Origin of the sequence: Micromonospora sp. NPDC053740, assembly GCF_040677775.1 — a bacterium.
In the GTDB taxonomy this organism is placed as follows: Bacteria; Actinomycetota; Actinomycetes; order Mycobacteriales; family Micromonosporaceae; genus Micromonospora; species Micromonospora alfalfae.
The window spans coordinates 113,206-341,743 of record NZ_JBFASO010000008.1 but is presented as its reverse complement, the minus strand read 5'-3'; the positions used below and the strand labels follow the sequence as shown (position 1 = coordinate 341,743).

The following is a 228,538-nucleotide window of genomic DNA, read 5'->3' as shown; positions in this document are numbered from 1 at the left end:
CCTCGAAGCCGACGCTGTGCAAGGGCAAGGGCATCACGGTGCGCTACCGGGTGGCGTTCGCGGCGGGTGCGCCGGGCGGCCGTCTCGTGGTCACCGGCGCCGGTATCAGCGCCGCCGGCCAGACGCTGGGGCACGCCACCGACGCGGCGCGGCTGACCGGAGCGCGGGTCACTCCGTCGCCGACTCCGTCGCGGTCGAAGACGCCGTCGCCGACTCCGAGCCCGACCGAGGTCGCGACCGTCGACGAGGCGGCGAACCCGCTGGCGCAGGGTGGCGTCTCTGCGGCGCCGAGCACCACGGCGACCGCCGCCGAGTCGTCCGGAGCGTCACCGGTGATGTACTTCGGCATCGTGCTGGTGGCGGTCGGTCTGCTGCTCATCGTGCTGCTGTTCCGTCGCTCGCGGCAGGACCGGAAGCCGTCCGACGACGCGCCCGGCCCCCTGCCGGGCAACCCCGGCGGCACCACCTACCGCGCCGGGGGTGGGTTGCCGCCCGCGCCCGGTCGCTCCGGTCAGGTGTACGGCCAGCAGCCGCCGGCCGCCGCCTGGGGTGGTGCGGTGCCGTCACCGCGTCCCGCCGTCGGCGGGGTTTACGGTGCCCGGCCGGACACCCCCGCCCCGGAGGCCACCCAGCCGATGCCGGGTCGGCCCGAGGTTCAACCGAAGCCCGGTGACCCGCCCACCGACGGTGACGGCCACACCGTGTTCATTCCCCGCCTCCCCGGCTGAGCGGAGTACGGCCCGGCCCTCCGTTAGGCTCAGGATCGGTGTCTAACCTGCGGCCAAGGAGTGGAACACGTGTCTGATCTGTCCCAGATTGTGAAGGCGTACGACGTCCGTGGGACGGTGCCGGACCAGTGGGACGAACGGGCCGCCGAGGCACTGGGCGCCGCCTTCACCCAACTGCTCAACTCCACCGACGAGCCGGGTGACGCCGTCGTCGTCGGGTACGACATGCGGGCCACCTCGCCCGGCCTGGCCGCCGCGTTCGCCGCCGGTGTACGCGCCGAGGGCCGGTCGGTGATCGAGATCGGCCTCGCCTCCACCGACCTGCTCTACTACGCGTCCGGCTCGCTCGACCTGCCCGGCGCGATGTTCACCGCCAGCCACAACCCCGCGCAGTACAACGGCATCAAGATGTGCCGCTCCGGCGCGCGCCCGATCGGCCAGGAGAGCGGCCTGGCCGAGATCCGGGAGCGGGCCCAGGCCCTCCTGGACTCGGGCGACGCTCGTCCCGCCGGAGCGCCGACCCGGCCCGCCGAGCGGCGCGACCTGCTCCCCGACTACGCCGGCTACCTGCGCAAGCTGGTCGACCTCTCGGGCATCCGGCCGTTGAAGGTGGTCGTCGACGCCGGCAACGGCATGGGTGGCTTCACCGTTCCGACAGTGCTGGGCGACGCGGCCCTGTCGCCGCTGCCGCTGGAGATCGTGCCGCTCTACTTCGAGTTGGACGGCAGCTTCCCCAACCACGAGGCCAACCCACTCGACCCGGCGAACCTGGTCGACCTCCAGCGCGCTGTGGTCGAGCACGGGGCCGACATCGGGTTGGCCTTCGATGGTGACGCCGACAGGTGCTTCGTGGTGGACGAGCGCGGCGAACCGGTCTCACCGTCGGCGATCACCGCGCTCGTCGCCGCCCGTGAGTTGGCCAAGCACCCGGGTTCCACGGTGATCCACGGCCTGATCACCTCCAGCGCCGTCCCGGAGATCATCCGGGAGCACGGTGGGCAGCCGGTCGTCGCCCGGGTGGGGCACTCCTTCATCAAGGCGGAGATGGCCCGCACCAACGCCGTCTTCGGCGGCGAGCACTCCGCGCACTACTACTTCCGGGACTTCTGGTTCGCCGACACCGGGATGCTCGCGGCGATGCACACGTTGGCCGCGCTGGGCGAGCAGTCGCTGCCGCTGTCCGTGTTCGCCGGTGAGTACGAGCGCTATGTCGCCTCCGGCGAGATCAACTCGACGGTGGCCGACCAGGCGGCGGCGGTGGCCGAGGTGCGTGCCGCGTACCCCGACGCGGTGGCCGACGAGATGGACGGGCTCACCCTGCGTTTCCTTGACGGCGCCTGGTTCAACCTGCGCGCCTCCAACACCGAGCCGCTGCTGCGACTCAACGTCGAGGCGCCCACCCGGGATCGGATGGTCTCGCTCCGGGACGACGTGCTCGACCGCGTTCGCCGATAAGATCGCCTGCGCCGGTCGGCACCGCCGCCGGTCAAGCCGTACACGTGGAAGGAGCCGCGCCATGGCCCTGGATCCGCAGTTGCTCGAGATCCTTGCCTGTCCGGACACGCACCACGCCCCGCTCACCTATGACGCCGAGGCGCAGACGTTGACCTGTACGGAGTGCGGCCGGATCTTCGAGGTCCGCGACGACGTGCCGGTGCTGCTGCTCGACGAGGCGCGCGGCGGCCCCGGGCAGTCCTCATGATCGACGGTACGGCCGGGGTCAGCGGGCGCCGTGACGCCGACGAGGCCCTGCTCGACAACCCGCAGGCGTTGGCCGAGGCCGACCCGGGCGGCATGCTCCGGCACACGGCGTCGGCCGGTGCGCAGGTTCGCGAGAGCGCGGCGCTGGCAGCCGAGGCGAACCTCGCGGTGCTCGCCGACGACGGGCGGCCCCGAGCCGTCGTGATCGCCGGCATCGGCACCGCCGGGCGTACCGGGGACGTGCTGGCCACTGTCGCCGGGCCACGCTGCCCGGTACCGATCATCGGGCACCGCTCCGCTGGCGTACCCGGTTGGGTGGGCGCAGCCGACGTGGTGATCGCGGTGAGCGCGTCCGGACGTAGCCCGGAGGCGCTCGGCGCCGCCGAGGCGGCCCACCGCCGTGGTGCCCGACTCGTCGCAGTGGGTGCCCCGGACTCGCAGTTGCAGTCGATCGCCGAGCAGGCCCGGGCGCCGTTCATCCCGGTGCCCCGGCGTGCGCCGGCCCGGGCCAGCCTCTGGGCGCTCACAGTGCCGGTCCTGCTCGCCGCCCGTTCCCTCGGGCTGGTGAAGGTCAACGAGGCGGACCTGGCGGAGACCGCGGCCCGGCTCGACGCGGACGCCGACCGCTGCCGGTCCGCCGCCGAGTCCTTCGTCAACCCGGCGAAGTCACTGGCGCTGGGCCTGGCCGGCTCGATCCCCATCGTCTGGGGTTCGTCCCCGCTGGCCACAGTGGCGGCACGCCGGTTCGGTGACACCCTGTCGGCCAACGCCCGCTACCCGGTGGTCACCGGAGCGCTGGGTGAGGCCGGGCGGGGTCGGGTCGGGCTGCTCGACGGCGTCTTCGGCGGCCTGGCCGAGGGGGAGCGGGACATCTTCGCCGACCCGGCCGAGGACGACGGCGAGGGCACCCGGCTGCGGCTGGTGCTGCTGCGCGACGGCGGGCTCAACGCCGAGGACGACACCGATGAGCCGCTCGCCGTCGAGGAGCGCCGTGCGGACGCGGTGCAGACCCTCGCGGAGCGCCGTGGCGTGCGGTGCGACGTGGTGACCGCCGAGGGCGGCTCCGCCCTGGAGCGGCTGGCGTCGCTGATCGCCGTTCCGGATTTCGCCTCGATCTACCTTGCTCTGGCACACGGGTTGGACCCGATGGCCGTCCCGGCCATCACCGAGATGAAGGAGCTGTCGAACCAGTGAACGAACGTAGGGGGCGGCGCGCCATGCGCGGACCGGTCGGCTTCGTGCGGCGAAGCGGAGCGGTGGCATGAGCGCCAACGGTGGGACGAAGGCGATTGTCGCCGCCCTGCTGGCCAACATCGGCATCGCCGTCACCAAGTTCATCGCGTTCCTTCTCTCCGGCTCGTCGTCGATGCTGGCCGAGGCGGTTCACTCGGTCGCCGACTCCGGTAACCAGGGCCTCCTGCTGCTCGGTGGCAAGCGGGCGAAGCGCGCGGCCACCCCGGAACACCCGTTCGGGTACGGCCGGGAGCGCTACATCTACGCGTTCATCGTGTCCATCGTGCTGTTCAGCATCGGTGGTCTGTTCGCGCTCTACGAGGCGTACCACAAGTGGCATCACAAGGGCGGCATCGAGTCGTGGCACTGGTTGCCGGTGGTCGTGCTGGTGTCGGCGATCATCATGGAGTCGTTCTCCTTCCGGACCGCCATCAAGGAGTCCAACCACATCCGGGGCAACCAGTCCTGGGTGCGTTTCATCCGCCGGGCCAAGGCCCCGGAGCTGCCGGTGGTGCTCCTGGAGGACTTCGGCGCGCTGGTTGGTCTGGTGTTCGCCCTGTTCGGCGTCACCATGACGCTGATCACCGGCAACGGCGAGTGGGACGCCGCCGGCACCGCGATGATCGGCATCCTGCTGGTCGTCATCGCCGTCGTGCTGGCCATCGAGACGAAGAGCCTGCTGCTCGGTGAGGGCGCCGAGGCGTCCGAGCTGGCGGCCATCGAGCGGGCCGTCACCGACGGCCCCGAGGTGGAGCGGATCATCCACATGAAGACGCTCTACCTGGGCCCGGAAGAGCTGATGGTGGCCGCCAAGATCGCCGTTCCGGAGTGGGAGAGCGCCCACGACCTGGCCCGTGGCATCAACGCCGTCGAGGCGCGGATCCGCGTCGCGGTGCCGATCGCCCGGGTGATCTATCTGGAGCCGGACGTCTACAGCGCCGCTGCCGCCGCGGCCGGCACCGGTGCCGCGGCGGACACCGCCGCGCCGCAGGACACGTCGGGGGAGCCGGCCGGGCGGCCCGGGGGCTGACGGGTGGAGCCACTGTACGGGCCGATCCGGGACTACGCCTGGGGCTCGCGTTCGGCCATCGCCCTCCTGCAGGGGCGATCGGTGCCGAGCGCGGGCCCGGAGGCGGAGCTGTGGTTGGGGGCCCACCCGGGCGCTCCGGCCCACGTGGATCGTGCCGGTCTGCGGGTGAGCCTGTGTGACCTGGTGCGGGACGAACCAGGGCAGTGGCTCGGGCAGCGGGTGTCCGAGCGGTTCGGCAGTCGGCTGCCGTTCCTGCTCAAGGTGCTTGCCGCCGACGCTCCGCTGAGCTTGCAGGCCCACCCGGACGCCGAACAGGCGCAGGCCGGCTACGCGGCGGAGGCGGGGCGCCCCGAGGGGCAGCGAAACTACTCCGACCCGCACCACAAGCCGGAGTTGCTGGTCGCGCTCACCCCGTTCGAGGCGCTCTGCGGTTTCCGGGATCCGGCGGAGTCGGCCGAGGCGCTCGCCGCGTTCGGCGTACCGGCGTTGGCGCCGGTGGTGGCCGCGTTGCGGGCCGGGCCGGCGGGGTTGCGGACGGCGGTGCGGACGCTGCTCGGCTGGCCGGTCGCCACGCGTCACGACCTGCTGGCCGAGGTGGTGGCAGCGCCGGCCGACGGCCCGGACGCGGAGCTGACCCGCCGGTTGGCCAGGGCGTACCCGGGGGATCCGGGTGCGCTGGTCGCGCTGCTGTTGCACCACCTGCGGCTGGAGGCGGGGGAGGCGATCTGGATGCCCGCCGGCAACCTGCACGCCTACCTGAGCGGCTGCGGCGTGGAGATCATGGCGGCCAGCGACAACGTGCTACGCGGCGGCCTGACCCCGAAGCGGGTGGACGTCGACGAGTTGCTGCGGGTGCTGCGCTTCGAGGTGCTCGACGATCCGGTGCGCGTCGCGCAGCCGGTCGGTCCGGGCGTGGACTGGTGGCCTGTGCCGGTGGACGATTTCGCGCTGCACCGGGTGCGGGTCGACGCGGCGGTGCCCTCGGTGACGCTGCCGCTGCCCGGACCCAGGGTGGTGCTCTGCGCCGGTGGTTCGGTCACCGTGGACGACGGTGCCGGCGCGCTGACGCTGGCCTCCGGCGAGGCGGCGATCGGTACGGCGTTGGAAGCGCCGCTGCGGATCGACGGCGCCGGTGTGGCGTACGTGGCGACGTCCGGGCTGCGCTGACGCCAGCTCGGCCGAAAGACACAAGTCCGACTTTCCCGGAATAGCTTGACGCCGCCTTGCCTGAATGTGACTCTATGAGTACGCAGCGTTATCGCGACGACGGTCCGAGAACGTGCGGGGGAACCAAACCGGGGGGATGCGCGGGGCGGGCGGGACGTGGGCGGGAAGGTCCGTTCACCACCGACCGCCCCGTGCGCTGTCCGCGGACCGTGCCTGACGCCAGTCGCCGACGCGCGTAAGGTGGAGGGTCGGCGCAGACATCGTTCGACAGGAGCTTTCATGACCAGCACCCTCCCGGCGTCCGCTAGCGGCACGCCGTCCGAGGCCCGGCCGAGCACGCTCGCCGACGGCGACTTCAAGGTGGCGGATCTGTCGCTCGCCGAGTTCGGGCGTAAGGAAATTCAGCTCGCCGAGCACGAGATGCCCGGCCTGATGGCGATCCGCCGCGAGTTCGCCGAGGCGCAGCCGCTCGCCGGCGCGCGGATCACCGGCTCCCTGCACATGACCATCCAGACCGCCGTCCTGATCGAGACGTTGGTCGCGCTCGGCGCGCAGGTGCGCTGGGCGTCCTGCAACATCTTCTCCACCCAGGACCACGCCGCCGCGGCGATCGTCGTCGGCCCGGACGGCACCCCCGAGGCTCCGGCCGGGGTTCCGGTGTACGCCTGGAAGGGCGAGACCCTGCCGGAGTACTGGTGGTGCACCGAGCAGGTGCTCGCCTGGCCGGACGGGCAGGGCCCCAACATGATCCTCGACGACGGCGGCGACGCCACCCTGCTCGTACACAAGGGTGCCGAGTTCGAGCGGGCCGGGGCGGTCCCGCCGGTCGAGTCCGCCGACTCCGAGGAGTACGCGGTCATCCTCGAGCTGCTGCACCGCTCGCTCGGCGAGGACGGCCAGCGCTGGACCCGGATCTCCGCCGGCATCAAGGGCGTGACCGAGGAGACCACCACCGGCGTGCACCGGCTCTATGAGATGCACCGGGCCGGCACCCTGCTCTTCCCGGCCATCAACGTCAACGACTCGGTCACCAAGAGCAAGTTCGACAACAAGTACGGCTGCCGGCACTCGCTCATCGACGGCATCAACCGCGCCACCGACGTGCTGATCGGCGGCAAGATGGCGGTCGTCATGGGCTACGGCGACGTGGGCAAGGGTTGCGCCGAGTCGCTGCGCGGCCAGGGCGCCCGGGTCGTGGTGACCGAGGTGGACCCGATCTGCGCGTTGCAGGCGGCGATGGACGGCTACCAGGTCGCCACCCTCGACGACGTGGTCGAGCAGGCCGACATCTTCATCACCGCCACCGGCTGCTTCGACGTCATCACCAACGAGCACATGGCCCGGATGAAGCACCAGGCCATCGTCGGCAACATCGGCCACTTCGACAACGAGATCGACATGGCCGGGCTGGCCAAGCGGTCCGACGTCGAGCGGATCAACATCAAGCCGCAGGTCGACCTGTGGCGCTTCGCCGACGGGCACGCCATCATCGTGCTCTCCGAGGGCCGCCTGCTGAACCTGGGCAACGCGACCGGGCACCCGAGCTTCGTCATGTCGAACTCGTTCGCCAACCAGACGATCGCCCAGATCGAGCTCTTCACCAAGACCGAGGAGTACCCGATCGGCGTCTACGTGCTGCCCAAGCACCTGGACGAGAAGGTGGCCCGGCTGCACCTCGGCGCGCTCGGCGCCAAGCTGAGCACGCTGACCAAGGAGCAGGCCGCCTACCTCGGCGTCTCCACTGAGGGGCCGTTCAAGCCGGATCACTACCGCTACTGATCGACGTCTCTGAACCGGGTCGGCTGTTCGCAGCCGGCCCGGTTCGTCGTCCCCACGGCCGTCCCCGCTGCGCCCCCGTCACTTCCGCGATCTTGCAGTTTCGGTTGGAGATTTGCGGCTTTGGCGCGGTATGCCCCCGCAGAAAGTGCAAGATCGCGGGGGCGGTGGGGTGGCGCGCGGCGGGGCGGGTTAGGTGCGGCGGGTGGGGCGGAACCAGGTCCAGATGCACCAGGCCAGCCAGCCGAGCGAAACGAGGGTGGCCAGCGCCTTCAGGCGTAGTGCGCTGAGCAGCAGCACCACGGCCAGCACCGTCAACCACGGCAGGAATCCCCTCACGGCGCCGATCTTCGCACAGTGGGTTCGCCGCAGACAGGGTGAGCTTGTCGTGAACAACTTGACGAGGGCCCTGAGCAGGGAGGAAGGTATGCCTGCCCTAAGTCAGCCAAGGCGTGCCTAACCTACTCGGAGCTCGGATGTTCGCCACCTACCTGATCGGTCTGCGGGAAGGGCTGGAAGCCACCCTGGTGGTCAGCATCCTGGTCGCCTTCCTGGTGAAGTCGCAGCGCCGGGACCGGCTGCCGCAGGTCTGGGCGGGCGTCGGCCTGGCCGTGGCGCTCTCGGTGCTCTTCGGCTGGCTGATCGAGTACACGTCGACCTCGCTGCTGGCCCGATCCGAGGATCGTGAGTTGTTCGAGGCGATCACCTCGGTCGCCGCCGTGGTCTTCGTGACCTGGATGATCTTCTGGATGCGCCGGGCCGCCCGGACCATCGCCGGCGAACTGCGGGGCAAACTCACCGAGGCGCTGGCCGTCGGGTCCCTCGCAGTCGCCGGCATGGCCTTCCTCGCGGTGATCCGCGAGGGCCTGGAGACCGCGCTGATCTTCTACTCGGCCGCCCAGGGAGCTGCCGGCGACAGCGGCCCGCTGCTCGCGTTGATCGGCGGCATCGTCACCGCAGTGGTCCTCGGCGTGCTGCTCTACGCCAGCGCCCTGCGGATCAACCTCAGCAAGTTCTTCACCTGGACCGGCGCGCTGCTGATCCTGGTCGCCGCCGGCATCCTCAAGTACGGCGTGCACGACTTCCAGGAGGCCGGTGTCCTGCCCGGACTGAACGACCTGGCGTTCGACATCACCGGCACGCTCGACCCGAGCACCTGGTACGCGGCCCTGCTCGCCGGCATGTTCAACGTGACTCCCGCGCCCACGGTGCTGGAGACGATCGCCTGGGTCGCGTACGCCGTACCGGTGCTCCTGCTCTTCCTGCGACCGGCCCGGCGTAAGCCGGCACCCACCGCTACCACCACCACCGTCACCGAGCGCGGGGCCGACACCGGCGCCGAGGCCGAGCCGGCGTCCACGCCGCAGCGTGCCTGACCCACGAGGAGAGACAGCTTAGATGCGTACCACCCAGTTCTTTGCGCTGGCCGCCGCCGGTGTGCTGGCGACGGCCGGTGTGGCCGCCTGCTCCGACTCCGACAAGGGTGACTCGGCCGCGTCCGGCGGACCGATCGTGGTCAAGGCCAGCGACACCTCCTGTGAGGTCGGCTCGACCGATCTGGGCGCCGGCACCGCCACCTTCAAGATCACCAATTCGGGCGCGAAGGTGACCGAGTTCTACGTGTACGCCGACGGCGACCGGGTGATGGGCGAGGTGGAGAACATCGCCCCTGGGTTGAGCCGCGAGCTGCACGTGGAGTTGCCGGCCGGCACGTACCAGACGGCCTGCAAGCCGGGGATGAGTGGCAAGGGCATCCGGGGCGCGCTCAAGGTCAGCGGGTCGGCGCAGCCGCTCACCGCCGACGCCGCGCTGGGTGACGCCACCGACAACTACCAGCGCTACGTCAAGAGCCAGACCACCGCGCTGTTGGACAAGACCGAGGAGTTCGTCGCCGCGGTCAAGGCCGGCGATGTGGCGAAGTCCAAGGCGCTCTACCCGGTCGCCCGCACCTACTGGGAGCGGATCGAGCCGGTCGCCGAGATCTTCGGCGACCTCGACCCCAAGATCGACGGCCGCGAGGAGGTCATCGAGGAGGGGATGGAGTTCACCGGCTTCCACCGGATCGAGAAGGACCTCTGGCAGTCCGGTGACATCAGCAAGGACGGCCCCATCGCCGACCGGCTGCTGGTCGACGTCAAGGAGATCGTGGCCAAGGCGAACGCCGAGAAGCTCTCCCCGCTCCAGCTCGCCAACGGTGCCAAGGAACTGCTCGACGAGGTGGCCAGCGGCAAGATCACCGGCGAGGAGGACCGCTACTCGCACACCGACCTGTGGGACTTCGCCGCCAACCTCGAAGGTTCCAAGGCCGCCGTGTCCGCCCTGCGGCCCGCGTTGCAGCAGCGCTCGCCGGAGCTGGTCACCCAGCTGGACACCGAGTTCACCAACGTCGAGGGGTTGCTCGGCAAGCACCGCGTCGGCGACGGGTGGAAGCTGCACACCGCGCTGAGCAAGGCCGAGCTCAAGGAGCTCTCCGACGGGATCAACGCGCTCGCCGAGCCGATCAGCAAGGTCGCCGCGGCCGTCGCCAAGTGACCACCTGGCAGAAAGAGTCGAGTCGATGAGCGGGAGCAGGTTCACCCGGCGCCGGGCGATCACCCTGGCCGGCGCAGGGGTGGCGGGGGTCGCCGGAGTGGCGGCCGGTGCGGGGGCGCTGCTGAACGGCTCCCACGGCCCGGCCGCGGCGAGCGACCACCCGGCCGGGGCGGTGCCGTTCCACGGCGAGCACCAGGCCGGCATCGTCACCCCGGCGCAGGACCGGCTGCACTTCGTGGCCTTCGACGTGATCACCAAGGACCGGGCCCGACTCGTCGAACTGCTTGAGGAGTGGACGGCCGCCGCCGCCCGGATGACGGCGGGGCGCGACGCCGGGGTGCTGGGTGCGGTCGGCGGGATGCCGGAGGCCCCACCGGACGACACCGGTGAAGCACTCGGCCTGCCTCCCTCACAGCTCACCCTCACCATTGGTTTCGGGCCGACGCTGTTCCGCGACGCCGACGGGCGGGACCGCTTCGGCCTCGCCGACCGTCGGCCCGCAGCCCTCGCCGAGCTGCCGAAGTTCCCCGGCGACGCGTTGCAGCCGCAGCTCTCCGGCGGCGACCTCTGCGTCCAGGCCTGTGCCAACGACCCGCAGGTGGCGGTGCACGCGATCCGCAACCTGGCCCGGCTCGGCATGGGTGTGGTGAGCGTCCGTTGGTCGCAGTTGGGCTTCGGCCGCACCTCGTCGACGTCCCGTGAGCAGGCCACCGCGCGCAACCTCTTCGGGTTCAAGGACGGCACGGCCAACCTCAAGGCCGAGGACACCGACCTGCTGCGCGACCAGTTGTGGGTGCAGCCGGGCGACGGGCCGGACTGGATGGCCGGAGGCTCGTACCTGGTGACCCGCAAGATCCGGATGCTCGTGGAGACCTGGGACCGGACCTCCCTCGCTGAGCAGGAGGAGATCGTCGGCCGGACCAAGGGCAGCGGCGCGCCGCTGGGTCGCAGCGGCGAGTTCGACGAGCCCGACTTCGCCGCCCAGGGCGCGGACGGGAAGCCGGTGATCGCCGAACACGCCCATGTCACGTTGGCTCATCCGAGTCGGAACGGCGGCGCTCAGCTGCTGCGCCGGGGTTACAACTTCGTCGACGGCTCGGACGGCCTCGGCCGACTCGACGCGGGCCTCTTCTTCATCGCCTACCAGCGCGACCCGCGCCGTCAGTTCGTGCCGATCCAGACCCAGTTGGCTCGGCACGACGTGATGAACGAATACCTGCGACACGTCTCCAGCGGGGTGTTCGCCTGCCCTCCGGGGGTACGCGACGGCGGGGATCACTGGGGGCGTGGGCTGTTCGGCTGACCGTCGTCCGGATGGCGACAACCGGATCGGCCCAGCCTGCGGTAGCGCCAGGCGGCGCCAAAGGGGGATCATGGTCGCAGCCTGGCGATGGCCCGTTCGCGCGCCAGGCACCGTAGCCGTGGCGCCGCCGCCACGGACCGCGATCACCGGTTTCATGGCGGCGCGGAACGTTACCGGCGGACGCCGGTCCCACCGAACTGAATGAGGATGCAATATTAATCCCATGAGAGCCCGCGTACTGGTGGTCGACGACGACCCCGCGCTCGCCGAGATGCTCGGCATCGTGCTGCGCAGTGAGGGTTTCCTGCCCTCGTTCGTGGCGGACGGAGAGCGGGCGTTGGCCGCCTTTCGCGACAGTCGTCCCGATATCGTGCTGCTTGACCTGATGCTTCCCGGTATGAGCGGTATAGACGTCGCGCGGTCCATCCGGGCGGAGTCCGGCGTGCCCATCGTCATGCTGACCGCCAAGAGCGACACCGTGGACGTCGTGCTCGGCCTGGAGTCCGGCGCCGACGACTACGTGGTCAAGCCGTTCAAGCCCAAGGAGCTGGTGGCCCGGATGCGGGCCCGACTGCGCCGAGGCGAGGACGTGGCCCCGGAGATGCTCACCATCGGGCCGCCGGACAACCAGATCACCATCGACGTTCCGGCGCACACGGTGAGCCGCAACGACGAGGAGGTGAAGCTGACTCCGCTGGAGTTCGACCTGCTGGTCGCGCTCGCCCGCAAGCCACGTCAGGTCTTCACCCGCGAGGTGCTGCTCGAGCAGGTCTGGGGCTACCGGCACGCGGCCGACACCCGCCTGGTCAACGTGCACGTCCAGCGGTTGCGGGCCAAGATCGAGCCGGACCCGGAGCGACCGGAAATCATCCTCACCGTGCGGGGCGTGGGCTACAAGGCAGGGACCGGATAGCCTGGTCGCACTGTGTCGACCTCGCCGCCCCCACCCTCCCCGAGTACGGCTGCCCGCCGGCCCAGCGCCGGCGGGGAGCTCTGGCGTGCGGTGAGCGGTCGGGTCGCTCGTGCGGTGGGTCGGGCACATCAGACCTGGCGCCGCTCGCTCCAGGTCCGGGTCGTGACCATCACGCTGGTCGCGTCCAGCCTGCTGGTCGGCGGGTTCGCGTTCCTGATCGCTGACAAGATCACCACCATCCTGCTCGACAGCGCTCGCAGCGATGTCCGACAGCGGGTGACCAGCGGTGCCAGCTACGCGGCCAAGCAGGTCTCCTTCTACCGGCAGCCGCAGGAGGCGCAACTCCAGGAGACCATCGACGGCACTGTCAACTACCTGGCCGGCGGCGACCCCCAGCAGACCAGCGGGGTGGTGGTGGCGATCACCGCCGACGACTACCCCAACGACATCCAGACCCGCACCTCCCCGTCTGCCAACGTCCAGTCGCTGATCAGCCCCGAGCTGCGCGCCGCGATCGCCGACGGCAAGGTGGCCAGCCAGATCCGCACCGGGCGACTCACCGGCGAGACCACCAAATACCTGGTCTACGGCTCGCCGGTGCCCACCAGCTTCGGCCAGATCGAGCTCTACTACCTGGTGCCGCTGGGCCGGCAGGACGTGACCGCCGCCGACGCCCGAGCCACGGTCGTGGCCACCGGAGTCGCGCTGGTGATCCTGCTCGGGTTGCTCGCGGCGTTGGTGACCCGGCTGGTGGTCAACCCGGTCCGGGTCGCCGCGCGGACCGCCCAGCGGCTCTCCGCGGGCCTGCTCGACCAGCGGATGGTGGTCAACGGCGAGGACGACCTGGCCCTGCTCGCCGCGTCGTTCAACCAGATGGCCACCAACCTGCAACGGCAGATCCTGCGGCTGGAGGAGATGTCCCGGTTGCAGCGCCGCTTCACCTCCGACGTCTCGCACGAGCTGCGTACCCCGTTGACCACGGTTCGGATGGCCGCTGACCTGATCTTCGCCGAGCGCGACGAGTTCGACCCGGCGGTCGCCCGCAGCGCGGAGCTGCTCCAGGCCGAGTTGGACCGATTCGAGGAACTGCTGACCGACCTGCTGGAGATCAGCCGGTTCGACGCGGGCTTCGCCATGCTGGATTCCGAACCGACCGACCTGGTGCCGGTGGTGCACCGGGTGGTCGACCGGCTGGCTGGCCTGGCCGAGCGGGTGGGCGTACCCATCGAACTCGACCTGCCGGGCACGCCGGTGATCGCCGAGGTCGACCCGCGCCGGGTCGAGCGGGTGTTGCGCAACCTGGTCGGCAACGCCGTCGAGCACGGCGAGGCCCGCCCGGTGCTGATCACCCTCGGCATCGACGAGACCGCCGTGGCGATCACCGTCCGCGACCACGGTGTGGGGCTGAAGGTGGGCGAGGAGAAGTTGGTGTTCAACCGGTTCTGGCGGGCGGACCCGTCCCGGGCTCGGCAGACCGGGGGCACCGGCCTGGGCCTGTCGATCAGCCTGGAGGACGCTCGGCTGCACGGCGGCTGGCTGGAGGCGTGGGGTGCCCCCGGGCAGGGCGCGCAGTTCCGGCTCACCCTGCCGGCCCGTGCGGGCGATCGGCTGACCACCTCGCCGCTGCGGCTGGTGCCGGCCGACGCCGCCCTGCCGTTCGGCGGCCCCCGCGACGGTGGGCCACTGGCCATCGGGCCCGGCACCGGCGGGGCGTTGGCGATCGGCCCGGCTCCGGTTGGGGACGGCCAGCGGACGGAGGTGCGCTCGTGAGACGGCCGACTCTGCTCGGGGCGTTCGGCGTGATGGTGCTGCTGGGGGCCGGCTGTGGCATCCCGGCGGCGTCCGACGTGCGGGTGGACGGCAAGGGCGGCGCCGCGACCGAGGCCGGCGTGATCAGTCGGGGCAGTGAGCCACCGACGCGGACGGCCAGCGGCAGCGTCAACGAGGCCTTCGTCCGCAACTTCCTGTCCGCCGCCGCCGGCGAGCCGGATCGGGCGTACGAGCGGGTCAAGGCGTACATCGCCCCGGAGGACAAGAGCCGCCTACAGGACAAGAAGGGCAGCGAGGTCGCGCTGAACGTGGTCCGGCTGCGCGAGGCGGTCTACACCCTCAACAGAGACTCGACCACGACCGTGAAGATCGCCGTGCAGCAGATCGGCGTGCTGCGGGCCAACGGCACCCTGGCCCCACCGGTGTCGACCGAGACGGAGTACGAGTTCGGCCTGCGCAGCGCGTCCTTCAACGGCGGCGTCAACGACGAACGGGCCGGCTTGTACGTGATCAACCCGCCCAACGTGCTGCTGCTCAGCGACACCGCCCTTCAGCAGTACTACCAGAGCGAGACGATCTACTTCTGGAGTTCGGACCGCAGCCGCCTGGTGCCCGATCAGCGCTACCGGCCGCAGGCGGTGCCGGTCGAGCGGCAGGTCAACGAGGTGGTGAAGTGGCTGGTCGGCGGTCCCTCCGACTGGTTGCGCCCGGGAGTCGTCGGGCTTCCGGACCGCACCGAGCTGATCAACAACGCCACCGGCGGCAACGGTCGGTGGGAGGTCAACCTGGACATGTCCGGTGACGACCAGAGCGGGATCGATCAGTTGATCACGCAGATCGCCTGGTCGTTGGGCGACCTCACCGGTCAGCTGGAGTTGAAGGTCCGTAACAACGCGCAGCCCGTGGTGGACCTGGGCGAGCGACGAGACTCCCAGGTGCTCTATCCGTATGCCGCCAGCCCGCAGCGGTTCGGTGTGTACGACGGGGCGATCCACCCACTCGACTTCGACGGCGAGCCCAGCGGCACTGTGCCGTTGACACCCGAGGCCAACCGTAACGTCGTCTCCGCCGGCCTCGGGCTGGCCAAGGACCGCCGGATCCTCGCCGCGATGGTGGTCGCCGGCAGCGGCAAGAACCGGTACCGACTCGCCGTGGGCACCGGCGTCGACCCGGTCTCCGTGATCAGCCGCAGCGGCACCGAGTACTCCTCGATCGGCCGACCGGTCTGGCTGCGTACCGTCGACAACCGCCCCAGCCGCGGCCTGGTGGTGGCCGACGGGCAGCTCTACCGGTTCGACGAGGCGGCCCGGATGTATCCGGTGCCGCTCAACCTGCCGTCCGCCGCGGTCACCGCGGTGGCCGCCGCGCTGGACGGCCAGCGGGTGGCACTGATCGCTGGCGGCCGTCTCTACGTCGCCGCGGTCAACCTCGACGGCGGCGGGGCCTCCGTCGGTCCGCCCCGAGAGTTGGTCACCTCGCTGACCAACCCCACGGCGGTTGACTGGGGCGGGGAGGACCAGCTGGTGGTGGCGGGGTCGGTCGGCCAGCCGGCGATCTACGAGATCAGTGTCGACGGCGCCCTGGAGACGCCGTTGAAGACCGACCTCGGTGCCAAGGTCAACCATCTGACCGCGTATCCGACCAACCGCAGTGTGCGGGCGTCCAGCGGGGCGTACATGTACGAGGCGAACGGGGTGGCCTACCGCAGCAGCCCGTTCGAACGGATCGAGCCCGACCGGGTACGCGACATCGCCCCGGTGCCGACCGGCGTGCGCCCGAGCAGCCCGTCCGCCCCGTTCTTCCTCTACTGACCCGGTGAGCGGGCTCTGGGCGGACCTCGCCGACCTGGTGCTGCCCGCCGACTGCGCCGGTTGTCGGGAGCGCCGACCCGGCCTGCGGCACGGGGTCTGCCCAGCCTGTGTCGCGGCGCTCGGCGAACTGCGGCCCCGGGCGGTCCGCCCCACACCCGCCCCGCCGGGCCTGCCGTCCTGCGTCGCACTCGGCCCGTACGCGGGTCCGCTGCGTGAGGCTCTGCTGGCGTACAAGGAACACGGCCGACACGGGCTGGCTCGCCCGCTCGGCGCTCTGCTCGCCGAGGTCGTCGCGACGGCCGTTGGCGGGGCCCGTCCGCTGGCGTTGGTTCCGGTCCCGGACACCGCGGCGGCGGCCCGGTCCCGCTACGGGGACCACCTCGACCGGCTTGCCCGGCACTGCGCGGCCCGGCTGAACCGGAGCGGTTGGGCGGTGCGGGTGCACCGTCCGCTGCGGGCGTCGCCCCGGCCCGACTCGGTCACCCTTGACAGCGCCGGGCGCGCGGCGGCGGCCGAGGCGGCCTTCCAGCCCCGCTCGATCGGGCCGGGCCGGGGTCGTACCGGGGGCGCGACGCCGGTGGTGGTGCTGCTCGACGACATCGTCACCACCGGCGTGACCCTCGCCGCCGCGAGCCGGGTGCTGACCGCCACAGGATGGGCACCGAGTATGGCGGCGGTGCTCGCGGCGACCGAGAAAAGACACCAGTCGTAACCGATAGTGTTTCCGTTTCACCCGTTGGTGTATGAGCTGCGAAAAATCCTGGGCCGTCTCGGCAACATGGGGTGACTGCCGGGCAAACAGGAGTTAGCGTTTCGCTGTCGGGGGTAGGAGGTCGTTCCAACCGCCCCTGGCGGTGAGAGGAGGCGTAGCCGTACCAACCGGTCGACGCCAGCGGGTCTCCCCACGGCGCGCGGCCGGGCAACCGGATCGAAGACCGTCCGAACAAGGGAGGTCACGTGGACATCGTGGTCAAGGGCCGAAACGTCGAAGTGCCGGACCATTACCGGGTACACGTAGCCGAGAAACTCGCGAAGATCGAACGCTACGACCACAAACTTATTCGCGTTGATGTCGAGCTGTTTCACGAGCGCAATCCGCGCCAGGCCGACCACTGCCAGCGGGTGGAGATCACCTGCGTTTCCCGAGGTCCGGTGATTAGGGCCGAAGCCTGCACGAACGACTTCTACAGCGCGCTCGACGCGGCCATCGCGAAGCTCGACACCCGGCTACGCCGCGCTGCCGACCGCCGCCGCGTACACCGTGGTCGGCACGCGCCGATCTCCGTCGCCGAGGCCACAGCGGGCCTTCCGGTCGCGGACCTGGTGCCCAGCGCGCTGAGCGCGCCGAGCGACGGCGCCCGCGCCGGCACCGCTGTCGCGGAGCGGGTCGAAGAGGAGCAGGACGACCAGCCGTGGCACATCGCCCGGGAGAAGGTGCACCCGGCCGAGCCGATGACCATCGACGACGCCTTGTTCGAGATGGAGCTGGTCGGCCACGACTTCTACCTCTTCCAGGACAAGGAGTCCGGCCGCCCCAGCGTCGTCTACCGGCGCCACGCGTATGACTACGGCATCATCTCCCTCGCCACCTGACCGGTAACCGATCCGTGTCGATCATGGAGTTGTGGTGGGGAACGCCCACCACAACTCCATGATCTGTCAACGCAGGTCGGCCGGGAGCAGCGCGAAGGTCAGGTCGTCCAGACGGGTGCCGGCCAGCCCGGGCAGCCGGCCACGCTGAAGGCCCTCGCGCTGAAAACCGACCCGCTCCAGCACCCGGTGCGACGCGGTGTTGTCCGGCACCGTGCCCGCCGACAGTCGGGCGATACCGGCCGGACCGAACGCCCAGTCCGCGAGCAGCCGGACCGCCCTCGTCGCGTACCCCCGGCCGCGCCAGTCCGGCAGCAACGCGTAGCCGACCGACGCCTCGCCGGCGGCCACGTCCGTGTACGACAAGCCGCAACTGCCCACGGGCTCGCCGCTCGCCACATCCAGAATCAGCAGCCGGGCGATCTCGCCGGTCAGCCAGCCGCTCTGCGCGAGACGACAACGCCGCTCGATCGCCTCGCGGGTCGGTGGCACCGGTGGCGCCTGGTTCGCCACCACCTCGGGTCGGCTGTGCAGTCGGTACATCAGCGCCGCGTCGTCCGGCCCGAGTGGGCGCAGCCCCACCACCTGGTCGGTTAGCACCCCGCCGGGCAGGTCGGGCAGCAGCCGGGTGGCCGGGCCGGACGGATCACCGGCGACGCGTACCCAGGCCAGCAGATCGTGCCGACCCGCGTCGCCGGACGCACCGGCGGACCGGCGCAGACCCTCGTAGCGGAAGCCGGTGGCCAGCGCGACCCGCTGGCTCGGACCGTTCTCCGGTTCGGTCAGCAGCTCCAGTCTGGCCGCCCCGGCGGCGAACGCGTGCTCGCTCAGCGCGCGGGTCGCCGCGGTCGCCAGCCCGCGACCGCGCGCCGCCGGTCGCATCCAGTAACCGATCTCCAGCTGACCCCGGGCGGGCACCGGGTTGTTCAGCCCCACCGCGCCGAGCAGCCGATCCGTCGCGGGGTCTGCGACGGCGTACGCAGCGCCGCCGCCGGTCCAGGCCGCCGGGGCGCCGACCTCGATCCACCAGCGGGCGTCGGTCCCGGTGTACGGGGTCGGCAGGTTCGACACGAAGCGTTGAGTCAGCGGGTCCGCGCAGCCGTCGACCACGTCGGCGCTGTCCTCCGCGCGGAACGGGCGCAGCCGCACCCCGTGCGCCTCGACGACCGGCCGCAGACTCATCCCAGATCCTTCGCGAGAAGTGCCCCGACCCACACGTCCACCCTCTCGCCCCGGTGCTGCACGCCGCCTCGGGCGATTCCCTCGATCAGGAAGCCCGCCTTCTCCGCCGCCCGGCGGGAGGCGGTGTTGCCCACGTTCGCCTTCCACTCGATCCGCGCCAGGCCCAGCGTGCTGAACCCCCAGGCGCTCAGTGCCACCAGCGCGGCCGGCAGGTGACCCCGGCCACGGGCCGCCGGGGCGGTCATGAAGCCCACGTCGGCCAGCAGCGGGTCGGCGGGGGAGAGCCGCAGGTCGAGCGTCCCCACGTAACGGTCGTCGGAGTCGGCGATCACGAAGCAGGCGGCGTCCCCCCGAGCCCAGGCGTCCTGACCGTAAGCCTGGTAGCCCTGCGCGTCGGCACGCTCGTACGGGTCCGGCACCGTCGTCCAGCGGATGCTCTCCGGGTCCCGGCAGGTCTGCACCACGGCGTCCAGGTCCATCTCCTCCATGGGCCGCAGACGCAGCTCGCCGGCCCCGGTCTCGGCGAACAGGACGGGCTGCGAGCGGCCGAAGACGGCGGCCCGCCGCGCGGCGAGGGTGCCCGGTCCGGCCGGACCGGTCGACCCGGCGGCCGGCACCTCGCCGGGCAGCAGCGAGCCGATCCAGCCGTCCGCGCTGCCGGGCAGCGCCGGGTTGGCCAGCCGCAACCTGCCGTCGACCCGGAAACCGGCCCGCAGTGCCACCAGCCGGGAGGCGTGGTTGCCCACCTCGGCCTGCCAGATGAGCCGGCGAAGCCCGAGGGTGTCGAAGGACCAGCGGGCCACCGCCCGGGTCGCCCGGACCATCACGCCCCGACCACGCGCCCAGGGTGCCGTCCAGTAGCCGACCTCGCCGGTGCCGTCCTTGTCGATCGAGATCAGCCCACTGGAACCCAGCAGTTCCCCGGTGCTCGGGTCGCAGACCGCGAATGGCGCCCCGGTGCCCTCGGCCCAGGCCTTCCGGCTCATCTCGGTGACAAATCCGTGGGCGTGTTCCGGTCGGTACGGGCGCGGTACGGTGGTCCAACGCTGAATGTCCGGGTCCTGGCAGGCTCGGTGCACGGCCTCGGCATCCGTCTCTCGCCAGGGCCGCAGCAGCACGCCGTCCTCGATGATCTCCACGAGCTCCACCCGTGCATCCTGCCGTAGCGTTCGCCGACGGCGTAACCGGATAACGTTTGGGGCGTGTGCAGGACGCGAGTTATGTCGGGTTCGGCGGGGTCGAGCACCGCCACCAGTGACCATCGCGCCGATGGAGCGCCTACGATGGTTCGAGACTGTCTAGGGGAGCGTTGATCCGTGTCGATTCTGGAAAAGGTCCTTAACGCGGGCGAGGGCCGCATGGTGCGCCGGCTCAAGGCCATCGCCGCCGCCGTCACCTCGATCGAGGACGACTACGTCAACCTCACCGACGAGGAGCTGGCCGGCATGACCGAGCAGTTCCGGGAGCGGCTCGACGAGGGCGAGACCCTCGACGACCTGCTGCCGGAGGCGTTCGCGGTGGCCCGCGAAGCGGCTGCCAGGGTGCTCGGCCAGCGCCCGTACGACGTCCAGGTGATGGGCGGCGCGGCGCTGCACTTCGGCAACATCGCCGAGATGAAGACCGGTGAGGGTAAGACGCTGACCTCGGTCATGGCCGTCTACCTCAACGCGCTCTCCGGCAAGGGCGTCCACGTGATCACGGTCAACGACTACCTCGCCCAGCGTGACGCGGCGTGGATGGGCCGGGTGCACGAGTTCCTCGGGCTGACCGTCGGCGTGGTCCTGCCCAACCGGCCGGCCACCGAGCACAAGGCCGCCTACGAGTGCGACATCACCTACGGCACCAACAACGAGTTCGGCTTCGACTACCTGCGCGACAACATGGCCTGGTCGAAGGACGAGCTGGTGCAGCGCGGGCACAACTTCGCGGTGGTCGACGAGGTCGACTCCATCCTGATCGACGAGGCCCGCACCCCGCTGATCATCTCCGGCCCGGCCGAGCATTCCGCCCGCTGGTACGGCGAGTTCGCCGGCGTGGTGGCCAGGCTCCAGCCCGGCACCGACGGCGAGGGCGACTACGAGGTCGACCACTCCAAGCGCACCATCGCGGTGACCGAGCGGGGTGTCGCCAAGGTCGAGGACCGGCTCGGCATCGACAACCTGTACGAGTCGGTGAACACCCCGCTGGTCGGCTACCTCAACAACGCCATCAAGGCCAAGGAGCTCTACAAGCGCGACAAGGACTACATCGTCAGCGACGGTGAGGTCCTGATCGTCGACGAGTTCACCGGTCGCATCCTGCACGGCCGTCGCTACAACGAGGGCATGCACCAGGCGATCGAGGCCAAGGAGGGGGTGGAGATCAAGCAGGAGAACCAGACCCTGGCCACCATCACCCTCCAGAACTACTTCCGCCTCTACGAGAAGCTGTCCGGGATGACCGGTACGGCGCAGACCGAGGCGAGCGAGTTCAACAAGGTCTACAAGGTCGGCGTCGTGACCATCCCGACCCACCGCCCGATGGTTCGCGAGGACCGGCCGGACGTCATCTACAAGACGGAGAAGGCCAAGTTCAACGCCGTCATCGAGGACATCGCCGAGCGGCACCAGATGGGCCAGCCGGTGCTGGTGGGCACCGTCTCGGTGGAAAACTCCGAGATCCTCTCCCAACTGCTGCGCCGCCGTGGCATCCCGCACAACGTGCTGAACGCCAAGTTCCACGCCCGGGAGGCCGAGATCGTCGCCCAGGCGGGGCGTAAGGGCGCCGTCACAGTGGCGACCAACATGGCCGGTCGCGGCACCGACATCCTGCTCGGCGGCAACGCCGAGTTCCTCGCCGCGAACGAGCTGCGCCAGCGCGGCCTCGACCCGGTGGAAAACGAGGAAGAGTACGCCAAGGCGATGGAGGAGGTCCTTCCGACCTGGAAGCAGGCCTGCGATGCCGAGGCGGACGAGGTCTCCGCAGCCGGCGGCCTCTACGTGCTGGGCACCGAGCGGCACGAGTCCCGGCGGATCGACAACCAGCTGCGTGGTCGCGCCGGCCGGCAGGGCGACCCGGGCGAGTCCCGTTTCTACCTGTCACTGCAGGACGAGCTGATGCGGCGCTTCCGGGCCGGAGCGGTCGAGGCGGTGATGGAGCGCTTCAACATCCCGGAGGACGTGCCCATCGAGTCGAAGATGGTCACCCGGCAGATCAAGAGCGCCCAGGCCCAGATCGAGGGCCAGAACGCCGAGATCCGCAAGAACGTGCTCAAGTACGACGAGGTGCTCAACAAGCAGCGCCAGGTCGTCTACGCCGAGCGGCTCCGGGTGCTCAACGGTGAAGACCTCTCCGACCAGGTTCGCAACATGATCGACGACACCGTCGAGGCGTACGTGCGGGGTGCCACCTCGGACGGCTACGGCGAAGACTGGGACCTTGAGCAGCTCTGGTCCAGCCTCAAGCAGCTCTACCCGGTCGGCGTGACGATCGAGGAGTTGGAAGAGGAAGCCGGTGGCTCCCGGGCCGGCATGGACAGCGACTTCCTGGTCGCCCGCCTCAAGGACGACGCCAACGCCGCGTACGACCGGCGTGAGGAGCAGCTCGGCACCGAGGGGGTGCGCCAGCTCGAGCGGATGGTGCTGCTCCAGGTCATCGACCGCAAGTGGCGCGAGCACCTCTACGAGATGGACTACCTCCAGGAGGGCATCAACCTCCGGGCGTACGCCCAGCGCGACCCGGTGGTGGAATACCAGCGCGAGGGCTTCGACATGTTCGCCACCATGATGGACGGCATCAAGGAGGAGACCGTCGGTTTCCTCTACAACGTCGACGTCCAGGTGACCGAACCGGAGCCGGAGGAGGGGGCCGACGAGGTCACCCTGCTCGACAAGCCGGTGGAGATCCGGGCCAAGGGCCTCAACCAGGCGCCGCGTCGGCAGGGGCTGCAATACTCCGCCCCCACCATCGACGGTGAGGCCAGCCCGGGCGCTGTCGCCGTGGAGCAGGCCGAGCAGCAGGCTCCGGCGCTCGGTGTGGGCCGACCGGCTCCGGGTGCTCCGGCGGCACCGGGGCGGAGCGCCCCGTCCGCGCCGCAGCGGCCGGCATCCGGGCTGCGTGGCCCGGCAGTGCCGTCGGCCGCCGCCCGTCGGCCGGCACCGAACCAGGCGGAGGCGAGCAACGGCCCGTCCCGCAACGCGCCGTGCCCGTGTGGCTCGGGCCGCAAGTACAAGCGCTGCCACGGCGCACCCAACGGCGGCAACTGACCAACGGCAGCTGCACCGACAGCGTCTGACCGACGGGTCCCGGCCGAGCAGGCCGGGGCCCGTCGGTGTCTTGTGAGCCTCGCCGGCGAGCGGGGCAGGTGGGGTCAGAGCACGTGCAGGGCAACGCAGAGCCAGCGGCCCCGGCGATGTTCGAGGCGCAGTGCCATCGCCCAACTTCGGCCGGCCGCGCCGGTGAGGACGGCTGCCGCCTCCACCGCGGCCTCCCGGGGCTCGCAGACCCGCAGACGTAGCAACCGGACCAGTGGTCGGCCGGTGCGGCGGCGGGATGTCCCGGCCCGGCCGGATGCGCGGGCGAGTTCGGTCAGCAGGTCACCCGCCCGGGCCGGGTCGAGCAGCGCTCGCACCTGGGCCGGCGAGCGGTAGCCGTTGACCACCTCCAGGCAGGAGCCGACGAAGCGGTGCGCGGCCCGGGTGGTTTCCGGTGCTGTCGACGGCGGCAACGACGCGACCGGGTTGGTGGCGATGGACCGGTTGGGCACCGGGCGCAGGGCTGCTCGCCGCTCCGGCGGCCGGACCGGGCTGGGCCGGGTGGAGGCGAACAGGTCGAGGGCGAGTTGACCGTCGGTCGCCACCGGCCAGTACGACCCGTCGGTCTCGTCCACGTATGGCGGGTCGAAGGGCGGAACGGGGCGCAGCCGAACGGGTGGTCGGGAAGGACCGGGTCGCGCTCCGCTCATCGTGGCCCCTTGATCTTGCGTTTGCCTTCGTTTGCCTCCGACACGCTCGATTCTGAGCGACAGAACGGCCTCGGTCAATGCTTCGTGGCCTCCGCGGCCCGACAAGGCGCATGATCCACTCGGGTTCCTTGAAATCGCGTGGTCCCAGCAGCCCTGACGCCCCGACTTCCGTGAAACCGAGTGGATCATGCTCCGGGGTCAGGCTGGAGAGCGAATCGGGCTTCTCCTACTCGGGGTCGCGGTCGACCAGCGGGTTGCTCTGCACCCAGTCTGCTGTCTCGTCATATTTGCGCGCTATGTACTCCTCCAGTCGAGCGCGCTCGACGCGCCACTGGCCGCGTCCGCCGATCTTTATCGCCGGCAGTTCTCCGCTGCGCACCATGTGGTAGACCTGCGAGTCCGACACGTTGAGCTCGGCGGCCACGTCGGAGAGCAGCAGGAACCTCGGCTCCACAGGAACTCCCGGGGTTGATGTCGTTTGGCTCAGTTTGCCACCGACAGCCCTCGCCGCCCAGCACCGCACCGGGTCGGTGGCGGACCAACCACGCGGGACACACCGGCTGGGAACTTCCTCCGGCCGGAGGCGGGGTGTATGACGGTCACGGCGTGCGGCATGATCGGCGCCCGTGCCGGCGTCCGCCGGTGGTGGACGACGCGGGGAGACGACAGGTGACCGACGAGCTTGTCCGGGTGTACGTACCGGCGACGGTACCGATGCTGGCCCGGCTGCGTGTGGAGGGGCTGGCCGCCGACCAGGCGCACGCCGTGACTCCGGCCCTGCGCGAGTGGTACGCCGAGGGTGACGAGGAGGAGTTGGAGTACGTCGCCTTCACCCGGGCTGCCCAGGACGCCCTGCACCTGCTCCGGGCCGACCCGACCGCTCCCCGCCGTCGCGTGGTCATCTCGGTCGACCTGCCGGCGGCAGCGATCGGGCGTGGCGACGGTGAGTTGGGCTCCAGCGCTGTGACGTTGACCGACGCCGTGCCGGTGGGCGCCGTCGCGGCAATCCACGTGGACGGCGCGGATGCGGCCGAGGAGGTCGGCGCGGCGGTCGACGTCGTGGCCGAGGCGGCGGCTGGTGACCCTGATGCCCAGTTCACCGTCGACGGCGCAGAGGACCACGAGCTGGAGTGGTACGACGTGACGGAGCTGGACGACCTGCTACGCGCTACCGACTGAGCCGGACGCCGCCCCCGGTAGCAGCCTGAGTCGGACATCCGGCCCGGGCTTAAGGGACGTCTCGGTCAGGGGTTGATCAGTTTCCAGTCGCCCTCGGAGATGACGTCAACGGAACCAGCGTCCCGGCCCGGCAACAGGGGCTGCGGTCAGGCGTCAGCGAGCCGGGTCCGCCTTCGCCGGGTCCGCGTCGGCCGCGTCGGCTGCGTCGAACGTCTCGGCCGGGTCGGCGTCGAACGCCTTGGCGTAGCCCGGCTTGTCGTCCGCCGGGTCGACCTGGTCCGTGACGGGGTCCGGGCGGTGGGTCGGTTCGTCGTCGTCGCCGTGGGCCGGGCTGAGCGTGCGGCCGAACGCGATGAGCGCGGTGAGCGCCCCCACGAAGAGCACCCAGATGCCGTTGTCCACCCGCGAGGTGCCCAGCGATGTCTGGGCTACCGCGTCCGCCTCACTGAGCGCGCTGGCAAGGTCGAGCAGCGACCGGCCGCCAACCCTGATGATCACTTCGGCGAGCAGCAGGAGGAGCCCCGGCCCGGCGCCGGCGAGCAGGTAGGCCGGCCAGCGCAGCGCCGGGGCCTCGGGATCGCGGCGGACGGCTCGACGCCGTGCCCAGGTCAGGTATCCGAAGGCCAGTAGCCCGGCGAGCAGCCCGGCGACGAGCGATTCGGTACGCGACACCCACTTGGCCGCGTTGATCAACGATTCCTGGCTGTCGCCGGAGCCGAAGAGGTCGAACAGCGGGTCCCGGGCGCGGCTGAACGCGACAACGAAGATCAGCGTGCCCAGCGCGGCGGTGATGACAGCTCCGACCGCCGGGGCGGTCCGCGCGCCGGCCAGCGCGCCCCCGATGATCGCCGCAGCCGCCGTGGTGCCGGCGATCACGTTGGTGGTGGACGTGTCGAAGTAGGTGAGGTTGATGGCCACCGCGGCAGCAAGCCCGACCAGCATTCCGCCGCCGATCGCCCCGGCGAAGCGAAGGGTGGCCCAGTCGCCGTAGCGGCGGGCCAGCAGGTTGCCACCGGCCAGTGCGACGGCCGCCCCGGCCACCAGCGCGGCCGAGATCACGCCGGGCAGGGCGAACGCGGAGAGGCTGATCGCGGTGACCCCGGCCGCCGCCGAGGTGATGGCCTCCCGGGTGGACCAGAGCATGGCGGCCAGCCAACCGAGCGCCAGCAGCGCGAGCACTGCGGCGCCGGGGGCGGGCAGCGGCCGACTGCCGGCGCTGGCCGCGTCGACCGCCGGCTCGTCCGACTCAGCGGCCGGGACGCGGCCGGGCTGCTTGGTCATCGTCTCCCCTTCGAGGCGGCAGGTCACCGACCATTCAGGGTACGCGGGCCCGCTGGGCTGGCTGTCGCCCCGGGACGGATCGAGAGCGGTCGGTAAGGGGAGGAGGGGTGGGGCGGTCCTTGGCGCAGGGCGGTGGCGGAGGTGGGTCGCGTGGCCCGTCGTGGGAGAATCAGGGGAGGTCCCGCCGCTGCTCGGCCTCCCGTGCGGCGTCCGGTGTCCGGCCATCCGGTCGGTGCCCGCGGGTCCGGTTTCGCCACTGCTGTCGAGATCGCCAGGAGCCTTGATGGATGCCGTGTTCTCCGTTCCCGAGCCGCGCAACGAGCCGGTTCGCAACTACGAGCCGGGCAGCCCCGACCGGGACCGGCTCCAGCGGCGGCTGACCGAACTCGCCGCCGAGCGCATCGACCTGCCGATGACCATCGGCGGTGAGCAGCGGATGGCCGGCGGTGACCCGATCAACGTGGTGCAGCCGCACAAGCACGCCCACGTGCTGGGGGTGACCGCGCACGCCACCCACGACGACGCGCGCGCCGCGACCAGGGCGGCAAAGGACGCCGCACCCATGTGGCGGGCGCTGCCCTTCGAGGAACGCGCCGCGATCTTCCTGCGCGCCGCCGAGCTGCTCGCCGGCCCCTGGCGGGACACGCTCAACGCCGCCACCATGCTCGGCCAGTCGAAGACCGCGATCCAGGCTGAGATCGACGCGGCGTGCGAGTTCATCGACTTCCTGCGGTTCAACGTGCACTTCGCGCGTCGCCTGCTCGAGGAGCAGCCGGCGTCCTCGCCCGGCGTCTGGAACCGCTTCGACCACCGCCCGCTGGAGGGCTTCGTCTACGCGGTCACCCCGTTCAACTTCACCGCCATCGCCGGCAACCTGCCGTCGGCGCCGGCCCTGCTGGGCAACACGGTGGTCTGGAAGCCGGGGCCGACCCAGCAGTTCGCCGCGCACTTCACCATGCGGCTGTTCGAGGCCGCCGGCCTGCCGCCCGGCGTGATCAACATGGTCACCGGCCGGGGCGAGGAGGTCTCGGATGTCGTGCTCGCCGACCCGGATCTGGCCGGCATCCACTTCACCGGTTCGACGAAGGTGTTCCAGCAGTTGTGGCGGACGGTGGGAGACAACATCTCCCGTTACCGGGGCTACCCGCGCCTGGTCGGCGAGACCGGCGGCAAGGACTTCGTCGTCGCGCACACCAGCGCAGACGTTGACGCGTTGCACACCGCGCTGATCCGTGGCGCGTACGAGTACCAGGGCCAGAAGTGCTCGGCGGCCTCGCGGGCGTACGTGCCGCGCTCGATCTGGGAGGGTGGGCTGCGGGACCGGCTGGCCGCCACCGCCGACTCGCTGACCTACGGTGACGTAGCCGACTTCGGCAACTTCGGCGGCGCGGTGATCGACGACAAGGCGTTCGCCCGGCACACCGCCGCGCTGGAGCTGATCGCCGGTGACGACAGTTGCCGGGTGCTGGCCGGTGGCACCGCCGACGACTCGGTCGGCTACTTCGTGCGACCGACGCTCTTCGAGTGCGGCGACGCCGCCCACGAGACCTTCACCACCGAGTACTTCGGGCCGATCCTGGGCGTGCACGTGTTCGACGACGCCCGCTTCGACGACGTGGTCGCGCAGGCGGAGTCGATCGCCCCGTACGCGCTGACCGGCTCGGTGTTCGCCACCGACCGCCGGGTCGTCGAGTCGGTCGGCGAGCGCATGCGGTACGCGGCCGGCAACTTCTACATCAACGACAAGCCGACCGGCGCGGTGGTCGGGCAGCAGCCCTTCGGCGGCGCCCGTGCCAGCGGCACCAACGACAAGGCCGGCTCCTGGCTGAACCTGGTCCGCTGGGTCTCCCCGCGGACGATCAAGGAGACCTTCGTTCCGCCGACCGACCACACGTACCCGCACATGGGCTGACCGGCGACGACCCGCCGGCGGCGCGCGTGGGCGCCGCCGGCGGACGCCCGGAATGTGGCAATCCATCGATAGTCCTCAGCGGACAGTCTGCCGCCGACAGTGCACTTAGGAAGTCCTGTCGGGTGGCAAACCGGCAAATCCTGGACGCCGGGTGCGCAAAGTGGCAGCGTAGTGGCCATGGCGGATTCCGGAGTCAACCCTACGGCGGCGGCCCTGCTCGGCCTCCTCCACGAGGGCCCGATGACAGGCGGTCAGTTGATGGCCGCCGCTGAGCGCCGTCTGGCGCCGTACTGGTCGATGACCCGCAGTCAGGTGTACCGCGAGTTGCCGGTGCTGGCTGAGCGGGGTTACGTGCGGCTCGGCAAGCCGGGCCCGCGGATGAGCCAGCCCTACGCACTCACCGCCAGCGGAAAACGGACGTTTTCCCGCTGGCTCGCGGAGAACCCGGGGCGGGACACCATCCGCAACCCGATAGCGCTCCGGATGGCCTTCGGCAACCTGCACTCGGCCAGCCAGCTGAAGGGCCTGTACGCCTCGGCCAACGAATACCACACCGAGGCCCTCGCCCAGGTCCGGGAGCAGGTGAAGAACGCCAAACGGGACGGCGAGACGTACGACGCCAGCGCGCTGGAGTTCGCCGTCGCCTACCACCGGGCGGCCCTGTCGTGGTTGAAGTCCGCCCCCGTCGGGTGACGGTCAGCGGGTTCGTGCATAGGGAACGAGCTGCTCCGCTCCCGGCACAGTACGCTTGTCTGTCGTGACCGCTGCCGATTACGCCGAACAGCTCAAGGAACTCGACGCGACCCTGCGAAACATCGAGGCCGTCCTCAACCTCGACCGGCTCCACGAGGACAAGGCCCGCCTGGAGCAGGAGGCATCCGCCCCCGACCTGTGGGACGACCAGGCCAAGGCCCAGCAGGTGACCTCGCAGCTGTCGTACGTCAACGGCGAGATCAGCAAGCTGGGCAGCCTGCGTTCCGGCCTCGACGACGCCCAGGTGCTGTTGGAGCTGGCCGAGGCCGAGGCCGACCCGGGTGTGCTGACCGAGGTCGAGTCGGAGATCACCGGGTTGACCAAGGCCATCCAGGAGATGGAGGTCCGTACCCTGCTCTCCGGCGAGTACGACTCCCGGGAGGCGCTGGTCGCCATCCGGGCCGGCGCGGGTGGCGTGGATGCCGCGGACTTCGCCGAGATGCTGCTGCGGATGTACCTGCGCTGGGCGGAGCGGCACGGCTACCCCACCGAGGTCTACGAGACCTCGTACGCCGAGGAGGCGGGCCTGAAGTCGGCCACCTTCGCGGTCAAGGTGCCGTACGCGTACGGCACGCTCAGCGTCGAGTCGGGCACGCACCGGCTGGTCCGGATCAGCCCGTTCGACAACCAGGGTCGTCGGCAGACCAGCTTCGCGGGCGTCGAGGTTCTGCCGGTCACCGAGCAGACCGACCACATCGACATCCCGGAGAACGAGGTTCGGGTCGATGTCTACCGCTCCTCCGGGCCTGGTGGGCAGAGCGTCAACACGACCGACTCGGCGGTGCGCCTGACGCACATCCCGACCGGCATCGTGGTGACCTGCCAGAACGAGAAGTCCCAGCTGCAGAACAAGGCCTCCGCGCTGCGGGTGCTCCAGGCCCGGCTCCTGGAGCGCAAGCGCCAGGAGGAGGAAGAGAAGATGGCCGGCCTCAAGAGCGGCAGCACGAGCTCGTGGGGCGACCAGATGCGCTCCTACGTCCTGCACCCGTATCAGATGGTGAAGGATCTCCGAACCGAGCAGGAGACCGGCAATCCGAGCGGGGTCTTCGACGGCGACCTCGACGATTTCATCGAGGCCGGCATCCGTTGGCGCAAGCAGCGGCAGCTCGCCAACGACGGTGCGTGACGGCGCGCGGGCGGAGCGCGTCGTCGATCTCCAGGTAGGAGCCTGATTCGACGACTCGTGCCGGATCGGCGGGGCGTGGGGCTTGGCTCAGTTGTTACACCGCGTAGACTCACCACCCGTGATTCAGCTTGAGCAAGTGACGAAGACGTACCCGAAGGCGTCCCGGCCTTCGCTCGACAACGTGTCCGTCTCGATCGAGAAGGGCGAGTTCGTCTTCTTCATCGGTCCATCCGGCTCCGGCAAGTCCACGATCATCAAAATGCTGCTGCACGAGGTGGCCCCCAACAAGGGGCGCGTCGTCGTCAACGGCAAGGACGTCACGTCGATGCGTTCCTGGAAGCGACCCCACTTCCGGCGCTCGATCGGCTGCGTCTTCCAGGACTTCCGGCTGCTGCCCAACCGCACCGCCTACGAGAACGTGGCGTTCGCCCTCGAGGTGATCGGCAAGACGAAGGCGGTTGCCCGCCGGGTCGTGCCGGAGGTGCTGGAGTTGGTCGGGCTCGGTGGCAAGGAGCACCGCTACCCGCACGAGCTCTCCGGTGGTGAGCAGCAGCGGGTCGCCGTCGCCCGGGCGTTCGTGAACCGTCCGCTGATCCTGCTGGCGGACGAGCCCACCGGAAACCTGGACCCGGACACCTCGATTGAGATCATGCGCCTGCTGGACCGGATCAATCGCACCGGCACGACCGTCGTGATGGTCACCCACGACTCCAACATCGTGAACCAGATGCGCCGCCGCGTCGTTGAGATTGAGAGCGGTCGCATCGTGCGTGACCAGGCCCGCGGCGTCTACGGGTGAGCCGGCGCTCCACCCCTGCGCAGCCTGACGACGAACACCTCATGCCGGAGACCCGGAGGAAATCCCGATGCGCGTGAAATACGTCCTGTCCGAGGTACTGGTCGGACTGTGGCGCAACGTGACCATGTCCATCGCGATGATCATCACGATGGCGGTCTCGCTGACCATGCTCGGCGCCAGCGGTCTCATGTACCGCCAGGTCGACGACATGAAGGACCTCTACTACAAGAACATCGAAGTCTCGATCTTCTTGACCCAGGAGGTGACCGAGCAGGAGCGCACCGACCTCCAGACCAAGCTCGACAGCGACCCCCTGGTCAAGGACGTCCTCTACGTCAACAAGGACGAGGCGTACAAGCGCTTCAAGGAGATGTACCAGGACGCGCCGGACCTGGTGAACGCGGTCAAGCCGGACCAGCTTCCCGAGGCGTTCCGGCTCAAGCTGAACAACCCGGAGCAGTACAAGGACGTCTACGAGCAGTACAAGGACACCGCGGGCGTCGAGGAGATCATCGACCAGAGTCGACTGCTCGACAAGATCTTCAACATCCTCACCTCGATCCAGAACATCGCCCTGGCTGCCGCCATCGTGATGGCGATCGCCGCCCTGCTGCTGGTCGCGAACACCATTCAGGTGGCCGCGTACAGCAAGCGGCGTGAGGTGGCGGTCATGAAGCTGGTTGGCGCGTCCAACTGGTTCATCCAGGCGCCGTTCGTGCTGGAGGCCGTGGTGGCCGGCCTGATCGGTTCACTGCTCGGTCTGGTGGCCCTGGTCGCGGCGAAGTATCTGCTCTTCGACGGGTCGTTGAGTGCGTTGCAGGGTCTGCTCTCGCCGATCACCTGGGGCGACATCCTGTTCATCTTCCCGCTGATGGCCGGCGTGGGTGGTCTGGTCAGCGCGGGCACCGCCTGGATCACCCTGCGCTTCTACCTGCGGGTCTAGGCACCGTACGGGTCGTCCCGTCGCCTCCCGAGGACCCTCCCGCAGCCGGAAATAAACGGCGCGGGAGGGTCCTTGTCATTCGGGTAGCATGATCGGTTGTCCGGCCGGGGTGAGCCCGGCCGCGGACGCCAGGAGAGGGGGTGGCACCGATGCCACGGGAAAAGGGGCGCAAGGTGGTCGCCTCCAACAAGAAGGCGCGTCACGACTACGCCATCTTCGACACGTACGAGGCGGGCATGGCGCTGACCGGCACCGAGGTCAAGTCGCTTCGGGCCGGAAGAGCATCACTTGTCGACGCGTTCGCGCAGGAACGTGACGGCGAGTTGTTCCTGCACGCGATGCACATCCCGGAGTACACCCAGGGCACCTGGACCAACCATGAGCCCCGGCGTACCCGCAAGCTGCTGCTGAACCGGGGTGAGATCGACAAGCTCCTCGGCAGGACCCGCGAGGGCGGTTTCACCATCGTCCCGTTGCAGGTCTACTTCTCGGACGGCTGGGCCAAGGTCGAGATCGCCCTGGCCAAGGGCAAGAAGTCGTACGACAAGCGCCAGGACCTCGCCAAGCGGGACGCGGACCGGGAGATCGCCCGGGTGTCCGGTCGACGCGGCAAGGGGATGGACGACTAGGTCATCCCGTTTGTCCGGGTCGGCGTGCCGGCCCGGGGCTCGGGATGAAAGCTGTTGCGGCAGGCGTTAGTCTTGTCAGTGCCGCCACATCGGCGGCCTGTCGAGGGGGTGACTGGTTTCGACTTCGTACGCAGCGACAGGGGAAGCGAGCCGAGGAAGCCGACGTCGTCTCGAGAATCGGTCGTCGGAAACTTATAAGCGCCAAGCAAAATCGCGCTGACTTCGCTCTCGCCGCCTGAGGCGAGTAGCTAAGTCTGTCGGCCTGGGAACGCCTTCGTCCCAGTAGCCGGCATCAGCTAGGAGGCTGGCCAATCGGACCCGGTCGCGGGGTCCGTGCGGCGAGATTAATCAGCGACTGGGCCCGTCACACCAACTTGCTCGCGTGAGCGGTGGGGCCGAGTAGAGGCACAGCGAGCTGCGCTCGGAGAAGCCCTGACAAACCGGCGAAGGACCCGGGTTCGATTCCCGGCACCTCCACCACCTCGAACGAAGCGCCCCGGCCCACCAGCCGGGGCGCTTCGTTGTTCGCGGGGTCTTACGCTGCCCCCTGTGACAAACCAGGAGCTGCGCCTGTCGGTCGGCGCGTCGCCCGGCCAGCGTGTCGTGGCGGTGGTGTTCGGCGTCCTGCTCACGGCCGTCGGCGCGGCGTTCGTGGCGCTGCCTCTCGTCGCCGACGGGCTGTTGCGCCGACTGACCGGGCCGGGTGACGCGTTCGCCTCCTATGAGGAGGCTCGCGACCTGCCGCCGGGGCTGCTGCCGCCCGGGCTACGCGACTCCGCCGACCCGAACCAGTCCGGCCCCAGCCCGTTCATCGGCCTGTGCGGCCTGCCCTTCGTCCTGCTCGGCCTCTACCTGGTGCTGCGGGTGCTCCGCACGGCCGCCTGGCTGGACGGCAGCCGGGCGCGGGTACGCGGTGCGCTGCGCACCAGCACCGTCGACCTCGCCACCGCCCGGATCGAGGCCGGCGCTGTGTCGTACCGCGAGGCGGACGACGACGGTCCGGCCGGCGGACCTCAGACGCGGGCCATCCTCGCGACCGCCCCGGGGAGCGCCCGGGGGGTCACCATCCCACTGCGCGGCATGGGGCTGCCCGTCCTGCCGCCGTCCGAGCTGCGAGCGCTGGCCGAGGCGATCACCACGGGTCGACCGGGCGACGAGCGGGCCGGTGACGCGCGCGCCGTGGCCGACCGCCTGCGCCGGCTGGCGGAGCGTACGTCGGCCGACTGAGCCGGGTCGTACTCCCAGCAGGCCTGCGCGGCGCTGGAGGCCGCATCAACGGGGCTGGTGGGGTCACTGGGGTCAACGGGGCAGATGAGACGGCTCAGGGCCCTGGACAGGGCGGTCCGGGCAGCCTCACCATCGCGGTATGGGGTAGCAGCGCCGCAGCGCGGGAGGTGCCATGGTCACCGGTCCGGTCCAGCAGCCGTCAGTCGTCGCCCGACCGCGCGTCGCGCATCCGGCGGGGCTCCCCGCCGATCCACATTCCATCGGTCTACCCGGCGCCCCGCGCCCGGCCGGCCTCGCCGGTGACGTGCACGCCCTCGGCCGGGCAGTCGCCGTCGCCAGCACCGACCCGTGCTGGCGCGAGGAGGTTCTCCTTCGGCTGCGTCCGGTGCGCACGGGCTTCGCCGAGCACGTCCGGGTGACCGAAGGTCCCACCGGCCTATACCGGGAGTTGCTCACCCAGTCGCCGCGGCTGGACCACGGGGTGCGGCTGCTGACCCGGGAACACGTGGCGATCGTCGCCGCGATCCTGGCGGTTCAGCAGATCGCCGAGCGGCCCGAGACGCGCCCCGATGAGTTGCGACACCGGGCCGGGCACCTGCTGCGCCGGTTGGCCCGGCATCGGCGGCGCGGCGCCGACCTGCTCTGGGAGGCGTACCAGACGGATCTGGGAGGCGAGACCTGAGCTCAGGTGGGGAACCGGCCGGTCGGCGGAGGCGTCGAACCGTACATGAATCGGCCTGCCCTGCTGCTCGTACTCCCGTTGCTGCTGATGGCCGGCTGTGCCGCGACCGACGCCGGTCCGGCCGGCGGCCCGCCCAACCCGACGCACGGGGCGGAGGCCTTCGACCAGCGCGCCGCTGAGGTCGCCGAGGCGTGGCGGCCCGGCCCCGACTGGCGCACCGGCTACGTGCCGTTGGAGGGGCCGACACTGCTCACCGGTGACCCGGGCTTCACCCCCGAGACCGAGGCGGCCTTCCGGGCCGGGTGGTACCGCGAGCAGGTCGGAATACCGCCCACCCGGGTCGGCGGCGAGATCCAATTCCCGGACGGACGGTTGACGCTGCCGTTGGTCAGCGCCGCCGAGGCGTACCGGCAGCTCGACCAGGGTGACCCACTGCCCTGCCCGGGGCGGCCGAAGCGGCCCGGACGGCCCACCCCCGGCGGCCCCACCGTCGAACCAGGGCCCGACGGATGGGCCACGAGCAGCACGCAGACCGCCTGCCTCCCGCTCACCGTCACCGCTGTCACGTTGGGCGCCGTGCCGGTGCGCACGAGTCGGGGCGTGGCGCAGGTCCCGGCCTGGCTGTTCACCATCAAGGAGTTGGCCACCCCCGTGGTCCGGCTCGCCGTCGCGCCCACGGCGGTCACCCCCGTCCCCGAGCCGACCCCGCCGGCCCGGCCGCTGCCGGACGGGTTGGTGGCGGCCCAGGACCTGGCCGCCGTCGACGACGCCCGGCTGACGGTGCGCCTCGGCGTCGGCGCGTGCGACACCGGGATCACGCCGTTGGTGTGGGAACGGCCGGACGTCGTGGTGGTCGGTGGCGGTGTCACCCGGGCCACCGGCGAATGCATCGCAATGCTGAAACTGGAGCCGGTCACCGTAACCCTCGCGGCGCCGCTGGGCAGCCGCCCGGTGCTGGACGTCTTCACCGGCGCCCCGCTGGCGATCGCACCGCGCTGATCCGGTTCACAGGATGCTGGGCACGTCGGTGCTGATCGGCACCGGCAACACGGTGGGCCGGTCGGCGCGCAGCCCGGCGGAGAGCGCCGCGCCGAACTGATCGGGGGTCTCCACCACCTGCGTGGCACAGCCGTAGCCGGCCGCGATCGCCGTGACGTCCAACCCCGGCAGGTCCAGGCCGGGCACCCCGGGAGTGTGCTTCAGCTCGGCGAACGCCTTGAGGATCGCGTACTGCTGGTTGACCGGCACGACGACCACCACCGGCAGTGCCAGGCGCGCGGCCGTCCAGAGCGCCTGTACCGAATAGTGGAAGGAGCCGTCGCCGATCACCGCCACCACCGGGCGACCGCGCCCGGTGTCCCGCTCGGCCAGCGCGATGCCGATCGCTGCCGGCAGGCCGTAGCCGAGGCCGCCGCTGGCCATCGTGAAGTACGACGCCGGGCGGGTGACCCGAAGCTGACGACGTAGCGCGGACAGGTTGGATGGTGACTCCTGGACCAGCACGCCGTCGGTCGGCCAGTGTGCGGCCAGCGCGGCGAACAGGGCGTCGGCGCTCAGCGGGGTGCCGACCTCCGGCGGGGGCAGTGCGTCCCGTCGGGTGGGTGCCGGCCGGTCGCTCGGCGGCACCCCTTCGACCAGCGCGGCCAGGGCCAGCCCCGGGTCGCTGAGCAGGCTGTCACCGACCGGGGCTCGGGCGGCCTCGTCGGGGTCGTCAGTGATGTGCAGCAGGCGGGCGCCGTCGGGCAGGTGCCCGCCCGGCACGTACGGGTAGTAGCGGAACACCGGGGCGCCGACAACCAGCACCGTGTCGTGTCCGCGCAGCGCCTCGGCGAGCGGACCGATCGCGTACGGCAGCACGCCGCGGAAGTGCTGGTGGTCCTCGGGGAACACCGCCCGCTCGGGGGCGGGAGCAGACCAGACCGGCGCGGCCAGCCGCTCCGCCAGGGCGACGGCTGTCGGCCAGCTAGCGGAGCGGTCCACTCCCGGCCCGTACACGAGCACCGGGTTGCGGCTGCCGGCCAGCACCCTGACGAACTCCGCCAACCGCTGCGGGTCCGGCGCGAACCGGGTGGCCACCGTTCGCGGCGCGGGCGGCGGATCGGCTGGCTGGGCCCAGTCGTCCATCGGCAGGGAGAGGAAGACCGGCCCGGCCGGTGGCTGCACCGCCGTCGCGTACGCCCGCAGCATCGCCGCGGGGATGTCCTGCGCACGGGCCGGCTCGTAGGCCCACTTCACGTAGGGCTGCGGAAGCTCGGTGGATCGGCGGCTGGTCAGCCGGGGTTCCAGGAGCAGCATCTCCCGGGTCTGCTGGCCGGCGGTGACGATCAGCGGGGTCTTGTTGTGCCAGGCGGTGACCAGGTTGCCCATGCCGTTGCCGGTGCCCGGTGCGGTGTGCAGGTTGACGTGGGCGGGCACTCCGCTGGCCTGGGCGTAGCCGTCGGCCATCGCGACGGCCGTCGCCTCGTGCAGCGCGTGGACGTAGTGGAAGTCGGCGGGGAAGTCCTGGAGGAACGGCTCCTCGGTGGAACCGGGGTTGCCGAAGACAGTGGTCATACCGAGGGTGCGGAGCACGTCGTACGTCGCGTCCCGGACACTTGCCATCGCACCCGCCTCCGTGTCGCGGGCAGGGGCAACCGCGGTCACCCTCCCGATCAGCCGAATCTATCGGGATGTGACGGACCTTTCGGGCGTTTCTCGGCCGTCGGTGGTCCCGATCGGTCGATCACCGGGAGCTCCGCCGGCACGTGCGGCGGCCCTTCGTCTTAACTGTCCGATCACCCGCCGGTCAGACCTTAGCCAGCACCCAGCACGCAGGCTATGGTGCCAGGCATGGCGTTGACAGCGCGGCTGAACCCGATGCGGCGGGCGGATCCGGTCGATGACCGGCGCCCGGCGCGGGCTCACGGTTGACGGGTGTGTGGCATGCAGGGAGAGGGCCAGGCGATCGGCGGACGAGCGATGGAGTCGATGACCGGGCGGCTGCTGGTCGCGACTCCGGCGCTCAAGGACCCGAACTTCGACCGTACGGTGGTGCTGCTGGTGGCCCACGAACCGGGCGGCTCGCTCGGTGTGGTGCTGAACCGGGCCACCGAGGTGCCGGTGGCCGAGGTGCTCGGTGACTGGAGCGACCTCGCCCGCCACCCGGCGGTGCTCTTCGAGGGTGGCCCGGTGCAGCCCGACTCGGCCATCTGCCTCGCCCGGATGCGACACCCGATGCGCCGGGTGAAGGGCTTCCACCAGGTTTCCGGGGCGGTCGGCACCATCGACCTCTCGGTCGACCCGGAGCGGCTGCGGGAGAGCATCGGCGGCATCCGGGTCTTCGCCGGCTACTCCGGCTGGGGCAGCGGCCAGTTGGAGCAGGAGATCGCCGACGGGTCCTGGTTCGTGCTGGACGGGCTACCCGGGGACGCCTTCGTCGACCGGCCCGACGACCTGTGGCCGATGGTGCTGCGTCGGCAGGGCGGGATGATGGCAGCCGTCGCACACTTCCCGCCGGACGTGGCGCTCAACTGACCCGGCCCGGCGGGGGACCCCGCGAGATGACCATGCGGGCCCGTCTGTGTATAGTTTCCCAGTGCCCGGGCGACCGGGAGAACAGCAAGGGGCCGTGGCGCAGCTGGTAGCGCACCACACTGGCAGTGTGGGGGTCAGGGGTTCGAGTCCCCTCGGCTCCACCCTTGAGACCAGGGCGTTCGTCAGAGATGACGGGCGCCCTTCGTCGTTCCTGGCGGCGAAAGTAGCCAAGCAAGTAGCCACAGCTACTTGTCCTCGCCCCACAGCACGTTCTCCATCGCGTCAGCAGCCTGGACGAGCTGAGTGGGCATGACGTGGCTGTAGATGTTCATGGTGACGCCAATCTGGGAGTGACCGAGGAGCTCCATGAGCACCCGGGCCGGCACGCCCTGGGCGAGCAGGAGCGTGGCGGCGGTGTGCCGCAGGTCATGAAGACGGACCTTCGGCACCAGACGAGCTGATCCGCCAACGCCGGCGACTTCTTCGCATCGAACATTCGCCGCCACCAGGAGCGTCTTGAAGGCCCTGGTGTCGTTGCGGTGGTCGACCGGACCGCCCGTGGTGGAGGCGAAGATGAGCCGAGCGTCCGCCCATGCATCGCCGAGCGCGACGCGCTCCCCTCGTTGCCGATGCTGATGTCGGCGGAGGGCGACCACCAGGGGTGCCGGCAGGAGTGGGACTCGCATGGACCTGGCCGACTTCAGCGGGCCGAAGGAGAGCCTTTCGCCCGGCGAGCCTCGCCCTGGTGAGCTGACGACGCACCCGGAGGGTTTCGGCTTCAAGGTCGACGTCTTCCCACCACAGACCGAGTACTTCACTCTGGCGCAGTCCGAGCGACAAGCCGATCACCCACCGGGCCTCCATCCAGTCCCCGTGTGCCGCCGCAAGCAACCGCCGTGCCTCCTCCACGGTCAGCGGACTGACCTCCTTGTGAGGGAGGGATGGTGGCTGTACCGAGACGGCGACGTTGCGGGCGATCAGGCCCCAGGTGACCGCCACGGACAACGCTCGTCGAATCTGTGCGTGCAGGTACCGCAGGGAGTAGGCCGACAGGCCCGCGCTCAATTTGCTCGCGTAGAACCGTGACAGGTGCTCGGGCCGCAGAACGTCGAGCCGATGACGGCCCGGCGGTTGTGCTCCCGCAGGTCGACGGCGAACGGAACCACAGTGTCCTGGGACGCAGCGTCGGAGTCTTCGGTGGCCCCCTTGATCCACGACCAGCTATCCGGGTCGAAGTAGCGCTTTTGATCAACCACCGAGTACCCCAAGACCCCAGTCATGAAGTCGTCGCCCATGGCTAGGCGCATGTCGGCGGCGTACCAGGCGCGGGCCGGCCGCTCGGGCGTTGCCGGCACAACGAATGTCGTCAGCCGGCTGTCGGCAAGTGCCCTCATGTCATCCGCGAAGGGGCGAATGCCGAGGGTGTTGTTGCGGCGATTGATTCTGGCGAACACTACCCGGCGCTGCTTGGTCACAGAAAGCCCACCACCCAGGAATAGGAAGCACTCCTAATCCGAACAATCTGCGGAGGTGGGCACAAAGCTGCGATCTCAAGGAGTGTCGAAGATCTGACAGAGGCTGGCAGCTCAGCCCTGCTGCTGGCACAGCTCACCGACGGCCGGTGGTTCCTTCGGGACGAAGCAGTCAAGTTCCGCCGGCGAGACGGCCGACGGAGCCTTCTTGGGCCGTCCCTGGGACGTATGGGCCGTCACCGGGCCGTCAAAGGGCGACCAGAGACGACCAACAATGACCGGCAGCAACCGAAAAAACAGCAGGTCAGCCGCCATGTAAGGCAGCTGGCCTGGTGGGCGACGGACGAGTCGACCTATACGCCGGATTCATTTAGCCTCAGGTCCTTTCGGACCGGGGTGGTCCTTGCTCAGCACTGAACGCCGGTGAGTGAGGGTGTCTTCGTTGAGGTCGGGGGCCTGCTCGTGCTCGTCGAGCTGGCGTAAGTCGAGGGCGAGGCTGTGAATGGAGCGGAGGGTGTCAGGGTGGTCGTAACCAAGGATGCGCCGGCGGCGGGTGAGGGTGTCTTGGTCGAGGGCGCGGGCCTGCTCGTGCTCGCCGAGCTGGCGTAGGTCGATGGCGAGGTTGTGGGCGGAGCGGAGGGTGTCAGGGTGGTCGTCGCCCAGGACGCGCCGGCGGCGGGTGAGGGTGTCTTCGTCGAGGGCGCGGGCCTGCTCGTGCTCGCCGAGCTGGCTCAAGTCGACGGCGAGGCAGGTAGCTGAGATCAGGGTGTGGGGGTGGTCGTCGCCCAGGACGCGCCGGTAGCGGGTGAGGGTGTCTTCGTTGAGGGCGCGGGCCTGCTCGTGCTCGCCAAGCTGGCCCAGGTCGACGGCGAGGCAGGTAGCTGAGTCCAGGGTGTGCCGGTGATCGTCGCCGAGGGTACGGCGGTAGCGGATGAGGGTGTCTTCGTCGAGGGCGCGGGCCTGCTCGTGCTGACCGAGCCGAGTCAAGTCGGAGGCGAGGTTGGTGGCTGAAACCAGAGTGTTCTGGTGGTCGTCGCCGAGGGTACGGCGGCGGCGGGTGAGGGCGTCTTCGTTGAGGGCGTGGGCCTGTTGGTAGTTGCCGAGTTCTCGGTGGACGTGTGCTAGCAGGGACGCGGCGGAGAGGGCAATGCTGTCGTCGGGGCCGTGTAGGTGGGTCCATTCGGTGTGGAGGTGGTGGGCGAGGGGCAGGGCGGTGCGGGCGTCGCCGCGGGCGAACAGGTGCCACACAGCCCGGTAGGTGAGGTGGCGCAGCCGGATGTTGGTGGTGGTGGCGGGGTTAGCGGCGAGGATGTGGGGCATCAGCCGGGCCCAGCGGGGCCAGCGAGCGGGGTCAGTGCCATCGTCGGGTTCAGCGGCGATGAGTAGTTGGTCGACTCGGTCGCGGTAGGTGGTGCGCTGGCCGGGTGTGAGGGTGTCTTTGAGGATGGCTTGGGTGAGGCGGTGCAGGATCGGGCCTTCGTTGCTGGGGCGGGCCAGGCCGTAGCGGGTGATGTGTCCTACGGTCCGGTCGAGGGCGATGCCGCTGCGTGCGGTGGCGGCGAGGGGTTCGGACAGGGCCTGGTCGGGGGCGTGGCGGAACAGGTGCAGGGGGACGGGTTCGGGGGCGAGGAACGCGCACAGGGTCAGTAGCTGCCCGGCGGCCGGGTCTTCCCGGGCGAGGCGTTCGGTGGCGACGCGTACGGCGGCGCCCAGGGGGACCGGGTAGCCGATCGGCGGCCGGTCTCCGAGCAGGTCCGCGGCGTGCTCGTCCAAGGCCCGGAGATAGTCGGGGACGGGCATGCCGGTCTCGGCGAGCAGGTCGGCGGCCTGCGCCACCGCCAGGGGCAGGTCACCGAGAGCTTCGGCCAGCTGATCTGCCTCCGCTTCACCCACATGAGGCAGATGGGTGCGCAGCAGCGCCACCGACTCCGACCGGGCGAACACATCCACCCCGACCGGTTGGGCAACACCGGCCCACACCGGACTACGCGAGGTCACCACCACATGACCCGAGCCGTCGGGTAGCCAATCCGTGATGGCATTGCGGTCTTCGACGTTGTCGAAGATGATCAGCCACCGCAGGCTCTGGCGTAGATGGCCCCGCAGCTTGTGCACTGCGGTGGGGGTGTCGGTGCCGGGGGGCGCGATCCCGCATTCGGCGGCGAGCGCCGCGAACTGCTCACCAATCAGCTCGGGCTGCTCGCTGGCGATCCACCACACCAACTCGTACTCACCGGCGAACCGGTGCGCGTACTCGATCGCCAACTGAGTCTTACCCACCCCGCCCATGCCCTGCAGAGCTTGAACGACAGCGTGCTGGCCAGCTTGAAGTTTTTCTCGCAGGGTGACGAGCATGGCGTCACGGCCGGTGAAGGCGGGATTGCGGCGGGCGAGGTTCCAGACGGGCGGTAGCGATCCCGGTAGGCGTGGTCCTGCTTCGCTGGCGGGGGTGCCTACGTGGGGATATGGCGGTGCCACAGTGGAGGGCGGAGGGCCGTCAACAGCGGTGAGCAGGGTGGCGATCGCATCAGCCGTTGAGAGTCCGAACAGGTCGGGTACGACGATGGGTGCCCAGATGCCATCGAGGGTGACGTCGTCGACGCGCAGCGGGATCAGCCGGGCACTGGGGTCTCGGCGGCGTTGAGCCAGCCGCGCGGTCCATTCATCGCTGGTGTACCGGCTGGCATCGAGGTAGGCGGTGGACAACAGTGCCACCAGTGGGTTCCGTCGAGCCAACGCGGCGTGCATCCGTTCGATGAAGTTGTCGCCCGCTGCCCAGTCCACGCAGTCAAGCTCGACGGTGTGTCCGGCGGTGCGGAGGTGCCAGGCTACCCATTCCGCCCAGGCTCGGTCGCGCCCGGCATGCGACACGAACAGCGTGCCGCTGGCAGACGGGTCGCTCATTCGGCCGCCTCCTTCCGCTTCTGTCAGCTCTGCCCGGTCGTGCCGTCTGCGAATCAGGATTCGGGTGGTACGGGGATCGCTGCGCGCAGATCCGGCACGCCGCAGGCGGTGGCGAGGAGGCCGGCGTAGGCGGACATGTGCTCGCGGGTCAGGTCGAGGGAGGCTCGCAGCTCGGCGGCGCGTGGCCACGCACGCTCATGATCGAGACGGGAGACCTCTGGAGCGCGCTGGCTTTCCCAGGCTTCCAACTCGGGATGCCAGTACGACAGCACGGGCCGCATGGCGTAGTTGAGCATCACCACCACGAGGAAGCCGAGGTTGTGCTCACCGTTCCGCTTGGGCGCCGCAACGTCGGGACCGTAGCGGCGCAGCACTTCTCGCGTGCTGTCGAACAGCGAGTACATGCTAGACAGGGCTTCGCGAAGAAGCCCGTGTTGAAGCGGCACGACCGTGACGCGGGTGACCAACTCCACGTACAGCTCCCACGCGGCGGCGCGTTCTGCGTCGTTGGGTTCCCAGGTACCGGTGACCGACATCAGCTTCAGGTCGAGCTGCACCTCGACACTCTTGGGCGGACGTACCATCTCGACTCCCATTGCTCGAATCAATGCGACATGTTCATCATGCCGATGCCTCCCCGCGCCACCGAGACACCTCGTCCATCAACCGCTGGGCCTGTTCGTGCTGGCCGAGCTGGCGCAGGCCGGCGGCGAGGTTGTTGGCGGAGTTCAGGGTGTCGGGGTGGTCGTCGCCGAGGGTGCGGCGGCGGCGGGTGAGGGTGTCTTCGTCGAGGCCGCGGGCCTGTTCGTGCTGGCCAAGATTTCTTAGATCTATAGCGAGGTTGTTGGCGGCGCTCAATGTGTGGGGGTGGTCGTCGCCGAGGACGCGGCGGTAGCGGGTGAGGGTGTCTTCGTCGAGGTCGCGGGCCTGTTCGTGCTGACCAAGCTCGGTTAGATCAATAGCAAGGTTGTTGGCGGAGCTCAGGGTGTCGGGGTGGTCGTCGCCGAGGGTGCGGCGGCGGCGGGTGAGGGTGTCTTCGTCGAGGCCGCGGGCCTGTTCGTGCTGGCCCAACTGGCGCAGGGCGACGGCAAGGTTGTTGGCGGAGCTCAGGGTGTCGGGGTGGTCGTCGCCGAGGAGGCGGCGGCGGCGGGTGAGGGTGTCTTCGTGGAGGGCGCCGGCCTGCTCGCGTTGGCCGAGCCGGCGCAGGTCGGCGGCGAGGTTGTTGGCTGAGGTCAGGGTGTGGGGGTGGTCGTCGCCGAGGATACGGCGGCGGCGGGTGAGGGCGTCTTCGTCGAGGGCGTGGGCCTGTTGGTAGTTGCCGAGTTCTCGGTGGGCGTAGGCGAGCACGGATGAGGCGAAGAGGGTGGTGTCGTCGTCGGGGCCGTGTAGGTGGGTCCATTCGGTGTGGAGGTGGTGGGCGAGGGGCAGGGCGGTGCGGGCGTCGCCGCGGGCGAGCAGGTGCCATACGGCGCTGCAGGTGAGGTGGCGCAGCCGGATGTTGGTGGTGGTGGCGGGGTTAGCGGCGAGGATGTGGGGCATCAGTCGGGCCCAGCGGGGCCAGTGGGCGGGGTCGGTGCCGTTGTCGGGTCGCGCGGCGATGAGTAGTTGGTCGACTCGGTCGCGGTAGGTGGTGCGCTGGCCGGGTGTGAGGGTGTCTTTGAGGATGGCTTGGGTGAGGCGGTGCAGGATCGGGCCTTCGTTGCTGGGGCGGGCCAGGCCGTAGCGGGTGATGTGTCCTACGGTCCGGTCGAGGGCGATGCCGCTGCGTGCGGTGGCGGCGAGGGGTTCGGACAGGGCCTGGTCGGGGGCGTGGCGGAACAGGTGCAGGGGGACGGGTTCGGGGGCGAGGAACGCGCACAGGGTCAGTAGCTGCCCGGCGGCCGGGTCTTCCCGGGCGAGGCGTTCGGTGGCGACGCGTACGGCGGCGCCCAGGGGGACCGGGTAGCCGATCGGCGGCCGGTCTCCGAGCAGGTCCGCGGCGTGCTCGTCCAAGGCCCGGAGATAGTCGGGGACGGGCATGCCGGTCTCGGCGAGCAGGTCGGCGGCCTGCGCCACCGCCAGGGGCAGGTCACCGAGAGCTTCGGCCAGCTGATCTGCCTCCGCTTCACCCACATGAGGCAGATGGGTGCGCAGCAGCGCCACCGACTCCGACCGGGCGAACACATCCACCCCGACCGGTTGGGCAACACCGGCCCACACCGGACTACGCGAGGTCACCACCACATGACCCGAGCCGCCTGGTAACCATGGGTGAATGTCTTCGCGGGCCTCGGCATTGTCGAAGACCAGCAGCACCCGATCGGCAGATCGCAGAAAACCCTTGACGCCGTCAATGGCGGAGGAGACCTCCTCGTCAGCGTCGGCGACGCCGGCGGCAACAGCGAGCGCGGCGAACTGTTCACCGATGAGCTCAGGCTGCTCGCTGGCGATCCACCACACCAACTCGTACTCACCAGCGAACCGGTGCGCGTACTCAACCGCCAACTGCGTCTTACCCACCCCGCCCAGGCCCTGCAGGGCCTGAACAAAGGCCCGACCGCCGCTGACCAGCGTTTGCCGCAAGTCGACAAGCATCCGATCGCGGCCGGTGAAGGCGGGGTTGCGAGGAGGCACATTCCACACCGATGGCAGTGAGCCAGGCAGCCGCGGACCCGAGCCTCCAACCCGACCACGGTGACCGCTGCCGGGAAACTCTGGGTGCCCGTCGGAGCGACGCTTGCCCCGTACTACGGCCAGGAGGCGTTTGCGTGCCTCGGCCTCCGGGATCTCGAACAGATCCTCGTGCAGTAGCGGGGCGAGAATGCGCGGAGGGGTGACCTCCTCGACGCGCAGCGGCAGGATCAGCGGCTGGTCAGCGTCACGGATGTGCAGCAGGGCGGTCCATTCAATCGTGGTGTGCCGTTCGGCTTCGAAGTAGGCCTCGGAGAACAGGGCGAGCATCCGCTCACAGCGCTGCAGACCGTCATGGATTTTCTCGACGACATTCGCGCCGACTTCCCAGTCCCACAGGTCCAACTCCACGCTGTAGCCGGCACTTTCAAGTTCCCAACCAACCCACTCCGCCCACGCCCGGTCACGGCCGGCATGGCTGATGAACAAATCAACGCGCCCGTCAGGTGCCGACCCCCACATGCATCCACTGTGCCCCGTCGCTCACACCCGCGCGACCACCCGTCAAGCGCAATCCAGTCGAATAGCCGACAAGCGACGAGGGACGAGCGAGCGGGCGACTGCTCAGCGAGGAGTCGCACCCGGACAGTCATTGCCAAACCGAGGTCTGCAGGGAGACAGCACACGGCCTCGGCTCCTCGGAGCTGGGGCCACGACCGCTTCGACGATCACATCACCTTCGGCTGCCGAGTTGGCCCCGTAGTTGGCTCGCCGACGCCTGCTGCGACGCTCGTCAACGGGTGGCGAGGTTGCAGGCGACGGTCCGATCTTCGGTCGCAAGCTCAGCCGTGAAGAGGGGCTGAGCCACCCTCGGCTCTCTGAGTTCTGGCAGGTCGTCGACTTGATTCTGGAGCAGGATGACCTCGTGCGCCGCCATGTATACGGGCCGGTGGCATAGGATGGTGCGCAGCCCGCCGAGTAACGCCGCCCGCTCGTTGACGAGTAGCCACGCGAGTAGCCAAGGCAGTGCATCCCGGCGGACATCTCCGTACGTTGGCGGATTCGTTGAGCAGCGCCCGGCGACATTGACCAAGCCTCGCCCGCTGCTGGCAGTGTGGGGGTCAGGGGTTCGAGTCCCCTCGGCTCCACCCTTGAGAAACGCCCTGGTCGGGACAATCCGACCAGGGCGTTTTTGCTGTACTGGTACGCGGCGCACCGCCGGGTCGAACGCCCGTTCCATCGGACCGGGATGCTCCGCCGAAGCCCTCGCTACCGGACGATCGGTGACCACTCCCGCTGGCTGGTGATCGTCACTCCGGGGGTCCGGTAGTAGGGGTCCTCGGCGACGACCGCCGCGAACGCCTCGGCGTCCGGGACGTCGAAGATCAGCAGTGCTCCGGAGTCGTCGGCGAACGGCCCGGCCATGACCAGCCGGCCCTCCTGGTGCAGGGCCTGGAGACGCTCCCGGTGCGCCGGTCGGGCGGCGAGCCGGTCGGGTTCGTCGCCGAAGGTCAGCTCCAAGATGAACACCGGTTCCTCCTCATCGGGGCGATCTTTCGAAGCACCCTAGTCGATCCGGCGTGCCACCACCGTTCAGTCGTGGACGTGGTGGTCAGGGATCGACGATGATGTCGATCGCCGCGCTCACCTGCCGCTCCAGCTCGTCGAGGTCGTCGAGGGTCGGGGCGTCGATCAGGAACGTCACAGCGCGGTCACCGGATTCGCGCAGCTCACCGAGGCGTGCCCCGCGTTCCTTGAGCACGATGACGTGCCGCAGGGCGGGCGGGTCGTCGGCTTCGCCCGGTGCGATGACCGGCCACGGTTGCCCCTCCGGCACCCACTGCGGCTCCACGCCCGGCCAGCGCAGCTTCACGTCCTGCAACGTTCCCCTCGGCTGGGGCAGGTAGACCTGGCGGGCGTAGCGCCGGGGTGGGGGATGCGCCGCCGGCTCGTCGAGCGCCACCTCCATGATCGTCTGCTCCAGCGCCCGACCGGTCGCCAGGTGGTAGAGCGGCATGATGCCATCGCCGGGAGTACGGGCGGCGACCTCCATCAGGACCGGCCGGCCGTCCCGGTCGAGGCGGAGTTCGGTGTGCACGATGCCGGCGACCAGACCGAGCCGGCCCACGATGTCGCGGTTGGCGGCGAGCAGCCTGTCGTGCTCCGCACCGGGAGGCGCGGGCACAGTGTGGGCCATCTCGACGAACCAGTCCGAGCCGTCCTCGGTGGTGCGCTTCCGGGTCGCCGACTCGAAGACGATCCGACCGTGTTGGACGACCGCCTCCACCGAGTACTCGGCGCCGGTGACGTACTCCTCGACCAGCAGGGTCTCCGCCGCCGGGTACCCGGTGAGCAGCGTGGGCAGGGTTTCGGGGTCGCGTACCGCCTGGACCCCGGAACTCGACCGTCGACCCGAGGGCTTCAGCACCACCGGGAACCGCACCGAGCCCACGTCGAGCCCGGTGCGCCCCTCGGGTGGCACGACGACCAGCCGGGGGCTCCACTGCGGCAGGTAGAACCGTTGCAGGTACTTGTTGCGACACACCCGGGCGGCGCGTACGCCCGGCCCGGGCAGGCCGAGCGCATCCGCCACGATCCCGGTCTGCTCGACGAGCATCTCGCCCGCGGCGTAGACCCCGACGATGTCGTACTCCTGCTGCCAGCGCTGGACGTGGGCGACCACACCTGAGGTGAAACTGCCCTCGATGCCGACCTCGCCGGTGACGAAGGCCGCGTCCGTGAGGTACGTCCCGGGACCCTCGCCCCGGGCCATGGCGGCCGTCGTGTCGGCCCGCCACTGTTCCGAGGTGATCAGCAGGATCCGCAGCCCTCGACCGGCGAGGTCGGCGAGGAAACCCCAGTTGCGGGCGATGACCCGGTAGCCGCCGAGCAGCAGGAAGGCGCGGGCCTCACTCATAGCCGTACTGCTCCAGGATGTCGCCGAACAGCTCGGTGAAACGAGCCTCGTTGCGCTTGGTGAACCGCTCCCGCCACGTGCCTGTGGTGCCCCGGAAGAAACTCCAGGAACTCTGGTCGTAGACCTTGCCGGCGACCTCCTCGGCGTCCGCTGTGGACCCGACGTGCTTCAGCAACCGGTCCACTGCCTCGAGTTGGCGTTGCCGGGACCCGCCGCCGCGCTCCCCGACCAGATCCTCGTAGCTGACCTTGCACACGTCGGGGTGACGGAGCAGCCACAACCCCCTCTCGAACTGGTCGCGGCCGAGGAAGGACGTGTCGCGCATCGCGTAGTCGAGCTTCTCCTCCCAGGTAGGCAGGGAGGTCAGGATGCGGTGGAAGATGTCGAACTCGTAGAAGTTGCCGTACCCCTCGCGGGTCCGCCCCTCCAGGAAGTTGACCATCGACACGAGGGCGTCGCGCGGGTCGCGGTAGTTGTAGACCAGCGGCGGGGTGGCGGTCTCCACCCACTCGGCGAAGAAGGAGCCGTCCACCTTGCTGATGTCCAGCTCGTGAAAGATCCAGCAGAGCCCGGCCGGGGTGTCCGCGAACCGGGAGTACGGCAGGTGCGGGTTGGTGATCACCGAGTCGGCGAAGTCGAAGCGGGTCTGCCCGTACCGGTTGACGACGTGCTGGCCCAGTCTGCGTTGCCAGTGCCAGCCAAGGGCGGACCAGGCTTCCTGGGTGCGGAGCTGGTACTCCTCAGTGCCCTCCAACTCCAGCAGCTCGTCGTAGTCGGACTTCGACAGGGTGAGCGCGGCGATCTGACGTTGCTGCGCGGCGGTGAATTCCGGGGTGTTGCGGGGGGTCGGCCGGGGCACCCCGGCCATCTTGTACCCCAGGTTGGTCATCAGACCCTGCATGAGGTGGGTGCCGGTCTTCTGCAGCGAGATCACCATGGCACGAGGGGCCAGCGGCATGTCGGTCTCCCGGTGGTAGTGCGTCGGATGCGACGCGGAGTGAAGGGGAATCAGCGGACGTAGGCAGCCAGGTGGCCGGTGGTGCGCTCGTCGAGGAAGCGCAGGAGCCTGGCGAACGACTCCCGCCGTTGCTCATCGGGCGTCCACAGCCACAACTCCCGTTTGGCGACCCGGGCGCCTCGGCGGAACTTCGGAGCGAACGCCTCGAACCCGAGGCGGTACCGGGGCACGCCGGCCCGGATGCAGGACTCGACAGGCTGCCCGAACACCAGGTGGTGGTAGGCGACGCTGGTACCGGTGACGTCGTAGTCGCTGCCGTAGCCGAGGGTGCAGCAGCCGTGCCGGCCGTACATCTGCACTGTGCAGGCGAGAACTTCGGCGTCGGACCGGCCCGCCACGGCCACCCGGATCGCCCCGGGGAGCACCGCCGCCAGGTACGCGCGGGCCGCCCGGAGCTGGGGCCGGTTGGGTGTCGCGCCGTTGCGCTCGCCGGTGCGGGCCTCAAGGTCCACGATCCGGTCGACGTGCTCGGCCAGCGGCACCTCGCGGACCTGGAGCCCGGCCCGGGTCACCTCGCGCTCGGCCAGTCGGTAGTTGCGGCGTGTCTCGGCGTTCTGCCCGTCCAGGAACGCCTGGTAGGTGGGGTAGCCGCCGAGGTGCAACGCGGAAGCGGCGGTGACCGAGCCGCGGACGAAGCCGGCGGCCTCCAGCAGGCCACGCAGCAGCTCGTCGTCGGTGGCCACGTACGGCAGGACCACAGCTCCCGCGTGACCCTGCCGGACCAGATCCCGGAGGGTCGCGACGACCTCCCGGCCGGCCTGCCGTTGGCGGGTGATGTCGACGTCGGGGGCGGTGAACAGGGGACTGCGGTCGTAGGTGCGGACGACGAGCGGCTCTCCGACGGTGGTGGTCAGCCAGTCGGCGAGATCGCCCGACCCGGGTGCGTCCGGGCCGAGCGCGCCGAGCAGGGCCCGGTGCTCGGCACGGATCGCTGTCGCGTCGTCGTCCGGGGTGAGCCGGAGGAACTGCTCCTCGGTGAGGAGTTTCCACGGGTGGCTGAACAGGCTCGTCCCGGCCACTGCGGTGACCGCGTGGATCGCGGCCACCGGCCCCCGGTCGTCGTCGGCGGTGACCAGTAGCGCGTTGCCCGGCTCCAGCCGTTCGCGGAACAGCAGGTAGCCGTGGGCCGCGTCGGGTTCGGCGTCGGCGGCCAGCCGGGCCCAGGTCTCCTCGTCGACGGCGCCGATGCCGTCGGTCACGTCAGTCGCCATGCTGGATGGACCGTTCCTTCCGAGTCGTCGTGTCCGCGAGGGCCCGGACCTCGGAGATCTGGGCCGCGGTGCGCAGCGGAGAGGCGTACAGCAGCAGCGAGGAGACGGTGAGCGAGACGGCCACCACCCACACCGCCGTGGTAGTCCCGGCCAGGTCGGCCAACACCCCGCCGATCAGCGCCCCGACCGGCAGCGAACCGAAGGCCGCGATGCGGTAGCTCGCTGTCACAGCGCCGAGCAGGACTGGAGGGGGGACCTGCTGCCGTACGGTGACCGCCAGGACGTTGTAGACCGCCAGAGCCGCCCCGTTGATCACGAAGCCCGCGCCGAGCAGCACTGTCGCCGTGCCGGCCGCGGCGAGCCCGGGCACCAGCAGCAACCCGAGCGCGGCGACCGTGATCGCGACGGTGAGCGCCCGACCGAGGTGCAGGCGGGCACCGACCCGCCCGGCGACGAGCGAGCCGACCAGGGCCCCGACGCTGCCGAGCCCGATGACCAGGCCGATCAGGCCACCGGAGAGCCCGAGGGTACGCACGCCGTACACCAGGAAGACCGTCGCGAAGGCCTGCTCGTGCAGGTTGAAGAGGGCCGACTGCACGCACAGGTCCCGGATCGGTCGGCTCCGCCAGACGTAGGCCAGCCCGGCCCGGATCGTCGGCGCGTCGCCCCGGTCGGTCGCCGGCCGCAGCACTCGAGCAGGGAGGGCCGCCATCGCCATCGCCGCCGCGCAGAACAGTGCCCCGGTGACCACCGCGGCCCAGGAGGCGCCGGCGGACTGCACGATGAATCCCGCCGCCGCCGGCCCGGCCATCTGGGTCACCGACGTGGTGGCCTGCAACAGACCGTTGCCGGCGACCAGCCGGTCGCCGTCCAGCAACCGGGGCGCGGTGACCTGGGACCCGATGTCGTGCAGCACCGCCGCCGAGCCGATCAGGAACGCACCCACCAACAGCGCCGGGAAGAACAGCCGGTCGGTGGCGGCCAGGGCCCCGATGCCGAACAGCACGACGCCGCGTGCCGCGTTGCCGGTGACCAGGATCCAGCGCAGCGAGGTACGGGCGGTCCAGGTGCCCACCAGCAGGGAGAACGCCAGCACCGGCACGAACTGGGCCGCGCCGACCAACCCCACCTGGGTGCCGGTGCCGGCCAGCAACGTCACCACCAGCAGGGGCAACCCGAAGGCGGTGATCTGGTGTGCCGACCGGGCGGCCAGGTCGCCCAGCCAGAGGGTACGGAACGCCGGCTCCCGCAGCGGGGGGCGCGGTGGCGCTGTGGCGTTCGTACCCTCCGGCGGGCGCCGGATGTCAGCTGACACCGGTGCCGGTGACGCTCGCTGACGCGTCCGATGAGGTGACTCTGCGGTACAGCGCGTTCTCACTCCAGACGAGGTCGACCTGGCCCCACTCCATCGCCGACATCACGTCGGGGAAGAAGCTGCGGCCGTTGTAGTTCGCGCTGGTGTTGCAGAGCACCGGGATTCCGCTCCACTTGTGGTACTCGCGAAGGACTGCCGCGAGCATCGGGTTGTCCTCGGCGCTGACCGTCTGCAAGCGGGCGGTGCCGTCGAGGTGGATCGCCGCCGGGATCCGGTCCACCCAGTCGGGGCGCACCCGGTGGTCGAAGAGCATGTACGGGTCAGGGGTGCCGGGGTCGAAGACCGTCGGCGCCTGATCGGTCAGGCAGATCGGTGCGACCGGCCGGAAGCTCTCCCGACGCTTCATCCGGTTGAGCTCGTCCTTCATCGCCGGGTCCACCGCCGGGGCGAGGATGCTGCGCGCCCCTAGTGCGCGGGGGCCCAGCTCGGCGCGGCCGTGCAGGACCACCACCGGCTTACCGGTGCGGTGCAGCAGCCGGGCCAGTTCCTCCGGTCGGCATGGCGCCACCGTCCAGCCCGCCGGAACGTGCGAGTTGTGCACGAGGTCGGGGCCGGCGAAGACGTTCCACGAGATCGGCGCCAGCCGTTGCTCCCCGCTGACCAGGATGGCGCCGGTGCCGACGGCCGAACCCGAGTCGTCCGGGAAGGGCGGCACCCACATCTCGCGGATGGCCTTGTGCGCCCGCATGGCGCTGTTCCATTTGATGTTCAGGGCGCAGCCCCCGGCGAAGCAGAGGTTCCAGGGACCGTCGCCCTTCCAGGACTCGGCCTTGGCCACCAGTCGCTCGACGAGCAACTCCTCGATGAACTCGTGCACGCTGGCGAGCACGTCGTCGTCGGAGACGCCCAGTTGGTCGGTGCGCCGACGGACGTCGTCCAGATAGGCGTGGACGTAGGCGTGCGAGGGCTCGCCGGTGCTGCCGCAGCCGATGATCTCCTCGCGGTACTTGCGGACGGCCGGGCTGTTGGCCTCGAAGTGCTTGTGGAACAGCTCCCCGAGGACCTGCTTGATCGGCTCCCGGGCGGTGCCGAGGGCGATGTAGGCCATCAGCTTCCCGGCCACCGAGAGGTCGTCGACGTTGCGGGACAGCTTGTCGCGGCGGTACGGCCCGAAGTGCTGCGAGGCCATCGAGTAGAAGTGCCCGATCAGCGGGAAGACCTCGCCGCCGGGCTCGATGCGGCCGTCCTTGTCCACCGAGTAGAGCCGGGGGAAGCAACCGCCGTCCCAGACCAGGACGAGGCTCGGCTCGCCCCGTCGCGCGAAGGGGCTGGTGCTGTACGCGGCGGCGAGGTGGCTCGCCACGTGCACGTGACTGACGTACGGCACTGTGGCGTCGCCGATGGGCAACTCGCCACTGTGACCCGGCTGTGCCGGATTCGGCACCCGCTCGGTCTCCCGGTAGGGCGCGAGGCGGACGTCGACCGGGCTGCCGTTGTTGAGCCGGTGGGCCTGCCCGTGGACGGCGCCGTCCCAGCCGTCCAGTGCCCACTGGTCGACGTCGGAGGTCTTGTACCCGAAGTCGCCCAGGATCCGGGCGATCAGCGTGAGATCGTCCACGTCGCTGTATCGACGGTTGTTCTCCAGCTTCTGCGCCTCGACGTTGAACTCCAACACGTCGTCGTGGAAGAGGGCGACGCCCCCGCTCTGAGTGAGCTTTACTCCGCACGTAATACGCATAGATGCTTCCCCCCATTTTTGGCGACCCAAAATTCCTATCGATGTTCTGTCGGCAAGTCAACCCCCGATCCTTGCCGACACCGATCAGCGAGCCCCCGAGCTGCACCAAGGGGAGTGGTGTTGCTCGATGTAGATGGTTGCCCACGTCGGGCCAGGAAGGGGTTGCCGAGAGCCTTCTCCGAGATGCCGCAATGCCCATAGGTCTGATGGGATATGGATTTTCCGTCATCTGAAATTCCCGCGTTACGAGTTGGTAACTCAGCGCTGTCGGCTGCCAGGGTTGGTGTCGAGCCCGATCGCCAAAGCGGTGCCTCGGGCAGCATATGAGCAGCTCAGCTCGGCTGTGACGGGCATGGGGGATTAATGAGTGGCGATGAGGCAAGTTGGCGTCTATCTTCGACCGGGGGTGCCGCGCGGTCCGGGAGTCCTCCGGCGGACGAAGCGGATCTTGAGCGATGGATACGAGATATCCTGCAATCGACGCACCCACTCCGAATCGGTTCGGAACTGCGTCGCGCCGAACGCGTCGCGAGTGCCAGATTCTCTGACCCGACAATTGCCCAAGCGGTCCACAGGGCTGTTGCAGCGACAATGAACAGGCGTGATTGAGTCACCGTCACAGGGCACCCGAGCCCCGCGGTTGCGGGTCAGGAAAAGCGCTCCCGGAAAAGGGCTTGCCCTTTTCATTGTCCGAGCCCGGCAGTCATGCCCGGGCACGCAAAACGCCCCGACCGGAAGACCCGGTCAGGGCGTTGGCGACTAGATGTCCGGTAAGGGCTGGGTCAGCCCTGACGGCTCTTCCACTGCGGGTTGGCGCGGTTCACCACGACCACGCGGCCGCGACGGCGGACCACCACCGAACCCGGCTTCTGCTTCAGCGCACGCAACGAGCTACGTACCTTCATGTCTGCCTCCTCGGTGCTAGCGGTTCCGAGTATCGAAACGCCGCACCCACCCGCGGGATTCCCGGCCGGTCAGCGTCGAACCTTTGCCGTCTCCCGGCCGTACCAGTGGGCGGAGGTCATCCTCATGCCCGTACGCCGGCTCCTCGCCACGGTGCTGGTCGCTGCCGCGACAGTGCCAGTGGCCGCCACGCCCGCCGCCGCCCACGGCGCTCCGACCGACCCGATCAGTCGCGCGGCGGCCTGCGGCCCCGAGGGACGGTACGCGGCCACGAGCGCCTGCCGGGCGGCGATCCAGGCGGGCGCGGCAGTTCGCGAATGGGACAACGTTCGCGTTTCCACGATCAACGGGCGAGATCGGGAACGGATCCCGGACGGTGAGCTGTGCAGCGGCGGACTGTCCGCGTACCGGGGACTGGACCTGCCCCGCACCGACTGGCCCAGCACCACGCTGACCAGCGGCGCGACGTTCACCTTCCGGTACCGGACCACCATCGAGCACCGGGGCACCTTCCGGCTCTACGTCACCACACCGGCCTACGATCCCCGCAAGAAACTGACCTGGGCGGATCTGGAATCGCGCCCGTTTCTGACGCTGACCGACCCGCCGGTGCGGGCCGGGGCGTACCAGTTGGCGGGTCGGCTGCCGGCGGGCCGCAGCGGCCGACACCTGATCTACACGATCTGGCAGAACTCCAACACCCCGGACACCTACTACTCCTGCTCGGACGTGGTGTTCCGGGGTGCCAAGGCCACTCCCGCCCCGGCGAGGGCCGGCGCGACGAAGAGCGCGGCGGCTGCCCCGCGTACCGAAGCGAGTGGGCCGTCCGCCACCGAGACGGCGGTGGCGGCGGCGGCCGACCCGGGCGTGCCGGTGGCGTCGGTGAGCAACCTCGGCGCCCGGTGGCCGGTGCTGGCCGGTGCCGCCGGCGTGCTGGTCCTGGCGCTGCTGCTGATCGGTGCCGGACGGCGACGTCGCAGCGCCGCCGCACCAGCGGGCCGGCAGTGCGAGGTGCGCAACCACCGGGCCGGGCGGCGCCGGATCTGGTGATCCGACCCGCCCGGAACCCGACGGCGTTCAGCCCAGGTGGCGCTCGATCTCGGCCAACTCGTCGGCGGTGAAGTCGAGGTTGTCCAGCGCGGCGATGTTCGTCTCCAACTGCTCGACGCTGCTCGCCCCGATGATCAGGCTGGTCATCCGCGGGTCACGCAGCGCCCAGGCCAACGCGAGCTGAGCGAGGGACTGACCGCGCCGCTCGGCGACCGCGCCGAGCCCACGGATGGTGGCCATCTTCTCCTCGCTGAGATCGCTCTCGTTGAGGAAGACGCTGGTGCGAACCCGCGAGTCGGCCGGGATGCCGCCCAGGTAACGGTCGGTCAACAGGCCCTGCGCCAACGGGCTGTACGCGATGCAGCCCGCACCCACCTGCTCCAGCGTGTCGAGCAGGCCGTCGGACTCGGTCCAGCGGTTGAGCATCGAGTACGACGGCTGGTTGATCAGCAGCGGCGTACCCAGCTCGCGCAGGATCGCGGCGGCCCGCGTGGTCTGCTCCGAGTTGTAGTTCGAGATGCCGACGTAGAGCGCCTTGCCGGAGCGGACGATGGCGTCGAGCGCCCCCATCGTCTCCTCAAGGGGGGTGTCCGGGTCGAACCGGTGCGAGTAGAAGATGTCGACGTAGTCCAGTCCCATCCGGCCCAGCGACTGGTCCAGCGACGAGATCAGGTTCTTGCGCGAGCCCCACTCGCCGTACGGGCCGGGCCACATCAGGTACCCGGCCTTGCTGGAGATGACCAACTCGTCCCGGTACGGCTTCAGGTCGGTGGCGAGCATCCGGCCGAAGTTCTCCTCCGCCGAACCGGGCGGCGGGCCGTAGTTGTTGGCCAGGTCGAAGTGGGTGACACCCAGGTCGAAGGCGCGGCGGACGATGTCGCGCTGCCGTTCGAACGGGCGGTCCGGGCCGAAGTTGTGCCACAGCCCGAGTGAGACGGCCGGCAGCCGCAGGCCACTGCGTCCGCTGCGCCGGTAGGTCATGGTGTCGTAGCGGTCATCCGCGGCGAGGTAGGTCACGATCATGAGCCTAGCTCCGGCTCACCGTGATGCGGATCGGGCGTGGAAACCGGGACATCGGGGTAGTTTCGACGCCATGCGTTTCATTGCGCTCGACACCCCCAAACCGCTGTCGAAGATCGGCTTGGGCACCTGGCAGTTCGGCTCCCGGGAATGGGGGTACGGCCCGGACTTCGAGCGGCAGGCGGCGCAGATCGTCCGGCGGGCCATCGAGCTGGGCGTGACGGTCTTCGACAGCGCGGAGATCTACGGCTTCGGACGCAGCGAACGCATCCTCGGCGCGGCCCTCGGCGACGACCGGCCGAAGGTCGTGATCGCCAGCAAGATCCTGCCGGTGCTGCCGGTGGCCGCCGTGGTGCAGCAGCGGGCGGTCGCCTCGGCGGCCCGGCTCGGCGTCACCAGCATCGACCTCTACCAGGTGCACCAACCCAACCCGCTGGTCGCCGACCACACCACGATGCGCGGCATGCGGACCCTGCAGGATGTCGGGCTGGTCGGCGAGGTCGGCGTGAGCAACTACGGGCTGCGCCGCTGGCAGGTCGCCGAAGCGGCGCTCGGCCGGCGGGTGCTCAGCAACCAGGTCCGCTACAGCATGCTGGACCGCGCGCCCGAGCAGGACCTGCTGCCGTACGCGCGGCAGGCCGGTCGGGTGGTCATCGCGTACAGCCCGCTGGCGCAGGGCTTCCTCTCCGGCCGCTACGACGCCAAGAACCCGCCGAACGGTGCGGTCCGGCGCGCCAACCCGTACTTCCTGCCGGAGAACCTGGAGCGCGGCGCGGCCCTGATCGACACAGTGCGCCAGGTCGCCGACGCCCACGACGCCACAGCCAGCCAGATCGCGCTGGCCTACCTGCTGCGCCACCCGAACGTGCTCGCCATCCCCGGGGCGTCCGGCGTCGAGCAGATGGAACGCAACGCCGCCGCCGCCGACATCGACCTCGCCGACGACGAGTACACGGCGTTGGCCGAGGCAGCGAAACGCTTCCGCCCGATCACCGGACTCGCCGCGATGCCGGCGATGCTGCGTGCCCGGTTCGGCACACCAACCAGAAAGTGAGCACAGTGGACGACATCACCGCGCTGATCCTGGACGACCACGCCGCCTTCCGGCGTGGCTTCGCCCGCCTCGACGACGCCCGCGACGAGCAGGAGATGCTCGCAATCTGGGACGCCCTCGCCCTGCACCTGGACATCCACGCCGAGGCGGAAGAGGCGATCCTCTACCCGCACCTGGTCAAGCACGGCGACGACGGCGAGGACGAGACCGCCGACGCGATCGGCGACCACAACAAGATCCGCGACGCCATCGCCGAGGCGAAGCTGCACCCGGTCGGCTCGGACCAGTGGTGGGAGGCGGTCGGCACCGCCCGCCGGGAGAACAGCGAACACCTGGCCGAGGAAGAGGACGAGGCGCTGCCCGACTTTCGCCGGCACGCCAGCGCCGAACTCCGCGCCGAGCTGGGCCAACGCTGGCTGACCTTCTACGGCGAGCACAAGAACGGCCGCAACCTGCCCTTCCGCGACAAGGACCCGCAGCAGTACGTGGCCGACCACCGCTGACATCTCCCCGACGCGGGGGAGTCGGCGGAACCCGTCCGGGCAGCAGAATGGCGAGGTGAACCTCCGAGCGGCGCTGGCCCCGCTGGTCGCCGGCACCACCTGGCGACGCGGCGTGTTCCTGCTGCTCGGCGGCGTGCTGGCGCTGCCGTACGGGCTGCTCGCGGTGACCTTCGGCCAACTGCTCGCCGACTCGGAGATCCCGCGCCCACTGGTCTACGTCCTGCTGCTCATCGCGGTGCTGATCGCCGTCGTCCCGTTGCTGCTGGACGGCAGCCGGGCCCTGGAGATCGCCGCCGTGCGGAGGTTGCTCGGCGTCGACCTGCCCGAGCCCGAGCTGGGGCATCGCGGCGACCGGGAAACGCGGCTGCGCAGCGCGCTCTGGATCGCCACCCACCTCATCGTCGGCGCTGTGGTGATGATCGCGCTGTTCAGTGCCCTGCCGATGGCGCTGGCCTTCATCGCCCAACAGTTCGGCGTCGGCACCGAGCTGACCAGCCAGGAACGGTTCGGGCCGTTGGACGGGCGGGACAGCGGCTGGCTGACAGTGGCCGGGGTGCTCCTGCTGGTCGGCCTCGGCTACGTCGTCGCCGGGCTCGGCGCGCTCGCTGGTCTGATGGCACCGGTGCTGCTCGGCCCGGCCCAGGCGGAGCGGATCGCCGCCCTGGAGGCGCGGGCCACCCGGCTCGCCGAACGCAACCGACTGGCCCGGGAACTGCACGACTCGATCGGCCACGCGCTGACAGTGGCCACGCTCCAGGCCGGGGCCGCCCGCGAGGTCCTCGACACCGACCCCGAGTTCGTCCGACGGGCACTCACCGCAATCGAGGACGTCGGGCGGACCGCGATGGATGACCTCGACCACGTGCTCGGGCTGCTCCGGGAGAACGGACGCGACAGGCCCGTGGTGGCGCCGCAGCGTACCCTCGCCGACCTGGACCGGCTGGTCAACGACGCCCGCGCGGCCGGCCTGGCCGTGCACGCGCAACGCGCCGGCGACCCGGCCCGGGTGCCAGCGGTGGTCTCCCGGGAGGGCTACCGCATCGTCCAGGAAGGACTGACCAACGCCGCCCGGCACGGCCACGGGCCGGTGACGGTACGCCTGGACCTGCACAGTGACGCGCTGGAGCTGGAGTTGGTCAACGCGGTGCGCCACCCCGACCGGGGCCTGCGGGGGCGGGGCGGTCGAGGCCTGGACGGCATGCGGGAGCGGGTGCTGCTGCTCGGCGGCCGGCTCACAGTGGGCCCGGACGGCGGCCGGTGGTTGATCCGGGCCCGCCTGCCCTACGAGGAGACGACGACATGACCACCGGGGTGCTGATCGTCGACGACGACGAGCTGATCCGGATCGGGCTGCGGGCGATCATCGACGCCCAACCCGACCTGCACGTGCTCGCCGAGGCCGCGGACGGCGCGGAGGTGCCGCCGCTGGTCGCCCGGCACCGGCCCGACGTGGTGCTGATGGACGTGCGGATGCCCGGCATCGACGGCATCCAGGCCACCCGGCACCTGCTGGCCACCTCCGCCGACCCGCCCCGGGTGCTGGTGGTCACCACGTTCGCCAACGACGAGTACGTCTACGAGGCGCTGCGCGCCGGCGCCTCAGGGTTCCTGCTCAAACGGGCCCGGCCCGCCGAGGTGGTGGAGGCGGTCCGGGTGGTCGCGGCCGGCGAGTCGCTGCTCTTCCCGGCCGCGATCCGCCAACTGGTCGGGGCGTACGGGCCGGCGGGCGGCGACCGGTTGAGCGCCGCCCGGCTCACCGAACGGGAGGCCGAGGTGCTGCGGCTGATGACCACCGGCCGGTCCAACCCGGAGATCGCCGCGCACCTGGTGGTGGGGGTGGAGACGGTGAAGACGCACGTCGGCAACGTGCTGGCCAAGCTGGGGGTCCGCGACCGTACGCAGGCGGTCATCGCCGCCTACGAGTCCGGCTTCGTCACCCCGTCCGGCTGATCGTTCCCTCGACCGGGGGAGCGGGTTCACCGCTGGCCGGGAGGGAATCGGGCGGTCATCAGTCGAGGCTCAGAGCATGACAACGATCACTGCTTCCCGACCCCGTACCGCCTCCCGCTGGCCCGACCGGTTCGCCCCACTGGCCGCCGGTTGGCTCGGCCTGTGGGGAGTGCTCGCCCTGATCGGCACGCTCACCGGTGCCGGCTACCCGTTTGGCCCGAACGACCCCCACGGCGGCGACGTCAGCCTGCTGCGCCTGGTACCGGTGGAGGTGGCCACCCCGCTCTTCGCCGGCGTACTGCTCACCGCCGCGGTGGCGGCCCTGGCCATGAGCCGCCCGGCGGCGCGCCCACCCGGCCCGCTGCGGGCGCTGCTCGCCGGCTACGGCTGGGCTGTCGCGTTCGTGCTCGTCCTGGTCGTGCCGGATGTCCGAGTGCTGATCGTTCTCGGTTACCTGCCGATACTGATCGTCGGGGCGCCGTTCGGCTGGCCACCGATCGACTACTCCGACGTCTTCAACTGGGCGCTGTTCGGCCGGTTCGCGGCGCTGGCCGGCGGACTTCTGCTGGTCGGAGCGGTGCTCGCCTGGCAGCGGCGTACCGCCGGGGCCTGCGTCGGCTGCGGCCGCGCCGACACCGGCCAGCGGTGGACCACCCCGGCCGCCGCCACCCGCTGGGGCCGGTGGGCCGCCGGCATCGCCGCGGCCATCCCGTTTACGTACGCGCTGACCCGGTTCGCCTGGGCGGCCGGCATCCCGCTCGGCATCTCCCGCGAGTTCCTGACCGAGATGCAGGACACCGGGCTGGTCTGGGCCGGGTTCGGGCTGGCCGCCTTCGCCACCGTCGGCGCGATCCTCACCCTGGGCCTGGTGCAACGCTGGGGTGAGCGGTTCCCGCACTGGATGCTCGGGCTCGCCGGGCGGCGGGTGCCGGTGAAGCTGGCCGTGGTACCGGCCACCCTGGTCGCCATCTCCGTGATCGCGGCCTCGCTGGGGCTGCTCAGCAACCCGAAGTTCTGGGAACTCACCGGCGGGCTCAGCATCACCGGGGCGCCGATGCTGCTCTGGCCGGTGTGGGGCGTGGCGCTCGGCGCGGCCACCTACGCGTACCACCTGCGCCGCCGTGGCACCTGCCGGCGATGTGATCGGGGCTGAGGGTGGGAGTGGGGGTGCCCCTGATGCCCGGGGCGCCCCTGCGAATGTGAGCTAGCGTGGGTCGGGTGACTGCGCCTACCCCGGTAATCCCGGTTCCACCGGCCGACCTGCCCGGCACGCTCGGCGCGCTACGGGCGGCCGGTCACCAGTACCGCACCGTCAAGCAGGAACTCCGCGACAACCTCCTCGCCCGGATGCGCTCCGGCGAGACCCGTTTCCCCGGCATCGTCGGCTACGACGACACGGTGCTGCCCGAGGTCGAGCGGGCCCTGCTCGCCGGGCACGACATGGTGCTGCTCGGCGAGCGCGGCCAGGGCAAGACCCGGCTGATCCGCTCCCTGGGCGCGTTGCTCGACGAGTGGACCCCCGTACTGCCCGGCTCGGTGCTCAACGAGCACCCGATGCACCCGCTCACCCCGGCGTCCCGCGCCCAGGTCGCCGAGGCGGGCGACGACCTGCCGATCGGCTGGCTGCACCGCTCGATGCGGTACGGCGAGAAGTTGGCCACCCCGGACACCAGCGTCGGCGACCTGATCGGTGACGTCGACCCGATCCGGATCGCCCAGGGCCGTACCCTCGGCGACCCGGAGACCATCCACTTCGGGTTGGTGCCGCGCACCAACCGGGGCATCTTCGCCGTGAACGAGCTGCCCGACCTGGCCGAGCGCATCCAGGTGGCACTGCTCAACGTGCTGGAGGAGCGGGACATCCAGGTTCGCGGCTACCAGCTGCGCCTGCCGCTGGATCTGCTCCTGGTGGCCAGCGCCAACCCGGAGGACTACACCAACCGGGGCCGGATCATCACCCCCCTCAAGGACCGGTTCGGCGCGGAGATCCGCACCCATTACCCGGTCGACCTGGAGCTGGAGCTGGCGCTGATCCGCCAGGAGGCTGACCTGGTCGCCGAGGTGCCTGAGCACGTGCTGGAGGTGCTGGCCCGCTTCGCCCGCGCCGTCCGGGAGTCGCCGTCGGTGGACCCGCGCTCCGGCGTCTCCGCCCGATTCGCCATCGCCGCCGCCGAGACGGTCGCCGGTGCCGCGCTGCGTCGCGCCGGTCTGCTCGCCGCCTCCGACACCCCGGAGGGACGCCCCGAGGCCGCCGTTGCCCGCGTCGGCGACGCGGTGTCGGTGACCAGCACCCTGCGCGGCAAGGTCGAGTTCGAGAGCGGCGAGGAGGGCCGGGAGACCGAGATCCTCGCGCACCTGCTGCGTACCGCGACCGCCGAGACGTTCCGGGCCCACCTGGCCGGGCTTGACCTGTCCGGGTTCACCGCCCTGGTCGAGGACGGCGCCGCGATCGAGACCGGCGAGTTGGTCAGCGCCGCCGAGCTGCTGCGCCAGGTCGGCACCGTACCCGGGTTGGCGAAGGTCCTGGACCGGCTCGACCTGGGCGACGCGCCCACCTCCGAGGCCGCCGCCGCCGCCGTCGAGTTCGTGCTGGAAGGGCTGCACCTGACCCGCCGGCTCGGCAAGGACGTCACCGACTCGGGGCGCACCGTCTACGGCGGCCGGGGCTGACAGTGGCCGGCAACCGGTTCCGTTACGGGCAGTGGAACGGCGGGCCCGACCCGCTCGCACCCCCGTACGACGTGCGTGAGGCGGTGGACGCGGTCGGCGCCGAGGTGCTGGCCGGCGGCAGCCTGCGGGAGGCGCTGCGTGACCTGCTGCGCCGTGGCCCGCAGGGACGGGGTGGCCTGGACGACCTGGCCGCCCGGGCTCGGCGGCTGCGCCGGGAGGCGCTGCGCAGGGGCGACCTGGACGGGGCGGTGACCCGGGCCCAGGCCCTGCTCGACCAGGCACTCGCCGCCGAGCGGGACGAGCTGCGGGGTCGCGACGACGACGCCGCGCGGTTCGCCGAGGCAGTGCTGGACAATCTGCCGCGCTCGACGGCGCGGGCGGTGGAGGAGCTGTCCGGCTACCAGTGGGCCAGCGACGACGCCCGCCGCTCGTACCAGCAGATCCTCGACCAACTCCGCGACGACGTGCTCGGCCAGCGCTTCGCCGGACTGAGCGAGGCGGTGCGCGCCTCCGCCGACCCGGCCGCCCAGCAGCGGCTCGCCGAGATGATGGGCGACCTGAACGACCTGCTCGCCCGGCACGGTCGCGCGGAGGACACCACCGACGCCTTCGCCGAGTTCATGCGCCGACATGGCGACTTCTTCCCGGAGAAACCGGAGAACGTCGACGAGTTGATCGACGTGCTGGCCCGTCGGGCGGCGGCCGGTGAGCGGCTGATGAACTCGCTCTCCGAGCGGCAGCGCGCCGAGCTGGCCGGCCTCATGCAGCAGTCGCTCGGCGACCGCCTCGCGGGGGAGTTGTCGGCGCTCGACGCGAACCTGCGCGCGCTGCGGCCCGATCTGCGCTGGGGGCGCGGCGAGCGGGTTCGTGGCGACCAGCCGCTGGACTACGCCGACGCGGCCGGCGCGCTGGGTGAGATCGGCGACCTGGACGACCTGCTGGACCAGCTTGACCAGGAACACCCGGGGGCGACCCTCGACGACGTGGACGTCGACGCGGTGGCGCGCACGCTGGGCCGGGACGCGGCCGACGACGTTCGCCGGCTGCGCGATCTGGAGCGGGAGCTGCGCCGCCAGGGTTGGGTCAGCCGGGACGCGGAAGGGCTCACGCTGAGCCCGAAGGCGCTGCGCCGGCTCGGCGGGACCGCGCTGCGGCAGGTCTTCGCGGAGCTGACCGCCGGGCCGCGCGGGCAGCACGACCTGCGCTCGGCCGGTGCGGCAGGCGAGGTCAGTGGCGCGTCCAGGCCCTGGCAGTACGGCGATGAGCAACCGTTGGACGTGGTCCGGACGTTGACCCGGGCGGTCAGTCGGGCCGGGCCGACGGTCCCGGTGCAGCTCGCGGTGGACGACTTCGAGGTGGTGGAGACCGAGAGGCGTGCCTCGGCCGCTGTGGTGCTCTGCGTCGACCTGTCGTACTCGATGATCTCTCAGGGTCGTTGGGGGCCGATGAAGCAGACGGCGCTGGCGTTGGCACACCTGATGGAGACGCGCTTCCCACAGGACGCCCTGCAGATAGTGGGCTTCGGCCGGGAGGCGATGACGCTCACCCAGCAGGAGTTGGCGGCCGTGGAGCCGGACATGGAGCAGGGCACCAACCTCCAGCACGCGCTGCGGTTGGCGGGCCGGCACCTGCGGCGACACCCGGACGCCGAACCGATCGTGCTGGTGGTCACCGACGGCGAGCCGACCGCGCACCTGGACCCGGACGACGGGGAGGCGCTGTTCCACTGGCCGCCGCTGCCGGAGACGATCGAGGCGACGGTCCGCGAGGTGGACCGTCTGAGCCGTTACGGTGCCACGCTCAATCTCTTCATGCTCGGCGACGACCCGGGTCTGCGGCGCTTCGTCGACGCGGTGGCCCGCCGCAGCCGGGGTCGCATGTTCACGCCGGACACCGACGACCTGGGCGAGTACGTGGTCAGCGACTACCTCCGCTCCCGCCAATCCCGCCGCTAACTCCCGCCGCTGCGGGTTGACTGGGGGGATGGAGAGCGGGGGATTGCGGCGGGCTTACGGTGCCCTGTTCGCGGAGGTCGACGCTGGCGGGTTCGGTCCGGCTCCGGAGGGGCAGCTCAGTGCCGAGCAGATCGTCGCGCATCTGGTCGCCAACGATGAGCTGATGATCCAGGCCACCGAGGCGTTGCTGGCCGGGTCGCCGTTCGCCTACTACGAGTTGGCGGAGGACATGCACCGCCCGCAGCTCGACGCGCTCGCCGCCGAGCACTGTGGTCTGCGTGGCCTGACCGCGCTGCTGCACGGCACCAGCGACCGGTTGTGCGGGCTGGTCGACCAGCTCGGCCTGGCAGCGGAGACCCCTGTCGAGACGCACCTACGCGAGGGCTTCGACCTCATCGTCGACGAGCCGCTGCCCTGGTCCCGCACCCTGGACCTGCACACGAGGGTGCACCTGCCCAAACACCAGTCCCAACTGCACCGGCTCCGGTCCTGAGCGCCAAAGACACTCGGCCCAAATGGCCCCGAGAAGCCGTCGGCCGGCCGGCGTTGCGGCGTCGCGCGGAGTGTCGGGGCTGTTGCCATATTGAGCGTGATGTCTGTGAGTCATCACGATGACTCACAGACATCAGGCTCGTTGACCTACCCGACCTCGCCCCAAGCTCTCCGTCGATCTTGCACATACTGTCCCGGCAAAAGCGGCATAACTGGGTGTTTAGGCGACAGTAAATGCAAGATCGCGGGTGCGCGGGTGCGCGGGTGGGTCAGGTTTTGATGGGCTCGGGGCGGGGGTGGAAGGTGCGGCGGTAGGTGGACGGGGCCACGCCGATGCGTTGGTGGAGTTGCTGGCGTAGGGCGGCGGTGGTGCCGAACCCGCAGCGGTGGGCGATCTGGTCGACTGTGAGGTCGGTCGTCTCCAGCAGCAGTCTCGCGTGGTCGGTGCGCTGTTGCAGCAGCCACTGCGCCGGGCTCAGGCCGGTCTCCGACCGGAAGCGTCGGGTGAAGGTGCGCACGCTCATCCGTGCCTGCTCGGCCAGATCGCGCAGCGCGATCGGCTCGTGCAGCCGTTGCCGCGCCCACTCCCGGGCTCCCGCCGTGCTGGTGTCGGTCGCCTTCGGCACCGGCTGCTCGATGTACTGCGCCTGACCGCCGTCGCGCCACGGTGGCACCACACAGCGGCGGGCCGCCCTGTTGGCCACCTCGCTGCCGTGATCGAGGCGGATGACGTGCAGGCAGAGGTCGATGCCGGCGGCGACTCCGGCCGAGGTGAGCACCCGGTCGTCGGCGATGAAGAGCACGCCCGGATCGAGGTCCACCCGGTCGTGCAGGCGGCGGAACCGCTCGGCGTACGCCCAGTGGGTGGTCGCCCGCCGCCCGTCGAGGAGCCCGGCGGCGGCGAGCACGAACGCTCCGGTGCAGATCGACATGATCCGGGCGCCCCGCTCGTACGCCGCGCGCAGCGCCCCGGTCACCTCCGGGTCGGCGATGCCCGTTGTCAACGCGGTCCCGTCGTGGATGCCCGCGACGATCACCGTTTCCGCTGTGTCGAGCAGCTCCAGACCGTGGTCGGGGACCACCTGGAAGCCGGCGGTGCTGCGTACCGGCTGCCCGCCCGGGGTGCACACCCGGACGTCGTAGAAGGGTGTCCCGTCGGCGGCCCGGGCTGTGCTGAAGACCTGGGACGGGGTGCCGAGGTCCAGGCCGACGACCTGGTGCAGCGCGAGTACGGCGATCCGGTGCGGGCGAGCGCTCATGGCCCGATTGTTGCGCATGATGGCTTTCCGGCCACTCGTCGAGGTGGGTGGCCCGGCTCAGACTTGTCAGGTGACCAAGAACCGCCGTCTGCATCCCGCCTGGCTGGTCGCCGCCGTCGCCTTCGTGGCGTTGGTCGGCGCGGCCGGCTTCCGCGCCACCCCGTCGGTGCTGCTGCACCCGCTGCACGAGGAGTTCGGCTGGCCCCTGGCCACGATCTCCGCGGCCGTCTCGGTCAACCTGCTGCTCTACGGGCTCACCGCGCCGTTCGCCGCCGCTCTGATGGACCGGTTCGGCATTCGCCGAGTGGTCTCGGTCGCGCTGCTGCTGGTCGCCGCGGGCAGCGGGTTGACGGTCTTCATGACCGCCAGCTGGCAGCTCCTGCTCTGCTGGGGTGTGCTGGTGGGGCTGGGCACCGGCTCGATGGCGCTGGCGTTCGTGGCCACCGTCACCGGCCGTTGGTTCGTCCACCGACGGGGCCTGGTCACCGGAGTGCTGACCGCGGGCGGGGCGGCCGGGCAACTGGTGTTCCTGCCACTGATCGCCATCCTGGTGCGCGACCACGGCTGGCGTACCGCCGCGCTCGTTGTGGCAGGGGCGGCGCTGGCTGTCGTACCCCTTGTGGTGTGGCTGCTGCGCGAGCACCCGGCGGATCTCGGCCTGCCCGCCTACGGGGCGACCGAGGTCGTCGCGCCCCCGCCGCCGACCGGCGGCGCGGCGACCCGGGCGCTCGGCGCGCTGGCCACCGCGGCCCGGACCCGACCGTTCTGGCTACTGGCCGGCGGCTTCGCGATCTGCGGCGCGACCACCAACGGCCTGGTCGGTACGCACTTCGTGCCGGCCGCGCACGACCACGGCATGGCTCAGACCACAGCGGCCGGGTTGCTCGCCCTGGTGGGGCTCTTCGACATCGTCGGCACGATCGCCTCCGGCTGGCTCACCGACCGGGTGGACAGCCGGTTGCTGCTCGGCGTGTACTACGCGCTGCGCGGGTTGTCCCTGCTGGTGCTGCCGAGCCTCTTCTCCGGCACCGCCGAGCCGAGCATGCTGGTGTTCATCGTCTTCTACGGCCTGGACTGGGTGGCCACCGTGCCGCCGACGGTGGCGCTGTGCCGGGAGTACTTCGGTAGCGCCGGGGCTGTGGTGTTCGGTTGGGTGTTCGCCGCGCACCAGCTCGGCGCTGCGGTCGCCGCGACCGGCGCGGGCCTGGTCCGGGACCGGCTGGGCGACTACGCGATGGCCTGGTACGTGGCGGGTGCGCTGTCGATCGGCGCGGCCGGGCTGTCGTTGCTGCTGCGCCGCCGGCCGGGCCGAGGAGTACCGGAGGCCGTGCTGGTCGCCGCGACCGCGCCCAGGGCGTGGAGCTTCCGCGGCTGAACCGCGACGCGTCGGCCGGTCAGCTCACTGCCCACTGCTGGGCCGGCCGGCCGTCGCACTGTCGCTGCCGGATGTCATCGCCGGCCTCGACGGCGTCGTCGTCGGCCTGGGCGCACTTGTTGCTGTGCGCGGCGATGAGCAGCACCGCGCTGGTGCCGGTACCGCCGAACCGCCACTGCTGGTTGGCTCCACCGTGGCAGGGGAACTGGAGCAACCGCGCGCCGTCGTCCCGACTGCCACCCTCGACGTCGAGGCACTGCCCGTACGCGGCGTTGGTCACCGTCAGCACGCCCGCGCCGGCCGGGCTGACCACCCACTGCTGCTCCGGAGCGCCGGTGCACACGGCCAACTCGGCCTTGGCCTCCTTGCCGTCACCGTCGAGCCCCAGGCAGAGGCCCGAGGCGGCGCGCAGCACGCGGGGCCCGGTGGGCGGGGCGGCCGGCGTGCTGGTCGACGGGGTCGGTGACGGCTCGGTCGGTGCGGCCGGGCTCGGCTCGCTGGGCTGCGGCGCGCTGGACGGCGTACCGACCGACGCCGGCACCGACGGCTCGTCGTCACCGCCGAGCAGCCCGGTGGCGAAGACGACCCCCAGGAGTACGCCGACGGCCCCGACCGCCACCGCGACCCGCAGCAACGGATCGGCCAGCGGCCCGGAGCGCGGTGCCCGGTGGCCGCCGTAGACGGTGCCGGCGGGGTCGGGGCGTTCCTCGGGCGCGGACATACGCGCCATCCTCACCCACGACGTCGCGCCGGAGCCAGTTCGGCGGTCAGTCGACGACCCGGACGTCCTTCCAGAACGCCACCCGGTCACGCACCATCTCGGCGTCCGGCTTGGGCTCCGGGTAATACCAGACCGCGTCCTTGCTGGTGCTGCCGTCGTGTTCGAGGGAGTAGTAGGAGGCGGTGCCCTTCCACGGGCAGACGGTGTGCGTGGCGGACTCGCGGATCAGGTCCTCGCGCAGGGCGGAGCGGGGAAAGTAGTGGTTGCCCTCCACCAGCACGGTGTCGTCGCTCTCGGCGACGACCAGGTCGTTCCACACGGCTTTTGGCATGTCCCAACAGTAGGCCGCGCCGCCGCCCCGGCAGCGTTCAGCGGGTGGGCTGCGCGTCGGTGACGTCGGCCACTGTGGCGTCGAGGGCGGCTATCGCGGCGTCGGCGTCGAGCGCGATGGCGAGACCGCGCTCGCCAGCACCGAGGGTGATCCCCCGGCCGCGCAGTCGCTCGTCGGCGACCACCGGCCAGGCGGTGCTCGCGCCGAACGGGGTGATGGTGCCGCGTTCGTAGCCGGTGGCGGCCAGGGCGCCGGCCGCGTCCGGCATGGAGAGCCGGTGCACACCGAGCAGAGCGCGCAGCTTGGGCCAGGAGATGACCCGGTCGCCGGGGGTGAGCACGAACAGGTGATCGTTTTCACCGCGCCGGACCACGATCGTCTTGACCACGTCGGGGACGGCCACGCCCCGGGCGGCGGCGGCCTCCGCGAGACTGCCGACCGCACCGTGGCTGACCAGCCGATACGGCAGTTGGGCGGCGTCCAGGGCGGTGATCGCTGGCGATGGCATGCCCGCCACGGTAGCCGTCGGGCCTGCCACCGGACGGGAAACTGCCACGGCCGACATCCCACGGTTTCCAAACGGCGAGCGTAAGGTGATCACATGCGCGCTGAGCGTGTGGATCAACCGATTGACCATGATCAAGCGGTGGACACGCTGCGGCGGTCGTACGCCGCGGTGCCCACGGGCGAGCCTGTCCGGCTGGCCAAACGCACCTCCAACCTGTTCCGTCCCCGGTCCGCTCCCCGGACTCCGGGGCTCGACGTGAGTGGCCTGAACGGCGTGCTGTCGGTCGACCCGGCTGGCCGTACCGCCGACGTGCAGGGCATGTGCACCTACGAGGACCTGGTCGACGCGACGCTGCCGCACGGCCTGATGCCGCTCGTGGTGCCGCAGTTGCGCACCATCACGCTCGGTGGCGCGGTGACCGGCCTCGGGATCGAGTCGACCTCGTTCCGCAACGGCCTGCCACACGAGTCCGTCCAGGAGTTGGACGTGCTCACCGGCTCCGGCGAGATCATCACCGCCCGACCCGACGGCGAGCACGCCGACCTGTTCACCGCGTTCCCCAACTCGCTGGGCAGCCTCGGTTACGCCACCCGGCTGCGCATCGAGCTGCAACCGGTCGGCCGGTACGTGGCGTTGCGCAACGTCCGGTTCACCCAACTGGAGGCGTTGACCGACGCGATAGCGGAGGTGACCGCCACCCGGTCCTGGGCCGGCGAACCGGTGGACGCGATGGACGGGGTGATGTTCAGCCCCGGCGAGGCGTACCTGGTCTTCGCCACGTTCACCGACGTGGCCGACCCGCCCAGCGACTACACCGGTCAGGCGATCTACTACAGGTCGCTGCGCCAGCGCACCCGCGACGTGCTCACCGCGTACGACTATCTGTGGCGCTGGGACACCGACTGGTTCTGGTGCTCGTCGGCGTTCGGTGCGCAGCACCCTGTCGTACGCAGGCTCTGGCCGGCGCGTTACCGGCGCAGCGACTTCTACCACCGACTGGTCCGGCTGGAGCATCGCCATCAGGTGGCGGCCCGGATCGACCGGCTGCGCGGGCAACCGGCCCGGGAGCGGGTCGTGCAGGACGTGGAGATCCCGCTGGACCGTACTGCCGACTTCCTGCGTTGGTTCGCCGGCGCAGTGGGAATGAACCCGGTGTGGCTGTGTCCGTTGCGACTGCGTGAGCCGGCGGGGCCCGGTTCGGCGCGGTCCTGGCCGCTGTATCCGCTGCGGCCCGGGCAGGACTACGTCAACATCGGGTTCTGGGGGAGCGTGCCGATCGCGCCGGGCGCCGCCGACGGCGACGTCAACCGCACGATCGAACGCAGGGTGTCGGAGTCGGGCGGGCACAAGTCGCTCTACTCCGACGCGTACTACGACCGGGACGCCTTCGATCGCCTCTACGGCGGCGACACGTGGCGCGCGGTGAAAGACCGCTACGACCCGGACCACCGGCTGACGGGACTGTACGAAAAGGCGGTAGCACGAGCATGAGCCTGACCGACAGAGATCAGGGGGCGGCGAGCGTTCCCGCCACCCCGCCGGCGGGGGGCCGGCACACGGGTCCGACAGTCGCGGATGTCGTCCGCGCTGTCACCACTGGACCGTTGCCGGTGCGGATCACCGGGTACGACGGCAGCGCCGTCGGCCCGTCCGATGCCGGCATCACCCTGGCGATCCAATCCGAGCGTGGGCTGTCGTACCTGCTCACCGCACCCGGTGACCTGGGCATGGCCCGGGCGTACGTTAGTGGTGACCTGGCGTTGCAGGGCGTGCACCCGGGTGATCCGTACGAGGCGTTGCGGGTGCTCAAGGACGAGTTGCGGTTACGCCCACCGTCGCTGGCCGAGGGGCTGGCGCTGGTTCGTGGGCTGGGCTGGGAGCGGCTGATGCCGCCACCGGCGCCGCCGCAGGAGGCGCAGCCCCGCTGGAAGCGGGTGATGAACGGGCTGCGGCACTCGCGGGTGCGTGACAGCACCGCCATCTCGCACCACTACGACGTCTCCAACGCCTTCTACGAGAAGGTGCTCGGCCCGTCGATGACGTACACCTGCGCGGTTTTCCGGTCTCCCGACGACACGCTGGAGCAGGCCCAGGCGGCGAAGTACGACCTGGTCGCCGGCAAGCTGGCGCTGAAGAAGGGGATGCGGCTGCTGGATGTCGGGTGCGGCTGGGGTGGCATGGTGCGCCACGCCGCCCGCGAGTACGGCGTCAAGGCCCTCGGGGTGACCCTGTCGAAGGCGCAGGCGCAGTGGGCGCAGGCCGCGATCGAGCGGGAGGGGTTGACCGAGCTGGCGGAGGTGCGATACCTCGACTACCGGGACGCGCCGGCCGAGCAGTTCGACGCCATCTCCTCGATCGGGTTGACCGAGCACATCGGGGTGCGCAACTACCCTGCCTACTTCGGGGCGCTGCGTAGCCGGCTGCGGCAGGGCGGGCGGCTGCTCAACCACTGCATCACCCGGGCGGACAATCGCGCGCCGCACCGCTCGGGCGCGTTCATCGACCGGTATGTCTTCCCGGACGGTGAGCTGGCCGGTCCGGGCCGGTTGATCAGTGAGGTGCACGACGCCGGGTTCGAGGTGCACCACGAGGAGAACCTGCGTCAGCACTACGCGCTGACGCTGGCCGCCTGGTGTCGCAACCTGGTTGAGCACTGGGACTACTGCGTCTCGGAGGTGGGCGCGGGCACCGCTCGGGTGTGGGGGCTCTACATGGCCGGGTCGCGGATGGCGTTCGAGCGCAACGGCATTCAACTGCACCAGGTGTTGGCCACCCACAACGGCCCGAACGGCGTGAGTGGCTACCCGTTGCGACCGGACTGGTTGCCCTGATCACCTGCTGACCGCCGCCTGAAGCCGCGCCGAAAAAGTCGGCGCGGCTTCTCGCGAAGCGATTGACAAAGAAGTTTTGTACGTACAAACTGATTTTGCCATGAGAGATGTCCTGTACCTGGAACAGATCGAGCAGGCCGAAGTCCTGCTCAAGCCGCAGCGCGTCGAAGTGCTGCGGCAACTGGCCGAGCCGCGCACCTGCACCGAGGTCGCGGCCCGACTCGACCAGACGCCACAGCGCGTCTACTACCACGTCAAGCAGCTCGTCGCGGCCGGCCTCGTCGAGCTGGTGAACGAACGCAAGGTCCGCGGCATCACCGAAGGCATCTACCAGGCCGCAGCCCGGTCCTACTGGCTCTCCCCGCGACTCGTCGGCCGGATCGGCCTGCGCCGGGCCCGCGACGAACTGAGCCTGGGCTACCTGCTCGACCTGATGGAGGAGGTCCAGGCCGACATCGCCGGCCTGGACCGGGCGGCGCCCGAGCTGCCCTCGATCGGGGTCTCCGGCGAGATCCGGGTGCCGGCAGAGCTTCGACAGCAGTTCCTGCACGACCTGCAAACCGCACTTCAGGACCTGTTCACCCGCTACGGCGGCAGCGAAGGAGATGCCTTCAAGCTGGCCGTCGCCTGCTATCCGAAAGGGAACGACAATGAGTGAGCCGATGAAGGTCAAGGCCCGTCTCTCCGCGCCCGTCGGGCGCGTCCGCCAGGCCCTGACCGACCCGGCCGAGCTGCGTCTCTGGCTGGCCGAGCACGCCGAGGTCGAGCTGCCCCAGCGGTACGAGTTCTGGGGTCGCTACACGCCCGAGGGCGACGCCCCGCACCAGCGGCTGCTGCACGCCGACGACGACACGCTGCGCTTCGGCTGGCTGCTCGACGGCGTGGAGACCACCACCGAGTTCCAGCTCACCGCCGAGGGCACCGACAGCACGGTGCTGACGCTGATCCAGAGCCACTTCGACTTCGCCGAGGCGATGAGCGGCTCCACCATCCGCGGTGTGCTCCAGACGTTCTGGGCGCTGTCCATCGCCAACCTGGCCGCCCACCTGGAGGGCAAGCCACTGCTGCCCCGCACCGACTTCACCTCCGCCGACCTGCGCGGTGAGCTGGTCATCGCCGCCCCCGCCGACAAGGTGTGGGAGTCGCTGACCGACTCCGAGCAGGCCAGCGCCTGGTTCGGCTACCCGATCGGCATCGAGCCCTGGGTCGGCGGCCGGTACGCCATGGGCGGTTTCGAGACCGGTTACGCGGCCAAGGTCGTCGACCTGGAGCCCGGCCGCCGGATGTCCGTCGACTGGGGGCCGACCGGCGTCACGAGCTGGGAGCTGGCCGAGTCCGGTGGCCGGACCACGCTGACCTTCGTGCAGAGCGGCTTCGACGAGGCCAACCCCCCGTACGGGGCGTGGAGCGGGTCGGTTGCCGGGCTGTTCGAGCTGCGTCGCTTCCACGAGGTGCCGAACTGGCAGCCGATCTGGCTCTCCGAGGAGATCCCCGGCCTGGAGCCCGCAACGTCCAGCTGACGCCTTGATCACCTCGCCTTGATCGTGCTCGATCAGGGATGTAGTGGCCTCGTTCACCCAGGAGGCCACTACATCCTGGATCGAGCACGATCTTGTGCATGCGGGCCCGATCGTCGGAGATCCGGTGGCGGGATCTGGTGACTTTTCGCTGTCGAGTGGGTACTGGCGGGCGATGTTCTTCATCTTTGGTCTGCGTACCAAGGTCGACCGGTCCGGTGTCGTGCAGCAGGTCTGCCGCCACTGCGGCAACCAGGCCGCGCAGGTGATCACCCGCCGCTCGACGAAATTCACACTCTTCTTCATCCCCCTCATTCCGATCCGCACCCGGTACGCGCAGCAGTGCACGTTCTGCGGGGCGGAGTACGAGATTGCCAAGTCCGACGTCGAGCGCCTCCCGGTCGGCTGATCCGACGATGGAACGCTTCCTCTGCTGGCTGATCGGCCGGCCGACGCCCTCCGCCGACGTGGCAGTGCACACCGTCGCCCGCCCGCCCTGCACCCCTGGCCGACGCAGACGCCGCCGCGCACGCCGTCCGGTGGCCGGCACCGCGCTGCCCCGTTCACCCTGGAACCGATCCGCGGGCCGCTGACCAGAGGCGCGAGCCGCAGCGGGGGTGCACGTTCGGCCCTGGCGGCGTTTCTGAGCGCTGGTTAGGCTTTCGGGGTTTGCCGTGGACCGGCGCCGCCGAGGGTGCACGCACGACGAAAGAGCCGGAGCGACCGTGTCCCGACAGGACGGAAAGCAGGCTGCGGGGACGCTCAACCCCGTCGGCGTGTTCGTCGCGGCTGCTGTCATCCTGCTGGAGGCGGGCTGGCTGGTCGCCGCGTTGCCCGGCGCGGCGCTGGTCAGCGACATCGGCGCGATGCTTGTCGCCGGTTGGGCGACGCTCGCGTGCGTCGGGGTGGCCCGTCGACATCCGGCGCCGCTGCGCCGGTTCTGGGTGCTGCTCGCCCTCACCATGGCGCTCGCCGCGACCGGTCGGGCGATCTGGACCGTGCAGCGGCTCGTCGGCGGCGACCTGCCGCACACGCCGGCGGTCGGGGTGGTCTTCACCGCCGGCATCCTCACCGGCACTGCCGCGCTGCTCAGCTCGCCGTCCGCACCGAGGACCACCGTCGGGCGGGCGCGTACGTTGCTGGACGGGGTGATCGTCGCCCTGGCCCTGGTGCCGATCGGTTGGGTGCTGGTCTTCCGTGGGGTCGCCGCCGCCGAGCTGGCCGACCCGGCGCGCACGCTGGGGCTGCTCTTCCCGATGTTCGACCTGATGCAGCTCACCATCCTGGTCGCGGTCTCCGGGCCGGCCCGGCCGATGTGGCGGCCGATGACAGTCCTGGCGGCGAGCCTCACCCTGCGGGTCGTCGCCGACGTCGTCTACGTGTCGCTCGTCGCCCGCGCCGACTACACGGCCGGTCACCCGATCGACCTGTGCTGGCCGTTGAGCTACCTGCTGATCGGCCTGGCGACCCGGAACCCGCCGCCACCGGACTGCGACGGCACCGACGACACCGCCGAGTCGCCGCTGCCGCCCTGGTGGCGGGTGGCGTTGCCGTACCTGCCGGTGGGTGGGGCGATCATCGCTGTGGTGCTGGCCCGCCGGCCCACCGGGCAGACCCCGCAGCTGGTGTTCGTGACCATGATGGTGTTGCTGGCCGCCCTCGCCGTCCGGCAGGGGCTGGCGGCCAACGAGAACCTCCGGTTGGTGGCCCGGCTGCGCCGGCTCGCGTACGGCGACCAGCTCACCGGGCTGCCCAACCGGCTGTTGTTCAACCGGCGGCTGCGCCTGGCCCTGCGCCACGGGCGGCCGGTGGCGGTGCTGCTGCTCGACCTGGACGGGTTCAAGCAGGTGAACGACAGGTTCGGGCACGCCACCGGTGACACCCTGCTGACCGGGCTCGCGGCCCGGATGCACACCGCCGTGAACGGCGACGGCACCATCGCCCGGCTCGGCGGTGACGAGTTCGCCGTGCTGGTCGACGGCGACCGGCCGGTGTCACCCGAACGGCTCGCCGAGCGGCTGCTGGACGCGTTGCGGCCCTCCGACGACGAGGAGGACGTCGGGGTGCACCCGTCGGCGAGCATCGGCATCGCCGAGTACGGCCCCCAGCACGCCTCGCACAGCGACCTGCTGCGTGACGCCGACATCGCCATGTACGCGGCCAAGGCGGCCGGGAAGTCCGCGTACCGCACGTGCACGGCGACGTTGCGCGAGTCGGCAGTCTCCCGCGCCGAGTTGATCGCCGACCTGCGTCGCGCTGTCGACGAGGACCAGCTGCACCTGGAGTTCCAACCCATCGTCGACCTGACCACCGGCGCGGTACGCAGCGCCGAGGCGTTGGTGCGCTGGCGGCACCCCCGGCTGGGGATGTTGCCACCGGCGAAGTTCCTGCCGTTGGCCGAGGAGACCGGGCTGATCCTGCCGATCGACCGGTGGGTGATCCACGAGGCGTGCCGGGCCGCCGCGACCTGGCGGGGTCGCGCGCCGGACGCGACAGTCGCTGTGAACATCGCCGCCGCGCACCTGCGCCGCCCGGACCTGATCGCCACTGTCACCGCGGCGACCAGCGCCGCCGGGCTGGCGCCACGGGCGTTGACACTGGAGTTGACCGAGTCGGCGCTGATCGAGGGCACCGAGGCGGTGCTGGAGCGGCTGCACCAACTCCGGGAGTTGGGCATCCGGATCGCCATCGACGACTTCGGCACCGGCTACTCGTCGCTGAGCTACCTGCACCGCATCCCGGCCACCGAGTTGAAGATCGACAGGTCGTTCGTGGCCCGGCTGGGCACCGACGACCGGGCGTACGCCACTGTCGAGATGGTCACCCGCCTGGCCGGCGCGTTCGATTTGGCGGTGGTCGCCGAGGGGGTGGAGACCGAGCGTCAGCACGAGGCGGTCACCGCGATCGGCTGCCCACGAGGCCAGGGCTATCTGTACGGGCGGCCGGACGGCCCCGCAATGGTGGGCCAGAATCGGAGTTGACTCTCACGTAGCGGCAGGCAGGAGCCTGGTTCCCGGAAGGGAGGGGGACCATGGCGTACACGGTGGGTCAGGTCGCGAAGGTGGCCGGCGTGACGGTGCGGACGCTGCACCACTACGACGAGATCGGGTTGCTCTCGCCCAGCGGGCGCACCTCGGCCGGTTACCGCCGCTACGACGACGCGGACCTGCAACGGCTGCAACTCGTCCTGTACTACCGGGAGCTGGGTTTCCCGCTTGAGGAGATCACCGCGATCATCGACGACCCGGCGGCCGATCCGGCCGCGCACCTGCGCCGGCAGCACGAACTGCTGACGGTACGGCTCAAGCGGTTGCAGGAGATGGTCACGGCGATCGAGTTCGCGATGGAGGCGAGCAAGATGAACATCCAACTCACGCCGGAGGAGCGGTTCGAGGTCTTCGGTGACTTCGACCCGGAGGAGCACCAGGCCGAGGCGGAGCAGCGCTGGGGTGACACCGACGCGTACCGGGAGTCGAACCGGCGGGTCGCCCGTTACAGCAAGGACGACTGGCTGCGGAACAAGGCGGAGAACGAGGACTGGGGTCGGCGGATCGTCGCGCTGATGGCCTCGGGGGCACCGGCGGACAGCCCGGAGGCGATGGAGTTGGCCGAGGAGCACCGGCAGCTCATCAGCCGCTGGTTCTACGAGTGCTCGTACGAGATGCAGACCGGGTTGGCCGACATGTACCTGGCCGACGAGCGGTTCACCGCGCACTACGAGAACATCGCGCCGGGGCTGGCCGCGTATCTGCACGAGGCGATCCACGCCAACGCGATCAGCCGGGCGTGACGAGGGGCGGTCCGGCTAGTCTGGCCGGACCGCACCGCCCGGGGGAGATGACAGTGCAGAAACCGAAGCTGATCGCCGCTGGTGTCATCCTCGCCGTGGCCGTCGCCGCCGGGGTGTGGGCGTTCGTGACCACCGGGGACGAACCCGATGAGGGTCGGCCGGCGGCGTCGGCGGGCCCGACCGAGGCGATCGGTGTGCTCAGGGCCGCCGCCGGGAAGGTCGACCAGCAGACCTACAAGCTGGCGTTGAGCAGCGGCGGGACGACGGGCGGGGACGCCACGCTGGTCCTCTGGGACCCGAAGGCGAAGCGTGGTCTGGAGACCACCTCCCTGAAGGTGCCCACCGGCGAGGTGAAGATCGAACGGCTGACCACCGGACCGGACGTCTACGTGCGGATCAGCGCCCCGGACCGGCGCGTTCCGGTCTGGGACGGCAAGACGTGGTGGCATGTCGGCGCTCCGGGTTCACCCCCCGCCCAGCAGGGCCTGGACAACACCAGACTGGCCAGCACCCTCAGCACGGCGACCGCCGTCCGGCAGACCGGTGCGCGTGAGTACGCGGGCACACTGGACCTGCGCCAGAGCGGCGCGGTGCTGGGCAACGGGGTCGGCGGTGTGCTCGGTGACCGGGCCGCCGCGGTGCCGTTCACCGCTGCCGTCGACGAGCAGGGTCGGCTGGTCCGCTACCGCATCGAGTTGGCCAGCCAGCAGTCGGAGGTCGCCCAGCTCGACCTGACGTACTCGGATTTCGGGCTGCCGGTGTCGGCGGACCCGCCGGCGGCCGACCTGGTCGGCGAGGACCCGCCGGCGAACATTCCCGGCGCCTGAGGTCGGCTCACTCCTCGACCGCCCCGGCGACCGGGGTGACCAGGAAGTCGTAGACGGTGCGGGCCATCCGCCGGACCGTCTCGTCGCCGGTGGCCATGGGACCGGCGGTGAGGAACGCGACGGCGGTCTCGGTGCCGGGGATCAGGTAGTAGCCGACGTCGTGTGAGGCGTCCGGCAGGTCACCGGTCTTGTGGGCCACCGGCACCCCGGGTGGCAACGCCGCCGGGATCTTCGTGTTCAGTGTCTGCTCCCGCATGAACCCGATCATCAGGTCGCGGGATGCGGGGGTGAGGATCTCGCCGTCCCAGACCGCGCCGAGCAGTGACACCACGTCGTCGGGGCTGGTGTAGTTCTCCTCGCCGCGCTGGGCCGCCGCGCTGTCGAGCATCCGGCGGGCCAGGATGGTGGACCGTTGGTTCATCGAGTCGATCAGCGCGTTGACGGGGGCGAACCCACCCAGGTAGGTGATCAGCACGTTCGCGGCCACGTTGTCGCTGTACTTGATCAGATACTGGGCGAGCCGGTGCACTGTGACCACCTGCGGGAACGTCTCGAACTGCAACTGGCCGGTGCCGCCGACCACGTCCTCCGGGGTGACCAGCACACCGTCGTCGAGGAAGACCTGTCCACAGTCGACCCGACGCAGCAGTTCGACGAGGATCCACAGCTTGATGACGCTGGCCGCCTTGGGGCGCAGCGATCCGTTGACGGCGATCTGCTGGTCGCCGTAGCGGCCGGACAGGTCGCGGACGGTGACTCCGGCCGGGTTGAGGCTCGCGTCGGCGACCACCCGGGCGAGCTGCCCGCTGAGCGGGAACAGCCGGGCCCCGGCGACCGGGTCGGTGGGCGGCTGCGGGCTGGTGACCACCACGCCGGTCAGCGTCGTCGGCGGGCGGTGCCGTTGGATCACCTCCAGCGTGCCCTCACTGCGCCCCACCAGCGGCACCCGGTAGCGGTAGGCCGTCCCCCCGACCACGACAGCCCCGCTGGCCACCCCGGCGGCGACCCGCATCGTCGGGTCGGCGACCCGGCCGGTGTCGCCGTCGCAGGCGCGGTAGCGCACCGTGTGCCCGAGTGGGTCCACAGCGAACACCCCGCCGGGAAACGACAGCCAGGACACCTCGCTGGTCGGTGGGCGCTCCGGTGTGGGGTCCACCCCGGGCTCGTGGCTCTCCGCGACGGGCGCTTGGCCTGGACCGTCAGCGGTGGCCGGCCCGGTCGTCGCGAGCACCGCGAGCGCGACCGCCGCCGTCAGCACCTTCAGTGGTACGCGGGCAGAGTTCCCCAGCAGGGAAGATGAGCGCCTCTTGTCGCTTTTTCTCACGTTTGCACGATATGAAGCGCCGGGGGCTGGTGAGGCCGACGGGACCGGTGTCACCCGTCTGGGCTGGGATGTCCTGACGAGCGTGATGACACACGGACATCACGATGACTCACAGGCATCATGCTCATCAGCAACCCCCATCTCTGGAGGTCCATCATGTTGATCATCGCCGGCAGTCTGCAGGTCGAACCGGGCACCCGCGAGGCGTACCTGTCCGACTGCGAACAGGTCATCGCGCGGGCGCGCGCCACCGCCGGCTGCCTCGATTTCCTGCTGGCGGCCGACCCGTTGGAGCCCGGCCGGATCCACGTCTACGAACGCTGGGAGTCACCAGAGCAGTTGGCCGCGTTCCGCGGCTCCGGGCCGGACGACGCGCAGGAAGTGGCCATCCTCGACGCCGACGTGCAGCGCTACCTGATCGCCGCCGTCGAAGCGCCCTGACCCGGCGGGCCGGCACCGCTCACGTCTGCGGTTCGGGGCCGGTGGGCAGGCCGGGCGCCATCCGGCGGATCGAGGTGAAGGTGGGCGTGAGGGCCTCGTACAGCTCGGCGAAGAGCGGCAGCAGCGCCGCGTAGGTGGCGGCGGCGGCCGGGTCGGGGCGGACCGTCTCCTCGATTCGCACCAGGTCGGCGGCGACGTCGATGCTGGGGATCAGCCCGAGCGCCTCCATGCCGAGCAGCGCCGCACCGAAGCTCGACCCCTCGTGCGCGGCCGGGAAACTCACCGGCAGGCCGAGGGCGTCGGCCAGCATCTGCCGCCACAGGCCGCTGCGGGCGAAGCCGCCACCGGCCCGGACCTCCCGGACCTCGTTGCCTGCCGCGCGCACCGAGCTGAGCACCAGCGCGAGCTGCTGGCAGACGCCCTCCAACGCGGCCCGCACCAGATGCTCGCGGCGGTGTGCGTGGGTCAACCCCACGTACGCGCCGCGCGGCAGGGCGCTCCAGTGTGGTGCCCGTTCGCTGTGCAGGTACGGCAGCATGATGAGCCCACCCGAACCGACTGGCGCGCGGGCCGCCACAGCCACCAGTTCCTCCTCGGAGTGCTCGCCCAGGTCCGGTGCGAGCGCCGCGCCGGCCCACTTGAGCACGATGCCGCCATTGTTTATCGCGCCACCGACAGCCCAGCGATGCTCGGTCAGCGCGTAGCAGAACACCCCGCCGAGCGGGTCCACGCCGGGCCGCTCAACCATCACCCGCATCGCCCCGCTGGTGCCGATCGAGCAGGCCACCATGCCGGGGTGCACCGCGCCCAGGCCCAGGTTCGCGAGCGGCCCGTCGCCCGCGCCGACCACCACCGGCGTGCGTTCCGGCAGGCCGGTCTCGGCCGCGGCCTGCGGGGTCAGTGTGGGCAGCACGGCGGTGGTGGCGACAAGCTGTGGGAGCTGTTCCGTGGTGATGCCGGCGATGGTCAGCGCCTCGCGGTCCCACTCCAGCTTGTGGATGTCGAGCAGGCCGGTGGCCGAGGCGATCGAGTGGTCGGTGACCAGCGCGCCGCAGAGCCGCAGCAGCACCCAGTCCTTGATGCCCACCCAGTGCGCCACCCGCTCGAAGAGTTTCGGCTCCTGCTCGGCGAACCAGAGCAGCTTGGGCAGCGGCGACATCGGATGCATCGGCGTGCCGGTACGCCGGTGCAGGGCCAGCCCCGACGGCACCGCCCGTAACCGCTCGGCCTGGCGGGTGGACCGCGAGTCGGCCCAGGTCACCGACGGGGTCAGCGGATTGCCGTCCCGGTCCAACCCGATCAGGCTGTGCATGGCGGAGCCGAACGACAGCCCGGCCACCGGCTGGACCAGCTCGGCCACGACGATGCTGATCGACTTGAGCACCGCGTCGAGGATGAGCTGCGGGTCCTGCTCGGCGTAGCCGGGTTGCGGGTTGTTCAGCGGGTAGTCGGCCAGGTGACTGCCGAGCTGCCGCCCGTCGGTGTCGTACGCGACGGCCTTGGTGCTCGTGGTGCCGATGTCGACCCCGATCACGACCCCGGGCAGCGTGACACGCGGCACGACCGTCACCCCCTCGGAAACATGAACGTCGGCATCAGTATCCCCCTATCGTGCTGGTTGCTCCGCCGATCGGGTACTTCGCCCGTTTCGGCGTTTCCGTGCGGCGCGCCGGACCTGTTAAACCTCGTGACACCCCAGATTGGTGGCCAGCGCGGCGAAGGAGTCGGCGTGGCGAAGACTGATTCGACGGGTTCCACCTGGCGGTACCAGTGGGCGCACCGGCAGAACGTGCGGCGGGTCAGCACGTACCGCGGCGCTGAGGCGGCGTGGCGGCGACGCGACGACGAGTTGCGGCGGCTACGCGTTCTGGCCGCCGACTTCCAGGGCTCGGCAGCCGCCGGCGCGGGGCTGGCATTGGAGCTGGCCGCCGACGAGGTGGTGCTCTGGGCACTACCCGCCGCGCAACTGGTCGAGGTGCGGCACAGCACGGTGCTGCCCGCGCCGGACCTCACTGTCGCCCCGCGAACCGGGCAACTGCGCCCGCGCCGCCCGGACGGCGTACGCGTCACCGACGCCGGCATGGCCGTGATCACCAGCCGTCGGCTCGTGCTGCTCGGCGGGCGGGGCCGGCGCGACTGGGCGTACGGCCGGATAACCGGCCTGGCCCACGACCCGGCGGCGCCCGTCACCCTGATCCAGGTGCTGGACCGACGGAGCACCTCCGGGTTGTTGCTGCCCACCGACGCGACACCGGACTTCCGGTTCAAGCTCACACTGGCCTTCGCCGACGCGATCGAACAGCGCGCCGCGGTGATCGCCCAACTCGACGAGCTGATCGCCGAGCACGCCCAGCTCAAGCCGTTCCGGCCGGCTGCGGCCACCCCCGGGCAGGCCCGGCTGTCGTCGTTGGTGCCCGGTGGCCGCAGGACCATCGCGGTGGCGGCGGCCATCGCCCTGCTGGTGCCGGCGGCGCTGATCGAGTCGGACCCGTCCGACCCGACCGGTGGCGCGGAGGTCGCCGTCGCCGCCACCCCGGCACCCACCACCAGCGCGGCGCCCGCGCGGATCCGCCAGGCCGGCCCGGCGCTCGCGCTGAAGACCCCGCCGCCCAAGCCGACACAGTCACCACGCCCGTCGCCCAGCGCCACCCAGCGATCGCGCTGCGGGGGACCGGAGAACCCACTGGGGTACGGCTTCTGCGGCGGCACCCGGATCCGCAAGCCGGCCGCCGAGGTGTGCGACTGGTTCGACTGCGTACCCCAGTTCTGGGCCGGTCGCGGTTACCTCGTGCAGTGCCGCGACGGTTCGGTCAGCCTGGCCGGCGGCCGGGCCAACGCCTGCGCCCAGCACCAGGGCGTGCGGCGAACCATCACAAAGTGACCGATTCAGGGCCTGAAGTCTGCTTCGCTCGGCCAGAATGACCGAGTGGAGATCCGGTCTGACGATGGCGCTCGGGTGCGGGTACGCCCCGTCGGCTACCAGCCCGGCATCGACCCGCCCGACGACCTCGACGGGACCACGTCCGGCTGGCACGACTGGCTGCTCATCGAGGTGGACGCCCGGACCGCCGACGGTCAGACCTGGTCGCACCACTACCCGAGCCTCATGGTGGAGGAGGCCCGCGCGCTCGGCGGTTGGCTGCACGGGCAGGCCACCGCCGCCCTCGGGCTGAGCGCGCCACCGGCGATGGTCCGCTTCACCGAACCCAACCTGGCCCTGCGCAGCCGGGTGCTGCGCCGCCGCCGGCTGGAGCTGATCGTGGAGTTCTCCGCCGAGTCACTGCCACCGTGGATGCGCCGCCCGTCCAACGCGGTCTACCCGCTGATCCTCACCGTCTCCGCTGACGCCCTCGCCACCGCCGCCGAACACTGGGCCGAGCACTGCGAGGCGTACCCACCGCGTACCCAGTCGAGGTTCCCGACCCACGGCCCGCAGCCGTACCGGCGGCGAGCCGGCTGATCACCGTCAGGTACGGTGATCGTCGTCAGCCACGAGAGGAGGTGAGCCCGGTGACCATCCACCGTCATTCCTGGGCGCTCCTCTCCGCCGTCCCCCTCAGCTGACCTCTCGCGTCGGGGAGCGCCCTCCTTCTCCGGAGGACCAATGTCTTTCTCTTCCTTCCGCATCGACGTGCCCGATGCGGTTCTCGACGACCTGCGGGCCCGACTGGCCCGTACCCGATTCACCGACCGCAGCGGCAACCAGCCGTGGCAGGGCGGCGTCGACCCCGACTACCTGCGGGACCTGGTGTCCTACTGGCACGACGGGTACGACTGGCGCGCTCGCGAAGCCGAGCTCAACGCGTACCCCCAGCACCTGGCCGTCGTCGGCGGCCGGAAGCTGCACTTCCTGCACGTCCGGGCCGCGCGCCCGGCGGGTACGCCCGCGCCGTTGCCGTTGATCCTCAGCCACGGCTGGCCCAGCAGCTTCATCGAGATGCTGCCCCTGGTCGACCGGTTGACCAGCCCTGCCGGCGGCGGCTTCGACGTGGTGGTGCCGTCACTGCCCGGCTTCGGCTTCTCGGAGGTCCCGAACGAGCCGGTCACCCGGGCGTCGCTGGCTCGGACCCTGCACGAACTGATGACCGACGTGCTCGGCTACGAGCGGTACGGCGCCTTCGGCGGCGACGTCGGGGGAGTGGTCACGGGCTGGCTGGGCGCCCTCTATCCGGAGCAGGTGGCCGGCATCCACATGATCCATCCACCGTTCCCGGCCAGCTTCGATGCCCGCCCACTGTCGGCGGCCGAGCAGGCGTACCTGGACGCCGAAGCCGCGTACGACGAGACCGACGGCGGCTACAGCGCCATCATGGGCACCCGCCCGGACACTCTCGCGGCGGCGCTGGCCGACTCACCCGCCGGGCTGGCCGCCTGGCTCGTCGACAAGTACCGCGACTGGAGCGACAACCACGGTGACCTGGCGAACAGCGTCGACCGGGACACCCTGCTCACCATCATCACGCTCTACTGGGTGTCGGGCACCATCGGCTCGTCGTTCCGGCAGTACGCCGACTTCGACCACAACACACCACGACCCGACATCACGGTGCCGGCCGCGTTCACGGTGAGCACCGAACCCGCGCAGGCCAACTTCCCTCGGGAGATCGCCGAGCGGGCCTGCACCGACATCCGGCACTGGAGCGAGCCGGGCCGGGGCGGGCACTTCATGCCGCTGGAGGAGCCGGATCTGCTGGCCACTGAGATGAGGCAGTTCTTCACCTCGCTGCGCCCGTAGTCGGGGCCCTGGCGTCGTAGGTCCAGAGTGGCCGGCGGCTGTTGTGGTGACAACCGCAGCAACCGCCGGCACCCGGGCTACGCGCCGAGCGACGCCTTCGCGGCGTCGATGGCGTCGGACAGTTCCTCGGTGTACGTGAAGCCGTCCTCGACGATGGCCATGTCGACCCCGCATTCGCGCTGCCGCGCTCGCAGCAGCGTCTCCTCCACCGGGGCCACCGGGAAGGCCAGCGGGTCGAGACCGTTCACGCCGTCCACATCCTCGACCAGGAGCCACCTGCTCTGCTCGTCGTAGACGACCACCCCGGCGTTGATGCCCCTGGTCCACTGATCGAAGAGCGTGGCCAGGCTGGTGGCGGCGCGGACCGAGTCCCAGGCGTCGGGTGAGATCTCGTAGCGCCAGATCTCACCCTCGTGATCGCCGGCCAGCACGAACGTGTAGAGGACGACATCGAAGAAGAACAGGGGCAGTTGGTGCCGCCAGGGGAACGGCGTGCCGATCGACAAACCCAGATAGTGCAGCGCGTCCGCGCCCTCTGGCCATGGCATCCGCCACCCCACGTCGGGTAGCACCTGCCGGTCGGGCCATGGCTGCGCCTGCAACCAGGTCAGTTGCTCCGCGATGTGCTCCACGCCGAAGATCCGGTAAACCTGCTCCGGCGCCTGCCCGGCCGGCGACTCGCCGTAGTCCGGCCAGTCGAGGCCGGCAGCTGTCGCCGCCAGGCGATAGTCGCGTACGGCCTCCCGCAGCACGCGCAGGTCATCGAGCACCAGGAAACTCCTCCGCTGTAGGGATCACGCGCAGGCTAGCCCGGCGGCACGCGCCTCGGTGTCCGTCAAATCTCTCCTTTCGGACGCAACGGGATGCATCGATCCGGGTCGCGTTGCCTGTCACGTACGTGAGCGGTTGTACCGCGTGTGACCGTGACGTCTGTGTCCTGTGCCCCCTGGCGGATCGCCTGGGCCGAGCGCGAGAACGAGCGCCGGCAGCGCGCGTACCGCGACGCCACCGACGCCTGGCGGCGCCGCGACGACCACCTGGCCCGGCTCCGCATCGAAGCCGCCAGCTTCCTCGGGTGTACGCAGCCCCGCGCCGGCCTACCGGTGGACCTCGACGACGACGAACTCGTCTTCCGCGTCCTCCCCGTCGCCACGCTCGTCGAGGCCGAAGCGCGGCACGTCCCCGGCCTACCCAGGCCGGACGGCTTCTGTTCCTTCGCCGAGGCTTCTTCCGAGGCCCTGCCGCCGGGCCTACGGGCCGTCGACATCGGCATGGCCGTCGTGACCAGCCGACGGGTGGCCTTCGGCGGTCGGGAACACCGGCGCGAATGGCGGTACGCCGACCTGGTCGGCCCCGCCCACCACCCAGACGTCCCCGTCACCCTGCTGCCCGACCGCAGTCGACTTGATGGGCTGTTGGTCCCGGCGGGTACCGTGGTGAACTTCCGCTTCTATCTCACCCTCGCGGCTGCCGACGATCGCGCTGCCGTCATCGCGCAGGTCGACGCGTTGCTGGCCGCACACCGGGCCGCCCGCCCTACGCCTCCTCTGCTGGTTGACCCCGACGACGCGCCGCTGACGGCGGTACGCCCCGACCGGCGGGCGCTCGGCGCTGCCGCCGTCGCGGCCATGGTGTTCGTGACGCTCGGCCCGGGCGCTCTGGGACCTGGCGCGTGGGGGGCTCGCGGGCCGGTGCCCTCGGCGAAGATCGTCGCCTTGGACCTGCCAAGGGCCGGGGCGGCCCTCGTTCCGATCGGTCCCGTCGGGCCGGTGGCGCCCAGGTCACGGGTCGGCTCGGCCGACACTGCCGTATGGATCCCGCCGCATGTCCCGGCGGTGCGGCCGTCGGCTGTCTCCACAGTGACGGAAGCTGCTGTTGCGGTGGCCCTGCCGCCGACAGTTGCGCCGTCCGTCGCTCCCGCGCCCTCGGCCAGTTCGGTGCCGACGCCTGGCCCGGTCCCCACTACCGACCCGCCCCCGTCGGCCCTGCCGACGCCGCCTGTCGTGTCGGCCTCACCGAGGCCGACCCCGGCTGTTACGGCGACGCCTTCGCCGGATCCGGGGCTACTGGCGATCTGCCTGGACCCTCTTCAACTGCCGTTGCTGGACCCGCTGCTCTGCCCGTCTCCGGCGCCCTGATCAGCGATCGCGCCTGACGGTCTGGCGTTTGCTCAGCTCATGGCGCTGAAGTCGGGGACGGTTAGGGTGCCGTCCTCCGCGAGGGTGAAGCCGGGGTTCCAGGCAATCTCCCACAGGTGACCGTCCGGGTCGGCGAAATAGCCGGCGTAACCACCGTAGAAGGTCTCAGCGGCCGGCTTGGTCACCGTGGCACCGGCCCTGGTCGCCGTGGCGATCACCTCGTCTACCTCGGCCCGGGAGCGGACGTTCTGGGCGAGGGTCATCCCACCGAAGCCGGCGCTGCCCGGGTCGTCGATGCCCGCGTCTTCGGCCAGCTTGTCGCGGCCCCAGAGGACGAGGGCCAGGCCGCCGGCCTGGATGAAGACCGTCTCCTCGACCTCCTGGCCCTGCCAGCCGAGCTGCTCGTAGAAGGCTTTCGCGCGGGCTACGTCCGCGACTCCGAGGGTGACGAGGCTGATCCGCTGCTCCATCCCTTCAACCTAACGCCAGGAGCATGCTCGCGGCCTCATCCCATAGCATTGACGCTATGAGGTGGAGCGATGAGTGATCGCCTGGAGTGGAAAAACCTGCGTGAGCGTCGGATGGCGGAGCCGGGAGCGGCCGAGACCTACGAGGCCACCCGGCTCGCCTTCGAGCTTGGGCAGGAGGTGCGCCACCTGCGCGAAGGGCACGGCTGGAGTCAGAGCCAGTTGGCCCGCGCCGCAGGCATGACTCAGTCTGCGGTGGCCCGCTTCGAGGCAGGTGGGACGGTGCCGACCCTGCCGGTCCTGGAGCGTCTGGCTCGGGCCCTGGACCGAAGGCTGGACGTCAGATTTGCCGCGAACGCGGACGCTGCCTGACTGTGCAGGGCTAGGCGGCGATCGTTCGGGCGGTGGCGTACACGTCGGCGGGTAGGGCGTGGTGGAGCTGCCACAGGACGCGCATGGGTCGGTCGCCAGTGTGCGAGTCGTACGTCATGGTGCCGGCGTACAGGTACGGCGGTGCGCCCAGGTCGCGGTCGGCGATGCGGGTTTCCCGCACGAAGAGGTGCACTGTCGAGCCGCCCGAGGTGTAACGCTGCCCGGTCACCGACGCCGCAGAGGTGGTGCTCTGCGACTCCCACTGGAACAACGTGTCGGTGATGGCGCGGTCGGCGTACATGGTGGTGGGGGAGTAGTGCGCCTCCGACTTGACCAGGGTGACGAAGAACAGGTCGGCCTGGGCGTCGGGCAGCCACTTCACCCCCTCGCGCAGCGACCCCGGGTTCGTCATCCCGAAGGCGGCGCATGCCTCGTTGCGGCTGTAGCGGGCGTGCACCCGCAGCGGCACCGCACCCGGAGTTGCGGTCGGCGTCACCCGGTGGATGCGGTCCCGCAGCACCTCGGCGACCTGCCGCAACTCGACACAGCGCGCCGGTTCCTTCCACAGTCGTGCCAGCCGTTCGTCTCGTGTCGCGAGTGGGGCGTTCGGCCCCCAGAGGCCGAAGTGCAGCATGTCCAGCAGTCGGCTGTTGCCCGCGTACACCTGCTGACCTGGCGCGGGCGGTCCGGCCGCGACCCGGGTCAGCAACTCCAGCCGGTCGGCGTCGTCGGTGTGCAACATGCGGCCAATGGCACGGCCCAACTCCCGGTCATCGGGGCCGGGTGCGGACGTCTCGATACCGGCGAGCCGCCGCAGTCCGGTCCAGCCGCCGATGCTGGCCGACCGGTACACGTCTTCGACCTCCAAGCCGGTCTCGCGCAGGAACGTGGCGAGGCTGACGTCGCCGAGTTGCCGCAGCTCGGACACGAGTCCGGCCTTCGAGGTGGGCAGTGCCGATCGCAGGTTGGCGAGCACGATCTCCTTCGCCACCCGGTCCAGCTCGACATGGCAGCCGCTCGGCAAGCTCGGGAAGTCGTCGCGGACGGCTTCGGTGATCGCCCGCCGGCTCACCCCGGTCAGTGCGCGCCAGCGCAGGTCGAAGCGGAAGTTGGCGTTTTGACCGCCGATGAAGTCGAGCACGGTGAGGCAGGGCTTGTCGTCGTCGAGGCGCAGGCCACGGCCGAGCTGTTGCAGGAAGATCGTGGCGCTCTCGGTGGGCCGCAGCATCAGGATCGTGTCGACCATCGGCAGGTCAACGCCCTCGTTGAACAGGTCCACTGTGAAGAGCACCCGCAGCTTGCCGATCTTGAAGTCCCGCAGCAGCGCGGCCCGATCGGTGCCCGCTCGCGAGGTCACCGCCGCCGCCTCGACACCGTGCTCTCTGAACGAGTTGGCCATGAACTCGGCGTGCCCGATGCTGACGCAGAACCCGAGCGCGCGCATCCGCCCGACGTCCACCTTCTCGCGGACCGCCCGCAGCACCGTCCGCGCCCGCGCATCGTTGCCGGTGTAGATCGTGCTCAGCTGCGTCGGGTCGTAGCCCTGGCCGCGTTTCCAGGTGAGGTGCGAGAGGTCCTCGTTGTCGTGTAGCCCGAAGTACTGGAACGGCGACAACAACTGCCGCTCCAACGCTTCCCACAGGTGCAGCTCAACGGCCGCCCGGCCGTCGAACCACCGACGCACGTCGCCGCCGTCGGCCCGGTCGGGGGTCGCCGTCAGCCCCAGGAGTACGCGGGGACGCAACCGCTCCAACAGTCGCGCGTACGTCGGTGCCTCGGCGTGGTGGAACTCGTCCACGATCACCATGTCGTACGCCTCGGGATCGACCTCCCGGCGGTGCAGCGACTGAATGGAGGCGAAAACGTGCTTCCAACCGTTCGGTTTCTCGCCCGCGACCAGCATCTCGCCGAAGCTGCCGTCGCCCATCACCTGCCGGAACGTGGACAAGCTCTGCCGCAGGATCTGCTCCTGATGAGCGACGAAGAGCAGCGAGTCTGCTCGTTTCGCCTTGTTTAGCCGGCGGTAGTCGAGGGCGGCCACCACCGTCTTGCCCGTACCGGTCGCCATCACCACCAGGTTGCGCCAGCGCCCGTGCACCAGCCGCTCGGCGTCCAGGTCGGCAAGGATTTCTGCCTGATAGGGGTACGGGCGCACATCCAGGTTCGAGATCTCGGTCGGTGCCTCGTCGCGGCGCTCGCCGCTCAACGCATGCCGTAGCCGTTCGGCATCCCTGGTCGCGTCGTACGCCTCGAACGCCGGATCGTTCCAGTAGTCCTCGAACGTCGCCGTGAACGTGTCGATGACGTGCGGCTGCTCCAGGTTCGAGATGCGCACGTTCCACTCCACGCCGTCTACCAGCGCGGTCTTCGACAGGTTCGACGAGCCGACGTACGCGGTGGTGGTGCCGTTGTTGCGGCGGAACAGCCATGCCTTGGCGTGCAGGCGGGTGGTCCTCGTCTCGTAGGACACCTTGACCTCAGCGCCCAGCTCGGCGAGCCGGTCCAGCGCTCGCTGATCCGTCGCGCCGAGGTAGGTGGTGGTGATGACCCGAACCTTGCCACCTCGGGCGATCAGCTCGCGGATGGCCGGCTCGACGATGCGCAGGCCGTACCACTTGATGAACGCGCAGAGCAGATCGACGCTCTCGGCCGACGCCATCTCGTGGTTGACCTCGTGACCGATGCGGGGCTGGTGACGGCCGTTGACCAGCAGCGCGCCGGTGGAGAGGGGGGTGGTGGGGCGCTGCGGGAAGGCTGGCAGCGCCGGTGGAGTTGGTGGGGCGGCGATGGCGTGGAGTAGGTGCTTGGTGTCGGTTACCTGGTCCTGATCCGTCGCTGCCTTCGGGCTGAGGGCGGCGATGGCGTCGGCGATCTGGTTCGCCATCTCGACCTGGTGGTGGAGCTTGTCATCACCGCTGGGGACAGCCTGGAGGGCGCGGGCGGCCAGGGTGGCGATGTGCCGGGCGAGGGCGGTGTGTGCGTCGGCAGGGTCGAGCTTGTACTGCTGGACCAGGGCGGGATCGACATGCTGGAGGCGATCGGCCAGCTCACGGGTGATGAGATGCTCGTAAACACCCCGCTCAAGATCCTTCATCCACGCAATCTAATCCGTCCCGAGCTGAGGCGATGCCCTGACTACGCGTCGAATTACGTCTGTCGGGGCGCCGACAGAAGAGTAAGTCGGTCGTTAGCCACCACAGCTAGCTGAAGGGACGAGGGCAAATTTGGGTGATGCGTACCATGACATCGAAAGTCGGCGCAGTCTCCCAGTCGGGGCGCAGCTTAGTGACCTTGTTCCAGCCCCAGGACCGGTACGCCATCTGGGCGGCATCATTGTCAGGCCGGACCAAGAGCGTGATCCGCGGTTCAGCCCGACCCACGACCAACTCGTCATGCAGTGCCGCCGCCACGCCCTTACGTCGCCAGTCGGGGTGTACGAGCAATTCGCTGAGCGCGAAGGTGCGGTTTCCATTCTCCTCGGTAAACCCGGGTGGCACCGGCTCATGGATGCCTTCCCACCACCGTGTCTGTGCAGCTAGCGGAAAACCATATACGTAGCCGATTAGACTCCCGTCGACCGTTGCGGTAATCAACTCCCAGCCAACTCGCTGCATATGCAGGTCGAGCTGACGCCGGTAGCGGTCCTCGCTGTAGAACTCGCCGCCGCCCGCGTAGACCCTTAGGTAGAGGTCCACGAGCTGATCGAGGATCCCCTCAGCCTCGTCGGCATTGTGATGGCGAAGCTGCAAGCCCTCGATCATGCACTCACCGCTCGGTCGTAGGCGGTGACGAACTGGCGCGTTGCCGTGGTCGCCTGCCGTGGTGCCGCCAAATTCGAGCGCACCTGCCCAAGGTGCCGGCTGATCCGCCCGGAGTTCATCTGGCTAACCGTGGGCAGGACGTCCAGCGCGATGCGTGCTGCCTCGTTGACGTTGCCCTGCTGATACTCGGCCTCCGAGAGGTGCACGGTGTAGTAGACCTGATTGCGGCGATGGCCGGGCGACGGGTTGGCGATGATTGCGCGGAACGACTGTGCGGCACGGTCGGGCCTGTCCAGCGCGAGGTAGGAAAGCCCCTGGATGCCGTTCACTTCCTGCTCGTTCACGAAGTCGACAAAACCCAGGTCATCCTCGTGCGGTCCGCGCTCCAACTCGCGGCGAGCCTTGGTCATCTCCCGGCTGAAGCCGCCGGCATCCGTCAGCACGGCGTACGTGTGCGCTCGCCGCAAATGAAGCAGGGTGGAGAGCCGAGGCGTTGCCCACCTGGCGGAGACGCGCAGCGCGGCTTCGGCGCAGTGCAGCGACTCGCCGGGCTGACTCTCGCGGAGCAGCATGGATAGCTGGGTCAGCGCCTGCACTTCCATACGAGGGTCGTCGGCGATGCGGGCACGGGTAATGGCTTCGTTCAGGTAAGGCCTGGCTTCGGGCCTACGTTCGGCATCGGTTGCGAGCCACGCGGCCTGAATGCTGAGGTCAGCCAGGGCGCTTTGAAGGGCATCGCCGACCTCTCGACTGTAGTTCGCCTTCGCCGCCCACGTGGACAGCCGGGCATGTGCCTGGACGGCAACGTCGCAGAGCTGGTCGGCGCCGGCTGCCGCATCGGCTCGCCGGAAGTCTTGAACCAGCGAACTGGCCAGTCGTACCTGTTCCATGCCAATGTTCCGGGGCACTTCGGCGGGGTCCGTCATCAGGTATGGGTGACCGACTGCGGCGATTCCCGCGAGCGCGGCCATTGCGTTGAAGCGTCGCCGGTCCGTAGTGCCACCCCCTCCGGTTGATGCCCTCTCCACGGTAACCGCCATGGCCGGCAGTTTGCCCTGCTCAGTTATCGCGTCATGCGCATAAGGATCGTCTGCTGTGCCCTCTGCGGCGCGATCGTCGACTCGGTAGGGCTGTCCAGGAAGACCGAACCAGAGACGGGAAGCCGGTATCCCGAGAAGCTGCGCCCAGTGCGCCAGTCTGTCCAGGTGCACGAGCGGCGGGCCGTTCTCCACCCGGCTCAACTGTGCCTGCGTGATCCCCAACCACCCCGCCACAACGGACTGCGGCAGGGCGACCCGCCCGTGGTACGGATGGCACCGGTACGCCCGGATCACCCGCCCCAGGTGCCGCTCGGCGAGGGCCTGTCGTACCGGCTCGTGCTCCCAGAAGCTCGCCGGCACCGGCGGCGGCGCGCTCAGCCGGTCCCGCTCTGCGGCCTGGCATGGCGTACACCGTCCGCTGTCGTTGTCCCGGGCCAGCCGTCCGCCGCACCGAGGGCAGTTCGCGTGGGTCACCGGCGGCTCCGTCCATCTCGCCTCATCGAGCCTATCCATTGAACACGCTGCGTGGGGCGCTGGTATACGCACAACGCATATCGTCAACGGGCCGCCAGGCAAGGGAGCAGACGGCAACTGCTCAGGACGGGCGCACCGCCCGCGCCGCTTCGACGACCACGCCCCAACGCCCCGGCCCGTTCATCGAGTCCAGCGGCTTCCCGTCGGCGACCACAACGCCAGCAGCCCGCAGCACCGCCAGGTGACCCGCGTACGCGGGATGGGCAGCCAACTCCGCCTTGGTGTGCGGAAACGCGATGATCGGCAACCCCGCCCCCAGCGATTCGTTGAGGACGCCGAGCGCCAGCGTGTCGTTGATGCCCAACGCCCACTTCGTCACCGTGTTGAACGTGACCGGCGCGGCCAGCACCACATCAGCGGGCGGGTGCGGCTCCGGGTCGCCGGGCATCCGCCACTCCACGCGTACCAGATAACCGGTCTTGTCTTGCAGCTCGGCCCGGTCGAGCCACGGCCCGGCGGTCGGGCTGACGATCATGCAGACCCGCCACCCGTCGGCGATCAGGAGGTCGACCAGCTCGTCGACGTGTTCCGCCGGGCCCGCAGCGCAGACGACCAGATACAGCACCGGACGTTCCGTCATGCCCGCAGTCTGCCCGATTCGACAGTCGCGACGTCGAGCGCATACCGATTGCGCATGCCAGCGATGATCACCATGACATGCCGTTCTGCCTGGTCAGCCGCGACAGTCGACGCATGGCCCAGGGCGGGTTCCTTGTCCCGGGGTTGCGCCGGCCCTCAACGGCGCAGCTCCTCCCGCCCGCCCCGGTGCCAGCCCACGAATCAACGTCTTGGAGCCGGCATGCCCACCGCGATCGATGACGATCACCCGGCTCGGGTGCGCCTGGCCGCTGCCTGGGAGTCGGTCGACGTGCGGGCCGCCGGTGACTTCTGGTGCACACTCGAAGACCGCCGAGCGGGGTTGCTCGCACAGCGCGACGCGCCGCTCTTCTTCACCGCGCTGGGCCGCCTAATGCTCGACGTCGACGATCCGGCGAGCCGGGCGGCGCTGCTCCGGGTGCTCGGCCGCGCGTACCGTCACTTCGGCCTGCTCCCGCACGCCGCCACCATCGGCGACGCGCTGCTCGCCACGGTTGCCCGCCACGTGCGCCCACTGTGGACGCCGCAGCTCACCATCGCCGCCGAGCGCGCCCTGTGCCGCGCCACGCACGCGATCCGCCGCGCCGCCGCCCGGGCCGGCGGCGGCCGGGCCTGGTGGCACGTCCAGGTGATCGGCCACCACCGGCCGTCGTCCGACATCGCCATCCTGACGGTACGTCCCTGGCGGCGCCTGCCCTTCCAGCCAGGTCAGGCCATCCCGGTCTGCACGCCGCGCCTGCCGGGGCACTGGCGCTGGCTCTCACCGGCAAACGCCCCACGCGCGGACGGCACCGTCGAGCTGCACGTCCGCGCCGTACCCGCCGGCACCGTCTCCCACCGCCTGGTCCATGAGGTACGCCCCGGCGAGCTGCTCTGGCTCGGCCCGCCCGTCGACACCGGTCTGAGCCTCGACCCGGCCAGCACCAACGACCTGCTCCTCGCCGCCGGTGGCACCGGCCTGGCGCCGCTGCGCGCCCTGGTCGAACAGGTCGCCGCCGCACCGGACGGCCGGCGGGTGACGCTCATCGTCGGCGCGCGCACCTTCACCGACCTGTACGACGCGATCGCCCTCGACAAGCTCCAGTGCGCCCACGACTGGCTGACGATCGTGCCGGCCCTCTCCGGCGACCCCTGCGCCGAACCGGCCGAGTGGGGCGACGCCCTGACCATCGCCCTCGACCACCACCAGCCCGGCCAGGACGTCTACCTCTGCGGCCCACCCGCGATGCTGGCCGGCGCGCGGCCGCGGCTGCTCGCCCTCGGCATCCCCGCCGCGCGCATCCGCCTGCCCGAGAGCTACACCTGCTGATGGCCTGCCTGCCGCACTCGACACACCCTGACCGGGCCGTGCACCCCTCCGGCCGAGGTGGCGATCAGGATTCTCGACGTTCGTTCACCAATGGGAACTGAGCTGCCTGGCGGCCTGGCGGACACGCCGCGGCGGCAGGACGGACCGGAGCTTGTCGGCGGCGTCAGCGAAGTCCGAGATCGTGGTGACGCAGCCGTGGCCGAGGTGGGCGAGCTGGATGACGCCAAACCGCTCGACCACGAGTGCCTGGGACAACGGGACCGTGTGCACGTTGCCATCACCATCCACAGTGGAGAGGGCGTCGGTGCCGACGACCAGCGAGCCCTTGTTGCGGAACCTCTTGGAGAACGTCGGCCTGACCACCTCACCTGTCGGCACGAAGCGGGTGGTCGGGCAGGAAGCGTCGGTGGTGCCAGGAAGGTTCGGCGTCGACCCGTACGGCACGACGATCATGGCGCTTGAGAGCCAGGCCGATACGATGTCCCGCGCCGATTCCGGAGTGAGTCCGGCCAGTTCGCTGAGCGATTCCCAGTAGTCGATCTTCGCCGTGCCGAGCAGCTCCCGCTGGGTCAAGGATTCGAGGCTGGAGATCGCGTCGATCCATTCAACGTCGACCGTCGGGTCCTCGTCCTGCGTTGGCATCAGGTCAGCGATCTCCACCCGGTCGATTCCGTCGGAGACAAACCGCCGCAGCTCGGCCCAGAGCAGCTCCGCCGCGACGGTGGCGTCGAAACTCTTGCCCTTCCTGCCGAACTCCGGCGTGACCCTCAACCCGAGCTCGTGCCGCGTACTGTCGACGACCTCGCACACGAACTCGGCACCGAGGGCCACCCCGGCCCGGTGTACTGCCTCAGCGACCCGCGACCGCAGGGCCCACATCAGGAAGGCCGCTTCCGCGCTGGGCTCGACACTGATTATCAGCGCTACGCCGCGGACCTCGTCGGCGTACCAGATGGGCCCGATCTCGTGGTTCACGAGTGCCGTGCTGCGGGTGACTCGCGGGCCGGCGGGCAAGGGGAGTCGCATCGCCTGCGGCGGTTCGCCAGTCAGGGTGAGAACCGCGTTGCCGCTGGTGAAGAACCTCTCGACATGCCGTCGGATCTCGTCCGCCGTGAAGAGCTTGTAGTCCACTGCGGGCCAGCGCGACAGGCCGTATCCGCTGGGCCCGAAACGCCGCGACAGCAGCGCTCCCCACGGGTCGCGCAGACCTTCTTCGATGTTCGAGACATACCGGCTGTCCGCATCGAGGCCCACGACGGCGTCGGACAGATCCTCCGGCGGAAGATTACTGATAGCCGAGCAGATAGTGGCGAAATGCTCGGCGACCCGATCCGGTGGGCCGCCTGCGAGGAATTGCGTTTCGTTCATCCACACGTGGTCCTGGTAATTCTCCGCGACGTGATCCTCGGTCCAGTCCACCAGGTGCTGTACGAGATGAGTCAGGCCGATGGAGTCGATCTCTTCGTCGCGGGCACCGCAGCCAAACGTCAGCGACGCGGCCAGGGTGCCAGGCACATTGCGTTGGATGACAGTAACTCCGTCTATCTCCTCGCGCCGCATGAGCGGATCGTAAGGTGACCGGTCAAGCCAGGGGCTGAGGCGCTCAATCATCAGAGGAGGCGGTGCCGTTGGGACGCCAGAGCCAGGACGCGGGACGGTCGGGAGTAGTTCCCCGAGAAGCGTGATGCCTGTGAGTCATCATGATGATTCACAGGCATCACGTCCGTCAGGACAAGGCCACCCAGACCCGGGGCACGCCGGTCGCCCGGCGCGTGCCCGGGAGTGGTCAGGAGTAGGTGTCGCCGAACTCGCGGACCCCGTCGACGTCCAGTGTGATCCGGTCGTTCTCGGTCCACTGGCCGGTGGCGGCGAGCCAGCTCGGGTCGTCGCGTTCGTCGATGTCGCTCCAGCTGTGCCGGTGGTGCCGCAGTTGGATCGGCCCGGTCGACTGGCCCGGCGCGAGCGTGCCGTCGGTGAAGGTCAGCTCCACCCAGCCGGGGACCGGCGTTCCCGGGGCCGGGTACGGCGGTGCTGGCGTCGTCATCGCGCCGGACGGCCCGCCCGGCGGCCCGCCCGGCGGCCCGCCCGGCGGGACGAAGAACTGCACGGTCTGCCGGATCCGGTCGCAGCCCAGTGCGGCCCAGTCGCAGTGCGGCACGAGCGAGGTGTTGCCGCCCTCGAAGCGCAGGTGGTAGCGGACCTGGACGGTGCTCAGGTCGAGTGGCGCGGTGCCGGTGTTTGTCACCTTCAGGAGGTGCTGGATCTGGTTGTTCGTCGGTGACCAGTCCAGGTTGAGGTAGCTGACAGTCGCGCGGCCGGCCGCGGTGCGCACTGTGGTGGTGGGCGAGGTGTCGGAGTAGCCGCCGAGCGCGCGGGCGGCGATCCCGATCCGGTACGTCGTGCCGGGTGCCAGGTCGGTCAGGGTGATCGTGGTGTCGGTGGTGGAGCCGAGGAAGCGGTACGTGTTCGGCCCCAGCGGCACCTGCACCTCGTAGTTGATCGGCTGCTCCGTGCCGGGCTCGACCCAGGTGGAGGGCGTCCAGTTGAGCGTGAGCTGGTGGGGTTCGTTGACCACCACGGTGGGGGTGCCCGGGGTGCCGATCGCTGGGCCGTCGGCACGGGCGGCGTTGACGGCGAGCAGGCTCGCCAGCGCGGCGAGGGCGATGGTGGCGGTGACGCGGCGAGCAGGCATAGCCGAATGATATGCACGGTCATCGATGTAAACGCATCGTCCATCAGGCCAGTGACGCCGACGACGAGACCAGTCCGTTACGCGACGTAGTCGGTTTGGAGATAATGCCTGGTCAGGTGGCTACCTAGCGTGAACCCGTCATCACGAACGGCCTCGACGTCGGCGTCGCACCTGCCGCCCCGTCCGGCCTCAGACGGGAGAAACACATGCGAACTCAGAACGAAACCCGGCGGATCGGCGCCCGAGCGTCAGTACTCGTGCTCGGTCTTGTCGCGGCCGGGGCGGTGCTCGTCCCGGCGAGCCCGGCGTCCGCCGCGGTCCCCGGCCTGGTGCGGGTCGCCGCGACAAGCGTCAGCAGCTCGGCCGACTACCACAGCGTCACGGCGACCTGCCCGGTCGGGAAGGTGCTCACCGGCACCGGCTACGAACTCAACGGCGTCACCGGCGAGGGCATCGTCGACGACCTGCGCCCCAACGGTGGCGTCGCCACCGCACCGACCGCTGTCACCGTCGGCGCCTACGAGACCGAGGCATTCGCAGGGAACTGGTCGGTGACGGCGTACGCGATCTGCGCCAACCCCCTCGCGGGCCTGGTCCGGGTGGCCACAACCAGCGTCAGCAACTCGACCGACTTCCGCAGCGTCACCGCAACGTGCCCGGCCGGGAAGGCGCTCACCGGCACCGGCTACGAACTCAACGGCGTCACCGGCGAAGGTGTCGTCGACGACTTCCGCCCCAACGGTGGCGTCGCCACCGCGCCCACCGCGGTCACCGTCGGCGCGTACGAGTCGGACGCCACGGCCCTGAACTGGTCCGCCACCGCGTACGCGATCTGCGCCAACCCCCTCGCGGGCCTGGTGCGCGCCTCCGCCGTGGGAGCCAGCACCTCCCTCGACTTCCGCAGCGTCACCGCGACCTGCCCGGTCGGGAAGGTGCTCACCGGCGCCGGCTACGAGCTGAACGGGGTGACCGGCGAGGGCATCGTGGACGACTTCCGCCCCAACGGCGGCCCCGCGACCGCCCCGACATCAGCGGCGTCCGGCGCGTACGAGGAGGACGCCTTCGCCGGAAACTGGTCAGACACGGCGTACGCCATCTGCGCCACGCCGTAGAGACCGCTCAGCCGGTGCAGCCGCCCTGCGAACCTGCGAGCCGCTGCACCGGCTGAGTGGTCGGCTCAGGAGCCGCCCTGGCGCTGGATCCGCCCGTCGCCCGAGACCTTGGCCCGGCCCAGGTCGCGTTCGGTGCCGGCCGGGCCGGTAGCGGTACGGCGGTGCCTTTGGTCAGGTGAGTGCTCCACGGGCGAGCCCTGGCGGCCCGGAGCGCCGCTGCCCGAATGCCGCCGGCCTCGTGCCGACTCGCCGCCGCTGTCGTGTTTGTTCTGCTTGTGGCTACCCATGGATCGCGCGTACCCGGTCACTGTGCGGCTAGTCCTGAGCCCTCGACGCTCACGGGGGCGTCCGGCCTCACGGATTCCAGTAGACGAGGACGCTGGCCTGGTTGAAGCGTCGCTCCTTCAGGTCGGCACGCTGGATCACCCAGTGGATGCTCGCGCCGCCCTGTCTCCCGCCGTGAAACTCGGCCAGCACAACCCAGTCACCATGGTCCGACTCCTCGTGGCCGGACCGGCCCGAGGGGTTGGCGCCCAACCACGCGGGGTTGAAACCGTTGCAGTCAGTGCCGTAGCCGCCCAACAGCAGCGGCGTCGTCCAGCCTCCATAGGAGAACGGGCCGTCCGGCAGCTTGTCCAGGACTTCCTTCCACACCTCGGTCAGCTCTTCGAACGGGGGATCTCCCGGCAGCGGCGGAGACCACGGGAGCCCTGGGATGGTCTTGACGTAGGGCAGAGAGATGTCGACAGTGAGGTGCAGATCGCCCTGTGGGATCTCGGCGTAGACCTCGGCACACTCCTCGTCGTCCGGAGAGAAGCCCGGCGGGTACTGCTCTCGCTCCTCGACCGCCACGCCCGCCGGCACGTACATCACCTCGCCCCAGCCGCTTTCTTCGGGCCAGCCGAACAGCAGCAGGCGGCCGTCGGACGGTAGTGGTAGGTCGGTCACGTCTGCCGGTAGGGCAGCGCAGTCGATGGTGGCGATCAAGGGGTACGTGGGGTCCTTGGCGTCGGCCGGGAGCGTCAAGGGTCCACGGATGGCGCCGACGACCGGCCCGTCACCTCCCTGTGTCAGGAGGGCGGACGGGCGGGCGAGCTCCAGCCAGCGCTCCACGTCGGCGGCGGGGATGTCGCGGCGCAGCGCCTCGGCGCGGACCTGATCGAGGACCTTCACGTTTCGGGGAAGCACGGGTGCACCGTAGGTGAACCGTGCGACGTTCACGACCCCGCCGGATGCTGGCTCCCCGGAAGGCAGGCGCCCCTGCGGTCGATACCGCGATTTGCCGTCGGCGGGCAGCAGGCGGAAGCGGCCGGCCATAGCGTCCGAACCACGGAGTCCCGCGAGCGCGCGCTCCGAGGGAGGCGACGATGCAGACGACCAAAGGTGTGGAGTCACCGGGCGAGTGGGCCCCGGTCGCCGTGAACGTCGACCGCTGGCGAGCGGGGCTACCGCCGGACGCGTGGCCCGACACGCTGCCAGCGACCGGCGAGCTCTGGCGGCGCGACGTCTTCGCGGTGGCCGACGCTTACCGGGCGGGGTCCGCGAGCCCACGGCACCTACTGACGGCCGTGCTGGCCTGGGCTTACGGACCCATCGGGTACGGCCCGTGGCGCGCCGCCAGGTCGCTCGACGCCGATCCGCACGGCAAACGCCTGGCGTACGCGCTGGAGGAGGTGTCCACGCCAGCGCCCGACGAGGACGCGCTGCGTACGGCGTACCGCCGCTTCCGCGACCCCGACCACACTCGTCTGCCCTGGTTGGGTCCGGGCCTGTGCACGAAGGTCCTCTACTTCGTCGGCTACCGGCGAGGGGCGGGCGGGGTGCAGCCCCTGATCCTCGACCGGGTCGTGGCCAGCCAACTCCCCGCCGAGGCGGGTGTCGGCCGGCGCAACTGGTGGTCGTCCGAGGAATGGCTGGCCTATCTGCGGTGGGCGGCCGAGCAGGCTCGGATCAGGGGAGTGGAGCCGGACGCGGTGGAGATGGCGGTCGTGCCCGACCGGTGAGGTGGCTATCGGGCGGTGCGGAGGCGGGTGTCGAGCGCGTCGAGGTCGGGGACGAACCAGATCTGCCCACCCTGGTTCGACTCGTGCACCAGCGCACGCAACGCGGAACTCTCCGCGAGCTGCGCCGAGATGTCGCCGACGACGGCCAGCCGCACCCGGTAGTTGACGAACTTCTGCATCACGTCGCCGGCGAAGCGGGTGCCCAGCGAGAAGAAGCGTTCGTCGAGTCGGTTGGCCGGCACGGCGACCACCTGGGCGCCAAGGAACGCCGCCCCGATCAGGTCCAGCGCGTCCTGCTCGGTGGCCACCGGCGGCCCCGCCGGGTCGCAGACCAGCACCGGCACTCCGGCCCGTTCCTGGATCTCGTCAGACATCGTGGACCTCCCGGTCGAGCAGGCCGTTGTCGGCGTTGAGTACGGCGTCGAGCAGGTGCAGCAACTCGGCGGTGGCGGCCGGGTCACCCAGGATGATGATCTTCAGACGGTGGCGTTCCTCGTCGTGCACCGTCTGCACCCGCAGCGGGTTGGCCTGGTCGTGGCCCGTGTTGGCGCTGGTGAGCACGAGCGTGCCGAGCCGGTCGGCGGCGGCTCTGCCGACACCGTCGATCTGGACGATGCTCGACACCTCCGCCTGCCTGGCGACGCTGGGCGCGGTCGGGGCCTGTCCGGTGAGGGCGTCGAGATCGCTGGCGGCGATCCGGTACTGCTTACCGATCCGTACCGCGCGCAGCCGGCCCGAGCGGATATAGCCGCGCACGGTGCGCACATGCAGGTTGAGCCGTTCGGCCACCTGCTCAACTGAGTACATGTCTTCCGTCATCGTTCCCTATGCTACCCGGATAGGGAAGTATAGGTAACGATGGGGCCGACTCGTTTGTGACATCAGCTCCAAAGGCTCCGAACCCGCCTGGACCGGTGAGACCCCGCGAGGCGTCCGGCCGGCTAACTCGCTCGCGCTGTCGGACAGGTCCAGTACCGTCTGGAAACCATGGACGCGCTCGGCGACGCCATCATCGGGCGGGATCACCCCGCGGGTCTGCTGCGTGCCGAGTTGGATCGCGCCACCACCAGCCACGGCGGTCTCGCCCTGGTCACCGGCGAGCCGGGCATCGGCAAGACCACCCTCGTCACGTCGGCGGCCCGGGAGGCCCGGCAGCGGGGCGCGCTGGTGCTCGGCGCCGCCTGCTGGGATTCCGACAGCGCCCCCGGCTACTGGCCGTGGGTGCAGGTGCTGCGTTCCCTGCGGCGATCCGCCGACGACTGGGAGGTGGCGCGGCAGTCCGCCGAGCCGGCCCTCGCGGCCCTGCTCGGCCAGTCCGGCGTCGGCGGCGAGCAGGCCGGTCGCCTCGTCAGTTGGGCCGGCGTCGACCCCGGCCCGGACGCCGCCGACCAGGAGGCGTTCGCGCTGTACGACGCGGTGACCGCCGCCCTGGTCGCCGTCTCCCAGCACCGGCCGGTAGTGGTCGTCCTCGACGATCTGCACTGGGCCGACCCGGCCTCACTGCGGTTGCTGAGCTTCGCCGCCCAGCACACCTGGTTCGAGCGGCTCCTGCTGATCGGCACCTACCGCGACGCCGAGGTCGAGTCGGGCGAGCATCCGCTGCGCCCACTGCTGATGCCGCTGGTCGCGAAGGCCACCACGATCACCCTCACCGGTTTCACCCGCGACGAGGTAGCCGCACTGATGACCCGGACCGCCGGCCGGGAGCCCGAGGCCAGCCTGGTCGACGAGGTGCACCGGCGCACCGGCGGCAACCCGTTCTTCGTCGAGCAGACCGCGCGGCTGTGGCACGCCGACGACGCGGTCGGCACTATCGCACCCGGCGTACGGGAGGCGGTGCGCCGCCGCCTGGCCCAGTTGCCCGCCGCCGTGGTGGAGGCGCTGACCGTCGCCGCCGTACTGGGTCGCGAGTTCCACCGTCAGGTCCTCGCGGCCTGCGCGGCCGCACCGGCGGCGCAGGTCGACCGGCTGCTCGACCGGGCGGTGACCGCTCGACTGGTGGTCGCCCGGGGCGGTGGCCGGTTCGCCTTCGCCCACGACCTGGTCCGCGAAACCCTCTACGACGGGCTGAGCGACGACGACCGGCGGGCCCGCCACGGCGCTGTCGTCCGGGCGGTCGACGACCTGCGGGAGCTCACCGACCGGCTGATCCCGGCCGACCTCGCCCGCCACGCCTACCTGGCCGGCCCCGCGCTCGACCGGGGCCGGGTGGCCACGCTGCTGGTCGCCGCCGGGCGGGACGCGTTCGCCCGGCTGGCCGGCGACGAGGCGGCGGTGCACTTCCGCCGAGCCCTCGAGGTCGTCGAAGACCCGGCACAACGTGTGCGGATCCTCGTCGAGTTCGCCGAGTCGCACTATCACCATGCCCGCCGGGAAGAGGTCACGCGACTGCTGGCCGAGGCCGCCAGGCTGGCCCGTTCGCTCGACGAACCGGTGCTGCTGGCCCGGGTCGCGCTCACGGTGAACCGCTCCCGCCAGGTGGATACCGCCCAGTCGGTCGAGGCGGCGGAGTTGGTGCGCGAGGCGTACCGCCGGTTGATCGGCGAACCGGACGCCACCGCGACCGTCGGCGCCCTGGTCGCCGACCTGATCACCGCCAGCGAGACGATCGCCCGTCGAGGGCAGGACGACGAGGCGCTCACCTTCAGCCTCTGGGCCCGCCACGACACGACCTGGGGGCTCGGCACCGCCGCGACCCGAGCCGCGCTCACCGCCGAGATCCGGGACGTGGCCCGTCGGACGGGCGACCGGGAGACCGAGCTGTGGGCGACCTCGCTGCGCTGGGTGGCGCTGCTGGAGCTGGGCGACCCTCGCTTCGCCGAGGAGTTGACCACCTTCGTCGACGCCGAACGGCAGGGCGACTTCGCCCGGCACCGGATGGCCGCGGCCGTCGACAGCGGGATCATCGCGGCGTTCCGCGGCGACTTCACCGCGGCCGACGAGCGGTTCACCGTGCTCGGCGACCACGCCGACCCGAGCCACGCCGAGTTCGGCTTCATGGGCCACCACCTGCGCTGGTCCCGACTGCTGCTCCAAGGCCGGGTCGCCGAGGCCGCAGCGCTGGTGGACGGGCTGGCCCCGATCGACTACCCCTACCGGGAGCTGCTGCGGGCGATCACCGCGGCCGAGCGGGGCGACGGCGAGACGGCGATCCGGCTGACCGCCGGCATCGAGGCCGACGGCATCCGGTACCCGCGCCCGGTGTCACCGCTCTGGCTACGGCTACGCGCGCAGGCCGCCGCCGCGTCCGCCGACCCGAAGCGCTGCGACGCCGCGCGAGCCGCGCTGGCCCCGCACCGTGGAGAGTGGACGGTAGGGCTCTTCGGCTGCGACATCAGTGGCCCCGTCGACCACTGGCTGGCGCTGATCGACGCCGCCCAGCAACGCTGGGACGACGCCATCGCCGGCTTCACCGCCGCTCGGGACTCCGCCGACCGGTTGGGCTCCCGGCCCTGGTCGCTGCTCGCCCGCACCGGCCTCGCGAACGCCCTCGCCGGCCGAGGTCACCCGGGCGACACCGCGACGTCGACAGCGCTGCGCGCCGCCGCGATCCAGGAGGCGACCGCCCTCGGCATGACGCAGGTGCTCCACCGTCTCGCCGCCCCGACAGCCGCCGACGCCGACCTCCCGGCTCAGGCCGTCGGGTCGGCTCAGGCCGTCGGGGCAGGCCAGACTGCTGGGTCGGGTCGGGTTGTCGCGCCCGGCCAGGCCGTGCCGGTCGCGGCTGCGATCGAGGGGTACGAGTTTCGACGCGACGGGCCGGTCTGGCAGCTCGCGTACGAGGGTGTCGTCGTGCACCTGCCCGACGCCAAGGGCCTGCACGACCTGCACCTGCTGCTCAGCCGCCCAGGCAGCGACGTGCCCGCCGTGGAGTTGCTCGACCCGGCGGCGGGTCCGGAGCTGGTGGCCGCCCGCCGGATGGGCGCCGACCCGGTCCTCGACGACGAGGCGAAGGCCCGCTACCGGCGGCACCTGGCCCGCCTCGACGAGGAGATCGACCGGGCAGCCGCCCGCGACGACGACCAGAAGGTGTCCAAACTGGACGTCGAGCGGGGCGCGTTGCTCGACGAGCTGCGTGCCGCGGCGGGCCTCGCCGGCCGGAGCCGTCGTCTGGGCGACGAGGCCGAACGGGCCCGCAAGACGGTGACCGCGCGGATCCGCGACACGCTCCGCAAGCTCGACGACCGACACCCGGCACTCGCGAGCCACCTACGCGAAGCCGTCTCCACCGGCACCACCTGCCGCTACCTACCCCCGGCTCCGCTGCCCTGGCAGCTCTAACCCCCGCCCCGCCCTCAGCCCCGCGATCTTGCACTTTCGGTCGTCGATTCAGGGGGATTTGCCACCCTTGTCGGGACAGGAAGTGCAAGATCGCGGGGGTCGAGCGGGGGCGGGGCGCGGGGGCGCGGGGTGGGGTGGGGGTGGGGTTAGCGGCGGTTGTACTTGTACATGGTCAGGGTGCCGAAGACCAGGACGAAGCCGGCGCTCCACAGCAGCAGCCACATCGTGGCCGACGGGTCCGAGTCGCCGCTCATCGCTCCGCGGATCGCGGCCACCAGTTGCGTCACCGGGTTGACCTTCACGAACGCCTGGAGCCAGCCGGGCATGGTGCTCGGCTCGACGAAGACGTTGCTGAGGAACGTCAGCGGGAACAGCACCATCATGCTGACTCCCATCACCGACTTCTCGCTGCGCAGGATCAGCCCGAAGAACGTCCACACCCAGGAGAACGCGAACGAGAAGACCACCAGCAGGCCGATCCCGACGACAACCCCGACCACCCCGCCTTCGGGGCGGAACCCGAGCACCAGCCCGAGACCCAGGATCACCACGGCGGCGAGGATGTAGCGCAGCACGTCGCCGAAGATCATGCCGACCAGGGCGGCCGGACGCCAGACGGGCAGCGTCCGGAACCGGTCGAAGATGCCCTTCTCGATGTCGGTGTTGAGGCCGACGCCGGTGTACATGGTGATCATGACGACGCTGGTCACCATGATGCCGGGCAGGAAGAACTGCAGGTACTCACGCGGGCTTCCGGCCAGGGCGCCACCGAACAGGTACGTGAACATCAGCACCATGATGATCGGGAACGCGGTCACGTCGAAGAGCTGCTCCGGCACGTGCTTGATCTTCAGCATGGCCCGCCAGCCGAAGGTGAGCGACGCGCCCAGCGCGCTCGGCCGGGGCGGTCGGGCACCGGGCGCGAGCACGGTAGCCAGCGCCTCGGCGGACGGAACGTACACGGCCGGTGCCCGTTCGGTAGTGGTGGTCGTGGTGTCGCTCATCGGGCTGCCTCCAGCTCGTCGTCGCGCTCGCCGGCCGGCACGGCGGGGTGGTCGGTCAGGGCCAGGAAGACCTCGTCCAGGCTCGGCTGGCCGAGGGAGAAGTTGTCGACCACGATGCCGGCGCGGGCCAGGTCGCTGAGTACGCGAGCGGCCTGGGCGCTGGCGTCGAGGTCGGTGCCGGCCTCGCCGACTCGGGCTGTCAACGCCACCGGATCGGCGGCGAGCTGCACCGGCACGTCGAGCGCCTCCCGGAGCACCCGCTCCGCCTCGGGGCGCTGAGCGGGGTCGCGCAGTCGCAGGTGGACGGTGCCGGACCCGACCGACGACTTCAACTCACCAGGGGTGCCCTCCGCTATCACCCGCCCGTGGTCGACGACGGCGATCCGCCCGGCGAGCTGGTCGGCCTCGTCGAGGTACTGGGTGGTCAGCAGCACCGTCGTGCCGTGCGACACCACCGCCCGGACGATCTCCCACACCTGGTTGCGGCTACGTGGGTCGAGGCCCGTCGTCGGCTCGTCGAGGAAGAGCAGATCCGGGGTGTTCAGGATGCTGGCGGCGATGTCGATGCGTCGCCGCATCCCGCCCGAGTACTTCTTCACCTGGCGGTCACTCGCCTCGGTCAGCCCGAACGCGGCGAGCAGGGCCGCCGCGCGCTCCCGAGCTGCCGGCTTGGGCAGGCCGAGCAGGCGGGCGAGGAGCACCAGGTTCTCCGTACCGGTCAGGTCCTCGTCGACGGAGGCGTACTGGCCGGTGAGGCTGACCCGGGAACGGACCTTGTCGGCCTCGGTGACCACGTCGTGCCCGAAGACCCGGGCCGAGCCGCCGTCGGGTCGCAGCAACGTGGCGAGTACCCGGACCGCTGTGGTCTTGCCAGCGCCGTTGGGGCCGAGCAGACCGTAGACGGTGCCGGCGGGCACCTGGAGGTCGATGCCGGCCAGCGCCCGGGTGTCCCCGAATGAGCGGGTGAGCCCCTCGGCTTCGATGGCCAGGCCGGTGGTGCGTCTACTCATGATCCTTACCTTTCGTGGTGGACGTGTTCAGGAGACGTAGGGTCGAGCCGCCCGGCCGTCGCGCAGGGCCAGACCCCACCAGCGCAGCTGGTCGAGCAGGACGCCGACGTCGCGTTGCAGCTCGTCGGCGCACTGGGTGGTCGGCTCGCCGGCGAGCAGGTCGATCCCGACGACATCGCGCACCGTCATCGCGTGCAGTGCGGTGAAGACGGTACGTAGCTGGTCGACAGCGTGCAGTCCGGTGGACCCACAGCCGTACGACACGAAGCCGACCGCTTTGGCCTGCCACTCGTCGTACGCGTAGTCGATGGCTTGTTTCAAGGGTGCCGGGAAGCTGTGGTTGTACTCGGGGGTGACCACGACGAACGCGTCCGCCCGGCCCACCTCGCTGACGAACGCCCGGATGGACGCGGTCGGCTCGGCGGGGTAGGTGGCCGGGAAGTCGTACCCGGTCAGGTCAACGACAGTCACCGCCAGGTCGTCGTGCCGCGCTGCCTGCTCGACGAACCAGTGGGCGACCCGGTCGCCGACCCGCCCCTCCCGGGTGCTGCCGACGATCACCGCGATCCGCAACTGGGTCATGGCCCACCCCCTTCCACACTGAAGGCGCGAGGTGACGACAGGCGCCCGCTAGATCCGATCTAGCGGGCGCGGTTCGGGGCGAAATGTCGGTGCGATCGGTTTGACTGGGGGTCGACAAATGAAGGAGCGGAATGGCACAGGTACGCATCGAGCAGTGGCACGAGGACGACCTCGACCTGCTGCGGCAGCTCAACTCACCGGACACCCGCAAGCACACCGGCGGCCCGGAGACCGACGAGCAGGTGCTCGCCCGCCACGACCGGTACGTGCACTTCTCCGGCACCGGGCAGGGCTGCATGTTCACGCTGGTGCTGCCGGACGGGGCACGGGCGGGCAGCGTCGGCTACTGGGCCCGCGAGTGGCGCGACCAGCCGGTGTACGAGCTGGGCTGGGCGGTGCTGCCCGCGTACCGGGGGCAGGGGCTGGCGACAGCGGCGGTGCGCGCGGTGGTGGACGTGGCGCGCGCCCGACGGGACCGGCACTACGCCCACGCCTACCCCTCGGTGGACAATCCCGCCTCGAACGCGGTGTGCCGCAAGGCCGGCTTCACGCTGCTCGGTGAGACCGGTTTCGAATACCCGCCGGGGCAGATGATGCGGGCCAACGACTGGCAGCTCGACCTGACCGCCCCACCGACAGTGAGCTGAGGTCGGCGGGGCGGCCGGTGACTGTCACCAGGTGGTGTCGAGGCGGTGCCGCTGCTCGGCGGTCAGCTCCAGGTCGACCGCTGCCAGGCTCTCCTCCAGTTGCGCCACCGACGAGGCGCCCACCAGCGGGATGGACGGCAGCTCACCGCCCAGCAGCCAGGCGAGCACCACCTGGTTGACTGTCGCGCCGATCTGCCCGGCCACCTCTCGCAGCGCGGCCAGTCGCCGGGGCGCGCTCGGCAGGTCGTACGCCGAGCTGAGCGGCTTGTCCGCCCGGGTGAACGCGCCCTTGAGCAGTGGCGAGTATGCCACCAGGGTCAGCTCGGGTTCGGCACGCAGGTAGCTGAGCAGGTCACCGCTGACGCCGCCCGGCTCGCCGTCCGGGTCCAGTTCGCTGACCATGTCGGTGCGGTTCGGCAGGTAACTGCGGTGGTACTGGAGCACCTCGTACCCCGGCAGGCCGGCGGCGGCGGCCAACCCGCGGGCCCGCTCCACCCGCCAGGCCCGGTGGTTGCTGGCGCCCAGCAGACCCACGGTGCCCTCGGCGACCAGCTCGGCGAAGCCCTCCACGGTTTCCCGCAGCGGCACGGTCCGGTCCTCGATGTGCGCGTAGAGCAGGTCCAGCCGCTGCACCCCGAGCCGTTCCCGGCTGCGCTCCGCGGACTCGCGGATCACAGTGGCGGAGAGGCCCTCGGCGTTGTCCAGGTAGCTGGTCCCCGGGGCCAGCGGTCGGGCGCCCAGCTTGGTGGCGATGACGATCTCGGCGCCGACGCCGCGGCTGCGCCGCCACCGGCCGAGCAGCTCCTCGCTCTGCCCGCCCTGCCCGCCGTCCACCCAGAACGCGTAGTTGTCCGACGTGTCGATGAACGTGCCGCCGGCCTCGACGTACCGGTCGAGGATCGCGTAGGAGGTGGCCTCGTCGGTGGCGCTGCCGAAGAGCATCGCGCCGAGGCTGAGCACACTGACCTCGCGCCGGGTCGCCGGGTCGGTGCCGATCGTGCGGTACCGCATGGGGATCTCCTCTCGTGCGCCCTACCGGTGGGCGCACGAGTCACAGTGCCGGCTGGAGCGCGCTCCAGGTCAAGCGCTCAGTCACCAGGGCAGCACGCCGTACCCGCCGCCGGCGTCCATCTGGAAGCCCCAGAGCAGCCCGCTCGGCCCGTCGGCCGGCAGGGTCGCCAGGTGCACGCTGACCTCGGCGCCCTGTTCGGCGGTGCGGAAGCCGCTGTTGCCGTTGAGGTCGGTGGCGCAGTAGCCCGGGTTCGCCGCGTTCACAGTGATCGGCGTGTCCCGCAGCTCCTTGGCGTACATGGCGGTGAGCATGTTCAGTGCCGCCTTCGACGACGGGTATGGCACGGAGGTCAGCTCGAACAGCGCACCGTTCGGGTCGGTCATCACGGCGATCGAGCCAACCTCGCTCGACACGTTGACGATCCGGGCGGCCGGTGCCCGGCGCAGCAGCGGCAGCAGCGCGTTGGTCACCGCCACCACCCCGAAGACGTTCGTCTCGTACAGCCGGCGCAGCGTCGCCACGGCCGTCTCGCTGGGTAGCCCCCGAGCGCCGTCGGCGAGGATGATGCCGGCATTGTTGACCAGCACGTCCAGCCGGCCGTACTCCGCCTCCACCCGCTTCGCGGCGGCCGCCACCGACTCGGCGTCGGTGACGTCGAGTGGCAGGAACACCGCGTCCGCGCCGCCGTCGCGCAGCTCCCGCTCCGCGGCCCGACCCCGCTCGGTGTCGCGCGCCCCCACCAGCACGGTCATCCCGAGGGCGCCGAGCTGCCGGGCGGTGGCGAAGCCGATTCCCTTGTTGGCCCCGGTGATCAGGGCGATCATGTTCGTCATGCCGTCGAGCCTCGCCGGGCCGGCCGCGCCCGGGGAGAGCCGGGCCGAGGCTGGGACCTGTGGTACCACCCTCGCCGGCCCGGCCCGGGGCATGCTGGGGACATGACGAGCAGCGGGCTGCAGCGTGACGAACTGGCGGCGTTCCTGCGCACCCGCCGCGCCCGGTTGCGGCCCGCCGAGGTCGGGCTCCCCGAGGGTGAACGCCGACGGACCCCCGGGCTGCGCCGGCAGGAGGTGGCCCAGCTCGCCGGGATGTCGATCGACTACTACATCCGGTTGGAGCAGGGCCGCGGACCGCATCCGTCCCGGCAGGTGCTCGCGTCGATGGCCCGGGCGCTGATGTTGAGCCGGGACGAGCGCGAGTACCTGTTCCGGATCGCCGGGGAGAACCCGCCGCGTACCGTCGGCCCGAGCCGGGAGGTGACGCCCGGACTGCGGCACCTGCTCGATGCCATGACCGAGAGCCCGGCGTACCTCGTCGACGCCGCGTACCACGTGCTGGCCTGGAACCACCTGGCCACGTACTTCGTGGGTGATCTCGCGGCCGTGCCGGACGCAGACCGCAACATGATCCGTTGGACGTTCCGGCAGCCGGTGACCGACGCCCACTGGACCGACGCGGACGCACGCTGCTTCGTGCAGAGCACGGTGGCGGACCTGCGCGCCGCCTACGGTCGCTACCCCGCCGACCCGGCGATCCGCGAGCTGGTCACCGAACTGCTCGGCACCTCGCCCCGGTTCGCCCAGCTGTGGGCCGAACACGACGTCGAGGAGCGGCGTCCGATGATCAAGAAGGTGCCGCACCCCCGCCTGGGGTCGTTGGAGTTCGAGTGCCGGGTGCTGCTGGTGCCGGAGACCGAGCAGCGGCTGATCGTCTACGTCCCCGAGCCCGACTCGCCGACCCAGGCGGTGTTCCGCCGGATCGCCGGCCGCGTCGGCTCCTGACCTCGCCGAAGAGCGCTGTACCTCAGCGTCGACATCGACAGTGAGGTACAGCGCTCACCGGGGCATCACCGCCGACGTGTCGGCGGCTGAGGTCAGTTGGGCAGGTAGGCGAAGGTGTCCGGGTTCGGGCCCTGCCGGCCGGCGTCGCCCTTGTCCAGCGCGGTGATCCGCTCCATCGCCGCGTCGTCCAGCTCGAAGTCGAAGATCCGGGTGTTCTCCTCGATCCGCTTCGGGGTGGTCGACTTCGGGAAGATGATGTCGCCACGCTGCACGTGCCAGCGGAGCACCACCTGCGCCGGGGTCCGGTCGAGCTGCCCGGCGATGTCGACGACCGTGGGGTCGTCGAGCACCTTGCCCTGGGCGATCGGCGACCACGCCTCGGTCAGGATGTTGTGCTCACGGCCGTAGGCGCGGACCTCGTCGTTGGTGAAGTACGGGTGCGCCTCGATCTGGTTGACCGCCGGCACGACGCTCGCCTCGGCGGCCAGCCGCTCCAGGTGTGACACCTGGAAGTTCGACACGCCGATCGAGCGGGCCCGGCCGTCGCGCTGGAACTCCTCCAGCGCCTTCCAGGTCGAGACGTAGTCGCCGTCGTACAGGGTGGGCAGTGGCCAGTGGATCAGGAACAGGTCGATGTAGTCCATCTTCAGCGCCGCGAGCGTCGAGTCGAACGCCCTGCGGGCGTCGTCCGGGCGGTGGAAGGCGTTGCTCAGCTTGCTGGTCACGTAGACCGCGCCCCGGTCCAGGCCGGACATCCGGACCGCCTCGCCGACCTCGGCCTCGTTGCCGTACATCTCGGCGGTGTCGATGTGCCGGTAGCCCACCTCAAGGGCGGTGGTCACCGCCGCGACGGTGTCCTTCGGCTCGATCTGGAACACCCCGAAGCCGAGCTGCGGAATGGTGGTGCCGTCGTTCAGGCTGATGTCGGGAATCGTGTTTGCCACTGCGGCTCCTTCGCGTCTTCGTTACCCGTCATCCATACCCGGGTGGGTGGACGATCCACCGCCCAACCGGGGGTGACGAACGCAACGGCGGACGGGTTCACCCGGTCGTGTCGAACAGCACCGGCCACGGCCGTGCCGCCGGTACCGACGTCGCGGGCGGCGCGGGCGTGACCGGCTCGGCGTCGGCCAGCACCTCCGCGGCGAGTTGGCCGAACATCGCCGCCGCCGGGTGCGCCGCCCGGTCCGGCCAGGCCGCCGAGGTGCGCCTGGCCAGCGGCGCGTCGGTGATCGGCCGCCAGGCCATTCGGGGTTCCCGGCGGGCCACCGCCGCCGGTTCCACGGCCACCCCGCCGCCGGCCAGCACCAGCCCGCAAAGAAACTCCGGGTTGCGGGCCGGACGCACCCGGGCCGGGCGCCACCCGTGCTGCCGGCACACCGCCAGCAGGTGGTCGTGCCAGCCGGGGGCGGTGGCGCGGGGAGCGGCCACCAGATCCAGACCGGCCAGCGACGCCAGCGTCACCTCGCGGTCGCGGGCCAGCGGCGAGGTGCGCGGCAGCAGCACCCCCAGGGGTACGTCGACAGGGGCGCCGAAGCGCAGCCCGTCGGCCGTCACCGGGTGATGCACGAGCCCCACGTCCAGGGTCCGTTCGGTGAGCATCCGCACCTGCTCGGCGGTGGTCAGCTCGTGCAACTCCACGTCCAGGCCGGGCGCCCGGGTGGTGAGCCCGTCCAGCAGTGAGCGCAGCGTCACGGCGGGTGTCTCCGGTGGCACCCCGGCCCGGAGTACGCCCAGCTCACCGGCGCGGATCTGCCCCATCAGGCTGCGGAGTCGACCCTCGCCGGCGAGCAACTCCTCAGCCTCGCCGAGCAGCAGCTCACCGGCGGTGGTGAGGCGCACCTGGCGGCGGGACCTGTCGAACAGCTCGACGGTCAGCTCCCGTTCCAGCCGCTGAATCGACTGGCTCAGTGGCGGCTGGGCCATCCCGAGCAGTTCGGCGGCCCGCCCGAAGTGCAGTTCGTGTGCGACCACCACGAAGTGCCGCAGGTGCCGGAGCAGATCCACGGCCGGGACCCTACGCCAGCGCCGCCACGGCGGCGCTGGATACCGTGCTGCCGTGGACGTGGAGAAACGCATCGGAGCCATCTTCGCCGCCGTCGGGGTGACGGCCAGCCTGCACGTCGTGGACCTGGACGCCGTCGACCTGAGCGCCGTCGAGGGCGGCGGACCGGGCGGCGGTCTTCGGGAGGTCGGTGTGCGGGCCGACGAGCAGGTGGTGATCGCCTCGATCTTCAAGATTCTGCTGGTGTTGGAGTTCGCCCGGCAGGTCGAGGCCGGTCAGCTGGACCCGACCGAGCGGGTGGTGGTCACCGCGGCCGACCGGCTCGGTGGGTGGGGTCTGGCCGGCTGCGCCGACGACGCCGAGGTGTCCCTGCGCGACCTCGCGTACTTCGCCATGTCGGTCACCGACAACACGGCCGCCGACCTGCTGCTGCGCCGGGTTGGCCCGGACCTGCTGCCGATGCTCGCCGTCGAGTTGGGGCTGGCCCGTACCCGGGTCCTCGGTGGCCCTCGGGAACTGGTCGAGATGATGCTCGCCGACGTGGGCGCCCGGACCGAGGCGGAGTTCGCCCGGATCTTCCCCACGCTGCCGGCGGATCGGGTCCGGGCGATGCGGGTCTTCGACCCCGCGCACACCACGTCCAGCACCGCCCGGGAGATCACCCGGCTGCTCACGCTGATCTGGCGGGACGAGGCCGGGCCGGCGGCGGCCTGCGCGATGGTCCGCACCTGGATGGCCCAGCAGATCTTCTGGACCCGGCTGGCCGCCGGTTTCCCGCCCGGCGTCCGGGTCTCCGGAAAGACCGGCACCCTGCCCGGGTTCCACCTGGAGGCCGGGGTCGCCGAATACCCCGACGGCGGCCGGTACGCGATAGCCGTCTTCGCCCGCGCCGAACAGTTGACCCCACGCCGCATCGACGTGGACCTGGCGATGGGGGAGGCCGCCCGGACAGCCGTCGAGGCGCTGCGCGGCAACTGATTTCGTGACACTCCGAGCGTCCCCGCACCCCTTCTGAGCAGTACCGATATCCGCTGACGTATCGAATCCGACGGCGCTTGATCTTGGACCGCTGCCCGGTGCCGCTGGTTGGCTCGTGGTCGACACATCACCCGACCACGGGGAGTAGATCCGCATGCCCAGTCTCGACCGGCGACGCTTCCTGCGCGACGCCGCCGCCACCACCGCCCTGGTCTCCGCCGGTGGCCTCGCCGCCGGTGTTGCCACCCCGGCCCAGGCCGCGCCCTCGACCGCCGCGCCCACGCCGACCGCTCGTCGCAAGGGCGCGGTCAGCTTCCGCTGGTGGGGTACGGCCGGCTGGCGCGTCGACATCGGCGACCGCACCGTCCTCGTCGACCCGTTCCTGAGCCGGATCGACACCGGGCTGTTCACCGGCCCGTTCAGGACCGACACTGCGTTGACGGTGCGCACCGACGTGATCGACCCGCGGGTCGACCGGGCCACGACGGTGCTGGTCACGCACACCCACTGGGACCACTTCATGGACGTGCCGTACATCGCCAAGCGCACCGGTGCGCGGGTGTTCGGCACGCTGACCGCGTACCACCTGGGGTTGGCCTACGGAGTGCCGTCGGCGCAGCTCAGCGCCGTCAAGGGCGGGGAGGTGCTGGACTTCGGCGACCACAGCGTCGAGGTGGTCGGCTCGCTGCACAGCCGCAACCCGTCGTACTCGGTGGCCTTTCCCGGGGTGCGGGTGAGCCCGCCGCCGCAGCCGGCCACCATCGCCGACCTGCCGGAGGGCGACACGCTGGGCTACCTGCTGCGGGTCGACGGCGGCCCGTCGGTCTACTTCACCGGGGCCAGCGACGTCGCCGAGCGGAACCTCACCGGCCTCGCGCCCGACGTGGCGATGGTGGCCATGCAGAACGCCACCACCACCGGGGACTACCTGCCCCGGCTGCTGGCCGGCCTCGACTACCCGAAGGTAGTGGTGCCTGTGCACTACGACAACTTCGAGACGGAGCTGCGGAACCCGCCGCCGGTCGCCCCGACCGACCGCACCCGCCTGAACGAGATGATCGCTGCGGTGCGCCGGATCTCGCCGCGCAGCCGGGTGCTGGTGCCCGAGTACGAGACCGCGTACCACTTCTGAGCAGCGCCGGTGGGGGTCGTCGGGCGGCGACCCCCACAGTGCTCAGGAGGCGCTCAGCTCGGCCAGCGCCCGCACCGACTTCCAGTTGCGGGAGGTGGCCACCACGCCGAGCTTCTTCTCCAGGTACGCGTTGGTGAACTTCGACCGCCCGTAACCGCCGTCGACGTAGTGCAGGAACACCTCCCGGCCGGTCACCGTGAACGACACGTTCTCGGCACCGGGCACGGCCAGTGCGTCCACGGCGGACTTCTGCGGTGCGGTGGCGAGGAAGGCCACAAGCAGCCGGGTCGGGTCGTCCTCCCGGTCGGCGTACGGGTTGCCGCCGGCGATCGCGGCCAACTCCCGGCCGCTGCGCACCAGCACCGGCACCGTCAACGCCAGCTCGTCGGTGAGCGCCCGCCCGATGCCGGCGGCCAGCTTCTCCGCGTCGCGCACAGTGCTGCCGAAGGCCACGTTGCCGCTCTGCAGGTACGTCGTGACGTCCTCGTGCCCGAGGTCGGTGACGATCCGGCGCAGGTCGGCCATCGCCAGCCTGGTGGTGCCGACGTTGACCCCGCGCAGCAGGGCGACGTACCGGGTCATCAAGTCCTCCTCTGTCCACATCGGTACGGCGTCAGCCTAGCGGTGTGAGCGGCTCTGTCGGACGGGATCGATAGGCTTCCAATGCCGGCCGCGACTCAGCGAATCGCCGGCCTTTCCTGGAGGTCAGCTTTGATCCGTTCCCGTTTTGCCGTGGCGATCGCCGTCGCCGCGGCGACGGCGATCGTGGGGCTTCCCACGGCCGCACACGCCGACGAGGTTCCGATCGTCACGTCCGCCCACAGCGACTACGACCTCGATCGGGGCACGTTGCTGGTGTCCATCACGTCACCCAGCGACGTCACCGACGTCCGCGCGCACATCCGCGAGTACAACACCGGGGCGGAGGTCGCCGTTCAGGAGGACTTCTACCTCCAGTCCGGCACCGAGCGTGACGGCGTGTGGCGATCCAACCCGATCGTCCTCGACAAGCTCGGCTACTACCGGGTCGACGTGGAGGTCACCGACGAGGCCGGTCACCACGTCACCCAGACCGATGCCGGCGACCTGGACTACTCGGTGGTCACGTTCTTCGAGAACGTGACGCTGAACCGCACCACTGTGACCTATGAAAACCGCAACGTGACAGTGCGGGGATGGCTCAAGGGTCGCTGGCCGGGCAGCGGCGAGATCAGGTCCCTGGGGAGGTTCCCCATGACGGTGAACGCCGACTTCAGTTGGGACGCGGTCACCACCAGGACCGACGGTTCCTTCACCGGCACGGTCACGATCGGCCGCAAGGACGAGCGGGTGTACGCGACGTACACCTACGACAACGACCACCTCTTCCACGGCTCGTCGCGTTCGGCCGAGACCACCATCGCGATCAACAAGCGGCCGATGCGGATCACCATTGGGGCGGATCGACCCAAGATCCTCAAGGATGAGACGGTCACGGTGAGCGGCCAGCTGACCTGGCGGACGCCGGAGGGTTGGGTGCCAGTGCCCAATGTCCAGCCAGGGGTTTCCCTCTGCTCCAGCGTCGACTACTGCCAGACCTACCTCGGCTCCGCCACCACGGACGCGGACGGTCGATACTCGCTGACCGCCTCGCCGTACCAGAGCGGCCGCCTCCAGGTCGGCTACTCGATGGGCGACGAGTTCGTCAGCCCCGCGATCGCCAGCACGAACGTCGCCGTGCTGCAGCCGGCCGCATTCCGGAACTTCTCGGCGGCCCGGGAGAACGCGACGACGGTGACGCTCAGCGGCGAGATGGAGTTCACCGGCGGTATGTCCCCCGGGACGGTGCCGCTGAAGGTGCAGTTCTCGGCCACCGGTGACGACGGCACCTGGAGCACCCCGGCCACCATCTACGCCGGCGGCAGTTACGACTTCGCCACATCGGTCTACAAGAAGACCGCTGGCTTCTGGCGGGTCGTCTACCCGGGCACTCCGACCGACTTCCAATCCGCGACCAGCGCGTCGGTGTACGTCAGCTGATCGCGGTGAGCGCGGGGGCACCCCTGGCGGGTGCTCCCGCGCCCACCCGTCGGAGCTACCCCGACCGGCCCGGCCCCACCAGGCCCGTCTCGTACGCCACGATGACCAGTTGCGCCCTGTCGCGTACCGCCAGCTTGGTCAGCAGCCGCCCGACGTGCGTCTTGACTGTGGCCTGGCTGAGGTTCAGGTGCGCGGCCAACTCCGCGTTGGACAGGCCCCGGGCGATCAGCGCGAGCACCTCCCGCTCCCGATCGGTCACCCCGTCGAGCTGCCGGGGCAGCGGCCGGGTCGGCTCCGGCTGCCTGGCGAACTCGTCGATCAGCCGGCGGGTCACCGTCGGCGCGAGCAGCCCCTCCCCGGCCGCGACCACCCGAATTCCGGTCAGCAGGTCCGCCGGTGGGGTGTCCTTGAGCAGGAACCCGCTGGCCCCGGCGCGCAGCGCCCCGTAGACGTACTCGTCGAGGTCGAACGTGGTCAGGATGATGACCCGGGTGCCGGCCGTCGCCGGGTCGGCGCAGATCCGCCGGGTCGCCTCGATGCCGTCCATCTCCGGCATCCGGACGTCCATCAGCACCACATCGGGCCGGTGCTGCTCGGTCAACGCGACAGCCTCCACGCCGGTGCCCGCCTCACCGACGGTGGTGCAGTCCGGGCTGAGATCGACCAGCAGCCGGAAACTGCCGCGCAGCAACGCCTGGTCGTCGGCGATCAGCACGCGGATCACGCGGCCACCCGGTAGGGGAGGCTGGCCGTCACCGCGAAGCCGCCGTCGGAGCGCGGGCCGGCGCGGAACTCCCCGCCGTGCAACGCCACCCGTTCCCGCATGCCGATCAACCCGTGCCCCTCCCCGCCGAGCAGGACCGGCCGTTGGCCGTCGTCGGTCACCTCCACCCGCACCTCGTCGGGCAGAACTGTCACAGTGGCCCGGCAGGCGGCCGGCGCCGCGTGCTTCACCACGTTCGTCACCGCCTCCTGCACGATCCGGTACACAGCGAGGCCCACCGAGTCCGGCACCGCGCCGACCGGCTCGTCCCGCCGCACGTCGAGCTGCACGTCGACGCCGCCGATCGCCGCCTGTCGGGCGAGGAGGGGCAACTCGTCCAGTCCGGGTGTCGGCGCGTACGGGCTGTCCTCACGCAACACGCCGAGCACCCGACGTACGTCGGTCAGCGCGGTGCGGCCGGTCTCCTCGATGACCCGCAGCGCGGCGCCCGCCTCGCGCGGGTCGGCCTCGGCGACGTGGTTGGCGACCGCCGCCTTCACCACGATGAGGCTCAGCGTGTGCGCGACCACGTCGTGCAGCTCGCGTGCCACCCGCAACCGCTCCTCGGTGGCGGCCTGACGGACCAACTGGTCACTCTGCCGGCTGGCGAGGGCGCGTCGCTCCCGGATCTGCCAACCGAGCATCCAGGCCGGCGCGACAATGACGGCGGCGTAGACGACAGCGCCGGTCCGCGACCAGAGGTCGCCCGCTGTCAGCACCAGGCCGACGCTCACCAGCGCCAGACAACCGGCGGCGCAGAGCATCGACCGACGCGTCGGCGTCGCCACTGCCACCGTGTAGAAGGACAGGCTGATGGCGAACGCCGGCGCGGCGGCGGCGAAGTTGGGTATCACCGCGGTGATCAGGGAGACGGTGGCGATCGAGCTGATCACGACGGCCACCGTCATCGGCCACCGTCGCCGGACGGCCAACGGCAGCCCGAGGGCCATCCCGACCAGCACCGACACCCAGAGCGGCTCGTGTACGCCGCCGTTCTGCGGCGACTCCAACGCCGCGTACGGGCAGAGCAGCCCACCGACGGCAACAGCCAGCAGGGCGTCCACCGTGTACAGGTCCACCGGCCGCAGTCGTCGGGTCAGCAGGAGAGCGGTCACCCGTGGAACGGTAACGGCCGGGCCGGGTTCGCCGCGTCCGCCTGCGGGTGGTCATCCCGCAGGACGACGCGCTGGCGGTTACGGGCCCCGGAGTCCACCCGCAGGAGGGCCGGAAAGTGCCCGCTCCGGCCCGACGCGCCGTACCCGTCCCATTCGGCACCGTAACGGTCATGACCACAGACACTGTGACCCTGACGGGGCTGCGCGCGGTGTACGGCACCGGAACCCGGCGGGTGGCGGCGCTCGACGGCGTGACCACCGGCTTCGCGAGCGGCACGTTCACTGCGGTGATGGGCCCCTCCGGCTCGGGGAAGTCCACCCTGCTGCACTGCGCGGCGGGGCTGGACCGCCCGACCGAGGGGATCGTCACCATCGACGGCACCAGCCTCAACGACCTCGGTGAGGACGAGCTGACCCGGCTGCGGCGCGACCGGATCGGCTTCGTCTTCCAGGCGTTCAACCTCGTGTCCACGTTGACCGCCGCGCAGAACGTCGAGTTGCCGTCGCGCCTGGCCCGTCGCCGTCCGTCGGCCGGGGACGTGGCCGCCGCGCTCGACGCCGTCGGCCTCGCCGACCGGGCCGGGCACCGGCCGAGTGAGCTGTCCGGCGGGGAGCAGCAACGCGTCGCCGTGGCCCGAGCGTTGCTCACCCGTCCGGCGGTGGTCTTCGCCGACGAGCCGACCGGGGCGTTGGACAGCGCGTCCTCCCGGCAGGTGCTCCGGCTGTTGCGGGCGCTCGTCGACGACCACGGGCAGACGGTGGTGATGGTGACGCACGATCCCGCCGCCGCCGCGTACGCCGATCGGGTCCTCCTGCTCGCCGACGGCCGCGTCGTCGATGAGCTGACCGGCGGGATCACCGCCGCCGCCGTCGCCGCCCGGATCGCCGAGCGCGAGACCGTAGCGGAGTCGTCGTGCTGAGCGTCCGACGGTCGGCCAGCGCGTTCGTGGCCGTCGTCATCGGGGTCACGCTGGTCGCGGCGGCCACAGTGCTGCTCGCCTCCGGCCGTCCGCAGGTGCCGGACCGACTGGCACGGGCCTCGGTCGTGGTGCAGAGCCCCGAGGCAGGTGCGTCAGCTGAGGAGTTCCTGCCGACCCGGCCCTGGTCCGCCAGCGCGGCGGCGGCGCTGGTGGGCAGGCTGTCCGGTCTGCCGGACGTGGTGGCGGCGGTGCCGGACCGCACCTTCTACGCGCAACCGCTCGTCGACGGCCGGCCTTCGGCCGCCGACACCCGGCGGGAGGACGCCCACCAGGGGCACGGCTGGTCCAGCGCCCAACTGGGTGGGCTGCGCCTCACGGCTGACGAGCCACCCCTCCGGCCCGGCGAGGTGGTGGTCGACAGCGCGCTCGGACTGCGCGCCGGCACACCGGTCACCCTGCTGACAGCCGTGGGCCCGGAGTCGTACACGGTCACCGGTCTGGTCGACGGACCGGGTGTCCATGTCGCGGACGAGGTTGCCGCCGCGCTCGCGCCCGGTGTCCGGGCCATCGGCCTGGTGCTCGCCCCGGACGCCGATCCCGAGCGGGTCGCCACTGCGGCTCGCGGAGTGGTCGGCGACGGCGGACAGGTGCTCACCGGCACCGCCCGTGGTGCGCTGGAACCGCGCGGCGACGCCCGTACCCGGTGGATCGGCATGCAGGTGCTCACCGCCACGGCGGCCCTCGCCGGCTTCGTCACGGTGTTCGTGGTCGCCTCCACCTTCGCGTTCACCATCACGCAGCGCCGCCGTGAGCTGGGCCTGCTGCGCGCCGTCGGCGCCACCGGACGCCAGGTCCGTCGCATGGTGTACGCCGAGGCGCTCGCCGTCGGCGTCTCGGCGGGACTCGTCGGCCTGCTGGTGGGCGCGGCGCTCGCCCCGTTGCTGGGTCGGCTGCTGGTTGACGTCGGCTACGAACCGTCGACCTTCCGGGTCCGCTACGAACTCTGGCCGGTGGCGGTCTCGCTCGCCGCCGGGCCGGTGATCGCGTTGCTGGCCGTCTGGTCGGCGTCCCGCCGGGCGGCGCGAATCCGTCCGTTGGAGGCGTTACGCGAGGCTGCTGTGGAACAGCGACCGATCGGGCGGCTGCGCGCCGCCACCGGGGTGCTGCTCCTCACGGCGGGGGCCGCGCTCAGTCTCGCCACGGCGACCTCCGACGAGGCGCGGGTGGGGGCGCAGTACGCGCTCTACGCGGTGATGGCGCTGGTGGCCGGCACCACAGTGCTCGCCCCGGTGGTGGTCGGTCCGCTGGTGTGGCTGCTGCGTTCTCCGCTGCGTCGGCCCGGTGGCGCGATCGGCATGCTGGTCCGGGGCGGGGCGTTGACCGCGACCCGCCGGACCGCCGCCGTCGCCGCGCCGGTGCTGCTCACCGTCGCATTCGCGGTGCTGGTGTCCGGGATGGTGCGCACCAGCACCGCCGCGTACGCGGCGGGACGGGCGGACAACGTGAACGCCGGCTGGGTCGTCGTGCCGGACCGCGCACCCGGCCTGTCCGACCGGGCCGTCGCCGCGACCGGCGGGACCGCGCTCCTGCCGACCACCGTCTACCGCACCGACCCCGGAACGTCGCCACCGGACCGGCCGATGACAGCGCTCGGCGTGGATCCGGAGGGCTTCGCCGCCGCGAACCGGGTGCTCACCGTCGTCGCCGGTTCGCTGAACGACCTGAGGGGCGGCGACACCGTGGTGGTCACCGCCTCGGCGAACCGGCTGCCGTCCGAGCCGTACCCGGTGGTCTTCGCCGACGGGACGACTGTGTCGTTGCGCGTCGTCGCGGTGGTCGACGACACCTCGATCCCCGGTGACCTGCTCGTGCCCCGGGCCGTGGTGCGGGCGCACGACCCGTCCGCGCTGACGTCCACCGTGTACGTGCGGGACCGCATCGATCCCCCGGTCGGCGCGCGGATCCTCGACGTCCCGGCCTGGGCGGCCGAGGCGGACGCCGCCGAGGACCGCCTCGTCTGGCTCTTCACGCTGCTGCTGATCGGGGTGTCCGCCGGCTACGGGGCCATCGCGGTGGCCAACACGCTGCTGCTGGCCGCCGCCGGCCGCGCCGCGGACCTGCGGCTGATCCGGCTGGCGGGGGCGACCCGACGGCAGGTCATCTGGCTGGTCACCGCGGAGTCCGCCCTGGTGGTCCTGATCGGCGCGCTGCTGGGCGGGGCTGTCGCGTTCGTCGGGCTGCTCAGCATCAGCGCGGGCCTCGCCGAGCAGGTCGGTGCCCCCGTCGACCTGGTGATGCCGTGGTCGGTGGTCGCCGGGGTGGTGGGGCTGTGCCTGCTGCTCGCGGTGCTGTCCAGTGTGTTGCCGACGTGGCGGCTGTTGCGCCACCGTCCCGCCCGGTCACCGGTCGGCCTCGTCGGATGACCGTGCCCCCCGCGCGGCCGAAGGGCCCGCTACCGTCCACTGATGCGATCCGCGCGCCCGGTCGGGCTGCTCCTCTCCGCCGCCGCCGTCGTGCTCTGGGCGTACGGCATGACCACCTGGCAGCCGCTGACCGAGCCGCTCGGCCCGTGGTCGGAGAGCCTGCCGGGCAACAACGCCTACTGGGCGCGCGACCTGCGGTTCATCGCGATCATGGCGGTGCCGCTCGGGTTGGTGCTGGCCGGCCGGGGGCAGTTGCGCTGGAGTCAACCGGCGGTGGCGCTCGGTGGCTGCTGGGTCGCCGCCGACATAGCGATCGACCGGGCCGACCCGTCCGGCATCGAGGCGACCGTGCTGCTCGCCGTCGCCGGTTGCGGCGTGCTCGGCGTGCTCGCGACGGTTCTGCTGTGGCGGGAGCGTGGCAGGCCGCTGGCCGCCGATCGGAAGAGGCTGACCGGTACGGCCTGCCTGGCCGGGGTGCTGATGCTGGTGGCTGTCGGGATCGAGTCACCAACCGACCGGGAGCCGGAGCTGAACCAGGGCGCCCTGGCCACCGCGGCGCTGCTGGTGGCAGTGGCCGTCGGTGCCGCGCTGGCGGCGGCTCCGGCGCGGACCCGGGCTCGCGTCGGGCTGGCGCTCGGTCTCACCGTGGTGGCGTTGCTCGGCGTCGGGCTGGTCCGTGCCGCCGCGCCCGGCACACGACTGCTGCCGGAGGCCGCTCTCGGGGCGGTGCTGCTCACCGGGGTCACCCTGCTGGCATGGGACTGGCCGGGCGGTCGGCCGATCTGGTGGCACCACGCCCTGGCCGCTCTCATCGCGTTGGTGGGCCCGCTGGTGTTCCTGGTGGCAATTGCCGTACCCATCATGATCCTGCTGCCGATCGGCGCGACGTTCACCGCGCTCGCCGGCAACAGCCCGATCAACGCCGCGGATTCCGACGTGCTGCTGTCCCTGTTCGGGCTGCTCTCCGGGCTTGCGATGTCCCTGCTGCTGGCTCGGCCGAGGGTCGAGGACCGTCGGCTGCTCCGCTAGCTCACTCGACGACCGGCAGCACCACCTCGTTGCGGCGCAGGAACCACGGCTTCCACGGCGGGTCGAAGCGCGCGTACCGGATGGCGCCGGTCGGTTGCAGCCCGGCCGCGGTCACCGACCGGCCGAGCATCGTGGCCCGCTGGCTGAACGCCTGCTCCGTCCACCGCCCGGAGAACCGCATCGCCGCCGCCAGCCGCGCCGGAACCGCGCGGATCCGCACCCGCGCATCCACCGGCTCGGGCACTGTGGCGGCGGTGAAGCTGGCCGGCATGACGAACTGGATCAGGTACGCGCCCGGCCACTCACCCTCGATCTGCACCACCGGCACGGTCATGGCGATCTTCTCCGAACCGCTGGCCGCCGCCATCGCGGGCGCGGCGGAGCCGATCGGGTGCCGGGCCCGATTGGCACCGCCGATGTACGCGGCCAGCGGCCGGAACGCCTCGATCGGCGCCCTGGTGAACGACGCCTGGATCTGCATCTCGGCCACCAGGTGGGCGGGGTACCGACGCAGCTCGAAGCCGGGGTGTCGGGACACCACCCGGTACGGCTGCTGTTCGGTCATCGCGCGGCTCCCACTGTCTGCTGGGACAGACGCTACCGCCCGTCCGCCTCCCGCTCGGCCGAAGTCGGCCGCTCCGGCCCGGAGGCGAGGGCCCGGGTGGTCAACCGCCAGTATTGCCGCTTGCCCTCGTCGCGCAGCACCACCCCGATCTGCCCCAGCTCGCGGCGCAACTCCCGGGTGTCGTCGCGGCGGTCCCGCTCGATGGCCCGGTCCCGGGCGCGCAGCAGCGCGTCCGCGCCGGCCGGCAACCCGGGCAGGTCCGGAACCCACAGCCGGTACGCCGACCGGTGCGGGTCGTCGTCCGCCCAGCCCCAGCCGTGCTCCCGGAACGCCGCGGCCAGTTGGGCGGCCGGCAGGTCCGTCGACTCCCGGACCAGTTCCGCGCCGTCGGCGTCCAGCAGCACCAGATGTTTGTTGGCGAGGAAGACCACCCGGGTGTCGACCCGGGCGATGGTCCGGTTCTCATCAGAGCGGCGCAGCTGGACCTGCGCCCCGTCGACCGTGACGATCAGCCGTTCGGCGGTGCCGATCCCGGCGATGACCAGGCCGGCCAGGACGCCCACCCCGATGGTGGCGGCGGTGGCCTGCGGCTCGGGCAGCCGGTCCAACCACTCGATCAGGTCGCTGAACGGCACCCAGGGCAGCCGGGCGAGCCAGCCCGTCGCCGCCGCGAGGAGCCATCCGGCGCCCGCGCCGAGCAGCGGGAAGCCACCCCACATGACCGCCAGCTCCAGCGGGCCGCCGCTGACCACAGTGCGCGGACGGTAGCGGGCCACGTCCATGGTCAGGACACCTCGCGGCGCAGCGTCCGGAACAGGCCGGCGGCCAGCGGGAGGACCATCCAGACCAGCAGGGAGACCGCTACCCGGCCCCACTGCTCGCCGGTGACGGCGTCGCTGCTGAACAGCGGTTCCATGGTCTTGCTGGTGTCCAGCCATTCGGACGGACCGCGCAGCGGCTTGACCATCTCGCCGAGCACCCCCCACAGGGTGGGCAGCAGCAGGTAGCCGACGATCGCCAGCGGCGGGTTGAGCAGCAGCAGACCGAAGGCGGCGCCCATCAGCACGCTGGTGACCTGGAGGATCCCCGCGTTCAGGACCAGCGACCAGTCGAACTGCCAGGTGCCCGCCCCGCCGGTGGCGGACGCCACCAGCGTGCCGACGGCGGCGACGGCGAGACTGGCCAGCACCGAGGCGAGCGCGGTCAGTGACACGGCGATCAGCTTCGCGGCGACCACCCGCTCCCGGCGGGGCACCAGGGCGTACGTGGTGAGTGCGGTGCGCTGCGACCACTCACTGGTGATCGACAGGATGCCCAGGACCGGCAGCAGCACCGACACCGGTAGCAGCGAGGGGACGAAGAAGTTGAGGAAGGTCTGGTCGGCGTCCCCGGCGTAGATCAGTTGCAGGGTGACGATCGCGGCGGTGACCAGACCGATGGTGATCATCAGCCAGCGACCGGCCCGGGTGTCGACGAGCTTGCGCACCTCCACGGCGGTGAGCCGGAGCAGCGACGGTCGGCGTACCGCAGTGTGCTGCCGGGGTGCGACGGCACCGGCGGCGGGCGCGGTGGTGGTGGTCATCGGACGGCCTCCTTGGTCGATTCGCCGGCGGTCAGGGTGAGGAAGAGCTGTTCCAGTCCGCCGCCGCTGGCGGGGCGCAGCTCGGCCAACGCGACGCCGGCATCGGCGGCGGCCTGGCCGACCGCCTCGGCGTCGGCCTGCACGAGCAGCCCCTCCGAGCTGTCGGCGGCGCTCAGGTTGGCCACCTCCAGCGCCCGGCGCAGCGCCGCACTGTCGCGGGCCCGGACCACGGTGCCGCCGCCGGCCAGCAACTCGTTCTTGTCGCCCTGGGCCACGATCCGGCCACCCCCGATAACCACCAGCCGGTCCGCGACCGCCTCCACCTCGCGCAGCAGGTGGGAGGAGAGCAGCACGGTGCCGCCCCGGTCGGCGAAGTCGCGCAGCAGGCCGCGCATCCAGAAGATCCCCTCCGGGTCCAGGCCGTTGGCCGGCTCGTCGAGGATCAACACCCGGGGGTCGCCGAGCAGCGCGTGCGCCAGCCCGAGCCGTTGGCGCATTCCCAGCGAGTACGCCCGTACCCGACGCTTCGCGGCCACCGCGTTCAACCCGACCAGGTCGAGCTTCGCGGCGACCTCGCGCCGGTCCAGACCCATCGTGTACGCGGACAGCGTCAACGCCTCGCGGCCGGTGCGCCCGGCGTGCTGGGCGGAGGCGTCCAGCAACACCCCGACCTCCCGCCCCGGGTTGGGCAGCTCCCGGTACGGGTGCCCGGAGACGGTGGCGCGGCCGGCGGTCGGCGCGGTCAGCCCGCAGATCATGCGCATGGTGGTCGACTTGCCGGCCCCGTTGGGTCCGAGGAAGCCGGTGACGGTGCCCGGCTGGCACTGGAACGACACGTCGTCCACGGCCGGGTGTGGCCCGTATCGCTTGGTGAGGTTCTCTACGGTGATCATGCGGTTGAGCCTGCCCGCGCCACCCGGCCATCCGCTGCGGCCAGCGGTCGGTGCCGTGTCGACCTTGGTCGACCGGTGGCTCTCGACTTTGGTAGCTGGTCGGGCCGACCATCGTCTGCCTAGCATGGCCTCGTGACCAGCATCGCCGTCCCGGAGCACCCCTGGCTGCTGCCAGGGGAGCTGGTGGTGCCGGCCGACAGTGGGCGTCCGCGCCCGCGCCGCACCACCCGCGACTGGATCGTGGACAGCCTCGCGTTCCTGGTCTCCGTGGTCTGGGTGCTGTTCGCCACCGCCGACGCCCTGTCGCCCGACCCGGCGATGGCCGCCCCGCTCCCGCACGACTGGATGACCGGCGCCGACGCGGTGATCGGGCTGGTCTGCTGCGGGCTGCTCTGGTTGCGCCGACGGTGGCCGCTCGGGCTGGTGGTGGCGACGACACCGCTGACCCTGTTCTCGATGGCCGCCGCCATCCCGCTGTTGATCTTCTACTTCACCGTGGTGGTGCACCGACGGACCGCCATCGCGATCGCGGTCACCGGTGCGGGTCTCGTCACCAACCTGGTCTTCAGTTGGACACGCCCGGATCCGAGCATGCCGTACTGGGCCACCGTGTCCTGGGGCGTGGTGCTCAGCTTCTCCGTGCTGGCCTGGGGGATGTTCGTCAGGGCCCGCCGGCAGTTGATCGTGTCGCTGCGCGAGCGGGCCGAGCGGGCCGAGGCGGAGCAGCAGCTGCGGGTCACCCAGGCCCGCCACCTCGAACGCACCCGGATCGCCCGGGAGATGCACGACGTGCTGGCTCACCGGATCTCCCTGCTCAGCCTGCACGCGGGTGCGCTGGAGTTCCGCCCGGACGCGCCGGCCGACGAGGTGGCCCGGGCCGCCGGGGTGATCCGGGGCAGCGCGCACGCCGCCCTCCAGGACCTGCGGGAGGTGATCGGGGTGCTCCGGGCCGAGGACGACGGTGGCGACGCCCCCGAGCCGCCGCAGCCCACCCTCGCCGACCTGCCGGCCCTGATCGCGGAATCACGGTCGGCCGGGGTGCGGGTCAACGTCAGCGACAGCGTCGCCAGCCCGGGGGAGGTGCCGGCGGCGCTGGGCCGGGCCGCGTACCGGATCGTGCAGGAGGGGCTGACCAACGCCCGTAAGCACGCTGCCGGCGCGGCCGTCAGGGTAGACGTGGCCGGCGGTCCGGGCGCCGGGCTGACAGTGGCGATCGGTAACCGGTGGCCGGTCGGGGCGCCGGCCGGCGGCACACTGCCGGGTGCCGGCACCGGCCTGGTCGGCATCAGCGAACGGGTCACACTGGCCGGCGGGCGGCTCGCCTACGGTCGTGACGACAGCGGTGACTTCCGGTTGGCCGCCTGGCTGCCGTGGCCGGCGTGACCGGGCCGCCGGACGCGGCCGGGCCGGCCGGCCCGGATGTGCCGCCGGTGCGCGTGCTGATCGTGGACGACGACGCGCTGGTCCGGGCGGGGCTCTCGATGATCCTCGGCGGTCTGCCGGACCTGACGGTGGTCGGCGAGGCGGCCGACGGTGGTGAGGTGCCGGCTGCCGTCGCCGCGTACGCCCCGGACGTGGTGCTGATGGACATCCGGATGCCCCGGGTCGACGGGCTGACCGCCACCGAGGCGCTGCGTGCCCAACCGCACCCGCCGGAGGTGCTGGTGCTGACCACCTTCGACGCGGACGAGCAGGTGCTGCGGGCGCTCCGGGCCGGGGCGGCCGGTTTCCTGCTCAAGGACACCCCGCCGGCGGAGATCGTGCACGCCGTACGCCGGGTCGCGGCGGGCGAGGCGACGCTCTCGCCGACGGTGACCCGGACGTTGATCGCCCACGTGACCGCCGCCGCTCCCGGCCCGGTCGGCCCGGATCCGCGCCGGGCACGGGCGCTGCGACAGCTCACCGGGCTCAGCGAGCGGGAGCGGCAGGTGGCGGTCGCGCTGGGGCGGGGGCACACCAACGCGGAGATTGCGGGGGAGTTGTTCATGAGCGTGGCGACGGTGAAGGCGTACGTCTCCCGGCTGCTGACCCGACTGGAGCTGAACAACCGGGTCCAGGTGGCGCTGCTCGTGCACGACGCCGGCCTGGTCTGACGAGCGGTCGCACCAGGCCAGATTGGCGGGCGCACCAACACGGACGAGGTTACACTCATTCTTGGTTGTTTCATCGTTGGTAGTGTCAGGAGTGACCGTGGACGGCTTTGTCGGGCGGGACCGTGAGCTCCACCTCCTGGGCGGCATGCTGTCCCGCGTGCAACAGGGTGGCCGTGCCGGTCGGCCCGGGCGAGCCCTTCTCATGCGAGGTCGCCGGCGGGTAGGAAAGTCCCGCCTGGTCGAGGAGTTCGTGGAGCGGGCCGGGGTGCCGTACCTCTTCTTCACCGCCTCCGCGCAGCCGACCGTCGCCGCTGAGCTCGCCCTCTTCGTTGAGGAGGCGGCCGCCTCGACGCTGCCGGGCGCTCAGATTCTGCGTGAACAGCAACCACAGACCTGGGACGCCGCGCTGACCCTGCTCGCGGCCGCGCTGCCGTCCGACCGGCCGAGCGTCGTCGTCCTAGACGAGATGCCGTACCTCATCGCGGGCGACCCGGGCTTCGAGGGAACGCTGCAGAAGGTCTTCGATCGCGAGTTGTCCCGACGGCCGGTTCTCCTGATCTGCGTCGGATCGGACCTGGCCATGATGGAAGCCCTCAACGATTACGGCCGGCCGTTCCACCAGCGCGCCACGGAGATGGTCATTCCGCCGCTGAGCCCGGCCGACGTCAGCGACATGCTCGGCCTGTCCGCCGCCGACGCCTTCGACGCCTACCTGGTCTCCGGCGGTCTGCCGCTGATCCTCGACGAGTGGCCGAACGGTGCATCCGTCCACGAGTATCTGGCCGACGCGGTACGGGATCCGACCTCTGCCCTGCTGGTGAGCGGTGAGCGGGCACTGGCGGCGGAGTTCCCGCCCCAGTCCCAGGCGGGTCTTGTGCTGCGGGCGATCGGCTCCGGTGAACGGACCTTCTCGCTGATCTCCCGCGCGGCAGGGGACCTTCCACAGGCGTCCCTCAACCGCGCCCTGCGCCTGCTGACCCAGAAGCGGGCAGTGGAGGTCGCCGTCCCGCTGTCGACCAAGCCGTCGCGGGAGACCCGGTACGCGGTGGCCGATCCGTATCTGCGCTTCTGGTTGTCGTTCCTGGGGCCGCACCTCCCCGAGATCGAGCGGGGCCGTGGCGACCTGACCCTGGACCGGATCGACCGGTCGTGGACGTCCTGGCGGGGACGGGCCATCGAACCTGTCGTCCGGGAGGCGCTGCGCCGGCTGCCCGGCGACCATCTCCCGGCCGAGGCGACGACCATCGGCGGCTACTGGACCCGGACCAACGACCCGGAGATCGACTTAGTCGGCGCCGACCGTGCGCCAGTCGCTCGAAGGATCAGCTTCGTCGGATCGGTCAAGTGGCAGGAGAGCCGACCCTTTGACGCGCATGACCTGGGCCGGCTGCTCCTGCATCGGTCTCTGCTTCCCGGCGCCGACGAGTCGGTACCGGTCGTTGCCGTGTCGCGCAGCGGCACCGCAGTGGACGGCGTTCGGGTGCTGTCGGCGGAGGATCTGCTTACCGCGTACCGGAATTGAACTTTCGTCCGGTGTCCGCCGTATCCATGGCCGAGGATGTCGGTGCGGTAGGTCCGCCGTACCGCTGCCGAACTGCGGGAGGCCTGCCGTGCGAGTTGGTGAGCAGTCGACGGATCCCATCGATCAGGTACTGGGTGAGGTGCCGATGCCGGCACCACTGACCCCCGAGGATGTCCGGCTCGCGGTCCGGGCGGTGGTCGTGCACACCGCCGAGGAGTGGCCCACCGGGCCGCTGTGCCGCAACGACGGCGCTTCCTACCCGTGCCGACTGCACCGCTGGGGGCGTCGGGTGTTGGAGACACACGGGCTCAACGAGCGGCAGATCGAGGCGTTGATCCGGCATGGCAATCCGTTCGTGCACGTGCCGTTTCCGTTCACGGCAACCGGGCCTTCGCGGCAACAGGCCGCGCGGGTCGTCCCCCAGGGGGTACGGCCCACCGCTGCTGGCCGGCCGGTGACTCCCCCCGTCACCGCGCCGCGCTGGCCCCGGGCGAGCTGAGCGCGCGCTACCCCTCCGCCCACCTGACCCGGGGCGACATGACGTCGGCCCGGCGCGAAGATTCCCCCTCCGCGTCGGGCCGACGTCGCTCTGAGCGGGTGGGCTCAGTTGCCGACCCCGCAGTCCGGGGCGGACCAGCTCGTCGTGTTCGAGCTGTTGTCGCTGTTGTTCTCCCGACGCGAGTCGACGTGCACGTGGTCGTCGTGGTCGGGGTAGCCCGGCCCGTAGATCCCACTGAAGCCGTTGTTACGGGCGCCGCGGGCGACCTGGCACAGCGAGGACGTCCGTGAGGTGACGTCTGCCGCGTTGCCGTACAGGTGCTGGCTGTCTGACGCGCCGCCGACCCGGTTGTTGCAGGCGCGACTGCGGAACCCGCTCGACACGTAGAGCGGTTTGTCGCCGAGGCTCTTGCGCAGCGCCTCCAGCTTCCACATGGTGCGCAGCGCGTTCTGCTTGGTCTGGTTCGCCGACAGCGGGCCGCCGCTCCACCCGCTTCCGCCGCAACCGTTGTCCAGCTCGCTGTAGGTGAAGTGCGCGGGTGTGCAGTCGCTGTCCTGGAGTTGGTACAGCTTGGCGAAGGTCTGTGGGCCGGCGATGCCGTCGGCGCGCAGTCCGTACGCCTGCTGGAACCGCTTGACCGCGGCGGCGGTCTTCGGCCCGTAGCGGCCGTCGTTCTCCACGATGTCCCGGTAGCCGGCCCATCCGGCGACCCGGATCTGCAACTGGCGGACGTCGTCGCCGGAGCGCCCCTGGCTCAGGGTGCGGTTCCAGGTGTAACAGCCGTCCGCGTACGCCGCCGGTGCGGCGATCACCGTGGCGATTGCGGCCCCGGGCAGTGCCAGGGCGAATGCGACGGCGACCCGCTTCAAGGTGTTTACGCGCACAGAAGTCCTCCCGATAGGAGAGCGAATGGGGTGGCTCCAGGACATCGACCGAGAAGTCCCGTGATTTCCACCCTCGCACTGATCGGTGCCGTTGGCGGTGGTTAACGAGAATTGTGCTCATAATCCGCTGTCCCTGGGTATTGCCTGGGAATTCGGCTGATTTGCGAAACAGCCATTCCTAACCGATCGCCCCTCCTACGGCGAATAACACCGAACGTCGCAATCTGCTACACGGAGGGCGATGTTCCCGGGGCGATGGTGGCCGGTAACGTCACCTCCGGGTCGGCGGACTGGCGGAGGTGCGCGTGGCACGCGGTGGCGTCTTCTGTGTCGAGGGTCAATGGCACCGTGACCTCAACGAGCGGGGCTCGGTGCTGCCCACGCTGGAGCTGCTGGAGCGGCTGGGCAAGATCCGCTTCATCCACAAGGACGCGGCCACCCGCGACGAGTTGTTCTACTTCCTGGACCGTTGGCTGCTCAAGCAGTACGCCGACCACCGGGTCGGCTTCTTCGCCATGCACGGTGAGCCGAGCCGGCTCTGCCTCACCGACTGGCAGTCGGTGGAGTTGAACGAGGTGGCCGAGCTGATGGCCGGCCGCGCGGAGGGGCGGCGACTCTATTTCGGCAGCTGCTCGGTGCTGCGCGCCTCGGACGCGGTGCTGCGCGAGTTCCTGGAGGTCACCGGCGCCGCTCTGATCTGCGGTTTCACCCGGGAAGTCGACTGGGTCGAATCGGCGGCCTTCGAAACCGTGCTCCTCGACGTGCTCGCCAACGGCCAGCGACACAACGCCGCCGAGCTGCGGATGGGCTCAGCCCACTGGGCGCCGCTCGCGTCGTACCTCGGCTTTCGGGTGATCTACGCCAACGGTCGGGCCTGGCGTCCGTCCGGCCGCCCCCGGGTGCCCACCCAGGCGGTGCACCGCGCCGCGGCCCGACCCCGCTGACCCGCCGCCGGCGCTGCGCCCGCACCCTGGTAGGAACGGGGAATGGCACCCAGCATCGCAAGGAACACCAGTGTCGACCGGGACGGCCTGCTCGACTTCCTCCGGCCGCGACACCGCGTCGTGCTGATGACCACCCGGGCCGACGGGCGACCGCAGTCCTCCCCGGTCTCCGCCGGGGTCGACGGGCAGGGGAGGCTGGTCGTCTCCACCTACCCGGAGCGGGCCAAGGTGAGTAACCTCCGCCGCGACCCCCGGGTGTCGGCCTGCGTGCTCAGCGACGACTGGAACGGCCCCTGGGTGCAGATCGACGGCACCGCCGAGGTGCTCGACCTGCCCGAGGCACTGGAGCCGCTGGTCGAGTACTTCCGCAGCATCTCCGGTGAGCACCCGGACTGGGACGACTACCGGGCGGCCATGGTGCGCCAGGGCAAGTCGCTGATCCGGGTCACCATCGACACCTGGGGTCCGATCGCCACCGGTGGCTTCCCGGCCCGCCTAGCCGACTGACCCTCGTTCGGTGGATCCACCCGCTGGTACGCATCGACTACGGTGAGCCAGGCAAGATCCACTGACCCGAACGGGGACCCATGAGCAACCTTTCTGCTCCTCGCCGGCTGCTCGCCTGGGCGGTGCCGGCCACCCTCGCGTTCGCCGTCGTCGCCCCGGCCCTGCCGGCCCAGGCCGCACCGGCCAACACCCCGAGCCCGGCCGCGGCCGGCCCGGTCGACAAGGACCTCAACGGCGACGGCGTACCGGACCTGGTGACCGTCGGCGGCCCCACGACGGGCCTCGACTCCGGAGTCTGGGCGGCGCGGGGCCGGGTCAACGCGACCACCGGCGTCGGCACTGGCCGCGTGAAGGTCCCGGCGGTGAACATCGGCGTGTATGGCAACGGGGTCTCCGGCAACGACGACCCGGCCGCGGATTTCGACGGCGCCCAGGTGATCACCGGCCGCTTCTTCGGCACCGCGAACCAGGACTTCCTGGCCTACTACCCGGGTGGCGTCAACGCCGGAGGCGGCAGCTTCATCGCGGGCGTCGGCGACGGGACGATGGTGAACCCGTACCGCGGCAGCGGACAGGTCACTCTCATCCGCGAATACTTCGTCGACGAGTACGACAACTCTCCGGTCCAACTCGTCAACGGGTACACGGCCGACGGCGCCGACAGCGGCATCGCGGATCTGCTGGGCATCGTCGGCGACTCGACGAACGGCTACCGCCTTACCTACTACCCGAACATCGGGGCGCCCAGCCTCTACTTCCCTCGTCTGCCGCTGAGCAACGCCACTCCGACCGGCGGCACCGACTGGCAGAACTGGACCCTGGCCAGCACCGAGCTGGCCTCGGGGGCGGCGCTGGTGCTGCGCAACGCCACCACCGGTGACCTCTACCTCTGGCAGGGCGTCACCATGACCGACAACGGCGACGGGACCGGCACGCTCTCCTACACGCAGTACCGGCTCGCCTCCGGCTGGAACGCCGGTGTCGCGATCAGCGGCCTCACCACCGCCGACCTGAACGCCGACGGCGTGGCCGACCTGTGGGCGGTGTTCCCGGACGGCAGTGTGCGCGCGTACCTGATCTCGAACCTCTCCGCCACCAAGCCGGCGAAGATCCGGGCGATCGAGGCGCAGCAGCTCCGCTGACCCGAGCTGTGGGGTCCGTCGGCCGCGGGCGACGGGCCCCACACCGCTCAGTCGGTCAGCGCGGCGTAGACCAGTTGGCGCAGCTGGGAGCGGAGCGGGTAGGTGCTGGACGGCATCAGCTGGGTGAACAGCAGCGCGGTGATCTCCTCGGCCGGGTCGACCCAGAACGCCGTGCTGGCCACCCCACCCCAGTAGTACTCGCCGACGCTGCTGGGCACCCGGCTGGGGATCGGGTCGTCGACCACCGCGAAGCCGAGGCCGAAGCCGATCCCGTCCAGGGTGGTCTCGGCGAAGCCACCGGTGGACAGGGTGCCCAGGTCCTGGCCGCCGGGCAGGTGGTTGCGGGTCATGAACCGCACCGTGCGCGGCCCCAGGAGCCGGACGCCGTCCAGCTCCCCGCCGCGCAGCAGCAACTGCGTGAACCGGTGGTAGTCGGCGGCGCTGGAGATCAGGCCACCACCGCCGGAGAGCAGCGCCGGCTTGCTGAACGCGAGCGACCCCAGGCTGTCGTAGCGGACGGCCCTGCCGCTGCGCGGATCCGGTACGTAGAGCGCGGCCAGCCGATCGGCCTCGTCGCCCTCCACCCACCAGCGGGTGTCGGTCATGCCCAGCGGGCCGAAGATCCGGTCGGCGAAGAACGCGTCGAGGCTCTGCCCGGAGACCACCTCGACGAGTCGGCCCAGCACGTCGGTGGCGACGGAGTAGCCCCACGCCGAGCCGGGCTGAAACAGTAGCGGCAGCTCGCCGAACGCCGCGCAGGCGCCGGCCAGGTCGACGTCCGCCGGCGGGTACAGGTCGTAACCGGCGGCCCGGTAGAGCCCGTCGACCACCGAAGTCTGCATGAAGCCGTACGTCAGGCCGGCCGTGTGGGTGAGCAGGTGCCAGACCCGGATCGGTTCGACCGCCGGGACTGTGTACGGCTTGAGCGCCGACCCCTTGGAATAGACCCGCAGGTCGGCGAACTCGGGCAGCCAGCGGCTGATCTCGTCGGTCAGCTCGAACCGGCCCTCCTCCCACAGCATCATCGCCGCGACCGAGGTGACCGGCTTTGTCATCGAGTAGATCCGCCACAGGGTGTCGGCCTCGACCGGTGCGCCCGACTCACGGTCGCGCAGCCCGTACGTCGAGGAGTGCGCCACCTCGCCGCGACGGGTGACCACCACCTGCCAGCCGGCCAGCCGGCCGTCGTCGACGTACCGGCCGAAGTGCTCGTCGATCCGCGACAGCCGCGCCCTGTCGAAACCGATCTGATCCGGGTCCTTGCTCCGAGCCACACTCACGCCGCCGAACGTACTCGCCGGTACACCGACGCCGGAAGGGGGCCGGCCCCGGCCTGCCGGCCGTCGGCTGTCGGCGGCGCCCACTAGCCTGGCCGGATGCCGGAGTTGACCGAGGACGTGACCTTCCGCAACGAGGACTGGTACGGCGAGGAGTTGACCGACCGGCACTTCGTGGGTTGTGAGTTCTTCGGTGTGGATCTGACCGAGGCGGTGAGCAGGGGCTCGGTCTTCACCGGGTGCACGTTCGGCAACGTGGCGTTCAACGCCTCCCGCCATGTCGACTCCGCCTTCACCCGTTGCGTGTTTCGGCGGTGCAACTTCTTCGAGGCCGAGTTCACCGGCTGCAAGCTGGTCGGCAGCACCTTCAGCGAGTGCGATCTGCGTCCGTTGACGGTGGACGGCGGTGACTGGTCCTTCGTCGCGTTGCCCGGCGCCGACCTGCGTGGCGTCCGGCTGACCGGGGTGCGCATGCGCGAGGTGGACCTCACCAGGGCCAATCTCACCGGTGCTACGGTCACCGGTGTCGATCTTTCCGGGGCGCAGCTGACCAATGTCCGGCTCGGCGGTGCCGACCTGCGGGGTAGCGACCTCACCGCGCTGGACCCGACGGTCGTCGAACGGGCCGGTGCCGTGATCGACGTCGAGCAGGCAGTGGTCGTCGCACAACTGCTCGGCTTCCGGATCGGCTGACCCGAAAGGGGCTCCTGGTCTGCCCAAGTGCCCGTCCGGGCGGCCGGGATGTCCGACAGCGTCCCATTGTGGGCTGGACACATCCGGCAGTCCGGATCTAGCGTGTCGTCCACGCCCGGGTAAACGTGAAACTGCCCACAGTGAATGGTGTGGTCCCCGGCGGTCCAAACTGGCCGGGCGGCGGAGTTGGAGGGGTCGGTGGCGGACGAAGACCGCACGCGGCGGGCTGGTTCGAGGGCTGGCAACGCGCCGCCGAGGCACCGTCCGCGTGCCATTACCGCTGGGAAGATCCGCAGTGTGTTGCGCCGTGCCCGACAGCGGCGGCGCTGGGCGGTGGAGGGAGCCGCCGTACTCGCCTGCCTGGTGGTGTTGATCTCGTACCTCGCCACCCGGTCCGGTCCGGCGCCCGACGACGAGCAGGCCGGTCCGGGCGGCGTGCCCGCCCGTTCCCCCGGTTTCCCGGCCGCCGACGTGCGCACCGGCGAGGCGGGGCCGGCGACGCCCGGCCTGCGTCCGCGCCAGCGCCCACCCTCGCCGGACCCGACGCCGTCGGCCAGCGCGCCCGCCCCGCCACCGCCGAAGCCCGGTTCGCCGGCGCTGACGGTGAGCCGGGGCGAGATGCCCGCCATCGTCGACCTCACTGCCGTGGGCGCCCGGGACTGGGTGCACTGGGGAGAGCGTGGCGGCAGGTCGACGAACCGCAAGCGGTCGGGCTCCGGTGAGATCATCGACGGGGGCGGCCCAGGCCGGCGGGTCGGTTGGGACGGCAACCAGGAGTACGTGCGCTGGGCTGACGGCACGCCGGAACGGTCGACGAACGGCAGCTCCAACGGCGTCTACGCCTGCGGCGCCGGGAACGGGTTCAGCCTTGCCGTCGCCGGCAGTGGTGAGCCGCGCACGGTCCAGCTCTACGGTGGCATCTGGATGGCGCGGGGGCGACTGGACGCGCGGCTGTCCACCGGCGGGCCCGCCAGCACCGCCCAACTGGAAGACCCGTACACCAGTCAGAGCGCCCAGTTCACCATCCGCTTCACAGCGCCGAAGGGTGCCCGGCTGCTGCTGAACTGGACCGTCGAGAAGGTCTTCACGTCGCACTGCGGGAACGTCGGCCTCCAGGCCGTGACGGTGCGTTGACTGACTGACTGATCGCTGCGCGTCGGACGGCGGGACAATTTGTCCGTCGCGGACTGTCGAATGGGTCGTAACTTTCTGCTGTCCCCATCCGACCATCCAGTGTGGAGGCAGCGGAGATGAGTAGCAGCACCGCCCACCGCGTCCGTCGTGCCGCTTCGTCCGGCACCGGTGAAGCGTCCGGGGAGGTTCTTCGCGACATCCCCCTGCCGCCGTACGTGACGGGCGAGGACACCCAGTTCGCCGTACGGGCGGTGGTGGTGCACGCCCCCCGCCGGTGGTCCGGGGGTGTGGTCTGCCGCAACGATGCCAGCCCGCACCCGTGCCGCCTGCACCGCTGGGGCACCCGGGTGCTGGCGCTGCGCGGGCTGCGGGCCGCTGAGATCGCCGCGCTCATCGAACGCGGTGACCCGACGGCGGTGGTCCCCCCACCGGACCGTCCGGCCTGAGCGCTCGCCGGGCCGGGAGGCGCGAACGCGCCTCCCGGCCGTCGCTCAGCAGGTGATCGGTTTCACCCAGGAGCACTCGACGCCCTCCGGGGTGCGCGGCGTCTCCGGCACCGTCGGCCGGGCCACCCGTGCCGTCGACGCACCACCCTCACGGAAACCGGCCAGCGCCACGGCGATCTGGTCCTCGAGCGACTTCACCGACGCCGTGAGGTAGTTGTTCAGCAGGATGGAGAACGCCAACAGTCGACCATCGGCGCTGGTGACGTAGCCGGAGAGCCCGGAGACACCGGTCAGGCTGCCGGTCTTGGCGTGCACGTTGCCCGCTGCCGGCGTGCCGGCCATCCGGCTGCGCAGGGTGCCGCCGACGAACCGCTCGGGCTGACCGGCGATCGGCAGTGCCGCGTACCAGGTCGCGAACCACGGTTCGGCGCGGACGGCGCTCAACAGGTCGACGAATTCCGCCGCCGGGATCAGGTTGCGCCTTGACAACCCTGAGCCGTCACGCTGGCGCAGTCTCCCGGTGTCCATTCCGGTGTCGGCGACATACTCGCTGATCGCTGTGAGACCGGCCGTCCAGGTGCCCGAACCGGAGAGCACCCGGCCGATCTCCTTCGTCAACACCTCGGCGTGCCCGTTGTTGGACAGCTTCAAGAATGGCGTCATCAACTCGCCCAGACTCATCGAGTCGTGACGCGCCATCGGCTGGGCCGTCTCCGGGGTGGGCTGGCCGAGCACCGTCCGGCCGAGCACCCGGACGCCGTGTCGGTGCAGCGCCGCCCGGAACACGTCCGCCGCGTAGCCGGTGGGTTCCCAGACGGTGACCCAGTCACTGGCGGGCTCGTCGCCGACGGCGATCTGACCGGTCACCACGACGGTGTTGCCGCCGTGCTCGCGCTCGATCGAGATCGAGGTCTCGCCGTCGCTGACCGTCTGGGCGCGGTTGTCGACGCGGACGTACCCGGTGGCGGGGATGGTGGTGACCACCGGCGGGGCGCCGGCCCGGTCGGCCGGTGCGGCGTGCACGATCACGGTGCCCGCGTCGTAGTCGGTGTCCGGGGCCACTGTCAGCGCGGAGACCTGGGCGGCGTAGTAGTAGGGCTCGTCGTCCCAGGTCCAGTCGGGGCCGAGCCGGGTGCGGTCGTAGCGGGTGTCGTCGGCGACCAGGTTTCCGGTGACCACCCGCACGCCGTCGGCGGCGACCTGCGCGGCGAGCGCGTCGTAGTCGGCGGCGAGCATTGTCGGATCGCCTCCGCCGTGCAGGTAGAGGTTGCCGGAGAGCAGGCCCGCACGGCGCTTGCCGCTGGCCCGGACGTCGGTGCTGAAGCGGTGGCCCGGGCCGAGCAGCTCAAGGGCGGCCGTCGAGGTCAGCAGCTTGGTGTTGGACGCGGGAACCAGCCGGCGGTCCCCGTTGCGGTCGTAGAGCGTCTGTCCCGTGCTGGTGTCGACCACGACCACCGACGCCTGCGCGCCGGCCAGCCGGGTGTCGGCGAGGATCGTGTCGATGGTGGCACGCAGGTGGGTCGTCGCGGGGGTGGGCGACTCGGCCGTGGCGCCGGGCGCGGCGGCGGTGGCCGCGGTCGCGACCAGCGCGAGCAGCGCGAGGGCCCGGGGAAAGTGACGACGATGCATCCGCTGATGCTGTCACGGAGATATTCGCCGGAGAAGGGTCTCAGGCGAAAGATATTGCCGTCTGGGCTACTTCGGCCCGCCGACCGTCTTCTCGTGCCCACCCCAGTAGTGCCGCTGCGCCCCCATCACCAGTGGCGCGACCAGCGCGGCGAGCGCCCCACCGAGCAGCGGGAAGACGATGAACACCCAGAGCTGCCGTAGCGCCACACCACCCTCGAAGACCGCCGGACCGAACGCGCGGGCCGGATTGACCGCCGCGCCGGTCAGCGTCACGCCCACCAGTTGGGTCACGGCCAGGGCCAACCCGATGGCCAGCCCGGCGGTGCCCGGATTCTCGCTCCGACTCGTCACCACCAGCACTACCAGCACGAAGAGGAAGGTCAGCACGACCTCCAGCACCGCCGCGCCGCCCCGGTTGATGTGCGCGCCGTAACCGTTGGTGCCCAGGGCCCCGGTCTGGTCCGCCACGTCACCCCAGCGGGTGAGCGCCCAGAGTACGAAGCCCGCGACCGTCGCGCCGACGAACTGCGCGATCCAGTACGCCACCGCCCCGAGCACCGAGATCTTGCCGGAGAGCAGCACACCGAGGGTCACCGCTGGGTTGACGTGGCTGCCGGAGAGTGGGCCGATCGTGTAGACGAGGGCCACCATCACGAACCCGAAGGCCAGTGCCACCACGACCACACCGCCCTGGACCCGTGCGGCGACCGCGCTGCCCACCCCGAAGAACACCAGCAACAGGGTGCCGAGGAACTCGCCCGCATACCGACGGAAGTCGCTCATCAACTCAGCGTAGGCGCAGGTCAGGTGGTCGAAGCCGGAATAGCTGTCTGTGATCGGCGTGACGGTCGAGGACGGGCACAGCGGCGACATCCGGCGCGTTGTAGCCCACGTGGACACCCACTCCGCGGACGTCGTGGTGATCGGTGCCGGGCAGGCCGGCCTGAGCGCCGGCTATCACCTGCACCGCACCGGCTTCGCGCCCGACAGCGGCTTCGTCATCCTCGACGCCGACAACGGGCCCGGCGGCGCCTGGCAGCACCGCTGGCCGACGCTGGTCTTCGACCGCGTGCACGGCTTCCATGACCTGCCCGGGCTGCCGCTCCCGCCCACCGAGCCACAACGCCCGGCTTCCGAGCAGGTCAGCGCCTACTTCGCCGCGTACGAGAGAGCCTTCGACCTGCCGGTGCGGCGGCCGGTGCGGGTCCGAGGGGTTCACTCCCGCCCGGACGGACGACTCGACGTGCGCACCGACCGGGGCACCTGGACCGCCCGGGCCCTGATCAACGCCACCGGCACCTGGACGCGACCGTTCTGGCCGCACTACCCGGGCCGGTCGACGTTCCGCGGACGCCAGTTGCACACCGCCGACTACCGAGGGCCGGCCGAGTTCGCCGGCCTGCGCGTGGTGGTGGTCGGTGGCGGCACCTCGGCCGTGCAACTGCTCGGCGAGGTCTCCACCGTCGCGGCGGCCACCACCTGGGTGACCCGCCGGCCGCCGACGTTCAACGAGGAGGAGTTCGGCCCGGAACTGGGTCGGGCCGCCGTGGCCCGGGTGGAGCAGGCGGTCCGCTCCGGCCGGCCGCCGGGCAGCGTGGTGGGCGTGACCGGGCTTCCGGTCACCCCGGAGGTACGCCACCTGCGCGAGCGCGGCGTCCTCGACCGGCTACCCATGTTCGACCGGATCACGCCCGACGGGGTGGCCTGGACGGACGGGAGGAACGTGTCGGCGGACGTGATCCTCTGGTGCACCGGCTTCCGGGCGGCCATCGACCATCTCGCCCCGCTGGGGCTGCGCGCGCCGGGTGGCGGTATCACGATGGACGGCACCCGAGTGGTCGCCGACGCTCGGATTCACCTGGTCGGGTACGGCCCCTCGGCCAGCACGATCGGGGCCAACCGGGCCGGCCGCGCGGCGGTCAACGAGATTCGCGCCTGGCTGGCGCCGGCCGCCGCTCTCCACTGACCTGGCTCTATTTGACGGATGGCCGGCCAGCGGGCACGGTGGGAGTGACGGGGCCGTCAGCTGCCCCGATTCGATGCGACGGCGATGATCGTTCGCCCCTCTGTCGCCTCCCACGTGTGCTCGTAGGCGGGCCGAGTGTCCGGTCCGCGCGGTATCCGACAGCGAGCCGACAATCCACGAGGAGTTCCACAAATGCTCACCATGACCGATAACGCCGTGCTCGTCATCCGTGACCTCGCCAACCAACAGGACGTCGCCCAGGACGGCGGTGTGCGTATCGCCGCCGACACCGATGCGGGATCGCTCACCGTCGAGCTGGTGCCCGAGCCGGTGCAGGGCGATCGGGTGGTCGACAACCAGGGCGCGCGGATCTTCCTGGACGAGGACGCCGCCGAGCTGCTCGGCGACGCGTCGGTGGACGCCACTGTCGACGACGAGGGCATCATCCAGTTCGGCTTCACCGAGAAGCAGTAGATCCGGCTTTCAGCGTGGCGATCGTCCCCGCTGCGGTGGCGGCCCCTGCCCAGGGTGCCACCGTGGTGCGCCGTCGCCTGCTGGATGCAACAGCGTGCCGAGCACGTGGGCCAGGTGGTGCGAGGTGCTCCACGCCGCCCAGTTGGCGGTCGAGCCGGCCCCGGCGCCACGGCGGGCCCGGCGCAGCAGCTCATGGTCACCCCAGGAGAAGGCCGCACCGGTGATCGGCCAGTGCGGTGCCGACACCAGCGTGCGGCACAGGTCGGCGAACCTGTCGTCGCCCCGGCCGCCGCGTCGCGCCCAGCGGTAGACCCACCAGCTGCCGTCGTCGGTGTAGCGCACCGTCGGCAACCGGTCGCCACTGTCACCGGCGCCCGGCCCAGCCGGGTGGACACCGTAGTCGCCGTAGTCGACCCCGGTGTCGGCCAGTCGCCGCCACAGTTGCCAGTCCCAGCGGTCCAGTTGGACCGGCTCGTCGGTGGGCAACCGGGACAGCGTCGGAGGCATACCGCCCGCCGCCACAGTCACCGACCGCCAGGCGTGTCGGCGTGCCCAGTCCAGCAGGTGGCGTACCCGGGGCTCGGCGGTCCGCACGTCGGCCGGGCAGCAGACGTCCCCCGCGTCCACCAGCAGGTCGCACTCCTCCGGGGCGAGGCCGGTGAACCGCCAGATCCGTTCCACGGCGGTGGTGCTCGCGTCCGGCCCGGCCCGGTCCTGGCCGGCCCGCAGTCGGATGAGCGCGCGCCGGCCGTACGCCCGCGCCGCCGCGCCGTGCGCGACCAGCCGGTGGTCGCTCTCGGAGAGCCCGATCACCGGCACCACCGGCACGCCCCAACGGGTCAGCTCCGCCTCGGGGATGTCGGGCAGTGCGCTGACGTCGATGGCGGGCAGCAGCCCGGACGGCAGCCGGCGAATGGCGTCCATCGTGGACCGACCGATCGCGCCGATCTCCAGGACCGGGGCGACCAGTGCGGCATGGGCGGGATCGAGGTGGCTCAGGGCTTCAAGCTCGCCCCGTCGGTTGGCGAGGATGGGGCGGTAGACCGGTGCCGCCGCCCGGCCCCCGTGGGCGGGCACCATAATTCAATCTAGCCAGGCATACGCCCGTGCCCCAGGAATGTAAGCCGGAATTCGGCTGCCCGACTGTCGGTTCGGCGACTACCATCCACCGATGCCCACGTCGATTCACCGTTACCAGTCCGACGAAGAGGACAGCGCACGGTGGACCGGTTTCCCGTTCCGCGACGGCGACATCGTGATCAGCACCCGGTCCAAGAGCGGCACCACCTGGATGCAGATGATCTGTGCGCTGCTGGTGCTTCGTAGCGCGGAGTTGCCGACGCCGCTGACAGTGCTGTCGCCGTGGCTCGACTGGTTGGGTGAGCCGCAGGCTACTGTGTACGACCGGCTGGCCGCCCAGCCACATCGGCGGTTCATCAAGACGCACACCCCGCTGGACGGGGTGCCGTTGGACCCTCGGGCGCACTACGTGGTGGTGGCCCGGCACCCGCTGGACATGGCGGTCTCCCTCTACCACCAGAGCGCCAACCTGGACCGGGCACGCATCGCCGAGCTGACCGGCCAACCCGCCCCGACCGGGCCACCCAGAGAGCGGCCACCGGTGCGGGAGTGGTTGCTGAGCTGGGTCAACCGGGAGGTGGACCCCTGCGCCGAGCTGGATTCGCTGCCCGGGGTGCTGATGCACCTCAGTGACGCGTGGGTCCGCCGACACGAGCCGAACGTCGAGCTGGTGCACTACGACGACCTGCTGGCCGATCTGGGCGGCGAGATGCGCCGGCTGGCCGACACGTGGAAACTTCCGAGTCCGGGGCCGGAGTTGGTCGAGGCGGCCACCTTCGGTCGGATGCGGGAGCGCGCCGACAGGCTCGCACCGGACACGCTCGGCGTGCTGCGTGACCGGCAGGCGTTCTTTCGCCGGGGAGGCTCGGGCCAGGGGCGTGACCTGCTGGACGAGGCCGGCCTCGCCCGCTACCGGCAACGGGTCGCCGCGCTGGCCCCACCCGATCTGGTCAGCTGGCTGCACCGCTAGGCCCTCCGGCGGACAAGAGCGCGCGGCGCCGCTCCGTGATCGGAACGTCGCCGCGCTCTGGCCGTCTCCCACCACCGCAGCCGTTCGGCGGTACGTCGGCGGGGACCTGGCTCGACCGGCCGTTCGCGCCGGTCCGCTCCTCGATCCCCGGTCCGTGTGGATCCAAACCCTCCCAGCGTGGGGAATTCCACCATTTGTGAGTCCCGGCGTGGGGTGCCGCCGGACGGGGTATGAGCGTGGACATGGAGCATTTCACTATCGCGACCGTCGCCGAGAAGAGCCCGGATTTCCGGCGGGTGCTGTGGACCGGTGAGCACACCCAGCTGGTCATCATGACCATCCCCGCCGATGGGGAGATCGGCGAGGAGGTGCACGAGGACATCGACCAGATCCTCACCTTCGTGAGCGGTGTCGGCGAGGCGCGGGTCGCCGGCGCGAAGCGGAAGGTCGTCGCGGGCGACCTGGTGGTGGTGCCGGCGGGCACCAAGCACAACTTCGTCAACACCGGTCCCAACCCGCTGGTGCTGTACACGGTCTACGGGCCGCCGGAGCACGCCGACAAGGCAGTGCACAAGACCAAGGAAGAGGCCGACGCGGCCGAGGCGGCGGGCGAGGACGAGCCACCGACCGAGTGATCCGTCCGGCCTGATCCGGGCCGATGCGGGTACCCCCGGCGGGTGGAGCAGCAGCAGCCGATCTCCGACTACGGGTTCCTCTCGGACTCTCGTTCGGGTGCCCTGGTCGGCAAGGACGGCTCGATCGACTGGTGGTGCCCGCACCGGTTCGACGGGTCGTCAGTGTTCGCGCGGTTGCTCGACCCGGGAGCTGGCCACTTCCGGCTGGCGCCGGTAGGGGTCGGCGGCCCGGGTCACCGGGTGGAGCGCGCGTACCTGCCGGACTCGTTGGTGCTGCGGACGGTGCACCACACCCCACACGGCAGCGTGGCGGTCACCGACGCGCTGGCCGCCGAGGTCGGCGCCCGCGCGCACGAGCTGGGCAAGAATTCACCCGCCGTGCTGATCCGAGTGGTCGAAGGGCTCTCCGGGCGGGTACGGATGGCGTTGGACTTCGCGCCCCGCCCGGAGTACGGCCTGCTCACGCCGTACCTGCACGAGCAGCCCGACGGTGGGGTGCTGGCCGGTGCCGGCCCGGTGGTGCTGATGTTGCGCGCCGGGGGTCTGCACCTGCGGGCGGGCAGGGACCGGGTGACCCACGAGTTCGAGGTCTCCGCCGGTCAGGTGATCGGGATGGACCTCGCGTTCGGCGAGGCGTACGGCGACCCGCCGGCAAAGGTGGACCCGTTGACCACCCTCGCCGAGACGACGCAGGCGTGGCAGGCGTTCCGGGAGACGCACGGATACTCCGGCCGTTACCCCGAACTCGTCACTCACAGCTCCACGGTGCTGACCGGCCTCACGTACGCCCGCAGTGGCGCGGTCGCCGCGGCGCTGACCTCCTCACTGCCGGAGCAGATCGGCGGCGACCGGAACTACGACTACCGCTACTCCTGGCTGCGGGACTTCTCGTTGACGATGCGGGCGCTGTGGGTGGCGGCCTGCCCCGACGAGACGTCCCGGCTGTTCGCCTGGGCGACCCGCTCGATCGGCCGGTTCGGCGACGAGCCGGTGCCGGTGCTGTTCGGGCTGGAGGGCGAGCGCGACCTCTCCGAGCACCACTGCAACCACCTGCGCGGCTACCGCGACAGTCGGCCCGTGCGGGTCGGCAACGACGCCTGGCGGCAGCGGCAGCTCGACGTGCCGGGTGAGGTGATGTCGGCGGTGTGGCGGCTGCGCGACTACCTCGGCGCGACGTTCGAGGACGAGTTGCGGGAGATGGTGCTCGGGCTGACCGAGCAGGTGGCCGCGACGTGGCGTCTGCCGGACCGGGGCATCTGGGAGACCCGCGACGAGGAGCGCCACTACGTTTCGTCGAAGGTGGCCTGCTGGCTCGCCATGGACCGGGCGGTGGGGCTCGCCGACCGGCTCGGTGACCGGGCCGACCCGCATCGCTGGGCCACTGTCCGCGACGAGATCCGCGACGCAGTGCTGCGCGAGGGGTGGAACGAGCGGATCGGGGCCTTCACCGGCGCGTTCGGATCGGCGGAGTTGGACGCCTCGGTGCTCGCCCTGCCGGTCACCCACTTTCTGCCGGCCACCGACCCGCGGATGCGCTCGACGATCGAGATGGTCGAGCGCGAGCTGGGCACCGAGGACGGGCTGCTGCGGCGCTGGACGACCGACCCGGCCGGCTTTCTGCTGTGCTCGTTCTGGCTGGTGGAGTGCCTGGTGATGACCGGCGAACAGCAGCGCGCCGAGGCGCTCTTCGAGCGGGTCGTCGGGCACGCCAACGACGTGGGCCTGTTCAGCGAGCAGATCGACCTGTCCACCGGGATGCAGCTCGGCAACATGCCGCAGGCGCTCTCGCACATCGGGCTGATCAACGCGGCCTGGCGGATCACCCGGCCGGACAGCTACTGATCGGTGGGCGTGCCGCCCCGGTCGGAATCCTGCAACAGACCTGCAAGCGCCAGGCATTGACGCTGGTGCTTGGGCGGTCCTAGCCTCGAAGGAGCTGGAAAGCCCTTTCCCCAGGGCTTCGATCCCGCTTCACCCCGCTTCGGATCCGGGCGTCCGGCGGGGGCGCACACCGATCCCGTTCAGCGCAGCACGCCGTGCCGACACGTCTCGCCACGGCCGCCGAGGGATCACCACCACATGCGTCAAGGAGGACACCTGTGCAGAAAAGACGCTTCACCGGCCGCCGACCACTACTACTGGCCGTGGGCGCCGGGGTGACAGCGGCGGCCCTCGCCGCCGGCATGACCTCGGCCTTCGCGGCCACCGTCTTCAGCGACGACTTCACCGACGGCGACACCTCCGGCTGGTCCAAGTCCGGCGGCACCTGGGCCGTCGACGGCTCGGGCGTGCTCAACCAGTCCAACGCCGGCAGCGAGCTGGCCCGCCAGTTCGCCGGCCAGACCAGCTGGACCAACTACTCAGTGCAGGCCCGGGTCAGGCCGACGAACTTCGGCTCGTCCAGCGCCCTGGTCGGGCTCGCCGCCCGCTCCACCAGCAGCACCAAGATGTACCGGCTGGCCCTGCTCGGCTCCGGCCGGGCCGAGCTGCAGGCGGTCAACGGAAGCTCCGTCACGGCGATCGGTTCCGCCGCGCTGGGCATCGGCACCGGCACCTGGTACAACCTGCGCATCGAGACCAGCGGCAGCACCATCCGCGGCTTCGTCAACGGCACCCAGATCGCGTCCGGCAGCAACAGCCTCGCCGGTGCGGGCCGGATCGGCCTGGTCACCGCGTACGCCAGCGGCGGCTTCGACGACGTGCTCGTCGACTCGTCCGGCGGCGGCACCCCGACCACTCCGCCACCGACGACCACTCCGCCACCCACCACTCCGCCACCCACCACTCCGCCACCCACCACGCCGCCGCCGGCTGGCTGGCCGACGCCCACCGGCAGCCAGAAGGTGGACGCCACGATCCCGGTCTCCGGCTCCTTCGACGGTGGGCTCAAGCGCTACTACGGCATCGGTGACGGCGGGCAGAGTGAGAGCCAGGACCCGATGTTCGAGCTGGCCGCCGGCGCCACCCTGCGCAACGTGATCATCGGCGCCCCGGCCGGCGACGGCGTGCACTGCGAGGGCAACTGCACCCTGATCAACGTCTGGTGGGAGGACGTCGGCGAGGACGCGGCGACCTTCCGCGGCGGCACCACGTACACCGTCGACGGCGGTGGGGCCCGCTCCGCCAGCGACAAGGTCTTCCAGCACAACGGCTCGGGCACCGTCTACATCAAGAACTTCCGGGTGGAGAACGCCGGCAAGCTCTACCGCGCCTGCGGCAACTGCTCCACGTCGTACCAGCGGCACGTGGTGATCGACAACGTCATCGTCCGGAACACCGACGCGATCGCCGGCATCAACACCAACTGGGGCGACACCGCCCGGTTCAGCCGGATCACCATCGTCGGCGACCCGGACCGCGAGGCCTCGATCTGCGTGAAGTACAAGGGCGTGCCGAAGGGCAGCGAGCCGACCGAGATCGGCGAGGGCGCCGACGGCGTCAACTGCCTCTACTCGCCCTCCGACATCACCTACCAGTAGACCGGCACGACGGCGCCCCGCGGACCGCAGGGTCCGCGGGGCGCCGTCACCTCACCCCATCAGGGGTACGCCGGAGACGTCGACAGTGTCCGGATACTTCAGCCCGGCGCCGGTGTTGAGCACCACCACCCGTTCGCCGGCTCGGATCCACCCGCCCGCGCGCAGTTGCCGGGCCGCCGTGAGGCAGGCCGCCCCCTCCGGGCACAGCAGCAGCCCCTCCCGGGCGGCGAAGTCCCGCAGATCGGCAAGGATGTCCGCGTCGTCGACGGCGACCGCGGTGCCGGAGGACTCCCGCAGCGCCGCGAGGATCAACTCGTCGCCCAGCGGGGCCGGCACCGTGATGCCGAACGCCACAGTGTGCGCGTCCGCCCACGGCTGCGCCCGATCCTCGCCGGCGGCGAAGGCCCGCACGATTGGCGCGCAACCGGTGGACTGCACCGCCACCAGCCGGGGCAGCTTGTCGCCGATCCAGCCCAGCTCACGCAGCTCGTGCAGCGCCTTGTGGATGCCGATCAGGCCGACCCCGCCGCCGGTCGGATAGATGATCACGTCCGGCGTCTGCCAGCCGAGCTGCTCGACGATCTCGTACCCCATCGTCTTCTTGCCCTCCAACCGGTAGGGCTCGCGCAGCGTGCCGGCGTCGAAGATCGCCCCGTTCGACTCCGCGATCAGCTCGGCCACCCGCCGACCGGCGTCCCCGATCAGCCCGTCGATCAGGCGCAGGTCGGCACCGGCGGCGACGCACTCGCGCCGGCAGATGCTCGGCGCCTCCAGCGGCATGACGATGGTCGCGCGCATTCCGGCCCGCGCGGCGTACGTGGCCCAGGCCGACCCGGCGTTGCCGTTCGTCGGCATCGCGATCCGCTCGACGCCCAGCTCGCGGGCCCGGCTCACCCCGACCGCCGCGCCCCGGGCCTTGAACGAGCCGGTCGGGATCAGCCCCTCGTCCTTGACCATCAGGTCCGCGATGCCGATCTCGGTGCCGTACGCCGGAGCCCGCAACAGCGGCGTCCAGCCCTCACCCAGCGTGGTGACGTGCCGAGGGTCGGCGACCGGCAGAAGCTCCCGGTAGCGCCACAGGTCGGCAGGGCGCAGCGGAAAGCGTTCCGGGGTGACCACCTTCGCCACGGCCGGCAGGTCGTAGCGGGCCAGCAGCGGCGATCCGCACTCGCAGAGATTGTGTAACCGGTCGGCGGCGTACTCCCTGCCGCAGCGCGGGCAGTCCAGGTGAGTCAGGTACACGTCGCTCCTCGCCGTCACACCGCGTCGATGCTCAGCCAGTGCCGGCTGCGCCGCCCCGGCTGGTAGACCGAGTCCAGTCGTTTGGCGACCACGCCCGGCAGGCCCTGTTCCCGCCCGGCACGCAGGGCCTCGTCGCCCGCGCCCGGGAACCACGGCGGAGTCTGCCAGTGCGTACCGGACAAGACCAGCCCATCGAGCAGCTCCCGGCGTTGCGCGTACGGCACGTCGACGCTGCTCACGCCCTCCAACCAGAGCAGGTCGACGATCAGGTACTAGGCGCCGGTGGGGACCCGGCTGCCGCTGGCCGGCCGAACCGGGCGGACCCGCCCGGCACCGTCGATGCGGACCAGCACACCGTCGAGCACCGCCTCGGTGGGCGCGAGCGCCTCGGCCATCGCCCGCAGCCACGGGTAGCCGCCGGTGATCTCCTCGTCGGTCTCGGAGAGCAGCCGCAGTCGCCCACCGGAGACGTACGCCATCGCCCGGACACCGTCCCAGCGCAGCTCGTACCCCCAGGCGGCGCGGTCGCGGGGGAGCCCGGCCGCGGGCGTGGTGTGCATCGGCCGGACCAGCTCCGGCATCGGCGTCCAGCCCGGCGGCGCGGGGTCGGTGCGGCGGACCATCCAGTCCCGTCCCCCGGTGGCGAAGAGGACGTAGCGGCCGGCGGTCCGCTCACCGGAGAGCGTCACGATCACCTCGTCGTCGCGCCACTTCTCGCAGCGGTAGGTGCCCCGGTCGTGAATCAGCATCCGGCCGCCGCCGTACTCACCGGCCGGGATCTCACCGGCGAAGTCGAGATACTCCATCGGGTGGTCCTCGGTGTGCACGGCGAGGTGGTTGCGACCCGGATCGCGGGGCAGGCCGCGGGGTACCGCCCAGGACGCGAGCACCCCCTCGTGCTCCAGGCGCAGGTCCCAGTGCAGGCTGCGGGCGTGGTGCTGCTGGATGACGAAGCGGGCGGCGTCGGAGCCGGCCGGCGACGGGCTCTCCGACGGCACCGGCTCGGGTGTGCGGGCCGCGTCCCGCCGTCGCCGGTACTCGTCCAGCCGGTCGGTCACACCCGCATTGTCCGGCAGACCGGACCGGTGCGCTGGACGTCGGAGTGTCCGGTTCGCTCGGCGGCCGGGGGCGCGGCGGGGTAGAACGGACCTCATGGACCTCACCGACCAGCCCACCGCCCTGCTCCCCGGTGACGTGCGGATGCCCCTGCTCGGCTTCGGCACCTGGCAGGCCACCGGCCAGGCCGGTTACGACGCCGTGCTGGCTGCGCTCGACACCGGCTACCGGCACCTCGACACCGCCACCGTGTACGGCAACGAGCGGGAGGTCGGCCGGGCGGTACGGGAGAGCGGGCTGCGTCGGGAGGACCTCTTCATCACCACCAAGCTCCCGCCGGACCGGGTGGGCCGGGAGCGCGCGACGCTGGAGGCCAGCCTGGAGGCGCTCGGCGTCGAATACGTGGACCTCTGGCTGATCCACTGGCCGCCGTCGTCGCCGGGGGACAGCATCCCGCTCTGGCGCGAGCTGCTCGCCGCCCGCGACGAGAACCTGGCCCGGGCGGTCGGGGTGAGCAACTACAGCACCGCGGAGATCGACGAGTTGATCCAGTCCACCGAGGAGAACCCGGCCGTCAACCAGATCCGGTGGAGCCCGTCGCTGTACGACCGGCAGCGGCACACCGAGCACCGGGACCGGGGCGTGGTGCTGGAGGGGTACAGCCCGTTCAAGACCAGCGACCTCAGTGACCCGGTGCTGACCAGGATCGCCGGCGCGCACGGCGTCTCCCCGGCGCAGGTGGTGCTGCGGTGGCACATCGACCACGAGATCGTGGTGATCCCGAAGTCGGTGACCCCCGAGCGGATCACCGCGAACTTCGACGTCTTCCACTTCTCGCTGACGGCGGAGGAGATGCGCGACATCGACGCGCTCGGCGAGGTCTGAATCGGCGAATTCCTTCAGCGCGGGGCCCAGCAATGAAGGGTATCGACATCGACGTACGTGACGGTATAGCGTCCCGTCATCACGTTCGTCGATCCGTTCGTACCCGCCGTCGCTGGAGGATCGCCATGGCCCGAACCCCGTCCATCCGTCTGCCCCGCCGTGGGGTGCTCGGCATCCCCGCCCTGGTGGTCGCCGCGCTGACAGTCGTCACCCGACCCGCCGCCGCGAGCGCCGCGCCGAAGGCCGAGTGCCTCGCCGACCTGCTTCAGGACGCCTGATGGCGACGATTCCCTGGCTGGTGGACGTGCTGCGCGCAGCCGGGGTCCAGGTGGTGGTCGAGGGCGACTGGCTCAACCGGATGCGGCCCGGCTCGTTCGACCCCATCGGAGTGCTCTGGCACCACACCGCCTCGACCTCCAGCGCCAGCAACCCGCACCCGGCGCTCGGCATCTGCATCAACGGCCGGTCCGACCTGCCGGGCCCGCTGTGCCAGGCGCTCGTCGACTACAACGGTGTCTTCCACGTCATCTCCGCCGGCCGGTGCAACCACGCCGGAGTCAGCGGCGGCAGCGGACCGATCCCGGCCGGGGACGGCAACACCCTGATGATCGGGTGGGAGATCGACTACAACGGCGTCAACCAGGAAATGACCGCCGCGCAGTACAACGCGTCGCTCGCCGCCACCGCCGCCGTGCTCACCCGGCTCGGCCGGGACAGCAGCTACGCCCGAGGCCACCGGGAGACCAGCACCACCGGCAAGATCGACCCATCCTTCATCGACCTGAACGTCATGCGCGCCGACGTGGCGGCGAGAATGGCCGGCGGTGGCACGGCGTGGTCCTCCACAGTCGACAACACCACCAGCGGTCGATTCACCGCCAGCGCCAACTGGGGCGTGTCGTCGTACTCCAGTCAGCGCTACGGCGCCGACTACCGCTACGCGGACCCGGTCGCCGCCAGCGACGTCGCGTGGTACCGGTTCAACGTCCCGGCCACCGCCAACTACCGGGTCGAGGCATGGTGGCCCGCGAACGCGGGTTACAACAGCGCCGCCCCGTACATCGTCGCCACCGGCGCCGGCAACCAGACCGTCCGGGTCGACCAACGGGCCACCGGCGGGCAGTGGCGGGTCCTCGGCACGTTCACGCTGCCGGCGGGCGACGCCAACCGGGTCGGCGTGAGCCGGTGGAGCAACACCACCGGCCTGGTCATCGCCGACGCCGTACGCCTCACCCGGGTCTGACCACGACCACCCGCGCCTGATCGACTCGACTTCCCGAAAGTCGGGGCGTCCCGCGTGCGAGGACGCCCCGACCTCAAGGATCCCGCGTGGATTTCCTGAGTGGTGGGGGCGTGACCGGATGGTCGCGCCCCCACCGTCAGGTCAGCTGCGCGAGCAGGTTGCCCCGTTGAGCGAGAAGCTGCTCGGCGACGAGTACGACCCGCTCAGGGTGCCCTGGTAGCCGAAGCTGGCAGTGCCCCCGGGAGCGAGGGACCCGTTGTGGCCGACGTTGCGAGCGGTCACCGTCGACCCGCTCTGGCTCACAGTGGCGTTCCAGGCGTTGGTGACCTGCTGACCGCCGGGCAGGCTGTAGTTCAGCGTCCAACCGTTGATCGCGCTGGACCCGGTGTTGGTGATCTGCACGTCGGCGGTGAAGCCGTTGTTCCACGAGTTCGCCGTGTACTTCACCGCGCAGCTCGCGCCACCGCTGGGCGGCGGGGTCGTCGGGTTGGTGGGCGGCTGGCCGCCACCGTTGACGTTGGCCGAGAACGAGGTGACCGCGAGGCCGGCACCGCCCTGCCACGGCTCGAAGCCTGCCTGGATGCTGGTCAGGTACCAGGAGTTGGTGATCGCCCCCCGGTTGCGGGTGTCGTTGATGAAGTCCAGCACGCTGAAGTTCAGGCTGGAGATCGCCGACGACGCGACGTAGGAGATGACGTTGTTGGAGCCGTTGCTGCCCCGCCAGACCTCCCAGGTGCGGCCGGCCAGGTTCGTGGTGCCGACCACCGAGCCGATCGGCTGGATCGGACCCTGCCGGTTGAGCCAGATCATGATCTCCATCTGGTTCACGCCATCCCGCTTCGGCGACGGGTCCAGCCAGATGTCGTACGACGCGTTGTAGATGGCGCCGCTGACGTAGCGGTAGGAGATGCTGCTGGTGGCGCTGCTGATCTGGCTCACCTGGATCGGCAGGTTCGTGCCGGGGGAGCAGTTGGTGTAGTGGCAACCGAAGAACACCGAGGGGTACGCGGTGGGCGCCCCGTTGGTGGGGCTGCTGCCGTTCAGGGTGGTGATCTCGAAGCCGTTGTTGGTGGCGTTGATGCACTGCTGGGCGGTGGTGCCCCAGCGGTTGTTCTGCACCACGTAGCGGCCCTGGATGACTGTCGAGCCGTACTGTTCGCAGATCTGGGTGTCGGCGGAGGCGCTGCCGCCGAGGGCTACTGCCACCAGCGAACTGGCGACCAGCAACCCGGCGGCGGCCAGGGCCCGAAGTTGACGTTTCATGACACTCCTCGACTCGGCGCGTGCCGGGCGCCGGATGTGGTGGGGCGGTGCGGGAGCGCTCCCACGCTCAACGACACATTTACATGTCTGAAACTGACGCGCAACCGTCCGGGTCGAACTGGTGAATTGTGAGGATTGCCTCGTCCCGCCGGACGGCTGGCCGCTGACGGCCAGCCAAGCGACGCGGGTCGCCGACGAGTGGCAGGGTGCGGGCCGATTGGGCCTGGTGTGCGTCGATCGCTCCGAGTAGCGTGTTGCCTCCAACGCGTGCCGCTCCCCCTCCGGAGGCGTACACCACCATGGGTGGCTCCCCCCTGCGCATCCTCGTCGTCGGCGCGGGCATCGCCGGTCTGGCCGTAGCCCGGGCGCTGCGCCTGGCGGGCTTCCGGCCCGACGTCACCGACAAGCTGCCACCGGGGGAGTCCACCGAGACCGGTCTCTACCTGCCCGGCAACGCCGCCCGCGCACTGCACCGGCTGGACCTGCACGACCCGGTCCGGCCGACCGGGCAGGTGATCCACCGGCAGCGGTTCTTCGACGCCGCGGGCGCGCAACTCTGCGAGGTCGACCTCGACGCACTCTGGGCCGGCGTCGGCGAGTGTCGGGCGCTGCCCCGGGCCGACCTGCACCGGGTGCTGCTCAGCGGCGCCGGCGGCGCCGTCCGGCACGGCGCCGAGGTCCGCACCCTGGACCTCCTTCCGGGCGCTGTCGGCGTCACCTTCACCGACGGCACCACCACGGAGTACGACCTGGTCATCGGCGCCGACGGGCCACGCTCCTCGGTCCGTGCGCTGGCCGCGCTCGGTGGTCCGCCGCGTCCGGTCGGGCAGGTGGTCTACCGGGCCGTCCTGCGCGACGGCCCGCCGGTCACCGAGTGGACCGCACTGCTCGGCCAGCGCTCCGGGTTCCTGATGGTGCCGATCGGTGCCGGGCGGCTGCACCTCTACGCCGACGAGGCCGGCACCGAGGAACCGGCCGACCCCCTCGCGCGGCTGCGGGACCTCTTCGCCGACTACCGCGGCCCGGTGCCAGAGGTGCTGGCGGCCCTCGACGAGGTGCACGTCGGGACCACCGACGAGGTGGAGTTGGGTCGCTGGTTCCGGGGGCGTGTCCTGCTGGTCGGCGACGCCGCGCACGCCACCGCGCCGACGCTGTCGCAGGGTGCGGCCATGGCCTTGGAGGACGCCGTGGTGCTGGCCGAGTCGCTGCGCGCCGCCAACAGCGTGGAGGCGGCGCTGGTGGCGTACGAAAGCCGTCGCCGTCCGCGTACCCGATGGGTGCGGGACCGGACCCGGGACCGCAACCGCACCAGGGACGTCCCGCCGGCGCTGCGCGACCCACTGCTGCGCGGACGCGGCGACCGGATCTTCGGGGAGCACTACCGGCTCCTGCTCGGCCCGCTGTAGGCCCGTAGTAGATCGTGTCACGCCACCCCACGCGGCGCTGCGACCTGCCGGGGACTATCCTCCTTGCGGATGACGGCCCGCCGATAACCAGCGTGTGCCGAGCGGGACAACCGAGAACCGGAGGCCACTCGTGACCACCGTCGCACCCAAGCCGGTCGTGACCCGGCCCTGGCCGGTCCGGGAGCCGGTCAAGGGGTCGGCCATCGCGCGGCTGCTGCGAACCACGGACGCGAAGCAAATCGGGATCATGTACATGATCACCGCGTTCGCGTTCTTCATGATCGGTGGCCTGATGGCTCTGGTCATGCGTGCTGAGCTGGCCCGACCCGGGCTGCAGTTCCTGTCGCCCGAGCAGTACAACCAGCTCTTCACGATGCACGGCACGATCATGTTGCTGTTCTTCGCGACACCGATCGTGTTCGCGTTCGCGAACTACATCGTGCCGATCCAGATCGGCGCGCCTGACGTCTCCTTCCCCCGACTGAACAGCTTCGCCTACTGGCTGTACCTGTTCGGCGGAACGATGGCGACCGCCGGATTCATCACCCCGGGTGGCGCCGCTGACTTCGGCTGGTTCGCGTACGCGCCGCTGAGCAGCGTCGAGCACTCGCCGGGCGTCGGCGCCAACATGTGGATCATGGGTCTGGCCATCTCCGGCCTGGGCACGATCCTCGGTGCCGTGAACATGATCACCACGGTGCTGACCCTGCGCGCGCCCGGCATGACCATGTTCCGGATGCCGATCTTCACGTGGAACATCCTGGTCACCAGCCTCCTGGTGATCCTGGTCTTCCCGCTGCTGGCCGCCGCGCTCTTCGCGCTCGCCGCGGACCGCATCCTCGGCGCGCACGTGTACGACCCGGCAACAGGTGGGCCGATGCTCTGGCAGCACCTGTTCTGGTTCTTCGGGCACCCCGAGGTCTACATCGTGGCGTTGCCGTTCTTCGGCATCATCAGCGAGATCATCCCGGTCTTCTCCCGCAAGCCGATCTTCGGCTACAAGGGCCTGGTGGCCGCCACCATCTCCATCGCGGCGCTGTCGATGAGCGTCTGGGCGCACCACATGTTCGCCACCGGTCAGGTGCTGCTGCCGTTCTTCAGCTTCCTGAGCTACCTGATCGCCGTGCCGACCGGTATGAAGTTCTTCAACTGGATCGGCACCATGTGGCGGGGCCAGATCAGCTTCGAGACGCCCATGCTCTGGTCGGTCGGCTTCCTGGTCACGTTCCTCTTCGGTGGTCTCACCGGTGTGCTGCTGGCCAGCCCGCCGATCGACTTCCACGTGTCGGACTCGTACTTCGTGGTGGCGCACTTCCACTACGTGCTCTTCGGCACCATCGTGTTCGCGGTCTTCGCGGGCATCTACTTCTGGTTCCCGAAGATGTTCGGCCGGATGCTCGACGAGCGCCTGGGCAAGGTGCACTTCTGGCTCACCATGATCGGCTTCCACACCACGTTCCTGGTGCAGCACTGGCTCGGCAACGAGGGCATGCCCCGTCGGTACGCCGACTACCTGCCCGGCGACGGCTTCACCACGCTGAACACGATCTCTACGATCGGCGCGTTCATCACTGGTATCTCCACGCTGCCGTTCATCTACAACTGCTGGAAGTCGTACAAGACCGGCCCGGTGGTCGAGGTGAACGACCCCTGGGGTCACGGCAACTCGCTGGAGTGGGCGACCAGCAGCCCGCCGCCGCTGCGCAACTTCGACCGGATGCCGCGGATCCGCTCCGAGCGGCCGGCGTTCGACGCGAAGTTCCCGGAGCTGGCGGCCGGTGGCCAGAGCCTGGCCGGCCCGCCGGAGGGTGGCGCCAAGCCGCTCACCAGCGAGTCGGACGGCGGAGCCAGCTACCGCGAGGACACCGCGAGCGACGTCGACCGGCACTGACGCTCACGCTCAGCAGTACGACGGGCGCCGCCCCCGGGACACCGGGAGCGGCGCCCGTCGCCATGTCCAGCCCATTGCCACTCTCGCCATCTCGCCATCTCGCCTCGTTCCGGCCGCTCCACGCGGCTTGCCAGCGGCTTGTCCACACGACGTGCCCGCCCTTGGTTGGGCGGGGGTTTGGTTCGGCCTGGTCCTGGCTGGGTGTGGCCTTGGTTGGGCGGGGTTTCGGTTCGGCGCGGTCCTGGCTGGGTGTGGCCTTGGTTGGGCGGGGTTTCGGTTCGGCCTGGTCCTGGCCGGGCGTGCCCTTGGCTCGGCGCGGCTGGGCCTCGGGGCTATCTCCCTGATGAGCCTGATGTCTGTGAGTCATCACGATGACTCACAGACATCAGGCTCATCAGCATGATGCTGCCCGCGCGGACGGACCCCGCGCGGACGGACCCCGCGCGGACGGACCCCGCGCGGACGGACCCCGCGCGGCGGAGGGACCCCGCGACCCCGCGCAGCGGACCACCGCGCAGGCCGCTCCCCGCCGCAGGTCGGTCTCGCGTGCCGTCGCCGCGGTCGGACAGCGCAACGCGGAGACCGGCAAGGGACGCCGACCTTCAGCTTCGCTGCGTCGTAGCGGTCGTAGCGGTCGTAGCGGTCGTAGCGGTCGTAGCGGTCGTAGCGGTTGTAACGGTCGTCAGTGGGCGGCGGAGGTGAGGTCGGCCTCGGCGGGCGGCGGGGTGGCCGCGTCAGCGATGCGGCGGCGGCGCAGCTCGATCGGCAGCACCACCAGGGTGACCAGCGCGCCGAGCGCTCCGGTCACCACGAAGCCCCAGGGTGGCGCGCTGGCGTCGATCACCGCGCCGGCGAGCGGCGCGCCGATCGCGATGCCGACGGTGACCGCGGAGCCGTGCAGACCCATCGCCTCACCGCGTACCTCGGCCGGAGCCAGGCGGCTGACCGCGTCCGAGCCGGCCGCGATGGTCGGCGCGCAGAGAGCGCCAGCGGGGATCAGCGCCAGGCACAGCAGCCACCAGTGCGCACCGCCCAGCCCCACCGGAATGGTGCACAGGGCCAGCGCGGCGGTCAGCGCCAGCGGGGAGAACGAGCGGTGCACGGCGCCGTAGGCGAAACCGCCGGCCAGCGAGGCGACCGCCCAGATGGCCAGGACCGCGCCGGTCCAGCCGACCTCGCCGCTGGCCCGCAGGACGGCGACCACCGCCACGTCGGTGCCCCCGAGCACCAGGGTCGCCGCGGCGCTGAGCGCCAGGACGGCGAGCAGTCGGGGGGTCAGCCACTCCCGGCGCGGCACGCGGCGTTGTGGGCCGGTGGGCTCGGTAGCCTCCCGGATCGGTGGGTTGACCACCCACAGTGCGATCCCGGCGGCGACGATGCCGCCGCCGACCAGGTACATGGTGGTCTGCGCGGAGATCGCGGTGACCAGGGCCACCGCCAACGCCGGGCCGATCATGAAGGACAGCTCCACCGACATCGAGTCCAGCGCGTAGGCGGGGCGGCGTTGGTCCTCGGGGACCAGCGCGGCGATCGACTGACGGACCACGGAGAAGATGGGCAGGGCCAGGGAGCCGGCCACGAACGCTGCTGGCAGGAGCACGGGGTACGCCAGCGACGGCGCGGTGGACCAGAAGATCGCCTCGGCGATCGCGGTGAGCACGAGGACCGGGCGCAGTCCACGCCGGTCCACGAGTCGGCCGAGCAGCGGCCCGCCGATCGCCGCGCCCACGGTGACCGCCGCACCCACCAGCCCGGCCGCCCCGTAGCCCCGATCAAGATCGAGCACCACGTGGAAGGTCAGCGTCACCCCGGTCGCGGTGAGCGGGATGCGGGCGAGGACGGCAACCAGTAGCAGCGACCGCAGGCCGGGCAGGGCGAGCGCCCGCCGGTAAGGCTTCATGTTCACGTGGGTCCGTACCTCCGGCGACATCCTTGACCGGCGGCGGCCCCTGGGCCAACCAATTAGCAGCTCATGCGGCCCTGATCACAGGCTGGCCGTGCATGATCACCCCGGCGCCCTCCATCGCGCGTAGGGCCACGTCGGTGGTCGCCGGTGCGACGGCGGCGGTCAACTCCAGCAGCACTGTGGTGGCGAAACCCTCCCGGGCGGCGTCCAGCGCGGTAGCCCGGACGCAGTGGTCCGTGGCGATGCCGACCACGTCGACCCGGTCCACGTCGCGCCGACGCAGCCAGTCGGCCAGGCACTCGCCGTCGTCGGCATGGCCCTCGAAACCGGAGTACGCCGCCGCGTGCTCGCCCTTGTGGAAGATCGCCTCGACCCTGGCGGTGTCCAGTTCCCTGTGGAACTCCGAACCGCTGGTGCCGACCACGCAGTGCCGGGGCCAGGACTCCACGAAGTCCGGCGGATCGCCGAAGTGGGCACCCGGGTCGACGTGGTAGTCCTTGGTGGCGACCACGTGCGTCCACCGGTCCGGCTCGGCGGCGAGTAACCGGGAGATGCCGGCGGCCACCCCTGCGCCGCCGGCGACGGCCAGCGAGCCGCCCTCGCAGAAGTCGTTCTGCACGTCCACGATGATCAGCGCGTTGGCCATCGGGGGGTTTCCTCTCTCCGCACTGTCGGGGTGGCGCTCGGGGATGAACTCAACCAGCGGGTACGACGGTGACCGGCACCGCCGGGTCGCCGGCCGAGAGCTTCAGTCCCTCCCACGGGATGGAGATCAGGCACTCTCGCAGGTGCTCCCGTGACTCGTCGAGGGTGGGCAGCGGCACCGACTCACCGGCGACCACGTACGACTGCTGGAGCAGGCGGTCGTTGGGCTGCCGGTCGGGAACGCCCTGCGGAACGATGACCTCCTCGGTGGCGGTGCCGGTCGGCTTGTGCCGACGGACCGCGACCTTCCGGCCGCCGATGGTGGCCTTGTGCTCGGAGCGCTTCACCACCGGCCGGCCCTCGACCTCGACCAGTTTGTAGACCAGCCCGGCGGTCGGTGCCCCGGAGCCGGTGACCACGGCCGTGCCGGCGCCGTACATGTCCACCGGTTCGGCGGCCAGTGCGGCGATGGCGTACTCGTCCAGGTCACCGGAAACGATGATCTTGGTCTCGGTGGCGCCCAGCGAGTCGAGCAACTCCCGGGACTGCTGAGCGATCACCGCGAGGTCGCCGGAGTCGATCCGTACCGCCCGCAGGTCCGGCCCGGCCACAGCGATGGCGTTGCGGATGCCCTGGCTGATGTCGTACGTGTCGACCAGCAGCGTGGTGTCCTTGCCCAGCGTGGCGACCTGTGAGGCGAACGCCGCCCGCTCGTCGTCGTGCAGCAGGGTGAACGCGTGCGCTGCCGTGCCCGCCGTCGGAATGCCGTAGCGCGCGCCGGCGGCGAGGTTCGACGTGAACCGGAACCCGGCCAGGTACGCGGACCGCGCCGCGGCCACCGCCGCCTCCTCGTGTGCCCGGCGCGACCCCATCTCGATCAGCGTTCGGCCCCGCGCCGCTGTCACCATCCGGGCCGCCGCGGCGGCCACCGCGCAGTCGTGGTTGAGCACGGACAGCGCCAGCGTCTCCAGCACCACACACTCGGCGAAGCCGCCGGAGACGGTGAGGATCGGTGAACCGGGGAAGAACAGTTCACCCTCGGCGTACCCGTCGATGTCGCCGGTGAAGCGGTAGTCGGTGAGCCACGCTGCCGCCGCCTCGTCGACCACCCCGGTCCGCAGAAGGAACTCCACCTCGCTGGGGTCGAACCGGAAGTCGCGGATCAGCTCGATCAGCCGGGCCGTCCCGGCGACCACGCCGTACCGGCGGCCGCTGGGCAGCCGGCGGCTGAACACCTCGAAGACACACCGGCGGTCGGCGGTGCCGTCCTTCAGTGCCGCGCTGACCATCGTCAGCTCGTAGTGGTCGGTCAGGAGCGCGGGGCGGTGGATGCTCACCGCCCCAGCCTAAGGTTCAGCTCGGGTCGCCGCCGTCGTGGCCCGGGATCGAGCGCAGCGCCGCCCACAGTTCGGTCCGCCCGGTGACGCCGAGCTTGGCGTAGATCCGCTGGAGGTGGTTCTCCACTGTGCGCGCCGACAGGTAGAGCCGTTCGGCGATGGCCCGGCTGGGAGCGCCGTGCGCGGCGAGGCGCGCCACCTGCCACTCCCGCTCGGTGAGCACCGGCGCACCGGCCTGGAGCGCCGGCGTCCGGATCAGGTCACAGCGCCCGAGCAGCCCGGCGAGGCGCTCCCGGGCGTCGTTGGCGGCAGCCGGGTGCTCCCGGCGCAGCCGCTGGACGGCCTGGGAGGTGGCCTCGGCCGCGTACACGGTCAACTCCAGGGCGGCGTAGTCGTCGGCGACCGCGAGCAGATCGGTGGGGGAGTCGGTCACCGCGGCGCGGGCGTGACGGGCCAGCAGTGGCGGGAGCACCCCGTCGACCCGCTCGGAGAGCTCGGCGAGGCGCTGCGCGACGGTGCGTCGACCACCGTCGGAGCAGGTGGGGCCGACTGCCATGCCCGCCTGGTCGAGTCGGACGAGGTCGTGCAGGACATGCACCTCGTGCCCGGCGAAGCCATCCGAGCGCAGCCGGTCCACCAGGTCACCGAGGTGCTTGACAGCGCCAGGCAGGTCGCCCGAGGCGGCGAGCGCCGCGCCCCGGGCCTGATCCAGCCACGGGTAGAGCACCGCCATGCCCGGCGCGTGGGTGCGGTCGGCTTCGGCCATCGCCGCGACCGCCTGCGCGGCGTCACCGCGCAGCGCCGCCGCCTGGGCGCGTTCGGCTTGAGCCAGACCGGCGTAGACCCGACTCGTGGCCAGCACCGCGCAGGCGCCCAGGGAGGTACGCATGGCCGCGTCGCTCTGCCCGCGCAGCCGGGCCGCGTACGCCTGGAGGATGGCCAGGTAGCCGGTGCCGAGGCGGAAGTCGCCGGCACCGGCGAGGTCGGCGAACTCGTCGGCCACGATCGCGTCGATCCCGGCCAGGTCGCCGGTGAGCATGAGCCGGGTGCCTCGGGCCAGCTCCAGGGCCAACTGGAGGTACGGCATGTCGGTGCGCCAGTTCGCCGCGGCCGAGTGCACCTGGGCGATGGCCGTACCGCTGCGGGTCAGCTCGCCCTGCGCGGCCTGGACGTACGCGATGGTGGAACGGGCCAGCTCGCGGGCGGCGACGCCGGCCGCCGGCCGGTCCAGGACACGTCGGCTGAGCTGCACCGCGGTGTCAGTGTCCAGTCGGTGCAGGCGCATGATCGCCTCGAAGGCGTGCACCCGGGACCGGTCGGCGGAGTCGCTGAGCTGCTCGACCCGGCCGGCGATCTCCTCCACCGTGGACTCCTGGCTCAGCCCCCAGTAGCTGACCATGCCGCGTACGGTCAGCCAGCGGCAGAGTCGCCGCTCGTCGCCGGGCTCGGGGGTTACCGCGTCGAGGACGTCGATCGCCTCGTCGGGCCGGTCGGCGAACATCAGGATGGTGGCCAGCAACTCCGCCGCGTCGTAGCCGCCGTCGGCGTGCAGCGCGGCTCGCGCCAGGCGGGTCGCCAGCGGCACGTCGTAGCGGGTGAACGCCTGCACCGCGGCGTCCAGCAGCAGAGCCGGGTCCTGCGCGGTGCCCGAGTCGAGTCGCCAGACGGCCACCCGCAACAGGTCGTCGCGTCGGCGTTTGCCGACCTGTTCGAGCAGCTCGGCGAGGTGTGCCTGAAGCCGGCGGGTGCGGCTGACCGGGCACCGACGGCGCATCACCTCGCCGTAGAGCGGGTGCGCCAACCTGACGTTGGTGCGCCGGTCGTGCTGAATGACGGTGATCAGCCCGCGTTCCTCGGCGGTCTCCACGTCCGACTGCTCGGCGGCCTGCCTGAGGAGGTGCAGGCCCAGTGGTTCGCCGAACGCGACCAGCTCGACGACCGCGCGGACGCCGTCGGTGAGCTTGCCGACCCGGGTGTCGATGAGGTCGGTCAGGTTGGGGGCCAGTTCCAGTCGCCCGGTCCACTTCCAGATCCCGTACGTGCGCTTCAACTCGGCGCTGCCGTTGGCGGCGTGCACCAGCTCGCGCAGCAGCAGCGGGTTGCCGGCCGACAGGCGGCCGAGCCGGTCGGCGGAGCCGGCGTCGACAGGGCCGCCCAGGATCGCGGCCAGCAGGTCGGTGGTCGCCTCCTGCGGCATCGGGGTCAGCTCGACGTGCTCGACGAGGTCGTCGGTCCAGAGTGCGCGGATCGGCAGCGGGATCTGCTCGCCGTCGCGCAGGGTGCCGAGGACTGTGGCGTTCTCGGCGCGGGCGACCAGATGCACAAGTGCGGCCGAGGGCGGATCGAGCAGGTGGGCATCGTCGATGGCGAGCACGATCCGCCGGCCGGCCGCCTGCTGTTGCAGCACGTTGAGCGCCCAGCGCAGGATGCCGGCGGGGGAGAGGCCCTGGGGCTGCTCGGCGGGGAGGACCTGGACCAGCCCACCGAATGGCAGCGCCGCGGTGGTGGCGCTGGCGGCGATGGACCAGATCGCGAACCGGTCGGTGGGCAACATGCCCACACCCTCGCGCAGCAGGCGACTCTTGCCGATGCCAGCGCTGCCACTGAAGAAGAGCCCGCGGCCGGCCTCACCGGTCACCGCCTCCAGCAGGCGGTTGAGCTCATCCGTGCGGCCGACGAACTCCCATCGACTCATTCGCGCAGCATATCGACCGGAATCCGTCCGCGCCCGTACCGTCACCGTGCGAAGTTGAGTAATCGCACAATTACCGGTGAGTATTCGAGGTGTTCCGCCCGGTCGCCAGCCCGCACGTAGTCTTCCGACATCCGGGTTTCGTACCGGAACTTTTCGCGACCGGACCTCTGGTCACCTGCAACGGGAGGCACCTGATGAAGCAGGGCCCTCTCCCCTCGGTCGATTCGCCGGACGACATGACCGGCCCAACTGATCTACCCACCTGCGGCCCCCTCCCCACTCGGGTCGGCGTGTCCGGCGCCGCCCCGGACGAGCCGCTCGGTGTGGTCGCCGTCGGCCCGGCCGGTGCCGAGCGGCGTGCCGTGCTCGCCACACTGCTCGGGCTCGACCCGGTCATGCTCACCGTGCCGGCGGGCAGCTGGTTGGTGGTACGCGACGCCAAGGTGCCCACCCGGGCGGCGTTCGTGCCCGGTTACCGCCAGCCGCACTCGTACGGCGCGGACCGGGATGCCGCCGGTCCGGCGTTGGCCCGCCCGCCCCGGCGTGTCGAGCTGAGCGTGCCCGAGCCGCTGCTGCGGCACTTCACCCTGATCGACGTTCCGGACACCGCCACCCTTGGCGTGTCCGGCACCCGGGTGCTCCTCGAAGCGGCGGGCCGAGCCGGCGCGCTGCTCTTCGTGATCGCTGCCGACCAGGCGTTCACCGCCGCCGAGTTGAACCTGCTCGCCGAAGTCGCCCCGACCTCGGTGGAGGTCGTCTTCGCGGTCACCCCCGGCACGTCGGGGTGGGCTCCGCCGACCGACGGTACGGCGACTACGGAGGGCGCGGGGGCGTCCGTCCCGCCGGTCGTGGGTGCGGAGACCGAGGTGGATGCGGTAGCGGTGACGGTGGAGGCACATCGGGCGGCTCTCCTGGCCGCGGTGCCGGCGCTGGCCGGTGCGCGGTGGTTCCCGGTCGACGGTGCGGGCACCGCCTCCGATCTGCGGCGGGCGCTGGTGGGTTGGGCGTCGCGTGAGGGGTTGCGGCGGGCCAGCGTCGACCCGCCGGTCCTGCCGGGCCAGCAGGACCGCGTCGCCGTGGCCGCGGATCCGGGTGACTGGTCCGAGCGGCTCGACCGCCACGCCCGTTCGTGTGCGCAGCGGATCCGCCAGCACCTCGCCCTGGAGTTGGCGAACATCCACCTTCGGGCCGTTCAGGAGATCGTGTTCGGAGTCGGCTGTGCCGGCCTACCGGATCTCCTCGACCGGGAGATGGCGGCGTTGTCGTTGTTGGCCACCGCACAGTGCGATCAGGCGGTGCGCGGCATCATGACCGACGTCGCGTCCCAGGTGCTCGGCGCGCCGCCGGCCGAAGGCGTGCGCCGCCGGATCGCCCTCGCCGTGCAGTACGGCCTGTCCGATCACCGGCCCGGCCACGAACTGGACAAGGTGCTGTTGATCACCAGTACGGCCGGCGTGGCCGAGTTGACCGGCATGGAGGCGATCGACGCCGCCGCCAGCTATCCGGTGGCGTCCCGGGACGAGGTGCTCCCGCCGGTCGCGGTGGCGCTCTCCGGCGGGTGCTGGCAGCAGTGGCGTACGCCAGGCAACAGCGACCACAGCGCGGCGCGGGCCTGGTCCCAACGGGCGGTGCGCGAGGTCGAGTTGGGGTTGTCCAGGGAGATCTCCCGACGGTTCGAGGTGATCCGCCTCTCGCTGGGCGTGGTGCTCTCCGATGCAGTCGATCACGGCATTCTGCTCGCCTGACGGCGCGCCCACCGGTTGGTCCGGGTCCGTGCCGGACCCCACCTCCGATGGCGTCCGGGGTGGGTCGGGAGGGCCGGGGGTGGGTGATCCGCGCCGGGCCGGCGTTCCGGTTCCTCGGTTCCGGGAAACCGGTGGCACGATGGGGGGCATGGCGGCTCCGCAGGTTGCACCGGTCGAGACGCCGGACACTGACGAGGTGCCGGCGTCCGACCGGCAGTGGGTGACGATCGTGTGGGACGACCCGGTCAATCTGATGACGTACGTGACCTGGGTCTTCCAGAAGCTTTTCGGCTACAGCCGGGAGAGGGCCGAACAGCTGATGCTTGACGTGCACCACAAGGGCCGCGCCGTGGTCTCCACAGGTGCCCGCGAACGGATGGAGCACGACGCGTCGCAGCTGCACGCGTACGGGCTGTGGGCGACGGTGGACAGATCATGAGCATGTTCCATCGCCAGGCCGGTCACTACGTCGCCGTCTTCGCCGTCGACGAGGTGCGGGTGCTGCGCAAGGTCGCCTCCGAGGTGGTGGGTCTGCTCACCGACGGCTTCGACCACACCGACCCGGTGGTCGGTCGGCTCTTTCCGGCGGTCTACCCACAGGACGCTCCGGGCACTGCCGAGTTTCGCCGCTACACAGAGGGCGACCTGAAGACCGCGAAGATCGATCAGGCGGGTGCGATCCTGGCCGCGTTGCCGGACGAGGCCGGTGGCGAGGTGCGGCTGGACGCCGAGGCGGCCGAGGCGTGGTTGCGGGCACTGAACGACGCCCGGTTGGCGATGGGCGTCCGCCTGGAGATCAAGGACGGCACGGATCTGGGCGAGGAGTTGGACGACGCTGTCGCTGAGGACCCTGGTTCCAGCCGGGTGTTCCAGCTTTCGGTCTACGCCTATCTCGGGTATCTACAGGAGTCGCTGCTCAACGCCTTGATCGACTAGGGGTGACCGGCACCACTTCGGCCCGTGCCCCGCAGGCGTTAGGCTGGTGCACGTGCTGAGCATCGACCGGTCGATCATTGACGCGATCGTCGCCCACGCGCGCCGGGATCACCCTGACGAGGCGTGCGGCGTGGTCGCCGGTCCCGTCGGCAGCGACACCCCGACCCGGCACATCCCGATGGACAATGCCGCGCGGTCGATGACCTTCTACGAGTTCGACTCGATGGAGCACCTGCGCGTGTGGCGGGAGATGGACGACCGGGACGAGGAGCCCGTCGTCATCTACCACTCGCACACCGCCACCGAGGCGTACCCGTCGCGGACGGATGTCTCCTTCGCCGGTGAGCCGGGGGCGCACTACCTGCTCGTCTCGACCCGTGAGCCCGACTCGGAGGAGATCCGGTCGTTCCGGATCGTCGACGGCGTGGTCACCGAGGAGCCGGTCCGTGTCGTGGAGGCCGGTGTCGACCCGCACGCCGTCCAGTCCTACATGTTCGGGCAGAGCCCGGCGACGGTCGATTACGAGTGTTCCGACCGCTGACCTGTCAGCGCCGCAGCCATCTCGTCCCGTCACCGTAGGCACACCCGATCGAGGAGTTCCACATCATGGCCATTGAGGTTCGCATCCCCACCATCCTGCGCAGCTACACCGGCGGCGCCAAGGTCGTCGACGGCACTGGCGACACGCTCGCCGATCTGCTCACCGACCTGGATTCCCGGCACGGCGGTCTGCGCGGCCGGCTGATCACCGACGCGGGCACGCTGCACCGCTTCGTCAACGTCTACGTGAACGACGAGGACGTCCGCTTCCTCGGCGCGCTCGACGCGAAGCTCTCCGACGGCGACAGCGTCACCATCCTGCCGGCGGTGGCCGGCGGCGCGTTCGGCTTCGCCGCGGCAGCGGCGATCAGCTCGCACAGCGCGGCGGCGGCGGCGATCAGCTCGCACAACATCAGCCCGCAGAGTGCCGCCGACGCGGTGGCCCGCGACGCCGTCGCGGCTCGCTGAGGTCGGCCGCCATGGCGCGGTACGACAGCCTGCTCGACGCCTGCGGGGGTACGCCGCTGGTCGGCCTGCCCCGGCTCTCCCCGACGGTGCCCGACGGGGCCCCTCCGGTGCGGCTCTGGGCCAAGCTGGAGGATCGCAACCCCACCGGCAGCATCAAGGACCGCGCGGCGCTGTTCATGGTCCGGGCGGCGGAGGAGGCTGGCCGGCTCCGCCCGGGTGACACCATCCTTGAGCCGACGAGTGGCAACACCGGCATCTCGTTGGCAATGGTGGCGAAGCTGCGCGGCTACCGGGTGGTCTGCGTGATGCCGGAGAATGTCTCCACCGAGCGGGTGCAACTGCTCCGGATGTACGGGGCCGAGATCATCTTCTCGCCGGCGGCGGGTGGTTCCAACCAGGCGGTCGCCACGGCGAAGCAGATCGCCGTCGAGCACCCGGACTGGGTGATGCTCTACCAGTACGGCAACGAGGCCAACGCCCGGGCGCACTACGAGACGACCGGGCCGGAGCTGCTGCACGATCTGCCCAGCATCACGCACTTCGTGGCCGGGCTGGGCACCACCGGCACCCTGATGGGCACCGGGCGTTACCTGCGGGAAAAGGTCGAGGGCATCCAGATCGTGGCCGCCGAGCCGCGCTACGGCGAGTTGGTCTACGGCCTGCGCAACATCGACGAGGGGTACGTTCCGGAGCTCTACGACGCCTCGGTGCTTTCCCGGCGGTTCTCGGTGGGCACCCGGGACGCGGTGTTGCGCACCCGCCAGCTGGTGGAGGTGGAGGGCATCTTCGCCGGGTTCTCCACCGGTGCGATCCTGCACGCCGCGCTGGCGGTGGCGCACGAGGCGGTGCGCGACGGCCGGCGGGCCGATGTGGCCTTCGTGGTCTGCGACGGCGGGTGGAAGTACCTGTCCACCGGCGCGTACGGCGGCACGCTCGCCGATGCCGAGGACGCCCTGGAGGGGCAGCTCTGGGCCTGACCGATCTGGTCTGCCGATTACGGGCCGTCGACATTCGTCGACGGCCCGCGCGCTTCCCGACGGACCGCGAGCGGGTGTCACGTTCGTGACAACTTCCGTTGGATGATTCTTGCTGCCGGGTGCGCCAGCGTAGGCTGCGCAGCGTGGCGTACGCGTCGGTAGAGATCATGGCCGGGACCGTCACCGGCGCGGGTGCTACTGATAGTGACAGCGAGACCACTCGATGCGACTGACAGTTCTGGGAAGCGCCGGCAGTTTCCCTGGCCCCGAGTCGCCCTGCTCGGCTTACCTCGTCGAGGCCGACGGCTTCCGGCTCCTGGTCGACTTCGGCTCGGGGTCGCTGTCAAGCCTCCAGCGGTACGCGGGGTTGCACGCCCCGGACGCCATCCTGCTGACCCATCTGCACTGTGACCACATGTTCGACGCCGTGCTGTACGTGGTGGTGCGCCGGTACGCCCCGGACGGCCCCTACCCGCCGCTGCCGGTGTACGCGCCCGCTGGCGCGCCGGACCGGCTCAGCGCCGCGTACGGCGACGACGGCTCGGTGGAGGACGTGTACCAGTTCTACGCGCTCCAGCCGGGCACCTTTCCGATCGGCCCGTTCGCCGTCACCGTCGACCGGGTCAACCATCCGGTCGAGACGTACGGTGTGCGGCTGGAGCACGACGGCCGTTCGCTGTGCTACTCGTCGGACACCGCGCCCTGTGAGGCGCTGCTGCGGCTGGCCCAGAACGCCGACGTGTTCCTCTGCGAGGCCAGTTACCTCGACGGCATGGACAACCCGCCGGATCTGCACCTGACCGGTCGGGAGGCCGGCGAGGCGGCGACCAAGGCCGCTGTGGGTCGGCTGCTGCTCACCCACCTGGTGCCGGCCTGGGGCAGCGAGGCGCACACGTTGGAGTCGGCCGCTTCCGCGTACGCCGGGCCGCTCGAGGTGGTCCGGCCCGGCGCCAGCTACGACGTCTGACGCAGCACGCCCGGTTCGCGAGGCCGGGCCACCGTCGCCGCTTGCTCGGTGTGCAACGGCGCGGGCGTTCCCCGGGGCACCGCGGGTGAGGTGGATCGCCGCACCGCATAGGGTGCAGGCATGGCGCGACCTGACGGGCGAGGGCCCTCTCAACTTCGACCGGTGACAGTGACCCGAGGCTGGAGCACCCATCCGGAGGGCTCGGTGCTCGTCGAGTTCGGCGGCACCCGGGTGCTCTGCACGGCGAGCGTCACCGAGGGGGTGCCCCGCTGGCGTAAGGGCTCCGGGCTCGGCTGGGTGACCGCCGAGTACGCGATGCTGCCCCGGGCCACGAACACCCGTTCCGACCGGGAAAGCGTCAAGGGTCGGGTCGGTGGCCGTACCCACGAGATCTCCCGGTTGATCGGCCGTAGTCTGCGGGCCAGCATCGACCTGAAGGCGCTCGGCGAGAACTCGATAGTGCTCGACTGCGACGTGCTCCAGGCCGACGGCGGCACCCGCACGGCAGCGATCACCGGCGCGTACGTCGCGTTGCACGACGCGGTGGGCTGGCTTGCCGCCCGCAAGTCGTTGGCCGGTAAGCCGGAGAAGGTGATGCACCGCTCGGTGGCGGCGGTCAGCGTGGGGATCATCGCCGGGGAGGCCCGGCTCGACCTCTGCTACGAGGAGGACGTCGCCGCCGAGGTCGACATGAACGTTGTCTGCACCGGCACTGGCGACTTCGTCGAGGTGCAGGGCACCGGCGAAGCGGGCGTGTTCGCCCGCGACCAGCTCGACGCCCTGCTCGACCTGGCCGTCGCCGGCTGCGCCGAGTTGGCCGAAGCCCAGCGGAAGGCTCTCGCGTGAGCACGAGGAAGCCTGCGAGCCCCGCAGTCGCGAACAAAGGTGTCTCAGCATGAACAAGGTCCTGCTCGCCACCCGTAACCGCAAGAAGCTGGTCGAGCTACAGCGGATTCTTGACGGCGCACTCGGCGCGCACCGGATCGCCCTGCTCGGGCTGGACGACGTCGAGCAGTACGCGGAGCTGCCGGAGACCGGCCTGACCTTCGGCGAGAACGCGCTGATCAAGGCGCGGGAGGGCTGCCGGCAGAGCGGGCTGCCGACCATCGCTGACGACTCCGGGCTCGCTGTCGACGCGCTCAACGGCATGCCGGGGGTGTTCAGCGCCCGCTGGTCCGGCCAGCACGGCGACGACCGGGCCAACCTTCAGTTGGTGCTGGACCAGATCGGCGACGTTCCGGACGGGCAGCGGGCCGCCTCGTTCGTCTGCACTGTGGCGTTGGTGCTGCCCGGCGGCAAGGAGCACCTGGTCGACGGCCGGCAGTCCGGGCGGGTGCTGCGGGCGCCGCGCGGTGACGGCGGGTTCGGCTACGACCCGATCTTCCTGGGCGACGGACAGGACCGGACCAACGCCGAGCTGACCCCGGCGGAGAAGGACGCCATCAGTCACCGGGGCAAGGCGTTGCGCGAGCTGGCCAAACTGATCGCCAAGGTGCTGCCGCCCGCCGCCTGACGGGCGCGAGGTGCTGCCGCCCGCCGTTTGACGGGCGCGAGGTGCTGCCGCCCGCCGCCTGACCCGCGGCGGACGACAGCGACCCGCTGGAGATCAGCCCAGCGGGCCGACCTCCTGTTCGATGGCGGCGCGCAACTCCGGCCCGGCGACGACGGCACGGGCCGCCTCCATCACCGGGGCGAGGAACACGTCCGGGCCGGGCTCGCCGGCTGCCGCACCGAGCGCGGCGACGGCCGCCCGACCGGCCGGGGACGGCTCCAGCGGGGCGCGCAGCTGGAGGCCGCGTACCCCGGCCAGCAGCTCCACGGCGAGCAGGCTGGTCAGGTTGTCCAGGACGGTGCGCAGCTTCTTGGCCGCCGCCCAGCCCATCGACACGTGGTCCTCCTGCATTCCGCTGGTGGGCAGCGAGTCCACCGAGGCGGGGGCGGCCAGTCGACGGTTCTCGGCGACGATCCCGGCCGCCGTGTACTGGGCGATCATCAGCCCGGAGTTGACCCCGGCGTCGGGGGAGAGGAACGCCGGCAGTTCCCGGGAGCGGGTGACGTCGAGCAGCCGGTCCACCCGCCGCTCGGCGATCGCGCCCACCTCGGCGGCGGCGATGGCGAGGAAGTCCGCGGCGAAGCCGAGCGGTGCGCCGTGGAAGTTTCCTGTCGACTCGACCCGGCCGTCCGGCAGCACCACCGGGTTGTCCACCACTGACACCAGCTCCCGGCCGGCGACGGTGCGGACGAAGTCCAGGGTGTCGCGGGCCGCGCCGGCCACCTGCGGCGCGCAGCGCATCGAGTACGCGTCCTGCACGGCGTGCGCCAGGTCGTCGCGGTGCGAGTCCATCACCCGGGAGTCCTGCAACAGGCGGTGGATGTTCGCCGCCGACGCCGCCTGACCGGGGTGTGGTCGGATCGCGTGCAGCTCGGGCAGGAACGGCCGCTCCGAGCCCAGCATCGCCTCGATGGCCAGCGCTGCCGTCACGTCGGCCATGGCGAACAGGTGCGCCGCGTCGTGGATGGCCAGCAGCAGCATGCCGAGCATGCCGTCGGTGCCGTTGATCAGGGCCAGCCCCTCCTTGGCGGCCAGCTCGATCGGCTTGAGCCCGGCGGCTGTCAACGCGTCTGCCGCGTCCTGCCGCTCACCGGCGGGGCCGAGCACCCAGCCCTCGCCGAGCAGCACCAGCGCGCAGTGCGCCAGCGGCGCCAGGTCACCGGAGGCGCCCAGCGAGCCGTGCTCCGGCACCCAGGGGGTGATGTCGTGGTTGAGCAGGTCGACAAGGGCTTCCGCCACCAGCGGCCGGACCCCGGATCGGCCCAGGGCGAGGGACCGGACCCGCAGCAGCATCATGGCCCGGACCACCTCGCGCGGCATCGGGGCGCCCACCCCAGCGGCGTGCGAGCGGATCAGCGCGTGTTGCAGCTCGGCCCGTCGCTCCGGTGCGATGAAGGTGTTGGCCAACGCGCCGAACCCGGTGGAGACCCCGTAGACGGGACGGCCCGACGACTCGATGCCGTCCACGATGGCCCTGCTGGTCGCCATCGCGTCGATGGTGGCCGGGGCGAGGACGACAGTGGCGGTGCCGCGGGCCACCGCGAACACGTCGTCGGCGGAGATCCCGGTGGGCTGGATGGTCACGTGCGTCATTGCGGAACTCCGTTGCGTATTACCTGGCGGATCAGGGGGACACCGGGCCGGTAGGCAAGGTGCAGGTGTGACGGCGCGTCGAGGATGACGAGGTCGGCCCGCGCGCCGGGGGTGAGGACACCGATGTCGTCGCGGCGCAGCGCCCGCGCGCCACCGGCGGTGGCGGCCCAGACCGCCTCCGCCGGTGTCATCCGCATCTCGCGGACCGCGAGGGCCACGCAGAACGGCATCGACGAGGTGTACGACGAACCGGGGTTGCAGTCCGTCGCCAGCGCCACAGTGACACCGGCGTCGAGCAGGCGACGGGCGTCCGGGTAGGGCGAGCGGGTGGAGAACTCCGCGCCGGGCAGCAGCGTCGCCACGGTGCGGGTGCCCGACCCGTCGCTGTGGGCGGTGTCGGCCAGCGCGGCCACGTCGGCGTCGCTCAGGTGGGTGCAGTGGTCGACGCTGGCCGCGTCCAGCTCCACGCCCAACCGCACCCCGGGGCCGGGGCCGAGCTGGTTGGCGTGCAGCCGTACGCCCAGCCCGGCGGCCCGGCCGCAGGCCAGGATGGCGCGGGCGTGGTCCACGTCGAAGGCGCCCCGCTCGCAGAACACGTCGATCCACTTCGCGTACGGAGCGGCGGCGGCCAGCATCGGCCCGCAGACCAGTCCCACGTAGTCGTCGGGGCGGTCGGCGTACTCGGCGGGCACCACGTGCGCGCCCAGGAAGGTGGTCTCGGTGCTGGTCTCGGCGGCGATCCGCAGTGAGCGGGCCTCGTCGGCGACGGTCAGGCCGTACCCACTCTTGATCTCCATGGTCGTGGTGCCCTGGCGCAGCGCCTCCCCACGCAGCCGGCGCACTGTGGCGCGCAGCTGTTCGTCCGTGGCGGCCCGGGTGGCACCGACTGTGGTCCGGATGCCGCCGCCGGTGTAGGGCTGACCAGCCATCCGGGCGGCGAACTCGGCGGCCCGATCCCCGGCGAAGACGAGGTGGGCGTGGCTGTCCACGAAACCGGGCAGCACGGCCGCCCCACCGGCGTCGATGTGATGGTCGGCGGCCGGCGCGTACGCGGACTGCCCGACCCAGACCACCCGGCCCTCCTCGACCAGCAGTGCGGCGTTGCGACGGATGCCGAGCGGGCCTTCGCCGGCACCGTTGGTGACCAGCTCCCCGATGTTGTCGACAAGCAGGCTGCCGCTCATGCGGGTGTCACCGCCTCGATCGCTGACGACAGTTCGGTCGGCACGTCGACGGTCAGGTGTCGGCCCTCGGCCACCACCACCCGGCCGTCCACCACCACCTGCTCGACGTCCGCCCCGCTCGCGGCGAAGAACACGCCCACCGGCGGCACCCCGGCGGTGCGGGCGCTGTCCAGGCGTACCGTCACCAGGTCGGCGCGGGCACCCACCGAGATCCTCCCGGCGTCGGCCCAGCCCAGCGCGGCGTGCCCGGCGACGCTGGCGGCGGTCAGCAGGTCGAGCGGCGCGAAGTGACCGCGACGGCGGGTGCGCAGCCGCTCGTCCAGCTCGACCGCCCGAGCCTCCTCGAACAGGTCGATCACGGCGTGGCTGTCGCTGCCGAGGCTCAACCGGATGCCCGCGTCGGCCATCAGCCGGGCGGGGCCGATGCCGTCGGCGAGGTCCCGTTCGGTGGTCGGGCAGAGGCACACCCCGGTCCGGCTGTCGGCGAGCAGTGACAGGTCCGCGCTGGTGGGGTGGGTGGCGTGGACGGCGGTGGTGTTCGGCCCGAGCACGCCGTGCTCGTTGAGCAGCGCGGTGGGGGAGCGCCCGTGCACGGCCCGGCACTCGTCGTTCTCGGCTGGCTGCTCGGAGAGGTGCACGTGCAGCGGCGCCTGCCGCTCCCGGGCCCAGTCGGCGACAGTGCGTAGCTGATCGGCCGGGACGGCCCGCACCGAGTGCACCGCCGCGCCGACCCGGACGTGCGGGTCCGTCGGTTGCAGCGCTGCCGCCCGCTCGGCCCAGCGGCCCGCGTCACCGTCACCGAAGCGGCGCTGCGGCCCGGCCAGGGGCCGGCCGTCCACACTGGAGGTCAGGTAGCAGGTGTCCAGCAGTGTGAGCCGGATCCCGGCGTGCGCGGCGGCCTCCACCAGCGCCGCGCCCATCGCGTTCGGGTCGTCGTACGCGCCGCCGTCCGGTCGGTGGTGCAGGTAGTGGAACTCGCCCACGCAGGTGATCCCGGCGAGCGCCATCTCGGCGTAGACGGCCCGGGCCAGCGCGAGGTAGGTGTCCGGGTCCAACCGGTCCGCGACGGCGTACATCTGGTCCCGCCAGGTCCAGAAGTCACCCCGCCCACCGTGGGTACGCCCGCGCAGCGCCCTGTGGAAGGCGTGCGAGTGCACATCGGACAGGCCCGGCAGGGTGAGGCCTGACAGTGGCACCGTGTCGGCGTACACCTCGACCCCGGCCGGTGGCCTGCTGCCGGGGGTCAGCGGCGTCACCGCCGTGATCCGGCCGTCCTCGACCTCGATCAGCACGTCGGGGGTGGGCTCGGCGTGCTCGGGCAGCCACGCGTACTCGGCCAGCCAGCGGGTGGTGGTCATGCCGCTCGCCTCCTTTGGAGCTGAATCGTCTGCGACATCAACGGCCGGGGTGACATCAGCCGCCAGGGTGACATCAGCCGCCGGGTTGACACCCGCGGCCGGGGTGACGCCGACAGTTGGGGCTCACCGGCTGATTCGTTTACGACATCAGCTCCAAAGGACGACAACAGGAGATGCCGCACCTCGCCACGCCGGAGACCCCGCACCCACCGGCGCCGCAACTCCGTGCCGTCCGAGGAGCGGCTCGCCACCCCGTTCACCGGCATGTCAGCTCCTCCAGCACCCGGGCCAGCGCCCGTACCCCGGCGGCGCAGTCGTCGTCGGTGGCGGCCTCGGCGGGGGAGTGCGAGACACCGGTCGGGTTGCGCACGAAGAGCATCGCGGTGGGCAGGTACGCGGCGAGCACACCGGCGTCGTGCCCCGCCCCGGTGGGCAGCACCGGCGCGTCGAGCAGTGTGGCCAGGCGGTTGGCCAGCCCGCTGTCGAAGGCGACCACCGGGGTGGCCGACTCCTCGGTGACCGTCACCGTCGTACCGTCGCGGCGGGCCCGCTCGGCGAGCTTGGCGCGTACCGCGTCGACGAGCCCGGTCAGCGTCTCCGGGTCGGCCGCCCGGGCGTCCAACCAGCCGGTCACCTTCGAGGGGATCGCGTTTGTGGCGTTGGGTTCGACGGCGACCCGGCCCACAGTGGCGTGCGCGCCGCGCAGCCGGGCCTCCTTGTTCGCCGCCAGCACAGTGAACGCGTAGGTCAGCATCGGGTCGCGGCGGTCCGCCATCCGGGTGGTGCCCGCGTGGTTGCCCTCGCCGACGACGTCGAAGCGCCACCGGCCGTGCGGCCAGATCGCGCTGGCCACGGCGACCGGCGCGTCGGTGTCGACGAGCGCGCGACCCTGCTCGACGTGCAACTCCACGAAGGCGCCGAACCGGCGCAGCAACTCCGGGCGGGCGCCCGCCGGCCGGTCACCGAGCGCCTCGGCGAAGCTCACCCCGGCCGCGTCGCGCAGGCCGGCCGCGCGTTCGGCCGACAGCGCCCCGGTGAGCAGCCGCGACCCCAGACACGGTACGCCGAAGCGCGCCCCCTCCTCCTCGACGAAGGCACCCAGCACCAGCGGCCGGCCGGGGGTGACGCCCGCGGCGCGCAGCTCGTCCACGGCGAGGAACGCGCTCACGATGCCGAGCGGCCCGTCGTACGCCCCGCCGTGCGGCACCGAGTCGAAGTGACTGCCGGTGAGCACCGCGTCGGACGCTCCCGGGTCACCCCAGTGGGCGAAGAGGTTGCCGTTGCCGTCCTCGGTGACCGGCATGGCACGGCGCTCGGCCTGCGCCCGGAACCAGGCGCGCAGCTCCCGCTCCGGCTCGGTCAACGCGTACCGCAGATAGCCGCCGCTGCCGGCGTCCCGTCCGACCGGCGCGATCTCGTCCCACAGAGCCCGGAAGCGGGCGGAAAGGTCGTCGGTCACGCGGGTCCGCCCTCGGTCATGGGCACCCGGACGCCGGTGCGGTCGGCGACCTCGCGGGCGCTCTCGTAGCCGGCGTCGACGTGCCGGATGACGCCCATCGCCGGGTCGTTGGTGAGCACCCGCTCGATCTTCTGACCGGCGAGGGCGGTGCCGTCGGCCACACACACCTGCCCGGCGTGGATCGACCGGCCGATGCCCACCCCGCCGCCGTGGTGAATGGACACCCAGGAAGCCCCGCTGGCCGTGTTGACCAGGGCGTTGAGCAGCGGCCAGTCGGCGATGGCGTCGGAGCCGTCGGCCATCCCCTCGGTCTCCCGGTACGGGCTCGCGACGCTGCCGGTGTCCAGGTGGTCCCGGCCGATCACCACCGGGGCGGAGAGTTCGCCGGAGGCGACCATGTCGTTGAACCGCACGCCCGCCCGGTCCCGTTCGCCCTGACCGAGCCAGCAGATCCGGGCCGGTAGGCCCTGGAAGGCGACCCGCTCACCGGCCAGCTTGATCCAACGGGCCAGCGACTCGTTCTCCGGGAACAGGTCGAGGATGGCCCGGTCGGTGGCCGCGATGTCGGCCGGGTCGCCGGAGAGCGCCGCCCACCGGAACGGACCCCTGCCCTCACAGAACAACGGCCGGATGTACGCGGGCACGAAGCCCGGGAAGTCGAAGGCGCGCTGATAACCGCCGAGCTGCGCCTCACCCCGGATCGAGTTGCCGTAGTCGAACACCTCGGCGCCCGCGTCGAGGAAGCCGACCATCGCCTCGACGTGCGTCGCCATCGACGCGCGGGCCCGGTCGGTGAACTCGGCCGGCTTCGCGGCGGCGTAGTCCCGGGCCTCGGCCAGCTCCACCCCCACCGGCAGGTACGCCAGCGGGTCGTGCGCGCTGGTCTGGTCGGTCACTATGTCGATCTCGACGCCCCGGTTCAGCAACTCCGGGAAGACCTCGGCGGCGTTGCCGACCACGCCCACGCTCAGGGCCCGGCGCTCCCGCTTCGCGGCGCGGACCCGAGCGATCGCGTCGTCCAGGGAGTCGGCGACCTCATCCAGGTAGCGGTCGTGCACCCGACGGTCGAGCCGGGTGCGGTCCACGTCCACGATCAGGCAGACGCCGCCGTTCATCGTGACCGCGAGTGGCTGCGCGCCACCCATTCCGCCGCAGCCGGCGGTCAGCGTCAGCGTGCCGGCGAGGGTGCTCCCGAACCTCTTCGCGGCCACCGCCGCGAACGTCTCGTAGGTGCCCTGGAGGATGCCCTGGGTGCCGATGTAGATCCACGAACCGGCAGTCATCTGCCCGTACATGGTCAGACCGAGCTGTTCGAGGCGGCGGAACTCCGGCCAGGTCGCCCAGTCGCCGACCAGGTTCGAGTTGGCCAGCAGCACCCGGGGCGCCCACTCGTGGGTGCGCATCACCCCGACCGGGCGGCCCGACTGCACCAGCATCGTCTCGTCCTCGCGCAGGTCGGTCAGTGTGCGGACCAACGCGTGGTACGACGGCCAGTCCCGCGCCGCCTTGCCGGTGCCGCCGTAGACCACCAGGTCGTCGGGGCGTTCGGCCACCTCGGGGTCGAGGTTGTTCATCAACATCCGCAGGGCGCCCTCCTGCTGCCACCCGCGGGTGGTGAGCTGGCTGCCCCGTGCGGCACGAATGGGTTGCGTCATCTCTGGTTCTCCTCCGGTCAACCGAGGAACAACTGTCGGCGGGCCGCGGAGGCTTCGAACGCCTCCAGTCGGCGCTGGGTGTCGGCCGGCGTGGCGTCGCAGATCGCCTGCAACAGCACCATGGCCAGGGTCATCGGGGCGGTGTGCAGGTCGAAGACGAGCTGCGCGCCGACCGCGGCGGCGAGCACCACGTCGGCGTGCTCGGTGGCCGGGCTGACCGGCGAGTCGGTGATCGCCACCACTGTCAACCCGGCGTGGCGGGCGTCGCGCAGCGCGTCGAGGGTTTCCCGGGGGTAGCGGGGCAGCACGAAGGCCAGGACGGCGGACGCCCCGGCCTCGGCCGCCTGCTCCAGGCGGTCGGTGAGCAGGCTGCCGCCGTCGTCGAGGACCCGTACGTCCGGGTGCACCTTCGCCGCGAAGTAGGCGAAGTACGCGGCCAGCGGCGCGGCGGCGCGCAGGCCGAGCACCGGCAGTGGGCGACTCTCGGCGAGCAGGCGCCCCGTCTCGGCGATCCGGTCCCGGTCGGCGAGCTGACCGGCCAGTCGGTCCAGGTTGCCCATCTCCGCGCGTACCGCCTGCTGGAGTTCGTTGCCGGCGTCCGTCGATCCGCCCGGAGTCGAGCCGGTGAGGTCCCGCAGCCGGCGGCGCAGCGCCGGGTAGCCGTCGTGGCCGAGCGCGACGGCGAACCGGGTGACCGACGGCTGACTCACGCCGGCCAGTTCGGCGACCTCGGCGGCGGACAGGTACGCCACGCCGGGGGCGTGCTGCACCAGACAGTGCGCGATTCGGCGCTGGGTGGGGGTGAGCCGCACCCCTTGGAACAGGTCGAGCACCCGGTCAGCGGGTGCCGCGACAGCTCCTTCATTCATGAGCTGACTCTATGCATAGAAACTTTCATAGACAACCACCTCGGGTCACCCCCCGCCCCCCGTTCAGCCGCCGTGACTCGTAACATGCGGGCGGCCAGCGTGATCAGGATCGCGTCACCGAGAAGGAGCGCTGTGGTCGCAGTCGAGGACGCCCCGCCCATTCGTGCCTCTCGTCCGGCCCCTCCTCGACGCATCCGGGCGACGGTCGGGGAGGCGGTGCCGGTCATCGCCCTGCTCGGCGCCTTCTTCGTCGTCAACGACATCCGGTCGTGGCTGACAGCCCAGTACTGGGGCGACGAGGCGTGGGTCGCGCTCTCGGTCCGCTTCCCCCTCACCGACCTGCCGGTGACGACCTCGTCGAGCCCGATCGGGTGGAGTTTCCTGCTCAGGCTGGTCCCGGACATCGACCACCTCCGGGTCGTACCCCTGGGTTTCCAACTGCTGACAGTTGTCGCGGCCTACCTGCTGGGCCGCACGTTGGCGTCCGAACGCGCCCAGGGCATCCTCATCGGCATCGTCGCCGGGCTGACCGTCCTGCTCCTGCCGGTCCAGCAGACCCGCCACGACCTGAAGCAGTACACAGCGGACGCCGCAGTGGCGGTCTGCCTGCTCGCCCTGGCCACCTGGACGGAACGCTCCTGGTCTCGGCGACGGCTCGCTGTGGTGGTGGCCGCGGTGGGTCTCGGCATGCTGATGAGTCACACCACAGCCATCGTCGCGGTCTGCGTACTCGGCGGTCTGCTGCTCTCCGTCGCCGTGCGCCGGCAGTGGGCGAGGACGGTCGAGGCGACAGTCGCCGGCATGGTCGCCGGCGCACTCGTGGCCGCCGTCTACTTCGGAGTGTCAGCCAGAGGCAACAGCGACGCCATGCGGGACTACTGGGACGACTTCCTACCGAGCATCTCCGAGCTGCCCGCACACCTCTCGCGGCAGATCAAGGCCCTGTCGCCGATGCTCGGCGCACCCGTGCCGATCCTCGCCGTGCTGCTCGTGCTCGGCGTCCTCACGCTGATCCGACGCGGACACGCCGCCCCGGCAATCGCCGTTCTCCTGCTGCCGGTGGCGGCCATCGGGCTGGGTGTCGCGGGTATCTACCCCCTGCTCGACCCGCGCACCTCCCACTTCCTGATCGTGGTGACGGGCCTGGTGGTGGGCATCGGCATCGTCGGTCTGGCCGACCTGGCCGTCGTCCTGGTCCGCCGCTGGCTCCCCCGGCTACCACAGGGTGTGGTGGCCGCCGTGACCTGCGCCGTCCTGCTCGCCAGCTTCGCCGCCGTCAACCACCGCTGGTACCGCCTGGACGGCGACGAACCCGGGGTCTGGCGGGCACACCAGGCCATCACCGACATCGGGTCGTCGACCCGCTATGTCGCCGAGCACAAGGGGCCACACGACCTCGTCGTCGTCAGCGGGCCCGCCTGGTTCGGGTTCACGCTCTACTCCGACCAGGATCCGCTGAAGCTGGTCGCGCCGGTCACCGGCACCGTCGGCTGGACAGTCACCATGCCCACCCGCGCCGATGTGATCCTCCCGAGAGCCGCCGACGCGCCGTCCATCAAAGACGCCCTCGACGGGATCCTCGCCAGGGCCGCGAAACAGCCGCCCGGCACCCGGGTCTGGCTGGTCCGCGCGTACACCCACCCGAGTGAGCCGGTGTGGCAGGCGGCGCTCGCCGACTATCGCGTGCAACGCGTCACGTCCGGGCCGGAGCCGGTGGTCGTGATCAGCAAAAGGTGACAGCGGCGACGAGTTGACGGGTGACCGCCGGGCGACTGACTGTGGCACCTGTCGGTACCATGCGCCTGGCGGTCGAGCGGAGGAGTTGGCATGCAGCCGGAAGGCCCCTACAGGTTCACCCACTTGCTGGGCGGTTCGCCGGTGGGCAAGGCCTGGGCCGCCATCGACGAGCAGGGCCGGTTCGTGAGCGTGGCAGTGCTGGACGCGACGGTTGCCGCCGCCCCCGGTTGGCGGGAGGCGTTCGCCGAGGTCGCCAACGCGCTCGCCCAGTCACCCGACGGACCCCCGATCACGTACGCCGACTTCTCGGCCGCCGCGCCCTGGGTGGCGTACGCCGCCGAAGCCGGACCCGCCCCGGAGAAGCTGTTCCGCGCGCTCGGCGTGGAGTACAAACCGGTGCCCGCCGCCCCCCGCCCCGTCTCCGCCCCTCCCCAGCCGGTGTCCGGTGTGCCGCAACCCGTGTCCGGTGTGCCACAGCCGGTGTCCGGTGTGCCGCAACCCGTGTCCGGTGTGCCGCAGCCGGTCGTCGACATGCCGCATGCCCCGTGGGCGGTGCAGTCGGCAGCGATCCCGAACCAGCCGCCGGCCCATCCCGTCTCGGCCGCGCCGGCGTCGAGCGCACCCGCGTCGCCCGCCGGGCCGGCCGGCCACGACGTCGCCCCGACGCCGGCAACAGTGTCGGGCCCACCGGCCGACGTGCCACAGTTCGACCCCTACGCCGCCCCCGTACGGCGGATCAAGCCCTCGGCGCCGCCCAAGCGGCGTACCGGCCTCTGGGCCGGTGTGGCCGCGCTGGCCCTGGTGGCAGTGGTCGGTGGCGGCGCCGGCATCTACGCCCTCAGCTCGGATGAGCCCGGCGAGCCGGATCCCCCGCCGACCGCCACCTCCACAGGCTTTCCGGCTGCGACCCCGCTCGCCCCCGGCCTCAAGCCCTGGGCGCAGGCCGCCCTGCGCAGCCCCGAGGAGCGGGCACTTGCCGTTGCCGGCCCGTCCATGGTCTTCGTGGAGGTCATGTTCACCGGGTACGTCCGCAACAAGGCCGATGGCGCCCTGCTGAACAAGGCACCGGTGACCTTCAGCCGGCGCTGTAGTGGTGTGGTCGTCCAACACGAGGGGCACGTCCTCACCAACAGCCAGTGCGTGCAGCCCACCCCGGACGTCCTGGTCGGGAGCGCCCTGAACTCCGTGGCCAACCGACTCGTCGCCGAGGGCAGCCTGCAGGCCAAGGACATCAGCACCTACACCCGCAGCCGGGTGAACACCTCGGTCCTGACCGGCGCGAATGCCGCCGATCAGCCGGAGTCCCGGCTGTACGGGCAACTCAACATCGCCAAGGGCGAGGTGACTGACAGCCCGGCGATTCCGGGCACCGTCGTCCGCGCCCTCCCGATCGAGGCGGGGAACGTCGCCCTGGTCAAGCTGGAGCAGAAGAACCTGCCCACGGCGGAGCTGAACACGTCGGCCAGCGTCAGCCCGGAGACGTCACTGCTCGTCCTGGGCTACGGCACCAGCGACACCAGTTTCCGCGCCGCGACCTACACGGTGCTGTCCAAGACCGTGACAGTGACCGGGGTCGACACCTCGACACCGCTGAACCCGTACCGGATCAATGAGGATCTCGGGCTCTATTCGCGGGGCGGGATCGCCATCGACCCGAGCGGCCGGGTCGTCGGGATGCTCGACAACGACGTGCTGCGGCCCGACAAGGCGAACCGCCTCGTCGTGCCGGTCTCCACCATGACCGCCCTACTCCAGGCTGGCGGCGTCACCAACGCGCTCGGCAAGGCCGACAACCAGTACCGCAGCGGCCTCGACGCGTACTTCGCCGGAGACGAGTCGACAGCCATCGCCCGGTTCGACGAGGCCGCGCGGAACTCCCCGGCCAATCTGCTGGCCCAGTCGTATCGACAGGCGGCCGTCGACAGCCGGGGGCCCGACGACTCAGGCGGGTCGAGCTGGGCCGTGCCGGTGATCGCCGCGGCCGGAGGCGCGCTCGCGGTGGCCATCGTGGTGGCGGTGGCGATGCTCCTGGCGCGACGGCGCAACAGCCGTTTCTAGTGGGTCTGCGTGGCGCCCGGCCGAGGCGCCACGCCGCTGGCGGCCCGTGCGGAACCGCCGATCCGGGTGCCGGTCAACCACGGGCCCAGCGGCGTGCTGATGACGATCCACGCGAACGCCCAAGGGACCACGAGCGCGGCGACCAGGTCGACCACCCCACCGGACCGGGGTGTCTTCAGCACCCACAGGATGCCCGCGTGACTGAGCACGACGGCGATGCCGCAGCCGGCCAGTCGACTGATCACCCGCGACGCCCGCACGCTGATGCGCAGGTCGAGTTCCTCCGCGAGCCGGATGAGACCGACGCTGATCAGGATCGCGGTCAGCACCCCCAGCACCGGGGAGCCGAAGTCGCCGGCCTTGAGGTCCAGATCCCGGTTGAGGCCGAGCAGCACGAAGCCGACGCCGATCGAGAGTGACGCCGCACCGGCGCTGGCCGGAAGGCGCGGGCGGAGCCGCCGCAGCAGCCGCCCGGCCAGCACGAAGACCAGGCACGCCGGGACCAGGAAGAGCCCGAGCGGGCCGGCGGTGACAACGCTGGGCGCGAGGTACGCCGTGACCAGGCCGATCACCGCGACCGTCCAGGCGACAGCGGCGGGGAACCGCTCCAGCCACCGGAACGCGACAGCAGCGATGAAGAGCACCGAGACGAACCAGAAGGCGGAGAACGGTCGGACCGCGGCCGTGCCGCCGTAGAGCGCGTCACCGATGGTCCCCGGTGCCACCTGGCCTGTCACGGCGTCCGCGGCGAGCAGCGCCGCGACCAGGATGAGGAACCAGACCACGTAGGGCACGCCCAGGGTCGTCCACCGCTTGCGCAGTTCCCCACCGAGCGGTCGACCGGGCGACCAGAAGTAGCCGGTCAGGACGAAGAACACGGGCACGTGCCAGGTGTAGATGGACGCGCGGGTCAAGCTGTCGCTCCAGACGTGGCCCGCGACAACCGCGGCGATCCCGACAATCCGGAGGAGGTCGACACCGGCAGAGCGGTTACCCGCCGCCGTTGTCGTGCTCGTTGCGGCCATGGCGGGCATCATTTCAGACAGCGGGACAGACCTACGCCCCGGATCGGCACCGGTTCGGCAGTAGGTCGTGCCGGCGTCGTCGGGTACGGCGCATCGCCTAATCTGGGGCACGACACGCTGCCCACACTGTGGAGGTTCTCCGGGTGTCTCCTCCCCACCCTCCGTGGGCCCGCCTCCGATCGGTGCCCCGACCGGCCTGGATCGGCTTCGGGGTGGTCGTCCTGCTGCTGGCGGCCGTCCCCGTGCTCGGCTGGTGGCCGACGAGGACCGGCGCACCGGACGCCGCCTGGTCGGCGGCCGACGTGGACACTCCGCCGCCCGTCGCGCCCATAGACGGCACCGCCTGCGCCGCTAACGCGCACGGTATGGCCGGCTTCACCCCGGTCAGCGCCCTCGACCTGCCCGAGCGGAACGACCCCAAACGGCCCATGGCTCTCTCGTTCGACCGGACCGGCGTGGTGGCCGGCGGGTTCGACCGGGTCGGCTACTGCCTGGAGTTGACCGGCCCCACCGGTACGCAGTGGGTGTGGACCGCCATGTCGCCGTTCACCACCGATGCTCGACGCCTCGGCCTGCCGACCCGGGCCGGTCAGATCGTCAGGCAACGGATCGCCGATCTGGAGGTCGCCACCAACGCGCCGGGCCTGGCCACCGGCACCGGTCTCACCGGCTATCTGGAGATGTGGCCGAACAAGTACGGGCCGGCCAGCTCCGGTCAGATCCCCGGTGCCGCCGCCGACAGGTACGACTCCGACGACGACGTGTACTCGTCGATCGGGTACGGCTCCTTCCAGGTGCACACGGTCGCGGCCACCCGCCCGGCGCCCGCCGTCCCGCAGACCGTTCTCGCGGTCAACGGGTTCACCTCGACCGACCAGCCGCTGTCGGTGGGCATCGGGACCGCCCCCACCGGTCAGCCCGACTGGACGACCGCCGGTAATGCCGGCACGTACACCCAACGTCGGCTGACCACCTACGCCCGCGCGTCGGTGCTCACCGTCAGCCAGCACCCCCGGGACCGGCAGCTGTACCCCCGGGACGCGGCCGGCGGCGCTGTCGTGCCGGTGGCGGGAAGGACTACCGACCCGCGGGTCCGCGCCGTCCGACTCAAGGTCGTCAGCGGAGCCGACGGCTGGGACGAGACGGTGCCCGTCGGGGCTCGCGGTGAGTTCGCGTTCCGGCAGCGGATCACCGCCGCGCTTCGGGAGTACCGATTCGAGTTGCACGTGCTCGGCGACGGCGTCGCCCGACGGGCGGCCCTGTGGGAGGGCGTGGTGTCCGGCGACGTGTACGTCATCCAGGGCCAGTCCAACGCGGTGGCGGCCAGTCACCGGGGCTCGTCGATCGGTGAGGAGTCCCCGTACGTCCGCAGTTTCGGCTCGACCACGGGCGACCGGGTCCTCTCCGGCGCGGACCGTACCTGGAACTACGCCGTCTCGGGTACGGTCCGGCAGCCCGGCTCGGTCGGCCAGTGGGGGATCCGCGCGGCCCACCGACTCATGGACACCTACCAGGTGCCGGTGGCCGTGATCAACGGCGCGGAGAGCAGCAAGGTCGTGTCGTTCTTCCAACGCAACGACGGCAACCCCGGTGACCTGCGCACCAACTACGGCCGCCTGCGGCAACGACTCACCGCCGCCAACGTCATCGCCGAGGTCCGTGCGGTGTTCTGGTACCAGGGCGAGGCCGACAACAACGACGCCGCCGGGCACGTCGCCGGGTTCTCCGCGCTGTTGACCGACTGGCGTCGGGAGGTCGGCGTCCGGACCGACGGCGGCACCCGGTACTACGTCGTCCAGGTCGGCAGCTCACCGTGCGGAAACACCTCCGGCGGCCCGCTGCGTGAGGCCCAGCGACGGATGGCCGACACCCTGAAGGTGACTGTGCTGTCGACCACCGCCCTGTCGGGCCGGGAGGGTTGCCACTTCGCCTGGGAACAGGGCTACCGCGAGTTGGGCGATCAGGCGTTCGCGGTCCTGGCCCGCGACATCCACCGTGGCCCCGGCGAGGGCGTGGCGGCCCCGAACCCCCGGTCGGCTGCCTTCACCGACGCTCGGCGTACCCAGGTGATGGTTCAGCTCCGTAGCGTCGACCCACTGACCGTCCGGGCCGGCGCGGGCACCGACTTCACGATCGACGGCGGCACCGCCACCGTCACCGGCGTCGAGTACCGCGAGGGTGGGCGGCTCGTGCTGAGCCTGTCCGGCCCGGCCGACGGCGCAAACCGGTTGAGTTACCGGGGCGATGCCGGGCCCTGGTGTGTGAACGCCGCCGGGGCCGGCCTGCTGGCCTTCCAGGGGCTTCCGATAGCCGGCGGATAGTCCGCCCAGCAACGGCCCGGTCGAGGGCCGGGGACTGCGAGGGCTGGTTTGCGCTTCGCGGGTTCAGTTGAGAGCGGCGGCCCGGCTGTCCTGCCGGCCGATGAGTCGCCGGAGCCCGGCCAGGGGCGCCGGTCGGTCCACCAGGTCCACCGGCCCCGGCGCCGGAGTGCGCGCGGGGGGCGCGGACACCGAAGTGGTGAGAGCCAGCAGCACGACGATCCAGGTCAGCCCGTCCACCGACAGTGGGTTCCAGACGACCTCGGTGAACGAGTAGACGATCAGAAGCACGAGCGGCGCCTTGGCGGTGAACGCCTGCCCGTCTTCGACGCCCCGGTGCATCAGGGTGGCCGCCCAGAGGCCGAACAGGGTCAGTGCGACCAGCCCGCCGGAGAAGATGACCAGGACGTACCCGGAGTGGAAGAAGTGGGTGGGTGCCGCTCCGATGTCCTGCAGGTGGAACCACTTCGAGACGCCGACCCCGACGGCCTCCCGACCGTTCAGGTACTCGCGGGCCGCGACCCAGATGTTGCCCCTGTTGCTCAGCGTGGTCTTCGACGCGCTCCAGGTCAGGTACGTGGCAGCTGTCAGTGCGCCGATGACGAACGCGACGCAGATCGCGAAGGGGATCTGCAGGCTCGGTCGCAGGCGCTGTACGAGGAGTGCGGCCAGCACCCAGGCGCATACCGCCCCGACGGCCAGGTAGCTGGTGCGGGAGCCGGTGGCGACGATCACCAGCAGGCAGAACGACGTCGTCACCACCAACTCACTGCGGCGCATCGCGCAGAACGCGGCCACCAGGGTGAACGACGCGAGCATCGCCACGTAGTTCTCGGAGTTGTAGAAGCTCTTGAACAGCGCCCCGGCCACCGAGCACTTTTCCAGCTTCCCGCCGGTACAGAGTCGCCACGACTGCTCGTACACGGCGGTTGGGATGGTCAGCAGCGCCAGGACCGCCAGCCCGGTGTAGGCCATCGTCCGGACACTCACCGCGGTGCGCGCAGCCATCAACCAGATGGCGAGCAGCAGCAGCGCTGCCGCCCCGTACGCCGGCAGCCGCGAACCGTAGAACCCGCCGCCGGTGAGGGCGTCGACGCTGGCAGACCAGACCAGCAGCGCCCCGGCCATCGCGATCGAGATCCGCAGCCACACGTCGGATGGTCCGCGCAGAACCGCCCGGCCGGACAACACCAGCCAGGCCAGCAGGGCGATCAGCAGCACGCCGATGAGCACCGAACTCTTGTCGCCGGCGACCGCTGGCGCCGCGTTGGTGAGCACGGCGAACCCGACCAGAGCGACAGCTGTCGCACTGTCGCCGAAGGAGGCGGCGATGTTCCGCCGGATTCGGATCAACCACAGGGCTACCGCGACGCCACCGACGGTCAGTAGGACACCGAAGATGGTGGTCACGTCAGACCCTTTCTCGGTCAGCTGCCGATGCCGCCTCGGCGTCGGCCTCGCGGGGCGGGTCGCGTCGCAGGGCAGCGACGAGGCACCCCCACAGCAGGACGGCGAGCAGAGCGTCGCACACCAGACTCGACACGACCGCACCCTGCCACCCGTACGCCGGAATCAGCCAGACGTTCAGGCCGGCGTTGACCACGCCGACCGCGATCTGGGCTACCGTCCGGCGTCCCTGCATCCGGGCACCGGACAGGGTATCGGCGGCGAGATAGTGGATCGCCTTCAGTACCAGCAGAGCGCTCAGGCCCTGCAGGGCAAGGGTCGCGGCCTCGTATTCGGGACCGAAGACCACCGGCATCATCCAGGCGAACGCGACGAGAAGGAGAGATGCCGGCACGCTGAACGCCAGGTAGCGCGGCAGTAGCTTGCGCGTGAGCCGCAGTGCGGCCCGAGGTCCGTTTCGCCCGGCCTCGAAGAAGTTGGGGTACGCGACCGCGGCCATCGACCTGGCGGGCGTGTACGCGAAGTCGACAACGCGGTACGCCGCGGCGTAGATGGCCGCGCTCTCCGTGGTCCCCAGCTTGGAGAGCATCACCTTGTCGAGATCGTTGTACACGGTCTGAGCGGACAGACCCACGGCGAACAGCATGCCGGTACGCGCCTGCGCCAACGATCCCCGGACTTCCAGCGGAGTCCGACCTGCCCCTCGTAGGCCACCCAGGACCACTGCCACGCACACCACCGTTGACAGCAGCACCGAGGTCACCGCCCACGCGTGCAGGGTGACCGGTCCGGCCGCCGCGGCCAGCGCGATGACCCCGACCAACCGGGCGACCTGCAGCAACGCGGGAATGACGGAGGCGAGCAGGATCCGGCCCCGGGCCTGGACCGAGGCGGCCACCGCCTCGATGAGGCGCCAGGCCACCAGATCGGCGAAGGCCAGACAGAAGAGGTCGATCAGGCTCGCCTGGGCACCCCAGATCAGCGCGCCCGCCGCAGCGACGAGCACTGTGGCACCAGCCCCGAACACCACCGACAACATCAGCCCTCGGGCCAGGTGTCGGGCCCACTCGGCGGGCGCGTCGGCGTGACTCTGGAAGATCAGGCTCGGTGCCCCGGCCGACGCGAACGGCGAGATGACCGCCACCAGGGCCGTGATGCCGACGAAGAGGCCGTACGTGTCGATGGGCATTTCCCGCGCCAGCAGCACGAAGAGCGCTCCCTGGGCGAGAGTCCGCAGCAGGGTTCCCACGAAGAACCTGCCGGACTTGCGCAGGAAGGCGTCACCCCGGCGAGGCGCCCGGTGCCGTGGTGATGCGCTGCGGTCCGGCTCGCCCACGAGGTCGACCGCTCCTTGGGCGAGGGTCATCGTCGTACCGCCTCCACCCATTGTCGGCTGATTCCGGCCGGATCGAAGGCGACCGAGCGGGCGTGCCAGGCCTTCTCGAACTCGACGGGCCCGGGCCGGCCGTAACCCGTCAGGTGCCTGATCGCCTCGGCGAGGGCGGTCGAGGTCGGTGCCGTCGTCAGCATGCCCGGCACCAGGTCCGGCACCATCTCGTCGACGGCGGACACCGGCATCGCGGCGACCGGCAGACCCACTTCGGCTGCCTCCACGAGGCTGAAACCGAAGGTCTCCGCCAGCGACGGGTGAACGAGCAGGTCGGCGTCGGCCAGCAACCCGCGGACGTCGGGGATCCGGCCGAGGAAGGTCACCCGATCCGCCAGGCCGCGCTCGCGCACCCGGGTCTCCAGCAGTGTCCGCTCCTCGCCGTCTCCGGCAAGCGTCAGGTGGTAGGCGGTGGGCAACTCCGCGAGCGCGTCGATCGCGCACAGGTGGTTCTTCAGGGGGCGCAGCGCGCCGGTGGTGACCAGCCGGATCCGCGCCGGGTCGGCGATTGGCCGGGGCGGGACGAACGGCGCGGTCGGCACCGGATTGGGAATCGTGACGACGCGTGACCCGGAGTGGAGATTGCGCACCGTCCGGGCCACCCCGTCGGACACGGCCACGACGAGCCGCGGCCGGAGAGCACCGAACCCGGACGCGCGGGCGAGCATCCGCACCCGACGGTCGGCCCGCATCCGCTCGGGCAGCAGCGAGTGCTCCCAGGCGATGAACGTCCGAGATGAGCCAGCCAGAGCCGCCCCGACGGGCACGCTGCCCCACAAACCGCTGGCGACGACCTCCACGTCCGGCGGCAGGCTCCGCAACCGGCGGCGCAGCGGGGGGACAGCTTCCACCAGGCGGGTGAGCCGCGACCCGAGGTCCAGGGTGTCGACACGGAGATCGTCGAGCCCCTGCGGGACTCCCCGGGACAGGACGGTCGCGGACACCTCCACGCCGTGACGTGCGAGCCCACGCATCACCAGGACCGCGGCCCGCTCCATGCCGTAGTACGGCTCGAGCTGCGGCAGTACGAAGTGCAGACGCATCAGTGTGGCCGTTCGGTATCAAGCGGTCGAGTGGGGCTGCTGGGGGCCTTCGACTTGCGCATGGCGACCCGTTCCAGGGTCGACCGGGGTACGAGCCCGAGCGCCGCCAGCACCGCGTTCCGGGCGGACGGAGGCGAGTTGCGGCGGATCGCCCGCACCATCTCCCGTACGCCCTCCCGGTCTCGGGCCTGGAGAGCGTAGCGGAGGGTCTGGGCCGCGATGAAGTCCGAGAAGGTCCCCGGCGCCCACACTCCCTCCCAGCGCTGGGCCCAGTGCCACGAGGTACGCCAGTCGGCGCCGGCCGAGATCGACCCGGGGCTGCCCACGGTGTAGACGGCCGTCGCCTCCTCCACCTGGACGATCTTCACCCGGGGCAGCCGGGCGACCCGGACCAGCCAGTCCCAGTCCTGGTGTCGGGGGAGCGTCTCGTCCCAGCGGCACTCGGTCGCCAATTCGTACGTGGTCAGGAGCGTCGACGTGGGCAGCGACTGCCGGCCGATGCCGAGGTGACGGCGGCGGAACAGGTAGTCCTCGGGCAGCATGCCGTCGGGGATCACCTCGGCGGGGGCCGGTGCCGGCAGCGGCTCGGCGCCGTCCTTGCGTTGCAGGATCCGGGATGACACGACGGGGCGGAACCCGGCCGCCGCGACCCGCTCGAGCGCTGGCACCTGTGCCGCCAGCTTGGTCGGCAGCCAGGTGTCGTCGTCGTCGAGGAACGCGACGTGGCTGCCCGGGATGGCGTGGGTGACTCCGAGGTTGCGGGCGTACGACCCGCGCCGGCCACCGCCGGTGCAGACCACCCGGTCGATGTGCTGCCCCAGGTTCCGCACTGTCTGCGGCACCTCCGGGGTGTCACAGACGACCACGATGTGCACGGATGCGCCCTGCTGGGATCGGGCGGAGAGCACCGCGTCGGCGATGCTGGGGCGGCCCGTGGTGGGGATCACGACGGATACGTTCGGCATTACGTTCTCCATGCGTTGGGGGTACGACCGGCACACGGCCGCCGGGTACGGCCGTTGGCCGTACCCGGCGGTGTGCTGGTGCGTGGGCGGATCAGCGGCCGCCGGCGCGGAACACCTCGGTCACCGTACGGAGCACCACCTTGACGTCGAGCCAGAGGGACCAGTTCTCGATGTAGAAGTTGTCGAAGCGGGCCCGGTCGGAGATCGGGGTGTCGCCGCGCAACCCGCTGACCTGCGCCAGGCCGGTGAGCCCGACCGGGACGCGGTGGCGCATCGCGTACTGGGGGTATTCGGCCGAGAACTTCTCGACGAAGTAGGGACGCTCGGGCCGGGGGCCGACCACGCTCATGTCGCCGCGGAGGATGTTCCAGAGCTGCGGAAGCTCGTCGAGGGAGGTCCTGCGCATGATCCGACCGATCGGCCCAACCCGCCGGTCGTTGGCGATGGACCAGTTGGTCTGCGACTCGTGCTCGTCGACGGGGCGCATGGACCGGAACTTGATGATGTTGAAAGGTCTCCCGTGCCGACCGATTCGCTCCTGGTAGAAGAAGATGCCGGGGCCGCCGTCGATGAGCGTGGCGACAGCGCAGATGAGGAGCACCGGGCTCAGCAGGAGCAGCGCCACCGAGGCGAACGCGATGTCCGACGCGCGCTTGAGCGCGGACTGTGGGCCGGAGAGGGTGATGTCGCCGATGCTGACGACCGGGACCGCGCCGATGTGGTCGCCGTGCGAACGGGACCCCCAGAGGGGGGTGGCCGCCCACAGGTCGCACTCTGCCGTCCGTGGCCGGGCCAGGATCTCCATGAGTGAGGTCTCGGAGCAGCTCGCGTCCGCGACGATCACCACGTCGCACTCGCGCAGCCGTACCAGGCTGTCGAGGTCGTCGAGGGACCCGATCAGCGGCAGCGCCGACGGGCCGTCCGGGGTGTCGACACAACCCACGAAGCGCAGGCCGTACTGGGGGTAGCGGCGCAGGAGCCGGGCGAGTTCCACGGCGGTGGGGCCGCTGCCGACGATGATGGTGTTGTGCTCGACCCACCGGCGCTTGCGGGCGACGATGGCGAACTCGCGGGTGACAGCCCGCCCGAGGATGACCAGCCCCGCCGACGCGGCGACCCCCCGGGTGAAGCTGAAGACGTACTCGGCGGACTCGTGACGCATCGCCGCGACGATGGCGACAGCGGACGCCGCGGCCAGCAGACGCCCGCAGAGGCTCGGCACCTCGTCGAGGAAGCTCACGTGACGTCGTGCCCGGTACAGGCCGCCGCTGGCGAAGACGATCACGGTCAGGACCGTCATGGCCAGCGTCCCGCGCCAGTACTGCTGAGTGACCAGCAGCGGCGTCAGCAGTGCCAGGACGTCGACCGGCGCTGTCATCATCCAGGCCCGCAGCCACCGGGTCCGGGTGGAGGCGCGTGAGCCGGCGTACGGCAGGACGGCGGTCGTGTCCAGGCCAGCGCGAGGCTCGTGCTCTACAGGCGCAGGCGCAGGCGCAGGCGCAGGCGCGGCCGAGCGCCGGTCGGCGGGCGACGGCACGGCCGGAGTCTGGTGACCCGAAGTCTGGTGACCGGGAGGCTGGTAACCGGAAGTCTGGAAACCGGCAGGCTGGTAGCTGGCCGGCTGGTAGCCCGGGAACTGGTAGGCGGGAGGGCGACTCCCGCCGAAGCTCCCCTCGTCGTCGCCCTCACCGTCGCCCTGGGCATCGGTGGCGTTGCCGTCGCGGTCATCGGCCGGTACCGGCCGATGCCACATGGCGGGCTGATTGGACATTATGGACCTCCCCGTGAGGGCCGGCTGACCTGGCCGGCCCGTAAATCGAGACAAGGCGACGGCCGGCAACAGCCACCGGCCCGGGTGTTACTTGGCGCTGGCGAGGATCTCGGTGACGGAGTCACGGCGCACGGCATCGTAGAAGGTCTTTGCCTTCTCGGTGTTCGCGAAGACGACGCTCTCGCTGCCCACTCGGCCAGTGCCCTTCGTCGGGCTGGTGACGAAGGTGAGGTTACGGCCGCGAAGGCTCCGCAGGTCTGTCGCCATGCTGACGAGCGACATGTTCTCGTCCACCGACACGGCGCTCGAGGTCGCCTTGACGAAGGAGTTGAGCCGCCCGGGATTGGTGACGATGCCGCCGGACACGGCCTTGTCGAGGATGGCCTTGATGACCTGCTGCTGGTGACGGATGCGGGCGAAGTCGCCGTCGGCGAACTGTTTGCGCTGGCGGGAGTAGTCCAGCGCCGTCTCACCGTCCATCCGCTGCATTCCCTGTTCGAACTTCCGGAACGGCGGGTGGATCGACGTGAACGACTTCTCCGCGTTGATGTCGACGCCGTCCAGGGCGTCGATGATTTCCTTGAAGCCAGCGAAGTCGATAATCATGACGTGGTCGATTCGCACCGTGGTGAACGATTCGACTGTTTGCACCATCAGCGGAATGCCACCCCAGGCGTACGCTGCGTTGATCTTCGCATCGCGGCCGCCGTGCCCGCCGTTCTTGGCCTTCGGCACGTTCACCCAGGTGTCCCGAGGGATCGAGACGAGCTGCGCGCTGGCCCGGTCCTTCGGGATGTGCGCGACGATGATGGTGTCGGTGCGCGAGCCACCCGTGCTCTCCGGGTCGCGGGAGTCGCTCCCCAGGATCAGGATGTTCATCGCGCCGTTGGCCACCGCCTGCGGACGTCCCTCCTCGGGAACGTCGGCGAAGGCATCCACCCGGTCGATGTCCTTCTCGACCGAGCGGAGATAGAGGGCGCCACCGATCATGCTGCCGCCGCCCAGGATCGCTGCGACTACCAGGCAGATGACGAGGACGCGACGCCAGCGAGGGCCACGACGTCGCCTCTTGCCTCCGGCCGGGACATCCTCGTACGGGTCGACTGCGTGTGGATCGACGAACTCGGTGTCGGCATCGGTGTACCGCTGAGCACCAGACATGCCGGCGATGCTACTGATTCCGCGTCCCTGTCGTGCACCCTCGTCCTTTCGGGTATCGCGTGCCTGCCGACCGGTGCGACGAACCCGGCCCTGCGTTCGGACGGACTGCCGGTAACGCCGGCCCGGAAGCGCTTTGCAGGCCCTATTCTGCCGCCCCGGCGGGAGGACGGAAACGACGTGGTCATCGGCTTTCGCGATGACCTCCCGCCGCCGCCCGAACCCTGCTACAACGGCACCCGTGGATCGAATCAAGCTCCGACGGGCCGTCGCGCGTACCCCACTCGCCCCGATTGCCGCCTTTCCCAAGCGGCTTCGCACTGTCGCGCGGCACGACGCCAAGGTGCTGCGCCGCTCGGCGCGTTGGCTGCTGACCTCCCGCGAGCACCACAACTACACGTACGACCTCACCTCGTTGAGCCGCAACCACCTCGCCTGGTTCGTCAGCGTGGTCTGCGACATCCCGATCAAGCAGGTACGGGCGTACCTCGGCGAGATCGAGTCGGACGACGGCCTGCGCCAGCACCTCCTGGCGGCGATCGCCGCCTCCGACCGGCGCGGCCTCGCCGACAAGGAGATCCGCTACGCGCGACGGATCGGCTGGTACGCCATCGTCCGTGCCACCCGCCCCACCCACGTCGTCGAGACCGGTGTCGACAAGGGACTCGGCAGCGTCGTCCTGGCGTCCGCCCTGCTGCGCAACGCCCAGGAGGGGCACCCGGGCCGGGTCACCTCACTGGACATCAACCCCGAGGCCGGCTACCTCGCCCGGGTCGCGCCATGGTCGGACGTCGTCGACCTGGTCATCGGCGACTCGATCGCCTCGATCAGCGCGCTGGACCGCCCGGTCGACCTGTTCCTGCACGACAGCGACCACAGCCGTGCCCACGAGAAGCGTGAGTTCAACGCCGTGGAGCCCAAGCTCGCCCCCGACGCGATCCTGCTCACCGACAACGTCACCAGCACCAACGTGCTCGCCGAGCACGCCGAACGCACCGGCCGGCGGTTCCTCGCCTACCGGGAGACCCCAGCCGACCACTGGTACCCGGGCGACGGGATCGGCGTGGCATGGTAGCCGGGTGCGGCTGACCTCGATCCACACGTACCCCGTCAAGGGTTGTCACCGGCTCGAACACGACGGCGCGTTCGTGCACCAGTGGGGCCTGGCCGGCGACCGGCGCTGGATGGTCGTGGACGCCGACGGCGTCGGCGTCACCCAGCGGGACACGGCCCGGCTCGTCAACCTGCGCGCCGCCGTGCGCCCCGGGGGCCTGTCGCTGCGCGCCGACGGGCAACCCGACCTCGACGTGCCGGAGCCGACCGCCGGTGAAGCGGTACCGGTCCGTACCTTCCGCAGCCGCACCTTCCCGGTCCCCGCGCTGCCGGCCGGCCAGGCGGCCGACGACTGGCTCGGCGCCCTGCTCGGCCGACCGGTCCGACTGGTCTGGCTGGCCCAGCCGACCCGCCACCTGGCCGCCGGGACCCGCGAACACGACACCGGTGACCAGGTCAGTTTCGCCGACGCCTACCCGGTGCTGCTGACGAACGCCGCCTCCCTCGACGCCCTCAACGACTGGCTGGCCGAAGCGGGGGAGGAACCGGTTCCGATGACCCGGTTCCGACCCAACCTGGTCGTCGACGGTGCGCCGGCCTGGGCCGAGGACGACTGGGTGGGCCGGCGGCTGCGCATCGGCGAGCGGATGTTCCAGGCCGCCGGACCGTGCGACCGCTGCGTGGTGACCACCACCGACCAGGAGACCGGGGTACGCACCAAGGAACCGCTGCGCACCCTCGGGCGGCACCGCAACGTCAGGCAGAAACTCCTCTTCGGACTCAACCTGGTGCCGCTCGACAGCGGACCCCTCGCGGTGGACGCCCCGATCGTCATCGCGCCCTGACCGGGGCGGCCGACCGGCAATCGGCACCCCACGGTCACCGTCCGTCGATGCTGTCTTAGCTTTGGCTTAGCCCGCTTGTCGGCACCGATCGGGTCCGGCAGCATCGCCGTCGTGACGGACGGAAGCGCTGTCGACATCAACATCGACCTGGACCATCCTCCAGAGGACCGGCCCGCGCCGTCGTCCGGCGCGAAGCCCTGGCTGGTCGCCACCGGCGTCACCATCCTCGCGGCGACTCTCGGACTCACCCTCACCCTGCGCTCCGGCTCCACCCCGGCCTGCGCCGCCGGTCGGACGCTGGCCGCCGCGCCGCCCACCGGCAACGCCACACACACCGGCAAGGCCACCTTCTACGACTCGAAGGGTGCCGGCGGCAACTGCTCGAACCCGGCCGCCCCGGCCAACCGGCTCTACGTCGCGCTCGGTCCGACGGAATACTCCGCAGGTGCCGCCTGCGGTGGATTCCTCGACGTCGTCGGCCCCAGGGGCACCGTCCGGGTGCTCATCATGGACCAGTGCCCGGAGTGCGAGCCCGGCCACCTCGACCTGTCCCGCGAGGCGTTCGCCCGGATCGCCGACCCCGTCCAGGGCCTCGTTCCGGTCACCTACCGCGCGGTGGTCAACCCACCGCTGCCCGGACCACTCACCTTTCGGATCAAGGAAGGCGCGTCGCAGTGGTGGTTCGCCGTCCGCGTCGGCAACCACGGCAACCCGCTGCGGTCCGTCGAGGTCCGGCAGCGTGACAGCGACCCCTGGCAGTCGGCCGCCCGGCAGGACTACAACTACTGGCTGATCGCCTCCGGCGCCGGGCCGGGCCCGTTCAACGTCCGGGTCACCGACGTGTACGGCAACCGGGTCACCGTCGGCGGCATCCGGATGGCGCCGGGCCAGGTGCAGAACAGCACGGTCCGGATGTACGCACCCGGTGGCGGGGCCGCCACGCGTCGCCCGTCCGCGTCGCCCCGACCGCCGAGCAGCCGACCCACCGTCACGCCGACGCCGACTCGTCGCTCGGTCGAGGTGGCGAGGACGAGCGCCCCGGCCACCGACGCGCCGACCACCAGCTCGGCCCGGGCCAACGCCCGGTGGTGCGAGGGCTGACCGCTCAGTCGGCCACCCTCAGATCGAGCCACATCAGAATCTCGTCCCGGTCGTCATCGGGAGCGACCCGCAACGCGCCCGGCAGCCGGCCGACCTCCCGGTACCCGAGGCGGCCGTAGAACTTGTCCAACCCCAGCCCGTCACGCACCGTGACGTGCAGCGCCTCGTGGCCAAACGCCCTGCCCAGTCGGGCGGCCTCCACCATCAGCGCCGAGCCGTAGCCGGCGCCCTGGGTGTCCGGGTGGACCATCACCCGCTTCAGCACACACCAGTGCGCAGTGAGCGGAAAACGGTTGTCACTGAAGATCAGCATCGCCGCCAGCCGGTCCCCGGAGTAGCCGACCAGCAGCCGGTCCGGTCCGTCGGCGATGCCGGCGAAGGTCGGATCGGCGGTGACGAGCACGTCGGTGGCGGTGACCGGTGGCACGAAACCGACCGCCCCACCGGCGTTGCTGACGTCCACCCAGAGGTCGACGACCTCGGCACGCAGCTGCGGGGTCAGGTCAGGATCGAGGACGAAGCGCAGACTCACGCTCGCCATCCTGACCCGACGACCAGGCCCATGACCCGCGACAGTGACGCGCCCGACAACCGCCGTTCAGCACGTGTTCCTGATTGTCTGTGCGGGAGAGGGGATTCGAACCCCCACATCCTTCCGGATACAGGTTCCTAAGACCTGCGCGGCTGCCATTACGCCACTCCCGCCAACTCCCTGAGTCTAGAGTGTCTGGCTGCGACGGTGTTGAGCCCGGCCTCCTTGAGAAGGGTCGAGATCGTGCCGTGACCAACTCTGTATCCTCCGCCAGGCAGATCGCGAAGAATGCCGGACAGCCGCTTCGGCCCGACATCCGGGTGCTTCAGCGCCTGTTCTATCACCGCCGCACGGTGAGCCCTCGAACGCCAACTGCGATTCGGACGTGGTCTCAACACTCCGTCCTGCTCCAGTCTTCGCCGAACCTTGTGCAGATACGCCGGGGTCCAGCCCCACTGCCGTGCCGCCTGCGTGGCCGTCACCTGCTGGGCATCGACCTGACCGAACAGGTCGACGACTTCCTGGCGAGTGGCCAGTCGGCGATCGGAGCTGGACGCGCCGTCGTCGCGTTCCCTCCCATCGGTCGGCGTCGCGACGATGAGATCAGCAGCTCGGTTCCGACGGCCGGCATAGGTGTCGGTCTGGCTGTGGCAGTTCGGGCAGAGGATCCGCAGGTTCGGTGGCCGGTTGTCGAGGAAATCCCCGTTGATGTGGTCGACGTGCAGAATGAGCGACTCGCCCCGCCACACCGGCCCTATTCCGCACCCCTCGCACTCCTCCAGCACGCCGATTGTGCCCAGCGCCCACTTCAACCGCGCGCCGGGCGTCCGTCGGGACCCAACGGGCAGCACGACCAGGAGCTGCGCGGATGTGGTGCGCCGTTCGCCAGCCCGCCCCTTGTTGTGTGCCTGCCTGGTGAAGTGCGACGTGTCGATGCCGAATCTCTTGAGCTGTCGGCTGATGTGTGCGTGCGAGCCACCGCTGACGCGAACGCCGAGCAACCGCATCACCTCGGTGATGTTGTGTGCGGCGGCGGCAGCGGCGGCCAGCGCTTCGGGCGTGTACTTGTATCGAACCACTGACGGACCGTAGCGAAACGGTCCGACAGGTCAGTCCAGGCCGAGGTCGCGGCGGAGCTTGGCGACGTGCCCGGTGGCCTTGACGTTGTAGAGCGCCCGCTCGACCTTGCCGTCGGCGTCGATCACGAACGTCGAGCGGATCACGCCGGTGACGGTCTTGCCGTAGAGCTGCTTCTCGCCGTACGCGCCGTAGGCGGTCAGCACGGCCTTGTCCGGGTCCGACACCAGCGGGAAGGTGATGGCGTCGCGCTCGCGGAACTTCGCCAGCTTCTCCGGCTTGTCCGGGGAGATGCCGACGACCTCGTAGCCGGCGGCCTGGAGTGAGGCGAGCGAGTCGCGGAAGTCGCAGGCCTGCTTGGTGCAGCCGGGGGTCATCGCGGCCGGGTAGGCGTACAGGACGACCTTGCGACCCCGCAGGTCGGCGAGGGAGAGCTGGTCGCCGGTGTCGGTGGCGAGGGTGAACTCGGGCGCGGGGTCACCGGGGGAGAGGCGGTCGGGCGAGGTCATGGTCCCGACCCTACCGCCGTGGCGGCGAGCGCTGCCGCCGACGGGACGCGTCGGCGGGCCTGACCTGGAGTGATCAAGCCCATGCGTTGTTGCCAGAGTCTGGCAACAACGACGGTTGGGAAATAGGCTGACCCACGCCGGCCCGGTCGGGCCCGCTGACGCGTGGGAGGTCGCGTGGAGACACTGGCGATGCACATCTCGAACGGGATCATCGACGGTCCCGTGGCAGCGATCTTCGCTGCGCTCGCTCTTGCCGCGCTCACCGCCTGCGTTCTGCGCGGCCGGCGCGACCTGGACGACCGGCTGGCCCCGATGGCCGGCCTGGTGGCGGCGTTCATCTTCGCCGTCCAGATGCTCAACTTCCCGATCTTCACGGCCGGTGTCAGTGGTCACCTGCTCGGGGGCGCGCTCGCCGCCATGCTGGTCGGCCCGTGGGTCGGCGCGCTCTGCGTGGCAGTGGTGCTGGTCGTGCAGGCGCTGATCTTCGGCGACGGCGGCGTGGCGATGCTCGGCCTCAACATCACGAACATGGCGTTGCTCGGCACTGCCGCGGCGTACGCGCTGATCGCGCTGCTGCTGCGGGTGCTGCCCCGCACGCGGGCCGGTCTGGCCGTGACCGCGTTCGTCGCCGCGACGCTCAGCGTGGTGGTGGCGTCGCAGGGCTTCGTCCTGGAGTACTGGCTGGGTGGCACCACCGACCTGGGCAACAACCTGGGTGGCCTGGCCGGCACGATGGCCGGCGTCCACCTGCTGATCGGCATCGGCGAGGGCCTGATCACCGCGACCACTGTGCTCACCGTCGCGAAGGTACGCCCCGACCTGGTGTACGCGCTGCGATCCCTGCGCGCGCCCGCCGCTCCCGCCGTTCCGGTCGCCGGAGGTGTCCGATGAAGAACCGCTCCTGGGCCTTCCTGGCCGGCGGCCTGCTGGTCGCCCTGCTGCTCGCCGGCGTGGTGAGCAACTACGCCTCCTCGCACCCGGATGGGCTGGACTCGTCACTGCTCAAGGGCTGCACAGTCGACGCCGACGACAACATCGTCGGGGGTAGCTGCCCGGCCCAGCAGGCCCGTGACCACGAGTTGGCCGACAGCCCGCTCGCCGACTACGGCGTCCGGGGCGTGCGGAACAGCTTCGTCTCCACCGGCCTCTCCGGGGTGCTCGGGGTGCTGGTCACCTTCGCGATCGGGGCCGGCGGGTTCTGGCTGCTGCGGCGTCGAGGTGGCGCCCCGACCGATGCTGACGCGGCGACGCCCACCGAGGGCGACTCCGTGACGTCCGGCGATGTTCGTCGCCGCGCCGACGCGGCCAGCTGAGCAAGGGGTACGCGGATGGGGGCCGGTCACGGGCACGTGCTGTACCGCGAGTCGGATTCGCCGGTGCACCGGCTCCCGCCCGAGGTCAAGATCGTGGCGATGGTGGTCTTCACCCTTGCCGTGGTGGCCACCCCACGCGAGGCGTTCTGGGCCTTCGGCGCGTACGCCGTGCTGGTGGCGGCGGTGGCGGCGCTGGCCCGGGTGGGCCCACGGTGGTTGCTCAGCCGGGCGCTGATCGAGCTGCCGTTCGTGCTGTTCGCCGTGGCACTGCCGTTCCTCGGCAGCGGCGACCGGGTCGAGGTGCTGGGTCTGCGGTTGTCCGAGGACGGGCTGCACGGCGCGTGGAACATCCTGGCCAAGGGCACCCTGGGGGTGCTCGCCTCGCTGCTGCTCGCCGCTACCACCACCACCCGGGACCTGATCGTGGGGCTGGACCGGCTGCACTGCCCGCAGGTGCTCACCCAGATCGCCACGTTCATGCTGCGCTACCTCGACGTGCTGGTCGGCGAGGCGCGGCGGATGCGGGTGGCCCGGATCTCCCGGGGCGACGACCCGCGCTTCCTGTGGCAGTTGCGCGGCTTCGCCGCCGGGGTCGGGGCGTTGTTCCTGCGCGCCTTCGAGCGTGGCGAGCGGGTCTATCTCGCGATGCTGTCCCGGGGCTACACCGGGCGGATGCCCGCCGTGTGGCAGGGCGAGGGCGCGGCGAGCGCTGGTCAGTGGCTGGTAGCGGCGACGGTGCCGGTGTTGGCGGCCTCCATCGCCGCCACCGCCGTCGTGCTGTCATGATCGGTGTCGTGCAGACCGCTGTCTCGCTGGACGTTCGGGGCGTTCGCTACGCGTACCCGGACGGGCACGTCGCCCTTCAGGGGGTCGACCTGAACGTGCCGCGTGGCGACCGGGTGGCGCTGCTCGGGCCCAACGGCGCCGGCAAGACCACCCTGGTGCTGCACCTCAACGGCATCCTCACCCCGACCGAGGGCAGTGTGAGCGTCGGCGGGCTGACTGTCACCCCGGATCGGGCCACCCTGGCCGAGGTACGCCGCCGGGTGGGCATCGTCTTCCAGGACCCGGACGACCAGTTGTTCCTGCCCACGGTGGCGGAGGATGTGGCGTTCGGGCCGGCGAACCTGGGTCTGCGCGGGGCCGAGTTGGCCGCCCGGGTGGACGAGGCGCTCGCCGCGGTGGGGATGAGTGAGCATCGGGACCGGGCCCCGCAGCACCTGTCGTTCGGGCAGCGCCGCCGGGTGGCGGTGGCCACGGTGCTCGCCATGCACCCGGAGATCCTGGTGCTCGACGAGCCGTCGTCGAACCTGGACCCGGCGGCGCGTCGGGAACTCGCCGAGATCCTGCGCGGCCTCCCGGTGACCCTGCTGATGGTCACCCACGACCTGCCGTACGCGGCGGAGTTGTGCGAGCGTTCGGTGATCCTGGACGACGGCCGGATCGTCGCCGACGCCCCCACCCGCACCCTGCTCAACGACACCCCGCTGCTGGCGAAGCACCGCCTGGAACTCCCCTACGGCTTCACCCCGCAGCCATAAACCCACCCCCAGCGGCCCACCCCCACCCCCACCCCCACCCCCGCCCCGCCGATCTTGCACTTTCTGTCCCCGCCTTCCGGGGCGAAAGCCGCATATGGCCAACCCAAAGTGCAAGATCGGCGCGGGGCGGCGCGGCGCGGCGCGGCGGGGCGCGGGGCGGCGCGGGGTGGGGCGCCGGGGTGGGGCGGTTAGGGGGTGGGGGTTCGGGCGGGTGCTGCGGTTGTGGTGCGGGAGGTGGCGTGTAGGCGCAGGACGCCGGCGGCTGTCGCGCCCGCGCCGGTGATCAGGAAGAGCGCCACCATCACCCGGGCGGCCACTGGTGACCAGGGCACCGGGGCGATGGCGTTGGCGAACACGGCGGCGTTCGACGCTCCGGCGAAGAGCGCCAGGCAGGCCCCGGCCAACGCGGTCACGAAGTCGGCGGCCGGGCGGCGGCTCAGCGCGTACCAACCGGCGGCGATCGCGCCGAGGCCGGTGAGCAGGGACCAGATCTGCCCGGAGAGCAGCCCGACCAGCACGCCGCCCACGCCCTGGGCGCCAGCGTCCAACTCCCGTCCCACCGGGTACCCGACGGCCAGCACGCCGCCGACGATCAGCAACACACCGAGCGCGGACAACGCGCGGGCGCCGGCCGGGGCGGTGGCGGCGAACAGGCCCAGCGCGCCCACCGCGAGCAGCCCCACGATGGTCACGGCCCACCAGGTGTACGCGTCCGGCGGCGGCACCCAGTCCAGCGTGCCGCCGATGGCCACCGGGTCGGTGCCGTCGCGCAGGGGGATTGTCCAGTCGCGGACCCGGTGCTCGCGATCCGGTGCGGCGCGTACCGCGGCCGGTGGTGCCGACTCCTGCCACAGCGCGCGCTGGTCGTGCCAGCGCGCGGTGGTGCCGTCGTCGATCCGTTTCCAGGAGGGTGCGGCGGCCGGGTCCGCCTCGGCCGGGAGCGCGGTGTCCCCGGCGATGGTGCGGTTCAGGTACGTGGCGGGGGAGTGGCTGTTCTCGAAGACCCCGTCCGGGCCGACGCGTAGGTACGGCTCACCGGAGTAGCCGATGACCTCGATGGCACGGCCGGTGCGGTTGGTCAGTTCCAGTCGGGCGCCCGCCTCGATGACGCGTACCTCGAGCCCTGGCCGCGCCGGTGCGACCCCTGTGGTCCGGGTGCGGTAGTCGGTGCCGTCCGGTGCGTCCGCGCCGTGCGCGGCGGCGGGCGCCGCGCTGATCACCGTCACCAGGCCGGCTGCGGCGGCGATCAGGCCGGCGCGGCCCAGCAGGGTACGGATCACTTGCCGGCCGCCGCCACGGCTGCGGTGAGAGCGTCCGGGGTGGGGTTCTCGACCTGTTGACCGTTGACCTTCACGGTCGGGGTGCCGGTGACGTTGCTCCGGCTGGCGTCGTCGGTGACGTGTTCGGTCCAGGTCCGGTACGTCTCGTCCTTCACGCAGCCGCCGAAGGAGCCCCGGTCGAGGCCCACGCTGGTGCCGATGTCGATGAGCTGGTCGTCGGTGAGCCCGGCGCTGCCCTCCGGCGGCTGTTGGGCGAAGAGCGCCTTGGCGTACTCGTGGTACTTGCCGTCCGCCGCGGCGCAGCCGGAGGCGGCCGAGGAGCGGGTGGAGTACTGGGTGGTGGAGAAACGGTTGAGGTACGCGACCGGGTGGTAGACCACTGTCGCCTTGTTCTCGGCCACCAACTGTTCGAGCGTCGAGCCGCTGGTCTGTTCGAACTGCTTGCAGGCCGGGCAGAGGAAGTCCTCGTAGACGTCGACCGTGACCGGCCCGCCGCCGGTGACGATGCCGGTGCCGTCCGCGTTGGCGCCGGGTGGCGTGGTGAAGCTGTCGGAGCGCTGGTTGGACCAGACGACCCACCCGACGACGCCGGCGATGACCAGGACGACGACTGCGGCGGCGGAGACCCAGATCGTGCGGCGGCGGCGCCGCTCGCGGGCCAACTGCTCGCGGACCACCCGGGCGGCGTCCCGCTGCCCCTTGCGACTACTCATCCTCGTCCTCCACAACGGGTTCGCCGGAAAGCCACCCGTCCACCGATACCGGCGTACGCGGCCAGATCAGCAGAAATCCGGCCAGAACCAAGAATCCCAGGTCCCGGAGGATCTCCGGGAGGTAACTGGGTGCTTGCCCCGCCGCCAGCTGCCCGCCGCTGCCGAAGCAGCCGCAGTCGATGGCCAGCCCACGCGTCCAGGCCGAGGCGATCCCCGCGATGAAGACCACCAGCAGCGCGGCGGACACCCCGGCGACGAGCCTGGTGGCCAGCCCGAGCAGCAGCAGCACACCCAACGCCAGCTCGACGAAGGGCAGGGCCGCGCCGATCACCGTCGCCACGTCGTACGGCATCACCTGGTACGCGTTGACCGCCCGCCCGGAGGCGGCGAGATCGCTGACCTTCGACGCGCCGGCGACCAACCAGACGGCGGCGAGGCCGAGCCGGGCCGCGATGCCGAGCCACGGGCGGACCAGTGGCCAACGGCCGCCCCGGGTGGAAGGTGCTGTCATGCTCATTTGTCGTCCCGTCCGCGCCGGAAGTTCCACGTTCAGCCGGTCAGGGCGTCGCCGACCGCCTCGACCAGGTCGTCCCGGGCCCGGGCGACCCGGGAACGGATGGTGCCGACGGGCACGCCTTCGACGGCGGCGGCCTCGGCGTACGACAGGCCGAGCAGTTGGGTCAGCACGAACGCGGAGCGGCGGTCGGGGCCGAGGCGGCGGACCAGGTCGGCGGCGCCGAGCTGACCGGCCGGGTCCGGGTACGGTCGGTCGGTGTACGCGTTCGCTGCCAGGCGCTCGTCGAGGCGCCGACGCCTGACGACAGTGCGCAGGTGGTCGGCGCAGGCCCGGCGGGCGATGCCGAGCAGCCAGGTGCGGACGCTGGAGCGACCCTCGAAGGCGGGGAGGGCACGGAACGCCCGCAGGTAGGTCTCCTGGGTCAGGTCGTCGGCGCTGTCCGGGTCGACCAGGGCGGCGGCGAACCGCCAGACGTCGGCCTGGGTCAGCCGGACGAACGCCGCCTGGGCGGTGGGGTCACCGTCGCGGGCGGTCAGCGCCCACCCGGTTGCCGGGTCCCGGGCGACCTCGTCGACCGGTTCTGCCGGACCGGCGGCACCGGGGTCACGCGGGACAGGGATCACGACACATCAGGTTACGCGGCAGCCGGCGGCGCGTCAGGGTCGTTCGGCCCGTGGATGGTCTGCGCCACGTCGGGAACTTTTCCCCGATCCGGGCCGACTACCACTTCATGACGTGCGACAACCGACGCGCCCACCCCCCTCGGGTCGCCGAATGGGACACCCATCGGCGACCATGGCCGGCATGACTGTCGCCCCCCGCCGCTGGGCCGCCAGGCTGGCCGCAGCCGCCGGCCTCCTGGTCACCGTCGTCGCCTTGTTGATCGCGCCAGCCACCTCCGCGAGCGCCCACGCGGTGCTGGAGAGCAGCAGCCCGGCCGCCGCCTCCATCGTGCCGAGCGGGCCGTCCGAGGTGGTCCTCACGTTCAGCGAGTCGGTCCGCAAGGTGCCCGGCAAGATCCGCGTCATCGCGCCGGACGGTTCCCGGGCCGACCGGGGTGAACCGTCGTTCAACGGCGGTGTGGTGACCATTCCGGTGGACCCGGCCGGTGCCCGCGGCACCTACCTGGTCAGCTTCCGGGTGATCTCCGCCGACAGCCATCCGGTCTCCGGGGCGTACACCTACTCGGTCGGCGCACCCTCGACCCCACCCGTCGACTCCGGCACTGACAGCCGCGCCAACCCGGTGGTGGGCACGGCGGTGAAGGTGGCCCGCTTCCTCGGCTACGCCGGCCTGGTGCTGCTGGTCGGGCCGGCGCTCGTGCTCGCCGCGCTCTGGCCGCGACGGCTCTCCCGGCGGGGGCCGACCCGGCTGGCCTGGACCGGCCTCGGTCTGGTTGCCTTCGCCACAGTCGCCGACCTGTGGTTGCAGGTGCCCTACACGGCCGGCGGTGGTCTCTTCGACGTCACCGGCGAGGGGTTCGGCAGCGTGTTCGGCAGTGCCTTCGGCGCCGCCCACCTGGTCCGACTCGGCCTGCTGGCGGCGTCCGTCTTCCTGCTCCGCCCGCTGCTGGCCCGGCCCGCCGGCCGCGCGGACGCGATCATCCTGGCCGTGCTCGGTGGCGCCGCCCTGCTGACCTGGCCGCTGGCCGGGCACCCGGCGGCCTCCCCGGCGCCGGCGGTCTCCGTGGTGGTCGACGCGGTCCACCTGGGCAGCATGGCGGTCTGGCTGGGCGGTCTGCTCATGCTCGCCGTCTTCCTGCTGCGCCAGGCCGACGAGCGGGAGTTGGGCGCGATCCTGCCGATCTGGTCGCGCTGGGCGGCGCTCGCCGTCTCGGCGCTGCTGCTGGCCGGCACCGTCCAGGCGCTGATCGAGGTGGCCACCCCGCAGGCGCTCTTCGACACCACGTACGGGCGCTTGCTGCTCGCCAAGATCGGGTTGTTCGCGCTGGTCATCGCTGTTGCCGCGTACTCCCGGAAGTTGGTGCGCAGCCGCGTCGCGGCGCAACGCCCGGCACCGGTGCGCCGGGCGGTCCTGGTGGAGTTGGCCGTCACAGTGGTGGTGCTGGCCGTGTCCGCCACGCTCGTGCAGACCACGCCCGCCCGCACCGCCGCGGCCGGCCCGTCCGCCGGCGCCGAGGCCGGCTTCTTCAGCACCAGGCTGTCCAGCCCGCTGCTGACCGTCGAGGTCGAGGTGAGCCCGGCCGAGCGGGGCAACAACTCGGTGCACCTGTACGCGTACGACAAGGCCAACCAGCCACTGCTGGTCGCGGAGTGGAAGGCGACAGTCGCGCTGCCTTCGGCCGGGATCGAGCCGATCGAGGTGCCGTTGCTCCGGTTGACCGACAGTCACGCCTACGGCGACATCAGCCTGCCGACCCCCGGCGAGTGGCAGCTGAAGATCACCGCCCGAACGACCGACATCGACCAGGCCACGGTGACCGCCACCGTGCCCATCCGTTAGAGAGGTTCGCGAAACCCATGACCCGATTCCGGCGTACCGCAACCGCCGCAGCCGCCCTGGCGTTCACCGCCGCCGCCACCGCTGTGCTCGGCTTTGCCGGACCGGCGTCCGCGCACGTCACGGTGAACCCGAAGGAGGCGACCCAGGGTGGCTACGCCCGGGTGGCGTTCCGGGTGCCCAACGAGAGCGACAGCGCGTCGACCACCAAGCTGGAGGTGGTGCTGCCGGAGAACGCCCCGGTCGGCTCGGTGTCGACGATGCCGGTGCCCGGCTGGACTGTCGCCACGGAGAAGCGCAAGGTGGACCCGCCGATCGAGGTGCACGGCAGTCAGCTCACCGAGGCGGTCTCCAAGATCACCTGGACGGCCTCCGGTGACGCGGGGGTGAAGCCGGGTCAGTTCCAGGAGTTCCCTGTCTCGCTGGGGCCGCTGCCGCAGGTCGACTCGATGGTCTTCAAGGTCCTGCAGACCTACTCGGACGGCAACATCTCGCGGTGGATCGACGAACCGGCGCCGGGTGCCGAGGAGCCGGAGCACCCGGCCCCGGTGCTCACCCTGGCCGCCGCGGCGGCGCCGTCGGGTTCGGCGTCGCCGGCCGCAGCCGTCGCCTCGCCCGACGACGATGACGACGACGACGGCAACGGGCTCGCTGTCGGCCTCGGTGTGGCCGGTCTCGTCGCCGGTCTGGCCGGCCTGGTGCTGGGCGGGCTCGCGTTCACGCGTACCCGTCGGGAGCCGGTCGCCAAGGCCTGACCCTGTTCACCCGCTGGCCCGCCGGATCTTCCGGCGGGCCAGCGTGCTTTTCGGAGTCGATGTCGGCCGTGCCGTGGATATCCCCTGATCAGACGGTGTACGTCGGTAAGGTCGGCCGGGTGTTTGGCTACGGAGGGGGGACGGTGCGGATGCGGTTCGTGCGGGTGATCGCCGGAGTGCTGCTGTTGGTAGTGGGAATTCCGGCGCTGTTCGCCGGTGGCGGGCTGTGGCTGGTGACCCGACACACCGACCCGGACGGGTCCTTCGCCGCCCGTTTCGAAACGGTCCGCACCCCTGGTCACGCGATCGTCGTCACCGACCTCGACCGGTTGCTGCGGCAGGAGGCGCCCTTCGCGCGTACCGAGCAGACCCGGCTGCGCCTGGACGCCCGCACCACGGGCGGGCCGGCCTTCGTCGGACTGGCGCCCACCGCCGAGGTGCGCGGTTGGCTGGAGGCGGTGCCGCACGCCACGGTCCGTCGGGTGGCGCTGGCCCGGGGTCCGCTGCCGGTCCGGCTCGATCCGGCCGGTCCGGCCGCCGACACCCCGGGCGTCGCACCGGCCGACGGGCCGGTCACGCCGCTGGGCCGGCCCTTCTGGGTACGCGAGGGGATCGGCTCGCTGGAGTGGAGCGCGGACGACCTCGCCGGCGAACCCATGAGCCTGGTGGTGATGCGCCCCGACGGCGAGGGCGACCTGGCCCTGGACCTGCACGCCGAGTTGCGGGTCGGGTGGACCGGCCCGGCCACCTGGGGTCTGCTGACCGTCGGCGTGCTGCTGGTGGTGTGCGCGGCGCTGCTCCTGCTGCGGCCGCTACGGCCACGCGAGGTGATCTTCGTGGTCGAGCCGGATCAGGTGCCGGTGCTCGCCGGGCGGCTCGGGGTCACCTCGCTGAGTGGCCTGGGCCCCCGCCGACCCGATCCGAACCCGCCGTCGCCGGCGCGACAACTCGCCCCGGTCGGCGCCGGGGCCCTGGAACCCGCCCGGTCGGCGATCGGCGGGGCCCGCGCAGCCACCCTCGCGGACCTGGACGAACCGGTCCGGTTGCCCCGCCCGCCGGAGGTGACGCTGAGCCTCGCCTGGCCGCCGGCCGACGTGGAGGAGCCCACGACCCGGCCGGTGGCGGCCGCACCGGGCGACGACCCGGCCCGTGGCGGCCCGGTCGGGTGACAGCCCAGCCGGTGGCGGTGGGTGAGACAGCGAGTAGCCCTCCGCGCTGCCGACGCGGAGGGCCACCCTCACCGGGGGATCGGTGCTACCCGAGCGACGCTTGAGGTAGATGAGGACAGATTAGCGTTGAACGTGGCTACTCGGGAGGTCTGTCCAATTGGTGCGATTTTCCGCACTGGGTCCCGAGCGCACCGGCAACACCGCCAGCAGCAGCAGGCTGAGCAGCACGTAGGTGTTCTGCACGACGAAGTCCACCGGGTCATGAGTGCGGACCGGTCCCGCCCCCCAGGCCTGGAACGTCACCACGCCGTAGATGGTCACGGCGGTGATGCCCAGCGCGAGCCCGGCCAGCCAGCGACGCCGGCGTGCCTCGTCCGGGCGGTCCGCGCTCAACGCCGCGTCGGCGAGCAGCACCACCGCCGGCACGAACCAGTAGATGTGGTGGGTCCAGGTGATCGGGCTCGCCAGGGAACCGACCAACCCGGTCAACGTCAGCCCGGTCAACGGGTCACCGGCCCGCGCCGCGCGGGCGGCCCGCCACAGCCCGTAGCCGGCGACCACGGCGACCAGCAGCAGCCAGAGCAGCCGGCCCGGCTTCTCCGGCTCGGTGAACCGGCTGAGCAGGCCGAACAGCGACTGGTTGCCGACGATGTCGGTGCGTCCCACCCGCTCGGTGGTCCACAGCTCGTGTGTCCAGAACCGCCATGAGTCACGTGGGGCGATCGCCGCCGCGAGCACTGTCGCCGCCGCCGCTGTCGCGCTCGCCACCGCCGCGGCCCGCCACCGCCGGGTGGCCAGCAGGTACACGATGAAGATGCCGGGAAAGAGCTTGAGCGCCGTCGCCAGCCCCACGCCCACCCCGGCCCAGCGTCGCGCCTGCGGCACCGCGAACAGCAGGTCGGCCAGGATCAGCACGACCAGCAGCATGTTGATCTGGCCGAAGGTGATCGTTTCGCGGATGCTCTCCACCGCCAGCACCAGCAGTACGGCGGAGATCAGGGTGAACGTTCGGGGCAGGTGGTGTCGGGCGATCACCGGGGTCACCAGCCACCGGGTGGTCAGCACCACGGCCAGCACTGTGAGCGCCGTGAAGATCGCCACGGTGGCGCCGAGCCGCAGCAGACCGAACGGCCACAGCAGTAACGCGCTGAAGGGTGGGTAGGTGAAGTACAACTCGCCCTGCACCCGGTCGGGTTGGACGTAGTCGTAGAGCGGGTGGCCGACGCGCCACCAGTCCATCGCGGACATGTAGATCTTGAGGTCGAAGAAGTTGTGCACGAGGCCGGGCAGATACAGCGCTGGCAGCACGGCGCTGAGGGCCACCACCGCGACCAGACGACGGACCGTACGGCCGCCGGGATCGTCTTCGGTGACGGCGGGCGGTGCGACGGGTTCTGCTGGCACCCCGAAACCCTAGCGGGCCGGTCCGCCGAGAGCGCGCAGCCGCGAGGCGTGGGCTGCGCGTAGGCTGTCCCGGTGGCTGATCTCCTCGTCTGGATCGACTGTGAGATGACTGGGTTGGACCTCGGCAGGGACAAACTGATCGAGGTTGCGGCACTGGTCACCGATCCCGACCTCAACGTGCTGGGTGACGGTGTCGACGTGGTCATCCACGCCGACGAGGCGGCGTTGGAGGGGATGCCGGAGGTCGTGCAGACCATGCACGCCAGGTCCGGCCTCACCGAGGAGGTCCGTCGTTCGGTGGTCACCCTCGCCGAGGCCGAAGACCTGGTCCTGGAGTACGTCCGCACCTTCGTCAAGGATCCGCGTACGGCGCCGCTGTGCGGCAACTCGATCGCCACCGACCGGGGCTTCATCGCCCGGGACATGCCCCGCCTCGACGCCCACCTGCACTACCGGATGATCGACGTGTCGTCGATCAAGGAACTCTGCCGCCGCTGGTACCCCCGGGTGTACTTCGGCCAGCCGCAGAAGGGTCTCGCGCACCGGGCGCTGGCCGACATCCGGGAGAGCATCCGGGAGCTGGAGTACTACCGGCGCACCGTCTTCGTTCCGCTGCCCGGCCCGGACGTCGAGACCGCCAAGGCCATCGCCGCCGAACTCTGACCCCTGCCGCGCTGACCGGCAACCCGCTGGACGTGCCCGGCCGTGGTGTGGCTATTATTGGTCCGCACCCCGCCCGGAGCGATCGACCGGGCGACGGCGGCATGGTGGCTGTAGCTCAGTTGGCAGAGCACCGGGTTGTGGTCCCGGTTGTCGGGGGTTCAATTCCCCTCAGTCACCCAGTTGGTTTCACTGCTCAGGCCCCCTCTTCGGAGGGGGCCTGAGTCGTTGTCGGGCGAAGTGGGGGACCACGCGAAAGCCCCCTCCGAAGAGGGGGCTTTCGTCGGCTTGCTCAGGCGGTCGGCGTGGGGGACGGGGTGACAGTCCCGTCCGGGGTCGGGGTGGTGGCGTCCGGGTCGGCCGGAGGCTCGTACGGAAGGGCGCTGCCCTTGACGTACTCGTCCCAGCTCATGTTCCAGTCGGTCCAGCCGTTGCCGTTCTGGAGCTTGCGCTCGGTGCCCTTGACCGTGATCGGGTCGCCGATCTGGGTGTTCTTGAAGAGCCAGTCGCCGTTGGCCATCGACACGTTCACGCAGCCGTGCGACACGTTCGTGGTGCCCTGCTGCCCCTCGGACCAGGGCGCCGCGTGGATGAACTCCCCGCCCCAGGTGAGGCGCTGCGCAAAGTCGATCTTGGTGCGGTAGCCCTCATCGGGGCCCAGCTCCTCGAACGTGTCGAAGACCGTCTTGCGCAGCTTCTCGATCACGACCATGGTGCCGCTGGACGACGGGGTGCTCTTCTTGCCCAGGCTCACCGGGATGGTCTTGATCACGGAGCCGTTGCGGGTCACCGTCATCCGCTTGGTCTTGTTGTCCACGGTCATGACCACCGCGGCGCCGATCTTGACGTCCACCGAGAGGTCGGCGCGGCCGTACCAGTCCGCACCCATCGGCAGGCCGCCGGCCTGCACCCGGTAGGAGACCTTGGTGTTCGGCTTCCAGAACTCCTTCGGCCGGTACCGGATCTCGGTGGGGCTGACCCAGTGCCAGATCCCCTCCTGCGCTGGGGTCGAGGTGACTGTCATCCGGCGCTGCACGTCGTCGCGGTAGTCCTCCGGGATGGCCCGGCTGAACTTCACGATCAGCGGCATGCCCACCCCGACGACCTGGTTGTCGCCGAGGAAGCTGCTCACCCGTACCTGATTGCCGGGCTTGGCCATTGTGGTGAAGGTGCTCGTCGCGGTGGCCGGGCGTCCGTCGTCGCCCTTGGCGGTCACTGTGGCCGTGTAGCTCGTGCCGTAGGCCAGCGCGCCGGTCGGCAGCCACGACTTGCCGTCCTTGGCGAGGGCGCCCTCGACCGCCTTGCCGGCGGCGTCCTTCAGCTCGACAGCGGTCTCCACGGCGTCCTTCGTGGTGAAGGTGATGCCGGTGGACGCCGGCACGTCCTTGGCGTCGGCCGCCGGCTCGCTGATCGTCGCGGCGGCCTTCGGTGCCGGGTTCTCCCCGCCGCCGTGCCACGAGGACGGCTTGCCGCCGTCGCCGTCGGTGCAGGCCGAGGTGAAGGCCAACGCCACGGCGAGAAGCCCCGCCGCGAACACGCGGCGTCGCCCACCGGGCCTGATCAGCTGGTCCTGGCTAGCTCGCATGCATTCCCTCACAGTTGTGGTCGCTGCCCCATCGTCTCTTACTGACGCGCCAGAGCCGGCCCCGGTTGCCGAGGGTGAACCGAAACACGCCATCAATAGTGCCCGAATCCTGCTACTATCCGGCGTTTCGTGAGCCTGGTTCGTCTCCGTACCGGGAGCGTGGGGGTCGCCGCGCAGTCATCGAGCGGCGGGAGTGCAAGGGTGCGCCGGCCCGGCCAACGGCCGAGCCGGCGCAACGAGGCCGACGGCTCAGACCGCCGGGCCGGCCCCACCACTGGGCACCGGCAACGCGCTGCCCTTGACGAACTCCGACCAGCTCAGGCTCCACGCCGTCCAACCGTTACCGGCCGCGATCCTGCGCTCGGTTCCCTTGATCGTGATCGGGTCACCGATCCGGGTCTTGTCGAACAACCACCTGGCGTTCGCCATCGACACGTTCACGCAGCCGTGCGAGACGTTCTGCCGCCCCTGCACGTGCTCCGACCAGGGCGCGGCGTGGATGTACTCGCCACCCCAGGTGAGCCGCTGGGCGAACTGGATGTCGGTCACGTAGCGGTTGGCCGGATCCGGGTCGTCGCGGGTGTCGAAGACGGTGGCTTCCTTCTTCTCCATCACCACCAACGTGCCGCTCGACGACGGTGTGCTCTTCTTGCCCAGGCTCACCGGAATGGTGCGCACCGCGGCGCCGTTCTCGTACACAGTCATCTTCTTGTTGGCGTTGTCGACCTTCATCTCGAACGATCGGCCGATCTTGGCGGTGGCCTTGCGGTCGATGTCGCCGTACTTGCCGTTGCTCAGCGGCATCCCCGCCAGCGCGATCCGCACGGTGATCGTGGTGCCCGGCTTCCAGTACTTTGGAGCCCGGTAGTAGGCCTGCGTGCCATTGCTCACCCAGTGCCACGCGCCCGGCTGCGGCGGGTCGGTCTGGACGAACATCCGCTTCTGCACCGCCGCCCGGTCCTTCTTCGGGATACCCGGGTGGAACTCGGTGACCACCGGCATGGCCACCCCGTAGCTCTTGTCGTCGAAGAGATACAGGCCCGAACCGATAGTCGACTTCGGCTTGGCCATCGTGGTGAAGCTGCTGGTGCCCTGGCTGCTCGTGCCGTCCGACGCGCTCGCCGTCACAGTGGCCGTGTAGCGGGTGCCCCACTTCAGCGGAGCTGACGGCACCCAGGACGAACCATCGGTACGCAGCTTGCCCTCGATCGAGCCGCCGCCGTCCGCCGTCAGGGTGACCGCGGACACCTTCCCGCCGTCCGGGAGCTTCGCGCTGATCTCCGTACTCACCGGCCTGTTCTTCGTGCCGTTCGCCGGGCTCAGCGTGAGCGCTGGCCCGCTCGGCGTGCTCGGTGTCGAAGGTGCGGCCGAGCCAGGGGTGGCGCTCACGTCCGAGGACGCCCCGCCAACGAATTCCGGCTTCTTCTCGCCGCCGCCGCATCCGGTCAGTGCCAGCGACGCCGCCAGAGTCAGGGCGCCCACCACCGCCCCGGCTCGCGTGAACCGTGCCATGCCCACCTCTGTTCTCGCGTACCTGGCGGACATCGTGCCGCATCACCGCCCCAACCCACGCCCCGATCTTGACGGCGGTGGCCGGTTTGGGGCTTTTTGCCGGCAAAGCTCGACCGAAGGGGGGACCCGGGTAACCGAATTGGAGCGCGCCTTCCGGGGGTGCTAATGTTCTCTCCGTTGCCGACGAGCGCCGCTAGCTCAACTGGCAGAGCAGCGGACTCTTAATCCGCGGGTTCGGGGTTCGAGTCCCTGGCGGCGCACCAACGATCAAGGTCCTGACCTGGTGGTTCACACCGGGTCGGGGCCTTTTTTGTGTCTTCGGTACGTCCGGTAACTGGCGGACACACACGGCGGTACGACGATGATCTTCTCGCTCAACGGTTGGCGTTGAGGTGGACGATGGTGCCGTTGAGGACGGTGGCGAAGAGCGTCCACGCGGCGTACGGGGCCAGTGCGACGGCCGCGACACGGTCGGTCCGTGCGGCGCGACGGAGCAGCATGAAGTTGGAGGCGTTGAGCGCGGCGATCTCGGCCAGCGCGACGGTGGGTCTGTGGGCCTTGAAGAACAGCGCGCTCCAACCGAAGTTGAGGGCCAGGTTGAGCCCGTAGGCACGGGTGAACGCGGCGCGGTCGGTTCCGCTGGTGCGGTCCAGCACGCGGGCGCCGGCCACCGCGATCAGGGCGTACAGCGGCGTCCATGCCAGCGGGAACGCCACGGGCGGGGGTTGCCAGGTCGGCTTGCGTAGCCGTTGGTACCAGCGTGAGGAGGCGTCGGTGACCGTCGCCCCGGCGGCGGCTGTCACGGTGACCGCTGCCGCGGTCCTGGCCAGGGTTGGTAGTCGCATGCCGTTCAGCTACCCGGCTTGCGACGGATCAATCGCGCTCCGTTCACCGGCCGGCGGGCGGTGGAACGAGAGCGGAACGCTGTCGGAGTGCTCAGTTAGCCTCTGCGCCATGCCGATGATCACGATCGCCGATGAAGTGACCGGAGCGCCGAGAGGTCCTGGGTGGACCATGGAGATCTTCGAGGAAGAGGTACGTCTCGGCGAGCTGATTCGACGGCGGGTCTTTCTGGAGGTCGCGGAGTCCGGCGGGCAGGTCGATCCGGAGGAGCGGACCCGGGCGACGCTCGAGGCGTTCGGCCGCAACGGCTTCGTGGTGCTGGTCGACGACCGGCAGGTGACGGCCCTGGACGACAAGGTCCACCTGCATGCGGGGTCCCGGATCACGTTCCTCAAGCTCGTCCCTCTGGTTGGTGGCTGATGGACACGTTCGACCCGGAGCAGGCGCTGCGCGACGTGGTCACCACCTTCAGGGGGCGGTGCGAGCGCAGGCAGAACGCTCTCAACGAAACTGATCAGCGGGACTTCGTCGATCGGGTGAGCATGGTGTGCGGCTGGGCGCCGGACGGCACCGGGCCGGCGCTGCTCGCCGCGCTCAATGACCCGGCCGGGCCGTACGAGCTGGCGCCCCCGCAGATCGAACTGCTGCCGGATGCCACGCGGCGGGCCGAGGAGCTTGGCGCCGCCGTCGCGGTGCTGGATGGTGACGGGGCGGATGACGACCGCCGGGCCGCCGCGGCGATGGCAGTGATCGATGGTCTGCCGAGGTTGCCCTCCAGCCAGGACACGCCGTGGGACGTCGCCCGGGGCGAGGTTTGGGAGCGGGCGACGCAGCTTTTGACCGTCCAGCCGGTGCGGGCGCGGCAGGTGGTGTTCGACGCATTGACCGTGCCGGGACAGGACCGCCACGGGCTGAACGGGCTGATCCGCGCTGTGCGCTCGGCCGGCGGGCTGACTGGATCCGGGTGGCTGGAACGGCTGGGCGGTCAGGCGTGGCTGGGATTCGATCGGTGGAGCGCGTCACTCGTGAGCTTCACCCGGGAGTCGTTACAAGCCGAGTACCTCGCCGGGCGTTCGCACCCGGCGGCCCTGGCGACCTGGCGGCGGACGCGGATCGAGCGCGGATATTCCGACATGGGCCCCGAGGGCGAGGCGATGTGGCCCATCGTCAACGTCGGCGAGCAGTGGGCTGACCGGGCCGTCGCGGACATCGACGCGATGCCGGAGGAGCGCCGATCCGAGTGGCAGGCGTTGCTTGCCCATTGCCTGCTCGGCGCGGACAAGGCGCGGCCGACGGCCGCCTGGCAGAAGAGCACCCGGGTTCTGCTCGACGCGGTCGGCGTTGACGAGTTCACCGATCGGCTCGACGACTGGCTTCCGCTGGTGGGCCTGCCGCGCAGTCTGCCGCTGCGCATGACCACGTGCTGCCCCGGTCACATCGAGGATTTTCCGCCGCGGCTGGCCGACCGCCACAACGTCGGGGTGCTGTGGGGCCTGCTCTGGGCGCGAGCGATGTGCCCGCCGTCGGAGGAGACCCTGCGCAGCCTCGGCCACATCGCGGAACGGGCCGCCCGCAAGGTTCCCGGCCACGGTCCGTCGAGCCCGAAGCTGGCGAACGTCGCGGTCGCGGTGCTCGTCGACACCGATCACCCCGCCGCCCTCGCGCAACTGGCCCGGCTGGCGTCGCGGCTCACCTACAAGAGCACCCTACGCATCGTCGAGAAGGGCCTGACCAAGCACGCCGAGGCGCTCGGCGTCGGCCGTGAGGACGTCGAGGAGATGGCCCTGCCCGGCTTCGGGCTGCCGCTCGCGGACAAGCTGGGTGACAGCTCGTACGAGGTCGAGGTACGCAGCGTCGATGCCGTCGTGGTGTGGCGCAACTCCGACGGCAAGGTGGTCAAGGCTCCTCCGGCGCAGGCGCGCAAGGACCACGGCGAGGAGTTGAAGGAGCTGAAGGCCACCGTCGCGGACATCGGTGCCACGCTGATCGGGACCCGCGACCGCCTGGAAGGGCTGCTGCGGCGCGACCGCGCGTGGACCGTCGAGCAGTGGCGGGAGCGGTTCCTGGACCACCCGCTGGCCCGGACCCTCGCCCGACGGCTGATCTGGACCGTCGACGGCGTCGCCTGCTGCTGGGGCGGCGAGGCCCTGCGCACCGTGGACGACACGGTGTTCGAACCCGCCGGCGACGCGACGGTACGGCTGTGGCACCCGGTCGACGATCCGGCTGCCGTCCTGGCTTGGCGGGACTTCCTGGCCCGGCACATGATCACCCAGCCGTTCAAGCAGGCGCACCGCGAGCAGTACCTGCTTACCGACGCGGAGCGCGCCACCGGCACGTACTCCAATCGCTTCGCCGCGCACATCGTGCGCCAGCACCGTCTCAACGCGCTGCTGTCCCGGCGCGGCTGGTCGCACGTTCGACACCGCAACGACGGCACCAGCTCCCCGGACCCCTGGCTGGCCCTTCCGGACTGGGAGCTGCGCGCCGTGCTGCACATCGCCGGGATCGAGGATCGGGTCGAAGATCTGATGTTCGACACGATGGGGACCGACCAACTGGTGTTCCTCCGGGGGGAGCGCACGCCGGTGCCGCTGGAGGAGGTTCCGGCTGTCGTGTTGAGCGAGGTGATGCGCGACGTCGATTTGTTCGTGGCCGCTGCCGGGGTGGGCAACGACCCGAACTGGTACGACGGTGGCCCCCAGGGCCGGTACCGCGACTACTGGTCGCAGAGCAGCTTCGGCGACCTCACCCCGACCGCCAGGACTCGTCGGGAGGTGCTGGCCGAGCTGATTCCCCGGCTGGCGATCGCCAACAGGTGCACGTTCACCGACCGGTTCCTCGAAGTACGGGGTGACCTGCACACGTATCGCATCCACTGCGGCTCGGGCAACATCCTGATCGCTCCGGACGACCGGTACCTGTGCATCATTCCCGACTCGGCGAAGGCGAAGGAGCCGGAGATGTTTCTGCCCTTCGAGGGCGACAGCCGGCTCGGCGAAATCATCAGCAAGGCGTTGTTGTTGGCCGCCGACAAAAAGATCAAGGATCCGGTGATCCTGCACCAGTTGGCACCGTGACAACGTGCCGCTGCTTTGGCGGGGTGTGCCCTGAGCGGCCCAAGGGCAGTGCGCGGTAGTGGCAGTTCAGCTGGTGGCCCGCTTCGGGAGTAGCAGCTCTTCGTGATCGAGTTCACGTTCCAGGACGCGGAGTTCCTCATCCGGCAACCGGCCGGAGTCGCGCCACCGCACGAGTTCCTCGCGCTGCGCGTCGATGGCCGTCCGCCGGACACGAAGCGCAGCCTCGTACGCCGGTGAGGTCTGTATCTCGGATGAGCCGCTCTGCTCCAGATGGTCCAGCCGCCCGCGGTAGCGAGCCAGTCGGGCCAGCAGTTGCGTACGGGTCTTGTTGACGGCCGCCGCGCTGTCCGGCTCCGCGGCGGCAACCTCGTCGAGCCGGGCCAGGGCGGCCTCGACCGCTGCCGAGCGGGCCTCGTTGCGTACGCGGGCCTGGTCGGCTTCGTTGGCGCGCAGGCCCAGCATCCGCACGAGCGGCGCGAACGTCAGGCCCTGCCCGACGAGTGTCACCAGGACGACCACGAAGGTGCAGAGCAGCAGGAGGTCACGGTCGGGAAAGGGTGCGCCGCTGTCGGTGGTCAGCGGCAGGGTGAAGATCGCGGCCAGGCTGATCACGCCACGGGTGCCGGACCAGCTCAGCGCCACCACTTCGCGGGAGGTGAGTCGGCGGGCGTTGCGGTCAGCGCGCTCGATCTGCCGGGCGGTCCCGGGGTCGTCCTGCTCGGAGATTCCGCCCAGCCGGGTGTGCAGCGACCGGGGGAGGGACTGGGTCAGCACCAGCCACGCGGGGCGCAGCAGGAGCACCACGCCGACCGATACCGCGACAGCGGTGACGATGGTCGACGTGTCGTACTGACGCAGGCCCTTGACGACCTCGGGAAGCTGCTGGCCGATCAGCAGGAAGACGAAGCCTTCGAGGAGGAAGTCGACCAGCCGCCATACCGCGCTGGTCTGCAGCCGGGCGGCACCCGAGGTGAGCTGCGGCGTCTTATGACCGACGATCAGCCCGGCGATCACCACGGCGAGCACCCCGGAGACGTGCAGTTCCTCGCCCAACAGGTAGGCCACGAACGGTGTCGCGAGTGAGATGGCATTCGACAACAGCGGGTCCGCGGTGAACGGTCGGGCCAGACGTACCAGCCAGGCCACTGCCGCTCCCACGGCGACCCCGCCGACCGCCGCCAGCACGAACTGGGCAACGGCGGACGGGAACGAGAACTCACCACCCACCGCGGCGGCCACCGCGACGCTGAGCATCGTCAGCGCGGTGGCGTCGTTGAGCAGCCCTTCGCCCTGAATGATCGTGACCATCTTCGGTGGCAGGTTCACTCGGCGGCCCACAGCCAGGGCTGCCACCGGGTCGGGCGGCGCGATGGCGGCGCCGACAGCGATCCCGGCAGCGAGCGTCGCCCCGGCGACGAACAGGTGGAACCCGATGCCGACCAGTACCCCGGTGAGGAGCACCAGCAGCACGGACAGGCTGACCACGATGCGGAGGTTCCGGCGGATGTCCAACAGCGAGGAGTCCAGTGCGGCGCTGTAGAGCAACGGCGGCAGCACGATCATGAGCACGAAGTCGGGATCAAGGCCGATGTTGGGGCCGGGGAGCAGCGCGTACGCGATGCCGATGAGTGGCAGAAGCGCTGCGGCCGGCAGACCGGTGCGGGCCGCCACCCACCGCACGACGACGATGACCGCTACAGCGGCGAGCACGAACAACAACATCGAATGGGTGCTCACCTGGTTACTTCCCCCTGGAGCGGCGCGAGGTTCCATCCACTGCGGGCTCGCGGCCGAGCCGGCAGCTCGGCGCCGTTGGTGCCGGTCAGCGCAGCATGCAGCAGTAACGAGCGTACCCGCTTGATCAACCGGACCTGGTCGACTGCTGGACACGGCCGCCGTGCCCAGCACCGGCGACGCCGACCGGTACGTCAACGTCACGGCTGGGACCGGTCCCCAGGCCCGTCCGGCCTGTTGCTGCGGCTGCGGGACGAGAAGTCTCGCCGGGCGCGGATCATTCCGACCACCCCCGACCCGCACGGCGACGGCGTGTCCCGGGACCGTGCTAACGTCTCGTCCCGTTGCCGACGAGCGCCGCTAGCTCAACTGGCAGAGCAGCGGACTCTTAATCCGCGGGTTCGGGGTTCGAGTCCCTGGCGGCGCACCAACGAAAAAGGCCCTGACCTGGTGGATCACACTGGGTCGGGGCCTTTTCGCGTACGCGGGTGCTGGGTCGTCGCTCGGTCGGTCACCATTGAACGCTGCGCGATCACCGGCTCCCGGTTCACCGGCGCCAGGCTCACCGACGTGCGCCTCAAGGACGTCCTGTTCGACGGCTGCCGCTTCGACTACGCCACCTTCCAACGCGTCACCGCCGCCGGCTCGGTCGCCTTCACCGACTGCACTCTCACCAACGGCGCGTGGTCCTCCTGCCGACTAGCGCGCATCGCGCTGCGGTCATGTGACCTCGCCGGACTGGAACTGGACTCCTGCCACCTCGACGGCACCGACCTCCGGGGCAACCGGCTGAAGGGCCTCAAGACGCCGCTGGACAACCTGCGCGGCGTCACCCTCGGCGAAGACCAACTTCCTGACCTCACCCAGCTGACCGTCGGCCGCCCTCGGCCTCACAGTGCGAAACGACTGAAGCCGAGGAGGCATCGTGCTCGCTGAACCCACTGGCAGCCCGGACACGATCCTCGTCTGCATCCGGGGCAACTCCGGCTCCGGCAAGAGCAGCATCGCCCGCGAGCTACGACGCCGGCACGGCCGGGGCTGCGCCCTGGTCGAGCACGACTTTCGCCGACGCCTTCACCTACTGTCAGGAGCCGCCCGCCGAACGCGGCGCGTACATGATCAGGGCGACACCGATCAGGCAGATGCCGGCGCCGATGATGTCCCACCGGTCGGGCCGGAACTTGTCGACGATGATGCCCCAGGCGAGGGATCCGGCGACGAACACTCCGCCGTAGGCGGCGAGGATGCGCCCGAAGTTCGGGTCGGGCTGGAAGGTGGCGACGAATCCGTACGCGCCGAGGGCGATGGCTCCGGCGGCGATCCACCACAGGCCGCGGTGCTCGCGCCAGCCCTGCCAGATCAGCCACGCCCCGCCGATCTCGAACAGGGCGGCGACGATGAACAGCAGGATCGAGCGGACGACGGTCATGGGTGGACCGTACCGATCCGCCAGCGGACCCCGATCATGCCGGTGACCCGGTCGAACAGGCGCCTGGCGGGGCGATGGTGGCGAAGGGGATGGGGCAGTACGGCTGGTCGGCGCACTCGACGAGGTCGTCGCAGCCGGCCTTCACCGCGGCGCGCAGTGTGCCGGCGATGACCTGTAGGTCAGCGATCTTCACCTCGACCTCGGTCAGCTTCGCCTGGGCGCGGGCCCGCAGGCCGGCGTCGGGGTGGCGTCCGTGACGGTGTCGGCCCGCGTCGAGAAGCTCGGCGACCTCGTCGAGGGTGAACCCGAGCCGTTGCGCCGCTTTGATCACTCTGAGCACGGTGACCGTTTCGGCTGGGTAGAGGCGGTGTCCACCCAGGCTTCGGTCTGGTTCGGCGAGGAGACCGCGGCGTTCGTAGTAGCGCAGCGTCTGCGGGTTCACCCCGGCTGCGGCGGCGACCTGGCCGCTGCGCAATCCGCTCACGCCGTCGGCCCGGCGGCGGCTCGCAGCGCGAGCGCGTCGAGGACGTCGACGTGCGCGGCCGGCACCTGCACGTCGAGGCACAGCGTGCCGGTGTCGACGCCGAGGGTGAAGGAGAAGAACGAGCAGCAGGAGCTTTCCCGGGCGATGAGGTCCCGTGCGGTCGCCTCGGCGCTCGGGTCGAGATGCCACAGCAGCTCGGTGGGGGACAGCCGCTGCTGCCCCAGCAGGGCGGTGGCGAACAGGTTGTCGAATTCGGCCAGCCGCAGGGGCCGTTGCCCGCTCGGCAAGGTGCACGACTCGGGCACCCATGCCTGGGAGTCAGTGGTCATACCAACGACGGTAAGCCTGTACCTGAGTACCGGATGCAAGCCGGACGCTCAGCAAGCGTGCCGACCGGTCGGCACAGATCGGGGCCACCGATGCCGGGGGCGTTCAGACAGTCGGGCCTTTGTGGTGGTCGAGTTCGGCGCGGAGCGTGTCGGCGAAGCCTTCGGCCATGGCGAGTTGGTCGTGGAGGGCGGTGACGCGGGTGGTGGCGGCGGTGTGGAACATGGCGAGCCGGTCGAGCAGGGCGGCGCGGTCGGCGCCGGTGGCGGTGTCGAGGGCGTCGAGGACGGTGAGGAGGTCCCGCATCTCGTCGAGGGTGAAGCCGAGGGGTTTCATGCGTTTGACGACGGCGAGGCGGTCGAGGTCGGGCTCGGTGTAGAGGCGGAAGCCACCCTCGCTGCGGGCGGAGGGGACGATCAGGCCGGCTTCCTCGTAGTGGCGGATGGTGCGGATACTCAGCCCGACCCGTTCGGCGGCCTCGCCGATCTGCATGAGGCGGCCGGTGGCCGAGCCGGAGCCGTGCTGCTCCGGCCCGGTCTCCCGGCTGGTGGTGGCCATCAGTGGCCAACGCCGAGCTGACCGGCGAGGGTGTCGTGGATGCGGGCGCTGGGCTTGTTCAGTTCGATGATCTCGACGGTCTTGCCGCGGGTGGCGTACTTGTGCGTGATGGCGTCGAGGGCGGCGACGGATGAGGCGTCCCAGACGTGGGCGTGGGTCATGTCGATGACCACCGTCTCGGGGTCGTTCGCGTAGTCGAACTGGCCCACCAGGTCGTTGCTGGAGGCGAAGAACAACTCGCCGCGCACCGAGTAGATCCGTGTCGTGCCGTCCGGGTCCAGAACGCTGGTGACCTCGACCAGGTGGGCCACCCGCCGGGCGAAGATCACCATGGCGGTGAGGACACCGACCACGACGCCGATGGCGAGGTTGTGGGTGGCCAGGGTGGTGGCGACTGTGGCGACCATGACGATGGTCTCGCCGTACGGCATCCGCTTCAGCGTGGCCGGGGCGACGGAGTGCCAGTCGAACGTCGACACCGACACGATGATCATCACGGCGACCAGGGCGGCCATCGGAATCACCGCCACCACGTCGCCGAGCGCGACGACCAGGACCAGCAGGAACACACCGGCCAGGAACGTCGACAGCCGGGTACGAGCGCCGGACGCCTTCACGTTGATCATCGTCTGTCCGATCATGGCGCAGCCACCCATGCCGCCGAAGAAACCGGTGACGATGTTGGCCACGCCCTGGCCCCAGGACTCGCGCGTCTTGCTGGAGGGGGTGTCGGTGATGTCGTCGACGAGCTTGGCGGTCATCAGCGACTCCATCAGCCCGACCAGCGCGATCCCCAGGGCATAGGGAGCGACGAGGGTGAGGGTGTTCATGGTCCAGGGAATCTGCGGCAGGCCGAGGGTGGGCAGACTGTCCGGCAGGGCGCCCTCGTCGCCGACGGTCGGCACCGCCACGCTGGCGAAGACGGTGACCAGGGTCAGGACCACTATGGCGACCAGCGGCGCCGGGATGGCGCGGGTGAGCCGGGGGAGCCCCACCATGATCGCTAGGGCGACGGCGACGAGCGGGTAGACCAGCCACGGCACTCCGAGCAGGTGCGGGACCTGGGCGGCGAAGATGAGGATGGCCAGGGCGTTGACGAAACCCACCATGACGCTGCGCGGGATGAACCGCATCAGCTTCGCCACGCCGAGCACGGCGAGCAGGATCTGGATCGCGCCGCCGAGAATCACCGCCGCGATCAGGTAGTCCAGACCGTGTTCCTTCGCCAGCGGCCCGACGACGAGGGCGATGGCTCCGGTCGCGGCGGAGATCATCGCCGGACGCCCTCCGCAGATCGCGATGGTGACTGCCATCGTGAACGAGGCGAACAGCCCCACGCGGGGGTCGACACCGGCGAGGATCGAGAACGAGATCGCCTCCGGGATCAACGCCAGGGCGACGACCAGACCGGCGAGGACCTCGGTGCGGAACACCTTCGGCGACAACCAGGACGGACGGGACAGACGCGGCCGGTTGACCGCGGACAGCACAGAAGACATACAGCCATTTCCACTCGGGCGTCCCGGGGACGCGCTCGGCAGCTACCCGCCGATCAGCGACAGTCGGTAGATCGGCGTCAGGGCGGCATCGCCCGGACACGTCACGGTCACCGGGGGGAGCGATGCGGCCTCGCCTTGAGCGCCGACAGCGAAGCTACCCTTCCGTAACTGGAGAGTTCATCGAACGTGGTGATCATCACTGGATCGCCACTGAACCCGACACAAGGCGTTGCCGGCGTCCGCAGACGCCGGCAACGCTCCGGTCAGTTGGCGTGGGTCAGGCGTGTGGCGATGCGCAGGCCCAGGAGGGTGTCGTTCATCCACGGCACCCGTTCGCGGTGCAGGCCGGCGGTCATCTGGTCCGCCCACACCTCGTACCGCCCCATGAGCATGTTGGCGCGGGATCGCGCGCTGGTGATCAGGCAGTCGCCCAGTGGGTCACCGGGCAGGTTGGACGAGTCGACAGCGGGCTCGCAGGGCACCTTGAGGCTGGCCTGGTCGCGCAGTGGGCGGCTGGGGTCGGGCGAGCATGGCGTGGGGCCGCATTGGGCGTAGTTCCCGCTCGCCTTGGCATAGGCATTACCGATCTTGGCGTCCGTCGGCATGTTCACCGGGATCTGGTACTGCCCGAACAGGTTCGCGGACAACACGTCGTCCGAGTCGAGGGCGTTGGGCAGACCCAACCGGGTGTACGCCTGGAGCAGCCGCGCCGCCGTGTTGACTTTCTTCAGGGCGGTGGGCACCGGCCCGCTGACCTGGGTGCTCTGGTCCCGTACCCGGTCGTACATGGACTTCTGCCGGCCCTGGAGGAAACCGCGCAGGGTCGGCGTCAGCGTGGTGTCCAGTGCCGTGTTGTTCACTGCTGTCGCGCCGCTCGCGAAGGCGTACCTGCCGGACGGCCACTTCTGGGTCAGACCCTGCTCGGGCGTCGTCTGGCTGCTACAGCTGAAGAACTCGCAGTAGACCTGGTAGACCTGCTCGTCCGGCCAGGTGTAGTCGGCGGTACGCGAGTTCTGCCAGGCCGCTGACGAGTTCAGCCGGAAGCGGCTGTGGATCTGCAACCGCAGCTTGCCGTATGAGCGGATCACTCCGCTCCCGTTGCCCGTCGTCCGGGTGTGCACCCAGCTCGGCGTGTAGCAGTGGCCGACCTCGGGCAACTCCCGTACACCGGCCGGCGGCTCGTCGTGGCGCGGTGTGTACGCGTACTGGAGTGCCCGCACCATGTTCGACATCAGGTCGTAGCGAACGTTGCTGGGCCGGTCGATCTGCCTGCTGCTCTCGCAGGAGGGCACCGTCGCCTCGTCGGCCTTCGCCGGCGCCGCGGCGAGCGGCTTGTCGGTGTCCCAGAACAGGTCGTAGTTCTTGGGCGTCTTCACCTGTACGCCGTTGGCGTCCGGCTCGTAGCGGACCTGGACCTCGTTGGTCCGGAGAGCGGCCAGCGCCGTCGACAGCTCGTTGGTGGAGGCGACGTACTCGGTGACCAGCCCGGTGATCAGGCCGTTGGCGTTGCCGTCGGCCGGTCGACCGAAGCTGGCCGCGAGGTCGGCGATGCGGGTGCCCTCCGCCTCGATCTGCGCGGCGCGGCCGGCGCTGACCTGGGCGGCGTAGGTCGGGTTCTGCAGCATCAACATGGCGTACGACTGCGCGCCGAGGTTCCACACCGCCGGGTTGCCGACCGGCGTCGACGGCTCGGCCATCGACGGGTCACGCCCGTTGGCGACCCGGGCCAGGTAGTTGATCGACCGGGCTTCGCCGAAGCTGTTCAGCACCGTGGTCGGGTCTAGCGCCGGGTTGTCGGCGTCGGTCTTCGGCACGACGAAGGCGGCTCCGCTGGCCAGCTGCGTCGAGGTCAGGTGGAACTCGTTCTCCGGGCCGACGAACTCGTTGTACGTCGGGATCGGTTGACCGAAGTTCTCCCGGTACCCGATGTACCTGTTGATGTCGGCGCGGGCGTCGTGCAGGGTGGCGTCGCCGATCGCGGCGAGCACTGTGGCGGCGATGTCCTCCAGGCGCAGGCCGAGCTGGGCTACCTGCTGCTGCACGAGGGTGATCTGCGCGGTGTTGCCGGCGATCGCGGCGTTCAGTTTGTCGAACTGGGCCATCATGTTCGCGTACACCGTGTTGATCTGGGCCTCGACCCGCGCGAAGCTGGCCCGCATCTCGTCGCCGAGGGCCCGCACCTCGTCGCGCAACGCTTTGACCTGGGCAAGGATCTGCGTGTCAAGCGACGGTCCGCTGCTGCCGAAGAGCCCGACGACCGACATCACCGCACCGAAGATGTTGCCGGTCATCGCCAACGTCGCGGTGCTGAAGATCGAGCCTGCGAGGCCACGGCCGCTGATCGCCGCCGCGTACTTGGAGATCGCGCTGATCGTGGTGAGGACCGCCTCCCCGATCACCTTGGACTTCTTGCCGGCGGCGGGGTCGGCGAACCCGATGATGGTGGAGACCATGCCCACCCCGGCCTTGACGTCGGAGATCGTCTGCTGCCGGGCCTTGTCCCTGTCTTCCGCGGCCTTCTTCGCCGCCGCTGTGCACGCGGCGCTCGGCGGCCCTTCCGGCGGGCACTTCTGGTCGTTCTCGCCGATTTCGAGGCGGATCTCCAGGCTCAGGCCGAGCAGCTGCGCGTGCAGGGAGGCCAGTTGCTGCTTGGCCGCCGCGACGTACGCCGCCGGGTCGTCCCGCAGCGCAAGGATCGCGTCGAGGTCGACATGCGAAAGCCCGGGATCCTGCTGGAACTCCTCGTAGGTGCTGGTGATGTCCACCCCGACCGGCTCACCGAGGACGGCGTTCCAGGCGGCGGCGACCGGCGCGCTCGCGGCCCCTGCCTGTCGGACCGCGGACCACACAGCGGCGAAGGCGTCATCACGGCCGCGCAGCCACTGGGCGGTCCGCAGCGCGCCGGAGGCGAGTTCCTCGCGGGTGTCCCACGGCTCGACCGTCCTGCCGATCACGGCCTCGACCAGGCCGGTGATCTCCGGCGAGGTCCGGGTGTCGCCGCCGGGCGCGCCGAGCAGGATGTCGACGGACTTGAGCAGCAGGTCCTGTTCGGGCAGCAGGAGGTCGAACGTGGTCAACGAGCCGTCGAGTAGCTGCTGGCGTGCGGTGAGCTGGGCCTGTGCCTGTTCGGCGGTGGCGTTCGGGTGCAGCCGGTGCCACTGGACGAACTCGGCGGACAGGACGACGGTAGTGATCCGAGCGGCGCCCTGGAGATGGATCTCGGCGACCTGGCCGAAGGCCCGGTCGGTGAGAGCCGCCTGAGAGATGGGGACGGGGACGGGATCGGCCGACGCGGGCTCACCGAGGAGCACGCTTGTCGCGGTGACCGCGATCATCGCCAGCACGGCAGTCCCGCGCCTGGTGCGCGTGGAACGTTTGAGTGTCATGCCGCGAACGTATTGAGCTGGCCGGAAAGGGCGCTGAAACCGCGCTGACTCGCGCAGGGTGCCGATCAGCCGGCGGCCTGTGACGCGGCGGGCGCGTCGAGGGCCGGTGCCACGACGGCGAACGCCTGGTCCATCAGCTCGGCCAGGTGCTGCTCGTCGTCGCCCGGCTGCCACCGCTGAAGCACCGTGTCGAGTGCCAGCAGTGCCATCCCGGCGGCCATCCGTGGGTAGGGGTCGGTGTGCGGGTCGACGCGACGGCGGTTGGCCAACTCGGCGGCCAGCTCGGCTCGCCACTCGATCTGGCGTTCCAGCCAGCGGGCGTGCAGGGCGGCTGTGTCAAGGATCAGACGGACGACGACCCGCGCTCGCTCGGAGTGCTCCGGGTGGTCGTTGCAGGCGGCGAGCGGCACCCAGAGAGCGTGGCGCAGCGCGACCGACGGTGGCTCGGCGGGCGGCCGGGCGGCGAGTTCGGTGATGATGTCCGCGCTGGTGTCGGCCAGGAACCGGACGACCACATCCTCTTTGGACGCGAAGTAGCGGAAGAAGGTGCGTCGCGACATGCCGGCCGCCGCCACGATGTCGTCGACGGTCACCGCGTCGAAACCCTTTGTGGCGAGCAGCATCAGGGCGGCGTCGCGCAGCTCGTCGGCAACGAGCTGGCGTTTGCGTTCGGCCAGGCTGTTGTCGGCACGGGATCTCATCCGTCGATGCTACGTCATTCGGTGCCACACCATGCCCTTGTTGGCATCACGCGCACTGGTTGACACTGAGTGTCACCGATAGCACAGTAGGTCGCATGACTGTCAATGGCTGGTCCACTGAACAGATCCCCGACCTGAGTGGCCGTACCTTCGTCGTCACCGGTGCCACAGCGGGCCTCGGCCTGGTCACGACTCGGGCGCTCGCCGCTCGCGATGCGCGCGTCGTGCTGGCCGTCCGCGACGAGGAGAGAGGTCGCCGGGTGGCGGCCGACATCGCCGCAGCCCGACCCGGCGTCGACCTGGACGTCCGACGGATCGACCTCGCCGACCTCGACTCGGTGCGGACCTTCGCCGACGGGATGCACGCCGACCACCGTCGGGTGGACGTGCTGATCAACAACGCCGGGGTGATGGCCCTGCCGCGCACCCTCAGCCCGCAGGGTCACGAGATGCAGTTCGCCACGAACCACCTCGGGCACTTCGCGCTCACCGGCCTCCTGCTCGACCTCCTGCTGGCCGGCCGGGATCCGCGGGTGGTCACTGTCACCTCGGTCAACCACCGCCAGGCGAAGGTGCGCTTCGACGACCCGACCGGCGAGCGGGGCTACTCCCCGATGGGTTTCTACAACACGTCCAAGCTGGCCAACGCGATCTTCGGCTACGAGCTGCATCGGCGGCTCGACGCTGCGGTCAGCCCACTGCGCAGCTTCCTCGCCCATCCCGGGTACACCGCGACGAACCTGCAGAGCAGCGCGAGCACGCCGATCTGGCGGCTGTTGCTGGGCCGGATCGGCAACCCGCTTCTCGCCCAGCCGGTCGAGCGGGGTGTCTGGCCGCAGCTGTTCGCCGCCACCGACCCCGGGGCGCAACCGGGACGGCTCATCGCTCCCGGTGGGCCAGCCGAGCTGCGCGGCCACCCCGCGCCGGGAGAGCTGTCCGCGGCGGCGATCGACCCGGAGCACGGCCGCCGTGTGTGGGAGATGTCCGAACAGGCCACCGGCGTGCGGTTCGGGTCGCTGCGGCCAGCGAGCTGATCGCGGCACCACCCGGCACTCTTCACATCCACCGTGCTGGATCGTCCATGCGGCGAACGACCACAACGGAGGAAGAGTGTTCGCTGCTTACGTCACTGTCACCGTTCCCGACAGCTGGTGGGTTGGGTCGTGTTCTTCGTGACCGTGGTGGCCGCGCTGGCGGTGAATGTGCTCCACCGCTGGTGAATGAGGGGTGGCCCGCGCCTCACCGGTCCAGGCTGGTGAGGCACCCGTCCCGCATCTGGACGGCCCGGTCGCAACGTGCGGCGATGCCGGTGTCGTGGGTGGCCATGATGAGGGTCGTACCCCGCTCGTCGCGCAGCCGCAGCAACAGGTCGACGATCGCGGTGCCGTTCTGACTGTCGAGATTGCCGGTGGGTTCGTCTGCCAGCAACA

206 protein-coding genes, 5 tRNA genes, 1 other RNA gene and 3 pseudogenes (2 of these 215 running past the window's edge) are annotated in these 228,538 nt (G+C 70.9%); 117 read left to right on the top strand and 98 right to left on the bottom strand.

Annotated elements, in window-relative coordinates:
- The 7 genes from AB0K35_RS22550 to ahcY all read left to right on the top strand — a co-directional run.
- On the top strand, window positions 1–728 hold the 3' portion of the coding sequence (locus AB0K35_RS22550) for a hypothetical protein (protein ID WP_363887309.1). Its footprint begins 331 nt before the window's first position; only the last 728 of its 1,059 coding nucleotides appear in the window; its start codon lies beyond the left edge, outside the window; its stop codon occupies window positions 726–728.
- A gap of 69 nt (window positions 729–797) precedes the next feature.
- A complete protein-coding gene (locus AB0K35_RS22545; protein ID WP_357270747.1) occupies window positions 798–2,183 on the top strand; it encodes a phosphomannomutase/phosphoglucomutase in 1,386 nt (461 codons plus the stop codon).
- 61 nt (window positions 2,184–2,244) lie between these two features.
- Complete coding sequence (locus AB0K35_RS22540) at window positions 2,245–2,430, top strand: Trm112 family protein (RefSeq protein WP_091394023.1); 186 nt, start codon at window positions 2,245–2,247, stop codon at window positions 2,428–2,430.
- A complete protein-coding gene (locus AB0K35_RS22535; protein ID WP_091394020.1) occupies window positions 2,427–3,623 on the top strand; it encodes an SIS domain-containing protein in 1,197 nt (398 codons plus the stop codon). The genes AB0K35_RS22540 and AB0K35_RS22535 overlap by 4 nt, the downstream gene beginning before the upstream one ends.
- A gap of 67 nt (window positions 3,624–3,690) precedes the next feature.
- Window positions 3,691–4,692: a cation diffusion facilitator family transporter gene (locus AB0K35_RS22530; RefSeq protein ID WP_363887306.1), complete on the top strand. Its 1,002-nt coding sequence runs from the start codon at window positions 3,691–3,693 to the stop codon at window positions 4,690–4,692.
- A 3-nt stretch (window positions 4,693–4,695) separates the two neighbouring features.
- The gene (manA, locus tag AB0K35_RS22525) at window positions 4,696–5,859 is read left to right on the top strand and encodes a mannose-6-phosphate isomerase, class I (protein WP_363887305.1); all 1,164 of its coding nucleotides are present in this window, start codon (window positions 4,696–4,698) and stop codon (window positions 5,857–5,859) included.
- A 279-nt stretch (window positions 5,860–6,138) separates the two neighbouring features.
- Window positions 6,139–7,638, top strand: coding sequence for an adenosylhomocysteinase (ahcY, locus tag AB0K35_RS22520; protein ID WP_091394012.1), 1,500 nt, complete (start codon window positions 6,139–6,141; stop codon window positions 7,636–7,638).
- A gap of 189 nt (window positions 7,639–7,827) precedes the next feature.
- On the opposite strand, the gene AB0K35_RS22515 is transcribed toward ahcY, so the two are convergent.
- Window positions 7,828–7,974 carry a hypothetical protein gene (locus AB0K35_RS22515; RefSeq protein ID WP_238666600.1) on the bottom strand — a complete coding sequence of 49 codons (147 nt, stop codon included), beginning with the start codon at window positions 7,972–7,974 and terminating at the stop codon, window positions 7,828–7,830.
- A gap of 137 nt (window positions 7,975–8,111) precedes the next feature.
- Between AB0K35_RS22515 and efeU the strand changes: the two genes are divergently transcribed.
- The 8 genes from efeU to raiA all read left to right on the top strand — a co-directional run bounded on the left by efeU (window position 8,112) and on the right by raiA (window position 17,557).
- Window positions 8,112–9,011: an iron uptake transporter permease EfeU gene (gene efeU / locus AB0K35_RS22510; RefSeq protein WP_238666599.1), complete on the top strand. Its 900-nt coding sequence runs from the start codon at window positions 8,112–8,114 to the stop codon at window positions 9,009–9,011.
- A 22-nt stretch (window positions 9,012–9,033) separates the two neighbouring features.
- Entirely contained in the window at window positions 9,034–10,167 is a 1,134-nt protein-coding gene (gene efeO, locus AB0K35_RS22505; protein ID WP_238666598.1) for an iron uptake system protein EfeO, read from the top strand.
- Window positions 10,168–10,192: 25 nt separating this feature from the next.
- Window positions 10,193–11,470, top strand: a complete 1,278-nt coding sequence (efeB, locus tag AB0K35_RS22500; protein WP_363887302.1) for an iron uptake transporter deferrochelatase/peroxidase subunit — start codon at window positions 10,193–10,195, stop codon at window positions 11,468–11,470.
- 223 nt (window positions 11,471–11,693) lie between these two features.
- Window positions 11,694–12,383 carry an MtrAB system response regulator MtrA gene (gene mtrA / locus AB0K35_RS22495; RefSeq protein WP_030331519.1) on the top strand — a complete coding sequence of 230 codons (690 nt, stop codon included), beginning with the start codon at window positions 11,694–11,696 and terminating at the stop codon, window positions 12,381–12,383.
- A 12-nt stretch (window positions 12,384–12,395) separates the two neighbouring features.
- Window positions 12,396–14,153: an MtrAB system histidine kinase MtrB gene (mtrB, locus tag AB0K35_RS22490; RefSeq protein WP_238666596.1), complete on the top strand. Its 1,758-nt coding sequence runs from the start codon at window positions 12,396–12,398 to the stop codon at window positions 14,151–14,153.
- 32 nt (window positions 14,154–14,185) lie between these two features.
- A complete protein-coding gene (locus AB0K35_RS22485; RefSeq protein ID WP_238666749.1) occupies window positions 14,186–15,964 on the top strand; it encodes an LpqB family beta-propeller domain-containing protein in 1,779 nt (592 codons plus the stop codon).
- Between the two features lie 4 nt (window positions 15,965–15,968).
- Window positions 15,969–16,676 carry a ComF family protein gene (locus AB0K35_RS22480; RefSeq protein ID WP_363887299.1) on the top strand — a complete coding sequence of 236 codons (708 nt, stop codon included), beginning with the start codon at window positions 15,969–15,971 and terminating at the stop codon, window positions 16,674–16,676.
- Between the two features lie 245 nt (window positions 16,677–16,921).
- Window positions 16,922–17,557 carry a ribosome-associated translation inhibitor RaiA gene (raiA, locus tag AB0K35_RS22475; RefSeq protein ID WP_210784508.1) on the top strand — a complete coding sequence of 212 codons (636 nt, stop codon included), beginning with the start codon at window positions 16,922–16,924 and terminating at the stop codon, window positions 17,555–17,557.
- Window positions 17,558–17,623: 66 nt separating this feature from the next.
- On the opposite strand, the gene AB0K35_RS22470 is transcribed toward raiA, so the two are convergent.
- Complete coding sequence (locus AB0K35_RS22470; RefSeq protein WP_363887297.1) at window positions 17,624–18,736, bottom strand: GNAT family N-acetyltransferase; 1,113 nt, start codon at window positions 18,734–18,736, stop codon at window positions 17,624–17,626.
- On the bottom strand, window positions 18,733–19,884 hold the full coding sequence (locus AB0K35_RS22465) for a GNAT family N-acetyltransferase (protein WP_238666593.1): 1,152 nt from the start codon (window positions 19,882–19,884) through the stop codon (window positions 18,733–18,735). Before AB0K35_RS22465 ends, AB0K35_RS22470 begins: the two co-directional genes overlap by 4 nt.
- Window positions 19,885–20,052: 168 nt before the next feature.
- Here AB0K35_RS22465 and secA point away from each other — a divergent pair, with 168 nt between their 5' ends.
- Window positions 20,053–22,980 carry a preprotein translocase subunit SecA gene (gene secA / locus AB0K35_RS22460; RefSeq protein WP_238666592.1) on the top strand — a complete coding sequence of 976 codons (2,928 nt, stop codon included), beginning with the start codon at window positions 20,053–20,055 and terminating at the stop codon, window positions 22,978–22,980.
- A gap of 104 nt (window positions 22,981–23,084) precedes the next feature.
- Here the strand turns inward: secA and AB0K35_RS22455 are convergent, their stop codons facing one another.
- Both AB0K35_RS22455 and AB0K35_RS22450 read right to left on the bottom strand, forming a co-directional pair.
- On the bottom strand, window positions 23,085–23,678 hold the full coding sequence (locus AB0K35_RS22455; RefSeq protein ID WP_238666591.1) for an Rv3235 family protein: 594 nt from the start codon (window positions 23,676–23,678) through the stop codon (window positions 23,085–23,087).
- Window positions 23,679–23,904: 226 nt separating this feature from the next.
- On the bottom strand, window positions 23,905–24,132 hold the full coding sequence (locus AB0K35_RS22450; protein ID WP_030490852.1) for a helix-turn-helix domain-containing protein: 228 nt from the start codon (window positions 24,130–24,132) through the stop codon (window positions 23,905–23,907).
- A gap of 215 nt (window positions 24,133–24,347) precedes the next feature.
- Between AB0K35_RS22450 and AB0K35_RS22445 the strand changes: the two genes are divergently transcribed.
- Window positions 24,348–24,857: a hypothetical protein gene (locus tag AB0K35_RS22445; RefSeq protein ID WP_363887293.1), complete on the top strand. Its 510-nt coding sequence runs from the start codon at window positions 24,348–24,350 to the stop codon at window positions 24,855–24,857.
- 153 nt (window positions 24,858–25,010) lie between these two features.
- Here the strand turns inward: AB0K35_RS22445 and AB0K35_RS22440 are convergent, their stop codons facing one another.
- Window positions 25,011–26,138, bottom strand: a complete 1,128-nt coding sequence (locus AB0K35_RS22440) for a hypothetical protein (protein WP_238666589.1) — start codon at window positions 26,136–26,138, stop codon at window positions 25,011–25,013.
- A gap of 283 nt (window positions 26,139–26,421) precedes the next feature.
- On the opposite strand from AB0K35_RS22440, the gene pruA reads away from it, so the two are divergent.
- From pruA to AB0K35_RS22390, 10 genes are all read left to right on the top strand, one after another.
- Window positions 26,422–28,050, top strand: coding sequence for an L-glutamate gamma-semialdehyde dehydrogenase (gene pruA / locus AB0K35_RS22435; RefSeq protein WP_238666588.1), 1,629 nt, complete (start codon window positions 26,422–26,424; stop codon window positions 28,048–28,050).
- 177 nt (window positions 28,051–28,227) lie between these two features.
- Complete coding sequence (locus AB0K35_RS22430) at window positions 28,228–28,743, top strand: PadR family transcriptional regulator (protein ID WP_238666587.1); 516 nt, start codon at window positions 28,228–28,230, stop codon at window positions 28,741–28,743.
- A gap of 64 nt (window positions 28,744–28,807) precedes the next feature.
- Entirely contained in the window at window positions 28,808–29,929 is a 1,122-nt protein-coding gene (gene prfB / locus AB0K35_RS22425) for a peptide chain release factor 2 (RefSeq protein WP_238666586.1), read from the top strand.
- Between the two features lie 118 nt (window positions 29,930–30,047).
- On the top strand, window positions 30,048–30,728 hold the full coding sequence (gene ftsE / locus AB0K35_RS22420) for a cell division ATP-binding protein FtsE (RefSeq protein ID WP_030331491.1): 681 nt from the start codon (window positions 30,048–30,050) through the stop codon (window positions 30,726–30,728).
- Window positions 30,729–30,795: 67 nt separating this feature from the next.
- Complete coding sequence (gene ftsX / locus AB0K35_RS22415) at window positions 30,796–31,671, top strand: permease-like cell division protein FtsX (RefSeq protein ID WP_238666585.1); 876 nt, start codon at window positions 30,796–30,798, stop codon at window positions 31,669–31,671.
- A 149-nt stretch (window positions 31,672–31,820) separates the two neighbouring features.
- Window positions 31,821–32,300: an SsrA-binding protein SmpB gene (smpB, locus tag AB0K35_RS22410; protein ID WP_124854050.1), complete on the top strand. Its 480-nt coding sequence runs from the start codon at window positions 31,821–31,823 to the stop codon at window positions 32,298–32,300.
- A gap of 104 nt (window positions 32,301–32,404) precedes the next feature.
- Window positions 32,405–32,780, top strand: a transfer-messenger RNA (tmRNA) gene (ssrA, locus tag AB0K35_RS22405).
- Between the two features lie 69 nt (window positions 32,781–32,849).
- Window positions 32,850–33,527, top strand: coding sequence for a hypothetical protein (locus AB0K35_RS22400; protein ID WP_363887289.1), 678 nt, complete (start codon window positions 32,850–32,852; stop codon window positions 33,525–33,527).
- Between the two features lie 172 nt (window positions 33,528–33,699).
- Window positions 33,700–34,209, top strand: coding sequence for a hypothetical protein (locus tag AB0K35_RS22395; protein ID WP_238666583.1), 510 nt, complete (start codon window positions 33,700–33,702; stop codon window positions 34,207–34,209).
- A 45-nt stretch (window positions 34,210–34,254) separates the two neighbouring features.
- Complete coding sequence (locus AB0K35_RS22390; protein WP_363887287.1) at window positions 34,255–35,208, top strand: hypothetical protein; 954 nt, start codon at window positions 34,255–34,257, stop codon at window positions 35,206–35,208.
- Window positions 35,209–35,214: 6 nt separating this feature from the next.
- On the opposite strand, the gene mdlC is transcribed toward AB0K35_RS22390, so the two are convergent.
- Window positions 35,215–36,810 (bottom strand): benzoylformate decarboxylase, encoded by a 1,596-nt coding sequence (mdlC, locus tag AB0K35_RS22385; RefSeq protein ID WP_238666581.1) that lies wholly within the window; start codon window positions 36,808–36,810, stop codon window positions 35,215–35,217.
- Between the two features lie 321 nt (window positions 36,811–37,131).
- Here mdlC and AB0K35_RS22380 point away from each other — a divergent pair, with 321 nt between their 5' ends.
- Window positions 37,132–37,722 (top strand): YqgE/AlgH family protein, encoded by a 591-nt coding sequence (locus AB0K35_RS22380; RefSeq protein WP_238666580.1) that lies wholly within the window; start codon window positions 37,132–37,134, stop codon window positions 37,720–37,722.
- Between the two features lie 88 nt (window positions 37,723–37,810).
- Window positions 37,811–37,883 (top strand) — tRNA-Ala (locus AB0K35_RS22375).
- Between the two features lie 84 nt (window positions 37,884–37,967).
- On the opposite strand, the gene AB0K35_RS22370 is transcribed toward AB0K35_RS22375, so the two are convergent.
- The 13 genes from AB0K35_RS22370 to AB0K35_RS22310 all read right to left on the bottom strand — a co-directional run bounded on the left by AB0K35_RS22370 (window position 37,968) and on the right by AB0K35_RS22310 (window position 53,812).
- Window positions 37,968–38,540, bottom strand: coding sequence for a tyrosine-type recombinase/integrase (locus AB0K35_RS22370; protein WP_363887284.1), 573 nt, complete (start codon window positions 38,538–38,540; stop codon window positions 37,968–37,970).
- A 243-nt stretch (window positions 38,541–38,783) separates the two neighbouring features.
- Entirely contained in the window at window positions 38,784–39,197 is a 414-nt protein-coding gene (locus AB0K35_RS22365) for a hypothetical protein (protein ID WP_363887281.1), read from the bottom strand.
- A 111-nt stretch (window positions 39,198–39,308) separates the two neighbouring features.
- Complete coding sequence (locus AB0K35_RS22360) at window positions 39,309–39,509, bottom strand: hypothetical protein (protein ID WP_363887279.1); 201 nt, start codon at window positions 39,507–39,509, stop codon at window positions 39,309–39,311.
- Window positions 39,510–39,560: 51 nt separating this feature from the next.
- Window positions 39,561–42,098: an FxSxx-COOH system tetratricopeptide repeat protein gene (gene fxsT, locus AB0K35_RS22355; protein ID WP_363887277.1), complete on the bottom strand. Its 2,538-nt coding sequence runs from the start codon at window positions 42,096–42,098 to the stop codon at window positions 39,561–39,563.
- 53 nt (window positions 42,099–42,151) lie between these two features.
- The gene (locus AB0K35_RS22350) at window positions 42,152–42,655 is read right to left on the bottom strand and encodes a hypothetical protein (protein ID WP_363887274.1); all 504 of its coding nucleotides are present in this window, start codon (window positions 42,653–42,655) and stop codon (window positions 42,152–42,154) included.
- 64 nt (window positions 42,656–42,719) lie between these two features.
- Window positions 42,720–45,230 (bottom strand): FxSxx-COOH system tetratricopeptide repeat protein, encoded by a 2,511-nt coding sequence (gene fxsT / locus AB0K35_RS22345; RefSeq protein WP_363887272.1) that lies wholly within the window; start codon window positions 45,228–45,230, stop codon window positions 42,720–42,722.
- Between the two features lie 747 nt (window positions 45,231–45,977).
- Entirely contained in the window at window positions 45,978–46,238 is a 261-nt protein-coding gene (locus AB0K35_RS22340; RefSeq protein WP_238666578.1) for a YciI family protein, read from the bottom strand.
- An 82-nt stretch (window positions 46,239–46,320) separates the two neighbouring features.
- Window positions 46,321–47,625, bottom strand: coding sequence for an ATP-grasp domain-containing protein (locus AB0K35_RS22335; protein WP_363887270.1), 1,305 nt, complete (start codon window positions 47,623–47,625; stop codon window positions 46,321–46,323).
- Window positions 47,618–48,583, bottom strand: coding sequence for a hypothetical protein (locus AB0K35_RS22330; RefSeq protein WP_363887268.1), 966 nt, complete (start codon window positions 48,581–48,583; stop codon window positions 47,618–47,620). The genes AB0K35_RS22335 and AB0K35_RS22330 overlap by 8 nt, the downstream gene beginning before the upstream one ends.
- Window positions 48,584–48,633: 50 nt before the next feature.
- Window positions 48,634–49,854 (bottom strand): hypothetical protein, encoded by a 1,221-nt coding sequence (locus AB0K35_RS22325; RefSeq protein WP_363887265.1) that lies wholly within the window; start codon window positions 49,852–49,854, stop codon window positions 48,634–48,636.
- On the bottom strand, window positions 49,844–51,169 hold the full coding sequence (locus AB0K35_RS22320) for an MFS transporter (RefSeq protein ID WP_363887263.1): 1,326 nt from the start codon (window positions 51,167–51,169) through the stop codon (window positions 49,844–49,846). Before AB0K35_RS22320 ends, AB0K35_RS22325 begins: the two co-directional genes overlap by 11 nt.
- On the bottom strand, window positions 51,159–52,907 hold the full coding sequence (locus tag AB0K35_RS22315) for a carbamoyltransferase N-terminal domain-containing protein (protein WP_238666573.1): 1,749 nt from the start codon (window positions 52,905–52,907) through the stop codon (window positions 51,159–51,161). The genes AB0K35_RS22320 and AB0K35_RS22315 overlap by 11 nt, the downstream gene beginning before the upstream one ends.
- Window positions 52,908–53,689: 782 nt before the next feature.
- On the bottom strand, window positions 53,690–53,812 hold the full coding sequence (locus AB0K35_RS22310; protein ID WP_030490864.1) for a 50S ribosomal protein L36: 123 nt from the start codon (window positions 53,810–53,812) through the stop codon (window positions 53,690–53,692).
- A 124-nt stretch (window positions 53,813–53,936) separates the two neighbouring features.
- On the opposite strand from AB0K35_RS22310, the gene AB0K35_RS22305 reads away from it, so the two are divergent.
- On the top strand, window positions 53,937–54,860 hold the full coding sequence (locus AB0K35_RS22305) for a lytic polysaccharide monooxygenase (RefSeq protein WP_363887259.1): 924 nt from the start codon (window positions 53,937–53,939) through the stop codon (window positions 54,858–54,860).
- Window positions 54,861–54,887: 27 nt separating this feature from the next.
- On the opposite strand, the gene mgrA is transcribed toward AB0K35_RS22305, so the two are convergent.
- Entirely contained in the window at window positions 54,888–55,883 is a 996-nt protein-coding gene (gene mgrA / locus AB0K35_RS22300; RefSeq protein ID WP_091393918.1) for an L-glyceraldehyde 3-phosphate reductase, read from the bottom strand.
- Window positions 55,884–55,953: 70 nt separating this feature from the next.
- Here mgrA and AB0K35_RS22295 point away from each other — a divergent pair, with 70 nt between their 5' ends.
- The 8 genes from AB0K35_RS22295 (at window position 55,954) to AB0K35_RS22260 (ending at window position 64,505) form a co-directional block, all read left to right on the top strand.
- Complete coding sequence (locus AB0K35_RS22295) at window positions 55,954–56,934, top strand: aldo/keto reductase (protein WP_238666571.1); 981 nt, start codon at window positions 55,954–55,956, stop codon at window positions 56,932–56,934.
- The gene (locus tag AB0K35_RS22290) at window positions 56,931–57,437 is read left to right on the top strand and encodes a hemerythrin domain-containing protein (RefSeq protein ID WP_238666570.1); all 507 of its coding nucleotides are present in this window, start codon (window positions 56,931–56,933) and stop codon (window positions 57,435–57,437) included. The genes AB0K35_RS22295 and AB0K35_RS22290 overlap by 4 nt, the downstream gene beginning before the upstream one ends.
- 55 nt (window positions 57,438–57,492) lie before the next feature.
- Window positions 57,493–58,740 carry a histidine kinase gene (locus tag AB0K35_RS22285; protein WP_363887256.1) on the top strand — a complete coding sequence of 416 codons (1,248 nt, stop codon included), beginning with the start codon at window positions 57,493–57,495 and terminating at the stop codon, window positions 58,738–58,740.
- Window positions 58,737–59,387 carry a response regulator transcription factor gene (locus tag AB0K35_RS22280; protein WP_238662242.1) on the top strand — a complete coding sequence of 217 codons (651 nt, stop codon included), beginning with the start codon at window positions 58,737–58,739 and terminating at the stop codon, window positions 59,385–59,387. Before AB0K35_RS22285 ends, AB0K35_RS22280 begins: the two co-directional genes overlap by 4 nt.
- Window positions 59,388–59,463: 76 nt before the next feature.
- Entirely contained in the window at window positions 59,464–60,540 is a 1,077-nt protein-coding gene (locus tag AB0K35_RS22275; RefSeq protein WP_363887253.1) for a hypothetical protein, read from the top strand.
- Between the two features lie 56 nt (window positions 60,541–60,596).
- Window positions 60,597–62,057, top strand: coding sequence for a sigma 54-interacting transcriptional regulator (locus AB0K35_RS22270; protein ID WP_238666566.1), 1,461 nt, complete (start codon window positions 60,597–60,599; stop codon window positions 62,055–62,057).
- A 2-nt stretch (window positions 62,058–62,059) separates the two neighbouring features.
- The gene (locus AB0K35_RS22265) at window positions 62,060–64,012 is read left to right on the top strand and encodes a VWA domain-containing protein (protein WP_238666565.1); all 1,953 of its coding nucleotides are present in this window, start codon (window positions 62,060–62,062) and stop codon (window positions 64,010–64,012) included.
- Between the two features lie 28 nt (window positions 64,013–64,040).
- Complete coding sequence (locus AB0K35_RS22260; RefSeq protein WP_238666564.1) at window positions 64,041–64,505, top strand: hypothetical protein; 465 nt, start codon at window positions 64,041–64,043, stop codon at window positions 64,503–64,505.
- 268 nt (window positions 64,506–64,773) lie between these two features.
- On the opposite strand, the gene AB0K35_RS22255 is transcribed toward AB0K35_RS22260, so the two are convergent.
- The gene (locus AB0K35_RS22255) at window positions 64,774–65,763 is read right to left on the bottom strand and encodes a helix-turn-helix domain-containing protein (RefSeq protein ID WP_363887251.1); all 990 of its coding nucleotides are present in this window, start codon (window positions 65,761–65,763) and stop codon (window positions 64,774–64,776) included.
- Window positions 65,764–65,833: 70 nt separating this feature from the next.
- On the opposite strand from AB0K35_RS22255, the gene AB0K35_RS22250 reads away from it, so the two are divergent.
- Window positions 65,834–67,138 (top strand): MFS transporter, encoded by a 1,305-nt coding sequence (locus tag AB0K35_RS22250; protein WP_363887248.1) that lies wholly within the window; start codon window positions 65,834–65,836, stop codon window positions 67,136–67,138.
- Between the two features lie 19 nt (window positions 67,139–67,157).
- On the opposite strand, the gene AB0K35_RS22245 is transcribed toward AB0K35_RS22250, so the two are convergent.
- From AB0K35_RS22245 to AB0K35_RS22235, 3 genes are read right to left on the bottom strand one after another with little or no spacing between them, the layout of a single operon-like run.
- Window positions 67,158–67,859, bottom strand: a complete 702-nt coding sequence (locus AB0K35_RS22245; protein ID WP_363887246.1) for an RICIN domain-containing protein — start codon at window positions 67,857–67,859, stop codon at window positions 67,158–67,160.
- A gap of 46 nt (window positions 67,860–67,905) precedes the next feature.
- A complete protein-coding gene (locus AB0K35_RS22240) occupies window positions 67,906–68,190 on the bottom strand; it encodes a DUF427 domain-containing protein (RefSeq protein ID WP_238666560.1) in 285 nt (94 codons plus the stop codon).
- A 37-nt stretch (window positions 68,191–68,227) separates the two neighbouring features.
- Entirely contained in the window at window positions 68,228–68,698 is a 471-nt protein-coding gene (locus tag AB0K35_RS22235; protein ID WP_363887242.1) for a YbaK/EbsC family protein, read from the bottom strand.
- A gap of 93 nt (window positions 68,699–68,791) precedes the next feature.
- Here AB0K35_RS22235 and AB0K35_RS22230 point away from each other — a divergent pair, with 93 nt between their 5' ends.
- The 8 genes from AB0K35_RS22230 (at window position 68,792) to AB0K35_RS22195 (ending at window position 77,663) form a co-directional block, all read left to right on the top strand.
- Window positions 68,792–70,189: an FAD-binding oxidoreductase gene (locus AB0K35_RS22230; protein WP_238666558.1), complete on the top strand. Its 1,398-nt coding sequence runs from the start codon at window positions 68,792–68,794 to the stop codon at window positions 70,187–70,189.
- Window positions 70,186–71,529 (top strand): class I SAM-dependent methyltransferase, encoded by a 1,344-nt coding sequence (locus AB0K35_RS22225; RefSeq protein ID WP_238666557.1) that lies wholly within the window; start codon window positions 70,186–70,188, stop codon window positions 71,527–71,529. The genes AB0K35_RS22230 and AB0K35_RS22225 overlap by 4 nt, the downstream gene beginning before the upstream one ends.
- 100 nt (window positions 71,530–71,629) lie before the next feature.
- Window positions 71,630–72,187, top strand: a complete 558-nt coding sequence (locus AB0K35_RS22220; protein WP_238666556.1) for a helix-turn-helix domain-containing protein — start codon at window positions 71,630–71,632, stop codon at window positions 72,185–72,187.
- Complete coding sequence (locus tag AB0K35_RS22215; RefSeq protein ID WP_238666555.1) at window positions 72,180–73,049, top strand: SRPBCC family protein; 870 nt, start codon at window positions 72,180–72,182, stop codon at window positions 73,047–73,049. Before AB0K35_RS22220 ends, AB0K35_RS22215 begins: the two co-directional genes overlap by 8 nt.
- A 43-nt stretch (window positions 73,050–73,092) precedes the next feature.
- Window positions 73,093–73,455 (top strand): zinc-ribbon domain-containing protein, encoded by a 363-nt coding sequence (locus tag AB0K35_RS22210; protein WP_238666554.1) that lies wholly within the window; start codon window positions 73,093–73,095, stop codon window positions 73,453–73,455.
- A gap of 316 nt (window positions 73,456–73,771) precedes the next feature.
- Window positions 73,772–76,027 carry an EAL domain-containing protein gene (locus tag AB0K35_RS22205; protein ID WP_357363813.1) on the top strand — a complete coding sequence of 752 codons (2,256 nt, stop codon included), beginning with the start codon at window positions 73,772–73,774 and terminating at the stop codon, window positions 76,025–76,027.
- A gap of 50 nt (window positions 76,028–76,077) precedes the next feature.
- Window positions 76,078–76,836 (top strand): MerR family transcriptional regulator, encoded by a 759-nt coding sequence (locus AB0K35_RS22200; protein WP_238666552.1) that lies wholly within the window; start codon window positions 76,078–76,080, stop codon window positions 76,834–76,836.
- Between the two features lie 53 nt (window positions 76,837–76,889).
- A complete protein-coding gene (locus tag AB0K35_RS22195) occupies window positions 76,890–77,663 on the top strand; it encodes a hypothetical protein (RefSeq protein ID WP_363887236.1) in 774 nt (257 codons plus the stop codon).
- Window positions 77,664–77,670: 7 nt separating this feature from the next.
- Here the strand turns inward: AB0K35_RS22195 and AB0K35_RS22190 are convergent, their stop codons facing one another.
- Window positions 77,671–78,987, bottom strand: a complete 1,317-nt coding sequence (locus tag AB0K35_RS22190; RefSeq protein ID WP_363887234.1) for a serine hydrolase — start codon at window positions 78,985–78,987, stop codon at window positions 77,671–77,673.
- A gap of 156 nt (window positions 78,988–79,143) precedes the next feature.
- On the opposite strand from AB0K35_RS22190, the gene AB0K35_RS22185 reads away from it, so the two are divergent.
- Window positions 79,144–79,428, top strand: coding sequence for an antibiotic biosynthesis monooxygenase (locus AB0K35_RS22185; RefSeq protein WP_238666549.1), 285 nt, complete (start codon window positions 79,144–79,146; stop codon window positions 79,426–79,428).
- A 19-nt stretch (window positions 79,429–79,447) separates the two neighbouring features.
- Here the strand turns inward: AB0K35_RS22185 and AB0K35_RS22180 are convergent, their stop codons facing one another.
- The gene (locus AB0K35_RS22180; protein WP_238666548.1) at window positions 79,448–80,989 is read right to left on the bottom strand and encodes a gluconokinase; all 1,542 of its coding nucleotides are present in this window, start codon (window positions 80,987–80,989) and stop codon (window positions 79,448–79,450) included.
- Window positions 80,990–81,157: 168 nt separating this feature from the next.
- On the opposite strand from AB0K35_RS22180, the gene AB0K35_RS22175 reads away from it, so the two are divergent.
- From AB0K35_RS22175 to AB0K35_RS22165, 3 genes are all read left to right on the top strand, one after another.
- Window positions 81,158–82,309: a hypothetical protein gene (locus tag AB0K35_RS22175; RefSeq protein WP_363887231.1), complete on the top strand. Its 1,152-nt coding sequence runs from the start codon at window positions 81,158–81,160 to the stop codon at window positions 82,307–82,309.
- A gap of 45 nt (window positions 82,310–82,354) precedes the next feature.
- Entirely contained in the window at window positions 82,355–82,888 is a 534-nt protein-coding gene (locus tag AB0K35_RS22170) for a hypothetical protein (protein WP_363887229.1), read from the top strand.
- A 144-nt stretch (window positions 82,889–83,032) separates the two neighbouring features.
- Entirely contained in the window at window positions 83,033–84,163 is a 1,131-nt protein-coding gene (locus tag AB0K35_RS22165; RefSeq protein ID WP_363887227.1) for an epoxide hydrolase family protein, read from the top strand.
- A 77-nt stretch (window positions 84,164–84,240) separates the two neighbouring features.
- On the opposite strand, the gene AB0K35_RS22160 is transcribed toward AB0K35_RS22165, so the two are convergent.
- Window positions 84,241–84,933, bottom strand: coding sequence for a hypothetical protein (locus AB0K35_RS22160; RefSeq protein ID WP_363887225.1), 693 nt, complete (start codon window positions 84,931–84,933; stop codon window positions 84,241–84,243).
- A 162-nt stretch (window positions 84,934–85,095) separates the two neighbouring features.
- Here AB0K35_RS22160 and AB0K35_RS22155 point away from each other — a divergent pair, with 162 nt between their 5' ends.
- Entirely contained in the window at window positions 85,096–86,301 is a 1,206-nt protein-coding gene (locus tag AB0K35_RS22155; protein ID WP_363887223.1) for a hypothetical protein, read from the top strand.
- A 32-nt stretch (window positions 86,302–86,333) separates the two neighbouring features.
- Here the strand turns inward: AB0K35_RS22155 and AB0K35_RS22150 are convergent, their stop codons facing one another.
- Window positions 86,334–86,771, bottom strand: coding sequence for a VOC family protein (locus AB0K35_RS22150; protein WP_363887220.1), 438 nt, complete (start codon window positions 86,769–86,771; stop codon window positions 86,334–86,336).
- Window positions 86,772–86,840: 69 nt separating this feature from the next.
- Here AB0K35_RS22150 and AB0K35_RS22145 point away from each other — a divergent pair, with 69 nt between their 5' ends.
- Window positions 86,841–87,140 (top strand): helix-turn-helix transcriptional regulator, encoded by a 300-nt coding sequence (locus AB0K35_RS22145; protein ID WP_238666541.1) that lies wholly within the window; start codon window positions 86,841–86,843, stop codon window positions 87,138–87,140.
- Window positions 87,141–87,150: 10 nt separating this feature from the next.
- Here the strand turns inward: AB0K35_RS22145 and AB0K35_RS22140 are convergent, their stop codons facing one another.
- The 4 genes from AB0K35_RS22140 to AB0K35_RS22125 all read right to left on the bottom strand — a co-directional run bounded on the left by AB0K35_RS22140 (window position 87,151) and on the right by AB0K35_RS22125 (window position 93,055).
- Window positions 87,151–90,234 carry a DUF3427 domain-containing protein gene (locus AB0K35_RS22140; protein ID WP_363887217.1) on the bottom strand — a complete coding sequence of 1,028 codons (3,084 nt, stop codon included), beginning with the start codon at window positions 90,232–90,234 and terminating at the stop codon, window positions 87,151–87,153.
- 106 nt (window positions 90,235–90,340) lie between these two features.
- A complete protein-coding gene (locus AB0K35_RS22135) occupies window positions 90,341–90,901 on the bottom strand; it encodes a GNAT family N-acetyltransferase (protein ID WP_238666539.1) in 561 nt (186 codons plus the stop codon).
- Window positions 90,898–92,415, bottom strand: coding sequence for a hypothetical protein (locus tag AB0K35_RS22130; protein ID WP_363887215.1), 1,518 nt, complete (start codon window positions 92,413–92,415; stop codon window positions 90,898–90,900). Before AB0K35_RS22130 ends, AB0K35_RS22135 begins: the two co-directional genes overlap by 4 nt.
- 121 nt (window positions 92,416–92,536) lie before the next feature.
- On the bottom strand, window positions 92,537–93,055 hold the full coding sequence (locus AB0K35_RS22125) for a flavoprotein (protein ID WP_363887212.1): 519 nt from the start codon (window positions 93,053–93,055) through the stop codon (window positions 92,537–92,539).
- Between the two features lie 219 nt (window positions 93,056–93,274).
- Between AB0K35_RS22125 and AB0K35_RS22120 the strand changes: the two genes are divergently transcribed.
- Window positions 93,275–94,381 (top strand): FAD-binding oxidoreductase, encoded by a 1,107-nt coding sequence (locus tag AB0K35_RS22120; RefSeq protein ID WP_363887210.1) that lies wholly within the window; start codon window positions 93,275–93,277, stop codon window positions 94,379–94,381.
- 84 nt (window positions 94,382–94,465) lie between these two features.
- On the opposite strand, the gene AB0K35_RS22115 is transcribed toward AB0K35_RS22120, so the two are convergent.
- Window positions 94,466–95,941 carry a hypothetical protein gene (locus AB0K35_RS22115; protein WP_363887208.1) on the bottom strand — a complete coding sequence of 492 codons (1,476 nt, stop codon included), beginning with the start codon at window positions 95,939–95,941 and terminating at the stop codon, window positions 94,466–94,468.
- 226 nt (window positions 95,942–96,167) lie between these two features.
- Window positions 96,168–97,073 carry a cellulose binding domain-containing protein gene (locus AB0K35_RS22110; protein ID WP_363887206.1) on the bottom strand — a complete coding sequence of 302 codons (906 nt, stop codon included), beginning with the start codon at window positions 97,071–97,073 and terminating at the stop codon, window positions 96,168–96,170.
- 206 nt (window positions 97,074–97,279) lie between these two features.
- On the opposite strand from AB0K35_RS22110, the gene AB0K35_RS22105 reads away from it, so the two are divergent.
- Window positions 97,280–98,185, top strand: coding sequence for a hypothetical protein (locus AB0K35_RS22105; protein WP_363887203.1), 906 nt, complete (start codon window positions 97,280–97,282; stop codon window positions 98,183–98,185).
- A gap of 354 nt (window positions 98,186–98,539) precedes the next feature.
- On the opposite strand, the gene AB0K35_RS22100 is transcribed toward AB0K35_RS22105, so the two are convergent.
- Window positions 98,540–99,373, bottom strand: a complete 834-nt coding sequence (locus AB0K35_RS22100) for a hypothetical protein (protein WP_363887201.1) — start codon at window positions 99,371–99,373, stop codon at window positions 98,540–98,542.
- 179 nt (window positions 99,374–99,552) lie between these two features.
- Here AB0K35_RS22100 and AB0K35_RS22095 point away from each other — a divergent pair, with 179 nt between their 5' ends.
- Window positions 99,553–100,188, top strand: coding sequence for a hypothetical protein (locus AB0K35_RS22095; protein WP_363887199.1), 636 nt, complete (start codon window positions 99,553–99,555; stop codon window positions 100,186–100,188).
- A gap of 5 nt (window positions 100,189–100,193) precedes the next feature.
- Here AB0K35_RS22095 and AB0K35_RS22090 read toward each other — a convergent pair whose 3' ends face one another.
- Entirely contained in the window at window positions 100,194–100,562 is a 369-nt protein-coding gene (locus tag AB0K35_RS22090) for a DUF4180 domain-containing protein (RefSeq protein ID WP_238666529.1), read from the bottom strand.
- Window positions 100,555–101,007, bottom strand: a complete 453-nt coding sequence (locus AB0K35_RS22085) for a helix-turn-helix domain-containing protein (RefSeq protein ID WP_238666528.1) — start codon at window positions 101,005–101,007, stop codon at window positions 100,555–100,557. The genes AB0K35_RS22090 and AB0K35_RS22085 overlap by 8 nt, the downstream gene beginning before the upstream one ends.
- A 168-nt stretch (window positions 101,008–101,175) precedes the next feature.
- On the opposite strand from AB0K35_RS22085, the gene AB0K35_RS22080 reads away from it, so the two are divergent.
- Window positions 101,176–104,469: an AAA family ATPase gene (locus tag AB0K35_RS22080; RefSeq protein WP_363887196.1), complete on the top strand. Its 3,294-nt coding sequence runs from the start codon at window positions 101,176–101,178 to the stop codon at window positions 104,467–104,469.
- 146 nt (window positions 104,470–104,615) lie between these two features.
- Here the strand turns inward: AB0K35_RS22080 and AB0K35_RS22075 are convergent, their stop codons facing one another.
- Genes AB0K35_RS22075 through AB0K35_RS22065 form a run of 3 tightly spaced genes read right to left on the bottom strand, consistent with a single transcriptional unit; the run spans window position 104,616 to window position 107,065 of the window.
- On the bottom strand, window positions 104,616–105,473 hold the full coding sequence (locus AB0K35_RS22075; RefSeq protein ID WP_363887194.1) for an ABC transporter permease: 858 nt from the start codon (window positions 105,471–105,473) through the stop codon (window positions 104,616–104,618).
- Window positions 105,470–106,483 (bottom strand): ATP-binding cassette domain-containing protein, encoded by a 1,014-nt coding sequence (locus AB0K35_RS22070; RefSeq protein WP_238666525.1) that lies wholly within the window; start codon window positions 106,481–106,483, stop codon window positions 105,470–105,472. Before AB0K35_RS22070 ends, AB0K35_RS22075 begins: the two co-directional genes overlap by 4 nt.
- Window positions 106,484–106,510: 27 nt before the next feature.
- Window positions 106,511–107,065: an NAD(P)H-dependent oxidoreductase gene (locus AB0K35_RS22065; RefSeq protein WP_363887192.1), complete on the bottom strand. Its 555-nt coding sequence runs from the start codon at window positions 107,063–107,065 to the stop codon at window positions 106,511–106,513.
- Window positions 107,066–107,196: 131 nt separating this feature from the next.
- Between AB0K35_RS22065 and AB0K35_RS22060 the strand changes: the two genes are divergently transcribed.
- Complete coding sequence (locus tag AB0K35_RS22060; RefSeq protein WP_238666523.1) at window positions 107,197–107,712, top strand: GNAT family N-acetyltransferase; 516 nt, start codon at window positions 107,197–107,199, stop codon at window positions 107,710–107,712.
- 24 nt (window positions 107,713–107,736) lie between these two features.
- Here AB0K35_RS22060 and AB0K35_RS22055 read toward each other — a convergent pair whose 3' ends face one another.
- Entirely contained in the window at window positions 107,737–108,723 is a 987-nt protein-coding gene (locus AB0K35_RS22055; RefSeq protein ID WP_363887190.1) for an aldo/keto reductase, read from the bottom strand.
- Window positions 108,724–108,804: 81 nt separating this feature from the next.
- On the bottom strand, window positions 108,805–109,557 hold the full coding sequence (locus tag AB0K35_RS22050; RefSeq protein WP_363887187.1) for an SDR family oxidoreductase: 753 nt from the start codon (window positions 109,555–109,557) through the stop codon (window positions 108,805–108,807).
- Window positions 109,558–109,659: 102 nt separating this feature from the next.
- On the opposite strand from AB0K35_RS22050, the gene AB0K35_RS22045 reads away from it, so the two are divergent.
- Entirely contained in the window at window positions 109,660–110,502 is an 843-nt protein-coding gene (locus tag AB0K35_RS22045; RefSeq protein WP_238666520.1) for a helix-turn-helix transcriptional regulator, read from the top strand.
- A 92-nt stretch (window positions 110,503–110,594) separates the two neighbouring features.
- On the opposite strand, the gene AB0K35_RS22040 is transcribed toward AB0K35_RS22045, so the two are convergent.
- Both AB0K35_RS22040 and AB0K35_RS22035 read right to left on the bottom strand, forming a co-directional pair.
- On the bottom strand, window positions 110,595–111,446 hold the full coding sequence (locus tag AB0K35_RS22040; RefSeq protein WP_238666519.1) for an aldo/keto reductase: 852 nt from the start codon (window positions 111,444–111,446) through the stop codon (window positions 110,595–110,597).
- A 97-nt stretch (window positions 111,447–111,543) separates the two neighbouring features.
- Complete coding sequence (locus AB0K35_RS22035) at window positions 111,544–112,509, bottom strand: LysR family transcriptional regulator (RefSeq protein WP_238666518.1); 966 nt, start codon at window positions 112,507–112,509, stop codon at window positions 111,544–111,546.
- Window positions 112,510–112,561: 52 nt separating this feature from the next.
- Here AB0K35_RS22035 and AB0K35_RS22030 point away from each other — a divergent pair, with 52 nt between their 5' ends.
- Window positions 112,562–113,485 (top strand): serine hydrolase, encoded by a 924-nt coding sequence (locus AB0K35_RS22030; protein WP_238666517.1) that lies wholly within the window; start codon window positions 112,562–112,564, stop codon window positions 113,483–113,485.
- Window positions 113,486–113,639: 154 nt separating this feature from the next.
- Complete coding sequence (locus AB0K35_RS22025; RefSeq protein WP_238666516.1) at window positions 113,640–114,617, top strand: MBL fold metallo-hydrolase; 978 nt, start codon at window positions 113,640–113,642, stop codon at window positions 114,615–114,617.
- A gap of 42 nt (window positions 114,618–114,659) precedes the next feature.
- On the opposite strand, the gene AB0K35_RS22020 is transcribed toward AB0K35_RS22025, so the two are convergent.
- A complete protein-coding gene (locus tag AB0K35_RS22020) occupies window positions 114,660–115,199 on the bottom strand; it encodes a DUF1697 domain-containing protein (protein ID WP_363887185.1) in 540 nt (179 codons plus the stop codon).
- Between the two features lie 150 nt (window positions 115,200–115,349).
- Between AB0K35_RS22020 and AB0K35_RS22015 the strand changes: the two genes are divergently transcribed.
- The gene (locus AB0K35_RS22015) at window positions 115,350–116,636 is read left to right on the top strand and encodes a hypothetical protein (protein WP_363887182.1); all 1,287 of its coding nucleotides are present in this window, start codon (window positions 115,350–115,352) and stop codon (window positions 116,634–116,636) included.
- Between the two features lie 55 nt (window positions 116,637–116,691).
- Here the strand turns inward: AB0K35_RS22015 and AB0K35_RS22010 are convergent, their stop codons facing one another.
- Both AB0K35_RS22010 and AB0K35_RS22005 read right to left on the bottom strand, forming a co-directional pair.
- Window positions 116,692–117,360 (bottom strand): response regulator transcription factor, encoded by a 669-nt coding sequence (locus tag AB0K35_RS22010; RefSeq protein ID WP_238666513.1) that lies wholly within the window; start codon window positions 117,358–117,360, stop codon window positions 116,692–116,694.
- Window positions 117,357–118,514, bottom strand: a complete 1,158-nt coding sequence (locus AB0K35_RS22005) for a sensor histidine kinase (protein ID WP_238666512.1) — start codon at window positions 118,512–118,514, stop codon at window positions 117,357–117,359. Before AB0K35_RS22005 ends, AB0K35_RS22010 begins: the two co-directional genes overlap by 4 nt.
- Window positions 118,515–118,684: 170 nt before the next feature.
- Here AB0K35_RS22005 and AB0K35_RS22000 point away from each other — a divergent pair, with 170 nt between their 5' ends.
- Genes AB0K35_RS22000 through AB0K35_RS21990 form a run of 3 tightly spaced genes read left to right on the top strand, consistent with a single transcriptional unit; the run spans window position 118,685 to window position 122,886 of the window.
- On the top strand, window positions 118,685–119,434 hold the full coding sequence (locus tag AB0K35_RS22000) for an ABC transporter ATP-binding protein (protein WP_238666511.1): 750 nt from the start codon (window positions 118,685–118,687) through the stop codon (window positions 119,432–119,434).
- Window positions 119,428–121,857 (top strand): ABC transporter permease, encoded by a 2,430-nt coding sequence (locus tag AB0K35_RS21995; RefSeq protein WP_363887179.1) that lies wholly within the window; start codon window positions 119,428–119,430, stop codon window positions 121,855–121,857. The genes AB0K35_RS22000 and AB0K35_RS21995 overlap by 7 nt, the downstream gene beginning before the upstream one ends.
- A 42-nt stretch (window positions 121,858–121,899) precedes the next feature.
- Window positions 121,900–122,886 (top strand): hypothetical protein, encoded by a 987-nt coding sequence (locus AB0K35_RS21990; protein ID WP_238666509.1) that lies wholly within the window; start codon window positions 121,900–121,902, stop codon window positions 122,884–122,886.
- Between the two features lies 1 nt (window position 122,887).
- Here AB0K35_RS21990 and AB0K35_RS21985 read toward each other — a convergent pair whose 3' ends face one another.
- From AB0K35_RS21985 to AB0K35_RS21970, 4 genes are read right to left on the bottom strand one after another with little or no spacing between them, the layout of a single operon-like run.
- On the bottom strand, window positions 122,888–123,451 hold the full coding sequence (locus AB0K35_RS21985) for a heme-binding protein (RefSeq protein ID WP_238666508.1): 564 nt from the start codon (window positions 123,449–123,451) through the stop codon (window positions 122,888–122,890).
- A 32-nt stretch (window positions 123,452–123,483) separates the two neighbouring features.
- A complete protein-coding gene (locus tag AB0K35_RS21980) occupies window positions 123,484–124,233 on the bottom strand; it encodes a hypothetical protein (protein ID WP_363887176.1) in 750 nt (249 codons plus the stop codon).
- 2 nt (window positions 124,234–124,235) lie between these two features.
- Window positions 124,236–125,033 carry an ABC transporter permease gene (locus AB0K35_RS21975; protein ID WP_238666506.1) on the bottom strand — a complete coding sequence of 266 codons (798 nt, stop codon included), beginning with the start codon at window positions 125,031–125,033 and terminating at the stop codon, window positions 124,236–124,238.
- Window positions 125,030–125,926 carry an ATP-binding cassette domain-containing protein gene (locus AB0K35_RS21970; RefSeq protein WP_238666505.1) on the bottom strand — a complete coding sequence of 299 codons (897 nt, stop codon included), beginning with the start codon at window positions 125,924–125,926 and terminating at the stop codon, window positions 125,030–125,032. The genes AB0K35_RS21975 and AB0K35_RS21970 overlap by 4 nt, the downstream gene beginning before the upstream one ends.
- Window positions 125,927–126,058: 132 nt before the next feature.
- On the opposite strand from AB0K35_RS21970, the gene AB0K35_RS21965 reads away from it, so the two are divergent.
- The 4 genes from AB0K35_RS21965 (at window position 126,059) to AB0K35_RS21950 (ending at window position 130,040) form a co-directional block, all read left to right on the top strand.
- Complete coding sequence (locus AB0K35_RS21965; protein ID WP_363887173.1) at window positions 126,059–127,309, top strand: histidine kinase; 1,251 nt, start codon at window positions 126,059–126,061, stop codon at window positions 127,307–127,309.
- Window positions 127,297–128,019, top strand: a complete 723-nt coding sequence (locus tag AB0K35_RS21960) for a response regulator transcription factor (RefSeq protein WP_308193377.1) — start codon at window positions 127,297–127,299, stop codon at window positions 128,017–128,019. The genes AB0K35_RS21965 and AB0K35_RS21960 overlap by 13 nt, the downstream gene beginning before the upstream one ends.
- A 202-nt stretch (window positions 128,020–128,221) precedes the next feature.
- The gene (locus AB0K35_RS21955; RefSeq protein ID WP_363887171.1) at window positions 128,222–129,541 is read left to right on the top strand and encodes a DUF234 domain-containing protein; all 1,320 of its coding nucleotides are present in this window, start codon (window positions 128,222–128,224) and stop codon (window positions 129,539–129,541) included.
- 88 nt (window positions 129,542–129,629) lie between these two features.
- Window positions 129,630–130,040 (top strand): hypothetical protein, encoded by a 411-nt coding sequence (locus AB0K35_RS21950; RefSeq protein WP_112582266.1) that lies wholly within the window; start codon window positions 129,630–129,632, stop codon window positions 130,038–130,040.
- 104 nt (window positions 130,041–130,144) lie between these two features.
- Here AB0K35_RS21950 and AB0K35_RS21945 read toward each other — a convergent pair whose 3' ends face one another.
- Entirely contained in the window at window positions 130,145–130,924 is a 780-nt protein-coding gene (locus tag AB0K35_RS21945) for a D-Ala-D-Ala carboxypeptidase family metallohydrolase (RefSeq protein ID WP_238666501.1), read from the bottom strand.
- Between the two features lie 305 nt (window positions 130,925–131,229).
- Here AB0K35_RS21945 and AB0K35_RS21940 point away from each other — a divergent pair, with 305 nt between their 5' ends.
- The 3 genes from AB0K35_RS21940 (at window position 131,230) to AB0K35_RS21930 (ending at window position 133,517) form a co-directional block, all read left to right on the top strand.
- Window positions 131,230–131,868 (top strand): DUF6642 family protein, encoded by a 639-nt coding sequence (locus AB0K35_RS21940; protein WP_091393643.1) that lies wholly within the window; start codon window positions 131,230–131,232, stop codon window positions 131,866–131,868.
- 42 nt (window positions 131,869–131,910) lie between these two features.
- A complete protein-coding gene (locus tag AB0K35_RS21935) occupies window positions 131,911–132,375 on the top strand; it encodes a PPOX class F420-dependent oxidoreductase (RefSeq protein WP_238666500.1) in 465 nt (154 codons plus the stop codon).
- 80 nt (window positions 132,376–132,455) lie between these two features.
- Entirely contained in the window at window positions 132,456–133,517 is a 1,062-nt protein-coding gene (locus AB0K35_RS21930; RefSeq protein ID WP_238666499.1) for a hypothetical protein, read from the top strand.
- A gap of 47 nt (window positions 133,518–133,564) precedes the next feature.
- Here AB0K35_RS21930 and AB0K35_RS21925 read toward each other — a convergent pair whose 3' ends face one another.
- Window positions 133,565–134,797, bottom strand: a complete 1,233-nt coding sequence (locus tag AB0K35_RS21925) for a serine hydrolase domain-containing protein (RefSeq protein WP_238666498.1) — start codon at window positions 134,795–134,797, stop codon at window positions 133,565–133,567.
- A 96-nt stretch (window positions 134,798–134,893) separates the two neighbouring features.
- On the opposite strand from AB0K35_RS21925, the gene AB0K35_RS21920 reads away from it, so the two are divergent.
- The 3 genes from AB0K35_RS21920 (at window position 134,894) to AB0K35_RS21910 (ending at window position 137,067) form a co-directional block, all read left to right on the top strand.
- Window positions 134,894–135,487, top strand: a complete 594-nt coding sequence (locus AB0K35_RS21920) for a pentapeptide repeat-containing protein (RefSeq protein WP_238666497.1) — start codon at window positions 134,894–134,896, stop codon at window positions 135,485–135,487.
- Window positions 135,488–135,784: 297 nt separating this feature from the next.
- The gene (locus AB0K35_RS21915) at window positions 135,785–136,621 is read left to right on the top strand and encodes a hypothetical protein (RefSeq protein ID WP_363887167.1); all 837 of its coding nucleotides are present in this window, start codon (window positions 135,785–135,787) and stop codon (window positions 136,619–136,621) included.
- Between the two features lie 116 nt (window positions 136,622–136,737).
- Complete coding sequence (locus tag AB0K35_RS21910; RefSeq protein WP_030331319.1) at window positions 136,738–137,067, top strand: hypothetical protein; 330 nt, start codon at window positions 136,738–136,740, stop codon at window positions 137,065–137,067.
- A gap of 45 nt (window positions 137,068–137,112) precedes the next feature.
- Here AB0K35_RS21910 and dacB read toward each other — a convergent pair whose 3' ends face one another.
- A complete protein-coding gene (dacB, locus tag AB0K35_RS21905; RefSeq protein ID WP_363887164.1) occupies window positions 137,113–138,696 on the bottom strand; it encodes a D-alanyl-D-alanine carboxypeptidase/D-alanyl-D-alanine-endopeptidase in 1,584 nt (527 codons plus the stop codon).
- Between the two features lie 66 nt (window positions 138,697–138,762).
- Entirely contained in the window at window positions 138,763–139,479 is a 717-nt protein-coding gene (locus AB0K35_RS21900; RefSeq protein ID WP_091393624.1) for an aquaporin, read from the bottom strand.
- A 58-nt stretch (window positions 139,480–139,537) separates the two neighbouring features.
- On the opposite strand from AB0K35_RS21900, the gene AB0K35_RS21895 reads away from it, so the two are divergent.
- Window positions 139,538–140,662, top strand: coding sequence for an NAD(P)-binding domain-containing protein (locus tag AB0K35_RS21895; protein ID WP_363887161.1), 1,125 nt, complete (start codon window positions 139,538–139,540; stop codon window positions 140,660–140,662).
- A 192-nt stretch (window positions 140,663–140,854) separates the two neighbouring features.
- Entirely contained in the window at window positions 140,855–141,136 is a 282-nt protein-coding gene (locus tag AB0K35_RS21890) for an adhesin (RefSeq protein ID WP_238666493.1), read from the top strand.
- A gap of 9 nt (window positions 141,137–141,145) precedes the next feature.
- Here the strand turns inward: AB0K35_RS21890 and AB0K35_RS21885 are convergent, their stop codons facing one another.
- Window positions 141,146–142,216 (bottom strand): beta family protein, encoded by a 1,071-nt coding sequence (locus AB0K35_RS21885; RefSeq protein WP_238666492.1) that lies wholly within the window; start codon window positions 142,214–142,216, stop codon window positions 141,146–141,148.
- A gap of 91 nt (window positions 142,217–142,307) precedes the next feature.
- Here AB0K35_RS21885 and AB0K35_RS21880 point away from each other — a divergent pair, with 91 nt between their 5' ends.
- The 4 genes from AB0K35_RS21880 (at window position 142,308) to AB0K35_RS21865 (ending at window position 147,300) form a co-directional block, all read left to right on the top strand.
- Window positions 142,308–143,186 carry a sulfotransferase domain-containing protein gene (locus AB0K35_RS21880; protein WP_363887158.1) on the top strand — a complete coding sequence of 293 codons (879 nt, stop codon included), beginning with the start codon at window positions 142,308–142,310 and terminating at the stop codon, window positions 143,184–143,186.
- A 242-nt stretch (window positions 143,187–143,428) separates the two neighbouring features.
- Complete coding sequence (locus tag AB0K35_RS21875) at window positions 143,429–143,821, top strand: cupin domain-containing protein (protein WP_091397116.1); 393 nt, start codon at window positions 143,429–143,431, stop codon at window positions 143,819–143,821.
- 42 nt (window positions 143,822–143,863) lie between these two features.
- On the top strand, window positions 143,864–145,663 hold the full coding sequence (locus AB0K35_RS21870) for a glycoside hydrolase family 15 protein (RefSeq protein WP_238666490.1): 1,800 nt from the start codon (window positions 143,864–143,866) through the stop codon (window positions 145,661–145,663).
- A 257-nt stretch (window positions 145,664–145,920) separates the two neighbouring features.
- Window positions 145,921–147,300, top strand: a complete 1,380-nt coding sequence (locus AB0K35_RS21865; RefSeq protein WP_363887155.1) for a pectate lyase — start codon at window positions 145,921–145,923, stop codon at window positions 147,298–147,300.
- A gap of 51 nt (window positions 147,301–147,351) precedes the next feature.
- On the opposite strand, the gene AB0K35_RS21860 is transcribed toward AB0K35_RS21865, so the two are convergent.
- Both AB0K35_RS21860 and AB0K35_RS21855 read right to left on the bottom strand, forming a co-directional pair.
- Window positions 147,352–148,542, bottom strand: coding sequence for a threonine synthase (locus tag AB0K35_RS21860; RefSeq protein WP_238666488.1), 1,191 nt, complete (start codon window positions 148,540–148,542; stop codon window positions 147,352–147,354).
- 14 nt (window positions 148,543–148,556) lie between these two features.
- Window positions 148,557–149,600: pseudogene (locus tag AB0K35_RS21855) on the bottom strand (DNA polymerase ligase N-terminal domain-containing protein).
- Between the two features lie 94 nt (window positions 149,601–149,694).
- Here AB0K35_RS21855 and AB0K35_RS21850 point away from each other — a divergent pair.
- The 3 genes from AB0K35_RS21850 to AB0K35_RS21840 all read left to right on the top strand — a co-directional run bounded on the left by AB0K35_RS21850 (window position 149,695) and on the right by AB0K35_RS21840 (window position 151,726).
- Window positions 149,695–150,483, top strand: a complete 789-nt coding sequence (locus AB0K35_RS21850; protein WP_357363917.1) for an aldo/keto reductase — start codon at window positions 149,695–149,697, stop codon at window positions 150,481–150,483.
- A 125-nt stretch (window positions 150,484–150,608) separates the two neighbouring features.
- Window positions 150,609–150,761: a hypothetical protein gene (locus AB0K35_RS21845; RefSeq protein ID WP_238666485.1), complete on the top strand. Its 153-nt coding sequence runs from the start codon at window positions 150,609–150,611 to the stop codon at window positions 150,759–150,761.
- The gene (locus AB0K35_RS21840; RefSeq protein ID WP_357363919.1) at window positions 150,761–151,726 is read left to right on the top strand and encodes an N-acetylmuramoyl-L-alanine amidase; all 966 of its coding nucleotides are present in this window, start codon (window positions 150,761–150,763) and stop codon (window positions 151,724–151,726) included. Before AB0K35_RS21845 ends, AB0K35_RS21840 begins: the two co-directional genes overlap by 1 nt.
- Window positions 151,727–151,867: 141 nt before the next feature.
- On the opposite strand, the gene AB0K35_RS21835 is transcribed toward AB0K35_RS21840, so the two are convergent.
- Window positions 151,868–152,989, bottom strand: coding sequence for a cellulose binding domain-containing protein (locus AB0K35_RS21835; RefSeq protein ID WP_238666483.1), 1,122 nt, complete (start codon window positions 152,987–152,989; stop codon window positions 151,868–151,870).
- A gap of 299 nt (window positions 152,990–153,288) precedes the next feature.
- Between AB0K35_RS21835 and AB0K35_RS21830 the strand changes: the two genes are divergently transcribed.
- Window positions 153,289–154,395 (top strand): FAD-dependent monooxygenase, encoded by a 1,107-nt coding sequence (locus AB0K35_RS21830; protein ID WP_238666482.1) that lies wholly within the window; start codon window positions 153,289–153,291, stop codon window positions 154,393–154,395.
- Window positions 154,396–154,525: 130 nt separating this feature from the next.
- Window positions 154,526–156,286 (top strand): cytochrome c oxidase subunit I, encoded by a 1,761-nt coding sequence (gene ctaD / locus AB0K35_RS21825; protein WP_238666481.1) that lies wholly within the window; start codon window positions 154,526–154,528, stop codon window positions 156,284–156,286.
- Between the two features lie 682 nt (window positions 156,287–156,968).
- Here the strand turns inward: ctaD and AB0K35_RS21820 are convergent.
- Genes AB0K35_RS21820 through AB0K35_RS21805 form a run of 4 tightly spaced genes read right to left on the bottom strand, consistent with a single transcriptional unit; the run spans window position 156,969 to window position 162,869 of the window.
- Window positions 156,969–158,216 (bottom strand): MFS transporter, encoded by a 1,248-nt coding sequence (locus tag AB0K35_RS21820; RefSeq protein WP_238666480.1) that lies wholly within the window; start codon window positions 158,214–158,216, stop codon window positions 156,969–156,971.
- A 40-nt stretch (window positions 158,217–158,256) separates the two neighbouring features.
- The gene (locus tag AB0K35_RS21815) at window positions 158,257–158,838 is read right to left on the bottom strand and encodes an isochorismatase family protein (RefSeq protein ID WP_238666479.1); all 582 of its coding nucleotides are present in this window, start codon (window positions 158,836–158,838) and stop codon (window positions 158,257–158,259) included.
- 49 nt (window positions 158,839–158,887) lie between these two features.
- A complete protein-coding gene (locus tag AB0K35_RS21810; RefSeq protein WP_363887148.1) occupies window positions 158,888–160,174 on the bottom strand; it encodes a nicotinate phosphoribosyltransferase in 1,287 nt (428 codons plus the stop codon).
- 16 nt (window positions 160,175–160,190) lie between these two features.
- Window positions 160,191–162,869: a LuxR family transcriptional regulator gene (locus AB0K35_RS21805; protein WP_238666477.1), complete on the bottom strand. Its 2,679-nt coding sequence runs from the start codon at window positions 162,867–162,869 to the stop codon at window positions 160,191–160,193.
- Between the two features lie 194 nt (window positions 162,870–163,063).
- On the opposite strand from AB0K35_RS21805, the gene AB0K35_RS21800 reads away from it, so the two are divergent.
- From AB0K35_RS21800 to rdgB, 9 genes are all read left to right on the top strand, one after another.
- Entirely contained in the window at window positions 163,064–164,614 is a 1,551-nt protein-coding gene (locus AB0K35_RS21800; RefSeq protein ID WP_363887145.1) for a hypothetical protein, read from the top strand.
- A 148-nt stretch (window positions 164,615–164,762) separates the two neighbouring features.
- Window positions 164,763–165,053, top strand: coding sequence for an ATP-dependent Clp protease adapter ClpS (clpS, locus tag AB0K35_RS21795; protein WP_088946433.1), 291 nt, complete (start codon window positions 164,763–164,765; stop codon window positions 165,051–165,053).
- Window positions 165,050–165,550: a DUF2017 domain-containing protein gene (locus tag AB0K35_RS21790; protein ID WP_210780952.1), complete on the top strand. Its 501-nt coding sequence runs from the start codon at window positions 165,050–165,052 to the stop codon at window positions 165,548–165,550. The genes clpS and AB0K35_RS21790 overlap by 4 nt, the downstream gene beginning before the upstream one ends.
- A gap of 52 nt (window positions 165,551–165,602) precedes the next feature.
- Entirely contained in the window at window positions 165,603–166,091 is a 489-nt protein-coding gene (locus AB0K35_RS21785) for a M67 family metallopeptidase (RefSeq protein WP_308193375.1), read from the top strand.
- 65 nt (window positions 166,092–166,156) lie between these two features.
- On the top strand, window positions 166,157–166,558 hold the full coding sequence (locus AB0K35_RS21780; RefSeq protein WP_238666475.1) for a MoaD/ThiS family protein: 402 nt from the start codon (window positions 166,157–166,159) through the stop codon (window positions 166,556–166,558).
- A gap of 11 nt (window positions 166,559–166,569) precedes the next feature.
- A complete protein-coding gene (locus tag AB0K35_RS21775) occupies window positions 166,570–167,535 on the top strand; it encodes a cysteine synthase (protein WP_238666474.1) in 966 nt (321 codons plus the stop codon).
- Between the two features lie 223 nt (window positions 167,536–167,758).
- On the top strand, window positions 167,759–168,502 hold the full coding sequence (locus AB0K35_RS21770) for an MBL fold metallo-hydrolase (protein ID WP_238666473.1): 744 nt from the start codon (window positions 167,759–167,761) through the stop codon (window positions 168,500–168,502).
- 120 nt (window positions 168,503–168,622) lie between these two features.
- Window positions 168,623–169,348: a ribonuclease PH gene (rph, locus tag AB0K35_RS21765; protein ID WP_238666472.1), complete on the top strand. Its 726-nt coding sequence runs from the start codon at window positions 168,623–168,625 to the stop codon at window positions 169,346–169,348.
- Between the two features lie 49 nt (window positions 169,349–169,397).
- The gene (gene rdgB / locus AB0K35_RS21760; protein ID WP_363887141.1) at window positions 169,398–170,015 is read left to right on the top strand and encodes an RdgB/HAM1 family non-canonical purine NTP pyrophosphatase; all 618 of its coding nucleotides are present in this window, start codon (window positions 169,398–169,400) and stop codon (window positions 170,013–170,015) included.
- Window positions 170,016–170,108: 93 nt separating this feature from the next.
- Here rdgB and hutH read toward each other — a convergent pair whose 3' ends face one another.
- The 6 genes from hutH to AB0K35_RS21730 form a co-directional block, all read right to left on the bottom strand.
- Complete coding sequence (gene hutH / locus AB0K35_RS21755) at window positions 170,109–171,647, bottom strand: histidine ammonia-lyase (RefSeq protein ID WP_238666470.1); 1,539 nt, start codon at window positions 171,645–171,647, stop codon at window positions 170,109–170,111.
- Window positions 171,644–172,831, bottom strand: a complete 1,188-nt coding sequence (gene hutI, locus AB0K35_RS21750; protein WP_238666469.1) for an imidazolonepropionase — start codon at window positions 172,829–172,831, stop codon at window positions 171,644–171,646. The genes hutH and hutI overlap by 4 nt, the downstream gene beginning before the upstream one ends.
- Window positions 172,828–174,189 carry a formimidoylglutamate deiminase gene (locus AB0K35_RS21745; RefSeq protein WP_363887137.1) on the bottom strand — a complete coding sequence of 454 codons (1,362 nt, stop codon included), beginning with the start codon at window positions 174,187–174,189 and terminating at the stop codon, window positions 172,828–172,830. The genes hutI and AB0K35_RS21745 overlap by 4 nt, the downstream gene beginning before the upstream one ends.
- 256 nt (window positions 174,190–174,445) lie before the next feature.
- Complete coding sequence (locus tag AB0K35_RS21740; protein ID WP_363887134.1) at window positions 174,446–175,648, bottom strand: allantoate amidohydrolase; 1,203 nt, start codon at window positions 175,646–175,648, stop codon at window positions 174,446–174,448.
- On the bottom strand, window positions 175,645–177,303 hold the full coding sequence (gene hutU / locus AB0K35_RS21735; RefSeq protein ID WP_238666466.1) for a urocanate hydratase: 1,659 nt from the start codon (window positions 177,301–177,303) through the stop codon (window positions 175,645–175,647). Before hutU ends, AB0K35_RS21740 begins: the two co-directional genes overlap by 4 nt.
- 17 nt (window positions 177,304–177,320) lie before the next feature.
- On the bottom strand, window positions 177,321–178,172 hold the full coding sequence (locus AB0K35_RS21730; protein WP_112582219.1) for a MurR/RpiR family transcriptional regulator: 852 nt from the start codon (window positions 178,170–178,172) through the stop codon (window positions 177,321–177,323).
- Window positions 178,173–178,304: 132 nt separating this feature from the next.
- Here AB0K35_RS21730 and AB0K35_RS21725 point away from each other — a divergent pair, with 132 nt between their 5' ends.
- On the top strand, window positions 178,305–179,909 hold the full coding sequence (locus tag AB0K35_RS21725) for a DUF6541 family protein (protein ID WP_363887131.1): 1,605 nt from the start codon (window positions 178,305–178,307) through the stop codon (window positions 179,907–179,909).
- Between the two features lie 90 nt (window positions 179,910–179,999).
- Entirely contained in the window at window positions 180,000–181,967 is a 1,968-nt protein-coding gene (locus AB0K35_RS21720; protein WP_363887128.1) for a trypsin-like peptidase domain-containing protein, read from the top strand.
- On the opposite strand, the gene AB0K35_RS21715 is transcribed toward AB0K35_RS21720, so the two are convergent.
- Window positions 181,964–182,992 carry an acyltransferase gene (locus tag AB0K35_RS21715; RefSeq protein WP_363887125.1) on the bottom strand — a complete coding sequence of 343 codons (1,029 nt, stop codon included), beginning with the start codon at window positions 182,990–182,992 and terminating at the stop codon, window positions 181,964–181,966. The two genes, AB0K35_RS21720 and AB0K35_RS21715, sit on opposite strands and share 4 nt — an antisense overlap.
- A 182-nt stretch (window positions 182,993–183,174) precedes the next feature.
- Between AB0K35_RS21715 and AB0K35_RS21710 the strand changes: the two genes are divergently transcribed.
- Complete coding sequence (locus AB0K35_RS21710; RefSeq protein WP_363887123.1) at window positions 183,175–185,313, top strand: sialate O-acetylesterase; 2,139 nt, start codon at window positions 183,175–183,177, stop codon at window positions 185,311–185,313.
- Window positions 185,314–185,376: 63 nt separating this feature from the next.
- Here the strand turns inward: AB0K35_RS21710 and AB0K35_RS21705 are convergent, their stop codons facing one another.
- From AB0K35_RS21705 to AB0K35_RS21680, 6 genes are all read right to left on the bottom strand, one after another.
- Window positions 185,377–186,720 carry an O-antigen ligase family protein gene (locus AB0K35_RS21705; RefSeq protein ID WP_363887120.1) on the bottom strand — a complete coding sequence of 448 codons (1,344 nt, stop codon included), beginning with the start codon at window positions 186,718–186,720 and terminating at the stop codon, window positions 185,377–185,379.
- Window position 186,721: 1 nt separating this feature from the next.
- Window positions 186,722–188,083, bottom strand: coding sequence for a polysaccharide biosynthesis C-terminal domain-containing protein (locus AB0K35_RS21700; protein WP_363887117.1), 1,362 nt, complete (start codon window positions 188,081–188,083; stop codon window positions 186,722–186,724).
- Entirely contained in the window at window positions 188,080–189,147 is a 1,068-nt protein-coding gene (locus AB0K35_RS21695; protein WP_238666458.1) for a glycosyltransferase, read from the bottom strand. The genes AB0K35_RS21700 and AB0K35_RS21695 overlap by 4 nt, the downstream gene beginning before the upstream one ends.
- On the bottom strand, window positions 189,147–190,112 hold the full coding sequence (locus AB0K35_RS21690) for a glycosyltransferase family A protein (RefSeq protein WP_238666457.1): 966 nt from the start codon (window positions 190,110–190,112) through the stop codon (window positions 189,147–189,149). The genes AB0K35_RS21695 and AB0K35_RS21690 overlap by 1 nt, the downstream gene beginning before the upstream one ends.
- A gap of 91 nt (window positions 190,113–190,203) precedes the next feature.
- Window positions 190,204–191,883 carry a sugar transferase gene (locus AB0K35_RS21685; protein WP_363887114.1) on the bottom strand — a complete coding sequence of 560 codons (1,680 nt, stop codon included), beginning with the start codon at window positions 191,881–191,883 and terminating at the stop codon, window positions 190,204–190,206.
- 87 nt (window positions 191,884–191,970) lie between these two features.
- A complete protein-coding gene (locus AB0K35_RS21680; protein ID WP_238671075.1) occupies window positions 191,971–192,873 on the bottom strand; it encodes an LCP family protein in 903 nt (300 codons plus the stop codon).
- Window positions 192,874–193,282: 409 nt separating this feature from the next.
- On the opposite strand from AB0K35_RS21680, the gene AB0K35_RS21675 reads away from it, so the two are divergent.
- The 3 genes from AB0K35_RS21675 (at window position 193,283) to AB0K35_RS21665 (ending at window position 196,040) form a co-directional block, all read left to right on the top strand.
- Window positions 193,283–194,116 carry a class I SAM-dependent methyltransferase gene (locus tag AB0K35_RS21675; RefSeq protein WP_363887111.1) on the top strand — a complete coding sequence of 278 codons (834 nt, stop codon included), beginning with the start codon at window positions 193,283–193,285 and terminating at the stop codon, window positions 194,114–194,116.
- A gap of 4 nt (window positions 194,117–194,120) precedes the next feature.
- Complete coding sequence (locus tag AB0K35_RS21670; protein ID WP_363887109.1) at window positions 194,121–194,939, top strand: MOSC N-terminal beta barrel domain-containing protein; 819 nt, start codon at window positions 194,121–194,123, stop codon at window positions 194,937–194,939.
- A 111-nt stretch (window positions 194,940–195,050) separates the two neighbouring features.
- A complete protein-coding gene (locus tag AB0K35_RS21665) occupies window positions 195,051–196,040 on the top strand; it encodes an expansin EXLX1 family cellulose-binding protein (RefSeq protein WP_238670916.1) in 990 nt (329 codons plus the stop codon).
- Between the two features lie 4 nt (window positions 196,041–196,044).
- Here the strand turns inward: AB0K35_RS21665 and AB0K35_RS21660 are convergent, their stop codons facing one another.
- The 4 genes from AB0K35_RS21660 to bcp all read right to left on the bottom strand — a co-directional run bounded on the left by AB0K35_RS21660 (window position 196,045) and on the right by bcp (window position 198,158).
- Complete coding sequence (locus AB0K35_RS21660) at window positions 196,045–196,572, bottom strand: GNAT family N-acetyltransferase (RefSeq protein WP_363887106.1); 528 nt, start codon at window positions 196,570–196,572, stop codon at window positions 196,045–196,047.
- Window positions 196,573–196,662: 90 nt separating this feature from the next.
- Window positions 196,663–196,745: transfer RNA gene (locus tag AB0K35_RS21655), tRNA-Leu, on the bottom strand.
- On the bottom strand, window positions 196,731–197,651 hold the full coding sequence (locus AB0K35_RS21650; protein ID WP_363887104.1) for an HNH endonuclease: 921 nt from the start codon (window positions 197,649–197,651) through the stop codon (window positions 196,731–196,733). Before AB0K35_RS21650 ends, AB0K35_RS21655 begins: the two co-directional genes overlap by 15 nt.
- Window positions 197,652–197,681: 30 nt before the next feature.
- Window positions 197,682–198,158 (bottom strand): thioredoxin-dependent thiol peroxidase, encoded by a 477-nt coding sequence (gene bcp, locus AB0K35_RS21645; protein WP_124855233.1) that lies wholly within the window; start codon window positions 198,156–198,158, stop codon window positions 197,682–197,684.
- A gap of 174 nt (window positions 198,159–198,332) precedes the next feature.
- Between bcp and AB0K35_RS21640 the strand changes: the two genes are divergently transcribed.
- Genes AB0K35_RS21640 through AB0K35_RS21625 form a run of 4 tightly spaced genes read left to right on the top strand, consistent with a single transcriptional unit; the run spans window position 198,333 to window position 201,012 of the window.
- A complete protein-coding gene (locus AB0K35_RS21640) occupies window positions 198,333–199,049 on the top strand; it encodes an energy-coupling factor ABC transporter permease (RefSeq protein WP_112582195.1) in 717 nt (238 codons plus the stop codon).
- Window positions 199,046–199,471 carry a PDGLE domain-containing protein gene (locus tag AB0K35_RS21635; RefSeq protein WP_357367059.1) on the top strand — a complete coding sequence of 142 codons (426 nt, stop codon included), beginning with the start codon at window positions 199,046–199,048 and terminating at the stop codon, window positions 199,469–199,471. Before AB0K35_RS21640 ends, AB0K35_RS21635 begins: the two co-directional genes overlap by 4 nt.
- 15 nt (window positions 199,472–199,486) lie before the next feature.
- Window positions 199,487–200,257 (top strand): cobalt ECF transporter T component CbiQ, encoded by a 771-nt coding sequence (gene cbiQ / locus AB0K35_RS21630; RefSeq protein WP_238670920.1) that lies wholly within the window; start codon window positions 199,487–199,489, stop codon window positions 200,255–200,257.
- A complete protein-coding gene (locus AB0K35_RS21625) occupies window positions 200,254–201,012 on the top strand; it encodes an ABC transporter ATP-binding protein (RefSeq protein WP_238670921.1) in 759 nt (252 codons plus the stop codon). The genes cbiQ and AB0K35_RS21625 overlap by 4 nt, the downstream gene beginning before the upstream one ends.
- 188 nt (window positions 201,013–201,200) lie before the next feature.
- On the opposite strand, the gene AB0K35_RS21620 is transcribed toward AB0K35_RS21625, so the two are convergent.
- Genes AB0K35_RS21620 through AB0K35_RS21605 form a run of 4 tightly spaced genes read right to left on the bottom strand, consistent with a single transcriptional unit; the run spans window position 201,201 to window position 204,145 of the window.
- Window positions 201,201–202,292 carry a hypothetical protein gene (locus tag AB0K35_RS21620; RefSeq protein ID WP_363887099.1) on the bottom strand — a complete coding sequence of 364 codons (1,092 nt, stop codon included), beginning with the start codon at window positions 202,290–202,292 and terminating at the stop codon, window positions 201,201–201,203.
- The gene (locus tag AB0K35_RS21615) at window positions 202,289–203,005 is read right to left on the bottom strand and encodes a thioredoxin domain-containing protein (protein ID WP_238670923.1); all 717 of its coding nucleotides are present in this window, start codon (window positions 203,003–203,005) and stop codon (window positions 202,289–202,291) included. The genes AB0K35_RS21620 and AB0K35_RS21615 overlap by 4 nt, the downstream gene beginning before the upstream one ends.
- Window positions 202,998–203,522: a MauE/DoxX family redox-associated membrane protein gene (locus tag AB0K35_RS21610; RefSeq protein ID WP_363887096.1), complete on the bottom strand. Its 525-nt coding sequence runs from the start codon at window positions 203,520–203,522 to the stop codon at window positions 202,998–203,000. The genes AB0K35_RS21615 and AB0K35_RS21610 overlap by 8 nt, the downstream gene beginning before the upstream one ends.
- A 32-nt stretch (window positions 203,523–203,554) precedes the next feature.
- Window positions 203,555–204,145, bottom strand: a complete 591-nt coding sequence (locus AB0K35_RS21605) for a sigma-70 family RNA polymerase sigma factor (protein WP_363887094.1) — start codon at window positions 204,143–204,145, stop codon at window positions 203,555–203,557.
- 172 nt (window positions 204,146–204,317) lie between these two features.
- On the opposite strand from AB0K35_RS21605, the gene AB0K35_RS21600 reads away from it, so the two are divergent.
- The 3 genes and pseudogenes from AB0K35_RS21600 to AB0K35_RS21590 all read left to right on the top strand — a co-directional run.
- Window positions 204,318–205,985, top strand: a complete 1,668-nt coding sequence (locus AB0K35_RS21600; RefSeq protein ID WP_238671076.1) for a copper resistance protein CopC — start codon at window positions 204,318–204,320, stop codon at window positions 205,983–205,985.
- A gap of 17 nt (window positions 205,986–206,002) precedes the next feature.
- Entirely contained in the window at window positions 206,003–206,737 is a 735-nt protein-coding gene (locus AB0K35_RS21595) for a YcnI family protein (RefSeq protein ID WP_238670926.1), read from the top strand.
- A 692-nt stretch (window positions 206,738–207,429) separates the two neighbouring features.
- Window positions 207,430–207,642 (top strand): annotated as a pseudogene (locus tag AB0K35_RS21590) (hypothetical protein); the annotation flags it as partial.
- Between the two features lie 384 nt (window positions 207,643–208,026).
- Here AB0K35_RS21590 and AB0K35_RS21585 read toward each other — a convergent pair.
- Window positions 208,027–209,310, bottom strand: a complete 1,284-nt coding sequence (locus AB0K35_RS21585; RefSeq protein WP_238670927.1) for a glycosyltransferase 87 family protein — start codon at window positions 209,308–209,310, stop codon at window positions 208,027–208,029.
- 72 nt (window positions 209,311–209,382) lie between these two features.
- Between AB0K35_RS21585 and orn the strand changes: the two genes are divergently transcribed.
- Both orn and AB0K35_RS21575 read left to right on the top strand, forming a co-directional pair.
- Window positions 209,383–209,973 (top strand): oligoribonuclease, encoded by a 591-nt coding sequence (orn, locus tag AB0K35_RS21580; protein ID WP_308193549.1) that lies wholly within the window; start codon window positions 209,383–209,385, stop codon window positions 209,971–209,973.
- 104 nt (window positions 209,974–210,077) lie between these two features.
- A tRNA-His gene (locus AB0K35_RS21575) sits at window positions 210,078–210,150 on the top strand.
- A gap of 112 nt (window positions 210,151–210,262) precedes the next feature.
- Here the strand turns inward: AB0K35_RS21575 and AB0K35_RS21570 are convergent.
- The gene (locus tag AB0K35_RS21570; RefSeq protein WP_238670928.1) at window positions 210,263–211,555 is read right to left on the bottom strand and encodes an Ig-like domain-containing protein; all 1,293 of its coding nucleotides are present in this window, start codon (window positions 211,553–211,555) and stop codon (window positions 210,263–210,265) included.
- Between the two features lie 249 nt (window positions 211,556–211,804).
- A complete protein-coding gene (locus AB0K35_RS21565) occupies window positions 211,805–213,067 on the bottom strand; it encodes an Ig-like domain-containing protein (RefSeq protein ID WP_238670929.1) in 1,263 nt (420 codons plus the stop codon).
- Between the two features lie 187 nt (window positions 213,068–213,254).
- On the opposite strand from AB0K35_RS21565, the gene AB0K35_RS21560 reads away from it, so the two are divergent.
- Window positions 213,255–213,330: transfer RNA gene (locus AB0K35_RS21560), tRNA-Lys, on the top strand.
- Window positions 213,331–213,441: 111 nt separating this feature from the next.
- On the opposite strand, the gene AB0K35_RS21555 is transcribed toward AB0K35_RS21560, so the two are convergent.
- Window positions 213,442–213,912: a TspO/MBR family protein gene (locus AB0K35_RS21555; RefSeq protein ID WP_363887089.1), complete on the bottom strand. Its 471-nt coding sequence runs from the start codon at window positions 213,910–213,912 to the stop codon at window positions 213,442–213,444.
- Between the two features lie 109 nt (window positions 213,913–214,021).
- Between AB0K35_RS21555 and AB0K35_RS21550 the strand changes: the two genes are divergently transcribed.
- Both AB0K35_RS21550 and AB0K35_RS21545 read left to right on the top strand, forming a co-directional pair.
- Window positions 214,022–214,330: a hypothetical protein gene (locus tag AB0K35_RS21550; protein WP_238670931.1), complete on the top strand. Its 309-nt coding sequence runs from the start codon at window positions 214,022–214,024 to the stop codon at window positions 214,328–214,330.
- Entirely contained in the window at window positions 214,330–216,990 is a 2,661-nt protein-coding gene (locus AB0K35_RS21545) for a DUF4132 domain-containing protein (protein WP_363887086.1), read from the top strand. The genes AB0K35_RS21550 and AB0K35_RS21545 overlap by 1 nt, the downstream gene beginning before the upstream one ends.
- Before the next feature lie 66 nt (window positions 216,991–217,056).
- Here AB0K35_RS21545 and AB0K35_RS21540 read toward each other — a convergent pair whose 3' ends face one another.
- A complete protein-coding gene (locus AB0K35_RS21540; protein WP_238670933.1) occupies window positions 217,057–218,763 on the bottom strand; it encodes a Na+/H+ antiporter in 1,707 nt (568 codons plus the stop codon).
- A gap of 315 nt (window positions 218,764–219,078) precedes the next feature.
- Here AB0K35_RS21540 and AB0K35_RS21535 point away from each other — a divergent pair.
- The 3 genes and pseudogenes from AB0K35_RS21535 to AB0K35_RS21525 form a co-directional block, all read left to right on the top strand.
- A tRNA-Lys gene (locus AB0K35_RS21535) sits at window positions 219,079–219,154 on the top strand.
- Between the two features lie 20 nt (window positions 219,155–219,174).
- A complete protein-coding gene (locus AB0K35_RS21530) occupies window positions 219,175–219,660 on the top strand; it encodes a pentapeptide repeat-containing protein (RefSeq protein ID WP_363887083.1) in 486 nt (161 codons plus the stop codon).
- Window positions 219,650–219,805, top strand: a pseudogene (locus AB0K35_RS21525) (kinase); the annotation flags it as partial. The gene AB0K35_RS21530 and the pseudogene AB0K35_RS21525, both read left to right, overlap by 11 nt.
- A 3-nt stretch (window positions 219,806–219,808) precedes the next feature.
- On the opposite strand, the gene AB0K35_RS21520 reads toward AB0K35_RS21525, so the two are convergent.
- The 7 genes from AB0K35_RS21520 to AB0K35_RS21490 all read right to left on the bottom strand — a co-directional run bounded on the left by AB0K35_RS21520 (window position 219,809) and on the right by AB0K35_RS21490 (window position 227,108).
- The gene (locus AB0K35_RS21520) at window positions 219,809–220,153 is read right to left on the bottom strand and encodes a YnfA family protein (RefSeq protein WP_238670935.1); all 345 of its coding nucleotides are present in this window, start codon (window positions 220,151–220,153) and stop codon (window positions 219,809–219,811) included.
- A gap of 34 nt (window positions 220,154–220,187) precedes the next feature.
- Window positions 220,188–220,637: a MerR family transcriptional regulator gene (locus tag AB0K35_RS21515; protein WP_238670936.1), complete on the bottom strand. Its 450-nt coding sequence runs from the start codon at window positions 220,635–220,637 to the stop codon at window positions 220,188–220,190.
- A complete protein-coding gene (locus AB0K35_RS21510; protein WP_238670937.1) occupies window positions 220,634–220,966 on the bottom strand; it encodes a hypothetical protein in 333 nt (110 codons plus the stop codon). The genes AB0K35_RS21515 and AB0K35_RS21510 overlap by 4 nt, the downstream gene beginning before the upstream one ends.
- A 103-nt stretch (window positions 220,967–221,069) precedes the next feature.
- Window positions 221,070–221,456, bottom strand: coding sequence for a MerR family transcriptional regulator (locus AB0K35_RS21505; RefSeq protein ID WP_238671078.1), 387 nt, complete (start codon window positions 221,454–221,456; stop codon window positions 221,070–221,072).
- A gap of 65 nt (window positions 221,457–221,521) precedes the next feature.
- Window positions 221,522–223,021, bottom strand: a complete 1,500-nt coding sequence (locus AB0K35_RS21500; protein WP_238670938.1) for a SulP family inorganic anion transporter — start codon at window positions 223,019–223,021, stop codon at window positions 221,522–221,524.
- Window positions 223,022–223,284: 263 nt separating this feature from the next.
- Window positions 223,285–226,407 carry a hypothetical protein gene (locus AB0K35_RS21495; RefSeq protein WP_363887080.1) on the bottom strand — a complete coding sequence of 1,041 codons (3,123 nt, stop codon included), beginning with the start codon at window positions 226,405–226,407 and terminating at the stop codon, window positions 223,285–223,287.
- Window positions 226,408–226,472: 65 nt separating this feature from the next.
- Window positions 226,473–227,108 (bottom strand): TetR family transcriptional regulator, encoded by a 636-nt coding sequence (locus AB0K35_RS21490; RefSeq protein ID WP_238670940.1) that lies wholly within the window; start codon window positions 227,106–227,108, stop codon window positions 226,473–226,475.
- Between the two features lie 95 nt (window positions 227,109–227,203).
- Here AB0K35_RS21490 and AB0K35_RS21485 point away from each other — a divergent pair, with 95 nt between their 5' ends.
- Window positions 227,204–228,142 (top strand): oxidoreductase, encoded by a 939-nt coding sequence (locus AB0K35_RS21485; protein ID WP_238670941.1) that lies wholly within the window; start codon window positions 227,204–227,206, stop codon window positions 228,140–228,142.
- 205 nt (window positions 228,143–228,347) lie between these two features.
- Here the strand turns inward: AB0K35_RS21485 and AB0K35_RS21480 are convergent, their stop codons facing one another.
- Window positions 228,348–228,538 carry the 3' end of an ABC transporter ATP-binding protein gene (locus AB0K35_RS21480; RefSeq protein ID WP_238670942.1) on the bottom strand. It continues 526 nt past the right edge of the window, so only the last 191 of its 717 coding nucleotides appear in the window; the start codon falls outside the window, past its right edge; it ends in the stop codon at window positions 228,348–228,350.

Coding starts and splice junctions, on each gene's coding strand:
- AB0K35_RS21610 (WP_363887096.1), bottom strand. CDS start 203,522: ATGAGCATGACAGCACCTTCCACCCGGGGCGGCCGTTGGCCACTGGTC.
- AB0K35_RS22200 (WP_238666552.1), top strand. CDS start 76,078: ATGGCGTACACGGTGGGTCAGGTCGCGAAGGTGGCCGGCGTGACGGTG.
- AB0K35_RS22455 (WP_238666591.1), bottom strand. CDS start 23,678: ATGAGCGGAGCGCGACCCGGTCCTTCCCGACCACCCGTTCGGCTGCGC.
- AB0K35_RS21880 (WP_363887158.1), top strand. CDS start 142,308: ATGCCCACGTCGATTCACCGTTACCAGTCCGACGAAGAGGACAGCGCA.
- AB0K35_RS22060 (WP_238666523.1), top strand. CDS start 107,197: ATGGCACAGGTACGCATCGAGCAGTGGCACGAGGACGACCTCGACCTG.
- AB0K35_RS21555 (WP_363887089.1), bottom strand. CDS start 213,912: ATGCGACTACCAACCCTGGCCAGGACCGCGGCAGCGGTCACCGTGACA.
- ftsX (WP_238666585.1), top strand. CDS start 30,796: ATGCGCGTGAAATACGTCCTGTCCGAGGTACTGGTCGGACTGTGGCGC.
- AB0K35_RS22080 (WP_363887196.1), top strand. CDS start 101,176: ATGGACGCGCTCGGCGACGCCATCATCGGGCGGGATCACCCCGCGGGT.
- AB0K35_RS21975 (WP_238666506.1), bottom strand. CDS start 125,033: ATGACCACCACCACCGCGCCCGCCGCCGGTGCCGTCGCACCCCGGCAG.
- AB0K35_RS22305 (WP_363887259.1), top strand. CDS start 53,937: ATGCCCGTACGCCGGCTCCTCGCCACGGTGCTGGTCGCTGCCGCGACA.
- ahcY (WP_091394012.1), top strand. CDS start 6,139: ATGACCAGCACCCTCCCGGCGTCCGCTAGCGGCACGCCGTCCGAGGCC.
- AB0K35_RS22225 (WP_238666557.1), top strand. CDS start 70,186: ATGAGCCTGACCGACAGAGATCAGGGGGCGGCGAGCGTTCCCGCCACC.
- AB0K35_RS22115 (WP_363887208.1), bottom strand. CDS start 95,941: ATGCGGCGCGAGGAGATAGACGGAGTTACTGTCATCCAACGCAATGTG.
- AB0K35_RS22215 (WP_238666555.1), top strand. CDS start 72,180: ATGAGTGAGCCGATGAAGGTCAAGGCCCGTCTCTCCGCGCCCGTCGGG.
- mgrA (WP_091393918.1), bottom strand. CDS start 55,883: ATGATCGTGACCTACCTCGCCGCGGATGACCGCTACGACACCATGACC.
- mtrA (WP_030331519.1), top strand. CDS start 11,694: ATGAGAGCCCGCGTACTGGTGGTCGACGACGACCCCGCGCTCGCCGAG.
- AB0K35_RS21500 (WP_238670938.1), bottom strand. CDS start 223,021: ATGTCTTCTGTGCTGTCCGCGGTCAACCGGCCGCGTCTGTCCCGTCCG.
- AB0K35_RS22150 (WP_363887220.1), bottom strand. CDS start 86,771: ATGGAGCAGCGGATCAGCCTCGTCACCCTCGGAGTCGCGGACGTAGCC.
- AB0K35_RS22325 (WP_363887265.1), bottom strand. CDS start 49,854: ATGGCGACTGACGTGACCGACGGCATCGGCGCCGTCGACGAGGAGACC.
- AB0K35_RS22095 (WP_363887199.1), top strand. CDS start 99,553: ATGCAGACGACCAAAGGTGTGGAGTCACCGGGCGAGTGGGCCCCGGTC.
- hutU (WP_238666466.1), bottom strand. CDS start 177,303: ATGACGCAACCCATTCGTGCCGCACGGGGCAGCCAGCTCACCACCCGC.
- AB0K35_RS22055 (WP_363887190.1), bottom strand. CDS start 108,723: ATGCGGTACCGCACGATCGGCACCGACCCGGCGACCCGGCGCGAGGTC.
- efeO (WP_238666598.1), top strand. CDS start 9,034: ATGCGTACCACCCAGTTCTTTGCGCTGGCCGCCGCCGGTGTGCTGGCG.
- AB0K35_RS22020 (WP_363887185.1), bottom strand. CDS start 115,199: ATGACCCGGTACGTCGCCCTGCTGCGCGGGGTCAACGTCGGCACCACC.
- AB0K35_RS21970 (WP_238666505.1), bottom strand. CDS start 125,926: ATGATCACCGTAGAGAACCTCACCAAGCGATACGGGCCACACCCGGCC.
- AB0K35_RS22275 (WP_363887253.1), top strand. CDS start 59,464: ATGACAACGATCACTGCTTCCCGACCCCGTACCGCCTCCCGCTGGCCC.
- AB0K35_RS21890 (WP_238666493.1), top strand. CDS start 140,855: ATGCTCACCATGACCGATAACGCCGTGCTCGTCATCCGTGACCTCGCC.
- AB0K35_RS22380 (WP_238666580.1), top strand. CDS start 37,132: ATGCAGGGAGAGGGCCAGGCGATCGGCGGACGAGCGATGGAGTCGATG.
- AB0K35_RS22295 (WP_238666571.1), top strand. CDS start 55,954: ATGCGTTTCATTGCGCTCGACACCCCCAAACCGCTGTCGAAGATCGGC.
- AB0K35_RS21730 (WP_112582219.1), bottom strand. CDS start 178,172: ATGAATGAAGGAGCTGTCGCGGCACCCGCTGACCGGGTGCTCGACCTG.
- AB0K35_RS21695 (WP_238666458.1), bottom strand. CDS start 189,147: ATGCGTCTGCACTTCGTACTGCCGCAGCTCGAGCCGTACTACGGCATG.
- AB0K35_RS22065 (WP_363887192.1), bottom strand. CDS start 107,065: ATGACCCAGTTGCGGATCGCGGTGATCGTCGGCAGCACCCGGGAGGGG.
- AB0K35_RS21830 (WP_238666482.1), top strand. CDS start 153,289: ATGGGTGGCTCCCCCCTGCGCATCCTCGTCGTCGGCGCGGGCATCGCC.
- AB0K35_RS21885 (WP_238666492.1), bottom strand. CDS start 142,216: ATGGTGCCCGCCCACGGGGGCCGGGCGGCGGCACCGGTCTACCGCCCC.
- AB0K35_RS22140 (WP_363887217.1), bottom strand. CDS start 90,234: ATGAAGGATCTTGAGCGGGGTGTTTACGAGCATCTCATCACCCGTGAG.
- AB0K35_RS22145 (WP_238666541.1), top strand. CDS start 86,841: ATGAGTGATCGCCTGGAGTGGAAAAACCTGCGTGAGCGTCGGATGGCG.
- AB0K35_RS22540 (WP_091394023.1), top strand. CDS start 2,245: ATGGCCCTGGATCCGCAGTTGCTCGAGATCCTTGCCTGTCCGGACACG.
- AB0K35_RS22050 (WP_363887187.1), bottom strand. CDS start 109,557: ATGACGAACATGATCGCCCTGATCACCGGGGCCAACAAGGGAATCGGC.
- AB0K35_RS22315 (WP_238666573.1), bottom strand. CDS start 52,907: ATGCGTATTACGTGCGGAGTAAAGCTCACTCAGAGCGGGGGCGTCGCC.
- AB0K35_RS22085 (WP_238666528.1), bottom strand. CDS start 101,007: ATGACGGAAGACATGTACTCAGTTGAGCAGGTGGCCGAACGGCTCAAC.
- AB0K35_RS21570 (WP_238670928.1), bottom strand. CDS start 211,555: ATGCGAGCTAGCCAGGACCAGCTGATCAGGCCCGGTGGGCGACGCCGC.
- AB0K35_RS21920 (WP_238666497.1), top strand. CDS start 134,894: ATGCCGGAGTTGACCGAGGACGTGACCTTCCGCAACGAGGACTGGTAC.
- AB0K35_RS21845 (WP_238666485.1), top strand. CDS start 150,609: ATGGCCCGAACCCCGTCCATCCGTCTGCCCCGCCGTGGGGTGCTCGGC.
- AB0K35_RS22280 (WP_238662242.1), top strand. CDS start 58,737: ATGACCACCGGGGTGCTGATCGTCGACGACGACGAGCTGATCCGGATC.
- pruA (WP_238666588.1), top strand. CDS start 26,422: ATGGATGCCGTGTTCTCCGTTCCCGAGCCGCGCAACGAGCCGGTTCGC.
- AB0K35_RS22440 (WP_238666589.1), bottom strand. CDS start 26,138: ATGACCAAGCAGCCCGGCCGCGTCCCGGCCGCTGAGTCGGACGAGCCG.
- AB0K35_RS22025 (WP_238666516.1), top strand. CDS start 113,640: ATGCCCAGTCTCGACCGGCGACGCTTCCTGCGCGACGCCGCCGCCACC.
- AB0K35_RS22395 (WP_238666583.1), top strand. CDS start 33,700: ATGGTCACCGGTCCGGTCCAGCAGCCGTCAGTCGTCGCCCGACCGCGC.
- AB0K35_RS22430 (WP_238666587.1), top strand. CDS start 28,228: ATGGCGGATTCCGGAGTCAACCCTACGGCGGCGGCCCTGCTCGGCCTC.
- clpS (WP_088946433.1), top strand. CDS start 164,763: ATGGCGGCTCCGCAGGTTGCACCGGTCGAGACGCCGGACACTGACGAG.
- AB0K35_RS22120 (WP_363887210.1), top strand. CDS start 93,275: ATGCCCACCGCGATCGATGACGATCACCCGGCTCGGGTGCGCCTGGCC.
- AB0K35_RS22235 (WP_363887242.1), bottom strand. CDS start 68,698: ATGCCATCGCCAGCGATCACCGCCCTGGACGCCGCCCAACTGCCGTAT.
- AB0K35_RS22360 (WP_363887279.1), bottom strand. CDS start 39,509: ATGGCGGCTGACCTGCTGTTTTTTCGGTTGCTGCCGGTCATTGTTGGT.
- AB0K35_RS21680 (WP_238671075.1), bottom strand. CDS start 192,873: ATGATCGGTGGCGCCCTCTATCTCCGCTCGGTCGAGAAGGACATCGAC.
- efeU (WP_238666599.1), top strand. CDS start 8,112: ATGTTCGCCACCTACCTGATCGGTCTGCGGGAAGGGCTGGAAGCCACC.
- AB0K35_RS21690 (WP_238666457.1), bottom strand. CDS start 190,112: ATGCCGAACGTATCCGTCGTGATCCCCACCACGGGCCGCCCCAGCATC.
- AB0K35_RS21505 (WP_238671078.1), bottom strand. CDS start 221,456: ATGCAGATCGGCGAGGCCGCCGAACGGGTCGGGCTGAGTATCCGCACC.
- AB0K35_RS22000 (WP_238666511.1), top strand. CDS start 118,685: ATGACCACAGACACTGTGACCCTGACGGGGCTGCGCGCGGTGTACGGC.
- AB0K35_RS22255 (WP_363887251.1), bottom strand. CDS start 65,763: ATGAGCGCTCGCCCGCACCGGATCGCCGTACTCGCGCTGCACCAGGTC.
- AB0K35_RS21685 (WP_363887114.1), bottom strand. CDS start 191,883: ATGTCCAATCAGCCCGCCATGTGGCATCGGCCGGTACCGGCCGATGAC.
- AB0K35_RS21790 (WP_210780952.1), top strand. CDS start 165,050: ATGAGCATGTTCCATCGCCAGGCCGGTCACTACGTCGCCGTCTTCGCC.
- AB0K35_RS22125 (WP_363887212.1), bottom strand. CDS start 93,055: ATGACGGAACGTCCGGTGCTGTATCTGGTCGTCTGCGCTGCGGGCCCG.
- AB0K35_RS22045 (WP_238666520.1), top strand. CDS start 109,660: ATGACGAGCAGCGGGCTGCAGCGTGACGAACTGGCGGCGTTCCTGCGC.
- AB0K35_RS22185 (WP_238666549.1), top strand. CDS start 79,144: ATGTTGATCATCGCCGGCAGTCTGCAGGTCGAACCGGGCACCCGCGAG.
- AB0K35_RS21635 (WP_357367059.1), top strand. CDS start 199,046: ATGAAGAACCGCTCCTGGGCCTTCCTGGCCGGCGGCCTGCTGGTCGCC.
- AB0K35_RS21780 (WP_238666475.1), top strand. CDS start 166,157: ATGGCCATTGAGGTTCGCATCCCCACCATCCTGCGCAGCTACACCGGC.
- rdgB (WP_363887141.1), top strand. CDS start 169,398: ATGAACAAGGTCCTGCTCGCCACCCGTAACCGCAAGAAGCTGGTCGAG.
- AB0K35_RS21840 (WP_357363919.1), top strand. CDS start 150,761: ATGGCGACGATTCCCTGGCTGGTGGACGTGCTGCGCGCAGCCGGGGTC.
- fxsT (WP_363887272.1), bottom strand. CDS start 45,230: ATGTGGGGGTCGGCACCTGACGGGCGCGTTGATTTGTTCATCAGCCAT.
- AB0K35_RS21935 (WP_238666500.1), top strand. CDS start 131,911: ATGGCACCCAGCATCGCAAGGAACACCAGTGTCGACCGGGACGGCCTG.
- AB0K35_RS22335 (WP_363887270.1), bottom strand. CDS start 47,625: ATGAGTGAGGCCCGCGCCTTCCTGCTGCTCGGCGGCTACCGGGTCATC.
- AB0K35_RS21800 (WP_363887145.1), top strand. CDS start 163,064: ATGAAGCAGGGCCCTCTCCCCTCGGTCGATTCGCCGGACGACATGACC.
- efeB (WP_363887302.1), top strand. CDS start 10,193: ATGAGCGGGAGCAGGTTCACCCGGCGCCGGGCGATCACCCTGGCCGGC.
- AB0K35_RS21770 (WP_238666473.1), top strand. CDS start 167,759: ATGCGACTGACAGTTCTGGGAAGCGCCGGCAGTTTCCCTGGCCCCGAG.
- bcp (WP_124855233.1), bottom strand. CDS start 198,158: ATGACCTCGCCCGACCGCCTCTCCCCCGGTGACCCCGCGCCCGAGTTC.
- AB0K35_RS21955 (WP_363887171.1), top strand. CDS start 128,222: ATGCGAGGTCGCCGGCGGGTAGGAAAGTCCCGCCTGGTCGAGGAGTTC.
- AB0K35_RS22165 (WP_363887227.1), top strand. CDS start 83,033: ATGTCTTTCTCTTCCTTCCGCATCGACGTGCCCGATGCGGTTCTCGAC.
- AB0K35_RS21900 (WP_091393624.1), bottom strand. CDS start 139,479: ATGAGCGACTTCCGTCGGTATGCGGGCGAGTTCCTCGGCACCCTGTTG.
- hutI (WP_238666469.1), bottom strand. CDS start 172,831: ATGAGCGGCAGCCTGCTTGTCGACAACATCGGGGAGCTGGTCACCAAC.
- AB0K35_RS21495 (WP_363887080.1), bottom strand. CDS start 226,407: ATGACACTCAAACGTTCCACGCGCACCAGGCGCGGGACTGCCGTGCTG.
- AB0K35_RS21815 (WP_238666479.1), bottom strand. CDS start 158,838: ATGGCCAACGCGCTGATCATCGTGGACGTGCAGAACGACTTCTGCGAG.
- AB0K35_RS21540 (WP_238670933.1), bottom strand. CDS start 218,763: ATGGAACCTCGCGCCGCTCCAGGGGGAAGTAACCAGGTGAGCACCCAT.
- rph (WP_238666472.1), top strand. CDS start 168,623: ATGGCGCGACCTGACGGGCGAGGGCCCTCTCAACTTCGACCGGTGACA.
- AB0K35_RS21990 (WP_238666509.1), top strand. CDS start 121,900: ATGCGATCCGCGCGCCCGGTCGGGCTGCTCCTCTCCGCCGCCGCCGTC.
- AB0K35_RS21930 (WP_238666499.1), top strand. CDS start 132,456: ATGAGCAACCTTTCTGCTCCTCGCCGGCTGCTCGCCTGGGCGGTGCCG.
- AB0K35_RS21490 (WP_238670940.1), bottom strand. CDS start 227,108: ATGAGATCCCGTGCCGACAACAGCCTGGCCGAACGCAAACGCCAGCTC.
- dacB (WP_363887164.1), bottom strand. CDS start 138,696: ATGCATCGTCGTCACTTTCCCCGGGCCCTCGCGCTGCTCGCGCTGGTC.
- AB0K35_RS21875 (WP_091397116.1), top strand. CDS start 143,429: ATGGAGCATTTCACTATCGCGACCGTCGCCGAGAAGAGCCCGGATTTC.
- AB0K35_RS21595 (WP_238670926.1), top strand. CDS start 206,003: ATGACCCGATTCCGGCGTACCGCAACCGCCGCAGCCGCCCTGGCGTTC.
- AB0K35_RS21625 (WP_238670921.1), top strand. CDS start 200,254: ATGATCGGTGTCGTGCAGACCGCTGTCTCGCTGGACGTTCGGGGCGTT.
- AB0K35_RS22135 (WP_238666539.1), bottom strand. CDS start 90,901: ATGATCGAGGGCTTGCAGCTTCGCCATCACAATGCCGACGAGGCTGAG.
- AB0K35_RS21700 (WP_363887117.1), bottom strand. CDS start 188,083: ATGACCCTCGCCCAAGGAGCGGTCGACCTCGTGGGCGAGCCGGACCGC.
- AB0K35_RS21550 (WP_238670931.1), top strand. CDS start 214,022: ATGCCGATGATCACGATCGCCGATGAAGTGACCGGAGCGCCGAGAGGT.
- AB0K35_RS22310 (WP_030490864.1), bottom strand. CDS start 53,812: ATGAAGGTACGTAGCTCGTTGCGTGCGCTGAAGCAGAAGCCGGGTTCG.
- AB0K35_RS21565 (WP_238670929.1), bottom strand. CDS start 213,067: ATGGCACGGTTCACGCGAGCCGGGGCGGTGGTGGGCGCCCTGACTCTG.
- AB0K35_RS21715 (WP_363887125.1), bottom strand. CDS start 182,992: ATGGCCGCAACGAGCACGACAACGGCGGCGGGTAACCGCTCTGCCGGT.
- AB0K35_RS21910 (WP_030331319.1), top strand. CDS start 136,738: ATGAGTAGCAGCACCGCCCACCGCGTCCGTCGTGCCGCTTCGTCCGGC.
- AB0K35_RS22245 (WP_363887246.1), bottom strand. CDS start 67,859: ATGTCCGCGCCCGAGGAACGCCCCGACCCCGCCGGCACCGTCTACGGC.
- AB0K35_RS22470 (WP_363887297.1), bottom strand. CDS start 18,736: ATGAGTCTGCGGCCGGTCGTCGAGGCGCACGGGGTGCGGCTGCGCCCG.
- AB0K35_RS22105 (WP_363887203.1), top strand. CDS start 97,280: ATGCGAACTCAGAACGAAACCCGGCGGATCGGCGCCCGAGCGTCAGTA.
- mdlC (WP_238666581.1), bottom strand. CDS start 36,810: ATGGCAAGTGTCCGGGACGCGACGTACGACGTGCTCCGCACCCTCGGT.
- cbiQ (WP_238670920.1), top strand. CDS start 199,487: ATGGGGGCCGGTCACGGGCACGTGCTGTACCGCGAGTCGGATTCGCCG.
- AB0K35_RS22075 (WP_363887194.1), bottom strand. CDS start 105,473: ATGAGCGACACCACGACCACCACTACCGAACGGGCACCGGCCGTGTAC.
- AB0K35_RS21985 (WP_238666508.1), bottom strand. CDS start 123,451: ATGACCGAACAGCAGCCGTACCGGGTGGTGTCCCGACACCCCGGCTTC.
- AB0K35_RS22090 (WP_238666529.1), bottom strand. CDS start 100,562: ATGTCTGACGAGATCCAGGAACGGGCCGGAGTGCCGGTGCTGGTCTGC.
- AB0K35_RS21720 (WP_363887128.1), top strand. CDS start 180,000: ATGCAGCCGGAAGGCCCCTACAGGTTCACCCACTTGCTGGGCGGTTCG.
- AB0K35_RS21850 (WP_357363917.1), top strand. CDS start 149,695: ATGGACCTCACCGACCAGCCCACCGCCCTGCTCCCCGGTGACGTGCGG.
- AB0K35_RS22070 (WP_238666525.1), bottom strand. CDS start 106,483: ATGAGTAGACGCACCACCGGCCTGGCCATCGAAGCCGAGGGGCTCACC.
- AB0K35_RS22220 (WP_238666556.1), top strand. CDS start 71,630: ATGAGAGATGTCCTGTACCTGGAACAGATCGAGCAGGCCGAAGTCCTG.
- AB0K35_RS22530 (WP_363887306.1), top strand. CDS start 3,691: ATGAGCGCCAACGGTGGGACGAAGGCGATTGTCGCCGCCCTGCTGGCC.
- AB0K35_RS21600 (WP_238671076.1), top strand. CDS start 204,318: ATGGCCGGCATGACTGTCGCCCCCCGCCGCTGGGCCGCCAGGCTGGCC.
- AB0K35_RS22240 (WP_238666560.1), bottom strand. CDS start 68,190: ATGCCAAAAGCCGTGTGGAACGACCTGGTCGTCGCCGAGAGCGACGAC.
- smpB (WP_124854050.1), top strand. CDS start 31,821: ATGCCACGGGAAAAGGGGCGCAAGGTGGTCGCCTCCAACAAGAAGGCG.
- AB0K35_RS22260 (WP_238666564.1), top strand. CDS start 64,041: ATGGAGAGCGGGGGATTGCGGCGGGCTTACGGTGCCCTGTTCGCGGAG.
- AB0K35_RS21485 (WP_238670941.1), top strand. CDS start 227,204: ATGACTGTCAATGGCTGGTCCACTGAACAGATCCCCGACCTGAGTGGC.
- AB0K35_RS21520 (WP_238670935.1), bottom strand. CDS start 220,153: ATGACCGTCGTCCGCTCGATCCTGCTGTTCATCGTCGCCGCCCTGTTC.
- AB0K35_RS21545 (WP_363887086.1), top strand. CDS start 214,330: ATGGACACGTTCGACCCGGAGCAGGCGCTGCGCGACGTGGTCACCACC.
- AB0K35_RS22230 (WP_238666558.1), top strand. CDS start 68,792: ATGCGCGCTGAGCGTGTGGATCAACCGATTGACCATGATCAAGCGGTG.
- AB0K35_RS21805 (WP_238666477.1), bottom strand. CDS start 162,869: ATGAGTCGATGGGAGTTCGTCGGCCGCACGGATGAGCTCAACCGCCTG.
- fxsT (WP_363887277.1), bottom strand. CDS start 42,098: ATGAGCGACCCGTCTGCCAGCGGCACGCTGTTCGTGTCGCATGCCGGG.
- AB0K35_RS21980 (WP_363887176.1), bottom strand. CDS start 124,233: ATGGACGTGGCCCGCTACCGTCCGCGCACTGTGGTCAGCGGCGGCCCG.
- AB0K35_RS21820 (WP_238666480.1), bottom strand. CDS start 158,216: ATGTCGCCGGAGGTACGGACCCACGTGAACATGAAGCCTTACCGGCGG.
- AB0K35_RS21835 (WP_238666483.1), bottom strand. CDS start 152,989: ATGAAACGTCAACTTCGGGCCCTGGCCGCCGCCGGGTTGCTGGTCGCC.
- AB0K35_RS21615 (WP_238670923.1), bottom strand. CDS start 203,005: ATGAGTAGTCGCAAGGGGCAGCGGGACGCCGCCCGGGTGGTCCGCGAG.
- AB0K35_RS22535 (WP_091394020.1), top strand. CDS start 2,427: ATGATCGACGGTACGGCCGGGGTCAGCGGGCGCCGTGACGCCGACGAG.
- AB0K35_RS21775 (WP_238666474.1), top strand. CDS start 166,570: ATGGCGCGGTACGACAGCCTGCTCGACGCCTGCGGGGGTACGCCGCTG.
- AB0K35_RS22485 (WP_238666749.1), top strand. CDS start 14,186: ATGGTGCTGCTGGGGGCCGGCTGTGGCATCCCGGCGGCGTCCGACGTG.
- AB0K35_RS22390 (WP_363887287.1), top strand. CDS start 34,255: ATGAATCGGCCTGCCCTGCTGCTCGTACTCCCGTTGCTGCTGATGGCC.
- AB0K35_RS22330 (WP_363887268.1), bottom strand. CDS start 48,583: ATGCCGCTGGCCCCTCGTGCCATGGTGATCTCGCTGCAGAAGACCGGC.
- AB0K35_RS22110 (WP_363887206.1), bottom strand. CDS start 97,073: ATGCCTGCTCGCCGCGTCACCGCCACCATCGCCCTCGCCGCGCTGGCG.
- hutH (WP_238666470.1), bottom strand. CDS start 171,647: ATGACGCACGTGACCATCCAGCCCACCGGGATCTCCGCCGACGACGTG.
- AB0K35_RS21745 (WP_363887137.1), bottom strand. CDS start 174,189: ATGACCACCACCCGCTGGCTGGCCGAGTACGCGTGGCTGCCCGAGCAC.
- AB0K35_RS21510 (WP_238670937.1), bottom strand. CDS start 220,966: ATGACCACTGACTCCCAGGCATGGGTGCCCGAGTCGTGCACCTTGCCG.